The following is a 191,722-nucleotide window of genomic DNA, read 5'->3' on the forward strand; positions in this document are numbered from 1 at the left end:
CTCGGCGAGCGCCGGCGAGATCGATTGCCATTCCCCTACCGGGGCCTGGTTAAGTCCCATCAGCTCCGAGTCCTCGCGCCAGGTGGACATCGACGCGCCCACCGCCTCGAGCTCGGCCAGGACGCCTTCCTCCAGGGCCTCGGCCTCACCTTGGGTGACCGGGCCAGCCAGCGTCACCTGGTAGAAAGTACCGAACACCTCGCCCTCCAGGGTCACCGGAGGCGTCAGCGAACGCTCGGACTCGGAGCAACCCGACACCAGTAGAACCAGCAGGGTTAGCCAGGGCAGGAGACGGGTCACAGGCATCACGGGCACTCCCGGTCGTGTCGTGGAGGGGGACAGGCTAGCCGAACAGCCAGAGCAAGGCGATCCCGAGGAGCAGTCGATAGATCACGAAGGGCTGCATGCCGATCCGCTTGATGAACACCAGGAAGAAGTGGATGCACAGATAGGCGCTGATCCCGGAGAGCAGCGTCCCCGCTACCAGGGCCGTCCAGTCCACAGGGGTCGACGCCTCGATCAGGCCCAGGGTCTCCAGGCCCCCGGCCAGTACGATCACCGGGATCGACAGCAGGAAGGAGAAGCGTGCCGAGGCTTCACGGTTGAGCCCCAGCAGCAGGGCTGCGGTCATGGTGATGCCGGAACGCGAGGTGCCTGGAATCAGGGCCAGGGCCTGGGCCAGGCCGATCCACAAGGCATCCTGCCAGCTCAGGTGATACTCGTTGCGCGACCCACGATGTCGCCAGTCGGCATAACCCAGCAGCAGCCCGAAGCCGATCAGCCCGCCGGCCAGCACCAGCGGCGAGCGCATGGCGACCTCGATGGTGTCCTTGAAGGCGAGCCCCGCCAGTCCTACCGGTAGGGTCGCCAGGATCACCCACCAGGCCAGCCGGGCCTCGTCATCGGTACCGCGCCCCGCCACGCTGCGACACCAACTGGTGATCATGCCGGACAGCTCATGGCGGAAGTAGAGCACCACCGCCGCCAGGCTGCCCAGGTGCAGAGCCACGTCGAAGGCCAGTCCCTGGTCGGGCCAGTCGGTAAACACCGGCACCAGGATCAGGTGGGCGGAGCTGGAGATGGGCAGGAACTCGGTCAGCCCCTGGATGACGGCAAGCAGGACGATCTGTAACCAATCCATGGTGGCCCCTGTTGGGAGGACGATCAGCGAGGGGTCGCGACGACCCAGCGCAGAGGATACACAGCCGATGCCCGGCTGTCCGCGGTTTCAGCAGCCGGCAAGCAGCGCCGTGGCGAAGCCAAGGTCGATCAGCCCCCGGAGGGGGCGATCAGGGGAGTGTCGACACGACGACGCCCCCCGAAGCGACTCCGGGGGGCGTCGAGGCAGACAAGCGAAGGGTCAGCTTCGGCCGGCCTTGCGACGCAGCTGATGGATGGTGCGCAGCTGGGCCATGGCTTCGGCCAGCTCGGCCGCCGCACGGCTGTAGTCCAACTCCGCGGACTTATCGCTCATGGCCCTGAGGGCCTGCTGACGGGCCTCCTCGGCGGCAGCCTCGTCGAGGTCGTCGGCCCGCACGGCGGTATCCGCCAGCACGGTGACCACATCGGGCTGCACCTCGAGAAAGCCGCCCGAGACATAGAAGTGATCCTCTTCCCCCTTGCCACGGACGATCCGTACCGGCCCCGGCGACAGCTCGGTGAGCAGCGGCGTGTGACCGGCCAGGATCCCGAGATCCCCCATGCGCCCGGCCGCCACGACCTGCTCGGCATCGCCGGAGTAGATCGACGCCTCGGCGCTGACGATCTCGCATTTGAAGCTTTTCGTCATGATGACGTCTCCCAGGTGGAGGGATTACTTCATCTGGTTGGCTTTCTCGACGGCTTCGTCGATGGTGCCGACCATGTAGAAGGCCTGCTCCGGCAGCTCGTCGTACTCGCCGTCGAGGATGCCCTGGAAACCGCGGATGGTCTCCTTCAGCGACACGTACTTGCCGGGCGAGCCGGTGAACACCTCGGCGACGAAGAACGGCTGCGACAGGAAGCGCTGGATCTTGCGCGCCCGGGCCACGGCCAGCTTGTCCTCGTCGGACAGCTCGTCCATGCCCAGGATGGCGATGATGTCCTTGAGCTCCTTGTAGCGCTGCAGCACGCCCTGCACACCGCGGGCGGTGGTGTAGTGCTCATCGCCGACCACCAGCGGGTCGAGCTGGCGCGAGGTGGAGTCCAGCGGATCGATGGCCGGGTAGATACCCAACTCGGCGATGGAGCGCGCCAGGACCACGGTGGCATCCAGGTGGGCGAAGGTGGTCGCCGGAGACGGGTCGGTCAGGTCATCCGCGGGCACGTACACCGCCTGCACCGAGGTGATCGAGCCGGTCTTGGTAGAGGTGATGCGCTCCTGCAGGACCCCCATCTCCTCGGCCAGGGTCGGCTGGTAGCCCACCGCGGAGGGCATGCGCCCGAGCAGGGCGGACACTTCGGTACCGGCCAGGGTGTAGCGGTAGATGTTATCGACGAACAGCAGCACGTCGCGGCCTTCATCGCGGAACTTCTCGGCGATGGTCAGGCCGGTCAGGGCCACGCGCAGGCGGTTGCCGGGCGGCTCGTTCATCTGGCCATAGACCAGCGAGACCTTGTCGAGGACGTTGGACTCCTCCATCTCGTAGTAGAAGTCGTTGCCCTCGCGAGTCCGCTCGCCGACCCCGGCGAACACGGAGTAACCGCTGTGCTCGGTGGCGATGTTGCGGATCAGCTCCATCATGTTGACGGTCTTGCCCACGCCGGCGCCGCCGAACAGGCCGACCTTGCCGCCCTTGGCGAAAGGGCACACCAGGTCGATGACCTTGATGCCGGTCTCGAGCAGCTCCTCGGATGCCGCCTGGTCGGCATAGCCCGGGGCCTTGCGGTGGATCGGCATGCGCTCTTCCTCACCGATCTCGCCTGCCTCGTCGATGGGCTCGCCCAGCACGTTCATGATTCGGCCCAGGGTCGCCTTGCCGACCGGCACGGAAATGGCGTCGCCGGTGTTGGTGACGTCCATGCCGCGCTTGAGGCCCTCGGTGGAGCCCATGGCGATGGCACGCACCACGCCGTCGCCCAGCTGCTGCTGGACCTCGAGAACGGTCTCTTTCTCGGAGACCTTCAGCGCGTCGTAGACCTTGGGCACATCGTCCCGCGGAAACTCTACGTCAATCACCGCGCCGATGATTTGTACGATACGTCCGCTCATCTTGGTTCCTCTCAAATACCTGCAAATGAAACCTGCTTGCCGGGAGGGGGCCGCCCCCTCCCCGGGCTATACGGCGGCGGCGCCACCGACGATCTCGGAGATTTCCTGGGTGATGGCCGCCTGACGGGCCTTGTTGTACACCATCTCCAGGTCGTCGATCAGATTGCCGGCATTGTCGGTGGCATTCTTCATGGCGATCATGCGGGCGGCCTGCTCGCAGGCCACGTTCTCGACCACCGCCTGATAGACCTGCGCCTCGACGAAACGCACGAGCAGGCTATCCAATAGCTCCTTGGCTTCCGGCTCATACAGGTAGTCCCAGCTACCGGGACGCTTGTGTTCTTCGTTCTGCGCCTCATCCGCGCCCATCTCGGCGGACAGGGGCAGCAGCTGACGGACCACCGGCTTCTGGGTCATGGTGTTGACGAACTCGTTGAACACCACGTAGAGGCGGTCCAGCTGGCCCTCGTCGTACGCATCCAGCATCACCTTCACGCTGCCGATCAGGTCGTCCTGTGACGGGGCCTCACCCAGGCCGCTCTTGGCCGCGACCAGGCTGCCGCCGTACTTACGGAAGAAGGTCGTGGCCTTGCTGCCCAGGGCGCAGAAATCGAGTTCCGCGCCGCTGTCGCGCCAGGCCTTGGCCTCGTTGACGACGGCCTTGAACAGATTGACGTTCAGGCCACCACACAGGCCGCGGTCACTGGACACCACAATGTAGCCGACCCGCTTGACCTCGCGCTCTTCCATCCACGGATGCTTGTATTCCGGGTTGGCCTCGGCGATGTGGCCCACGACGTTGCGGATCTGCTTGGCGTAGGGCTGGCTGGCCTTCATCCGGTCCTGCGCCTTGCGCATCTTCGACGCAGCGACCATCTCCATGGCACTGGTGATCTTCTGCGTGTTCTTGATGCTCCCGATCTGGGTGCGTATCTCTTTTGCAGCTGCCATAGCGATCTACCTTTGTTCGTGGCCCTCAGAAAGCTCCAGGGCCCGCCTCCGGGGAGGCGGGCCGGCGGGGTTACCAGCTCTGAGTGGCCTTGAACTTGTCGAGACCCTGCTTCAAGCCATCCTTGATCTCGTCGCTGTAGTCGCCGGTCTGGTTGATCTGGTCGAGCAGCTCGGCGTACTCGGACTTCATGAAGTCCTGCAGGGCACGCTCGAAGTCCAGCACCTTCTTGACGTCGACGTCCTCGAGGTAGCCCTCGTTGGCGGCGAACAGCGAGATCGCCATCTCGGCCACGGACATGGGGGCGTACTGGTGCTGCTTCATCAGCTCGGTGACACGCTGACCATGCTCCAGCTGCTTGCGGGTGGCCTCGTCCAGGTCGGAGGCGAACTGGGCGAAAGCTGCCAGCTCACGGTACTGGGCCAGGGCCAGACGCACGGTGCCGCCGAGCTTCTTGATGACCTTAGTCTGGGCCGAGCCGCCGACACGGGATACCGAGAGGCCGGCGTTGATGGCCGGACGGATGCCCGAGTTGAACAGGTCGGTCTCGAGGAAGATCTGACCGTCGGTGATGGAGATCACGTTGGTCGGCACGAAGGCGGAGACGTCACCGCCTTGGGTCTCGATGATCGGCAGGGCGGTCAGCGAGCCGGTCTTGCCCTTCACCTCGCCATCGGTGAACTTCTCGACGTAGTCGGCGTTCACCCGCGCGGCACGCTCGAGCAGGCGCGAGTGGAGGTAGAAGACGTCGCCCGGGAAGGCCTCGCGGCCCGGCGGACGACGCAGCAGCAGGGAGACCTGACGATAGGCCACGGCCTGTTTGGACAGGTCGTCGTAGACGATCAGGGCGTCTTCGCCGCGGTCGCGGAAGTACTCGCCCATGGTGCAGCCGGAGTAGGCGGCAAGGAACTGCATCGGGGCCGGGTCGGCGGCACCGGCGGCGACCACGATGGTATGCTCCATGGCGCCATGCTCTTCGAGCTTGCGTACCACGTTGGCAATGGTCGACTGCTTCTGGCCGATGGCCACGTAGACGCAGGTGACGTCCTTGCCCTTCTGGTTGATGATCGCATCGATGGCAATGGCGGACTTACCGATCTGGCGGTCGCCGATGATCAGCTCACGCTGGCCGCGGCCGATCGGCACCATGGCGTCGATGGACTTGAAGCCGGTCTGGATCGGCTGATCCACCGACTTACGGGTGATGACGCCGGGGGCGACCTTTTCCACCGCATCGGTCATCTTGGCATTGATGTCACCCTTGCCATCGATGGGGTTGCCCAGGGCGTCGACCACGCGGCCGCGAAGCTCGGGGCCCACCGGCACCTCGAGGATACGGCCGGTACACTGGGCGGTCATGCCCTCTTCGAGCTGCAGGTAATCGCCCAGCACCACGGCACCGACGTTGTCGCGCTCGAGGTTGAGCGTCATGCCGAAGATGCCGCCGGGGAATTCGATCATCTCGCCGAACATCGCATCGGCGAGACCATGGATCTGCACGATACCGTCAGACACGCTGACGATGGTGCCCTGGTTGCGGGCTTCGGATGCGACATCCAGCTTCTCGATACGCTGCTTGATGATGTCGCTGATCTCGGAAGGATTCAGTTGCTGCATGCCATGTCCCTCAGGCTCAGGCGGAAAGGGCCTCGTGGAGGCGGTTCAGTCGACCACGTACCGAACCGTCGATGACGGTGTCGCCGGCACGCAGGATGACGCCCCCCAGGAGGGTGGAGTCCACCTGAGTGGTAATGGAGATTTCGCGGTTCAGACGCTTGGCCAGTGCCCGCGCGAGCTTGTCCTGCTGCGTGTCGTCCAGCGGAAAGGCGGAGACGATGTCGACGTCCAGGCGCCTCTCCTGCTGGGCCTTGAGCAGCTCGAACTGCTCGGCGATGGCCGGCAGGGCCGTCAGGCGACCCTTCTGGCCGACGAGCCGCAGGAAGTTACCGACATCTTCGCTCACGGCGTCGCCACAGACATCGACGACCACCTCGGCCTTCTCGATGCTGGACAGGCGCGGGTTGCCCAGCACCCGACGGCGCATGTCGTCGTCTTCGACGACACGCGCCACAGTCCCCAGCATCACGGACCAGTCATCCAGCGCCTTGTGCTCGACGGCGTACTCGAAGGCCGCCTTGGCATAGGGTCGCGCGACGGTAGACGTTTCCGCCATGGGTCACCTCCTCAAAGCTCTTTGGCGAGTTTGTCGACAAGCTTGCCGTGCCGTTTCTCGTCGATGGAGGCTTCCAGGATCCGCTCCGCACCCACGATGGCGAGTCGCGAAACCTGCGCACGCAGCTCTTCCTTCGCGCGGTTCACTTCCTGCTCAATCTCGGACTTGGCCTGGGTGATCATGCGCTCGCCTTCCTGGCGAGCCTGCTCACGGGCCTCGTCGATCATCTGGTTGGACCGCTTATGGGCCTGCTCCAGGATTTCGGCCGACTGCTCCTTGCTCTCGCGCAGCATCTCGTTGGCCTGTTCTTCGGCCAGTTCGAGGTCGCGTGCAGCACGGCTGGCCGTGTCCAGGCCATCGGCGATCTTCTTCTGACGTTCCTGCAGGGCCTGCATGACCGGTGGCCATACAAACCTCATGCAGAACCAGACGAAGAACGCAAAGGCGATAGCCTGGCCGATCAGGGTTAGGTTCAGGTTCACGCCAGCACCTCTCGCGTCACAGGTTTGGGGTCAGGGCACGACGGGTCTTGCGACCGTCGCGAATTAACCGACAAACGGGTTGGCGAAGGTGAAGAACAGTGCGATACCCACACCGATCATGGTCACAGCGTCGAGCAGACCGGCGACGATGAACATCTTGACCTGCAGCATCGGGATCATTTCCGGCTGACGCGCGGCGCCTTCCAGGAACTTGCCGCCCAGGATACCGAAGCCGATGGCGGTGCCCAGGGCACCCAGGCCGATCAGCAGGGACACGGCAATCGCGGTCAGACCCAGAACTTGTGCTTCCATGGTGATTTCTCCAGTTTCAGTCGAGTGGTTTAGTGGTTAGTGGATGGGGTCTAGCGGGTTAAGGGTGATCAGTGTTTCTCCACCGCCATCGCAAGATAGACGATGGTCAGCATCATGAAGATAAATGCCTGCAGGGTGATGACCAGGAGGTGGAACGTCGCCCAGGCGAAGTGTAGCGGCAGCTGGAGCAGGCCGATCATGGCGATCAGGATGAAGATCAGCTCGCCGGCGTAGAGGTTGCCGAACAGACGCAGGGCGAGCGAGATCGGCTTGGCCAGCAGGGTCACGGTTTCCAGCACGAAGTTGATCGGCACGAACAGCGCCTGCACCAGCTTGTTCGGGGAGTTGAACGGGTGCAGGGTCAGCTCGCCGATGAAGCCCGAGAAGCCCTTGGCACGGATGGTATAGAAGATGATCAGGGCAAAGACCGACAGTGACATGCCCAGGGTGGCATTGACGTCGGTGGTGGGGACCACCTTGAAGTACACATGCGCCGGGTCGGCCCCGAACATGGCCCCGATCTTCTGGGCCAGCATGGGCAGGAAGTCCACCGGCACCAGGTCCATGAGGTTCAGCAGGAAGACCCAGCAAAAAATGGTCAGCGACAGCGGGGCGATCAGCTTGCTCTTGCCGTGGAAGGTCTCCTTCACGGAGTTATCGACGAACTCGACCATCAGCTCGACGAAGTTCTGCAGGCCGCCCGGAATCCCGGTGGTGGCGGCCTTGCCGACCTTTCGAAACAGCCACAGGAAGAGGATGCCCAGACCGATCGACCACCCCAGGGTATCGACGTGGATGGCCCAGAAGCCCATCTCGGAGGCTTCCTGAGCGGAATGGGCCATCGACCAACCGTGTTCTGGGTGGTACCCAAAGGTCATGTTCTGCAGGTGGTGCTGGATATACTCCGTGGGAGTCGGGTTGTTGCCTGCCATGAGCTGCCTCGATTTCAGGTGTGCGACGGTTGCCGTATCAGCCAGGGCCCCAGCCAATGGGCGAACAACGTCACCACGTATGCGCCAAAGAAGAAAGCGGGGTTGGAAGGGGGCACTGTGATGAAGACCAGTGCGAACAATGCCACCGTCAAACCGAACTTTCCGGCCTCTGCCTTGTAGAAACCATTGACGATCTGCTTCGTGTGCCGGGCACCCTGATACCGGAACATGCGCCAGGCGAAATAGGCATTGGGAAGGAAGGCTACCGCCCCGCCCAGCAATGCCGACATGGCCACCGGCCCACCACCGCGCCATGCCCCGAGGCTCGTCAACAGACTTACCGTGACCAGTTGGGCCAACAGCAGGCGTTGGAAGCGTGGACGCTTGATACTGGCCGCCATCGGTTCTCCCTCGAATAATTGCCGTGTCGATGCGCCCCGCTTGCCCCGTGACCATCGCGGTCGCGCCAGCGATAGTCCGGCGCGATTATAGGGAAGCCCCACCCAAGCTTCAACCGAGATGGCCCCCATAAGGCCCGATAACGCCCTAGCCTACGACTAAAAGTCGAGGACCTCGCCCAGGTCGCTTGAGCGGCGAATGCCGATGACCACGATGGGGATTCCCAGTCGCCCACCATCAGCGGATATGCTCGAGGATGCCATCGAGCTCGTCGAGGCTGGCATAGCGGATCGTCACGCGACCCTTGCCGCCACGCCCGTGCTGGATCTTGACTGGAGCACCCAGCAGTTCAGCCAGGCGGCTCTCCAGGCGGGCCACATCGGGGCTGGGACTGGCCTTCTCGGTCTTTTTCGTCTCGCCCTTCGCCAACTGCTTCACCCGCGCCTCGGTGGCCCGCACGGTCAGGTCCTGGTTGACCACCTCGTGGGCCACCTGACGCTGCTTGGCGGCCGGCAGGGCCAGCAGGGCCCGGGCATGCCCCATGTCCAGGTCGCCTCGCTCGAGCAGAGTCTGGACCTCGGAGTCCAGGGCCAGCAGGCGCAGCAGGTTGGCTACCTGGGCGCGGGAGCGTCCCACAGCATCCGCGACCTGCTGCTGGGTCAGCGCAAACTCGTCGAGCAGCCGCTTGAGGGCCATGGCTTCCTCGATCGGGTTGAGATCCTCGCGCTGGATGTTCTCGATCAGGGCGAGCGCCAGCGCCACCTCGTCGCTGACCTCGCGCACCACGGCGGGAATGGTGTCCAGCTCGGCCAGCTGGGCGGCGCGCCAGCGCCGCTCGCCGGCGATGATTTCATAGCGTGTCTCGCCGACCGGGCGCACCACGATGGGCTGCATCACCCCTTGGGCGCGGATGGAATCGGCCAACTCCTCCAGGGCCTCGGGCTGGATATCACGACGGGGCTGGAAGCGGCCGCGGCTGAGCTGTCCCAAAGGCAGGCGTTCGAGACGCTCCACCGGCGTCGGGGGAGCGATGGCCGGGGGAGGCGTATCCGCCTCGCCGAGATCGGCATCGACCTCGGGCAGGTCCAGGCTTTCGCGACGGCGAGCCCCCGCCCCGATCAGGGCATCCAGGCCGCGTCCCAAGGCGCGTTTACGCGTCATCGACGTTCCCTCATCACTACGAGCCTCATCAATACGGGCCCTCATCACAACGAGCGGGGCCATCGCCTCGGGTCTACAGCGACAGCCGCCGGATCAGTTCCTTGGCCAGTACCCGGTGGGCCTGGCTGCCCCGCGAGAAGCGCGCATACTTGGTCACAGGCAGGCCATGACTCGGTGCTTCGGCGACCCGCACGTTGCGCGGAATGGTGGTCTTGAGCAGGGCATCGCCGAAGTAGTCACGCAGCTGCTTGCTGACGTCCCGGGTCAGGCTGTTGCGGGCATCGAACATGGTGCGCAGGATACCGAACATCTCGAGCTGAGGATTCACGCTATCCTTGATCTGCTCCACGGTGTCGAGCAGCGCCGAGAGCCCCTCCAAGGCGTAGAACTCGCACTGCAGCGGGATCAGCACGCCATCCGCGGCGGTCAGGGCGTTGACGGTCAACATGTTCAGCGACGGCGGGCAGTCGATCATCACCACGTCGTACTCGTCGACGATATCGTCCAGTGCCCGGGCCAGGCTGCGCTCGCGGTCATCGCCTCGATCGAGCAGTTCCACCTCGGCGGCGGTCAGGTCACCATTGCCGGGCAGTAGGGCATAGCCGGCCGCGGGACAGTCGAGGATCACCGCGGTGGGGGGCTTCTCACCCAGCACCACGTCGAGCACGCTGCCGTCCAGCGCATGCTTGTCGACGCCGCTGCCCATGGTGGCATGTCCTTGGGGATCCAGGTCGACCAGCAGCACACGGCGGTCCAGGGCCGCCAGACTGGCGGCCAGATTGACGGCGGTGGTGGTCTTGCCCACGCCGCCTTTCTGGTTGGTCAAGGCAATGATCTGGGACACGGACGACATCCTTGCGAGTAGCGGGCGCCTCAGGAGCGACCCTGGGTGGATCCGGTGTGCGCGAGGATCACCAGCTCGCGGTGGCCCGGCTCGAAGGGCACCGCCAGGTGATGACGCTCGACCGGCGTGATCCCCTCGGGCAACCCGACCAGTTCCTCCGCCACGGCCGGTCCCTTCATGGCCAGCCACTGGCCTCCGGGCGCCACCAGCGCCTCGGTTAGGCTGACGAAATCGCCCAGGCTGGCAAAGGCTCGGGAAATGACCTGATCGAACCCGCCCTGGGGCCCGGGAAAGGCCTCTACCCGGGCCTGTACCGGCGTGACGTTGTCGAGCTCGAGTTCCATCACGGCCTGGCGCTGGAAGCGGACCTTCTTGCCATTGCTGTCGAGCAGGCTCACTCGCAGGGCAGGCGCGAGGATCGCCAGGACCAAGCCGGGCAGGCCGGGGCCGGCCCCCACGTCCAGCAGCGTCGATCCCTTCACGTAGGGCAGCACCGAGGCGCTGTCGAGCAGGTGGCGGGAGACCATTGCCTCCGGGGCACGCACCGCGGTGAGGTTATAGGCACGGTTCCACTTGTGCAACAGGCCCACCAAGGCCACCAAACGGTCACGCTGGCGATGATCCACCGTCAGGCCAAGCTCGGCGAGGCCATGATCGAGGCGTGTGGCGATCGGGTCGAGAGGACTTTCGCTCATCCACTGGCCACTTTGCTGTCGTCGAGGAGACGGCGCTTCTTGAGGTGAATTAACAGGATCGACACGGCCGCCGGCGTGACGCCAGGAATCCTCGATGCCTGAGCGAGGGTCTCGGGCCGTGCCTCGGTGAGCTTCTGGCGAATCTCGTGGGACAGCCCCTCGACCCGCGTATAGTCGATCTCTTCGGGCAGCCGGGTGGCCTCGTGGCGCTTGAGCCGATCGATCTCGTCTTGCTGGCGATCGATGTAGCCTTGGTACTTGGCCTGGATCTGCACCTGCTCGGCCACTGCCGGGTCGCTGACCGGGTCACCGACCAGATCGGCTATGTCGGTATAGCCGAGCTCGGGACGCTTGAGCAGGTCCATCAGGCTGTATTCTCGAGCCAGCGGCTTGCCGGTCTTCTCGGCGACGCGTTCGGCGGCGGCACTGTCGGGCTGTACCCAACTCACGGCGAGGCGGGCGCTCTCGGCTTCGATGGCCTCACGTTTGGCGCTGAATGCCGCCCAGCGGCGGTCGTCGACCAAGCCGAGCTCGCGGCCGGTCTCGGTGAGGCGCAGGTCGGCGTTGTCCTCGCGCAGCAGCAGGCGATATTCCGCCCGGGAGGTGAACATCCGGTAGGGCTCCCGGGTGCCCAGAGTGATCAAGTCATCGACCAGCACGCCGAGATAAGCTTCGTCACGGCGCGGCCACCAGGCCTCCAGGCCGCGGGCCCGTCGCGCGGCATTGAGGCCGGCCAGCAGCCCCTGGGCACCGGCCTCCTCGTAGCCGGTGGTGCCGTTGATCTGCCCGGCGAAATACAGGTTGTGGATGAATTTCGTCTCCAGCGAGTGCTTGAGGTCGCGCGGATCGAAGAAATCGTACTCGATGGCGTAGCCCGGGCGTGTGATATGGGCGTTCTCGAGGCCCTCGATCGAGCGCACCACCTGCAGCTGGACGTCGAAAGGCAGCGAGGTGGAGATGCCGTTGGGATAGAGCTCGTGGGTGTCCAGGCCTTCGGGCTCGATGAAGATCTGGTGACTCGCTTTATCCGCGAAGCGGTGCACCTTGTCCTCGATGGACGGGCAATAGCGCGGTCCCACGCCCTCGATCACCCCGGAGAACATCGGCGAGCGATCCAGGTTGGCGTGGATGATCTCGTGAGTCCGCTCGTTGGTGTGAGCGATGTGACAACTCACCTGGCGGGGATGCATCTCCCGGTCGCCGAGATAGGACATCACCGGGGTTGGAACATCACCGGGCTGCTCCTCGAGCCTCGCGAAGTCAATGTTCTTGGCATCGAGGCGCGGCGGGGTACCAGTCTTCAGGCGATCGACCCGGAACGGCAGGGCCCGCAGGCGTTGGGCCAAGGCGTTGGAGGGTGGATCCCCGGCACGTCCGCCGTGACTGTTGTCCAGGCCGATGTGGATAACCCCGCCAAGGAAGGTGCCTGTGCACAACACTACCGTCTCGCCGAGGAAGCGCACGCCGGTCTCGGTGACCACGCCCCGCACGCTATCCCCTTCGACGATCAGGTCGCCGGCGGCCTGTTGGAAGAGCGTCAGGTTGGGCTGGCTCTCTAGCATGCCGCGGATCGCGGCCTTGTAGCGGACGCGATCGGCCTGGGCCCGAGTCGCTCGGACGGCAGGGCCCTTGCGGGCGTTGAGCACCCGGAACTGGATGCCGCCCCGGTCGGTGGCCAGGCCCATGGCCCCGCCGAGCGCATCGATTTCTTTGACCAGATGGCTCTTGCCGATCCCGCCGATGGCGGGATTGCACGACATCTGGCCCAGGGTCTCGATGTTGTGGGTCAGTAGCAGGGTCCGGCAGCCCATGCGGGCCGAGGCCAGGGCGGCTTCGGTGCCGGCATGGCCGCCGCCGATGACGATGACGTCAAAGCGGTCGGGATACTCCAAGGTTCACCTCGTTCGGCGTCGCCGCGCCGATGTTGCGGTCGGGGATGGAATCGGGCGCCAGTATAAACCTCCTGTGGGTAATCGTCAGGGTTTTCCACACCCGATTCCTACCTGCTACGACAGCTTCTTGCTTCGTATAATCAATAATAAAGAATATAAAGAGAAGTTCTGTTGTGGTTGTAACTACTGGTGTGGACACTTTCTGTGGATAAACATGGCTAATGGCCTGACAGCAGGCAGTTGTATTGTTGATTAGCGTGGGGACAAACAGCGGATGATCGGCGGACACCGTGTCCATGAGCTGTGGATAGAATGGCACCCTGTCCACAGCCGTCCGAGCTCACCGGTTGTCCACCGCTCAATACCTCACTTGTTACCGCGGCTGTGAACAACCATCATGATGCATTCTGCGTCCCGCCCTCATGGGCCCTGACGCTGGATCGGTGCGACTCGTCGGACAATCTTGTCCACAAGCTAAAAAAAAGCCCTGTCGAGATCGACAGGGCTTTTTCAAGGGCGCTAAGCGGGGCCTCAGTGCTGCAACACCCGGGCCAGGAAGTTTCGGGTGGGGGCTTCCTTAGGGGAATCGAAGATCGTCTCGGGGGGCCCCTCCTCGGCGATTTCCCCCTTGTGGATATAGATGACCCGATCGGCCACTTCCCGGGCGAAGCCCATCTCGTGAGTCACGATCATCATCGTCATGCCTTCCTTCGCGAGTTCCCGCATGGCATCCAAGACTTCACCGATCATCTCCGGGTCCAATGCCGAGGTCGGCTCGTCGAAGAGCATCAGTCGAGGCTCCATGGCCAGCGCCCGGGCCAGGGCCACCCGTTGCTGCTGGCCGCCGGAGAGTTGGGTCGGGTACTTGGCCGCTTGATCGCTGATGCCCACGCGCTCGAGCAGCCGCTCGGCGATCTCGGTGGCATCGCTGCGACTCCAACCACGCACCTTCATCGGCGCCAGGGTCACGTTGTCCAGCACGCTAAGATGGGGGAAGAGGTTGAACTGTTGGAAGACCATGCCCACCTCGGTGCGAATGCGTTGCAGCGCCTTGGTCGCCTTGCCGTAGGGCAGCAAGGGGCTGCCATCGACCTCGAGATGGCCCTGCTGGAACTCCTCGAGGCCGTTGATGCAACGGATCAGGGTCGACTTGCCCGAGCCACTGGCCCCGATGATCACGACCACCTCGCCGGGGGTCACCTCGAGGTCGATGTCCTTCAGGACATGCAGGCTGCCAAAGTGCTTGTTGACCTTCTCCAAGCGCACGATGGGGTGGGCGCCGGAGGGAGACGTATCTGGGTTCATGTCGCGCTTTCCTTATTGTCCGGCCAGGCCCTTGCGTTCGATGATGCGCAGCACCAACGACAGGGAGAGCGTGATCGCCAGGTAGAGCATAGCGACCATCAGGTAGACCTCCAGGGCGGTGAAGGTGGTGGCGATGTAGACTTGACCCTGACGGACCAGCTCGCCGACCCCGATCACCGAGAACAGCGAAGTGTCCTTGATACTGATGATCCCCTGGTTGCCGAGTGGAGGGATCATGCGCCGGAAGGCCTGGGGCCAGATGATGTAGCGGAAGGTCTGGCGGCGTGATAGCCCCAGCGAGAGACCGGCCTCCTTCTGGCCGCGGTCGATGGACTGGACGCCGCCGCGGACGATCTCGGAAATGTAGGCGCCCGAGTTGACGGCGATGGCGGCGATGCCGGCGACCAGGGCGTTGATGGGGCCGCCGAGTAGCTGGGGCAGGCCGTAGAAGATGAACAGGACCTGCACGAGAACCGGGGTACCGCGGAAGACCTCGATGTAGGCGATCGCGGGGACCCGCAGCCAGGCGATGGGGCTGATGCGCAGCAGGCCGAAGATGATACCGATGATGAAACCGATGGCCAGCCCCACGAAGGAGATCAGCAGGGTATAGGGAATCCCCGGCAGCAGGTGAGGAATCGAGGCGAAGGCCGCTTGCCAGTCGAATTGGAAGGTGACGTCCACAAGACTTCTCCCGTCAAGCTGCGCCGAGAAACGCAGCGGTGTCGAACACCGGATTCGCAACGCAACGGGGCCGGGCCCGCCGACCCGACCCCGTCATCAGGAGGGCGCAGGTTACTCGCCGCTGGCGCTACCGAACCACTTGGCGTGGATCTCGTCGTAAGTGCCGTCCTCCTTCATGGCGGCCAGGGCCTCGTTGACGGGCTCGACCCAGTCGCTGCCCTCGGCGAAGGCGATGCCGTACTGTTGCCCCTCGTAGAGGGGGCCCACGACCTTCACGCGGCCCTGGCCCTTGGTCTGGGAGAAGTAGCCAACGTTGGGCGCGTCATAGAAGGCGGCATCGACGCTGCCGCCGAGCAGGGCCATGTACATGTCGCTGGTCCCGGGATAGGGCGTGATGTCGGCGGACTCCAGGTTCTTCTGGAGGAAGTCATAGCTGGTGGAGCCGATCTTGGTGGCGACCTTCTTGCCTTCCAGATCGTCGAGTTCCTGGATATCGTCCTCATTGGCAGTGACCAGCAGGCGCAGGCCGCTGTCGTAGTAGGGATCGGAAAAGTCGACGATCTTCTCGCGTTCCTCGGTGATGGTGATGCCCGCGATGGCGACGTCGACATTGCCGGTCTGCACGGCAGGAATGATGCCGTTGAAATCCATGGTGCGCAGGTTGTACTCGAAGCCGGCGCGCTGGGCCACCTCCTCGAGGATGTCCATGTCGAACCCGACCATCTCGCCGGTCTCGGTATCCATCATCTCGAAGGGCACGAAGCTCGGGTCGGTGACCACTTCGAGCACGTGGTTGTCGGCGAGGGCCAAGCCAGCGCCCCCCATGCCGAGGGCGAGGCAAGAGACCAGAGAGGCCTGTTTCAGTTGACGTTTCATAGGATTCCCCGTGCAAGAAGTTCTTGTTGCATACGCCATCAACATGGCGAGTCCACGGGGAAGCGTCAAGTGAGGGGAATCACGCCCAGCTTGCGCTGGACCCACGCGCTGTGCTCACACCATGAAGGAGGACCCACAGCCACAGGTGGTGGTGGCATTGGGGTTGTGGACCAGGAAGCGGGCGCCGGCCAGGCCTTCCTCGAAGTCCACGGTGGAGCCGACCAGGTACTGGTAGGAGAGTGGATCGACCACCAGCGCCACCTCGCCAAACTCGATCAGGGTATCGTCGTCGGCGACCTCGTCGGCGAAGTCGAAACCGTACTGGAAGCCCGAGCACCCGCCGCCGGTCACATAGACCCGCAGCATGAGCCCACGGTTGCCCTCCTCCTCGAGCAGCGCTGTCAGGCGCGCACGGGCGCTGTCGGAGAGCAGCAAGGGGGTGGGGATGAAGGATTCGGCACCACTCATGGGTGACCTCCCCTGATTCGGTGAATGTCGAATAGGGGATGATTATCCACAATCCCCAGCAAAAGGGTCAACTTTTCCCGGAACTCCTCGTGAGATGGGGGCTAGGGCATCAGCGCCGGTGCCTCCAGCCCGGCATTCTCGTCGAGGCCGAACATCAGGTTGAGGTTGTGGATGGCCTGGCCGGAGGCGCCCTTAACCAGGTTGTCGATGACCGACAGTACCACCACGGTATCGCCGTCGCCCGGGCGGTGCACCGCCAGTCGGCAGATGTTGGCGCCCTTGACGCTGCGGGTCTCGGGATGGCTGCCGGCGGGCATGACATCGACGAAGGGCTCGTCGCGGAAACGCTGCTCGAAGCGGGCCTGGAGATCCCCCGGCTCGCCGGTCAGGCGTCCGTAGAGGGTGGCATGGATGCCGCGGATCATCGGCGTGAGGTGAGGCACGAAGGTCAGGCCCACCGGGCGGCCGGCGGCATCGCCCAGGCCCTGGCGGATCTCCGGCAGGTGGCGGTGACCCGAGGCCCCGTAGGCCTTCATGGATTCGCTGGCCTCGGCCAACAGCGACGGTACCTTGGCGCCGCGGCCGGCCCCGGTGACCCCAGACTTGCAGTCGGCGATCACGTGATCGGGGTCGATTAACCCGGCCTCCAGCAGCGGCAGCAGGCCGAGCTGCACGGCGGTGGGATAGCAGCCGGGTACGGCGATCAGCCGCGCCTCGCGGATACGCGAGCGGTTGACCTCGGGCAGCCCATAGACGGCCTCCTCGAGGAGCTCCGGGGCGCCATGGGGCTGCCCGTACCAGCTCGCCCACTCCTGTGCATCGCGCAGGCGGAAGTCGGCCGAGAGATCGATGACCCGGGTGCCGCGACCCAGCAGCTCACCGGCCAGGCCGTGGGCCACTCCATGCGGCGTGGCGAAGAACACGGCATCGCAGGCGGCCAGGCGTTCAGGGTCGGGGTCGCTGAAGGCCAGGTCGTCATAGTGGCCGCGCAGGTTGGGATAGAGCTCGCTGACGGGCAGGTCGGCCTCGGAGCGCGAGGTAATCGCCTCGATGCGCACCTCCGGATGCCGCGCCAGCAGTCTGAGCAGTTCGACGCCGGTGTATCCGGTGCCGCCGACGATTCCGACCTTGATCACGATGGACTCCTCATGGTGAACGCTGGGACCTCTGATGGGGGATATGATACACAAGAGGAAGGGCTCCCACCCAGGGTCGGGGAGGAGCCGGATCGAACAGGAAGCTTGCCTTGCCGCGTTTCTCGTTGCCCCGTTTCAGCCTCGAGCGTTTTCGCCGCCAGTTGGCCAGCGTGGATGCCCTGCCTCAGCTCTGCGTGCTGGGCCTGGTATCGGGATTGATCACCGGTGGCCTGATGGTGCTGTTTCGCCTGCTGCTGGCCCTGGGCGCGCTGGCCTTCCTCCCGGAGGGGAACCCCGAGGCCTTCGAGGGGCTCCCTCCAGCGGCCCGCGCCCTGTTGCCGCTGCTGGCGGTGGCCTTGATCGGTGGCTGGTTGTGGCACTTGCCCCCGGCGGGTCGCCAGATCGGCGTGGCGCATGTGCTTGAGCGGCTGACCTATCACCAGGGGCGGTTTCCGTTGCGCAACTGGGTGACTCAGTGGTGGGTGGGGCTGATCTCGGTGCTGGGTGGCCTCTCCGCCGGTCGCGAGGGCCCGGCGATCCACTTGGGCGCGGCGGCCTGCAGTGGCCTCGGCCAGCGCCTGCGTCTCCCCCACAACAGCCTGAGGGTGCTGGTGGCGTGCGGGACTGCCGCCGGCATCTCGGCCTCCTTCAATACCCCCATCGCCGGAGTGATCTTCGCCATGGAGGTGGTGATGATGGAGTATACCATCACCGGCTTCATGCCGGTGATCCTGGCCTCCACCATGGGGGCGGTGGTGGCCCAGGCGGTGTTTGGCTTCGAGCAGCCCTTCCAGGAAAGCGGCGTCATGCTGGGCTCGCTGTTCAACTTGCCATGGATCGTAGTCAGTGCCCTGGGGATCGGCCTGCTGGCCGGGGGCTTCGTCAGGGTCGCCCGGGCCGGCGATCGCCTCCGTCGCCTGCCCTTCGCGGCCCGCTTCGCGCTGGCCGGCGCCGTGGTGGGCGCCCTGGCCTGGTGGTACCCGCAGATCCAGGGCATGGGTTACGATACCTTGGGGTTGACCATCGCCGGTGAGCTGAGCCTGGACGTGCTGCTCGCCGTGGCCCTCGGCAAGCTGCTGGTCACCGCCTTCGCCGTGGCCTGCGGCATTCCTGTGAGCATCATCGGGCCGGTGCTGGTGGCCGGTGGTGCCGCCGGGGCGTTGTGCGGCCTGCTCGGTGCCCAGCTGATGCCCGAGCTTGCCGCCGGTCCCGCCGTCTATGCCATGCTGGGCATGGCCGCCATGATGGGGGCAGTCCTCCAAGCTCCGCTGGCGGCCCTGATGGCGTTGCTGGAGCTGACCCACAACCCTAATATCTTGCTGCCCGGCATGCTGGCGGTAGTGACCTCCTGCCTGACGGCGCGTCAGGTCTGTCGTTGCGATGGTTTCTTCATCAGCGTCACGCGCCACGGGCTGCATCCACTCCAGCAGCCACTCATGCAGGCGCTGTCTCGCGTCTCGGTGCCGGCCGTGATGGAGCGAAGCCTGGTGCGGACCTCGCGAATGGTGACCCGGGAGCAGGCCAGTGCCCTGCTTGAGGCCAAACCCGTGTGGGTGGTCATCCAGCGCGCCACCGACGATCAGCCGACGCTGGCGCTGAAGGCCGCCGACCTGGCGCGTTGGATGCTGGAACATGAGGAGGATGACGAAAAGACCGAGCCGTTGGACCTGCTGGAGATTCCCGGGCAGCGCCTGGACATGGCACCGATCCACCTGCAGGCCACGCTCTCAGAGGCGTTCGCCCGGCTCAATGACAAGGCCGTGGATGCGCTCTACGTGGAGCATGGCTACCGGCCGAAGCAGAAGCGGATTTCCGGTATCATCACGCGCGACGCCATCGAGCGGTACTACCGCTATACCGATACCCCTCCGGCTTAGGAGTCGACATGTACCTCTGGATCAAGGCCTTGCATTTGGTGGCCGTGGTGACCTGGTTCGCGGCCCTCTTCTACCTGCCGCGACTCTATGTCTATCACGCCATGGCCCGGGACCGAGGGGAGCAGCAGGCGATCGACTATTTCACTGTCATGGAACGCAAGCTGTATCGTGGCATCATGACTCCCTCGATGATCGCCGTGCTGCTGCTGGGCGGTGCCCTGCTGGTCCTCAATCCCGGCTGGCTCACCCAGGGGTGGATCCATGCCAAGCTGCTGCTGGTGCTGCTATTGGTGGGCTACCACCACCTTTGCCTGCGTTACTTGAAGCAGCTTGCCGCCGGCGGTTGCACGCGTAGCCACCGCTTCTTTCGGGTGTTCAACGAACTGCCGGTGCTTGCGCTGCTGGCGATTGTGCTCCTCGCCACGTTGAAGCCTTTCTGATGGGAGAGCGCGTCGAGATGAATCCCCACTTGCCCGTGGTGCTGGTACTGGCCGGCCATGATCCCACCGGCGGTGCCGGCCTGGTGGCCGATGCCGAGGCGGTGGCCGCCTGTGGCGGCTGGGCACTGACGCTCCCCACGGCGCTGACGGTGCAGGACTGTCGCGATGTGCACGCGGTCCAGCCGGTGGCGGCCACGATGCTTAGTGACATGGCTGCCGCGCTGGAGACGTTCGAGATCGCCGCCATCAAGGTCGGCCTGATCCCCGATCACGAGGTCCTGGAGGCCGTGGTGGCTATCATCCGTCGCCGACCCGGGGTGCCGGTGGTGGCCGATCCCGTGCTGCAGGCCGGCGGCGGCACCGAGTTGTCCACCTCGGACCTGGTCACGGCGTATCGGGCGCACTTGCTTCCTCTTGTGGATATCCTGACGCCCAACCGCCGCGAGCTGGCCCGCCTCGCCGATGGCCAGCACAGCGATGACACCCAGCGCGCGGTCAGCCTGATGCGCCTGGGCTGCCAGTCGCTGCTGGTCACCAGTACGGACGACCCCGAGGTGCCGGTGCCCGGCGACACGGTGCGCCATACCTTGCATGCTCCGCACGGCGATCGGCAATGGTCCTGGCCGCGTCTCGAGGGCCATTACCACGGTTCGGGATGCACCCTGGCCGCGGCGCTAGCCGCCCGGCTGGCGCGTGGCGAGTCGCTGGTAAGCGCCTGCCAGCAGGCCCAGGCCTTCACCTGGCAGGCCCTGGCCCATGGCTGGCAGCCCGGTCATGATCAGTGTCTGCCGCGCCGACTCTGGCAGTTGCCCACCCTTCCCCCGGGTGAGGGAGAAGACTGATTCGTTGGTGCGACGGCTGGTCAACCCGGCCGCCAGGACCGAGAATAGGATCAGGACGGCTGGCCGGTTCCTGGCGGGAGGAACGGCGGAGATCACCGCAACATCACCGCTCATGCCAAGGTTATCCAGAGAACTATCCACAGGTCGAGCGGCGTGGGCCGACACTTCCAGCCGCAGTACGCTGTTTTTGCCCACAGGACACTTTTTTCGGGACTATTTTGTACACAGGACAAGAGGTGGACATGACCACATCCGCACAGCTCTTCGAACGGGCCTGCCGCCATATCCCTGGTGGAGTCAATTCCCCGGTACGTGCCTTCAAGGGCATGGACCGTCCCCCCGTGTTCATGGAGCGTGCCCAGGGTGCCTATCTGTATGACGTGGAAGGCAAGCGCTATGTGGATTACGTGGGATCCTGGGGCCCCATGATCACCGGTCATGCCGATCCCGAGGTGCTGGAGGCGGTGCGCGAACGTCTGGATAACGGCCTGTCCTTCGGGACCCCCACGGCCATCGAGACCACCATGGCCGATCTGATCTGCGAGATGATTCCCAGCATTGAACTGGTGCGGATGGTCAATTCGGGCACCGAGGCGACCATGTCGGCGATTCGCCTGGCACGTGGCTTTACGGGACGCGACAAGATCGTCAAGTTCGAGGGCAACTATCACGGCCACTCCGACTCCCTGCTGGTCAAGGCGGGCTCCGGGGCGCTGACCCACGGCGAACCCAGCTCGCCGGGTGTGCCGGCATCGCTCGCCGAACATACCGTGACCCTCTCCTACAATGATTCCGAGGCGGTCGAGCAGTGCTTCGAGGAGATCGGCAGCGAGGTGGCCGGCATCATCGTCGAGCCGGTGGCTGGCAACATGAACTGCATTCCGCCGCAGCCCGGCTTCCTAGAGACCTTGCGCCGGGTCTGCGATCAGCATGGCAGCGTGCTGATCTTCGACGAGGTGATGACCGGCTTCCGGGTCGCCTTGGGGGGCGCCCAGGCCCATTACGGTGTCACGCCCGACCTGACCTGCCTGGGCAAGATCGTCGGGGGCGGCATGCCGGTGGGGGCCTTCGGCGGCCGCCGGGAGATCATGCAAGTGATCTCACCGCTGGGGCCGGTCTATCAGGCGGGTACCCTGTCGGGCAATCCGTTGGCCATGGCGGCGGGGGTCGCCCTGCTCGAGAAGCTGCGTGAGCCGGGGTTCCACGATGCCCTGACCCAGCGCGTCGAGACCCTGTGCCATGGGCTACAGTCGCGTGCCGATGCCGCCGGCATCGACCTGATCACTCAGCAGGCCGGCGGCATGTTCGGTCTCTTTTTCACCGGCCAGAGCCGGGTGGACAACTTCGCTCAGGCCACCGCCTGCGATGCCGATGCCTTCCGGCGCTTCTTTGCGCTGATGCTCGATCATGGGGTCTACCTGGCCCCCTCCGCCTACGAGGCGGGGTTCATGTCCAGCGCTCACGCGCCCGAGGATATCCAGCTGACCCTCGATGCCGCCGAGGCGGCCTTTGCATCGATGGGCGCGGCCTGACCACGGCCGATGAGGAGACCGGCGATGACCCAGCGAGACACTGCCCAGCCCCCCCACGACATCGAGTCCTTCCACCTGGAGACCTTGATAGAGAAGCTGGTGGCCTACCATCGGATGGAGAAGACTGAGCGAGAGGGGGAGGCCTCGGCCGAGGCGCCGCTGCGTCGGCGCATCACGGCCGAGCTCGAGGCTCTGGATGAGCTGACGGCGGGTGACGAGGATCGTGAGCGACTGGTCGCGCTCGGCGGGTGGCTGGAAGAGACCCTCCAGCGCCTGGCGCCGGTCCTGGCAGAACGGGGCAGCGCTCTGCTGACGCGCAGCTGGGCACTGGATCATCCTTACAGTCGCCTCTGCGATGACGGGCGCGTGGTGATCGTCAACGCAATCGACCGCGATCTCCAGGGGCCCGGAGCCGAGCTTCCTCTCGATCCGGGGGCTGATCTCGCCTCGCTGCTGGTGGGGCTCGAGGTCCGTGACGAGACACCTCTGGCGCGTCAGGCACTGGACCGTTACCTGCGTCTGTCCGGCGACTACGAGATGGCTCGTCTTCTAGCGATGTTTCGCGTGATCGAGGCCCTGGCCGGTGCCCGCCGGGCCCTTCAGCGTCGCGCCGCGGTCGATGAGGGCGATGCCGAGCAGCCGGCACTGCTGGCCGAGACCATGGCTGCCTGCCGCCGTTACCTGACACTTGCCGAGGCCCATGCCGAGTTCCGTTTTCCTCCGCTGGTAATCGGGGTCGGCGTGGCGGGCAGCGGCAAGAGCCGTTTCACTCGCACCCTGGTGGGGCGACTCGGTGCCGTGCGGCTTTGTTCCGGCGTGGAACGCCGGCGCCTGCATGGCCGCGATCCACAGGCGGTGGCGTCCTTGTCGGCTGTGGATATCTTTGCGTCCGAGGCCACGGAGCGAACCTACCAGCATCTCGCCCGCTGTACCGGCCTGCTACTGGAGGCCGGTCTGCCGGTCTGCGTGGACGGCACCTTCCTCAGGCGGGAGCAGCGTGACCTGCTGCGCCACCAGGCCGAGGCCAGGGGCCTGCCCGTGCTGCTGGTCAGCTTCGAAGCGGACGAGGACACCCTGCACCGGCGTATCGTCAAGCGTGCCGGCCGGCAGGGCGTGGCGGTCGAAGACAGCCTGGCGGTGCTGGCACATCAGCAGGCGGCCCTGGAACCCTTCGGGGACGAGGAGCGCCTCCATCTGCTTCATCTGGATACCACTGCCGAGAATGCCGCCGAGATGCTGGCGGGATTGATCCAGGAGCATGTCCGGTTGACCTAGGGAGAACCGGATGGCGGGTCGCAGGCAGGCCTCCCGGGCGGCATCGGGAGGTGGCCCTCGCGCTGATGGTTACGGGATCACCTGCTCTTACGAACCGGCTGTGTCGTCCGGCTGCTCTTCAGAGGATAGAGGGGCGGTGGCGCGCCCAGATTTTCGCGGGCCCAGTTGGACGCCTGCAGCCTGTTGTGCACGTTGATCTTCTTGAAGATGTTATAGATATGCGACTTCACGGTATGTTCGCTGACGAACAGTCGATCGGCGATCTCCAGGTTGGAGGCGCCGGAGCCGAGTAGCCCCATGATCTCGAGCTCGCGCTGTGTCAGGCCACAGGCAGGCCGATAGGTGTTGGCCTGCTGACGACGGAAGAACTCGATCAGGCGCTTCATCAGAGTGCGGGACATCCACATGTCGCCCTCGAAGAGCCGATTGATTCCCTTGCAGATCATCGCCAAGGAGTCCTGCCGATAGAAGACCCCCCTGAGATGCATGAAGGTCAGCAGTTCCGCCGCATGTTCTTCATTGCGAAGGTTAAAGGCCGTTAGGTGGACATCATGATGCTGCACGGTCTGCCCCTGCCAGTGCTGCATGGCGCTCTCGTCAGCATGGTCTGTGTCCATCAGGATGATGACCGTGCCATCCCCTTCCTTGCGGTGGCGCTCCTCCAACTGGTACTCGTCATCGGGTGCGGCGGTGAATACGGGGCAGTCGAATTGCTCCCTGAGATGGTCGGTAAAGAGTTGTGACTGAGGATTTTGCTCAGTCACAAGGATGATGGCTCCCTTTCCCTGGTACATAGTGTTCTCCTCCTCCTGTCGTCGGCACGGCAGTCATGTCCCCGATGCGTTCAAGCTACGAACCCAGAATCAGCCTTGACCACTTTGAGCTAATTGTAAAGAACTGTTACCTATTGAGTTTCCCCTATAGCTAGAACTAATTTTCTAGTACTTTATCTTTATGCATAAAAATCATTCAGTTGCTATAACATACGCCATGCTTGGCGAAGCGTATTCAGCTTCATGATTTATAGAAAATATAAATAAATATACGATTCTTATCAATTTTCCATGAAAATGCCAGGCTGTATCGATGTCAACAGTTTGCTTCGCGTCGAGCAGAGGATGAGAGGCCAAGCCACCCTCTCGGGTCGGATCCATGCCGGCCTCAGGCCCAGCAGGAGTATTTCTGGTAGAACTTATTTTATTAGCTTAAACGGATTTAGTGGCTTGTGCCGGTAGCGGGCCTTCGTGAGGGCGCTGTGGCCGCGTTCTTGGGCCTACCTTCGCCTTCCGTGGCGTATGACCCTCACGATGGCCCTTCTCCGCGGCGCCCATTGCGCGGGGGAACAGAGCTCTTCGATGCCGGAAGGGGCACTTGGGGAGTTTCGGCCTGGCCGGGGAGCGACGAGGACCTTACTGCTCCTTGTTGATATCCTGATCGGCAGTCGAGCCCGCCAAGGGAGGGGGAGGCACAAGGTTCTGTCGTGCCCAGTTGACGGCCTGCAGACGGTTGTGGACCTTGATCTTGCGGAAGATGTTGTATAGGTGAGACTTGACCGTATGTTCGCTGACGGACAGACGAGCGGCAATCTCGCTGTTGGATATGCCGGTGCTGAGCATGGCAATGATCTCCATCTCACGGGGAGTGAGACCGCAGATCGGACGGTAGGAGTGCAGCTGTTGACGGCGAAACAGCCGGAGCATCCTTGCCATCAGGGGACGTGACATCCAGAGCTGTCCCTGCATCAGGGTTTTCAATCCCTTGCACAACAGCTCCAGTGACTCACTGCGATAGAAGATGCCTTGGATATTCATGGCGGCCAGTATCTCGACGGCGCGATCCTCGTCGGCTAGGTTGAACACCGCAATACAGGTGTTCTCATCGTCATGGCCATGCTCCTGCCAGGCTTGCAGGGTGCTGTCATCGAGATGGTCGGCATCCAGGAGGATCACCACGGGCGACTCGTTCGCGCCTGTCCACTCGCCTTCTGGGGCTATGCTCTGCACGCTGCAACCCAACTTTTGACGCAGATAGTCGGCGAAGAGCTGCGACTGGGCGTTGAGCTCGGTGACCAACAGAATCAGCCCTTGCGGATGCTTCATTCTCCCGCCTCCATGGTCTCGGCATGAGGTCTTTTTCCCCGCACTCTCTGGCGAGGATCAAAATTGTCTCTCATGGTAGTTGGACGATGGTGTAAGTTCACGTAACAAAAGTTTTCATCCAATATTCTATGTATTTTATGGGGTAAGTGATGGATTTTAGTGTGTGATTTAAATCAAAAAAATCAATAGCTTGTATTTTTTTGCTTTGCGAAGTGTTTCTTTTCTGCTTTTGAAGCCTTACTTAAAATCAGGGAGAGGGCGTATTAGCTGCTACCGTGTTAAAGGGCCTTACCTGATGACCTTTTTGACCTCTTTTGTATGTTTTATTTCCTGAAAAATATTTCCTTGCTCTCCGCCTCGACCGTAGAATGTCGTAAGGTCCATCTAGCAACAGGCAGGCAACATGAAGAACCCGACCGGTTTGGTCCTCGCTAGCGGTAACCTCGGTAAGCTGCGTGAGTTCCATCAACTACTGGGACCTCTGGGCATCGAGGTGAGTCCCCAGGATGCGTTTGGCGTGGGTGATGTGGCAGAGACCGGCCTGACCTTCGTCGAGAATGCGCTGCTCAAGGCGCGAGCGGCGAGCCTCGCCAGTGGGCTGCCGGCGCTGGCCGATGATTCCGGCCTCGAAGTGGATGCCCTCGACGGGTGTCCCGGCATCCATTCTGCCCGCTTTGCCGGTGAACCGAAGAGTGATGCTCGCAACAATGCCAAGCTGCTGGAGGCGCTGTCGTCAGTCCCGCCGGGACGACGCGCCGCCCGCTACTGGTGTGTGCTGGTCCTCCTCCGCCATGCTCGGGATCCCGTGCCCTGGATCGTGCAGGCCAGCTGGGAGGGGGAAATCCTCACCGCCCCTAGAGGCGATGGGGGGTTCGGCTATGATCCGCTGTTCTGGATACCGGAGCGGAACCTGAGTGCCGCGGAGCTGTCTGCGGACGACAAGAACCGGTTGAGCCATCGTGGCCGCGCCCTTCGCGCACTGGTCGATGCCATGCGTCAATCCACCGAGTACGGATGATCCCCTCTCCCATGTCTCAGGCTATTGCGCCTCACTCGCCTCCTCTGTCGCTCTATGTGCATGTGCCATGGTGTGTCCGCAAGTGTCCCTACTGTGACTTCAACTCGCACGGGGTCGGGCGCGGCGCCGAACTGCCCGAGGACGCCTACCTGGCGGCGCTGGTCGCTGACCTGGAGCAGGACCTGACGCTGGCCGACGGGCGTGAGCTGGTCAGCATCTTCGTGGGCGGTGGCACCCCGAGCCTGATGTCGCCTCGCTTCTACGAGCACCTGCTGGATGTCGTAACCCGGCGTCTGCCCCTGGCCCGGGAGGTCGAGATCACCCTCGAGGCCAATCCGGGGACCCTGGAGCGAGGCCGCTTCGCAGGCTATCGGGCGGTCGGCATCAACCGTCTCTCCCTCGGTGTGCAGAGCTTCCACGAGGACCAGCTCCGGGCCCTGGGCCGCATTCACACCGGCGAGGATGCCAGAATCGCGGTCGAGGAGGCGCGACGCGCGGGGTTCGACAACCTTAATCTCGACCTGATGCATGGCCTGCCCGGCCAGTCGCCAGCACTCGCCCTGGACGACCTGGACCAGGCCCTGTCGCTGGCCCCGGAGCACCTCTCCTGGTATCAGTTGACGCTCGAACCCAATACCGAGTTCCATGCCTTCCCGCCCTCCCTGCCGGAGGAAGATGCCCTCTGGGATATCCAGGACCTGGGGCATGAGCGCCTGGAGCGTGCAGGATGGTCACGCTACGAGATCTCCGCCTATGCCAGACCGGGGCAACAGTCGCGTCACAACCTGAACTACTGGCGCTTCGGCGACTACCTGGGCATCGGGGCTGGAGCTCACGGCAAGGTGAGTGCCCCGGGCCAGGACGGAATGCGGATCGAGCGGCGCTGGAAATCTCGTCAGCCGGATGCCTACCTGCGGCGTGCCCGGGATCCGCGGGGCTTCGTCTCGGGACGGCTCGAGATCGAGGACGCGGAGCTGCCGCTGGAGTTCGCCATGAATGCCCTGCGCCTGGTCGAGGGAGTCGATCTGGCGACCTGGATGGCGCATACGGGGCGCCCGCCGGGCGCCCTGCTGTCCCGGTTGGCGTCGGCCCGGAAAAAAGGCCTCCTGGTGGACGATGTCGCCAGGGTTCAGGCATCGCCACAAGGACTACTATTCTTGAATGAATTGCTGGCCCTGGTTGATGATGACCAGGCAAGCAAGGACTGATACCCGTCAACCCCAGGAAGTGAAGACACCATGAGTAGACCATATCGCCTGATCGCCCCGCTGGCCGCCGCCGTCCTGCTGGTCGGCTGCACGACCACCGATCCCTATACCGGGCAGACACAGCGCAGCCAGACCGGTACCGGAGCGGCGATCGGCGCCGCCGTGGGGGCCGCCGCCGGTGCGCTCAGTGGGGATGGCAGTACTAGCCGTCGTGACCGTGCCCTGATCGGTGCTGCCGTGGGCGCCGCCGCCGGGGGCGGCATCGGCGCCTACATGGACCGGCAGGAAGAGCAGCTGCGCCAGAGTACTCAGGGCACCGGCATCGGAGTCGATCGTCGCGGCGACGACATCGTCCTCAACATGCCAAGCGAGGTGACCTTCGGTTTCGACTCCAGTGAGCTGACGACGAGTGCGCGCAGCGCCCTCAACGACGTGTCCGCGGTGCTCCAGCAGTATCCCGATACCCGGGTCAATATCGCCGGCCATACCGACAGCACCGGCGACGCCGCCTACAACCAGCGGCTGTCCGAGCAACGTGCTCAGTCGGTCGGCAACTACCTTGCCCAGTCCGGCGTGTCAGGTGGCCGTCTCAACATGACCGGCTACGGCGAGAACCAGCCGGTGGCCAGCAACGCCACCGAGCAGGGCCGTGCGCAGAACCGTCGAGTGGAGGTCACCCTCACCCCCATCGAGTCGCGTTTCCAGCAGTAGTAAGACGGCTTCCGCGCCGTTAACCTGGGCCCGCCACTTCCCGTGGCGGGCCCAGGCCCTTTTCTTGCCGATCCGCAGAACCTCTTCCATGCTTTCCTATCAGCACGCCTACCATGCCGGCAATTTCGCCGACGTTCACAAGCATCTGACACTCTTTGCCGTCATCGATTACTTGTTACGTAAAGATTCACCTATTACGTACATGGATACCCATGCCGGCAGGGGGCTCTATCCACTGGCGGCCGTGGAGACCGCAAGACTTGGGGAATACCGTGAGGGCATTGCCCGGCTATGGCAGGTGAGGGCACGTCTGCGTGACGATCCACTGCTCGGCGACTGGCTCGCCGCCGTCGGACGGGTCCAAGCTCGAGACGGCAGGCTCGACCATTACCCGGGCTCGCCGTGGTGGCTTTCGCAGCGGCTGCGGACGCAGGACCGAGTGATGCTCTTCGAGCTGCATCCCGGCGAGCACAGCCACCTGGCCGAGCAGGCACTGCCGGGACGGGTCGAGCGGGTGCATGGCGATGGCCTGACGGGCCTGGTCAAGCGACTGCCGGTGCCCACGCCGCGCCTCTGCGTGCTGCTTGACCCCAGCTACGAGCGCAAGGCCGAGTACGGCGAGGTGGTCGAGACGCTGCTGGCGGCCATGCACAAGGCGCGACACGCGGTGATGCTGGTGTGGTACCCGCTGCTGCCTGCCGGGCATCACCGGACGCTGCTGGAGGGCCTGCGAGACGGTGGCTTGCGCAAGATCTGGCGCAGCGAGCTGACCCGCCATGCGCCAGGCACGCGCGGCATGCACGGCAGCGGTATGCTGGTGGTCAATCCCCCCTGGGGGCTCGACGCGCGGCTGGCCACGGCCATGGCGCGTCTTACGCCACTGCTCGGTGACGCCTGCCGCTATCACAGTGACTGGTGGGTGGGAGAATAAGAGCTTATTTCCCGATACAGAAGCTGCCGAAGATCTCCCCCAGCAGGTCATCGGCACTGAACTCGCCGGTGATCTCGCCGAGCGCCTGCTGGGCATCGCGCAGATCCTCGGCAAGCAACTCCCCTGCCCCGAAGCCCGCCAGTTGTGCCTCGCCGTTATCGAGAGCCCGCTTGGCACGGTCCAGGGCGTCCAGGTGACGCCGCCGGGCCGAGAAGCGCCCCTCGGTGGTGGTAGCGAAGCCCATCACCGACTTGAGGTGCTCCTTCAGATTATCCACACCCTCTCCGGTCTTTGCCGAGAGGCGCAGGATCGGCGTGGCTGTGGATAACTCGATCCCGGGGGGCTCGTGGCTGGTGTCGACCTTGTTGCGCACCAGCGTCAGTCGGGACGGATCCGGCAGGCGGGCCACGAATTCGGGCCAGATGGCCATGGAGTCGGTGGCCCCGGTGGTTGTGGCATCCACCATCAGCAGCACCCGGTCGGCCGTCTCGATCTCCGCCCAGGCCCGGGCCACCCCGATCTTCTCCACCGCATCCGGTGTATCGCGCAGGCCAGCCGTGTCGATGACGTGCAGCGGCATGCCGTCGAGATGAATATGTTCGCGCAGCACATCCCGGGTGGTGCCCTCGATGTCGGTGACGATGGCGGTTTCCTGCTCGGTCAGGGCATTAAGCAGGCTCGACTTGCCGGCGTTGGGGCGCCCGGCGATGACCACGTTCATGCCCTCGCGCATCAGGGCCCCCTGGCCCGCAGCGGCTCGTACCTCGGCGAGTTCCGACTGGACCACCGCGAGCCTGCTGGCGACATGCCCGTCGGCGAGGAAGTCGATCTCCTCCTCGGGAAAGTCGATGGCCGCCTCGACGTACATGCGCAGCTCGATCAGGCGCTGCACCAGGGCCTCGACGCGCCGTGAGAACTCGCCCTGCAGGGAACGCAGGGCGTTCTCCGCCGCCCCCCGGGAGCTCGCCTCGATCAGGTCGGCGATCGCCTCGGCCTGGGCCAAGTCAAGCTTGTCGTTGAGGAAGGCCCGCTCGGAGAACTCACCGGGACGGGCCAGCCGGGCCCCCAACTGCACACAGCGCTCCAGCAGCAGGTCCATGATCACCGGACCGCCGTGACCCTGCAGTTCCAGGACATCCTCGCCGGTGAAGGAGTGGGGGCCGGCGAAGAACAGCGCGATCCCCTCGTCGATCACCGCCCGTTCGCCCCGGAAGGGGCCGTAGAGCGCCTGGCGGGGCGCGGGACAGTGGTCGAGCATCGCGCCCGCGATGTCACGGCAGGCCGGCCCGGAGACACGGATGATGCCCACCCCCCCCTGCCCCGGTGGGGTGGCCAGGGCGGCGATGGTGTCCTGGGGATAGAGGCTCTCGGCCATCTGGGGCTCCTCGATTGACAGGGGAATATTGTCCGGGGCCGGGACCCTAAACGCCAGACCCCCGCCGGGGCGGGGGTCTGGGCCGGGCATCATGACCGACTTACTTGGTCTTCATGCCCTTGCCGACGCTGGGGTCGGCCTCGATCTTGCGGGTGATCATGTACTGCTGGGCGATGGAGGTGATGTTGTTCACCACCCAGTAGATCACCAGGCCGGCCGGGAACCACAGGAAGAAGAAGGTGAAGACGATGGGCAGCATCTTCATGATCTTCGCCTGGGTGGGGTCCGGGGGGGTCGGGTTGAGCAATTGCTGCACGAACATCGAGGCGCCCATCAGGATCGGCAGGATGAAGTAGGGGTCCTTCACCGACAGGTCCTGGATCCAGAATATGAAGGGGGCATGGCGCAGTTCGACGGATTCCAGCAGCATCCAGTACAAGGCGATGAACACCGGCATCTGCACCAGGATCGGCAGGCAGCCGCCCAGGGGATTGATCTTCTCCTTCTGGTAGAACTTCATCATCTCCTGGGACATCTTCTGGCGGTCGTCGCCGTACTGTTCCTTGAGCCGCTGCATCTCCGGACCCAGCTTGCGCATGCGGGCCATGGACTTGTAGGCCTTGGCGGAGAGCGGCCACAGGGCGGCCTTGACCAGCAGCGTCAACAGGACGATGGACCAGCCCCAGTTGCCGATCAGGTCGTGGATATGATCCAGCAGCCAGAACAGGGGGTTGGCAATGAACCACAGCCAGCCGAAGTCGACGGTCAACTCTAGATGAGGAGCGATCGCTTCCAGCCGATCCTGCACCTTCGGGCCCATGTAGAGCGTCGCTCCGAGGATCAAATCCTCACCGGGCGAGAGCGTGTGGGTCGGGCCGGCGAAGGCGGCCACGTTGCGCCCCTGGGTGTCGGTGGTGGCGTAGTAAAGGTTCTGCTGGTTCTGGGGCGGCGCCCAGGCCGAGGTGAAGTAGTGCTGGATGATGGCGACCCAGCCGCCTTCGACATCGCGGTTTTCGAAATTCCCTTCCTGGATGTCCTCGAAGTCGATCTTCAGGTAGCGATCCTCCGGCGTGGAGTAGGCGGCGCCGAGGTAGGAGCGCATGCCCAGGGCCGGCCCGCTGGAGGGGTCCGGGCTATCGTCGCGCGCCAACTGGCCGATGAAGCGGGCGGTGACCGGTTCCTCGGCATCACTGGCAAGGAAGTACTCGACCGCGACCGCATAGCTGTCGCGCTCGAAAGTGAAGCGCTTGACGATATCGACCCCGTTCACCGTGGCGGAGAGATCGACCTGCAGACGCGCGTCACCTTCGGCGAGCCGATACTGGGTCTTCTCGGGCTGGAAGGTGATGCGCCCCTGGGCGCCCTCCAGTTGGAGCCCGGAACGGGCCACATAGCTGCGGGCCGGGTTGTTGGAGAGCAGCACGTAGGGGCGATCGGAGTCCAGGGTCAGCTTGTGCTGCGGCAGGGCGGCATAGACAACGTCGCCGCCCTGCGGATCGATGCGCACGTCCAGGACATCGGTGATCACGGCCACCAAGTCGCGACTGGCCGCGGTCGGTGCCGTCTCGCCCGGCATGCCGCTGGCCATGTCCTCCGCGGCGCTCGGGGCCGCCGGTACCGTCAAGTCGTTGTCGCCGGGTGCCGCTGCATCGTCCCGAGCGGCATCACCGGTGATGCCGGGGGCCTGCGGTGCCGTGGTCACCTGACCGTAGTCCTGATTCCACTGCACCACGATCAAGTAGGCGAGAATCGCCAGGGGAATCAGAAGGATGAGTCGTTTTACGTCCATGAAGGGTCTGCCCGATGGGTGGTGAACATTCCGATGGCACAGGCGGGATAAGAAGCGCGGGTCCGACATACACGAAAGCCTGCCGGCGGCAGGCTAAATGGCGTCGTTGGCGTAACGGCGTTCGGCATGACAGCATCCAGGGAGCTAGTAGCGAATGTCGTGATCATGCCCTTCCGGTCTCCGCTATCCGCCGACAGTCGGGAATGCCGATCATCGCTGTCCCGATGAGGCTTGCGCCGGAGGATCGACCACGTCGGATCGACCGGCCGGCTGCCTGTGTGCTTCGCGATCCAGGCGGCGCCACATGCCATGCAACTGGCGATGCACGGCCTCGTTGTCCAGTTCATGAAGGCCACGTCTGGCCAGCACCACGATGTCCACGGATGGGAGCCGATGCTGCTGCAGCCGTACCGATTCACGCACGAGGCGCTTGAGACGATTGCGGTCGACCGCCCGGCGAACGTTCTTCTTGCTGAAGATCAGGCCAAGGCGGGGGTGTCCCAGTGAATTGGGGGTGGCCAGGGCCATCAGCCGCTTGCCATGCACCTTGTAGACCGCCGTATCGAAGACGTGCCGATAGTCCCCGGCCGTCAGCAGTCGCAGAGACCGGGGGTAGCCGTGACTGGACACGCGCGGAACGCGCTCAAGCGCTCAGGCGCTTGCGGCCCTTGGCACGACGGCGTGCCAGCACGGCACGACCGTTCTTGGTGGCCATGCGGGCGCGAAAGCCGTGGACACGCTTGCGTTTCAGAACGCTAGGTTGAAATGTACGCTTCATAACTCGTTATTCCCACGTGGTTTTTGGAACAGTTGGATAATCTCAGAGGCGCCCTGGCCGCGACAGGAGGCCAGGCTGGAGTCGGCTCAAGACCCGAAATTGTAGTGATTTCGGGGCCTCGGCGCAATTTTTCTTGTGCATCGTCCGTTGCGCCGGGCAGCCATCGTGTTTCCCGGGACGCTGTCTTCATCATAACCAACGGTTTTTCTGTGACAGGGTGTTATTAATCATGGGGATAATGGCTGTTGATAAGTGAGCTATCTTCTTTTTCTCCAATGAGTTGTCTTCGCGAAAAGGTTGTGCATAAACAGGGGGCCCCGACCGGCTTCCTGTCAGTGATCGGTGAATAGCGGGCCTTTTTATCCGGTTCTTCCCGATTATCCCCAAGTTTCCGTACGGGTTTGTCAGGTTGTCCACAGAAAGCCAGCCATCATGCCAGGTGTGGATAACCTGCTGGTGGGGCGATACAATGCTCGGCCGTTCTTCAGCCGATTGGTGAGGTCGCGTGTCGCTTGCTCTCTGGCAACAGTGTCTGGATACCCTGCAGGATGAACTGAGCTCTCAGCAGTTCAATACCTGGATCCGCCCCTTGCAGGCGGAGGAAGGGGAGTCCAACCAGCTGCGCCTGCTGGCGCCCAACCGGTTCGTGAGAGACTGGGTCAGCGACAAGTACGCCAAGCGCATCGGTGAGCTGCTGCGCGAACTGGCGCCGGCAAAGCCGCCCAAGGTCGTGCTGACGGTGGGAAGCCGCCGGGCAGCGCCCAACCCCCAGCCGCGTGAGCTCGGTCATCCGGTATCAGCCACTCCGCGCCGGCCGGTCACACCCGCCGTCCAGACGCCGCCGCGTGGTGACCTGGCCGACGAGCGGGAGGTCGACCGCCTCCGTGAGGAGGGCACGACGAGTGCCCGTAGCGGCGAGCGACAGGTCCAGGTGGAAGGCAGCCTTAAGCACAGCAGCGGGCTCAACCCCAACTTCACCTTCGAAACCTTCGTCGAAGGCAAGTCAAACCAGCTGGCCCGTGCCGCTTCCCGCCAGGTCTCCGAGAACCCTGGTGGCGCCTACAATCCCCTATTCCTGTATGGCGGGGTCGGTTTGGGCAAGACCCACCTGATGCATGCCGTCGGCAATGCGCTGGCGACCCGTCGCGAAAATGCTCGGGTGGTCTACCTGCACTCCGAACGCTTCGTGGCCGACATGGTCAAGGCGCTGCAGCTCAACGCCATCAATGACTTCAAGCGCTTCTATCGCAGCGTCGATGCCCTGCTGATCGACGACATTCAGTTCTTCGCGGGCAAGGAGCGCTCCCAGGAAGAGTTTTTCCATACCTTCAATGCCCTGCTCGAGGGCGGCCAGCAGATGATCCTGACCTCGGACCGCTATCCCAAGGAGATCAGCGGCGTGGAGGAGCGCCTGAAGTCGCGCTTCGGCTGGGGGCTTACCGTGGCGATCGAGCCACCCGAGCTCGAGACCCGGGTGGCGATCCTGATGAAGAAGGCCGACCAGGCCAAGGTGGACCTGCCGCATGATGCCGCCTTCTTCATTGCCCAGAAGATCCGCTCCAACGTGCGTGAGCTGGAGGGCGCCCTGAAGAAGGTGATCGCCGACTCTCATTTCATGGGCAAGCCGATCACCCAGGATTTCATCCGCGAGTCCCTCAAGGATCTGCTAGCGCTGCAGGACAAGCAGGTGGGGATCGATAACATCCAGCGCACTGTTGCCGAATATTACAAGATCAAGCTCGCGGACCTGCTGTCCAAGCGGCGTTCCCGCTCCGTAGCGCGGCCTCGCCAGGTGGCCATGGCGCTGGCCAAGGAGCTTACCAACCACAGCCTGCCGGAGATCGGCGATGCCTTCGGGGGCCGCGATCACACCACGGTCCTGCATGCCTGTCGCAAGGTGAAGGCCCTTCAGGAGGAGAATGCCGATATCCGTGAGGACTACAAAAACCTGCTGCGGCTGCTGACTAGTTGAAGGGCCCGCACCCCGTGATCGACCGGTCGGGTCACCGGCCTCAATCTCTCCAGGACACGAAGTGGAGCCGACATGAAATTTTCCATCTCCCGAGAAGCGCTGCTGCGCCCGCTGACGCTGGTCGCCGGTGTCGTGGAGCGTCGCCAGACCCTGCCGGTGCTGTCCAATGTGCTGATCCAGGTCGAGCAGGACCAGGTCGCGCTGACCGGTACCGACCTCGAGGTCGAGCTGATCGGGCGGACCGTGGCCAGTCAGGTGGCTGAACCGGGGGCGGCCACGGTGCCGGCCCGCAAACTGATGGACATCTGCAAGTCCCTGCCCGATCAGGCCGAGATCAACCTCTCGCTGGAGGAGGGGCGAGCCGTGCTGCGTAGCGGGCGTTCCCGCTTCACGCTCTCCACGCTGCCGGTGGCCGAGTTTCCGAATATCGAGGACAGTCAGGGTAGCACCGAACTGAGCCTGCCGCGCGGCACCCTCAAGCACCTGATCGAGGCGACCTCCTTCGCCATGGCCCAGCAGGATGTCCGCTACTATCTCAACGGCATGCTACTGGAGTTCACCACCAACCTAGTGAGGGCCGTGGCCACCGACGGCCACCGGTTGGCGGTCTGCGCGCGTCCCGTGGGCATCCACCTCGACGGCTCCCAGAAGCTGATCGTGCCACGTAAGGGTGTGCTCGAACTGGTGAGGCTGCTGGACGACGGTGAGGAGCCCGTTAGCCTGACCCTCGGTGCGACCCACCTGCGTGCGCATACCGGAGACTTTACCTTCACCTCCAAGTTGGTGGACGGCAAGTTTCCGGACTATGAGCGCGTGGTGCCGCGGGGCGGTGACAAGGTATTCATCGCCGAGCGCGCCGAACTGCGTCAGGTGCTGTCGCGCACGGCGATCCTCTCCAACGAGAAGTACCGGGGGGTGCGTCTGAATCTCGAGGAAGGCAACTTGCGGGTCATGGCCAACAACCCCGAGCAGGAGGAGGCCGAGGAGAACGTGGCCATCGAGTACAGCGGTCCGGCGATGGAGATCGGCTTCAATGTCGGCTACCTGGTCGATGTGCTGAGCGTGCTCGACGAGGATCGCGTGCAGATGACGCTGGCCGACCCCAACAGCAGTGCACTGATGGAAGAACCCGGCGGAGGCGATGCGCTCTACGTCGTCATGCCGATGCGCCTGTAGTCGGCTTTCTGGCGGCACCGGCATGCCGGTGCCGCTGTCTCCCGCCTCACGACTCCCCTCATGCCACTCGATCGTCTCGCCTTTCAGGGGTTGCGCAACCTGCAGCCCATCGATTTCACTCCTGCCGCCAGGATCAACCTGCTGGTGGGCGCCAACGGCAGCGGCAAGACCAGTCTTCTCGAGGGCATCCATGTGCTCGGCATGGGACGCTCCTTTCGCACCCGACAGCTCCATCACGCCATCGCCCATGATGACGACACCTTGACCCTGCATGGTCGCCTGGCCGGCGACCCACCGATTCCCATCGGGGTCCGGCGCCGCCGGGCATCGGCGGAGCCGGAACTGAAGGTCGCGGGGGAACGGCTCGAGCGGCTCTCTCGCCTGGTGAGTATCTTGCCGCTTCAGCTGATCAACCCGGATGCCTTCCGGTTGCTGGAGGGGCCGCCGGCAGGGCGACGCGAGTTCATGGACTGGGGAGTGTTTCACGTGAAACACGCGTTTTTGGATGCCTGGCGACGCTTCCGACGCGCGTTGAAACATCGGAATGCCCTGATCAGGCATGGTAGAATGAATGATGCGACCTTGGGCGCCTGGGAGCATGAGCTGGTGCACTGGGGAGAGCAGCTGGACGGTTTGCGCCGGGCCTGGCTCGAGGCCTTCTTGCCGCTCTTCGAGGAGACACTGACGGGACTGATTACGCTGCCGGAACTGCGGCTGCGCTATTCCCGCGGCTGGGATAGAAAACGCGCCCTGGCGGAGGTCCTGCACCAAGGGCGGGTGACGGACCGGCAGATGGGCTTTACCCAGCAGGGCCCTCAGCGCGCCGAGCTGGGGATTCGCCTGGGCAAACGGCCGGCGGTGGAAGTGCTGTCGCGTGGCCAGCAGAAGCTGGTCGTGAGTGCGCTGAAGCTCGCTCAGGGCCGCCTGCTCGAGCAGGCGACGGGCCGCGCCTGCATCTACCTGATCGATGACCTTCCTGCAGAACTCGATCGCGACCATCGCCGCGTCTTCTGCGAGTGGCTCGAGCGAATGGCATGTCAGGTCTTCATCACCAGCGTCGACCACGAGGCCCTGGCTGGCCTCTGGCAATCCCACACGCCTGTGGCGATGTTCCACGTGAAACAATCGGCATCGGGACACGGACAGTTGCTGCCACTGGACAGATAGACTTCATGACGGAGTAGTCAATGAGCGAACAGGCTTACGACTCATCGAGTATCAAGGTCCTAAAAGGCCTGGATGCGGTACGCAAGCGGCCCGGAATGTACATCGGTGACACCGATGACGGGACGGGCCTGCATCATATGGTGTTCGAGCTGGTGGACAACTCCATCGATGAAGCCCTGGCCGGCCATTGCAGCGAGATTCGGGTGATCATCCATCCGGACGAATCGATCACCGTCAGCGATAACGGCCGCGGGATCCCCACCGAACTCCATGAGGAAGAGGGCGTGTCGGCGGCGGAAGTGATCATGACGATCCTGCATGCCGGCGGCAAGTTCGATGACAACTCCTACAAGGTCTCCGGTGGCCTCCATGGCGTGGGGGTCTCGGTGGTCAATGCGCTCTCGGAGGAACTCAAGCTCACCATCTGGCGGGCCGGTGAGGTGTATGAACAGCTCTATCATCACGGTGTGCCCGAGGCGCCCCTGTCAGTGGTCGGCCGGACCGAGAAGAGCGGCACGCGGGTCCATTTCCGGCCCTCGACCGAGACCTTTCACAACATCGAGTTTCACTACGACATCCTGGCCAAGCGTCTAAGGGAACTCTCTTTCCTCAATTCCGGTGTGGCGATTCGCTTGACCGACGAGCGCTCAGGCAAGGAGGAGCTGTTCCACTATGACGGCGGGCTGCAGGCCTTCGTGGACTACCTGAACACCAACAAGACGGTGCTCAACCCGGTCTTCCATTTCAATGCCGAGCGTGAGGATGGGGTCGCCGTGGAGGTGGCCATGCAGTGGAACGACACCTTCGCCGAGAATATCTTCTGCTACACGAACAACATCCCACAGCGGGATGGGGGGGCCCACCTGGCGGGGTTCCGGGCGGCCCTGACGCGGACCCTGAACCATTACATCGAGGCCGAGGGGCTGCTCAAGAAGACCAAGGTCAACACCTCGGGCGACGATGCCCGAGAAGGATTGACCGCGATCATCTCGGTCAAGGTGCCGGATCCCAAGTTCTCCTCCCAGACCAAGGACAAACTGGTCTCCTCCGAGGTCAAGACCGCGGTGGAGCAGGAGATGGGCCGGCTGTTCTCGGAGTACCTGATCGAGAAGCCCAACGAGGCCAAGGCCATCGTTAACAAGATGCTGGATGCGGCCCGGGCCCGCGAGGCAGCGCGCAAGGCACGCGACATGACCCGCCGCAAGGGCGCGCTGGATATCGCCGGCCTGCCCGGTAAGCTGGCCGACTGCCAGGAGAAGGACCCTAGCCTCTCTGAGCTCTACCTGGTGGAGGGCGATTCGGCCGGCGGTAGCGCCAAGCAGGGCCGCGACCGCCGCACTCAGGCGATTTTGCCGCTCAAGGGCAAGATCCTCAACGTGGAGAAGGCCCGCTTCGACAAGATGCTCTCCTCCGCCGAGGTGGGTACCCTGATCACGGCCCTGGGCTGCGGCATCGGTCGCGAGGAGTTCGATCCCGACAAGCTGCGCTACCATTCCATCATCATCATGACCGATGCGGATGTGGACGGATCACACATCCGCACGCTGCTGTTGACCTTCTTCTTCCGTCAAATGTCGCAGCTGATCGAACGGGGCCATGTCTATATCGCCCAGCCGCCCCTCTACAAGATCAAGCGCGGCAAGCAGGAGCTCTACCTCAAGGATGAGCAGGCGATGATCGACTACCTGACCACCACGGCGATGGATGGGGCCCGGCTCTATGTCAATGCGGACGCACCGGGGATCGGTGGGGCACAGCTCGAGTCCCTCGTCGCCCAGTACCGTGATGTCATGAAGCGTATCGATCGCCTTTCCCGAGTCTATCCCAACGAGGTGCTGAGAAAGATCGTCCATGCGGCGCGTCTCGACGGAGAAGCAAGCCTGCGGGATCGCGTGACCATGCAGAACTGGATCGAACAGCTGCAGGGCGAGATGGACGCCCTGGTGGCCTACGAGGGGGGACCGCGCTACACCTTCCGTCTCGAGGAGGACGCCGAGCGTGGCGTCGTCCTGCCGGCGGTCACCCTGGCCGCCCATGGCGTGACCACCGACTATGTGTGGGGCATCGACTTCTTCACCAGTGCCGACTATCGCGCCATGGCCGGGCTCGGCGAGACGCTGGATGGCCTGCTGGAGGAGGGAGCCTACGTGGCACGTGGTGAGCGCCATAAACCGGTCGCGTCCTTCTATGATGCCCTCGAGTGGCTGATGAAGGAGGCCCAGCGAGGACTCTCGATTCAGCGCTACAAGGGACTAGGAGAGATGAACCCCGATCAACTCTGGGAAACCACCATGGATCCCGAGACGCGCCGTATGCTGCGGGTCTCCATCGAGGATGCGGTGGCCGCCGACATGATGTTCAACACCCTGATGGGGGATGAGGTCGAGCCGCGTCGCGACTTCATCGAGCGCAACGCCCTGGTCGCCAACCTGGACGTGTGATGCCTTTCCCGGGGAGTTTCACGTGAAACACTGTTGAAAGCGCCCAGCGCCCAGCGCCCAGCGCCCAGCGCCAAGGGCCAAAGGCCAAAGGCCAAAGGCCAAAGGCCAAAGGCCAAAGGCCAAAGGCCAAAGAAAAGCCCCACCATCGAGAGATGGTGGGGCTTTTCTATTATGCTGCAGGCTAGCCTTCCTTGCACCTTGCACCTTGCACCTTGCACCTTGCACCTTGCACCTTGCACCTTGCACCTTGCACCTTGCACCTTGTGGCTATGGCCTCAATAGCCAGTCGACGAAGGCCACCAGGTCGTCGAAGATGTACGTGGCGGACGCATCGGCGGCCAACTCTGGATGCTTCGTCAGGGTGCGCGTGCCCTTGCCGGTGCGGACCAGCACGTTGTGGCAGCCCATGGCCGCGCCGGCCTCGAGGTCGCGCAGGCTGTCGCCGACCATCCAGCTTCCCGCCAGCTCCTCCAGGCCGAGTGCGTCGCGAATCTCCTCCAGAAGGCCGGGAAGCGGTTTCCGGCAAGCACACCGATCGTCAGGCCCATGGGGACAGACGGCGATATGAGCGATCTCGCCGCCAGCGTTGCGCACGAGGCGCGCCAGCTCGTCATGCATCTCGGCCAGGGTGGCCTTGTCATAGTAGTCGCGGGCGATACCCGACTGATTGGTGGCGATGGTTACCGTCCAGCCGGCTTTCGTCAGGCGGACTATGGCGTCGATGGCCTGAGGATAGGGCAGAAATTCGTCGAGGGACTTTACGTAGCTGTCGGAGTCCTGATTGATCACCCCGTCACGGTCAAGGATCACGAGCCTGTCAGCGGATGGCATGATGGTGTTCTCCGGATAGCAGTGGCCGAGTGTTTCACGTGGAACATCGGCTGCCAAGGGCCAAGCAGCCAAGAAAAGCGTGGAAAAGAATCATTTTTCGCCATCATCCCGCTAGGCGCTAGGCGCTAGGCGCTAGGCGCTAGAGGGTGTTTCACGTGAAACAACATGACATGAAAAAGGCCGGCGATGGCTCGCCGGCCTCGATCACTTGTGGATGCGGTGCTTGCTACTGCTGGAGCAGTGCGATGTCGGCCACTTCGAGGAACAGCGCCTGGAGGCTGGCCAATAGCGCCAGACGATTGCGACGCACCGCCGGGTCGTCGGCCATGACCATGACATCATCGAAGAAGGTGTCGACCGGCTGGCGCAGGTGGGCCAGCACGTCGAGGGCCGGGCTGTAGCGAGCCGCCGCGAACAGCGGTGCCACTTCCTGGCGACACCGCTCGAGGGCGTCGAACAGGGCCTTCTCCGCATCGGCCTGGAAGAGGGCGGGCGTCACGGCGGTGGCACCGTCATGCGCCTGCTTGGCCAGGATGTTCGAGACCCGCTTGTTGGCGGCGGCCAATGCCGCGGCTTCCTCGTGACGGGCGAAGCCCTGCACGGCCCGCATCCGGCGGGCAAAGTCCAGCGGCTCGGTGACGGGGCGGGCGCGCACGGCCAGGTAAACTTCGGTATCGATGCCCTCGTCGCGTGCCCAGGCGCGGAAGCGGTCGAGCATGTAGGTGAGCACCTCGTCGACCAGGCCCTCGGCATAGGGCAGCTCCTGATGCTGGGCGGTGGCCAACTCGAGCAGCTCGCGCAGGTCGAGGGATAGCTCGCCCTTGACCAGGATGTTGAGCACCCCGATGGCGGCACGACGCAGGGCGAAGGGGTCCTTGGTGCCGCTGGGACGCTGGCCGATGCCGAAGATGCCGGTCAGGGTGTCGAGCCGGTCGGCCAGGGCCACGGCCAGGCCGGTGCGGCTTTGGGGGATGGCGTCGGTGGCGAAGCGCGGCAGGTACTGCTCCTCGAGGGCCGTGGCCACCTCCGCTGGCTCGCCGTCGTGGGCGGCATAGTAGCGGCCCATGATGCCCTGGAGCTCGGGAAACTCCAGCACCATCTCGGTGACCAGGTCGCACTTGGCCAGTTCCGCGGCACGGCGGGCGTGGGCCACGTTGCCGTCGATACGGCCGGCGATAAAGGCCGCCACGGCCGCACTGCGATGCGCCTTGTCGGCCAGGGTGCCGAGGGTCTTCTGGAAGACCACGCTGGCCAGTGCCGGGGCCCGGTCGGCCAGGGGGCGCTTGCGGTCGGTGTCGTAGAAGAAGGCGGCATCGGCCAGGCGTGGGCGGATGACTTTCTCGTTGCCGCGGATCACCTGCTCCGGTTCCTGGCTGTCGATGTTCGCGACGGTGATGAACAGTGGCTTAAGGCGCCCCTGCGCATCGAGCAGGTGGAAGTATTTCTGGTTGGCCTTCATCGAGGAGATCAAACACTCCGCCGGGACTTCCAGGAAGCGTTCGTCGAAGCTGCCGGTCAGGGCCACCGGCCACTCCACCAGGCCGCTGACCTCGACGAGCAGCGTCTCGTCGATCACTGCGGTGGCCTCCTGAACCTCTGCCTCGGCCAGCACCTGCTCGCGGATCCGCTCACGGCGCTGGTCGCGGTCGGCCAGCACCCAGGCGCCCTCCAGGGCCACCAGGTAGTCGTCGGCGTGGGCCAGCTCGATGGGCTCGGGGGCATGGAAGCGATGGCCGCGGGTGGTGCGCCCGGCCGTCAGCCCCAGGGCCGAGGCCGGGACGACCTCGTGGCCGTAGAGCATGACCAGCCAGTGGGCGGGACGCGAGAACTCGATCCGCGAAGCGCCCCAACGCATGTTCTTGGGCACCGGCAGGGTGCCGATCGCCGCCTCGACGATGGCCGGTAGCCGGGCGCTGGTGGCCTCACCTGGCTGCTGTTCGCGGTAGCCCAGCCAGGTGCCCTTGTCGGTTTCCAGGTGGATCAGCTCCTCGACCGCGACCCCGCAGGAGCGGGCGAAGCCCTCGGCGGCCTTGGTCGGCTGCCCCTCCTTGAAGGCCGCCGCCAGGGCCGGGCCACGCCGTTCCACCTCACGGTCGGGCTGCTTGTCGGCCAGTTCGAGGACCTGGACCGCCAGGCGCCGCGGCGTGGCATAGGCGACGACCTCGCCACAGTCGATATCGGCCTCGGCAAGGCCCCGGCGGATGCCCTCGGCGAAGGCGTCGGAGAGGTCGTCGATGGCGCCTGGTGGCAGCTCCTCGACACCGAGTTCGACCAGAAGGGTGTTAGCAGCCATCAAGCGTCTCCCTGTTCGGCAAGCAATTCGCGGCGCAGGGACTCGGGGGCCAGCGGGAAGCCGGCAGCCTTGCGCGATTCGAAATAGGCGTGGGCCACGTCACGGGCCATGGTGCGCACCCGCAGGATGTAGCGCTGGCGCTCGGTGACCGAGATGGCATGGCGGGCATCCAGCAGGTTGAAGGTGTGCGAGGCCTTGAGCACCTGCTCGTAGGCGGGCAGCGGCAGGCTGGCCTCGAGCAGCTTGGTGCACTCGCGCTCCTGGTGGTCGAAGGCGCGGAACAGGAAGTCGATGTCGGCATGTTCGAAGTTGTAGGCCGACTGCTCCTGCTCGTTCTGCAGGTAGACGTCGCCGTAGGTGACCTTGGTGCCGTCCGGTGCCACGGTCCATACCAGGTCGTAGACGCTGTCGACGTCCTGGAGGTACATGGCGATGCGTTCCAGGCCATAGGTGAGCTCGCCGGTGACCGGGTAGCACTCCAGGCCGCCGGCCTGCTGGAAGTAGGTGAACTGGGTCACCTCCATGCCGTTGAGCCAGATCTCCCAGCCCAGGCCCCAGGCGCCCAGGGTGGGTGATTCCCAGTTGTCTTCGACGAAGCGGATGTCATGGACCAGCGGATCGAGTCCCAGACGCTTGAGCGACCCCAGGTAGAGCTCCTGCAGCGCGGCGGGGGAGGGCTTCATCACCACCTGGAACTGGTAGTAGTGCTGCAGGCGGTTGGGGTTCTCGCCGTAGCGGCCATCGGTGGGACGGCGGGACGGCTGCACATAGGCCGCATTCCAGGTCTCGGGGCCGATGGAGCGCAGGAAGGTCGCGGTATGGAAAGTGCCGGCCCCTACCTCCATGTCCAGGGGCTGGAGGATCACGCACCCCTGCTCGGCCCAGTACTGCTGCAGGGCGAGGATCAGGCCCTGGAAGGTTGCCACGTCTGGCGTCGACTGTGTCATTGGAAGCACCGTTGGCCATGAATTTACGAGCCGTCAAGTATACAATCAGGGGCAGATCGGTTATAGGCGCAGGCCCTGAATACATAGGGCCTGCGCCGTTGAGTGGATGCTCGGGGCTGATCCGTCGACAGGTCTTCGAGGGGGCGCTGCGAACCCTTCCCTGGGCGCTACCGACGCCATCCATGGCGTAGGACCCCCTCTTCGACCCGTCCCCGACGCCCCTCGCCATGCTCAATCGCGATGACCCTGCTCGGCATATAGAGGAATCTCCATGATCGTAGTGACAGGCGGGGCCGGCTTCATCGGCTCGAATCTGGTCAAGGCACTCAATGCCCGCGGCCACGACGACGTGCTGGTGGTCGACGACCTCAGCGACGGCACCAAGTTCGTCAACCTCGCCGACTGTACCCTCGGTGACTACCTGGACAAGGATGACTTCCTGGCCCGGGTCAAGGCGGCCTTGAACGGGGAGCCGTCCCACCTGCCGCCCATCGAGGCGATCTTCCACGAGGGGGCCTGCTCGGACACCACCGAGTGGGACGGTCGCTTCATGCTCGACAACAACTTCGAGTACTCGAAGGTGCTGCTGCACTTCTGCCAGCGTGAGCGGATCCCCTTCCTCTATGCCTCCTCGGCGGCCACCTATGGCGGCAGCGAGGTGTTCGTCGAGGCGCCGGAGCACGAGAAGCCGCTCAACGTCTACGGCTACTCCAAGCTGCTCTTCGACCAGTATGTACGGGCCCGTCATGACACCTTCGGCAGCCAGGTGGTGGGCTTTCGTTACTTCAATGTCTATGGGCCCCGCGAGCAGCACAAGGGCAAGATGGCCAGCGTGGCCTACCACCACCACACTCAGGTCCGTGACGGCGGCAATCTGCGGCTGTTCGGCGCCTGGGATGGTTATGACGCCGGCATGCAGAGCCGCGACTTCATCTACGTGGGCGACGTGGTGGACGTCAACCTGTGGTTCCTCGACCATCCCGAGGCCTCAGGGATCTTCAACTTGGGCACCGGGCGGGCCGAGCCCTTCAAGGCCATCGGCGAGGCGGTGATCGATTATTACGGGCGTGGCGAGATCGAGTACATCGAGTTCCCCGAGGAGCTCAAGGGGCGTTACCAGAGCTATACCCGCGCCGACATCACCCGACTGCGTGAGGCGGGCTATGATCGCGCGTTTCGCACCGTGGCTCAGGGAGTGCGCGCCTATCTGGAGTGGCTGAATGGCTGAGGCACCACAGCGGCGGGAGGAGGGAGGCGAGCGTATCCTGGTCGTCGGGCCTTCCTGGGTGGGCGACATGGTCATGGCCCAGAGCCTGTTCAAGACCCTCAAGGCCCGCCACCCGCGCGGCCGGATCGGCGTGGTGGCGCCCGGCTGGTCGCGTCCCATCCTCGAGCGCATGGCCGAGGTCGACGAGGTAGCCGAACTGGCAGTGGGCCACGGTGAGTTCGGTTGGTCGGCACGGCGTCGCCTGGCCGCCTCGCTCAGGGGGCGGTTCGACCGGGCCATCGTGTTGCCGCGTTCCTGGAAGTCGGCGCTGGTGCCCTTCCTGGCGCGCATTCCCCGGCGCAGCGGCTTCACCGGGGAACAGCGCTATGGGCTGCTCAACGACCGCCGCCGCCTCGACAAGGCGGTGCTGGACCAGACCGTGAAGCGCTTCGTGGCTCTGGGGCTGTCGGCCGAGGAGGCCGCGCGGGGGGATTTCGCCATTCCTCGACCCGCCCTGCGGATCGACCCGAAGAACCTGGCCGCCCTGCAGCAGCGCCATGGACTGGCGGCCCGGCCAGCCATCGGCATGATGCCGGGGGCCGAGTACGGGCCCGCCAAGCAGTGGCCGCTGGCCTATTTTCACAAGCTGGCCGCACGGCTGATCGAGCAGGGCTTCGAGATCCGCGTGCTGGGCGGGCCCAAGGACCATGCCGCGGGCGAGGCGATCGTGAGCGGACTGACACACGCCCACAACCTGTGTGGCGAGACGCGCCTGGAAGACGCCGTGGACCTGCTCGGGGACTGTGAGCAGGTGGTGACCAACGACTCGGGACTGATGCATGTGGCGGCGGCGGTGGGCTCCCGCGTGCAGGCCCTCTACGGCTCCTCCTCACCGGCCTATACGCCGCCGCTGACCGACAATGCCGAGATTCACTACCTGGCGCTGTCGTGCTCGCCCTGCTTCCAGCGCACCTGCCCGCTGGGTCACCACAATTGCCTGAACCATCTGTTGCCCGCACGGGTGCTGGCGGCGATGGATGGTTAGGGAATCGGCGGTGACTCGCCCCCCTTGGCCGACGCCTCGCCGGGGGAGGCCGATGAGGGCGCCTGAGGGGCCAGTCCCTCCCAGAGACGTTGCTGCAGGGCGGTTTCCTCCTTCAACCGGGCATTGAGCGTCTCGAGGCCATACTCCTCGGCAAGCGTCGGCTCTTCCGAGAGCAGCGAGACGCCGAGCCCCGCGCGGTGCCAGTCGATGGTGAAGCCCATGGCCTCGAGCACCGTGGGCAGAATATCCATGGTCGTGGCTTGCACCCGGGTCCGCCGGGGCGCCAGGTCCTCGCCGATCAGCATGAAGGTGTTGTCCCGCTGGCCTGCCGTCAGCTGCTCCCAGGCCGAGACTCGCATGGTCAGGTGGTCGCTGGCGATCACCACCAGGGTGTTCTCCAAAAGCCCCTTGGCCTCGAGCCGCTCGACCAGGCGGCGAGTCAGCCATGCCGAGCACTCCACCGCGTAGAGGATGTCGACACCGTCGTACTCGCCCTGCCGCTCCCGGCAGGCGCGAGCCGGGTAGCCGTTGGGTGCATGGCCGGAGATGCTGAGGTTGACCAGCCCCCAGGGGCGTCCCTGGGCCTCCAGGCGACGGATTTCCGCGACGGTCAGGTCATAGAGGCTGTCGTCGTAGAGCCCCCAGCTGTTGAGGTAATCCGGGTCCTCGAGACGCGGCGAGAGCTCCTCGCGACCCAATACTCGGGAGAAGCCGTGATCGCGATAGAAGTCGCCCTTGCCGGCGAAGCGGGTGCTGGCGCCGCCCATGTAGGTCAACGCGTAGCCGTGCCCTGCCAGCAGGTCGCCCAGGCAGTCCACCCCCGGCACGACCTGGCCCAACGGCTCGAACTGGGTATCGTGGAGCAGGCCGGCGGGCATCAGCGGCGTGCCGCACTGGCTGGCGATCATGCCGGCCATGGTCCAGCCGGTGTTGTCCATCTGGCGCACCCCCTCGAAGACCACGGCACGCTCCCCCAGGGTCGTCAGGGGCGCGTAGGCGTCGCCAAAGCGATCACGGTCGGCATAGGTCCGCTCGAGGCTTTCCAGATAGAGCAGCAGCAGGTTGGGGGGAGACGACGGCGCTTCGAGCAGCACCGGCGGCACGTACTGGCGATCGAGCCAGGCACCTTCCTCGATGATGATGGCTGCCCCCCGCTGGCCGATGCCGTAGAGCATGGGATTGCTCGCCAGTAGCACCAGGGCCGCGATCCGCTCCCCCCGGCGCCAGCGGTGATCGACCCGGACCAGCCAGGTGACGGCGGCCAGCAGCAACAGCATGCCCAGGGTGTAGAGCACGGCGGCCACGATGCGCCCGCCGCCGCCGTGTCCGCTCATGCCGGCCTGGAGATGGAAGAAGACCGCTCCGAGGTCGACCTCGCCGAAGCTGTCGGCCAGATAGACATAGACGCCCCACAGGGCGATGGGCAGCAGCGACCAGGGCCAGACGCGTACCGGCTCGCTGGCCGCCAAGGGAGCGCCCCAGCGAAGCCGATACGCCAGCAGCAGCCAGGCGCCGGCCACCGGCACCAGACTCCAGGTCGGCAGCCGGGTCAGGGTGGTCAGCCCGAACCCTAGGCACAGGCCGATCATCAGCAGGGCCCACCAGCGGGGAGGGAGGAGAGGCGTAGCGGTTCTAGCCATGGTCGGAGGCATCGCGAGCCCGCTCGTTCTCGTGCAACTCGTTGAGCTTGGCATACTTCATGTAGGCATGAAACGCCGTGGTCATGGCCACGGTCATGCCATCCTGCCCCTGAAGCAGGCCCCCCTTGAAGACCAGCTTGCGGAGCATGGCGCTGGCGGCGTGCAGGGTCGGTCGCCAGGCCGAAGGACCCTTGCCACCCTCCTTCATGGCCCAGGCATCGCGGCTCGAGAGCGCATCGATGCGCTGGATCCAGTGGGACAGGTCGCGATAGGTGAAGTGGCGAATATGCGCACCGGTATCGACCACCGCGGGGGCGGCGACCGAGGAGTGCGCCTTCTTCGGCAGGTAGCCCGAGGTGGTGCGGTTGTAGAGCCGGGTGACCGGATCCGGGTAGAAGCCGGCGGCCTTGATCCAATGGTGGCCGGCGAAGTTGCGGCGGTTGAAGCGATAGGCCTGGCGCGCATCGTCGAGGGCCAGGCCGCGGATGGCCGCGACGGCATCATCCTCGAGGCGCTCGTCGGCGTCCAGTGCCAGGATCCAGTCATGTTTGGCCTGAGGGACGGCGAAGGCCTTCTGCGGTCCGTCGCCGAGATAGGGCTGATGGAGGACGCTGGCGCCTTCACGCTGGGCGATCGCCACGGTGTCGTCCTGGCTGCCGGAGTCCACGACCAGGATCTCGTCACAGACCGACTGCAGCGAGGCGATGCAGGCGGCGATGTTGTCCGCCTCGTTGAGCGTGATGATGATTCCGGTGATCGGCGTCATGGGGTCGTCTCGCGGGTCGTGAGGGGCGTCAGGCGTGCGGCGATCTGGCCGGCCGCGGCCTCGAGGTCGATGCTCGTCATGTCCCGCTCGCCGGCGCCGGCCGGCGGGCAGAAGGCTAGGCGGCGTTCCTCAGCATTGCAGGTCTGCCAGCGTAGCGGGGTCGCCGAGCGTCGAGCCGGGTAGAAGCCGGCGGTGACCACGTTCAGGCAGCCGGCGATATGCAGCGGGCCGGTGGAGCCGGCGATAAACAGATCCGCCGCCGAAAGGCTCATGGCGAAGGCATCGAGCCCCGGGCTGGGGGGCGGGCGATGGGCCTCCAGGCCGGCCTCGACGAGGCGGGCGTGCAGGGCATCGGCGGCGCTCTCCTCGCCGGGGCCGGCGGTGAGCAGCCAGGCCGGGCGTGCCTTGCCCGCCCCTCCCAGTCGCGCGTCGATACGACGCGCCAGAGTAGCATACTGGTCGGTCGAGAGATTGACCGCCGAGCCGCCGCTGCCGGCATGCAGAAAGACCCAGGGGCAAGCGCCCTCCAGTGCCAGCGCTTCGCCGAGTCGCTGGCGCTCTCTCTCGCGCGTAACCGCCGGCAGCGGCCAGTAGGGGGGCACCGGGCGTGGCGGCAGGGTGATGTCCAGCGCGTTCAGCAGGGCCTCGGCCAGCTCGAGGTTGTAGCGGTACTCGGGCTTCTCGGATCGGGACCGGCGCTGGGTGACGCGACGGTTATAGAATACCTGCGCCCACTTGGTGGCCGGGGCCAGGCGCAGGGGGATCCCGGCGCGCCAGCAAAGCCAGCCGATGCGGGGTGTGGAGAACAGGGTCAGCAGGGCATCGAAGCGACCCACCTTTAAGCGAGCCAGCAGGTCGCGCTGGGCGTCGCGTCCGGCGCCGTCGCCCGGGTCGAGGACGACCTCGTCGATCCAGGGGCAAAGGCGTGCCATGGGCGCCGTGTAGGCGGGCACCAGCACGCTGACGTGGGGGGCAGGGCGGGCTGCCTTGAGGCATGCCAGCGCCGGCCAGGCCAGCATGAAATCGCCGAGCTTGTCGTTGCGTACCACCAGGATCCTGGGGGCTGACGATGGGGCGGCGGAGGTTAACGTCATCTGGGCTCCAAAGCCCCGATACCGCAATGGAGAGACCCCGTGTCGCACGCATGCAGGTCGCACAGGGTGATGCATCTCTGCCTCTCAGACGGCTGGGGCGGACTGGAAATGTATCCTGCCCGGATTATACCCGAGCTGGCCCGTCAGGGGTGGCAGGCCCATGGCCTGGCGTTGGAGGGCTCTTGGGTGGCCGAGAGCTTCGTCGAGGCGGGCATCACCCCCTTGACCGTGCCCTCCCGGGGCAGGGCGCTATGGCGGGTCGGACGGATCCTCGCCTACCTGAAGGTCCACGAGATTCGGGTGCTGCACTGCCACAAGTCCAGCGACTTGCGCCTGGGCGCGCTGCTGGCGACGCTCCGGCCCGAACTCAGGCTGTTCTTCACCGACCACATGGGCGTGACCCGGCCCAAAAAGGATCCCTACCACCGCTGGGCCTATGGACGGCTGACCCGGCTGTTCTCGATCAGCGAGACCACGCGGGCCCGCAACCTGCGGGCCTTCCCGCTCCGCCCCGAGCGCATCCGCCGGCTCTATCTCGGTATCGACCCCTCGCCCTATGTCGCCGGCCTTGCCGCGGATGAGCGTCGGGCGCTGCGCGCCGAGCTGGGCGTGCCGGAGGGCGCGGTCGCCATCGGCCTGCCGGGGCGGATCACCCCGGGCAAGGGTCAGGCGGTCTGGGTCGAGGCGCTGGCCCGGCTGGTCGAGGCGCGGCCCACGCTGGCCTGGCACGGCGTGCTGATCGGCGGGCTCGGCGCCGGCGAGGGCAGTAACGAGGTCTTCGTCGCGAAGCTGCGTGAGCGGGTGGCGGCCCTGGGGCTCACCGAGCGGGTCAGCTTCGCCGGTTTTCGAGGCGACCTGCCGCGCTGCCTCGCGGCCCTGGATATCGTCTGCGTGCCGTCGCGCAACGAGGCCTTCGGCCTCACCGTGATCGAGGCCATGGCCGCCGCCAGGCCGGTGGTGGGGGCCGACAGCGGGGCGATTCCCGAACTGCTCGACGCCACGGCCGGACGCCTGGTCGCCCCCGAGGATCCCGAGGCCTGGGCCGAGGCCCTGGGCGAGCTTGCCGCCGATACTGCAATGCAGCATCGGCTGGGCCAGGCCGGCCGGGCGAGGGTGCTCGCGGCCTTCACCCTCGAGACCCATATCCGTGCGCTGGTGGGGGAATACGCCGGCGAGCCTGCCGCCTAGCCTCCCCCGTGGCGGCTCAGGCGGGCGCCGTGTAGCCCTGGCGAATGTCGGCCATGGCCGGTTCGGCCTCGAACTTGGCCAGCGAACGGGCCAGCCGGTCGAGGTTGGCCTGTCGCCAGGGGCCGGGGCGACGCCGCCGGCAGCGGTCCAGGTCAATCAGCCAGACTCGGTCCTCGTGGTCGATGAGCAGGTTGCGGGCGTTGAGGTCCACATGGTCGAGGCCGGCATCGTGGAACCGGCGCACCGTGCGGCCCACCTCTCGCAGCAGGCCCGCATCGGCCTCGCCGCTCGCCAGCCGCTCGGCCAGGGCCCGGGCGCCGAGGATGCGCGCGGTGATCAGCGCAGCCTGATAGGTGAGGCCATGGCGGGTCACGCCGGCGGCCACCGGCCGGGGCACGGGCAGGTCGAGGGTGAAGAGCTCGGCGGTCAGGCGAAGTTCACGAAAGGCCCGTGTGCGCTCGACCCCTGTCCACAGGTAACGGGACTCGCTGAGGCGGGCGACAAGGCCGCCACGCCGGTAGGGGCGCAACACCCACTCGGTATTCGCTACGGGCGGGCCGGGAGCGAGGAACAGGCTGGCCCCGCGACCCGGGGCCTCGCCGATGACCCGCCCTGCCCGACGCCAGTGGTCGGGGTCGAAGGTCGACGGGCCGATTTGTGGCGCCCCGCTGGCGTCACATAAACTGTCCGCATCATATAGAATGAAAACCTTTCCCGTTCGATACGTTGCCAACCGCATGAAGCATCCTCTGCCCGCCCGACCAGTGCATATCGGCGTGCTGCGACTCTCCGCCCTGGGCGATGTCTGCAACCTGGTACCGACGGTGCGTGCCCTGCAGCGCCAGTGGCCCGAGGCACGGATCACCTGGATCATCGGCAAGGGCGAGCACAGTCTACTGGCCGGCCTTTCCGGGGTCGAGTTCGTGGTCTACGACAAGACCACCGGGCTTGCCGGCATGCGCGCGCTGTGGCGGCGTCTCGCGGATACCCGCTTCGATGTGCTGCTGCACATGCAGCAGGCGCTGCGGGCCAGCGTGCTCTCGCTGGGGCTCAAGGCGGACGTGCGGGTCGGCTACGACAAGGCTCGGGCCAAGGACGCCCAGCACTGGTTCACCCATCGCCAGCTCGCGCCGCATCCCCGGGCCCATGTCCTGGAGTCCTTTCTCGACTTCGCCCGGCTGCTGGGCGTCGAGGATCTCTCCCTGGCCTGGGACCTGCCGATCCCCGACGCCGCCCGTGAGGAGGCCGCGGCGCTGACCGGCGAGGCGCCCTACCTGCTGATGAGCCCCTGCGCCAATCCCCGGCTGCGCAACTATCGCAACTGGTCCGCCGAGGGCTATGCGGCGGTGATCGAGCATGCCTGGGTGCAGCACGGCCTGACGACGGTGCTCACCGGCGGCGGCAGCACCCAGGAGCGCGAGATGGGAAGCCGCATCCAGGCGCTTGGTCAGCCCGGTGCGGTGATCGACGCCATCGGCAACACCTCACTGAAGGGTCTGCTGGCGCTGATTGCCCGGGCCCGGGCCGTGGTCGCCCCGGATTCGGGGCCGGTGCATATGGCCAATGCGCTGGCCACGCCGGTGGTCGGCCTCTACGCCACGACCAACCTGGACCGGGCCGGCCCCTACTGCTGGCGAGACTACGTGGTGAATCGCTATCCCGACGCGGTGCGCGAGTTCCTCCACGAGGATCCGGCGACCATCGCCTGGGGGCAGCGGGTACGCCATCCCGATGCCATGTCGCTGATTCGCGCCGATGATGTGATCGCATGCCTCGAGGCGGTGCTCGCCGCCTCCCCGACCCGCAAGGAAACGGAGTCTCCCGATGAAGCTTGATCTGACCGCGCTCGAACGCTCCCGCGTGCTGGTGGTGGGCGACGTCATGCTCGATCGCTATTGGCATGGCGGCACCTTCCGGATCTCGCCCGAGGCACCGGTGCCGGTAGTGCGGGTCGAAGAGGCCGAGGACCGCCCCGGCGGGGCAGCCAACGTGGCGCTCAACATCGCCTCGCTGGGGGGGCACGCGGCGCTGGCCGGTCTGGTCGGCGACGATGACAACGCCGATCGCCTCACGGCGCGCCTGGAAGAGGTGGGCGTGAGCACGCACTTCCACCGCACGCCCGGCATGCCGACCATCACCAAGCTCAGGGTGATGAGCCGCAACCAGCAGCTGATTCGCCTCGACTTCGAAGAAGGGCTGGACCGGATCGACACCAGCGCGCTGGCGCCGCGGCTGATCGAGGCCACCGACAACTTCGATCTGATCATTCTCTCGGACTACGGCAAGGGGACCCTGACCAACGTCGAGACGGTGATTCCGGAGATGCGCCGTACCGGCAAGCGCGTGCTGGTGGATCCCAAGGGCAGTGACTTCCGCCGCTACCGGGGGGCCAGCGTGATCACCCCCAACCTGGCCGAGCTCGAGGCGGTCGTGGGCCCCTGCCCGAACGACGAGATCCTCGCCGCCAAGGGCGAGGCGCTGCGCGCCGAGCTGGAGCTCGAGGCGCTGCTGATCACCCGCAGCGAGAAGGGCATGACCCTGATCCGCGAGGGCCACGAACCGCTGCACCTGCCGACTCGGGCCCGAGAGGTGTATGACGTCACCGGCGCCGGCGACACCGTGATCGGCGTGCTGGGCTTGGCGCTCGCCGCCGGCCACGGCTTCCCCGAGGCGATGACCCTCGCCAACCTGGCCGCCGGCCTGGTGGTGGCGAAGCCGGGCACCGCGACCCTGTCCATCGCCGAGCTCTATACCGCCCTGCACGGCGACAAACTGGCCGAGTTCGGCGTCATCGAGGCGGCGCCGCTGGTGCAGGCGGTACGCGCCGCCCAGGCCCGCGGTGAACGGGTGGTGATGACCAACGGCTGCTTCGACATCCTGCATGCCGGCCACGTGGCCTACCTGGAGCATGCCCGCCAACTCGGCGATCGCCTCATCGTGGCGGTCAACGACGATGCCTCCATCGCCCGGCTCAAGGGGCCCAAGCGGCCCATCAACCCGCTGCACCGGCGCATGCAGGTGCTGGCCGGTCTCGGGGCCGTGGACTGGGTGGTGGCCTTCGCCGAGGACACACCCCAGCGGCTGATCGAGGCGGTGCTGCCCGACGTGCTGGTCAAGGGGGGTGACTACCGGCCCGAGCAGATCGCCGGTGGTGAGGCCGTGCGCGCCGCCGGCGGCGAGGTGAAGGTGCTCGGCTTCGAGGACGGGGTCTCCACCACGGCGATGATCGCCACCATCCTCGATCGCGAGACGTGATGACCCCTGCTCGCCCCTGGGCCCGCTGGCTTTACTCATCCGTGCTCTGGCTGCTCTCGCCGCTGATCTGGCGCCGGGTCTGGCGGGAGCAGCGGCCCGGCTGCTCACGGCGGGAGCGCCTGGGCTTGATCCCCGCCTCCCCCGATGGCGAGCGCGTGATCTGGCTGCACTGCGCCTCGGTGGGCGAGGTCCAGGCCGCCCGCCCGCTGATCCGCGCCCTGCGGGAACGCCATCCCGACCACCGTCTGGTGATCACCACCATGACCGCCACCGGGGCCGAGCGGGTACTGGCACTGGCTGAAAACGCCCGGGTATCGGGCGCTGAATGCGCGGTGCGTCATCACTTCGTGCCGCTGGACTTGTCCGGCGCCGCCCGCCGTTTCGTCACCCGTCTGCGGCCCGCCCTGGCGATCTTCTTCGAGACCGAGCTGTGGCCCAATCTACTGGCGGCCTGTGAGCGTGCCGGTGTGCCGGTGGCGGTGGTCAATGGCCGCCTCTCACCCCGCGCCTACCGGGGCTATCGCCGCCTGCGGCCACTAATGGCCGAGGCGCTCGGCCATGTCGACTGGCTGGCCGCCAAGTCGGTGGCCGACGCCGAGCGCTTCCAGGCGCTGGGTATGCAAGCATCGCGCAGCGAGGTGGTGGGATCGCTGAAGTTCGATATCGCCGAGGATGAGGAGGCCCGCACGGTGAGTGAGCGCTTGCGTCGGGTGCTCGGCGACCGGGCCATCTGGGTGGCCGGCTCGACCCATCCCGGCGAGGACGAGGCGGTACTGGCGGCCCAGGCGCGACTCCGCGAGACGCTGCCCGAGGTCCTGCTGATCCTGGTACCGCGTCACCCCCAGCGCTTCGAGGCCGTGGCGGGGTTGTGCCAGGCAGCGGGACTCGCGGTGGTGCGTCGTTCCCGGGGAGAACGGCCGGATGCAGACACGGCCGTCTATCTGGGCGATACCATGGGTGAGCTGCCCGTGCTCTACGGGGCGGCGGACCTGGCCTTTGTCGGCGGCAGCCTGGTGCCGATTGGCGGCCACAACCTGCTCGAGCCCGCGGCCCTGGGGGTGCCGGTGCTCACCGGACCCGAACTCGCCAACTTTATCGATGTCGCCGAGGTCCTGCGCGAGGCCGAGGCCCTGGTGGAGGTGGCCGATGCTCAGGCCCTGGCCGCCGAACTGGGCCGGCTGTTCGGCGATGCGGGGGAGCGCCACCGCCTGGCCGAGGCCGGACGCCGGGTGGTGGCCGCCAATCGAGGGGCGCTGGCCCGAACTCTGGAAGGCCTGGAGCGCCTTCTACCGGCGAAGTAAGCGCTTACTGCGGCGTCAGGCGCTGTACGCCCTGGTCGGTACCCAGCAGCAGCACGTCGGCGCCGCGGGCGGCGAACAGGCCGTTGGTCACCACCCCGACGATGGCATTGATACTGGCCTCCATGGCCACCGGGTCGTCGATCATGAACTCGTAGCAGTCGAGTATCGGGTTGCCGTTGTCGGTGACCACGCCCTGGCGGTAGACCGGGTCGGCACCCAGCTTGACCAGCTCCCGGGCGACGTAGGAGCGCGCCATGGGGATCACCTCCACCGGCAGCGGGAAATCGCCCAGCCGCTCGACGAACTTGGAGGCATCGGCGATGCACACGAAGCGCTCGGCGCAGGCGGCGACGATCTTCTCTCGGGTGAGGGCCGCGCCGCCGCCCTTGATCATCTGCAGGTGAGCGTTCACTTCGTCGGCGCCGTCGACATAGACGGGGAGGGTGCCGGTTTCGTTGAGCTCGAAGACGTCGATGCCATGGTCACGCAGGCGCTTGGCGCTGGCCTCGGAGCTGGCCACGGCGCCGCGGAAGTCGCCGCGCAGGGCGGCTAGCCGGTCGATGAAGCGGTTGGCGGTGGAGCCGGTGCCGACGCCGATGACGATGTCGCGCCCGAGGAGGGGGCGGATCTCGTCGATGGCGGCGGCCGCCACGGCATCCTTGAGTTCGTCCTGGGTCATGTCCTGCTCGCTTGGTGGAGGATGGCGAATGCCGCGCCATTATAGGCCATGGCAGGGGCTCGTGCTGGACGCCGTGGCGCGGGGGATGCTACCAATAGGGGTTCCCCGCGTCGCCGATCGTGGCGACTCTCGCCGTGTTACCCCATGGAAAACAGGATGCTAGAAGCCACCGTCAAGAAGATTCTCCAGGCCCGGGTCTACGAGGCCGCCCGGGAAACGCCGATCTCCTCGGCCCCCTTCCTTTCCCGTCGCTTCAATAACCAGATCCTGATCAAGCGCGAAGACCTGCAGCCGGTTTTCTCCTTCAAGATCCGCGGGGCCTACAACAAGATGGCCCAGCTCAGCGACGAGCAGAAGGCCAAGGGCGTGATCGCCGCCTCGGCCGGCAACCATGCGCAGGGGCTGGCCATGGCAGCCAGGCTGATGGGGGTCAAGGCGGTGATCGTGATGCCGCGCATCACCCCGGAGATCAAGGTGGCCGCGGTGCGGGCACGGGGCGCGAAGGTGGTGCTCAAGGGGGATGCCTTCGCCGAGGCCGCCGCCCACGCCCAGGAACTGATCAAAGAGCACGGCTACACCTATATCCCGCCGTTCGATGACATCGACGTCATCGCGGGGCAAGGCACCATCGCCGTGGAGATCCTGCGCCAGCATGCCGGCCCCATCGACGCCATCTTCGTGCCGGTGGGCGGCGGGGGCCTGATCGCCGGCATGGCGGCCTACGTCAAGTACCTGCGTCCGGAGATCAAGGTGATCGGCGTGGAATCGGAAGACAGCGCCTGCCTCAAGGCGGCGCTGGACGCCGGTGAGCGGGTGGTGCTCGACCAGGTCGGGGTCTTCGCCGAGGGGGTGGCCGTAGCCCAGATCGGCGACATGCCCTTCTCGATCCTGCGCGGCCTGGTCGACGACGTCATCACCGTGACCACCGACGAGATGTGTGCCGCGGTCAAGGACATCTTCGAGGACACCCGGGCGGTTTCCGAGACCTCCGGGGCCCTGTCGCTCGCCGGCCTCAAGAAGTACATCCAGCAGACGGGCGTCCGGGGCGAGACCCTGGTGTGCATCAACTCCGGGGCCAACACCAACTTCGACCGCCTGCAGCACATCGCCGAGCGCACGGAACTCGGTGAGCAGCGCGAGGCCATCCTGGCGGTGACCATCCCCGAGAAGCCGGGCAGCTTCAAGAAGTTCTGCCGGACCATCGGCAAGCGCATGGTCACCGAGTTCAACTACCGCTATGCGGATCCCGACCATGCCCATATCTTCGTCGGCGTGCAGGTCAAGCCCGGTGGCGATGACCGCCAGGCGGTCATCGACAAGCTGCGCGGTGCCGGCTATCCGGTGGAAGACCTGACCGACAACGAGTTGGCCAAGCTGCATATCCGCCACCTCGGCGGCGGCCGGCCCAAGGAACACTTCGACGAAGAGGTCTATCGCTTCGAGTTCCCCGAGCGCCCCGGGGCGCTGATGAACTTCCTCACCCACCTGCCTCATGACTGGAACATCTCGCTGTTCCACTACCGCAACCATGGGGCCGCCTATGGCCGGGTGCTGGTCGGGATGCAGGTCCCCAACGGCGACCGGACCCATGTCGAGGAATACTTCGATGCCATCGGTTATCGCTACTGGAAGGAGTCCGATAACCCGGCCTATCGCCTGTTCATGGCGTGACCCTGGCAATAGCCTGATCCGTGCCCGAGGCCTGACTAGTCTAGTGCTCGATCTTGCCGGTTTCAGGTCGAGGACATGACGGTTGTCATACCCCGGGTCATCCGCTAGTCTCATGTCGTCGAGCGCCGACAGGGGAGTCGCGGCCCGACGACATCAACCCGGTGATGACCGAAGGAAGCACGAGATGAAACGCAAGCCCGATCTGGTCCTGGTCCTGGTCCTGCTGTTCGCTATCGGGGTCGTGGCGACCGGCTATGCCCAGGCGCTGTCGGGCAGCTAAGCTTTCGCCGAGCCCCCGGCTCCGGGATGACAAGAGGCGGCCGATGCCACGCATCGGCCGCCTCGTGCGTGTTGGCAACGCGTCATGGGGATCAGGGTCGGACCACCCGAATGTCGCTGACGATGGCATCCAGCGGCACGTCCCAGGGCGCGGCAGGCAGGCGTTCGACACGCTGGCAGTCATGGGCCAGGCCGATCAGCCGGGGACGCGGGCCACCTTCCCGGGTGAAGGCCAGGGTCCGGTCGTAGAAGCCTCCGCCCATGCCCATGCGCTGACCCGTCTCGTCGAAGCCCACCAGCGGCAGCAGGATCACGTCCAGTGCCCAGGCCGGCAAGCGGCGGGCACGATGGGCGCCATGCTGGGTGCAGGGCTCGGGGATGCCGAAGCGGTTGCTCACCATGGGGGTGCCGGCATGGTAATGGACGAACCACAAGGCGTTATGGGTGAGCGGCTTGAGGACCGGCAGGTAGACCTTGGTACGGCGGCGCGTCAACAGCCAGGGGATCAACGGCCTGGGATCGATCTCGCTGTCGTTGGGCAGGTAGAGGGCGACCCGGTGTGCCCGACGAACCTCGGGAAGCTGGCGCAGGCGATGGCAGAGCCGCATGGCGGCATCGCGCTGCTGCCGGCGAGTCAGGTGTTGGCGGCGGCGCCGCAGCTCTCGCCGCAAGGCGCGTCGGGCGGCGTCACGGGAGGCGTGGGCGGCGGTATCCTGCATGTGGGTCATGTCGGATGAGGTTCCCCAGAGTGCCGCTGTCGTTCTGGCCCTTGAACCCATTGGTTCAAGGTGGGTGGCCGCAGCCGAACCGTCAGGCTTTCCGTCGCACGGACATGCACACGGGTCCGGCTAGCATGTGGCCCCCTGGGTATTGCGCATAGGCTCGAGGGACGATAACGACTGGCAAACACCCCAGGGAACTTCTTCATCCTACCAGAGGCAGCGGGACAGGCCAAAGGGCTGATCAGTTTGCGCATCTAGCGCTTCGGCTCATCGGCTAGAACCTGGTCGAGGCGCTCGCTGAGCACACTCAGGCTGCGCTCCCCGTCGCGCTGCGTGTCGAGGGTCTCGAGCAACTCGTGGGTGATGTTCAAGGCGGCCATGATCGCGATCTTCTCCCGGTCGATCACCTTGCCCTGGGCATGAATGCCCGCCATGGCCCGGTCCAGATAGCGGGCGGCCCGCTCGAGCTTGTCCTGCTGGTCGGGCGGACAGGCGATCGTGTAGTGGCGCTCGAGCAGGGTGATCTCGGTGGTCGGCCGCGTGGGCTCGGTCATGGCAGGCTCCGGCGAGAACCAGTGGAGGCAGGCACCGAGGTGCGCGCCGAGGGGGCGCGATGCGGTACCATCGGCCCGGTGAATGCCAGCCACTATAAGAGAGCCGTTTGCGGACGGTCAACGCGCGAGACGCGCACCTTCCCGGCGGCCCATCACGGATATCTCCATGTCACTGATCAACGAACGCCAGGACTTCGCCACCATCGCCGACACCTTTCTGCTGCATGGCAGCATGCAGTCACCGGCCTTCCTCGACGGTCGCCTGTGTGCCGCCCTCGCCCTGCACGACCTCTCCGCCGAGGCCTGGCTCGAGGAGGTCTGCCTGAGCCTCGGGGTCGAGCAGCCCCGTGATGCACTCAGTGCCGAGCGCCTGCTGGGTTGGCGCCGCCAGACCCTGGAGGCGCTCTCCGGCAGCGAGCTCAACTTCGAGCCGCTGCTGCCCGATGAGCTCTTCTCGCTGGCTGAGCGAGCCCAGGGACTCAAGGAGTGGACCCTGGGCTTTCTCGAGGTGGTGCAGGATGCCGGTGATGCACCTCGGCGTGACTGGTCGGCCGCGCTGCGCGAGGCCCTCGAGGATCTCGAGGGCCTCGCCGTCATCGACACCGATATCGACGACAGCGCCGAGAACGAGAATGATCTCTTCGCCCTGACCGAGCACGCGCGGATGGCGGCCATGCTGCTCTACACCGAGCAGCATCCCGGCCAGCCCCAGGTGGAGCAGGTCGATACGCCGCCGACGCACCACTGAGCCGAGCCGTTCTCGCCTCACCCCCTGCCGACAAGGAGCCCCGATGCTGCCTGACACTCTCCCCCGTCCTGCCCCGATCACCAACGACGAGTACCATGCCCGTCGCCAGGCGCTGATGTCGCGGCTACCCGCCGACAGCGCGGTGCTGCTGCCCGGCGCGTCTCTGGTCACCCGTTCCCGGGACAGCGAGTATCCCTTCCGCCAGAACAGTGACTTCCACTACCTGACCGGCTTCCCCGAGCCCGAGGCCCTGCTGGTGCTGCTGCCCGGCCGCGAGGCCGGCGAGTGCGTGCTGTTCTGCCTGGATCGCGATCCGGCCTTAGAGGCCTGGACCGGTATCCGCCAGGGTGCCGAGGGCGCCGTACGCGAGCATGGCGTCGACCAGGCGTACGAGAATGCCGAGCGCGACGAGCGCCTCGTCGCGCTGCTCGATGGCCGCCATACCCTCTACCTGCCGCTGGACGATGGCGAGGCCCTGGCCCTGGCCGAGTCGCTGCGCGGCGAGCTGGCCCGGCGGGCACGTCGCGGCGCCGTGGCCCCCTCGGCCCTGGCCGACGTGAGCGCTCACCTCCATGAGCAGCGTCTGGTCAAGAGTGCGGCGGAGCTGGCGCTGCTGCGCCACGCCGGTGAGATCTCCGCCCGGGCCCACCGGCGGGCCATGCGCACGGCGCGCCCCGGGCTCACCGAGTATCAGTTGCAGGCGGAACTCGAGCACGAGTTCCACTGGCAGGGCAGCAGTGCCCCGGCCTACGCCAGCATCGTCGGTGGCGGCGCCAATGCCTGTGTGCTGCACTATGTTGAGAACCGCGCCCCGCTGCGCGAGGGGGAGCTGGTGCTGATCGACGCCGGGGCCGAGTTCGACCTCTATGCCGGCGACATCACGCGGACCTTCCCGGTCGATGGGCGCTTCGATGAGGCCCAGCGCGCGCTCTACGAGGTGGTGCTGGCGGCGCAGGAGCGAGCCATCGAGGCCGTCCGTCCCGGCGCGACCCTGGCCGAGGTGCATGACGGCGTGGTGCATGACCTGACGGCCGGGCTGATCCGCCTGGGCCTGCTCGAGGGGGAAGTCCAGGCCCGCATCGATGACGGCAGCTACAAGCGCTTCTACCTGCACTCTACCTCTCACTGGCTGGGCCTCGACGTCCATGACGTCGGCGGCTACCGCCGCCAGGGCGAGCCGCGCTCCCTCGTCCCGGGCATGGTGCTCACCGTGGAGCCGGGCCTCTACCTGCCGGATGACCCTGACATTCCCGAGGCCTTCCGGGGCATCGGCATCCGCATCGAGGACGATGTGGCGGTGACCGCCGAGGGGCATGAGGTGTTTACCGCCACGGTGCCCAAACGAGTGGCCGATATCGAGGCCCTGATGATCAAGAAATGAGCGATCCGAAATCCATGCGACAGGTCATTATGTAATGTACGTTACGAATGAAATGGAGCCCGAGTGTGGCGACGCGGCGGTCCGGCGGGTGGATATCGCGATCATCGGTGGCGGCCTGGTCGGGGCCAGCCTGGGTTGTGCCCTGGCCCCCCTGATCCGCCGCTCGGGGCTCTCGGTGGCGGTGATCGAGGCCGCCCCGCTGCGTGAGCGACTCGAGGTCCCCTGGCAGCCCAGCTTCGATGTCCGGGCCAGCGCCATCGCCGAAGGCTCCGCACGGCACTTCGCCGAGATGGGGGTGTGGCCGGCCCTGCGCGAGCAGGCCGGGACGATCCGCTGCATCCACGTCAGCGAGCAGCGTCGCCTGGGCGTGACGCGGTTGCGGGCCGAGGAACTGGGCGTGGACGCCCTGGGGCACGTGATCCCCAATGCCTGGATGGGGCGCGTGCTGCATCGCCGCCTGGCCGAACTGCCCCTCGCCTGGCACTGCCCGGCCCGGGTCGAGGCGATCCTGCCGCAGGCGGACGGCCACCGCCTGGCGCTCTCGGATGACAGCTTGCTCGAGGCCGGGTTGACGGTGCTCGCCGACGGCGGACGCTCGGGGCTCAAGGAGCGACTGGGCATCGAAAGCCACGAGCGGCCCTATGCACAGATGGCGCTGGTCGCCACGCTGGCACTCGGCCGCCCCCACAACGGGGTCGCCTACGAGCGGTTTACCACGGCGGGCCCCATCGCCCTGCTGCCCCTGAAAGGGCAGGCCATGGAGCTGGTCTGGACTCACCAGGCCGGCGAGGAGCGCCGCCGCCTGGCCCTGAGTGACGGCGCCTTCCTCGCCGAACTGCAGGCGGCCTTCGGTGATCGGGCCGGTCACTTCCGGCGGGTCGGGACGCGGCATGCCTACCCGCTGTCACTGGTCACGGCCCGGGAGCGGGTGCGCCCGGGCCTGGCGGTGCTGGGCAATGCGGCCCATTCACTGCACCCGGTCGCCGGCCAGGGGTTCAACCTGGCGCTGCGCGGGGTGATGGATCTGGTGGCCGCCATCGAGGCGGGCAGCGATCGGCGAGACGCGCCGGGCAGCACGGCGACGCTGCATGACTTCGAGCGACGTCGTGAGGCGGATCGGCACAATGTCACCCGCTTCAGCGACGGCCTGGTGCGCCTGTTCGGCATCGACCATCCGCTGCTCTCCCATGCCCGGGCCGCGGGGCTGGTCGGCCTCAACCTGGTCGGGCCGCTGCGACGCAGCCTGGCGAGACGGGCCATGGGACTGGAGCGATAAGTGCTGAAGCGCCGCGAGACGAGAACAGGGACGACTGGGAAACTGAAGAGGCGAGAGCGACATGGCAGCAGGGCAGGAGCGGCCGGCGAGCCGCTATGAGGTGATTATCGTGGGGGGCGGCATGGTGGGTGCTGTGCTGGCCTGCCTGCTGGGCCGGGAAGGGCTGGAGGTGGCCCTGGTGGATGCCCGCGAGACGCCGCTTTCGGCCGACGCCGTGGGGCGGGGCCGACCCGCGAGGCGGGTCAGTGCCCTGACGCCGGTCTCGCAGCGGCTGCTCGAGGGGCTCGGTGCCTGGGAGTGGATGCAGGCTCGCCGGGTCACCCCCTACCGCTTCATGCGGGTCTGGGATGGCGAGGGCACCGGCGAGGTGGGCTTCTCCGCCGACCAGGCCGGGCTGCCGGTGCTGGGCCATATCGTCGAGAACGACGTCGTCCTGGCGGCCCTCGAAAGGCGGCTGGCCGGGCTGCCGGCCGTGACGCCGTGGCTCGGTGCGCGCGTCGAGGGTCTCGAGACGCTAGCCGGGGGGCATGAGGTGGCGCTGGCCGATGGCCGCCGCTTGGTTGCGCCGCTGGTGGTGGCCGCGGACGGGGCCCGCTCGGCCCTGCGGCAGCTGGCCGGCATCGAGGTCGCCGCCCGGGATACCGGCCAGGTGGCCGTGGTCACCACGGTGCGCACGGAGCATCGCCACGGCGGCGTGGCGCGTCAGGTCTTCCTGCCCACCGGGCCCCTGGCCTTCCTGCCGCTGACCGTGGACGGCGAGGACCGCTACTGCTCCATCGTCTGGTCCACCTCGCCCGAGGAGGCCGAGCGGCTGACGGCCGCGAGTGCCGAGGCGCTGGGGGAGGCGCTGGCGACGGCCGTCGGGCAGCGGCTCGGCGAGGTCGAGGTGATCGACACGGCCCTGGCCGTGCCGCTTGTCCAGCGCCATGCCCGCCACTATGTGCAGTCCGGCCTGGCCCTGGTGGGGGACGCCGCCCACAGCATCCACCCGCTGGCGGGACAGGGCGTCAACCTGGGGCTGATGGACGCGGCCGTGCTGGCCGAGGAGCTGGTTGCGGCCCGGCGGCGCGGGGTGCCGCTGGGGGAGCTGCGGCTGCTGTCGCGCTACGCACGCCGGCGGCGCGGCGACAACGCCGCCATGCTGGCGCTGATGGACGCCTTCCGGCTGCTGTTCGGCGCCTCGCACCCCGCCCTGACCCTGGCCCGCAACCTGGGGCTCTCTGGGGTCGACCGGTTGACACCGCTCAAGCGACTGCTGATGCAGCAGGCGACCGGCCACCGCGGTACGCTGCCGATGGCCTGTCGTTGAGACAGGCCGCCGCGACGGCTCAGCCGTCGCGGCGGGCCTCGAGCACGTTCAGTGCCTTGAGCAGATTGAGCGCTTCGCCGAGCTGATAGTCCTCCCGTAGTCGCTCGCTCATCTCGCCGCGCCGGCGGCGATCTTCTCCGGCATCCAGGTGGCCTTCCAGATCGGCCTCCCGGACCTGCAGGCCATTGCCCTCGGCTACCTCCAGCCGCCCCCGGACCACCTCCACGTCGGGGGCGATGCCTTGGGCCTGGATCGAGCGGCCGCCGGGCGTGAAGTAGAGCGCGGTGGTCAGCTTGAGGCCCTCGTCGTTGCCTAGCGGCATGATCTGCTGTACCGACCCCTTGCCGAAGCTCTCGGTGCCCATCACCACGCCGCGGCGCTGATCCTGCAGGGCGCCGGCGACGATCTCGGCGGCCGAGGCGCTGCCGCCATTGATCAGCACCACCAGGGGCACGTCCGGGGCGGTGGTCTCTGAACTGGCCGAGAAGCTCATCTGCGTGTCCGGGAGCCGACCTTCGGTGTACACGATCAGGCCGCTGTCGAGGAAGGCATCGGCGACGTCGACCGCGGCCTGCAGCACGCCGCCGGGGTTGTTGCGCAGGTCCAGCACCAGCCCCTCGAGGGGGCCGTCCCGGGTCAGGGCCGCGAGGGCATCGACCACCTGCTCGCCGGTGCGGGCCTGGAACTGGCTGATGCGCAGGTAGCCATAGCCGGGCTCGAGCAGTTCCTGCTTCACGCTCTCGGTGCGGATGATCTTGCGGGTCAGCTCGAGGGTGCGCGGGGCCTCCTCGCCCTGACGCAGGATGGTCAGGCGGATCGCCGTGCCGGGCGCGCCACGCATCAGGTCCACGGCCTCCTGCAGCGAGAGGCCCTCGGTCGGGGTATCGTCGATGCGCAGGATCACGTCCTGGGCCTGCAGGCCGGCCCGCGAGGCAGGGGTATCGTCGATGGGGGTGATCACGGTGAGCTGGCCGTCGCGCTTGCCCACCTCGATGCCCACGCCGCCGAACTCGCCCTGGGTGGATTCCTGCAGGCTCTGGTAGGCCGCCTGGTCCAGGTAGGTGGAGTGCGGGTCCAGCTCGCTGAGCATGCCGCGCATGGCATTACGCAGCAGGGTGGCGTCGTCGATCTCCTCCACATAGGCCCGCTTGATACGCTCGAACACCTCGGCGAAGGCCTGGATCTCGGCCACCGGCAGTGGCTCGTCACCCGGGGGGGCGGCGAGGGCCGGCAGGGGCAGCGTCAACAGGGTAGCGGGCAACAGCACCGACAGCAGATGGCGCAACGCGCGGGGATGACCGGCGGGGCGTAAGGGCATGCAGACTCTCGCAATTCCGGTGATGACGGCCCAGCATAGCCCGGTCCCGGCCGGTGAGGGAATAGCGGGGACGGCTAGCGGCGGGCGATCCAGCCGCCGGGGTCGATGGGTTCGCCATCCCGGCGCACTTCGAAGTAGAGTCCCGGCGAGGCCTGACCGCCGGTGGTGCCGACCGCGCCCAGCACCTCGCCCCGGGAGACGGCCTGGCCCAGCGTGGCGGTGAAGTGCTGCAGGTGGGCGTGCAGGGTCATCACCCGGTCGCCATGGTCGATGATCAGCAGGTTGCCGAAACCACGCATCCAGTCGGCGAAGACCACCCGGCCGGCATGCACGGCCTTGACCGGGGTGCCCTCGTGGGCGCGGATCAGCAGGCCGTTGAGGTGCACGCCCGCGCCCTGCCCGAAGCGTGACGTCACCGACCCCTGCACCGGCCAGGGCAGATCGCCCCGCGTGCCGGCGATCGCCGTCGAGGGCGGGGGACGCTGCAGGCGAGCCAGGCGCTCCTGGACCTGACGCAGCACCCGCTCGGCGTGGGCCCGGTCCTGGGCCAGCGCCGTCAGGCGGGACTGTTCGCTGACAAAGCGCTCATCGAGCCTGGCGAGCAGGGCCTCGCGCGCGTCCTGCTGGGCCGCCAGCTCGCCGCTACGCCGCTCGAGCTCCACCGCCAGCGCCGTCAGGCGGTCGCGGCGGGTGCTCAGGGTACGGCGGTTGTCGGCCAGGGCCGCCTCGAGTCGGGCGAGGTCATCGAGTCGGGCATGGCGTGCCCGGGCCAGGCGATTGAGATAGGTCTGCAGGCGGTCCAGGCGGGCCGGGTCATCCTGGTTGAGCAGCAGCTTGAGCTGAGGGGTGAGGCCGAGGCGGTAGAGGGCGTCGAGCTGACGACCCAGGGCGTCGCGCTGCTCGGCGCGCTCGGCCTCCAGGGTGTCGCGCTGCGTCTCGAGCCGGGCGACCTCCGTGTCCAGGGTGCGGCGTTCGGCCTGCAGGGCATCCAGGCGCCGGTGGGTTTCGGCCAGGGCCGTCTCGATCTTGCGCAGGGCCTCGCCGGCCTCATCGCGGGCATCGCGGGTAGCAGAGAGCTCCCGCGTGGCGGCCTGGATCTGTTCGCCGATCGCGTCGAGCCGCGCCCGGGCGGCTTGCTCGTCGGGCTGGGCGGCGAGCGGCGACGCCAGGCACAGCGCCATCAGCAGCACGCTAAGCCTCGCGATACCTTGTGCTGCCATGCCCTGGCCTCCTTGCCGCTCGGCGTCAGTCGAAGTCGATCAGCACCTTGCCGGTCATCTCTCCGGGAATCTCCTGGCCCATCAGCGTCAGCAGGGTCGGGGCGATGTCGCACAGGCTGCCATCATCGACCAGCCGCGCCGGGGGCTGCCCCACATAGATCAGCGGCACCTCGAAGGTGGTGTGGGCGGTCTGGGGGTTGCCGGTCTCGGGGTGCACCATCTGCTCGGCGTTGCCGTGGTCGGCGGTGACCAGGCAGGCGCCCCCAGCCCGCTCGATGGCCTCCACCACGCGGCCCACGCAGGTATCCACCGCCTCGATGGCCTTGACAGCGGCAGCGAAGTCGCCGGTGTGGCCCACCATGTCGCCGTTGGCGTAGTTGCAGACGATCAGGTCGAAGCTGCCGCCGTCGATCGCCTCCACCAGGCGGTCGGTGACCTCGACGGCACTCATCTCGGGCTTCTCGTCGTAGGTCCTGACGTCCTGGGGGGAGGGCACCAGCACGCGGGTCTCGCCCCGGTACTCGGTCTCGCGGCCGCCGGAGAAGAAGAAGGTGACGTGGGCGTACTTCTCGGTCTCGGCGATGCGCAGCTGGGTCAGGCCACGCTTCTCCATCACCTCGCCGAGGGTATTGGTGAGCGTCGCCGGCGGGAAGGCCGCCGGGGCGGGAATGTCGGCGGCGTACTGGGTCAGGGTCACCAGGCTTCCCCCCGCCAACCGGGGACGAGCCCGGCGCTCGAAGCCGGCGAAGTCATCCTCGACGAAGGCGCGGGTCAGCTCCCGGGCGCGGTCGGCGCGGAAGTTCATGAAGATCGCCGCGTCGCCGTCCTCGAGGGCGACCGGGGCCTGGCCGATCTGGATGGCCGTGGCGGCGACGAACTCGTCGGTTTCGCCCCGGTCATAGGCCGCCTCCAGGCCCGCCTCGGCGCTCTGGGCGCTGTGCTCGGCTGCTCCCTCGGTAATCAGCCGGTAGGCCTGCTCGACGCGTTCCCAGCGGTTGTCTCGGTCCATGGCATAGTAACGGCCGATGAGCGAAGCCACGTAGCCGTTCTCGGCGCCCACCAGATCGGCCAGGCGGGCGTTGGTGCGCTCGATGGAGGCCATGGCGCTCTTGGGCGCGGTGTCGCGGCCGTCGAGGAAGGCGTGGACGTAGAGGCGCTTGGCGCCGCGGCGGGCGGCCAGCTCGGCCATGGCGAGGAGGTGATCCTCGTGGCTGTGCACGCCACCCGGGGACAGCAGACCCAGCAGGTGCACCGCCTTCCCGTCGGCAACGGCCGCGTCGATGGGGTCGGTGAGCACCGCATTGGTATCCAGGTCGCCGTCGTTGACCGCCTTGGTGATGCGGGTGAAGTCCTGGTAGACGATGCGTCCGGCGCCGAGGTTCATGTGACCGACCTCGGAGTTCCCCATCTGGCCGTCCGGCAGGCCCACGTAGCGGCCGTCGGTGTGGATCAGGGTATGCGGCCGTTCCTGCCAGAGCCGATCCATCACCGGGGTGCGGGCGGCGAGCACGGCATTGTCGGCGGTATCGGGATTATGGCCGTAGCCGTCGAGAATGATCAGGGCCACCGGACGAGGAACAGGGGACGGGGTGTCGGTCATGGAGAAGCCTCTTGTGGGGTGTCGTTACAGGGGGGCGCCCCTGGGGTCGCGACTTGTCTCTGCTTGCGGCATCATATCGCACGGTGGCGCCGAACGTCATTTGGCCGGCCCGGCGCGGCGAGGCTTCATGTATACTGGGCGCCGTCTCGATAGCCGGCCCGTTCACCGCGCTTAGCCACCCGTGCATCCGAAAAAAAGAGTTATCCGACCCCATGATCGATCAGCTGTTCGAATTCGTTCAGAATCACCCGCTGCTGGTGGCGGCCTTCCTGCTGGTACTGGCCGCCTGGATCGCCTACGAGGTACGGGCCAGCAGCGCCAGCGGCGTGAGCCCCAGCGAGGCTACCCGACTGATCAATCGCGAGGATGCCGTGGTGGTCGACCTCCGCGAGGCGGGTGACTTTAAGGCGGGGCATATCGCCGGCGCGCGCAACCTTCCCCAGAGTCGCCTCGACGAGCGCCTGACGGAGCTCAACAAGTTCAAGGACAAGCCGGTGATCGTGGTCTGCAAGCACGGTCAAAGCTCCGGGGCGGCCCAGGCAAAGCTGACCAAGGCCGGCTTCGAGCGGGCCCTCAAGCTCAAGGGCGGCATGACCCAGTGGCAGGCCGACGGACTGCCGGTGGTCAGGAAGTGATCTGTCGTCGCCTTCACGCACCCATTGATTGAAAGGACCTTTCCCATGGCGGAAGACAACACCCCGAGCGCCGGCACCAACGGTCAGGCGGCCGGTCAGCAGGACAAGCCGCAGGTGCAGTTCGCGCTGCAACGGATCTATGTCAAGGATATCTCCTTCGAGGCGCCGAACTCGCCCACGGTGTTCCAGCAGCCGTTCAAGCCCAAGGTCGGCCTGGACCTCAACACCACCCATCGGAAGGTCGATGACGGCCTCTTCGAGGTGGTGGTCAAGGTGACGGCCCAGGTGACCCACAGCGAGGAAGGCACCACCTCCTTCCTGGCCGAGGTCGAGCAAGCCGGCCTGTTTCGCATCGGCGGCATCGAAGGGGCACAACTCGACCACACCCTGGGTGCCTTCTGCCCCAACGTGCTGTTCCCTTATGCCCGCGAGTGCATCGACAACCTGGTCAACCGGGGCGGCTTCCCGCCATTGATGCTGGCGCCGGTGAACTTCGAGGCGATCTACGCCCAGAAGAAGCAGCGCGAGGCCAATCAGCAGCAAGGCGAGCAGGCGACTCAGTAACGCCATGTCCACCACGCCGCGTATCCATGTCGCCGCCGTGCTCACCGCCGGCGGCGATGTCGTCCTGCCGGAGGGCGCTGCCCGCCATGTGGCGCGGGTGCTGCGTCTGGGCGAGGGTGCGCCGCTCACCCTGTTCGATGGCGCAGGCCTCGAGGCCTGCGCCGTGCTGGTGGAGGCCGGCCGCAAGCGCGTGGTGGCGCGGGTTGAATCGGTCACGGCCGGTGGCGGCGAGTCGCCGCTGGCGGTGCACCTGGGCCAGGCGATCGCCAAGGGGGATCGCATGGACTACGCCATCCAGAAGGCGGTCGAGCTCGGCGTGGCGGCGATCACCCCGCTCTACACCGAGCATGGCGACGTGCGTCTCAAGGGCGAGCGCGAAGCCAAGAAGCATGCCCACTGGAAGGCGGTCGTGGCCAGCGCCTGCGAGCAGTGCGGCCGGGCGACCCTGCCGCCGGTGCATGCCCCGATGCGGCTGGCCGACTGGCTGGCAATGCGCCGCGAGACCCTGCGCCTGGTGCTGCACCCCGGCGCCTCGGGCGCGCTCACGCAGGCCGGCTCACCCGCCAGCGCGGCGCTGCTGATCGGCCCGGAGGGCGGGCTCGCCGAGGCCGAGGTCGAGTCCGCCACGGCCGCCGGCTTCGCGCCGCTCGCGCTGGGCCCGCGCATCCTGCGTACCGAGACGGCGCCCGTGGTGGCGCTGACGTTGCTGCAGCATCGCTTCGGCGACCTGTGACCCCGGCTTTTCCTGTCGCCGGGACACGCCCATAATGGCCCGACATCTCCCCCGGAAGCCGCCCATGCCTGATTCCCGCGACCGCCGTTCCGTACCCCCCGGTACATCCCGTCGCGAGCCCCTGCGCCGCGCCCGCGAACCCCGGGCGAACGTCGGCGAGGTGGCCTACCTGCCGGTGGTGACGGTCAATGATACCGGCGCCTTTCTCGACTGGGGCCATGAGCGTGACCTGCTGCTGCCCTACGGCGAGCAGCGCTTCCGGCCCAGTGTGGGTAAGCGGGTACTGGTGAAGATCTACGCGGACCAGCAGGGACGGCCGGTGGCCTCCCAGCGACTCGAGCGCTTCATTGCCGAGACGGACAAGGGACGCGCCGCCGGCGAGGCGGTGAACCTGATCATCGCCGAGCCGACCGACCTCGGGGTCAAGGCGGTGGTCGACCATCGCGTCTGGGGACTCGTGTACCGTGACGACGTGTCCCGGCCGCTGCGCCGCGGCCAGCGGCTCACCGGCTACGTGAAGCGTGTGCGCGACGACGGGCGCCTGGACCTCTCGCTGCTGCCTCCGGGCCCGGCGCGCCTCGACGTGGTCGGCGAAGCGGTGCTCAAGGCGCTGCGCGAGAGCGGCGGCTACCTGCCGCTGGGGGACAAGTCGTCGGCGGCCGAGATCAAGGCGCGCCTGGGGGTGAGCAAGAGCGCCTTCAAGCAGGCCATCGGCCGGCTCTATCGACAGCAGCGAATCACCCTGGAAGCGACCGGCATCCGGTTGGTGCCGGGCGGTCACTGAGCAGGGCTATTGCAATTAGGTGTCGCCGCCGGGGCTGATCCGTCGACAGGCCTGCGAGGAGGCGCTGTAAACCCTTCCCTGGGAGCTACTTTTGCCATCCATGGCAAAAGACCTCTTCTTCGGCCTGTCCCCGGCGCCCCGCGTCATGTCCAACGGCGATTGCCCTGGGTCACTGAGCGAGGCGCTTGGGGGTTGTCCTGCCCCTGCGGCATACTGAGGGGCTCCAACCCTGCTTTCGTGGATGTCCCTTTCGATGAGTGAACGCGCCCTGCGGGTCGGGGTGGTGATGGACCCCATCGCCGACCTGACCTACAAGAAGGATACCAGCCTGGCGATGCTGTGGGCCGCCCAGGACCGCGGCTGGTCGCTGTCCTACATGGAGCAGGAGGACCTCTTCCTGCGCGACGGCCGCGCCCATGCGCGACTGCGCACCCTCGAGGTCTTCCGCAACCCGGTCGACTGGTTCGCCCTGGGCGAGACCCGGGTCGCGCCGCTGGCCGAGTTGGACGTCATCCTGATGCGCAAGGACCCCCCGGTGGACGGTCACTTCCTCAATGCCGTGCACCTGCTGGGCTTCGCCGAGCGCGAGGGCGTGCTGTTGGTCAATCCCACCCGGGCGCTGCTCGAGTGTAACGAGAAGCTCTTCGCCCAGCAGTTCCCCCAGTGCTGCACCCCCACCCTGGTCTCCTGTCGGGAGGCGGAACTGCGCGCCTTCCATGCCGAGCATGGCGACGTCATCCTTAAGCCGCTGGATGGCATGGGCGGCAGTGGTGTCTTCCATGTGCTGCCCGACGGGCGCAACCTGGGGGCGATCATCGAGGTGCTGACCGAGCACGGCACCCGACAGATCATGGCCCAGCGCTATCTGCCCGAGATCAAGGACGGCGATACCCGCATCCTGCTGGTGGAGGGCGAGCCGATGCCCTTCGGCCTGGCCCGGACGCCCATGGCCGGCGAGACCCGCGGCAACCTGGCCGCCGGCGGCACCGGCGTCAGCCGTGAGCTTACCGACCGCGACCACTGGCTGATCGAGCAGGTGCAGCCGATGATCCGCGACAAGGGCCTGATGTTCGTTGGCCTCGACGTGATCGGCGATTACATCACCGAGATCAACGTGACCAGTCCCACCTGCGTGCGCGAGATCGACGATCAGCGCGGCACCGACATCGCCGGCCTGCTGATGGACGCCATCGCCCGCCGTCTTGCCGGGCGGCAGATTGGCTGAGCGGAACGCCGCCATGGCCGCGCTCATCACCGATCCGATCCGCTATGCGCCGGTCAGCCGCGCCTACCGCCATTGGCTGGCCGGGACACTGGCGGTGCTGTTGCACCTGGCGGTGATCGGCGGGGTGGCCAGCCGCCCCTTCGCGCTGCCGCCCGCCGAGCGTACCAGCCTGGACGTGGTGCTGGTGACCCACGCGAGCCGCACAGCCGTCACGGCCGAGGCCATCGCCGAGGCCGACCAGCAGGCGGCCGGCGAGGGTCAAAAGGCCAAGGAGGAGCAGCTAGCCCCCGCAGACGCGCCGGCCCCGACACCGGCGGCAGAAGCGCCTGCGGCGCCGGCCGTGTCGGAGGCACTGCCGAAGGAGGTCGCGGACGAGTCGACCGAGCCTGCCGCCGAGACGCCACAGGCAGCCAAGGCGCCCCCCGAGCCTCGGGAGAGTGCCCCCCCGTCGCCGGCGGAGCCTGCCGCCTCAGCCCCTGCCGCCTCGGGCCGTGATCTGCTCGCCCAGGCGACCCGCAACATCCGCGAACAGGGCTTTTCGCCCGGCCAGGCCGGTGAGGCCTCGGAGGCCCCCCGCTCGGCGGCTCAGCAGGCGGCCGAGGCCCGCTACATCGATGACTGGACCCGTCGGGTCGAGGACTACGGCAACCGGGTGCATCCCGCGCCGCCGCAGCTGGAGGGGCAGCTGCGCATTCGCGTGGTGATCGGCCGCAACGGTCAGGTTCGCCAGGCAGAGGTGGTACAATCCTCGGGACATGCCGAACTCGACCAGGCGGCCCTGGACACCGTACATGGCGCCGCGCCCTATCGCCCCTTCGACCGGGGCATGGGCCATCTGGACAGCCTGTCCATCACCCGTGTCTGGCGATTCGGCGAAGGCAATCACTACGGCGTGCGATAGTCCGCCGGGGAGTCCCATGCAACCCGTGCAACATTTCGGCTTGAAAAACCACTTCCTGATGGCGATGCCGCACCTGGAAGATCCCAATTTCGCCGGCAGTCTCAGCTACCTGTGCGATCACGACGAGAACGGCACCATGGGGGTGATCGTCAATCACCCACTGGAGCTGACCCTCGAGGCGCTGTTCGAGCAGCTGGAGCTGGATGCCGGCGACAGCCCGCACCACAGCGCCCCGGTCTACTTCGGCGGGCCGACCCACAAGGATCGCGGCTTCATCCTCCACAGCGGCAGCAGCGAGGACTGGGATTCCAGTATCCAGGTCGCCGAGGACATCGCCCTGACCACCTCCATGGACATCCTCCAGGCGTTGGCCGCCGGTCGCGGTCCCGAGCGCTTCCTGGTCTGCCTGGGCTGTGCCGGCTGGGAGTCCGGCCAGCTCGAGGCCGAGCTCAAGGACAATGCCTGGCTCACCGTAGAGGGCCGTGCCGACATCCTCTTCGAGGTGCCACCGGAGCAGCGCCTGGGGGCGGCGGCCGGGCTGCTCGGCGTGGACCTCAACCTGATGACCCGAGAAGCCGGGCACAGCTGATGGCCGAGGTTGGTCAGCGCCTGATCCTGGGCTTTGACTTCGGCACCCGGCGCATCGGGGTGGCGGTGGGTAATGAGCTGCTGGGCGGCGCCCGGGAGCTAGCGCCTCTGCCGGCGCGGGACGGCATCCCCGACTGGACGCAGGTCGCCCGGCTGGTGGACGAGTGGCGCCCGGACCTGTTTGTGGTGGGGCTGCCGCTTAACATGGACGGCAGCGAGTCGGTGATGAGCACCCGGGCGCGTAAGTTCGGCAAGCGTCTCTACGGCCGCTTCGGCACGCCGTGCGAGATGGTCGACGAGCGCGGCTCGACCCGCGAGGCCAAGGCCATCGCCCGCGACGCCGGGCATGGCGGCAACTATCGTCAGGAGAGCATCGACGGCATCGCGGCGGTGCTGATCCTCGAGGGCTGGATGGCCAGGCAAGAGGGCCTGCCGCCACGCTGACGCCGGCCGCGACCCCGCCGGGCGATCAGGCCGCGCTGGCCCGTTTGCCGGCGTACTTGTCGGCGAAGTCGCGCACCGAGATGCAGGTGAACGTCTCGATGAAGCTCGCCAGGGTCGCCGGGCAGCGGAAGCGCTCCTCGAAGCGCTCCTCTTTCTCTTCTTCTTCCTGCTGGCGCACGACACTGGCGCAGTACGCGTCGCCGGCCTTGCGTATCCTGACGCTCGCCCGGCGATCCTCCATCTGTTTCTCCACCGTCAGCTCGGGCTGCGTTTCGAGCAGTTCTCCCAGTACCTCGCCCCCTTCGAGTGCCGCCGGCGAGGCCCAGAGCGCCTGGTCACGGTTGCCGTAACGGTAAAGCAAGAGTGTTGGCAGCACCGAAAAGATGCCCGCGGTGAGGGTCCAGGTCAGGGCCGCGCCGGAGAGGGGCACCGTGAATACGGCGATGAGCTGCACGACGATCCCGATGGCCAGCAGCCCTGCCAGGAAGCGCCACATGCGCGGGTTCATGAAGCCTTTTCCCAGGAAATAGCCCCATAGCCCGATCACCGCCACGGCCCCCACGCCCAACTGCAGGAGGGCGATCAGCGACCCCCCACCCACCAGCAGGGCGATGAGGCCGATCAGGATCAGCAGGCTATAGAAGCCACACAGGGAAAGGTACGCACGATGCAGGTTCATGGGGGGGATGCCTCCGGGCCTGGTCGCCATGATCGCCGACGGGGGTTGGGGTTTCCCTCAGCATAGGCGATCGGTTGCGACCTGCAGACCGCTCACAAGACGGCGTCGTCAACGCCCACCCGTGTCGGCACGAACCAGCGTACCGGGCGCAGGTCCTTCTCGATCAGCTCGTCTACCTTAAGCAGCGTCGCGAAGATCGCCATGCGCACCGGAATCCCATTGTCGGTCTGGCGGAAGATCGCCAGGCGCGGATCGCCGTTGAGGTCCACGTCCAGGTCGTTGGCCTCGGGACGGCTGTCACGAGGTAGCGGATGCATGACGAGGGTGTCGCGCCCGCAGCGGCGGTCCAGGAAGGCACGGTCCACGGTGAAGTCCCGTGACAGGCTGAAGCCCTCGCTCATCTCGGCGGTGAAGCGCTCCTTCTGGATCCGCGTGGTATAGACCACGTCGACGTCCGCGTAGTCGCTGGCCAGGCTGTCGCGCTGCTCCACCCGATGGCCGCGGGAGGCCACCAGCTCGATCAGGTGATCCGGCATCGCGAGCCCCGGCGGGGCGACCAGGGTGATGCGCATCGGGGCGTAGAGCGACAGCAGCTTGATCAGCGAATGCACGGTGCGCCCGTACTTCAGATCGCCGGTCATGAGGACATGGGCGCCGGCCAGGGGCTTGCCCAGCCGGGTGAACTCCTTGTCGATGGTGTAAAGATCGAGCAGCGCCTGGCTGGGGTGCTCGCCGGGGCCGTCGCCGCCGTTGATCACCGGCACGTTGGTGGCCGCGGCGAACTCCGCCACCGAGCCCTGCTCGGGGTGGCGCATCACGATGGCGTCGCAGTAGCCCGCCATCACCCGGCTGGTATCGTAGAGCGACTCGCCCTTGGCCATCGACGAGAAGGTGAAGCCGGTGGTGTCGCAGACGCTGCCGCCCAGCCGACAGAAGGCCGCGTTGAAGCTCACCCGGGTACGGGTACTGGCCTCGAAGAAGAGGTTGCCGAGCACCGCCCCCTCCAGCACCCGCGTCACCTGGCGGCGTTGGGCGATCGGCTCCATGCGCGCCGCCACGCGCAGCAGATGATCGATCTGGTCTCGGGACAGGGAATCGACGGAGAGTAGGTGGGGACTCATCGAGGGCCTCGCTGGCAGGGAATGGCGGAGTGGGCGCTAGTGTAACCCGGCTGGGTAGGGGGTAACGTCTCCCGATCATGGTTGCAGTTGAAACTATTTTGATCTCGGTCAAGGCAGCCCCTACTCCCTTAGGTCGATACTGATACTGACATCAAGATCACCCGACGGGAGATTCACCATGGCCACTGCACAGATCACTCGCACCGCCTCCTGGTGGGAACGCCTGACCGAACGCTGCTATGCCACTTCCACTCCTCAGCTGGTGCGTGACGTCCAGCATGAAGCAGGCTCTACCTATCATGCACTGCTCCATGACCTGGAGAGCCCCCTCGAGTCTGGCTTCGAGCGCGAGATGGCGCGACAGCTGGCGGCGGGTCAGCCGACCGACTTCGTACCGGCTGGGACCCTGATGCCGGTCATGATGCAGCGCTTCGGCCTGCAGGATGCAGAGGTGGCTGCGGATCCGGGATACAACGCGATGCGTAAGACCTGCAATGCCTGTCCGGTGGTTGGGCAATGCTGGAAGGCCATGCGCGCCGGTGCCGACGTCGAGGAATGTCGCGGCTTCTGCCCCAACGCCAAGGCGTTCGACAGCCTCGCCGCAGGGTGAGGTCATCCGGGGGAAGGCGTCATCGGGCCCTGGCCATGTGCCGGGGCTTTTCCTTTCCGAGGCTATCCCTTCCGACACAGCGCCACCAGCCGTGCCTTGGAGCGAACGCCGAGCTTGGCGTAGGCGCGCTTGCGATAGGTCTCGGCGGTGGAGAGAGCGATATCGAGCTCGGCGGCGGCGGTCTTGAGGGTGTGGCCACGCAGCAGGGAGAGGCAGAGCTGGCGTTCCCGCGCGGAGAGCGGCGCCAGCACCTCGGCCTCTTCGTGGCTGGCGGGCAGGGCGGCCGGACGGGCTTGGCGATAATGGCGCCGTATCAGGCTGGCCAGGAGCGGCATCAGGGCCTCCAGCCGCGCCAGGTCCAGGGGCCTGAAAGGGCCGCGCCCGAGGTCACGGTAGAGGTTCAGGTAGTAGACGGTTGCGCCGGCGGGGATCACCACCGAGACCTTGTCGGCTAGGTCGGGGAAGGCGAAAAGGTTGCTGCGGTAGGCCGGTGACATGTCCTCGGTCGGCATGGGCATCAGTTCGGCGCTTGCCTGCTCTGTGCTTGCCTCGAGCAGCTGGCGCAGCCGGGGATAGTTGGGGTCCTGGCGGAACAGCCCGCCGGCGTAGAGGCCGGCAAGACGCCCGGCCACCTTGGGGTAGCGCGGGTTGTCCACCAGCAGGGACTCCATGGTGTCGCGTCCCGAGTAGGCGAAGAGAATGCACTGCTCGATGCCCACGCCCTGACGCAGCAGCGCGATCAGAGGGTCGTCGAAACGTTGCGTGCCCAGGTGCGTCACGCACTCGGCCAGGGTGGCCAGCAGCCCCGGCCAGTCCGGGGGAGCCTTCCGCGGGAAACCTGTCGCCATCCGGGTTGCTACCATCGTCGTAGGGAGTGTGCCATCTGTCCCGGCTTTCATGGGACAGGGTGCGGCTCGATACAGGGATAACCTGCTCGCACGTCAGACCACAACCCTGAATTCCTGGCAGGAGGTGCCCATGCGACCCGCCGGACGCGCCGAGACCGATTCGCTCTACTTCGATTATCCGCATTTTCCCTTCGTTCGTCCTCCCGAGCTGGAGGGCCAGGCGGTTCGCCACCGGGTGGCCATCGTGGGTGCCGGGCCGGTGGGCGTGACCGCCGCCCTGGAGCTGGCCCGCCATGGCATCGTCTCGGTGGTGCTGGACGACAAGGCCACCGTCAACGATGGCTCACGGGCGATCTGCATCTCACGCCACAGCCTGGAGATCCTCCAGCAGCTCGGCGTCGATGCGCCCTTCGAGGAGAAGGGGCTGGGCTGGACCCAGGGCCGCACCTACTTCCGCGACCGCGAGATCTACCGCTTCCAGATGCCGCACTCCGACCAGGAGCGCTTCTACCCGATGTATAACCTGCAGCAGCAGTACATCGAGCAGTTCCTGATCGACCAGGCCACCGAGAGCGCGCTTGTCGAGATGCGCTGGCAGAGTGCCGTGACCGGGGTGAGTCAGGATGATGGCGGTGTCACCCTGGAAGTGAGCACCCCCGAAGGCGACTATCGGCTCGAGGCCGATTACCTGCTAGCCGCCGATGGTGCGCGCAGCGTGGTGCGCAAGGCCTTCGACCTCTCGCTGCATGGGGAGGCCTATGAAGGCCGCTATGTGATCGCCGATGTGCGCCTCAGGTCCGACTTTCCCACCGAGCGCCGCGCCTTCTTTCATTCCCATGCGCTGCCCGATACCACCATCCTGGTCCACAAGCAGCCCGATGATATCTGGCGCATCGACTACCAGCTCGGCCCCGGTGAGGACCCCGAGCAGGCGGTCGAGGAGGCCACTATCCGTGAACGGGTCGAGCTGATCGTGCGCGAGGTGATGCAGGAGAGCGGCGACTGGGAGCTGGAGTGGTGGAGCCTCTACAAGGCCCACACCCTGGCGCTGGATGACTATCGGCATGGCCGCGTGCTGTTCATCGGCGACAGCGCCCACCTGGTGCCGATCTTCGGCGTGCGGGGCCTCAACAACGGCCTGGCGGATGCCGCCAATGCCGGCTGGAAGCTGGCCTGCGTGCTCAACGGCCAGGCCCCGGACGCGCTGCTCGACAGCTATAGCCCCGAGCGCCGTGGCGCGACCCTGGACGTGTTCGCCAATGCCGGCAAGAGTACGCGCTTCATGACCCCGCCGACCCGAGGCTATGCGCTGATGCGCGACGCGGCCCTGGCGCTGGCCTTTCACAACGACTACGCCAGTGGCTTCGCCAACCCGCGACAGGTCACCCCCTACACCTATGCCGACAGCCCGCTGACCCTGGCCGACGATGCCGCCTTCGAGGCCGGGCCGATTCCCGGCGCGCCCTTGATCAATCGCCGCCTGGGCGATAACGATTTCCTGCTCGACCACCTGGGCACCGGCTTCAACCTGCTGCACTTCAGCGAGAAAGGCGAGGTCGAACCGGCGCTGCAACAACGCATCGCGGCGCTTCAGGCACAAGGCAACGACCTCACCCTGCTGCGCGTGACCTGTGCGCCGGGCGCCGAGGGCGCGCTGGTCGACCCCGATGGCCGCCTGTTCGCCGGCTATGGCGCCGAACCCGGCACGGCCTACCTGGCGCGCCCCGATCGCCACGTGGCCGCCCGTTGGAAGACGCTCGAGTCCGCCGCCCTCGACCATGCCCTGACAATCGCCCTGGGAGGAGAATGATCATGACCGCACCGACACTGCCCTTTGCCGACTTGGAGCGGGTCTACGAGCGCCTGGCCGAGACCCTCGACACCCTGCCCGAGGCGCAGGAGAGTCACTTCCTCGCCCAGCTGGCCCTGGCCCTGGCCCACCGCGTGCCCGACGCCGATCGGGTGATGGCCGCCATCGAGGAGGCTCGGGAAGGTGCCAGCATCGGTTCATGAGAGTGGCTCCCGACGCGATCGCAATCGTCATGATGCGTGAGATGCCGTCGTGGAATTGGCCGACCAAAGCACCCCCCAGGGCGGCGATGGTCATCTGCAGGAAGCCGAACAGCGACGAGGCCGAACCGACGCACTGGGGGTTCGGCCCTGCAGCCTTCTCCCTTAGTCGAACTGGTCCCAGTAGGGGGGATCGCCGAAATAGCCATCCAGGAAGTCGACAAAACAGCGCACCTTGCTCGCCAGCAGCTGACGGTGGGCGTACACCGCATAGAGGGACATCGGCTCGGGCTCGTGCTCCGGCAGGATGACCCGCAGTTTTCCCGCCTTGATCGCGGCGCTCGAAATGAAGGTGGGCTGCAGGGCGATGCCGGCACCGGCGATGGCGGCTTCGATCAGCACATCGCCGTTGTTGCTGACCATCTCACCGCTTTGGTGCTGGCCACGGCCTGGCAACCATCGCAATACCGACTCGCCGGCCTCTTGTTCCATGTAGCTGTAGCGCAGGTAGCGATGCGCCTTGAGGTCTTCCGGATGCCGGGGCGTACCGTGCTGCTTTAGGTACGCGGGCGAGGCGCACATCACCAGGCGTACCGGCGCGATCCGCTTGGCGATCAACGAGGAGCTCTTCAGATGGCCGATGCGTAGCGCGATATCGAAGCCCTCTTCGACGATGTCAACCTTGCGGTCGTTCAGCTGCAGGTCGATGCCGACGGCGGGGTGGGCGCGCTGAAACTCACTCAGCAGCGGGGCCAGGTGGCGGATGGCGAAGGACACCGGCGCACTGATCCGCAGCCGGCCCCGGGCCTGGGTCTGCAGGTCGCCGAGCTGGTGTTCCATATCCTCGATATCGTGGAGTACCTCTTGGGCGCGCTGCTGATAGTAGGTGCCCGCTTCGGTCAGGTGTAGCGTGCGGGTGGTGCGGTTGAGCAGTCGCACCCCCAGGTGCTGCTCGAGCTGGGCAACGTATTTGCTGGCCAGCTGGGGGGAGAGCTCCAGCCGCTCGGCGGCACGGGTAAAGCTGCCTTCGCTCACGACCGTGACGAAGGCGCGCATGGCATCGAGTCGGTCCATCGGGCACTCCAGGGGGTATGGTTACCCATACTATCAACGATTAGTTGTTAATAAGCCAATGATTGCCACCTTAGTCTCTTTGTTTGGTGATAGTAGAGTGGCGTCATCACCCGGGGGAGGGCCCTCGGGACACCACCCTAGAGAAAGCATCGAGGTAACGATCATGAATACCCAATTTGTACAGACCCTGTTTCGTTCTAGCGGCGGCTATGCCGCCCTGGTCCTGCGGGTGCCGGTGGGGCTGATCCTGGCCGCCCACGGCGCACAGAAGCTGTTTGGCTGGTTCGGTGGCTATGGCTTAGAAGGCACCGCGCAGTGGCTGGCAAGCATCGGCCTTGCGCCGGGCACCCTGATGGCGCTGCTGGCCGGTGGCGCCGAGTTCTTTGGCGGGCTGGCGCTGGTGCTGGGCCTGCTGACCCGTCCGGCGGCGCTGGTGTCGGCCGTTACTATGCTGGTGGCGATCTTCGCGGTGCATATCGGCAACGGCCTGTTCATGGCCAACAACGGTTACGAGTACGCCTTGACCCTGTTTGTCGCCGCGGCGGCCCTGGCGATTCAGGGCGGTGGGCGCTTCGCGCTGGATAACCTGCTGCTCGAGCGTTTAGGGAATGCCGGGTACGGCCAGAGCGCGGTCGCAGGCAAGTAAGCGGGCGCATCAAGCCGCCGAAAGTGACTGACAGGCACGCCCCCTCCTTGGGGGCGCGCCCCTACAACACGAGGAGTGGATCATGCTGGTAAACGGTGTCTGGCAGGAGAACTGGCAGCCGGTGCAGGCGCAGGATGAGCAGGGGCGGTTTATTCGCCAGACCTCGTCGTTTCGGAACTGGATCACGCCGGACGGTGCCCCGGGCCCCACCGGTGAGGGGGGCTTCAAGGCAGAAGCCGAGCGCTACCATCTCTACGTCGCCTACATCTGCCCCTGGGCCTCGCGAACGCTGATGGTTCGCGCGCTGAAAGGCTTGCAGGACGTGATCGACGTCACGGTCGTCAATCCCCGGCTGACCGACCAGGGCTGGCAGTTCGGCGGCTACCCGGGCGCCGACGAGGACACGCTGAACGGCGCGCGCTACCTGCATGAGTTGTACACGCGTGCCGATCCGCAGATCTCCGGTCGCGCCACGGTGCCGGTGCTCTGGGACACGCAGACCGGGACCATCGTCAACAACGAGTCCGCGGATATCGTGCGGATGCTGAACGGCGCCTTCGCCGGCATCGTGGACCAGGGGCCGGACCTCTATCCACAAGACCTCGCCGGCGAGATCGAGGCCCTGAACGCCTATCTCTACACCGACCTGAACAACGGGGTGTACCAGGCCGGCTTCGCCTCCAGCCAGCAGGCCTATGAGGAGGCGTACGGCAAGGTGTTTGCGGCGCTGGATGAGCTGGAATCCCGGCTGGCCGATGGGCGAGCCTATCTGTTCGGCGAGCGCCTGACGGAAACCGATCTGCGCCTGTTCGTGACCTTGGTGCGCTTCGATGTCGCCTACCACGGGCTATTCAAGTGCAACCGCAACACGCTGCGCGCCATGCCGGGCCTGCATGCCTATCTGCACAGGATACTGGCGCTCGAGGGTATCGCCGAGACCGTGCGCCTCGACCATATCAAGGCAGGGTATTATTCCATCAAGGCCCTGAACCCCAGTGGCATCGTGCCGGCCGGGCCCGGCGAGATCTGAGGTGAACCAAGGAGCGAGCGCCATGACCACCACGACCGATGTGCTCTTCATCTCCCATGGCGGCGGCCCGATGCCGCTGCTGGGGGACCCGGACCACCGCGAAATGGTAAAGCGGCTCACCGAGATCGCCAGCCAGCTGCGCAAGCCCTCCGCCATCCTGGTCATCAGCGCCCACTGGGAGGAAGCGGTACCGACGATCACCTCGGGCGCCAACCCGCCGCTGATCTACGATTACTCTGGCTTTCCGCCCGAGTCCTACGACATCGAGTATCCCTGCCCGGGTGAGCCGGCGCTGGCGCGGCAGATCCATCAGGCGCTGGAGCAGGCCGGTATCTCGGCGCGACTCGATGATCGGCGGGGCTTCGATCACGGTACCTTCGTGCCGCTCAAGCTGATGTACCCGAAGGCGGATATTCCGTGCGTGCAACTGTCACTGGTCAACAGCCTGGATGCGGCGACGCACCTGGCGATGGGCCGGGCGTTGCAGGTCTTGGACGTCGATGACCTGCTGGTGATCGGGTCCGGCTTCTCCTTCCATAACATGCAGGCGTTCTTTGCCCCCAATACCCCGGACATTCAGGCTCGCAACCAGATCTTCGAGGCTTGGCTCGAGGAGACCTGTTGCGACGTGACGATCGAGGAGGCGGAGCGAGCCGAACGGTTGCGGCACTGGGAGCGCGCGCCCCATGCCCGTTTCTGCCATCCCCGGGAGGAGCATCTGCTGCCGCTGCATGTGTGCTATGGACTGGCGGAAAGGCCCAGCGAGACACACATTTCCGCCACGATCCTCGGGAAACAATCGGGGATGTTCTACTGGCGCATTGGCGGGTAATCCCGTGAGCGGCCTCACCCCTGGCGATAGTCGGCCGGGGTGCCCTTCACGGGTGCAGAGGAACGCACCAGTCCGATGAACGCCAGCAGCGACAGCACGCCGGCCAGCCCGATGGCGATGGCCATGGTGCGCGAGGTGCCGTCGTGGAACTGGCCGACCAAAGCACCGCCTAAGGCGGCGATAGTCATCTGCAGGAAGCCGAACAGCGACGAGGCCGAACCGGCGCACTGGGGATTCGGCGCGAGTGCACCGGCCATGCTCTGCGGCATCACGATCCCGAAGCCGACCAGGAACAGGATGTGGGGGCCGATCACCGCCCAAGGCGCATGAACGCCGGCGATCGCCAGTCCCGCCATGATGGTGCCGGCCAGGGCGCACATCAGGGTGGCCAGCAGCAGCAGGCGGTCGCGCCCCAGCCGGTGGCTGTAGCGGCCGCTGAACAGGGTGCCCGAGAAGAAGCCCGCCACGATCAGCGTAAAGCCGATGCCGTACTGGAACGGCGACAGGCCCATGTACTCGATCAGCACGAAGGACGAGCCCGAGAGGAAGGCGAATAACCCGGCGAAGCCGCTGGCGTTGATCAGGGTATAGCCGATGAAGCTTCGCTGGGTCAGCAGCATGCGATAGTTGGCAAGGATCACCGGGGGGGCCACCGACTGCCGGTGCTCGGGGGGCAGGGGCTCAGGCATCAACAGGACAAGAATCAGCAGCATGATCGCCGCATAGAGGGATAGCAGCAGGAACACCGACGCCCAGCCGAAGAACAGCAGTAGCCCGGCGCCCACCACCGGCGCGAGTGCCGGGGCCATGGCCATGGTGCTGGCCATGTAGGAGAGCACCCGGGCGGCTTCGACGGGGCCGTGGATGTCGCGGACTGCGGCCCGACCCAGGACCGGACCGGCCGCCCCGCCCAGGGCCTGCAGGAAGCGACCGGCCAGCAACCATTCGACGCTGGGGGCGAAGGCACACAGCAGGCTGGCCAGCAGGAACAGGCCAAAGCCGACGATCATCACCGGCTTGCGACCGAAACGGTCGGAGACGGGGCCGACGAAGAGCTGGGCTAACGCAAACCCGGCCATATAGAGGCTCAGCGTCAGCTGGACCTGGTCGGGGCCGGTATTCAGCGCCTCGGCCATCGCCGGCATGGCCGGCAGGTACATGTCGGTAGCCAGCGGGCCCAGCGCGGTCAGGGCCGCCAGCACGCCAACCATGGCAGGGGAGGTCAATCTCAGCACCGGGGTCTCCTTGACGGTGTCGGGGGCAGACACAAGACGGGCGCGGCCTTGCCGCGCCCGTCTCTCAGCCAGCCGGGGGCTCAGGGGGCATCCGGCTGCGCCTCCGGGGCCGCCTGCTGGAAGGCAGGCAGCGCCCGGCAGTTGGCGGTAATCCGCTGAATCCGCGGGTAGGCCGAGAGGTCGCACTCGAAACGCTCGGCGTTGTAGACCTGGGGCACCAGGCAGAGATCGGCCAGGGTCGGGGCGTCACCATGACAGAACTCGCCACTCCCGGCCTCGAGCGTCAGCATGGCCTCCAGGGCGTCGAAGCCCTCGGTGATCCAGTGCCGGTACCAGGCGGTCTTGGCCTCGTCACCGACCTTCAGCTCGTGAACCAGGTACTTGAGCACCTTGAGGTTGTTGAGCGGATGGATTTCGCTGGCTACCAGCTGGGCCAGGGCACGGACCCGGGCGCGCTCCTCCGGCGTATGGGGTAGCAGGGCGGGCGTGGGATAACGCTCCTCCAGGTACTCGCAGATCGCCAGAGACTGGGTCAGCCGTATGCCGTCGTCGGTTTCCAACAGCGGCACCAGCCCTTGGGGGTTGCGGGCGCGATAGTCGTCGCTGCGCTGCTCACCCTTGACCAGGTTGATCAGGGCCGGCTCATAAGCCAGGCCCTTGAGGTTCAGCGCGATGCGCACCCGGTAGGCGGCGGACGAGCGAAAATAGCCATAGAGTGTCGTCATGGGCCTGCCTCCTCGCGTTTCACTTAGGCTGGTACTTTACCACCTGCTGGTCGATGGCACCGAAGATGCTCTGGCCCTTCCGGTCGAACATCTCGATGCGTACCCGGTCACCGAAGCGCATGAACGGGGTCTTGCTGTCACCATGCAGGATCTTTTCCACCATGCGCACCTCGGCCAGGCAGCTGTAGCCCACGCCGCCTTCGGCGATCGGCTTGCCGGGGCCACCGTCGGCGTCCGGATTGGAAACGGTGCCCGAGCCGACCACGGCACCGGCGCCCAGGTAGCGGGTGCGGGCGGCGTGGGCCACCAGCTCGGGGAAGCCGAAGATCATGTCCGGGCCGGATTCCGGCTCACCGAACTTCTCGCCATTCAGGTGGACGGTCAGCGGCAGGTGCACCTTGCCGTCCTGCCAGGCGTCGCCCAGCTCGTCCGGGGTCACGGCGATCGGCGAAAAGCTGGAGGCCGGCTTGGCCTGGAAGAAGCCGAAGCCCTTGGCCAGCTCGCCGGGGATCAGGCCACGCAGGCTGACGTCGTTGACCAGCATCACCAGCTTGATGTGTTGGGCCGCCTGCTCCGGGCTCACCGCCATGGGCACGTCATCGGTAATCACGGCGATCTCGCCCTCGAAGTCGATGCCGTGCTCCTCGCTGATCGCCTCGATGTCATCGGTGGGGGCGATGAAGCGATCGCCACCGCCCTGGTACATCAGCGGGTCGGTCCAGAAGGTCTCGGGCATCTCGGCATTGCGCGCCTGACGCACCAGCTTGACGTGGTTGAGGTAGGCGGAGCCGTCGGCCCAGTTATAGGTGCGCGGCAGCGGCGAATGCAGGGCCGCCTGGTCGAGGTCGAAGGCGCCCTCGGCCTGGCCGGCATTGAGGGCCGCATAGCGCTCCTCGAGTTTGGGACTCAGGGTGTCCCAGGCCTCGATGGCCTGCTGCAGGGTGGCGGCGATATCGGTGGCACGCACGGCGCGGGTCAGGTCGCGGGAGACGATGATCAGTTCGCCGTCGCGGCCGTTCTTGAGCGTGGCAAGCTTCATGGGTTTGGTCCTTGTCGTCAGGGGCGGGGCCTTTAGCGCCCCGCGCATTATCGATGAGGTCGAGATCAGGCCTGGTTCGGGTCGAAGTGCGAGCGCAGGGTCGACCAGACATCCACATAGTCGCGCTGGCGGAATTCCGTGGCCAGTGCGGCCTCGGTGGGATGGTAGACGTAGCGGCTCTCGAACATGAAGGCCAGGGTATCGCCCAGGTACTGCGGCTCGAGATTGGCGTTGGAGGCCTTCTCGAAGGTCTCGGCATCCGGCCCGTGGGGCGACATGCAGTTGTGAAGGCTCGCGCCGCCCGGCAGGAAGCCTTCGGCCTTGGCGTCATACTCGCCGTGGATTAGGCCCATGAACTCGCTCATCAGGTTGCGATGGAACCAGGGCGGACGGAAGGTGTTCTCGGCCACCATCCAGCGCGGCGGGAAGATGACGAAGTCCAGATTGGCCATCCCCGGGGTATCGGAGGCCGAGGTCAGCACGGTGAAGATCGATGGGTCGGGGTGATCGAAGCTCACCGTGTTGATGGTGTTGAAGCGGGCGAGGTCGTACTTGTAGGGTGCGTAGTTGCCGTGCCAGGCCACCACGTCGAGCGGCGAGTGGTCGAGCCGGGTAGTCCAGAAGCGGCCGGAGAACTTGGCCACCAGCGAGAACTCTCCCTCGAGGTCCTCATAGGCGGCGACGGGGCTCTGGAAATCCCGCGGGTTGGCCAGGCCGTTGGCGCCGATGGGGCCCAGGCCGGGCAGCTCCAGGGGCTGGCCGTAGTTCTCGCAGATATAGCCGCGAGCGGCATCGACGCCTGACGCCCGGCGTACCTGGAACTTGACGCCGCGGGGGATCACCGCGATCTCGCCGCCCGCGACATCGAGCTCGCCGAATTCGGTACGCAGCAGCAGCGTGCCGAGCTGCGGCACGATCAACAGCTCGCCGTCGGCGTCGTAGAAGAAGCGCTCGGTCATGTCCTGGTTGAAGGTGTAGACATGCACACCGACCCCGCTCTGGGCGCCGGCATCCCCGTTGACGGCAATAGTCAGCAGGCCGTCGATGAAGTCGGTGGGCGCGTCGGGCAGCGGCGCCGGGTCCCAGCGCATCTGGTTGGGATCGGCGGCGGGCTTGTCCAGCGGTGAAGTGTGAACCTGGCGGTTTTCCAGAGGCTGATAGGCGCTCTGCACCACGGACGGGCGGATACGATAGAGCCAGCTTCTCAGGTTCTGGTGGCGTGGCGCCGTGAAGGCGGAGCCGGTCAGCTGTTCGGCATAGAGCCCGTAGGCACACTTCTGAGGGGAGTTCTGACCCTCGGGAAGAGCGCCGGGTAGGGCTTCGGTGGCGAAGTGGTTGCGGAAACCGCTCTGGTACTCAAGCGTCTCGATGGTCATGGGCATCTCCTCGTTCAGCACTGTTCTTGTTGGGCTGGCTGGTCGTGAGCCGTTGCCGGTTCAGTGGCCTGGCCGGCAATGGCCAGGGCTTCCTCGAGCACCTGCTGGTCGCCGATATGGTTGGCCAGCAGCAGGATGAGGCGGGCGTTGATGCGTTCGCTCTCGGTCTCGCCGCGCTCGCGATGGATATCGGTCAGCGCCGCGTAGAAGGCGTCCGGGTCGGTGAAGTTCGGATTTAGTTCAAGCCGTGGCATGACGTGACTCCTTGGTCGCAAGGTGCTTGCCCAGGGCGTGATCGATGGCCTGGTTGACCGCGTCTCGACGGCAGTCGGTCCAGCGGGCCGTGACATGCTGGTCGGGTCGGATCAGGTAGCAGGCACCGGATGCCAAGCCGTAGCGCTCATCGACCAGGCCCTCGGCATCCTCGATCAAGGCGGTGCGTGGCAGCCGGGTCAGGGCCTGGGAGGCGGGACCAAGGACGAGCAGATCCAGGTCCGGCTGCTGCTCCAGCAGTGTTGCCAGTTCCGGTACCAGGGCTTCGGCGTCACTGGTCCGGACCCGGCCGTCCAGCAGCAGCACGAAGCGGTCGCCGAGTTGATTGAGCAGCCAGGCGCTCTGGCCGCCCAGGCGCACCGGGGCATCCTTGGCCGGACTGCCGGGACGCAACGCCGCCGGGAAGGTCGTGTCGTCCGGGCCGTTGAGCGGCGAGGCATCATAGCGGCAGGGCATCGACAGCCGGCCGCTGTTGACCAGGCTGCGAGCGAACGAATAGTGCTCGGCCAGTTCCAGCACGCTGTCGCGGAAGAGGCGACTCACGCGGCTCTTGGGCGTAATGAAGTCGGTGGCGCGGGTCGAGTTGAGGATGTTCTCGTCGGCACCGTGCTGGCGCTCGGTGTCGTAGGTCTCGAGCAGGGCCTCAGGGGCCTGCCCCTTGAGCACCCGGGCCAGCTTCCAGGCCAGGTTGTCGATGCCCTGGGCGCCGCCGTTGGCGCCACGGGCGCCGAAAGGCGAGACCTGGTGGGCGGCATCGCCCATGAAGAACACCCGGTCATGGATGAAGCGGTCCATCTTGCGGCAGCGGAAGGTGTAGACGCTGGCCCACTCGAGCTCGAATTCCACGTCCTCGCCGAGCATGGCCTGGACCCGCGGGCGGATGTTCGCTTCCTTCTTCTCCTCCTCGGGGTCGGCGTCCCAGCCCAACTGGAAGTCGATGCGCCAGACGTTATCCGGCTGCTTGTGCAGCAGCACCGACTGGCCCGGGTGGAAGGGCGGGTCGAACCAGAACCAGCGCTCGGTAGGGAAGTCGGCCTTCATGATCACGTCGGCGATCAAGAAGCGGTCCTGGAAGATCTGGCCCTTGCACTCCAGGCCCAGCATGTCGCGGATACCGCTGTTGGCGCCGTCGGCCACCAACAGGTAGTCGCAACTGAGTTGGTAGTCGCCGTCCTGGGTGGCGATCGTCACCACGCTATGGTCGGGTTGACTATCCACCGCGGTGACCTTGTGGAGCCAGCGCAGATCGATATGTTCCTCCAGTGCCTGAGCACGATCGACCAGGTATTCCTCCAGGTAGTACTGCTGCAGGTTGATGAAGGCCGGCATGCGATGACCTTCCTCGGGCAGCAGATCGAAGTCATAGACCTCGCGGTCTTGGAAGAACACGCGCCCATGCTGCCAGGTGACTCCCTTGTCGAGCATCGGCTGGGCCGCTCCCAGACGATCCATGATCTCGAGGGTGCGTTTGGCGAAACAGATGGCCCGCGAGCCGACACTGACGGTGTTGTTATCGTCCAGCAGCACGCTGTCGATACCCTGCTGCGCCAGGTCGATGGCGGCGGTCAGGCCCGAGGGGCCGGCGCCGACGATCACCACCGGGCAGTGACGCACATCGTCACGGTCGAGCTCGGGGGGGCGTCGATAGGGGTAGACGGGATTCTGGTAGGTGGTTGGCATGGCTCCTCCGACCGCGGTGGTTCCGAGGGCAGGCCTGCGTGGACCTGCCCCGGCGCCGCTTGCCAGGCATGGGTTGAAAACAGGGCGTTATTGGTTCTCGACGACGTCCTGCAGGGAGTGCCACATCTGGGTGTCACGCTCGGCGGTCCAGATGCGCGGGTCGGGATACTCGCCGCCGGCCTCGTCATAGCAGCGGGTGATATCGAAGGGCAGACAGTGGTCGAAGATCACCCAGTGGCCGTACTTGGGCTTGAGCCGGGCGTAGGTCTCGGCGTAGCACTCGGAGAGTGACTTGCCGGCGGCCTTGCCGGCCTTGACGCTCTCGTACATGTCGGCGAGGAAGTCGCGGGTGCCCTGGATCGCTTCCTGGCACTGTTCGGGGGTTTGCAGCGCCTCGCCGCGGCCCGGCACCAGCTTCTGCGGGGCCATGGCCTGGAGGCGATCGAGGGTGGCGGGCCAGTGCTCATGGTAGGCGTCGCCGGTATAGGGGGTAGCGCCGAACTCCACCAGGTCGCCGGAGAACATCACCTGCTCCTCGGGCAGCCAGACGATGGTGTCGCCCTTGGTGTGGCCACGACCCAGGTGGATGATGCGCACCTCGCGACTGCCCATGAACACCGTCAGTTGCTCCTGGAAGACGATGTTGGGCCAGGTCAGGCCGGGCACGGAGTCGACGCCCTGGAACAGGCGCGGGAAGCGGCCGACCTCGGACTCATAGTCCTGCTGGCCGCGCTCCTTGATCAGATCATAGGTGTGCTGGCTGGCATAGAGGTTCTCGGCCTCGTAGGCCGAAGCCCCCAGCACGCGCACGGCGTGGTAGTGGGTCAGGACCACGTGCTTGATCGGCAGGTCGGTCACCTCGCGGATCCGGCGGATCACGTCCTGGGCCATGATCGGGGTGGCCTGGGTGTCGATGACCATCACGCTGTCGTCGCCGATGACGATGCCGGTGTTGGGGTCGCCCTCGGCGGTATAGGCGTAGAGGCCGTCGGCCAGCTTGTCGAAGCTGATCTGCTTCTCTTCGGTATCGGCGTGGGATGCGAACTTCTTGCTCATGGTTCCTCCGGTGTCGTCACGGTCTGGCGACGCGCTGTCGCGTGTGGGATAGGATCATAGTTTCTATTGAAACTATATGTCCAGCATGTCGAAGCCTGCTACGGTTAAACTTACCCTTTCCGAGGACGAAAAACTGCCTCAGATCAAAGGTCTTAAGGTAATATAGTACTTAAGTCTAGTGATGTGAAGCGGCAAATTAGTTGCACAAGAGACTGTCTGGCGGCAAGGTGGCGGCCATAACAATCACCCGTGACGACCCAGGAGTACAGAAATGAACAAATCCGCTCGTCTGATCATGGGAGCCATGTCCGTAGCAGGCATGGCTTTCAGCCTTCCCACCCTGGCCCAGACCACCATCAACGTCAGCAGCTGGGGTGGTCCCAATCACGGCATCAACACCATCGTCTGGCCGACCTGGAAGGCCTGGATCGAGGAGGCCACCGAGGGACGCGTGACCCTGCAGGTCACCGAGGACCTGGGGCCGCCCGATGCTCAGATGGCCCTGGTCGCCGATGGCGTGGCCGACGCCAGCTGGATCTTCCATGGCCACATGCCGGGCCGTTTCGAGCTGACCAAGCTGCCGGAATTCCCCACCTTCGAGGAGTTCTCCTCCGAGGCGGCGTCCGCCGCCTACTGGCGTACCCATCAGGAATACCTAGCCCAGGCCAATGAGCACCGCGGGCTGGAGGTAATGGCGGTGGGCGTGCACGGCCCTGGCCAGATCTTTACCGGCGAGAAGGTCGAGACATTCGATCAGCTGGCCGGCAAGCGGATGCGCGTCGGCGGTGGCGTCATGACCGACCTGGCCGAACACCTGGAGCTCACCGGGGTGGCGCTGCCGCCGACCGGTGTCTACGAGGCGGCCTCCCAGGGCGTCATCGACGGCGCCATGCTGACCCTTGAGGGGCTGCGCAGCTTCCGCGTCGCCGAGGTGCTGCCCTATACCCTCACCGTGGACGGCGGTTTCTATCGTGGCAGCTTCGCGATCATCATGAATCCCATGGTCTGGGATCGCGTCTCCGCCGAGGACCGCGAGGCCATCGAAGGCATCTCGGGTGAGTCCTTGTCGCGACTGTTCGGCTACATGATGGACGTGGCGGATCAGCGCGGCGTCGAGTTCGCCAAGGAACTGGGCAATACCTTCACCCAGGCCTCCGAGGAGGACATCGCCATGCTCAAGGAGATCAGCGCGGAGCTGGTCGAGCAGTGGGCCGACAAGGTGGGCCGTGGCGACCTGGAAGCCCGGGAGGCACTGGAGTTCTTTCGCAGTGAGCTGGCCGTGGCGGCCGAGGCGGAGAGCATCGAACCGCGTGTGGTCCAGCAATAAGTCCCAGGAGAGTTTTTCATGATTCGCATACCAACAGGCGGGTCGCGCCTCGGCCGGGTCATGCAGATGGTGCTGGAGGGGGTGGCAGGGGCCACCCTCTTCGGCATGATGCTGCTGACCACGGCGGACGTGACCGGCCGTTTCTTCTTCAATTCCCCGATTCTGGGTGCCGTGGAGCTGACCCAGCTGATGCTGGCCGCGGTGATCTTCCTGTCGCTGCCGGTGGTGTGCTGGCGTGAGGAACATGTCAGCGTCGACCTGCTCGATGCGGTCTTTCCAGCGCGCTGGATCTGGTTGCGCCAGGTGATCGTCAACCTGGTGGTGACTGCCGCCCTGTGGGTGATGGCCGGACGGGTCTGGGCGCTGGGAGCCAGGGCGTTCAGCTGGGGCGATGTCACCGAATTCCTGCGCATCCCCATCGGCTACCTGATCTACCTGATGGCGATCATGCTGGCCGTCTCGGCGCTGCTCACCCTGCTGCGTGCCATCTGTTACCTGCTCGAGGGTGTCGGGGTCCTCGAGCGCGGCGGGCCGTTGAGTCCGGGAGGTCATCCATGATCGAGTCGCTTTATGGATTCGCTGCGCTGCTGATCCTGGCCTTCCTGCGGGTGCCGCTGGCTTTCGCCATGGGCATCGTGGGTTTCGTGGGCTTCTACTACCTGACCGGCAACTGGACGGCGGCCGAGGCCATGGCCGCCCGCCGCGTGGTGGATACCGGCATGGATTACGGTTTGTCGGTGATCCCGCTGTTCATCCTGATGGGCAACCTCGTCTCCCATGCCGGACTCTCGGATGCCCTGTTCCGCGCTTCCAACGGGTTTCTCGGTCACCGCAAGGGCGGTCAGGCCATGGCGACCATCGTCGCCTGCGGCGGCTTCAGTGCCATCTGCGGCTCGAGCCTGGCCACCTGTGCCACCATGGGGCGGGTGGCCATGCCGCAGATGCGCAAGTACGGCTACAAGGACTCGCTGGCCTCGGCGTCGATCGCCGCCGGCGGCACCCTGGGCATCCTGATTCCGCCCAGCGTGATGCTGGTGATCTATGGCATCCTCACCGAGACCAGCATCCGCGAGCTGTTTGCCGCGGGCTTCATTCCCGGCATGATCGGCATCCTGTTCTACCTGTTCGCGGTGAAGTGGGTGCTGTGGCGCGACCCGGACGCCGGCCCGGCTGGCGAGACGGTGCCCTGGCGTGAGCGCTTTGCCGCCCTCAAGGATGTCGGCAGCACCCTGGCGCTGTTCGTGCTGGTGATCGGTGGCATCTACCTGGGCGTGTTCACGCCCACCGAGGCGGCGGGGATCGGCGCCATGGGGGCCTTTTTGATCGCGCTGACCAAGCGGGCATTGACGCCCAGGGTGCTGATGAACGTGCTGATGGACACCGTGCGCACCACGGCCATGCTGTTCGCGGTGGTGCTCACCGCGCTGATCTTTGCCAACTTCATCAACCGCGCGGGGTTGCCCAATGACCTGCTGGCGCTGGTCAACGGCCTGGATGTGACGCCCTTCGTGGTGATCCTGGTGATCATCGCCATCTATGTGGTGCTGGGCTGCGTGTTCGAGAGCATGTCGATGCTGCTGCTGACGGTGCCGGTGTTCTTCCCGGTGGTGGCGGGGCTGGGCTACGACCTGGTGTGGTTCGGCATCCTGGTGGTGATCGTGATCGAGATCAGCCTGATCACCCCACCGGTGGGGATGAACGTCTTCGTGCTGCGGGCGGTGCTGCCGGACGTGTCCACGGGGACGATCTTCCGCGGGGTGACGCCGTTCTGGGTCGCCGGGACGGCGCGTGCGCTACTGGTACTGGTCTTCCCGGGGGTCGCGCTGTTCCTGCCGCAACTGCTTTACTAGGAGAAATATGGAGATGGAAGGGCGACCGAAGATGCCACAAGAGCCTGCGGGGGCTGCGGAGGCGGGCCTTCCTCCCAAGCCGGAAATGGACCTCAACCAGTTCCTGCCCTATCGACTCAACCGGCTGGCCGACCGCATCAGCGACGAGCTGGCGCGCATGTACGCCGAGCGCTACGACCTCAACGTGGCCCAGTGGCGTGTGCTGGCCTGGCTCAGCCACTGCGATGACCTGACCGCCAAGAAGGTCTGCGCCTACACCAACATGGACAAGGCACGGGTCTCCCGAGCAGTGCAGGCGCTGGTCGATCGTGGTCTGGTGACTCGGATGCCCTCCGCCCGGGACCAGCGGGTCCATGACCTGCACCTGACCGAGGCGGGGGCACGGCTGCTCTCGCGCCTGATCCCGGAGGCTCAGGACTGGGAGGCGGAGCTCGTGGCGACCCTGAGTGCGGGCGAGTACCGCGACCTGCTCAATGCCATGGGCAAGCTCGAGCGGCAGCTGGAGCGGATCGGCTGATCACCCGTCGTGATGTTGTGCCCGACGAGGTTTCTCTCCGTGACCGGCAGCGATATGTTGCCGGTTTTTTGTTTGCAAGCTACTTGATGTAACAGGATCTAGTCACAATGTGGAGGCATGCATTATATATTTCTCTTTTAATATCTTCTTATGTACTATTATAATTTCATGTTTTTAAAGGATTTATTTTTTATACGACTTAAGTTTTATTAACCATTGGTCGGGAATACGTTGCGTGTGGGTGATGACCGAAGGCATTGTATGCTCGAACGTGTTCCTTGAATGGACGGGAAAAAGGATTTTAGTGTATCGTTTTTGGTACTCGAAAGCCGCTTCCCGGCGAGCACGCCCGCTGCCTGTGATGATGGAGGAATTGAACAATGTACAAGACAACAGGCCTGATGGTCGGCACCCTGACTGCCGCCCTCATGAGCACATCCGCCCTGGCCCAGACGACTATCACGGTGAGCACTTGGGCGGGTCCCAACCACGGCATCAACACCATGGTCTGGCCGACCTGGAAGGCCTGGATCGAAGAGGCCACCGAGGGGCGGGTCACCGTCGATGTGGTTCACGACATGGGGCCGCCCGACTCGCAGATGGCCATGGTGGCCGACGGTATCGCCGATGCCACTTGGGTGTTTCACGGTTACAATGCCGGCCGGTTCGAGCTGACCAAGCTGCCCGAATTTCCGACCTTCGAGGAGTTCTCCTCCGAGTCGGCCTCCGCCGCCTACTGGCGTACCCACCAGGAGTACCTGGCCGAGGCCGGTGAGCATCGCGGTGTCGATGTGGTAGCGGCCGGCGTGCATGGCCCAGGCTGGATCTTCACCAGCGAGAAGGTCGAGACTCTCGATGAGCTTGAGGGCCAGCGCATCCGTGTCGGCGGCGGCGTGATGGGCGATCTCTCCAACGCCCTCGATCTGACCGGCGTGGCGCTACCGCCCACCAGTGTCTACGAGGCCGGTTCTCAGGGGGTCATCGACGGTGCCATGCTGGTGCCGGAAGGCCTGCGCAGCTTCCGGGTGGCCGAGATCTTCCCCTATACCCTGAGGGTCGATGGGGGCTTCTACCGCGGCAGCTTCACCATCGTGGTCAACCCGATGATCTGGGACCGGATCTCGGCCGAGGACCGCGAGGCCATCGAGAGCGTGTCGGGCGAGTCGCTGTCGCGCCTGTTCGGCTACATGATGGATGTCTCCGATGAGCGTGGCGTCGAGTTTGCCAAGGAACTGGGTCACACCTTCACCTCCCTGGGTGACGAGGATCTCGAGACCCTGCGCCAGGTCAGCGAGGAGATGGTGGCCGACTGGGTGGAGTCTGTCAGCGATCGTGGTGTGGATGCCGAGGCTGCCCTGGCTTACTTCCACGAACAGCTGGCCGTTGCCGCCGAGGAAGATAGCGTCGCCGATCTGGTGCCCGAGTCTTGATTCCTTTCATCGAGTAGAGGGCGACCATGCCGACTCCAACGACCCGTGTGTCGCTGTTCGGCCGAGTCATGCAGATGGTGCTGGAGGGGGTGGCAGGGGCCACCCTCTTCGGCATGATGCTGCTGACCACGGCGGACGTGACCGGCCGTTTCTTCTTCAATTCCCCGATTCTGGGTGCCGTGGAGCTGACCCAGCTGATGCTGGCCGCGGTGATCTTCCTGTCGCTGCCGGTGGTGTGCTGGCGTGAGGAACATGTCAGCGTCGACCTGCTCGATGCGGTCTTTCCAGCGCGCTGGATCTGGTTGCGCCAGGTGATCGTCAACCTGGTGGTGACTGCCGCCCTGTGGGTGATGGCCGGACGGGTCTGGGCGCTGGGAGCCAGGGCGTTCAGCTGGGGCGATGTCACCGAATTCCTGCGCATCCCCATCGGCTACCTGATCTACCTGATGGCGATCATGCTGGCCGTCTCGGCGCTGCTCACCCTGCTGCGTGCCATCTGTTACCTGCTCGAGGGTGTCGGGGTCCTCGAGCGCGGCGGGCCGTTGAGTCCGGGAGGTCATCCATGATCGAGTCGCTTTATGTATTCGCTGCGCTGCTGATCCTGGCCTTCCTGCGGGTGCCGCTGGCTTTCGCCATGGGCATCGTGGGTTTCGTGGGCTTCTACTACCTGACCGGCAACTGGACGGCGGCCGAGGCCATGGCCGCCCGCCGCGTGGTGGATACCGGCATGGATTACGGTTTGTCGGTGATCCCGCTGTTCATCCTGATGGGCAACCTCGTCTCCCATGCCGGACTCTCGGATGCCCTGTTCCGCGCTTCCAACGGGTTTCTCGGTCACCGCAAGGGCGGTCAGGCCATGGCGACCATCGTCGCCTGCGGCGGCTTCAGTGCCATCTGCGGCTCGAGCCTGGCCACCTGTGCCACCATGGGGCGGGTGGCCATGCCGCAGATGCGCAAGTACGGCTACAAGGACTCGCTGGCCTCGGCGTCGATCGCCGCCGGCGGCACCCTGGGCATCCTGATTCCGCCCAGCGTGATGCTGGTGATCTATGGCATCCTCACCGAGACCAGCATCCGCGAGCTGTTTGCCGCGGGCTTCATTCCCGGCATGATCGGCATCCTGTTCTACCTGTTCGCGGTGAAGTGGGTGCTGTGGCGCGACCCGGACGCCGGCCCGGCTGGCGAGACGGTGCCCTGGCGTGAGCGCTTTGCCGCCCTCAAGGATGTCGGCAGCACCCTGGCGCTGTTCGTGCTGGTGATCGGTGGCATCTACCTGGGCGTGTTCACGCCCACCGAGGCGGCGGGGATCGGCGCCATGGGGGCCTTTTTGATCGCGCTGACCAAGCGGGCATTGACGCCCAGGGTGCTGATGAACGTGCTGATGGACACCGTGCGCACCACGGCCATGCTGTTCGCGGTGGTGCTCACCGCGCTGATCTTTGCCAACTTCATCAACCGCGCGGGGTTGCCCAATGACCTGCTGGCGCTGGTCAACGGCCTGGATGTGACGCCCTTCGTGGTGATCCTGGTGATCATCGCCATCTATGTGGTGCTGGGCTGCGTGTTCGAGAGCATGTCGATGCTGCTGCTGACGGTGCCGGTGTTCTTCCCGGTGGTGGCGGGGCTGGGCTACGACCTGGTGTGGTTCGGCATCCTGGTGGTGATCGTGATCGAGATCAGCCTGATCACCCCACCGGTGGGGATGAACGTCTTCGTGCTGCGGGCGGTGCTGCCGGACGTGTCCACGGGGACGATCTTCCGCGGGGTGACGCCGTTCTGGGTCGCCGGGACGGCGCGTGCGCTACTGGTACTGGTCTTCCCGGGGGTCGCGCTGTTCCTGCCGCAACTGCTTTACTGAGGTGAGTTTGAGGCGCCGAATAAATGTGACACGAGATATTTGAGTAAAATAATTTTTGTGTGTCTATATTCGCCCTGATTTGACTCCTGTCAAATCAGGGCGTTTTCCGTTGCGCTACTCTGAAGGTGAGCAGTAGGTGATACCAGATGAGGAGAGTGAAAATGGAAAGATTGTCTGATTACATTCAGGGGGAGCGCGTGGTCCGCGAGCTTCGCCGCCATGCTCCGGAGGCCCTGGAAGAGCTGGCCCGCGATCTGGAGCAGCCGCTGAACCAGTCGCTGGAGCGGGCAATGGCGCGGACCCTCGACGACCGTCGGGTGCCCGACTTCCAGGCCGCCGAGGTGTTGATGCCGGCGATGATGAAGACCTTCAAGGTGAGCCCGGTTGCCATGGCGGAGGAGGAGCTGGCGGTACTGGAATCCGCCTGTAACCGCTGTGCGGTGGTCGGTCACTGCTGGGGGGCGATGCGTGACGGTGTCGATGCCGAGGCGTGTCGCGGCTTCTGCCCCAACGCCGAGGCCTTCATGGGCCATGGCGTCAAAGGGTGACAAGGAGGAGGGGGCGGAATGAGCCCCCTCAACCCCCAGAGCCCAAGGCTTACTGTCGTTTCGCTACCAATGTCAGAATGTCATAGCTGGCCACCAGCTCGTCATCTTGGTTGGTCACTTCCACGTCCCACATCACGACGCCCTGGGGATGTCCCTCCGGTGAGGTTCGGCCCTGGTCGATCTTGCGCTTGCACGTCAGGCGGGCGCGGATGGTATCGCCCGGGGCCACTGGGGTGATGAAGCGCAGGGTGTCCAAGCCGTAGTTGGCCAGGACGGGGCCCTCACCCGGGTAGACGAACAGACCGGCAGCAGCGGACAGCACGAAGTAGCCGTGGGCGATGCGTTGACCGAACTGAGTCTTGCGGGCGGCGATGTCATCGAAGTGCATGTAGAAGTGGTCGCCGGAAAGGCAGCCGAAGTTGACAATATCCGCCTCGGTGACGGTGCGGCGGTGGGTCAGCAGGGACTCGCCGATCTGCAGATCGTCGAAATGGCGACGGAACGGATGGACGTCGTTTTCGATCACCTTGGCGCCACGAACGTATTCGCGGGTAACCGCGGCGACCATGGTCGGTGAGCCCTGGATGGCGGTGCGCTGCAGGTAGTGGTGGACGGCACGGATGCCGCCGAGTTCTTCGCCGCCACCGGCGCGTCCTGGGCCGCCGTGCTTGAGCATGGGGAGTGGCGAGCCGTGGCCGGTGGATTCCTTGGCGGCTTCCGCATCTAGGATCTGCAGGCGGCCGTGCTGGGCTGCCAGTACCGGGATCATTTGTGCGGCGATGGCGGGGTCCCGGGTGGTGAGGGTGGTCACCAGGCTGCCCTTGCCCTTGGCGGCCAGGGTCAGCGCCTCTTCAATCCCGTTGTAGGGCATCAGGGTAGCCACCGGGCCGAAGGCTTCGAGGTCGTGGGCGCCGCCGTCCTTGAGCGGGTGGTGGTTGATCAACAAATGCGGGGCGATGAAGGCGCCGTTTTCGACGCCCTGGCCCACGGGCTTGAAGCTGCCATGCTTGCCGAAGACGCATTCGCTGGTTTCCAGCAGTCGGTCGATGGCCTCGTTAACGTCCCGAAGCTGATCGCTGGATGAGAGGGCGCCCATGCGCACGCCTTCCTCTTTCGGGTCACCCGCAACGATGTTGGACAGCCGTCCCTTGATGGTCTCCGCCAGTGCGTTCAGATGTTCGGCCGGCACCAGGACCCGGCGGATCGCAGTACATTTCTGGCCTGCCTTGGCGGTCATTTCCTTGACCACTTCCTTGGCGAAGATCCCGAATTCCTCGTCTTCAGGGTTTACATCCGGGGCCAGGATGGCACTGTTGAGGGAATCCGCTTCGGCGTTGAAGGGAATGCTGCGGGCCATGATGTTGGGATGACTTTTCAGCTTCCGGGCGGTGTCGGCGGAACCGGTGAAGGTGACAAAATCCTGTTCTTCCAGGCGGTCCAGCAGGTCACCGGTACCACCGATGATCAGCTGCAGGGCACCCTCGGGCAGCAGGCCGGAGTCGTTGATGACGCGAACCGCGGCTTCTGTCACGTAGCTGGTGGCAGTGGCCGGCTTCACGATGCAGGGCATGCCGGCCAGGAAGGCGGGAGCGAATTTCTCCAACATGCCCCAGATGGGAAAGTTGAAGGCATTGATGTGAACGCACACGCCACGGCGAGGCACCAGAATGTGAGTGCCGTTGAAGTGGTTGTTCTTGCCCAGTTGGGCCACCGGACCTTCATGGGCCACGTTGCCGGAGGGCAGTTCCTTGCGGCCGGTGGAGGCGTAGGTGAACAGGGTGCCGAAGCCGCCATCGATGTCGATCCCGGAATCCGCCCGAGTGCAGCCGGTATGATGGGAAATGGCGTACAGCTCTTCCTTGCGCTCCTGAATGTAAATAGCCAGCTCTTTGAGGATGGCCGCGCGCTGCTGGAAATCCAGCGCCAGGAGGCTCTTCACACCGGTGTTGCGGCCGTATTCGACGGCTTGCGCAAAGTCGATGGTTTCCTCGTGAGTATGGGCAATGGTGTCGCCATTGATGGCGCTTGGCAGGGCCTTGGCTGGGGTTTCACCCAACCACTGGCCGGCAATGTAACTCTGAAGGACTGACATTAAGCGTTCTCCCAGTGAAAAACTTGACCTGATTACGCATAGTGATCAGCCACCATCCCGTCAGCCTGGTCTATGCTGATGTTGTAGCCAGTAGATGAGGTGGCGTCATGGCACGTAGTGGGCCGATAGTAGGCCGAGTTCGAGTACCGCTTCAATCGGCACTATGATCTCAAGGCTCTGACCCCACGCTTTCTGACGGTGGCGGCCAGAACATCGCCGATGCCTAACCGACTGCTGATGCTGGCCGAGCCATGAGCATAATAAGGTCACCCAAAACAGCACTCATTTTTTGTGTGGCTGATGGATTATGAGGATTTTATATGTGACCCTCACGGATTCGGCTGATCATCAGCGCTGATCGAAATCGAGAGTTACTTCATCGGAAAGGGGGTGAGCCTGGCAGCTGAGCACATAGCCCGCGTCGATTTCGTGTTTCTCGAGTCCATGGGTCACGTCCATATCCACTTCACCCACGACCAGCTTGCACTTGCAGGTGGAGCAAACGCCGGCCTTGCAGGAGTAGGGAAGGTCCATCCCGTTGGCGATTCCCGCGTCGAGGATGTTCTCGCCGACCGTCGCCAGATCGAACATCACCGAACGGCCATCCGCGACCACGGTAACCTTGCTGCTCTTCTCCTCGCCGTACTCTTCAATACGCTGCTGCGCCTTCGCAAGCATCTTTTCGGAATCTGCCGCGGAGTTTGCGAAAAGTTCGTAATGAATCTGGTCGTTGCTCAGGCCTTCGAGACGGAAGCCATGAGAGACCTCGGCCATCATGGCCTCGGGACCGCAGATAAAGGCCTCGTCGGTATTCCTGATGTCGATCAGGCCGCTTTTTTGCAGCGCATAGCCTTTCTTGTTATCTATTATGCCGTTAAGAAGATCTGCTCCTTGATCTTCGTAGTTCATGATGTTAATCCACTGGAAGCGATCCATGTAACGGTTCTTGACGAAACTCAGCTCATCCTTGAACATCATGGAATGAGTGCGGCGATTGCCGTAAATCAGCGTCACCTTGCTCTTGGGCTCGACAGCGAGTACCGACTTGATGATCGATAATGTCGGCGTGATACCCGAGCCCGCCGCAATACACATATAGCGTTTGGCATTATCCGGGTCGAGCTTGGTATAGAAACTCCCTTGTGGCGGCATGACGTCGATCTCCATGCCTCGCTTGAAGTGATCATTGGCGTAGTTGGAAAACTGTCCATTCTTGACGCGCTTGATACCAACGCGCATGTGACCGTCATTGATGCCGGAACAGATAGAGTAGGAGCGGCGTACTTCCTCGCCGTCGATCCGGGTACGCAGTGTCAGGAACTGACCCTGTATGAAGTCGAAGGTTTCCTTCAGCTCTTCTGGGACATCAAAGGTCACGCGGATGGCAGTCTCTGTCTCCGGCTGGACGTCGGCGATTCTCAACGTATAGAAGTTCGTGTCAGACATCACGTAGCCTATATTGTCTTGAAGTAATCGAAGGTCTCCTTGCATGCTTGACACTGGAACAGTGCCTTGCAGGCGGTGGAGCCGAATTCGCTGAGGAGTCGTGTATCACGCGATCCGCAGTGTGGGCAAAGCGCATGAGCGTCGGGTGTCAAGCCATCCTCGGTGGCATCGGCATCATCCGGCGGGGCGACACCGTAATTGCGTAATTTACGACGCCCCTCAGGCGACATCCATTCGGAGCTCCATGCCGGTGATAACTGCAATTTCACGTCAAGACTCTCATAGCCTCTGGCATTGAGGGTGGCCTTGATGTCTTCGGTAATGGTATTTATCGCCGGGCAGCCAGAATAGGTCGGCGTGATGGTGACAACAATATGTTCCCCCTGACGCTCGATGTCGCGCAAAATCCCCAGATCCCAGATGCTCAGCACCGGTATTTCAGGGTCCTTGACCTCATCGAGCAGGTCCCAGAGTTCCTTCACTTCGGAAGTGTCACGCTGTTGTAACCGGTGGTACTGCTCCTCCGGCATCAATGAGATTTCGCTCATAAACAATCACCCATTAGACTGGTTACCACTGGCAGCCAGGGTAGGAACGGTGAACAAATTGCATTTCTGTCAGCAGGTGACCCAGGTTCTCGGTGTGATAGCCGATGCGACCACCGCGTACCGCCCAGCCATCCTCGGGCACGCTCAGAGTCGCTTCTGTGAGAATCTCGCTGACTCGGCGATGCCACTCGTCACGCAGCCTGGTGGTATCGACGCCAATGCCATTGTCAACCACGAGTTGTTCGATATCGTCCATCTCGAACATTTCATGGGTATAACCCCACAGGCTGTCCACCGCACGTTGCGTGCGTCGATGACTCTCCTCGGTGCCATCGCCCAGACGCAGCACCCAGTCGCGACTACGGCGCAGATGGTAGCGGGTTTCCTTGATCGCCTTGGCGGCGATGGCCGCCAGGGTATCGTCCTTGGATTCAACGAGTTCCGGGAGCAACAAGCTGTAATAGATATCGATGAACAGCTGGCGAACCTGTGAGTAGGCGAAATCTTCCTTCGGCATCTCCATCAGTAGCAGGTTATGGTACTGACGGTCGTCGCGCATATAGGCGAAATCGTCCTCTGTACGCCCGTCATTCGCTATCTCTGCAGCGTAGCCATAGAACATACGGGCTCGCCCAATGTAGTCCAGCGCCACGTTGGCATAGGCGATATCTTCCTCCAGGAAAGGGCCACGACTCACCCATTCGGAGATTCGGTGACCCAGGACGTTGGCGTCATCACCCAAGCGAATCGCATACTCGAGGGTGGCATCCTTGATGGTGTCGCTCATTACGTAGTCTCCTGAGCAGCTACATGTTGTTGACGGCATCGGGAAGGTCGTAATACGTCGCGTGCCGATAAGGTTTGTCATCGTTGGGATCGAAGAAATCTTCCGCATCATCCTCCTGGGAGGCACAGATGTCGGCTGACTTGACCACCCAGATGCTCACGCCTTCGCTGCGGCGGGTATAGACATCTCGGGCATATTCCAGTGCCTGGGCATGGTCCTCGGAATGCAGGCTGCCGACATGCTTGTGATCGAGTCCCCGCTTGGAGCGGATAAAGACCTCAAAGAGTTCCAGGGCGTTGTCTTGCATGGCGATGCCTCCTTAGGCGGCTTCAGATTTATTAGCCTGCTTTTTGGCATTGTAGGCAGCCAGGGCTTCACGCACCCAGGCGCCTTCTTCATGGGCCTTGATGTGATGCTCCAGGCGCTGACGATTGCAGTGACCATTACCCGCAATCACATTATGGAACTCTTCCCAATCGATCTCGCCGCTATCGTAGTGCCCGCGCTCTTCGTTCCACTTGAGCTCCTTGTCGGGATGTTCGAGCCCCAGGAATTCGATCTGTGAAGCGGTCTGATCGATGAACTTCTGGCGCAGATCATCGTTAGTTTCGCGCTTGATTTTCCACTCCATGGATTTTGCGGAGTGTGCGGATTCGGTGTCGTGGGGACCGAACATCATCAGCGCTGGCCAGTAGAAGCGGTTCAGGGAGTCCTGAGCCATTGCTTTTTGCTCTGCACTACCGTTAACCAGTGTCAGCATGATGTCGTAGCCCTGACGCTGGTGGAAACTCTCTTCCTTGCAGATACGAATCATGCCGCGCGAGTAGGGACCATAGGAGGTACGCTGCAGGGATACCTGGTTGACGATTGCCGCACCATCGACCAGCCAGCCAATCGCCCCCATGTCGGCCCAGGTCAGGGCAGGATAATTGAAGATAGAAGCGTACTTCGCCTGGCCGCTCTGCAGCGCCTCGATCATCTCCTCACGGGTAATCCCCAGGGTTTCCGCGGCGCTGTAGAGATACAGTCCGTGGCCAGCCTCGTCCTGGATCTTCGATAACAGGATCGCCTTGCGGCGCAAGGAAGGCGCGCGAGTGAGGAAGTTGCCTTCCGGCTGCATGCCAATGACTTCCGAATGCGCATGCTGTGATATCTGACGAATCAGGTTCTTGCGATACTTCTCGGGCATCCAGTCCTTGGGCTCGATCTTCTCTTCGGCCTCGATCTTGTGCATGAACTGCTGTTCTTGACGGGAAATCTGTTGTTCAGAAGCCATCGTTATGCTCTCCAGTCATGGGTTGAGCCTGTACTGCTTGTGCTGTGTCTCTCAGCATAGCAGACTGATTCTAAAAGCGATACAAGAAAACGGCCTATATCCATTATTCTGTGTCGCCATTCGCAGCATTGAGGTAAGTCTCTGTTTAAAAAGGCCCTCATGCTGTACCGCGGTCGGTCAACGCAAGTCTTTCACCCGCTTGGCCTTGCCCACGGAGCGCATGACCTCCTCCACGCCACAGACTTCCACCTGGGTGCTGATGCCCACATAGGTCTTGATGGCATGCTGCAGCTCACGGCCCAGCTGCTCGCAGGCCACGGGGTCGCGGGCGACATCGTTGCTGCTCGCCTCGACGCGCACGAGCACCATGTCCATGTTGCCCTGTCGTGTCACTTCGATTTCGTAGTGGGGTGAGAGCTGCTCGATCTTGAGCAAGAGTTCCTCGATCTGCGTCGGGAAGACATTGACGCCACGAATGATCAGCATGTCGTCGCTGCGCCCGACGATCTTGTCGATACGACGCATGGGGCGCGCGGTGCCGGGCAGCAGGCGGGTGAGGTCGCGCGTTCGGTAGCGGATGACCGGCAGCGCTTCCTTGGTGAGGGTGGTGAACACCAGCTCGCCATACTCGCCATCCGGCAACACCTCGCCGCTGACCGGGTCGATGATCTCGGGATAGAAGTGGTCCTCCCAGATGGTCGGGCCATCCTTGGTCTCCAGGCACTCCATGCCCACGCCGGGGCCCATCACCTCCGAGAGGCCGTAGATGTCGAGGGCGTCGATGCCCAGGCGCTGCTCCAGGGCGAGACGCATATCGTTGGTCCAGGGCTCGGCGCCGAAGATACCGGTACGCAGCGGCAGCTCGCGCGGATCGATGCCCTGGCGCTCCATCTCATCGGCGATGTTGAGCATGTAGGAGGGGGTGACCATGATGATGTCCGGCTGGAAGTCGCGGATCAGCTGGACCTGCTTCTCGGTCTGGCCACCGGACATGGGGATGACGGCACAGCCCAGGCGCTCGGCACCGTAGTGGGCACCCAGGCCGCCGGTGAACAGGCCGTAGCCGTAGGCCACGTGTACCTTGTCGTTACGGCTACCGCCGGCGGCGCGGATGGAGCGGGCCACCACGTCGGCCCAGGTATCGATATCGTTCTGGGTATAGCCGACCACGGTGGGCTGGCCGGTGGTACCGCTGGAGGCGTGGATTCGCACGATCTCGCTCATCGGCGTGGCGAACATGCCGAAGGGGTAGTGGTCGCGCAGGTCGGCCTTGGTGGTAAAGGGCAGCTTGCCGAGGTCGTCGAGGCTCTTGATGTCCTCGGGGTGCACGCCGGCCTGATCGAAGGAGTTCCGGTAGTGGGGCACGTTGTCGTAGGCGTGCTTGAGGCTCCACTGCAGGCGCTTGAGCTGAGTGGCGCGCAGCTCGTCGAGGCTGGCGGTTTCCAGGTGGTCGAGGCTGGCGGTGTCGATAGGTTTTACGAGCTGGGTCATGGGGGTCTCCGGTCGCAGGGTTGTTGTAGTGCGCGCTATTAGAGGCGCTCGATGATCAGGGCGATCCCCTGACCCACGCCGATGCACATGGTGCACAGCGCGTAGCGTCCCTGCCGGCGTTCCAGTTCATGCAGGGCGGTGGTCACCAGGCGGGCGCCGCTCATGCCCAGCGGGTGGCCCAGGGCGATGGCGCCGCCGTTGGGGTTGACGTGCTCGGCGTCGTCGGGAAGGCCGAGATCGCGGGTCACCGCCAGCGCCTGGGCGGCGAAGGCCTCGTTGAGCTCGATCACATCCATCTGCTCGAGGGTCAGGCCGGTCTGGGCGAGCACCTTGCGGCTTGCCGGGGCCGGGCCGAAGCCCATGATACGAGGCTCCACTCCGGCGGTAGCCATGCCCACCACCCGGGCACGGGCCTTGAGGCCGAAGCGCTCGGCGTGCTCCGGCGAGGCCAGCAGCAGGGCACAGGCACCGTCGTTGACGCCCGAGGCGTTGCCGGCGGTCACGCTGCCGCCTTCGCGGAAGGGGGTGGGGAGCCCCGCCAGCTGCTCCAGGGTGGTGGAGGCGCGAGGATGCTCGTCGGTATCGACGATCAGCGGTGCCTGCTTGCGCCGTGGCACTTCGACAGGAACGATTTCCTCGGCCAGGCGGCCGGCTGCCATGGCCGCGGCAGTGCGCTGCTGGCTGCGCAGGGCGAAGGCGTCCTGGTCTTCGCGGGAGACTCCGAACTGTGCGGCGACATTCTCGGCGGTCTCCGGCATGGAGTCGATGCCGAACTGGGCCTTCATCTGGCGGTTGACGAAGCGCCAGCCGATGGTGGTGTCGTGGATCTGCGCGCTGCGCGAGAAGGCCTGCTCGGCCTTGCCCATCACGAAGGGGGCTCGGGACATGGACTCCACCCCGCCGGCGATCATCAGGCCCGCTTCGCCGGTCTTGAGGGTACGGGCGGCGTTACCGATAGCGTCCATGCCGGAGCCGCACAGGCGGTTGATGGTGGTGCCCGGCACCTCCACCGGCAGCCCGGCGAGCAGCGCCGACATGCGCGCGACGTTGCGGTTGTCCTCTCCGGCCTGATTGGCGCAGCCGTAGAAGAGGTCGTCGATCTGAGCCCAGTCCACAGAGGGATTGCGCTCCATCAGGGCGCGCATGGGAACGGCACCGAGATCGTCGGCACGCACGGGAGCGAGAGCGCCGCCGTAGCGGCCAACGGGGGTGCGGATGGCATCGATGATTAGGGCGTCTTTCATGCGTTCTCTCCGGCGTCTGTGTCTTCCAGGCGGCGTACGGTGCCGCGGACCTTGTAGGAACGGCCGCGAAACAGGGCGACCTCGTGACCGTGCTGGTTGCATACGGTGATGTCGTAGATGCCGGTGCGACCGCGCCGGCTGCGCTCCTCGGCGGTAGCGGTAAGCCTGTCGCCGAGCTGGCCTGGACCCAGGTAGTCGATGCTGCAGCCCGAGGCCACGGTGGCTTCGTCATAGGTGTTGCAGGCGAAGGCGAAGGCGGAGTCGGCCAGGGCGAAGATGAAGCCGCCGTGGCAGTTACCGTGCCCCTGCACCATGTCCTCGCGTACGGCCATGCTGAGCACGGCACGCCCCGGGGCCACGCTCTCGATGCGCATGCCCAGCCCCTGGCTGGCGCCATCGCGGGAGAACATGGCGTCGGCGCAGGCCTCGGCCAGCTGCTGGGGGCTCAGTTCACTGTTACTCATGGAACGTCTCCTCGGCCAGGGCCTTGCGGCGCAGCAGGAAGGAGGCGCGATAGCGCTCCTCGCCGTAGCTCCGCTGCAGGTGGGTTAGGGTGCGGTGAACGAAGTCGAGCCCCAGGCCGTCGGCCCAGGCCAGCGGCCCACGAGGGTAGTTGAGGCCGGCCTGCATGGCCCGGTCGCCGTCACCGGCGCTGCATACCCCCTGCAGCACGGCGTCGGCGGCCTCGTTGGCGAGCATGGCCACGCTGCGCAGCACCACGAGCCCGGGGGTGTCGGTCAGCCAGGCGACCGCCAGGCCCAGGCGCTGGAAGAGTGCCGTAGCCAGGTCACGACTCGCGTCGTCGGTGCCCGTGCTGGCGGTCAGGGCGATGGCGCTGGCCTCACCATAGTCGAGGCAGAGGTCGAACAGCACCAAGGCCTCGAGCCCCTCGTCCCGGGCGCGCTCGGTGGCGCAGCGACCGTCGCTCAGGGCCAGGATCAGGCCGCCCAGGCGCAGGCGCGCTTGGCCGGAGACGCTTTCGCGATACACGATCTCGAGGCCGGCCTGCTCGGCGCGGGCCACCAGTGGGGCGATGATCCCGAGCTGGCCCTCGGCGACCAGCGGCGGCAGCTCGGCTTCTACCGGTGGGGCGAGGTTGGCGGCGGCTGGCTGGGCCTGTTGGCGATAGTCATAGAAGCCCAGGCCGCTCTTGCGGCCCAGCCGGCCGGCCTCGACCAGCGCCTGCTGTACCAGCGAGGGCTCGAAGCGAGTATCGCCGTAGTAGGCATCGAACACCGAACGAGTCACGGCGTAGTTGACGTCGTGACCGATCAGGTCCATCAGCTCGAAGGGGCCCATGCGGAAGCCGCCAGCCTGGCGCAGCAGGGCATCCAGGGTGGCGGGATCAGCGGCGCCCTCCTGCAGCAGGCGCAACCCCTCGGCATAGAAGGGGCGTGCCACCCGGTTGACGATGAAGCCGGGGGTAGAGCTGGCGTGGACCGGCACCTTGCCCCAGGCGGCGGCGGTGGCGTAGAGGGTCTCCGCGGCCTCGGCGTCGGTGGCCAGCCCCGAGATGACCTCGACGAGCTTCATGACCGGGGCCGGGTTGAAGAAGTGCAACCCGGCGACCCGCTCGGGGCGCGCAAGGCCCGCGGCGATGGAGGTGATCGACAGCGAGGAGGTATTGCTGGTCAGCAGGGTGTCGGGGCCGCACAGGGCCTCGAGCTCGGCGAAGACCCCGCGCTTGACCTCGAGATTCTCGACGATGGCTTCCACTACCAGGCGGCTGTCGGCCAACTCGGCCAGGCTGGCGGCCGGGGTCATGCGCGCGACGATGGCCTCCACCTCATCCTGGGCCATCTTGCCCCGGGCCACGCGTTTCTCGAGCTGGTGGCGCACGCCGTCGATGCCGGCCTGGGCGGCGCCGTCGCGAGTGTCGTAGAGGCGTACCGGATGGCCGGCCTGGGCCGCCACCTGGGCGATGCCGGCGCCCATGGCGCCGGCGCCGATCACGGCGATGATGTCGCTGGGTGAGAGGGCGGGCATCTTACTCCCCCTTGAAGCTGGGCTGTCGCTTATCCATGAAGGCACTGACGCCTTCGCGGTAGTCGGCGGTGCGGCCGGCCAGGCGCTGCAGGTCACGCTCCAGATCGAGCTGGGCATCGAAGCTGTTGTCGGTGCTGGCATGCAGGGCACGCTTGATCAATGCCAGGCCACGGGTCGGCTGGCTGGCCAGATGGCGCGCCAGGTCGAGGGCCTCGTCCTGCAGGGCCTCGTCGTCTAGCACTTTCCAGATCAGGCCCCACCGCTCGGCCTGCTCGGCGCCGAGCTTGTCGCCCAGCATGGCCAGCCCCTTGGCGCGGGCCATGCCAACCAGGTGGGGGAGTGACCAGGTGCCGCCGGAGTCGGGAATCAGGCCGATCTTGCAGAAGGCTTGAATGAAGCTGGCCGAGCGGGCCGCCAGCACGATGTCGCAGGCTAGGGCGATGTTGGCCCCGGCGCCGGCAGCCACACCATTCACCGCGCAGACGGTGGGAATCGGCAGGTCTCTAATCGCGCGCAGCATGGGGTTATAGCGTTTCTCCAGTGACTCGCCCAGGTCCGGCGTCTCGGCGCCGGGGGCCACGTTGCGGTCGGAGAGGTCCTGGCCGGCGCAGAAGCCGCGGCCGTTGCCGGTCAACAGCAGGGCGCGCACGCTCTTGTCCTGACGCACGGCCTTGAGCGCCTGGCGCATCTCGGCGTGCAGCTCGGCGTTGAAGCTGTTGAGGCTGTCGGGCCGGTTCAGCGTGATGCGGGCGACGCCGTCTTCCACGGCGTAGAGCAGGGGCGCTTCACTCATGATCGATTTCCTGTGTCAGTGCCCGTTGAAGGTGGCGGGGCGTTTTTCCTGGAAGGCACGGATGCCCTCCTCGCGATCCTCGGTACCGGCCAGTAGCGTGAAGGCGTGGCGCTCGAAGCGCAGGCCAGTGGCCAAGTCGGTGTCCTGGGCCTTATGCAGGGCCTCACGGGCCAGCCGCACGGCCAGCGGTGCCTTGGCGGCGATGGACTCGGCCACCGCCGTGGCACGTTCGACGGTCAGCTCCGGCTGGGTGATCTCGCTGACCAGGCCGGCCTCCAGGGCTCGGCGGGCGGAGATCGGCTCGCCGGTCAGCACCATCTGGGTGGCGAGTGCCTTGCCCACGGCGCGCACCAGGCGCTGGGTGCCACCGGCGCCGGGCATGATGCCGAGGTTGATCTCGGGCTGACCGAACTTGGCATTCTCGCCGGCGATCAAGATGTCGGCGTGCATGGCCAGCTCGCAGCCGCCGCCCAGGCAGAAGCCGTTGACGGCCGCGATGAGCGGCTTGCCGAAACGCGCAATGCTGGCCCAGTGGCGCTGGCGGGGGTCTTCCAGCATGCCCACCAGGTCACGCTCGGCCATCTCCTTGATATCGGCGCCGGCGGCGAAGGCGCGTTGGCTACCGGTGATCACCACGGCGCGCACCTCAGCGTCATCCTCGGCGGCGGCCAGGGTCTCGGCCAGCTCGCCCAGCAGGGCGGTATTGAGGGCGTTCAGTACCTCGGGGCGATGCAGGGTGAGGCGTAGCACTCCCTGTTGCGGTCCCTCGACGATCAGCTGATTCGGCATGATGTCCTCGTCTTTGGCACGGCATGGGCGTGGCAGTGAACCGCGGCCTGCCACGGGCGATATGAGGCCGAGTATAGATTTTTTTTGATACGTATCAACTCGAGTATTTTTTATTTGTTGTATCGTATTTCTTCGAAATATCTCTGTTTTTACTTTTCTATCAGTAGGTTACATTTGCAAGTTGCCCCTCTCGGTGGGCCGATTAGACCATGGTCGAAGCTTGGGCGACTTCTCCGGCGCGAGACATGCAACATATTGATAATTAATTTATTTTTCCTTTCTTTTTGGCGGCATGACGGGAATGGCTGCGGGCGAGCGGTTTGATGTTTCGTTACGCTATGGATAGTCTCTAGTGTTATTCCGTATCAAATAAAGCCGCTCATTGCAGGAGCCACGCATGTCTCAGCAAGCCCAGCAGATGCTTGATCGTCATCGCGAGACCCTCGACCAGGCCGTCGAGGCCATCACGACCCGCGGTTTCTGGAGCCCCTACCCGGAAAACATCAAGAAGTATCCGGAAGAAAGCGTGAAAGGCGCTCCACAGCGCTTCGAAGCGCTGCTCAAGCAGCCCTTTTCGTTGGTCAAGGCACCGGCGGTGGCCGGCCAGGTCGGCGCCGAGGTTTCCCCCTATGGTTTCGAGCTGGGCGTGACCTACGACCAGCCTGAGCAGGCTGCCCTGATCGGGGCGATGCAGGCCGCGATGCCGGCCTGGCGCGATGCCGGCGCCGAGGCGCGGGTCGGGGTCTGCCTGGAGATCCTGGCGCGGCTCAACACCATGAGCCCGGACATCGCCCAGGCGGTGATGCATACCAGCGGCCAGGCGCCGATGATGGCCTTCCAGGCCGGCGGCCCCCATGCCCAGGATCGCGGCCTCGAGGCCGTCGCCTATGCCTGGCAGGCGATGTCGCAGGTGCCGGCGACGGCCAAGTGGGTCAAGCCCCAGGGCAAACATGATCCGCTGGTGCTCGACAAGCGCTACCATATCGTGCCACGCGGCATCTCCCTGGTGGTGTCCTGCTCCACTTTCCCCACCTGGAACGCCTACCCGGGTCTGTTCGCCAGCCTGGCCACCGGCAATCCGGTAATTCTCAAGCCACACCCGGGGGCCATCCTGCCGGTGGCCATGACGGTTCGCGTCGCCCAGGAGGTGCTCGAGGAGGCCGGCTTCGACCCCTGCCTGGTGAGCCTGGTACCGGACAGCGCCGACGCCCCGGTGACCAAGGAGCTGGCCCTGGACCCGGCCGTCAAGCTCATCGACTTCACCGGCTCCAATGCCTTCGGTGAGTGGCTGGAGCGCAACGCCACCCAGGCTCGGGTGTTCACCGAGAAGGCGGGCATCAACAGCGTGATCATCGACAGCGTCGACAACCTCAAGGCGGTGGCCCAGAACCTGGCCTTCACCCTGAGTCTCTTCTCCGGCCAGATGTGTACCACCACCCAGGCCATCTATGTGCCGAAAGGGGGCATCGAGACCGCCGAGGGCCACCTGGACTTCGACGAGGTGGCCGGGGCCCTGGCCAAGGCCGTCGAGAAGTTCCTCTCCGACAACGACCGCGCCTGTGCCGTGCTGGGGGCCATCCAGTCGCCGGCCACCGCGGCACGCATCGAGGAGTGCCGTGGCCTCGGAGAGGTCCTGCTGGACAGCGAACCCCGCGAGCATGCGCAGTTCCCCAAGGCGCGCGTTCATACCCCGCTGCTGCTCAAGGTCGACGCTAGCCAGCGCGATGCCTACAGCAAGGAGCGCTTCGGCCCGATCAGCTTCGTGATCGCCACCGACAGCACCGATCACAGTCTCCAACTGGCCCGGGAGGTGATCGGCGAGAAGGGCGCCATCACCCTGGGGGCCTATACCACCGACGAGGCCGTGGCCGAGCGGTTCGAGCGGCTTGCCATGGAGGTCGCCACGCCGTTGTCGCTCAACCTGGACGGCGGTGTCTTCGTTAACCAGTCCGCCGCCTTTAGCGATTTCCATGCGACCGGCGGCAACCCGGCGGCCACTGCCTCGCTGAGCGATCAGGCCTTCGTGACACCCCGCTTCGTGGTGGTGCAGAGCCGCCGTCACGGCCAACCGGAATAAGGAGGCGAACCATGCCCTGCTATCGACTCGAGGGGGTGACGCCGGTGGTGCATCCCACCGCCTATGTGCACCCTACCGCGGTGCTAATCGGCGATGTCATCGTTGGCCCTGGCTGCTACGTGGGGCCTGGGGCGGTGATGCGCGGCGACTTCGGCCAGCTGGTGCTGGAGGAGGGCGCCAATCTTCAGGACACCTGCGTGATGCACGGCTTCCCTGGCTTCGTCACCCGGGTGGAGAAGAATGGCCATATCGGCCACGGTGCCGTGCTGCACGGCTGCGTGGTGGGCCAGGATGCCATGGTGGGCATGAACGCCGTGGTGATGGACGGCGCCGTGATCGCCGCCCGCTCCATCGTCGCCGCGGCGGCCTTCGTCAAGACCGGCTTCGAGTGCCCGCCCCAGTCGCTGGTGATGGGGGCGCCGGCCAAGGTCAAGCGTGAGCTGAGCGACCAGGAGGTGGCCTGGAAGCAGCAGGGCACACGTGAGTACCAGCGCCTGACCGAGCGTTGCCGGGACAGCCTGGAACCCTGCGAGCCGCTGGCCGAGCTGGACGCCGACCGTCCCCGGTTGAAGGCCGGCGATACCCGGCCCAAACAGCAGACCCTGGACCAGCAGAGCCGGTCATGAGTCATGAGATGATGTGATAGGGCGTTGCCGGTGTGACGCAAGCCCCCCCTGCCCTGGCAGGGGGGGCTTGCGTGGATGGTTGCCGAGGAGGTAGTCCAGGGGACTCAATCCAGCCCGCCGAAGCGCTGGTAGAAGCTGGGGCCGGGCGCCGGCAGCGGGCCCTCGGCGGTTTCCAGGTGGCGGTCGAGCCAGCGTTCGGCGCGCTGGTAGATGGTGCGATAGATGTTGCGGCACAGCTGATGGGCGTTACGTCCCTCCCAGGCGGTGGGCAGTAGCTCGTCGGGCAGTTGGGGGTCGCGTAGCTGCACGCGGCGATATTCTTGGATCAACAGGGTGCGGGCGATGAAGCATTCCTCTTCGCCGAGATGGTTCTCCTCGTTGAGCGCTCGCCACAGCGGTCGAAACAGGGTCAGGAAGCGTTGGTAGTGTTCGCCCAACTCGTCGAGGTTCCAGCTGTCGCGGACCTGGAGGCGCAGCGGCTTGCTGGCCAGCGGCTCCATGGTCTCGGTCTGCAGCACGATGGCCTCGTCGGCGGCGCCCAGTTCCTTCAGAGCGGCGATGGCCTCGGTGCGGTTGAGCGTCGGGTGGGCGAAGAGCCCGGGCGCGAACTGGCCGAAGCTCAGCCAGTCGAGCTCGTCACGCACCTTCTGGCGATGTGGGGTCTCCATCTGGGTGAGCAGCACCAGGGTCCACTGGCCCGACCAGGGAGCTTGGACGCCGTGGTAGACGCGCTTGAAGGCCTGCTCGAAGCGACGGCGTCCCGGACCGCTCAGGCTGTAGTAGCTGCGCCGGCCGACCTTCTCGCCCTGCAGCCAGGTCTCCCGGGTGAGGCGATAGACCGAGGTGCGGACGAGCCGCTCGTTGATGCCGACCGGCTCCAGCAGCTTCGATAGGCTGCCCAGCCAGACGGTGCCACCTCGGGGCACGATAGTATCACCGTAGACGGTGATGATCAGCGAGCCGGTGCGGATCGGGCGCCTTCGCTGGAACTCTTCGATAAGCGTCGTGACGCATTCGCTGGCGGAGGGCATGAGGGAGACCTGCGGATTGGCTGATGGACGTTCTGGGGCAGGACGACGTGGTGCCTGGTCCCGGTCAATAGGCATCCATATATGATACAGCGTGAAGCGCCTGAGGCGAACGCTATGTATCGGCAATTGACTCAGGTCTCCGGTATCCTGCCGCCCAGCCGGGCGGTGATCTCGGCGGCGGTATCGCGCACCAGCGCGCCCAGTTCCGGTAGGCGAACTTCGGGGATCCTGGCCACCGGGCCGGAGACCGAGATGGCGGCCAACGGGATGCCGTGCTCGTCGTGCAGGCAGGCGGCCACGCAGTTCAAGCCGATGGCGTGCTCCTCACGGTCGCACGCATAGCCCTGGCGGCGGATCTCGGCCAGGCTTTCGCGCAGTGCCTCGGGGGTATGCAGGGTGTTGGCGGTGACCCGCGCCAGGCCGCGCTCGGCCAGTACCCGTGCGAACTCGTCGTCCGGCAGCCAGGCCATCAGCGCCTTGCCCACGCCGGAGGCGTGCAGCGGCGCCCGGGAGCCGAGCCGGGTGATCATGCGCATCATCTGTGGCGACTCACTCTGGGCCAGGAACACCGCGGTGGCGCCGTCGCGGATGCCGAGGTTGGCGGTCTCGCCGGTCTGGGCGGTCAGGCGGCGCAGGAAGGGACGGCTGGTGGCCACGAAGTCGCGGGCCTCGAGGAAGCTGTTGCCGATGCGGAAGGTCTTGACATCGATCTTCCAGACCCCGAGTTCGGCATCTTGGGTGACGAACCCCTGGCTCTGCAGGGCCTGCAGCAGCCGATGGGTGGTGGAAGGGGCGAGGTCCGCCTGTTCGGCGACCTCGGAGAGGGCCAGGCCGCCGGGACTGGCCGCCAGCCGCTCGAGCAGGTTGAGACCGCGGACCAGCGACTGGCTGTGGCCGCTGGTGCCCTTGCCCGATCCGGCGGGACGCCCCGCTGTCCTGCGCTTGCCTTCGCTCACCTGAATGCTCCTCGTGCCACGTGTTGCTCGCTGCTCGGAGACTCAGGATACCCGCTCATCGCCCGGCTGTCGCGACGACGGAAATGCCTTCCATATACATACCTGTCGTCGGCCAGGACGGGCGAGGGGGCAGGACTGGTGGGCCTGGCCTGGCGTTCGTTACGCTATGATGGAAGAGCCGGTCCTGCCGAGACCCGGCCTTCAAGAGCGTACCGCCAGGAGGTCGCCATGTTCGATGCCAGCTCCCACCCGCTGGAGGGGGCCGCCCTGCACAAGGGGCTGCCCGAAACCGGCAACGACCTGCTGGCCGAGGTCAGCCTGCCCGCGGCGGTGATCCACGAGGCGTTTCTGGCCCATAACCTGGCCTGGATGCAGCGTTTCGCCAACGAACATGGCGCGCGTCTGGCGCCTCACGGCAAGACCACCATGGCCCCGGCGCTCTTTCATCGCCAGCTGGCGGCCGGTGCCTGGGGCATCACCCTGGCCACCGCCCCGCAATGCCGGGCGGCCTTCGCTCACGGGGTCAAGCGCCTGTTGATGGCCAACCAGCTGGTCGGCGAGGCCAACATGGCCATCGTCGCACGACTGATCGACGAGGGGGCCGATTTCTATTGCGTGGTGGACAGTGCCGCCAATGTACGCCAGTTGGCGCGTTACTTCGGCGCCCGCGAGCAGCGCCTGCAGGTACTGGTCGAACTGGGTGTCGACGGTGGGCGCTGCGGCTGCCGGGACCAGGACGAAGTGCTGGCCCTGGGCGAGCTGGTCGATAGCGAGCCGGCGCTGGTCCTGGCCGGATTGGAGGGCTACGAGGGGGTGGTCTACGGCGAGGATCCCGTACGGGCGGTGCGCGATTACGCCTGGCACTTGGTGGAGGCGGCCCAGGCGCTGGATCACGACGGCCTGATCGAGGCCAGGGCGCCGCTGATCACCGCCTCCGGCTCGGCCTGGTATGACCTGGTGGCCGAGGTGTTCCGCGAGGCGCGTCTGGCCGGGCACTTCGTGCCGGTGCTGCGTCCCGGCTGCTATGTGGTCCACGACCACGGTATCTACCGGGCGGCCCAGCGCGATGTGATGGGGCGGCGTCCGGAGCTCGATCGTGGCCTGCATCCGGCGCTGGAGGTCTTCGCCCAGGTGCTCTCGCTGCCCGAGCCGGGGCTGGCGGTGGTGGGGCTCGGCAAGCGCGATATCGGTCATGACCAGTTGCCCCTGCTGCTTCGCCGCTACCGCGAAGGCGGGATGGCGAACCGGACCCTGCCGGTCGAGGGCTGGCGGGTCGAGAAGCTGATGGACCAGCACGCCTTCGTGCATGTGCCCGATGACGACTTCCCCGAGACGCGCAACGGCGAGGTCCGTATCGGTGACATCATCGCCTTCGGCATCTCCCATCCCTGCCTGACCTTCGACAAGTGGCGGCGCCTGTGCCGGGTCAATGAGCGCCTCGAGGTCCTCGAGGTCCTCGAGACCTGCTTCTGACATTCAGGCCACGCAAAACCGCCTCCTCGTTGAGGTGACGGTTCGCCGGGTGGGCAGACGACCTCAGACGTCGTCGCGGAAGGGCCGATCCTGCTTGGGTAGCACCAGGTTGAGGAGGATGGCGCACAGCGCCCCGGGGATCAGGCCGGACTCGATGATCGCCTGGACATTCTCGGCGAGCCCGGCGTAGAGGCCTTCCTGGGCCGGCAAGCCGATGGCCGCGGACAGCGAGACGCCGATGATCACCATGTTGCGCTTGTTGAAGTCGATATGGGACAGCATCTTGATGCCGGCGCTGGCGATCATGCCGAACATGATCAGCACCGCCCCGCCCAGCACCGCGTTGGGGATGCTCGAGATCAGCGCGCCGAGCTTGGGCAGCAGGCCGGCTAGCAGCAGGAAGACGCCGCCGATGGCCACCACGAAGCGGCTGACCACGCCGGTCAGGGCCACCATGCCGACGTTCTGGCTGAAGCTGATCTGCGGGAAGGCGTTGAAGATGGCGGCGAAGACGCTGGCCAGGCCATCGGCCATCACCCCGCCGGAGAGCTCCTTGTGGGTCGGCTCGCGGTCCAGGCCGCCGGCCGTGGTGCCGACGATGTCGCCGATGGATTCCGCGCAGGTCACCACCGCCAGCAGCACCACCGGCAGGATCGCGGCCAGGTGGAACTCCAGGCCGATGGTCAGCGGCATCGGCAGCGAGACCCAGTCGGCGGCGGCGATCTCACCGAAGCTCACCAGCCCGAAGGCCACGGCGCTGCCATAGCCCACGATGAGGCCGACCAGCGGGGCGGTCTCCGACCAGATGCCGCGGCCATACTGGTGCAGGCCCAGGGTGACCAGCAGCACCAGGCCGGCCAGCACCAGGTTGTGGGTGGCCCCGAAGTCCTCGGCGCCGAAGCCGCCGCCGGCATAGGCGAAGCCCACCGGCATCAGCAGGGTGCCGAGCATGATCACGAAGGTGCCGGTAACCACCGGCGGGAACAGGAAGCGGAACCAGGGCAGGAAGAGGCCCACCAGCGCCATGGCGATGCCGCCGCACAAGGCCGCCCCCAGCGCCGCCGGTAGGCCCATGCCCACGGCGATGGGGATCAGCACCGGCACGAAGCCGAAGCTGGTGCCCATGACGATGGGCAGGCGCGCCCCGATCGGCCCCAAGCCGAGCGATTGCACCAGGGTGGCGACCCCGGCCACGAACATGGCGGCTTGGATCATGAAGGCCGTCTGGTCCGCCGGCAGGTCGGCGGCCCCGGCGATGATGATGGGCACGGTGACGTTGCCTACGAACATCGCCAGGACGTGCTGCAGCCCTAGCGGGATGGCCCGGCCGAGCGGCGGCATGGCATTGACGTCGTGGGTAGAGCGCACCTTCGGCGAGGTGGGCTCAGTGGCGGTGTCGGTCGTCGACATGGGGGGTTTCTCCTGTTGTCGTTGTTGAAACCTTGGGGGTGTTCCGCCGCCCTAGCGGGCGCGCCTCAGCGCCCGGGCGGCCTGGTCATGGCGGGCCAGCAGGGCGTCGAGGTCGACCCCCACCGGCTGGCCCTCGGTCACCCGCCACTGCCCGGCGACCATGACCCGGTCGGCGCGGTGGGCGCCACACAGCAGCAGGGCGGCGATGGGATTCTCGGCGCCGGAGAAGCGCGGCTCGTCGAGCCGGAACAGGGCCAGGTCGGCCTGCTGGCCGGGGACCAGGCCGCCGATGTCGTCGCGGCCGAGGCAGGCCGCGGAGCCCTGGGTCGCCCAGCGGATCACATCAAGGTGGGTCACTCGGCTCGGCGCGTAGCGCAGCCGGCCGAGCAGCAGCGCCTGGCGCATCTCCTCGGCGAGGTTGGAGTGATCGTTGGAGGCGGAACCGTCCACGGCGAGGCCCACCGGGCAGCCGGCGGCCTCCAGCTCCAGGGTGCGGCATAGCCCCGAGCCCAGCACCATGTTCGACGAGGGGCAGTGGGCGATGCCGGTGCCGGCGGCGCCGAGCCGGGCGATTTCCTTCTCGTCGAAGTGGATGCCGTGGGCCAGCCAGGTGCGCGCCGAGAGCCAGCCCACGGCCTCCAGGTAGTCCAGCGGGCGCATGCCGAACAGCCGTTGGCAATAGGCCGTCTCGTCCTCGGTCTCAGCCAGGTGGGTGTGCAGGCGCACGTCCCGGGTCTCGGCCAGGCGGGCGCTGTCCTGCATCAGCTCACGGCTCACCGAGAACGGTGAGCACGGCGCCAGGGCGATGGTGATCATGGCGCCGTCGCCGCGCTGGTGATAGGCGTGGATCAGCCGTGCGCTCTCGTCGAGGATGATGGCCTCGTCCTGCACCACCGACTGCGGCGGCAGGCCGCCGTCGTCGCGGCCCACGCTCATCGAGCCGCGGGTCAGGGCGGCGCGCACACCGAGGCGGCTAGCGGTTTCCACCTGGACGTCGATGGCCTGCGCGAGCGCTCCGGAGAACACGTAGTGGTGGTCGGCCACGGTGGTGCAGCCCGACATCAGCAGCTCGACCATGGCCAGCTCGCTGGCCACCGCCAGCTGGTCTTCGGTGAGGTTCGCCCAGACCTCGTAGAGCGTCGTCAGCCAGGGGAAGAGCGCCTTGTTCAAGGCCGGCGAATAGGCCCGGGTCAGGGTCTGGTAGAAATGGTGGTGAGTGTTCACCAACCCCGGAAGCAGCACGTGAGCCGAGGCATCGAAGGTGGCGTCGATGGGCGTGGTCGGCGTGCCGCCCTCCGGCACCGCCTCGACGAGACGCGAGCCGCGGACCACCACGCCGCCGGCGGCGCGGGCATCGCTGCAGGCTAGGGGGTGTCGAATCCACAGGGTCTTGGGGGTCGGGGTCATGCTGGTCCTCCCGGGGCTCCGCTCGCGGAGGTCTCTGCCGTGGCCCAAGGGTTACCCAAGCCTCGCGATAAATCAGAGCCTTGGTTCAGATGCCTTCGACCAAATGTGTACGTTGGTAATGGTAAATGATGAACAAAGACTGTATACAAAATGGGCAGCTCTTGAGGGACTGTCAAGTGCCTCGATGGGGACTTTGTGCCGGACAAACGAAAACCGCCGCGTCCGGGGACGCGGCGGTTTTCGAAGCGCAAGGGTGAGGGATCAACCTTCGAAGCTGGTCTCGGAGTAGAGCACCCGGACACGCTTGGTGTGGGCCACCTGGCTCAGGGCCTCGAGGGCCTGGGTGCCATAGTCCTTGTCGACATCGATGACCACGTAGCCGATGCGCTCGTTGGTCTGCAGGTACTGACCGAGGATGTTGATGCCGTTCTCGGAGAGTACACGGTTGATCTCCGACAGCACTCCCGGGACATTGTCGTGGATGTGCAGCAGGCGGTGCTTGCCCGGGTGCGCCGGCAGGGCGACTTCGGGGAAGTTGACCGAGCTGACCGTGGTGCCGTTGTCGGAGTAGGTGATCAGCTTCTCGGAGACCTCGATGCCGATATTCTCCTGGGCCTCCAGGGTCGAGCCACCGATGTGCGGAGTGAGGATGACGTTGGGCAGGCCGCGCAGCGGGCTTTCGAACTCCTCCTTGTTGCCCTTGGGCTCCACCGGGAAGACGTCCACCGCGGCGCCATTGAGGCGCCGTTCCTGAAGCGCCGTGGCCAGGGCCTCGATGACCACCACGCTACCGCGGGACGCGTTGATCAGGATGCCGCCCGGTTTCATCAGGGCGATCTGTTCCTCACCGATCATCCAGCGGGTGGAAGGCAGGTCCGGCACGTGCAGGCTGACCACGTCGGCACGGGCCAGCAGTTCCTCGAGGCTCGCCACCTGGCGGGCATTGCCCATGCCCAGCTTGGTGACCACGTCGTAGTAGATGACGTCGAAACCGAGCGCCTCGGCCAGCACCGAGAGCTGGGCGCCGATGCTGCCGTAGCCGATGATGCCCAGGGTCTTGCCGCGCGCCTCGTGGGCGTTCTTGGCCGACTTCAGCCAGCCGCCCTCGTGGGCGCGGGCGCTCTTCTCGGGGATGCCGCGCAGCAGCATGATGGATTCGGCAAGCACCAGCTCGGCCACCGAGCGGGTATTGGAATAGGGGGCGTTGAAGACCGGGATGCCCCGGACCAGGGCCGCGTCCAGGTCCACCTGGTTGGTGCCGATGCAGAAGCAGCCCACGGCCACCAGCTTCTCGGCGGCGTCGAAGACGCGCTCGTTGAGCTGGGTGCGGGAGCGGATGCCGATGAAGTGGACGTCGTGGATCTTCTCGATCAGCGTCTCCTCGTCCAGCGAGGTCGGCAGGTGCTCGATGTTGGTGTACCCGGCATTGAGGAAATTGTCCACCGCGCTCTGGTGGACGCCCTCGAGCAGCAGGATCTTGATCTTGCTCTTGTCCAGGGACGTTTTGGCCATGGTCGAATCAACCCCTTCTTCGGTGCGCGCCGCTTGCGTTTCAGGTGGATGAGCCTGGAGCCCGCCAGGTGTCGGTGACTGGGCCGGTGTCGGCTCGAAAACGAGGCCACATAGATTATCACAGCCGCCCTTGACCAGCGTGAAAATGCTGCGCTGGGAAGATGAGCGGGCTGCATACAGCGGGCCCATGCCGCCCTCGCCCGGGGCAGACGACCCGGGGGGGAGAGCGTGTATACTGTCGCCTTCGTGGTGGGAGCGACCGACGAGGAAAGCCATGGCGGAACAGGACACACAGCCCCGGGGCGAGACGGCACCAGCCGATTTCGCCGCCACCATCGAGCGGCTGGAGGCGTTGGTGGAGCGACTCGAGTCCGGCGAACTGTCGCTCGAAGGGTCGCTGTCGGCTTTCGAACAGGGGGTGCGGCTGACGCGGGAGGCGCAGCGGCGCCTGGACGAGGCGGAGCTGCGGGTACGCAGCCTTACCGAGGGCAATGAAGGGAGCGGCGACCTGCAGGCCTTCGCCCCGCCGACGGAGCATGATGGTGAAGGCTGATCTCCTGGCGGCCGGTCTGGCCGCCGACCGTACCCGGGTAGATACCCGCCTGGCGGCCCTGTTCGAGGGGCGCTCGCCCTGTGCCCCGCGCCTCGAGGCGGCCATGCGCCACGGGGCGCTGGTGGGCGGCAAGCGTCTGCGGCCGGTGCTGGTCTACGCGGCGGGCCGCAGCTTGGGGGCCCCGGACGCGGCTCTGGACGCCCCGGCGATGGCCATCGAGCTGATCCACGCTTATTCGCTGGTCCACGATGACCTGCCGGCCATGGACGACGATGATTTGCGCCGCGGCCAGCCTACGGTGCACCGGGCCTTCGACGAGGCCACCGCGATCCTGGCCGGCGATGCCCTCCAGGCACTGGCCTTCGAGGTGCTGGCCGGTGCCGGACACCCCCGGATGGCGGCACAGATTCGCACCCTGGCCGCGGCCGCCGGTCGTGATGGCATGGTCGCGGGTCAGGCACTGGACCTGGCCGCCGTGGGCGGTCACCCTGACCTGGCGGCCCTGGCGACCATGCATGGCCACAAGACCGGCGCCCTGATCCGGGCGGCTGTGCGACTGGGTGGCCTGGTCGCGGTGGACGAGCGAGATCCCCGGCTGTGGGCCCTGGAGGCCTATGCCGGCGCCATCGGCCTGGCTTTCCAGGTCCACGATGACGTCCTCGATGTGACCGGCGACACGGTGACCCTGGGCAAGGCCTCCGGGGCCGATGCCGCCCGCGACAAGCCCACCTATCCGGCCCTGCTGGGACTGGAGGGGGCCCGGGCCAAGGCCCGGGAGCTGGTCGAGGAGAGTGTGGCGGCCCTGACGCCGCTCGGGGACGCCGCCGCTCCGCTGGCCGAGCTGGCCCGATACATGATCGAGCGTGACCACTGATGCGCTGCCCCGACACACAGGGACCCCATGAAGCTGTTCGATGACATTCCCGTCGAGCGTCCGGCGACGCCCTTGCTCGACACCCTGGAGACGCCGGCCCCGCTGCGCGCCATGACTGCCACCCAGCTGGCTCAGGTGGCCGACGAACTGCGCGCCTACCTGCTCTACAGCGTGGGCGTGTCCGGTGGCCACTTCGGCGCGGGGCTCGGCGTGGTGGAACTGACCGTGGCTCTGCACCACGCCCTGGAGACGCCCTACGACCGGCTGGTCTGGGACGTCGGCCACCAGGCCTACCCCCACAAGATACTCACCGGCCGCCGCGAGGCGATGACCCGTATCCGTCAGCATGGCGGCCTGGCGGCCTTCCCGCGCCGCAGCGAGTCGGAGTACGACACCTTCGGCGTGGGCCATTCCAGCACCTCGCTCTCGGCGGCCCTGGGCATGGCCCTGGCCGCCCGCACCCGTGGCGAGAAGCGCCGCGTCTGCGCGGTGATCGGTGACGGTGCGCTGACCGCTGGCATGGCCTTCGAGGCCCTGGCCCATGCCGGCCACGTCGATGCCAACCTGCTGGTAGTGCTCAATGACAACGAGATGTCGATCTCGGAGAACGTCGGCGGCATCGCCAGCTATCTGGCGCGGATCCTCGCCAGCAAGCCTTATACCACCATGCGCGAGGGCGGCAAGCGGGTGCTCTCGCACCTGCCCGGCGCCTTGGAGCTGGCGCGGCGCACCGAGGAACACATGAAGGGCATGGTCAGCCCGGCCACGCTCTTCGAGGAGATGGGCTTCAACTACATCGGCCCCATCGACGGCCATGACCTGCCGGCCCTGGTGCAGACCCTGCACAACATGCGCGATCTGGAAGGCCCTCAGTTCCTGCACGTCACGACCTGCAAGGGGCGTGGCTTTTTGCCGGCCGAGGTCGACCCCATCGGCTACCACGCCATCACGAAGTTGGAAAAGAGCGAGCCGGAGAAGCACGGCGACACCCCGCCGCCGCTCAAGCCGGCCAACCTCGCGCCTGCGCCCAAGAAAAAGAAGTACTGCAACGTCTTCGGCGACTGGCTGTGCGACATGGCGGCGGCAGACGCGCGGCTGGTGGGCATCACCCCGGCGATGCGCGAGGGCTCCGACTTGATCCGCTTCTCGCGGGAATACCCGGAGCGCTACTTTGATGTGGCCATCGCCGAGCAGCATGCGGTGACCCTGGCCGCTGGCCTGGCCTGCGAGGCCATGAAGCCGGTGGTGGCGATCTACTCGACCTTCCTGCAGCGCGGCTACGATCAGCTGATTCACGACGTGGCGGTGCAGGGCCTCGACGTAACCTTCGCCATCGACCGCGCCGGCCTGGTGGGCGAGGATGGCCCCACTCACCATGGCGCCCTGGACCTCTCCTACCTGCGCTGCGTGCCAGGGCTCGTGGTGCTGGCGCCGGCCGACGAGGCCGAGTGCTACGCCATGCTCAGTGCCGCCTATCACCATCCCGGCCCCGCCGCGGTACGCTATCCCCGCGGCACCGGCCCGGGCGTGGCGATTCCCGACCACCTCGAGCCCCTCGAGATCGGCCGGGCCGAGTGGCGCCGCCAGGGGCGCGGTGTGGCCTTGCTGGCCTTCGGCAGCCTGAACGGCCCGGCGGCGGAGGTGGCCGAGCGCCTCGACGCCAGCCATCTCAACATGCGCTCGATCAAGCCCCTCGACCGCGAGGCCGTGCTGGCCGCGGCCCGCGACCACGAGCTGCTGGTGACCCTGGAGGAGAACGTGGTGGCCGGCGGCGCCGGCAGCGCGGTCAACGAGCTGCTGATGGCCGAGGGGCGGCAGGTGGGCGTGCTCAATCTCGGCTTGCCCGATGCCTTCGTCGAGCACGGCAAGCCGGCGGAGCTGCTGGCCGAGTGCGGTCTCGATGTTGACGGCCTCGAGGCCGCCATCCGAGCCCGTCTGGCGGACGCCTGAGCGGACACCTACTACGGAGACACGCCATGTTGGTGGCTATTCTGATCGGTGCGGTACTCGGTTTCCTGATCGGCGGCCCCTTGGGGCTGCTGATCGGTGGTGGTCTCGGTTACTGGCTCGTCCGGGGCCTGCGCAAGAGCCTGCTGGGGCGACTGGCCGGGGCCCAGGCGCAGTTCCTCGAATCGACCTTCGCGGTCATGGGCTGCATGTGCAAGGCCGATGGCCAGGTCACCGAGGCCGAGCTGGCGGCCTCCCGACGGCTGTGGGACCGCCTGCGGCTGGGCGAGGCCCAGCGTGCCCAGGCCCGGGCCGCCTTCACCCGCGGCAAGGAGGCGGACTTCGATCTGGAGGCGGAGCTGGCCAAGGTGCGCCAGGTGGTGGGCGGCCAGCGTGCCCTTCTGCAGGTCTTCCTGCAGGTCCAGCTCGCGGCGATCGCCGCCGACGGCCAGTTGCATCCCGCGGAGCATGACATGCTACTGCGCGTGGCCCGGGGGCTGGGCTGCTCCGAGGCCGAGATCGCCCAGATCGAGGCCATGCTGCGTGCAGGCCCCGACGCGGCGGGCGAGCAGGGGCCCTCCCTCGAGGATGCCTACCAGGTGCTGGGGGTCACGGCCGAGGCCAGTGATGCCGAGGTCAAGAAGGCCTATCGCCGCCTGATGAGCGAGAACCATCCCGACAAGCTGGCCGGCAAGGGGTTGCCCGAGAGCATGCGCGAGATGGCCAAGGAGCGCACCAGCGAGATCGGCAGTGCCTACGCGCGCATCCGCAAGGCCCGAGCCGCCGCCTGAGCCGTTGTCGGGTTGCCGGTCAGGCAGATGCCTCCGAGCCGATAAGCCTCCGGATGCCGGGGGCTTTCGCATCTTTGAAACCTCAGGGCGCGAAGGGCAGCACGTCGGTGACGACGGCGAAGTAGTGGCAGGTGCTACCCGCCATGACGAAGAGATGCCAGATGGCGTGGTTGAAGGGGATGGCCCGGACTGCGAAGAACACGATGCCCAGCGAATAGGACGCGCCACCGGCGAGAAGCAGACCGAGCCCGGTGGCGGACAGGGCATCCCCGAGGTCGTCGGCGACGACCAGGATCAGCCAGCCCATCAGCAGATAGATGGCCATGTGCAGACGGCTCAGCGCCCAGGGGCGCCACAGCTTGAGGGCGACGCCGGCGACGGCCAGGGTCCAGATCACCGCCAGTAGGGGCTCGCCCAGGGAGGCCTTCAGGTTGACCATCAGGAAGGGCGTGTAGGTGCCGGCGATCAGGGTGTAGATGGCGCAGTGATCCAGCACCTGGAAGGCCCGCTTGAGGCGCGGGTGCCGCGTGCCGTGGTAGAGGGTCGAGGCGGTATAGAGCAGCACCAGGGTGGTGCCATAAAGCGAGACGGCGGCGATCTTGTAGGGGCTGGTGCCCATGCCGCGGCTACTGAGGGCGATCAGCGCCACCATCCCAGCGACGCTCAGCAGGGCCCCCACGCCATGGCTGGCGCTGTGCAGCAGCTCCTCGAGGAGCGAATAGCCAGGGGATGGGGGTGACCGGCGCATAACGGATCCTCCCTTTAACCTTCGACGCAGCGATCGAAGCGGAGGTTCCCGTCAGCTGGGTCACGGCTTGCGTTCGATGTCCACGTCGTCGGCCTGGGTGAAGTCGCCCAGCGCCATCATATGGCCCAGCTTGCCGGCCTTGGTGGAGAGATACTGTTCGTTATGAGGGTTGAGCCCGGTGGTCAACGCCACGCGCTCAGTCACCTCGACGCCGGCATTGACCAGCGCATCGACCTTGCGCGGATTGTTGGTCATCAGGCGCAGCGAGGCGATGCCCAGGTGGCCCAGCATCGGCACACAGAGGTCATAGCGGCGCAGGTCCGCGGCGAAGCCGAGCTGTTCGTTGGCCTCCACGGTGTCGGCGCCCTGGTCCTGCAGGTGATAGGCGCGGATCTTGTTGAGCAGGCCGATGCCCCGGCCCTCCTGGCGTAGGTAGAACAGCACACCGCGGCCCTCCTCGGCGACGCGCTTCAGGGCCTCCTGCAGCTGATAGCCGCAGTCGCAGCGCATCGAGAACAGTGCGTCGCCGGTCAGGCACTCGGAGTGGACGCGGCCCAGCACCGGCTGGCCATCGGCGACCTCGCCCAGGGTCAGGGCGATATGGTCCTTGCCGGTGGCCTCGTCCTCGAAGCCGTGCATGGTGAAGGTGGCCCAGGGAGTGGGCAGCCGGGAGGCGGCGATGAAGCGAATCGTCACGATGTACCTCGGTGAAAGACCACGGCAATGCCGACGGATGGAGTCCCATTCTATCAGGAAGGCGAGGCCGGCTCACGGGCACAGCCCGCGGTGCCATGATGGGGTACAATGACGCCCACATTTTCCGTGGATGAGCGCCTCGACATGGACCTCAAGAACGATCGCCTCCTGCGCGCCCTGGCGCGCCAGCCCGTGGACCGCACGCCGGTGTGGATGATGCGCCAGGCCGGCCGCTACCTGCCGGAATACCGCGAGGTGCGCGGCCAGGCCGGCAGCTTCATGGACCTCTGCCGCAACCGTGACCTGGCCTGCGAGGTCACCCTGCAGCCGCTGGAGCGCTATCCGCTGGATGCCGCCATCCTGTTCTCGGACATCCTGACCATCCCCGATGCCATGGGCCTGGGGCTGTACTTCGAGACCGGTGAGGGGCCCAAGTTCCGCAAGCCGGTGCGTACCCCGGAGGCGGTCGCGACGCTGGCCGTGCCCGATGCCGAGCGCGATCTCGACTACGTGATGAACGCCGTCTCGACCATCCGCGGCGAGCTGGCCGGCCGGGTGCCGCTGATCGGCTTCTCCGGCAGCCCCTGGACGCTGGCCACCTACATGGTCGAAGGTGCCTCGAGCAAGGACTTCCGCCATGTGAAGGCCATGCTCTATGACACGCCGGACACCATGCACCGGCTGCTCGACACCCTGGCCCACGCGGTAACCGATTATCTCAACGCCCAGATCCGTGCCGGCGCCCAGGCGGTGCAGATCTTCGATACCTGGGGCGGCGCGCTCTCCACGCCGGCCTACCTGGAGTTTTCGCTGCGCTACATGGAGCAGATCGTCGCCGGACTGATCCGCGAGCATGAGGGCCGGCGCGTGCCGGTGATCCTGTTCACCAAGAACGGCGGCCAGTGGCTCGAGGACATTGCCGCCGCCGGCCCCGATGCCGTGGGGCTGGACTGGTCCACCGAGCTCTCCACTGCCCGGGAACGGATCGGCCATCGGGTCGCCCTGCAGGGCAACCTGGACCCCAATGTGCTGTTCGCCCGTCCGTCGGCGATCCGCGCCGAGGTGGCGCGCATCCTCGACAGCTACGGCTCGGGGCCGGGGCATGTCTTCAACCTCGGCCACGGCATCAGCCAATTCACCGACCCGGGTCGCGTCACGGCCTTCATGGACGCCTTGCACGAGCTGAGTCCGGCCTATCACCGCCGCATCGTCCATGGCTGAGGGGCTGCGGCGGCTAGTCTCGGGGGAGGAGCGACGCTGGCGCCGCCTCTGGGCGGGACTGGCGGTGTTGGCCGTGCTGGTCGTCGTTTGGGGTAGCCTCACGCCCGCCAGCGGGCTGCCCGAGTCGCTGCCTTGGGACAAGGCCAGCCACTTCCTCGGCTATGCCGGGGTCGCCGGCCTGATGGGACTCGCCGGGGTGCGATTGCCGCTGGCCTGCGGTGGCACCTTCCTGCTCGGGGTGGGGGTCGAGCTGGCCCAGATCCCGGTACCGGGGCGCCTTGGCGGCGATGTCGCCGATATCCTGGCCAATGGTCTGGGGGCGGTAGCGGCGGCCCTGGCGCTGCAGGGCCTGCGCCTGGGCCTGCAGCGGCCTTCGGGAACCAAGCGGCATGGTGGGACCGGTTGACCTGTGCCATGCCGCTTGCCAATGTTGAATCAGGCAGGTGATTTCTCCGGCCTTGCCATTCACCAGCATCGAGGAGCGGCTATGACAACTTACATCGTGGTGGCTGATGCAGCTCGGGCGCGCCTGTTCACGCGCGATGGCCTCAAGGTCAACGAGCGGGAGAGCCTCGTCCACGCCGAGGGGCGCATGCACGAGGGGGATCTGGTCACCGACCGGGGCGGTGATATCCACGAGTCGACCGCGACCACGGCGCGCAGCGCCGGGGGGGAGAACGTCGCGACGCAGCACCACGAGGAAATCTTCGCTCGGGAAGTGGCCGAGCGCCTCTACCGGGCACGGGTCGGCAATACCATGGAGAAGCTGATTTTGGTGGCCCCGCCGCGCTTCCTCGGCCAGCTGCGAGACAAGCTCGATGGTCCCACCGGCAAGCTGGTCATCCATACCCTGGCCAAGGACCTTACCAAGGCCTCGTTGGACGACATTCGCGAGGCGGTCAGCGATATGCGCTAGACGTGGCACCTGCCAGTGACATGCCACGGCCCGGCAGGCGCAGCCTGCCGGGCCGTGGTGGTATCGGGCGGTATCTCAGGTCACCGGTGGCAGGTCGATCTGGTCACTGCGGCGGATTCCCTCGGTCATCTGCCGGCATAGCCGCAGGAACTCGCGCATGCCGGTGGCCAGGTACTTGTGGCGATGCCAGATAAAGGTGAACTGGCGACTCAGGTCGAGCTCCGGCGTGGGCAGCGGGACCAGGCTGCCGCGCCGGAAGGCGTCGCGCAGGGCCAGCTTCGATACGCAGCCGATCCCCAGCCCTGACTCCACGGCCCGCTTGATGCCCTCGGTATGCTCGAGCTCCAGCAGGATGTTGAAACGCCCGCGACGGTGCCGGGCCGCCTGCTCGAGGGTCAGGCGGGTGCCGGAGCCCTGCTCGCGCATGATCCAGTCCTCCCGCAGCAGGCGATCCAGTTCCACAGAGCCCTGGCCGGCCAGCGGATGGCGAGGCGCACAGAACACCACTAGCTCGTCCTCCACCCAGGGTTGGGTGATTACGTCCTCTTCCTCGCACTGCCCCTCGATCAGCCCCAGGTCGAGCTCATGCTGGCGGACATTGTCGATGATGGTGCGGGTATTGCGCACCGAGAGCCGCACTCGGCTGCCGGGGTGGCGCTGCATAAAGTCGCAGATCAGCAGGGTCGCCAGGTAATTACCGATGGTCAGGGTGGCGCCCACGTCCAGCGTGCCGATGCCCTGCTGGCCGCGCAGCAGTTCCTCGACCTCTTCGGCCCGGTCGAGCAGGGCCACCGCCTTGGGCAGCAGCTGGAAGCCCAGGGCATTGAGCTTGAGCCGCTTGCCGATGCGGTCCAGCAATCGGCAGTCGAACTGGCGCTCCAGCTCGGCCAGGGCCGTGCTGGTCGCCGACTGCGAGAGCGCCAAGGCACGTGCCGCCCGCGACACGCTCTCATGCTGGGCCACGGCCACGAAGACCTCGAGCTGGCGAAGGGTATAGCGCATGGTCGTATCTCGCCCGATGACTTATATCAATAGTATAGATATGTGTTATCCACACAATCCATTTAACAGATAACACACCGGCTCTTAGAATTGCACTCAAAGATTGATGGCCTGGTCTATTCGTTTCTGGAATATAAAGGAGTCGGTATGAGCAAGTTTGCGCTTGAAGACGTTCTCAGCGTGCATCACTGGAACGACACCCTGTTCAGTTTTCGTACCACCCGGGAGCGCAGCCTGCGCTTCAAGAACGGCCAGTTCGTGATGATCGGCCTCGAGGTGAACGGTAAACCACTGATGCGCGCCTACTCCATCGCCAGCCCGAACTATGAGGATCACCTGGAGTTCTTCAGTATCAAGGTCCCCGACGGCCCGCTGACCTCGCGTCTGCAGCACCTCAAGGTCGGTGACCAGATCATGGTCAGCCGCAAGCCCACCGGCACCCTGGTCTGCGACGACCTGCTGCCGGGCCGCAACCTCTACCTGCTCTCCACCGGCACGGGGTTGGCGCCCTTCATGAGCCTGATCCAGGATCCCGAGGCCTACGAGCGCTTCGAGAAGATCGTGCTGGTGCACGGTGTGCGCAATGTCAGTGAACTGGCCTATACCGACTTCATTCAGAAGGACCTGCCGGCCCATGAGTATCTGGGCGAGGAGATCAGCGAGAAACTGGTCTACTACCCCACCGTGACCCGGGAAGAGTTCCACACCATGGGACGGCTGACCGACCACATCCGCAGCGGCAAGCTGGCCGAGGACACCGGCCTGCCGGCGATCGACCCCAAGCAGGACCGCGCCATGATCTGCGGCAGCCCGGCGATGCTCGACGACACCAGCGACCTGCTCGACGAGCTTGGCTTCAATATCTCGCCGCGAATGGGCGAGCCTGGCGACTACGTCATCGAGCGCGCCTTCGTCGAGAAATAAGCAGCGCCCAGCCACCAAGCTGTCCGGTGACGGACGGTAGGTAGCGAGGCAGAAACGCGAAACCCCACCGGGCTAACCTCTGGTGGGGTTTTTGCGTTGACATCGGAAATGGCGATAACAGCATCCTGCGGCGCTCGGCGCTCGGCGCTCGGCGCTCGGCGCTCGGCGCTCGGCGCTCGGCGCTTACACCGCGTCCTTGTCGATCTCGCCGGTGCGGATGCGAATGACCTGCTCCAGCGCCGTGACGAAGATCTTGCCGTCACCGATCTTGCCGGTGTTGGCGACCTGGGTGATGGCCTCGATCACCTGTTCGGCCATGGCATCGTCCACGGCGATCTCCAGCTTGACCTTGGGCAGGAAGTCGACCACGTACTCGGCGCCGCGGTAGAGCTCGGTATGGCCTTTCTGTCGGCCGAAGCCCTTGACCTCGGTGACGGTGATGCCCTGGACGCCGATCTCGGAGAGCGATTCGCGTACGTCGTCGAGCTTGAACGGCTTGATGATGGCGGTCACCAGTTTCATGGTCGTGTCCTCGTCCTGTCCGGTTAGGGAGGCGTCGGGGCGTCTCCTGAGCCGACGCGCCGCTGCGTCGGTGCCGTGATGGCATTGTGCCAGAGCATACACCGGCTGGGGGCGGAATAAAAAATGGCCCCGCGAGGGGCCATTCTGATGCAAGGCGATATCGGTTACTCGGTGCGGGGGCTCATCTGCGCCTGGCTAAGGCCTTCGGCCCGGCTGCGGCCGGAACCGCCGCCGTGAACCTTGGAGACGGTGAACTCAGGATAGGCCTCGAGTCCGCACTCGGCCAGGTCGACGCCCTCGTATTCCTCCTCCTCGCTAACCCGGACGCCCATCACGGCCTTGATGATCAGCCACACGATCAGGCTGGCGCCGAAGACCCAGACGAAGATACCGAGGATGCCGATGAGCTGGGCGCCGAAGGAGGCGCCGTCGTTGGAGAGCGGCACCGCGAGCACGCCCCAGATGCCGGCCACGCCGTGGGCGGAGATGGCACCCACCGGATCATCGAGCTTGAGCTTGTCCAGGGTGACGATCGAGATCACCACCAGCAGGCCACCGACGGCCCCGATCAGGGTGGCGCCCAGGGCGCTGGGCGACAGCGGGTCAGCGGTAATGGACACCAGGCCGGCGATGGCGCCGTTGAGGGCCATGGTCAGGTCGGCCTTGCGGAACCAGGACTTGGCCAGGATCAGTGCGGCGATCACCCCGCCGGCCGCGGCGGCGTTGGTGTTGACCAGCACCTGGGCCATGTTGTTGGCCGAACTGACGTCGGAGACCTTCAGCTCGGAGCCACCATTGAAGCCGAACCAGCCCATCCACAGGATGAAGGTGCCGAGAGTCGCCAGCGGCAGGTTGGCGCCGGGGATGGCGAAGATGCTGCCGTCCTTGCCGTACTTGCCCTTGCGCGGCCCCAGCACTAGCACGCCGGCGAGCGCCGCGGCCGCCCCGGCCAGGTGCACGATGCCGGAACCGGCATAGTCGGAGAAGCCGAGCTCGGCCAGCCAGCCTCCGCCCCAGGTCCAGTAGCCGGAGACCGGGTAGATGACGCCGGTCATCACTACGGCGAAGGCGAGAAACGCCCACAGTTTCATGCGTTCGGCCACGGACCCGGAGACGATGGACATGGCGGTAGCCACGAACACCACCTGAAAGAAGAAGTCCGCGCGCATGGCGTAGTAGGGGGCATCGTCGCCGCCGGCGGTCACCGCGGCCACGGTATTCTCGCTGCCCAGCAGGAAGCCCAGGTTGGGCAGGAAGCCGCCCGCGCCGCTGGAGTACATCAGGTAATAGCCCACCAACAGGTACATGGTGCAGGCGACGGCGAACAGCGCGATGTTCTTGGTCAGGATCTCGGCGGTATTCTTGGAACGGACCAGGCCGGCCTCGAGCATCGAGAAACCGGCGGCCATCCACATCACCAAGACGCCGCAGATCAGGAAGTAGAAGGTGTCGAGCGCGTAGCTCAGTTCCGATAGCTCGGTCATGGGAGTCTCTCCGTGTCGGTGATAAGGAGTGTCCGGTCGCCTCAGACGGCGTCGGCGCCACGCTCGCCGGTGCGGATGCGGATGACGTCCTCCAGCGGGGTTACGAAGACCTTGCCGTCGCCGATCTTGCCGCTGTTGGCGGCGTTGCAGATGGCCTCGAGGACGGTATCCAGGCGCGAGTCGTCCACGGCCACCTCGATCTTGACCTTGGGCAGGAAGTCGACGACGTATTCGGCCCCGCGATAGAGCTCGGTATGCCCCTTCTGACGACCGAAGCCCTTGACCTCGGTGACGGTGATGCCCTGGACGCCGTTGTCGGCCAGCGCCTCGCGAACATCGTCGAGCTTGAACGGCTTGATGACGGCGGTGATCAGCTTCATTTCGGATCTCCCCTGCGGTATGTGATGGTGGTGGCCGATCGGTGCATGAATGCTTCTGCGCTGCGTGATGCGTGCCACTTTTCTGTTTGTTTCAAGATATTCAGTCGGTTGTGGGCATTCTTGGGCGCTTGGGGCGAGGCTGGTGCCGCCCGCTTGGCCGATGGTGCACCCTTGTGGTGCCACCGTTTCACGCAGATGCCTCAAGACGGTGCGATAACAGGGCATGCGTACGCCCGACGCCTTGCGTATCCTTGTCGGTAGCCACTCACGTCACAATCCAGGAGAGACAGCATGGTGAGTCATGACCGCATCAGCCGACTGGCCCAGCAGATCGGCGAGCGGCTCCAGGGGGCCTCCCAGGCGCCCGAGGAGGTGCAGAAGGGGATCCAGCAGGTGGTGCGCGGGGCCTTCGACCGGCTCGAGCTGGTCTCGCGGGAGGACTTCGACATCCTGATGGATGTGCTGCAGCGCACCCGGGCTCGGGTCGAGGCGCTCGAGCAGCAGGTTGCCGCCCTGGAGGCCACCCTGGAGGCCCAGGCCACCCCGTCCCCCCATGCCACCGATCCGACCGCTGAGCCGGCGACCGGTCCGAAGGGCGATGATGCCGCCCCCGAGGAGGACGCTGGCGGGGGCGAGCCCGGCCGCTGAGCCTTCGGGCGCGCCTCGCGACCCTGGGCTAGCCTGAAGTTGAACCCGTCTGCGAGGGATCGCCGATGACGCTGGCCATCATCCATACCCGGGCTGCCCTTGGCCTCGAGGCGCCCGAGGTACTGGTGGAAGTGCACCTGTCCAATGGCCTGCCCGGCATGACGCTGGTCGGGCTTCCCGAGGCCGCCGTTAAGGAGAGTCGCGAGCGGGTGCGCAGCGCCCTGGTCAATGCCGGCTTCGACTTTCCCCTGCGTCGCATCACCCTCAATCTGGCCCCCGCCGACCTGCCCAAGGAGGGCGGTCGCTTCGACCTGCCCATCGCCCTGGGCCTGCTGGTGGCCTCGGGCCAGTTACCGCCGGAGGCGCTGGCCGGGACCGAGTGCGTCGGCGAGCTGGCCCTAGACGGTGCCCTGCGCCCGGTGTCCGGCGTGCTGCCCCTGGCCATGGCCACGCGGCGGGCCGGACGACGCCTGATCGTGCCTCGAGCCAACGCCGAGGAGGCGGCGCTGGCCGGCGAGCTGGTGGTGCTGCCCGCCGACCACCTGCTGGAGGTGGTGGCCCACCTGCTGGGCCGGACGCCGATCACGTCGTACCGTCTCGAACGGTCGGCTAGGACGCGGGTCGCGGGTCCCGACCTGTCGGAGGTGCGTGGTCAGCACCAGGCACGCCGCGCCCTGGAAGTGGCGGCTGCCGGGGGCCACAACCTGCTGTTCGCCGGCCCGCCGGGGACCGGCAAGACCATGCTGGCCAGCCGCCTGCCGGGGATCCTGCCGCCGCTCTCCGAAGACGAAGCCCTGGAGGTGGCGGCGGTCCGCTCGGTCAGCGGCCTGCCCCTGCGTGACCACTGGGGCCGGCGGCCCTTCCGGGCCCCGCACCATACCGCCAGCGCCGTGGCCCTGGTGGGCGGGGGCTCTCGACCGCGGCCCGGCGAGATCTCGCTGGCCCACCATGGGGTGCTGTTCCTGGACGAGTTGCCCGAATTTCCCCGCCAGGTGCTGGAGGTGATGCGCGAGCCCATGGAGTCGGGGCGGATCCATATCGCCCGGGCCCGCCACGAGCGTCGCTTTCCGGCCCGCTTCCAGCTGGTGGCCGCCATGAACCCCTGTCCCTGCGGCCATCTGGGCGACCCGCGTCAGGCTTGCCGCTGCACCGCCGCCCAGATCCAGCGCTACCAGGCGCGCCTCTCCGGCCCGCTGCTCGATCGCATCGACCTGCAGGTAGAAGTGCCGGCCCTGCCACCGGAACAGCTGACGGCGAGTGACCAGGGAGAACCCTCTGCCCGCGTTCTCGAGCGGGTGCTGGCGGCACGGGTCCGCCAGCAGGCGCGCGGCACCCTCAACACTCTGCTGGCCGGCCGGGCGCTGGACGAGGCCTGTGCCCTGCACGCGGCGGACCGGGCCTGGCTGGCCGGGGTACTGGAGCGCCTGAAGCTCTCTGCGCGGGCCTACCACCGGGTGCTGCGAGTGGCCCTGACCCTCGCCGACCTGGCCGGCGAGACGCATCCCGGGCGGGACCAGCTGATGGAGGCCATCGGCTATCGTCAGCTCGATCGCCTGCTGCGGGCCTAGAGGGCGCTGGCGTCGAGTGCCCCGGCCAGCTCCGTCGACCATAGGGGCCGGTCGCCGCCGGGACGGCGCAGGCTGAGCTGGAGCCGATAAGGCAGCAGGGTACGGTCGGAGAGGGTCAGCCGGGGCCCATCGGCCACCAGGCGGCTGTCCAGGCGCCACTGATTCTCGCCGCCGCCCTGCGCCAGCGAGGGGCCCCAATCGAGCACCTGGGGGCCCGGCTCCAGTCCCAGCAGCGCACGGGTCAGGCTCTCCAGCAGTCTTTCGGGCGCCAGCGAAAAGGTAGTGTCGACCTCCGGCATGGCCAGCAGCAGGACCTGATCGATGGGCGGCTGCGGCAGGGGCGGCGCCTCGGCCACTCGTTCGGCGGCCCGTTCTCCCAGGCCGAACAGGGCCTGGCGTACCGTGATCGGTCCCGCGTCCTGAAGTTCGGCACAGCCGGCCAGCAGCAGGACCGCGGCGAGCAACGAGCGCAGGCGTCGGCTCATGGCGATGGCCGGCCGTGTGGGGCGGTCACGATCTCGTCATGGGCCGGCTCTAGGTCGGCGACGAAACGGTCGAGGACCTGGAAGAGGGCGCGGCGGATCGGCTCCGCCTCGTTGACCAGGTGGTGGCGCGCCTCCGGGTGCCGATGCACCTCGGCGTTGGGAAACTTGCCGGCCAGTACCTCGAGGTTCCACTCCCAGTCCACGGTCAGGTCCTGTTCGCCCTGCAGGATCAGGGTCGGTACCCGGCAAGGGGGCAGCGCCAGCAGCCGGGGAATCCAGCGTCGCATGGCGGTGACCCAGTCCATGGCCAGGCGGTCGGCCTGCAGGGGATCGTGATCGCGTAGGAAGGTGGCGAATTCGCTGTCGGTGGAGTTGGCGCGGAACTTGCGCGGGATCGACTCCACGAACGGCCCTACCAGGCGATGCAGCCAGCTCGACTGGGACCAGCCGAAGGGGCGTACCAGCGGCGCCAGCAGGGCAAGACCCGCCCAGTGCTCGGCGTCGCCGCGCGCCAGGGCGTCGGTGGCCAGGATCGCCGCCCCGGTGCTCTGGCCGACCCCCAGCCAGGGGCGGGGCGCGAGGCCCTCCAGCGTCAGATGTTGCTGCAGACCATGCAGGCAGCTGCCATAGTCATCGAAGTCCTCGATGGTGGCGCGAGGGCCACTGGAGAGCCCGTGCCCGGGCAGATCCCAGAGCACGACCCGCCAGCCACGAAGCAGCAGGCACTCGAGCAGGTGGCGGTAGAGCCCTAGGTGGTCGAAGTAGCCATGCACCACGAAGGCCGTGCCGATGGGCGACGGCGGACTCCAGACCTGGGTCCAGAGGCGAAAGCCGCTGGCATTCACATAGCCGACGTAGAGGCCCACTTCGTCGACCAGCAGGGGCGCCAGGCCATAGTGGCCCAGGTAGCGCCCCAAGGAGACGCCATCGGTGGCCACGTCGATAGGGCTCACGGGCCCCAAGGCCCGAAGATGGCTGAAGTCGGTCATCGAATCCTCCGCAATGCCCGCTCATGCTAGCCTCATGCCCGGCTCCGGGCCACCGGTGATGGTCGCGCAGGAGGCTTCGGGCCTCATTATTTGGTCTAGGCCCGGCATCTGGTGCGAGGCGTCGGGTTTACATGTGGAATTATTTTCCACAAAATTGGACGGTGCAGTCACCATTCCCTGTCCGGCCGGTCGGTGCCAGGGGGCGCCGAGCAGCCATGCCTGAGGAGAACGACCCATGACCCAACGCATCACCCGCCACCGTCTTCAGGTGGCCGCCGAGTTAGACCGTTTCATCAACGAGCAGGCCCTGCCGGGCACAGGAGTCGACCCGGATGCCTTCTGGGCCGGCGTCGATGCCCTCTTCCATGATCTGACCCCGCAGAACCGCGAACTGCTGGCCGAGCGCGAGCGCCTTCAGGAGAAGCTCGACATCTGGCACCGTGATCATCCGGGCCCGGTGCGGGACATGGCGGCCTACCGTCTCTTCTTGCAAGAGATCGGCTACCTGGTCGCGTCACCGGCCGAGGTCAAGGTGACTACTGCCAACGTCGACCGCGAGATCGCCGTCCAGGCCGGTCCTCAGCTGGTGGTGCCGGTCAACAACGCCCGCTACGCCCTGAATGCGGCCAACGCCCGCTGGGGCAGCCTCTACGATGCTCTCTACGGCACCGATGCCATCTCCGAGGCGGACGGCGCCGAAAAGGGAGAGAGCTTCAACCCGAAGCGTGGCGAGAAGGTCATCGCCTATGCCCGTGGCGTGCTCGATCGGGCCGCGCCCCTGGCCACCGGCTCTCATCGGGATGCCGTCGGCTACGCCCTGCGTGATGGCCACCTGGTGGTGACCCTGGAGGGTGGTCGCGAGACCGGCCTCAAGGATTCGGGTAAGCTGGTGGGCTTCACCGGGGAGGACAAACGCCCCGAGTCGTTGTTGCTGGCCAACCACGGTCTGCACGTGGAGATCCAGATCGACCCGAGTCACCCCATCGGTAAGACCGACCCCGCCGGTGTCAAGGACGTGGTGGTCGAGGCCGCCCTGACCACCATCATGGACTGCGAGGACTCCGTGGCCGCGGTGGACGCCGAGGACAAGGTGGGCGTCTATGCCAGCTGGCTGGGCTTGATGAAGGGTGACCTCGAGGAGCCGGTCGAGAAGGGCGGCAAGACCATCACCCGTCGCCTCAACGCCGACCGTACCTGGACCAACACCGATGGCGGGACCGTCACTCTGCCGGGACGCTCGTTGATGTTCGTGCGTAACGTGGGCCACCTGATGACCACCCCGGCGGTCCTCGATGCCGACGGCAATGAGCTGCCCGAAGGCATCCTCGACGGCATCGTGACCAGTCTGATCGCCCTGCATGACCTGCAGAAGGGCGAGGGTGAGGCGCGCAACTCCCGCCAGGGCTCGGTCTATATCGTCAAGCCGAAGATGCATGGCCCCAGGGAGGTCGCTTTCGCCAACGCACTGTTCGGCCGGATCGAGGATATCCTCGGCCTGGACCACGACACCCTCAAGATGGGCATCATGGACGAGGAGCGCCGCACGTCGGTGAACCTCAAGGCCTGCATCAATGAGGCGCCCTCGCGGGTGGTGTTCATCAACACCGGCTTCCTCGACCGCACCGGCGACGAGATGCACACCGCCATGGAAGCCGGTCCGATGATCCGCAAGGGGGACATGAAGCATAGTGCCTGGATCAGTGCCTACGAGCGCAGCAATGTCCAGGTCGGTCTGGCCTGTGGCCTGCGCGGCCACGCTCAAATCGGCAAGGGCATGTGGGCCATGCCGGATCTGATGGCGGCCATGCTGGAGCAGAAGATCGGCCATCCCAAGGCCGGCGCCAATACCGCCTGGGTGCCGTCGCCCACCGCCGCCACCCTGCATGCCCTGCACTATCATCAGGTGGATGTCACCGAGGTGCAGCGCGAGCTGGAGGCTCAGGGCGAGCCGGACCTTCTGGATGACCTGCTCAGCGTGCCGGTGGCCGAGCGTGCCGACTGGTCCGACGAGGAGATCCAGCAGGAGCTGGATAACAACTGTCAGGGCATTCTCGGCTATGTGGTGCGCTGGGTCGAGCACGGCGTGGGCTGTTCCAAGGTGCCGGACATCCACGACGTGGGCCTGATGGAGGATCGCGCGACCCTGCGGATCTCCAGCCAGCATATCGCCAACTGGCTGCACCATGGCGTGGTGGACGCCGACCGGGTCCAGAAGACCCTGGAGCGCATGGCCAAGGTAGTCGACGAACAGAATGCCGGCGACCCGACCTATACGCCGATGAGCGCCGACTACGCCGCCTCCAGCGCCTTCCAGGCTGCCAGCGACCTGATCTTCAAGGGGCGCGTGCAACCCGCCGGCTATACTGAGCCGTTGCTGCACCACTGGCGGGCCGTACACAAGGCGAAATAATCGCCTGCGGGCTGCGGGCTGCGGGCTGCGGGCTGCGGGCTGCGGGCTGCGGGCTAACCTGATACTCGTGGCTCGTGGCTCGTGGCTCGTGGCTCGTGGCTCGTGGCTCGTGGCTCGTGGCTCGTGGCTCGTGGCTCGTGGCTCGTGGCTCGTGGCTCGTGGTGACTGTGCGCGTCGGACGCCATGCGCTATGGTGGTGCGCAATGCCCATCGTTCGCCTGCACAGGGAGCCGCCCATGACCGTGATGACCGCCGCCGCGATCGAGGACTTTCTCGACGAGGTCTTTCCCCAGCGCACGGGCACCATCGAGGGCGTCGGCGCGATGCGCGCCACCATGAGCCTGGCCATCGAGGACGAGCACCTGCGCCCTGGCGACAGCGTCTCCGGCCCCACCCTGATGGGGCTGGCCGATGTCTGCCTCTACGTGGCGATCCTGGCCCAGGTCGGCCCCGAGCCCATGGCCGTGACCAGCGACCTGCACTGCCGCTTCCTGCGCCGTCCGCGGGGCGATCGCGACGTCATCGCCAATGCCCGGATCCTCAAGCTGGGTCGCCGCCTGGCGGTGGGCGAGGTGCAGCTCTTCTCGGCCGGCGACGAGGAGCCGGTGGCGCTGGTGACGGCGACCTATGTCCTGCCGGATCGCGACTGAGCCGGTGCCCGGCGTGTTGCCGAATCAAGGCGGGTGCTCGTCGCGCGCGCGCAACACGCTAGCGCCGAGCACCAGCCAGCCGGCGATCAGCAGCAGCCCGCCGACCGGGGTGACCAGGACCAGGCCGCGCAGGCCGGTAAGCGCCAAGGCATACAGCGAGCCCGAAAAGAGCCCGATCCCGGCCAGCCACAGTCCCAGGGCCAGCCGCTGGCCGGCCAGGGGCATCGTGGCCCGCCAGGCCAGCACGGCGAGCAGCGCCAGGGTGTGCCAGGCCTGGTAGCGTACCCCGGTCTCGAAGGCGGCCAGCAGCCGCGGCGTCAGCCGGTCGGTCAGGGCATGCGCGCCGAAAGCACCGGCCAACACCATCAGGGCGCCGGAGAGGGCCGCCGCCAGCCACCAAGGTCTGTCCCGCATCCTGTCATTGCCTCTCGGATCGATGTCGCGGATACCGTACCCGGCAGGGCCGCGAGACGCTACAATATGGCCCCGTGAAACGCAGCCCACGATGCAGGGAGAATGCCATGCAGATCCAGCTCAATGGCGAGGCCCGTACCCTGGAGGCCGAGGCCTCCGTGGCCCAACTGGTCGAGTCCCTGGGGCTCACCGGCCGGCGTATCGCCGTGGAGGTCAATGAGGAGATCGTCCCCAGGAGCGTTCATGGAGAGACGCGCCTGACCGATGGCGACCGGGTGGAGATCGTCCACGCCATCGGCGGGGGCTGAGCCATCCCCCCGCCCGCGAACCCGTTTGTACAGGAGCATGACACCCATGACCGACTTCTTCCAGGACGCCCCGTTGCGCATCGCCGGGCGTGAGTTCGCCTCCCGCCTGCTGGTGGGCACCGGCAAGTATCGCGATCTCGACGAGACCTCTGATGCCATCGTCGCCAGCGGCGCCGAGGTGGTGACCTTCGCCGTGCGGCGCACCAATATTGGCCAGGAGACTGGCGCCCCGAACCTGCTCGACGTGGTGCCGCCGGACCGCTACACCCTGCTGCCCAACACCGCCGGTTGCTACACGGCTCAGGACGCGGTGCGCACCTGTCGGCTGGCCCGGGAGCTGCTCGACGGCCACCATCTGGTCAAGCTCGAGGTGCTGGGGGATGACACCACCCTCTACCCCAACGTGGTGGAGACATTGGCCGCGGCCGAGACGCTGGTCAACGACGGCTTCGACGTCATGGTCTACACCAGCGACGATCCCATCGTCGCCCGAGAGCTGGAGCGGATCGGCTGCTGTGCGGTGATGCCGCTGGGCTCGCTGATCGGCTCGGGCCACGGCCTTCAGAACCCCTACAACCTGCGTCTGATCATCGAGCAGGCCGGCGTGCCGGTGCTGGTGGATGCCGGCATCGGTACCGCCTCGGAGGCGGCCCTGGCCATGGAGCTGGGCTGCGACGGGGTGCTGATGAACTCCGCCATCGCCCATGCCCGCCAGCCGGTGCTGATGGCCAGCGCCATGCGCAAGGCGGTGGAGGCCGGCCGCGAGGCCTGCCTGGCCGGGCGTATGCCGCGCCGTCAGAGCGCCGCCCCGTCCTCGCCCTTCGCCGGCCGTATCAACGCCTGACGCCACCACTCTCCTACCTCCGCCACGAGACCCGATCCTGCGCATGAACGACCCGTACCACGACGAGACTCCCTCGACCACCGGTCCCGAGCATCCCGACGCCCCGCTGCACCGCCGCGGCATCAAGAGCTATGTGCTGCGGGCCGGGCGAATGACGGCGGCCCAGACCCGCGGCCTGGAGGAGGTCTGGCCACGCCTGGGCCTGACGCTCGCCGATGGCCGCCAGGATCTCGATAGCCTATTCGGCCGCCAGGCGCCCCGGGTGGTGGAAGTCGGCTTCGGCATGGGGGCCTCGTTGATCGAGCAGGCCGAGACCCATCCCGACACCGACTTCATCGGCATCGAGGTGCATGCCCCCGGGGTCGGCAAGCTGCTCGACGAGGCCGACAAGCGGGGCCTGACCAACCTGCGGGTCTATCGCGAGGATGCCCTGGCGGTGCTTGAGCGCTGCCTGCCCGAGGCCAGCCTCGACACCCTGCAATTGTTCTTCCCCGATCCCTGGCCGAAGAAGAAGCACCACAAGCGACGTATCGTCCAGCCGGCTTTCGTTGCGCTGGTGCGCACCCGGCTCAAGCTCGGCGGTACCCTGCACATGGCCACCGACTGGAAAGCCTATGCCGAGTGGATGGCCGAGGTGATGGAAGCCGCCCCGGGCTTCGTCAACACTGCCACGCCCGACACGGCGCCCTATGTGCCGCGTCCCGCCTTCCGTCCGTTGACCAAGTTCGAGGCTCGTGGCGAGAAGCTTGGTCACGGCGTCTGGGACTTGATCTACCGCCGCGTCGACTGATCACGGCTCGCCGCACCGTTGCCGCCCTCTGTGACCGGCTCACCGGGGGCGGCATGCATGCGTTCAGGGGTGAGACAAAAAAAGAGCGCCGCCCGGATGGGGCGGCGCAAGGACCGTGACTAGCAATGAGAGGAGAAACCCGACAGGCACTGGCAGGCAACCTGTCCGGCATGGCGCCTCATCAACGCCATGTACGCAGCGTAAATCATTCTCATTAATGGCGTCAACGCAAACGAGAAACTTTTTTGTTCATCAGCCGGCTAGCCGTAGCCAGAGCGGCAGGGTGGCCATGGCGAGCAAGGTCTGGCCGGTGATCAGAGCGGCCATGAGCTCGGCATCGCCGCCCAGCTGGCGGGCCAAGATATAGGCCGAGGTGGCGGTGGGCAGGGCAGCGAACAGCAGCGCTACGTCGCGGCTCACGGGATCAAGGCCGGCCATCTGGGCCAGGGTCAGCACCACCACGGGCATCAGCGCCAGCTTGACCAGGTTGGCGACCCAGATGCCCCGGTCGCGGCGCAGCAAGGCATGGGGACGCAGGGCGACGCCCACCGCGACCAAGCCTAGAGGCAGCGCCGCGCGACCGAGCAGGGCCACCGTGTCCTGGCTCCAGCCAGGCAGGCCGATGCCGGAGAGGTTCAGGCCGATGCCGGCCAGGCAGGCCAGAATCAGCGGGTTGCGCGCCAGGGCGGCGAGGCTGGCACTCAGGCTGGCCTGGCCCAGGGTGCCGGCGGCGATGAAGGTCGACACGCACAGCACGTTGATCACCGGCACCATCAACGCCACGGCCACCGCGGCCACCGTAGCCCCGGTGCTGCCGTGGAGGGCCGCGGCCCCGGCCACGCCCACGTAGGTGTTGAAGCGCAGCCCGCCCTGGAACACCGAGGTGAAGGCCGGTGCGGCGAGTCCCAGGTGCCGACGCAGGCTCCAGAGCAGCAGGCCGAGCACGCCGATGGCACCGAGCAGGACCAGAGCCAGTCGGCCCACCGGGACCTGGTGGATATCGGCCTCGGCCAGGGTAGCCACCAGCATGGCGGGAAACAGCAGGAAGTAGATCAGCCGCTCCATGCGCGGCCAGAAATCGCCGCCGGGCTGCCGCAGGCGGGCCAGTACCGCCCCCAGCAGGATCAGCAGGAACAGCGGGCCCAGGCCCTGTGCCACGTCGTCCATGACGCCTCCGCGCGACTCGAGCCTGCGACATCCGTGCACACGGCGCCCCGGGCAAATACTGATAAGATGATGCCTATTCTGCCACCGATGGAGGCGCTGCTGCACCGTCATGTCCCCTTCCCGCCACTCCGAGGGCGCCGGCTCGCGGCCGCCATTGCTGCGCCTGCTGATCGTCACGACCCTGCTGACCCTGAGCGTGGCACTGTGGTACTTGGTGCGTCAGTCGCTGGACGGTGACGACGTCCAGTGGACGCCGCCGTCGACGCCCTGCGACCTGCAGGCCGGGCCCTGCCGCACCGCGCTGGGGGACGGCCGCACGCTCACTCTGGACCTCGCCGGCGAAGGGCCCATCCAGGCCCTGACGGTGCTGCCCCTGGAGGTGCGCGTGACGGGGGTGCCGGCCGAGGCCGCGGTGGTGACCTTCGTCGGCCACGACATGGACATGGGGCTCTACCGCTTTCCTCTCGAGGCGGCCGGTGACGGCGTCTTCCACGGCGAGGGCCAGGTCGCGCTGTGCACCGAGGCGGTCATGCCCTGGCGAGCGAAGGTCGCGGTAGACACGCCCCGGGGGCACCTGGGAAGCTGGTTCGACTTCGAGGTAACGAGGAGCACACCATGACGCGGCGATGGCGAATCGGGATGGGGCTCGGAGCCGCCCTGTTGGCGGTGGCCGGCCTATGGGCCTATCAGCAACAGGCGGGCCACGACGGGGGCCTGCCTGCTGGCGGGCCTATCGAGCTGCCCTCGACCCAGGGCGATTTCTCCCTCGCCCAGCTGGACGACGACCAGCTGGCGGTGGTCGTCTTCGGCTACACCTGGTGTCCGGACGTCTGCCCCATGAGCCTGGCCGTGGTGCGTCAGGTGCGCCAGGGGATGCCGCCCGAGTGGCGCGACCGGGTCGTGCCGCTGATGATCTCCCTGGATCCCGAGCGTGACACCCTGGCCCGACTGGAAGAGTACCTGGCCTTCTTCGGCGAGGACTTCATCGGCGCCACCGGCAGTCAGGAGCGGCTCGAGGAGATCGCCGAACGCTACGGTGTGGTATGGCGCAAGGTCGAGACGCCGGAGTCGGCCATGGACTACACCATCGACCACAGCGCCTCGCTGTATTTGGTGGACCGCGACGGCGTGATCCACCGTCGGGTGCTGCATTCCCCGACCCCGGGACCGCTCGAGGCGGCCCTCGACGCGGAGCTCGGCGAGGGCTGATCGGCCCCGGTGTCAATCGACGTCGGGCGCGGCCTGCAGCCGATCGATCATGCCCATCAGCGCCGCGACCTGGCTGCCCCGGCGGGAGTCGTGCAGGGGGTCGAGCTGCCAGGTGCTCTCGCCATAGCCCCACCAGTCCCAGCAGGCCTTGGGATTGGCGAGGCTCGTCTCCACTTGGGGGTAGAGCACCACGCGCCGGTCGGCGGCGGCCCAGTCGTTCAGGCCGCTGTAGCGCACGAAGGTCGTGTCGCCCTCCGCGGCGCTCATCTGGCAGCCGTGCAGGGCCACGGTCAGCTTGCAGCCGCCGGTCTCGCAGCCGGCGGGAATGAACAGATAGCCGGCATCGGCGAGCCCCCGGGCATCGAAGTCCGATTGGTCGAAGCGCACCAGCCGGCCACCTGCGGCATCCCGGTCATCGGATGACGGCGCACCATGCAGCCAGGTCAGCGCCTCGGCGGCGATAGCCGGGGCGCACGCCAGCAGGTGGCTACCGCCGCCTTCGCCACAACTCGCCAGGGCGTTCGCCGGGATGTCGCTCTCGGCGCCGACCGGCCAGCCATGGGCCGCACCCTCGCCCTTCTGGTAGCGCAGCTGCGTCTGTGGGTCGGCCAGCCAGCCCGCGAACTGGTCGACCAGGGCGTCGCCCAAGGAGGGCGCCACGGTCTGGTCGGCCTCACCGTGCCAGACGAAGACACGCAATCCGGCCAGGTCCTCGGGGGCGCCGACCAGATTGCGCGACAGGTAGTCCCGGTAACGGACCTGTATGGCCTCGAGGTCGGGAGGACCGAGGCGGGTGAACATGCACTGGCCTAGGGCTCGGCCGAGTTCGCCCCGGGCACAGGCCCAGGGCCCGGCTGCCACCACGCCGAGGCCGGCGAAGCGGGCCGGCCAGGCCACGGCGAGCTGGGTCGCCATGTAACCCCCCGAGGAGACTCCGATCACGCTGGCCTGCGTGCCTTGCAGGCCGAGCCGTGGCAAATCGGGCGGTGGCGTTTCGGCCGCCAACGACGAGGCGGCCAGCCCCAGGAGCAGGCTGGCCGCCAGGCAAAGTGTCATGGCCTTCATCGATGGGGGATCACTGGGTCTCGACGTCAAGCAGCTCGACCTTGAAGATCAGCGTCTCATGGGGGCCGATCGGTCCCTGGCCCTGAGCCCCATAGGCCAGATCGGCAGGAATCACTACCTCCCAGGTGTCGCCGACGCTCATCAACTGCAGAGCTTCCTGCCAGCCCTCGATGACCTGATCCACCTGGAAGCTCACCGGCTCACCCCGCTCGTAGGAACTATCGAAGACGCTGCCATCGATCAGCCGGCCCTCATAGTGCACCTGGACGGTATCGTCGGCACTGGGGGTGGCCCCATCGCCGGATGCCAGCTCCCGATACTGCAGCCCGGAATCGGTGACGGTCACCCCCTCCTGCTCGGCGTTCTCGGCCAGGTAGGCCTCGCCCTCGGCCCGATTGGCCTCGGCCTGCTGCTTGGCCTCTTCGGCACGGGCGGCCATGGCCTCCTGCTGGAAAGCGGTCAGGGTATTGGCCATCTCCTCGTCGCTCATGGCGAGCTCATCGCCCGCGAAGACATCACGGATGGCCTGGGTGAAAGCATCGATGTCCAGGTTCTCGACATCCTGCTGGATGCTCTGTCCCAGGGTCACACCGAGGCTATAGCCGAGACGCTCCTCGTCGGTTTCCGGGGCGGCCAGTACGAGGGGGGCGGCCGTCATCAGGGCCACCAGCGAGGCGGAAGTCAGCAGTCGCTTCATGAAAAGACCTTGTGTCATGGCGTCTTGGCGCCATCGGATGAATGGAGTTCCTGTGACTCTAACAGGGCCGGGCCGGTTCCGCACCCGCATGGCGGAGACGGCACCGGCCCGGTATCGAGGGGCCTGGACGTGGCCGGTGAAGGGCGGGGCTCAGACCACCAGGGTCGGACAGTGGGCGGAGCCGGACACCCGCTGAGCCACGCTGCCGAGCAGCAGGCCCGGTTCGCCGCTGGTGCCCTGGGCGCCGATCACGATCAGGTCGCACTCGCGCTTGCGGGCGAAGCGCACTATGGTGCGTGACGGCCGTCCCCCCTTGACGAAGGCGCGTACCTTCTCGGCAGGCACGCCGCGCTCCACCGCCTGGGACTTGGCATGCACGGCGATCTCGGTGGCGTATTCCTTGAGAGCGTCGTCGGGCAGCTCCAGCTTCTCGGGCCGCACCATGGAGAGCGAGGCCTCGAGCAGGCTGTGATGCTTGAACACACAGAGGATGTAGAGCTCGGCCCCGGTGAGCAGCTGCAGGCCCACCGCCTTGTCCAGCGCCTTCAGTGCACCCTTGGAGCCGTCCACCGGAACCAGTATGCGATTGAACATCGTACTCGTACTCCTTTCGCCGGGGCGCGACACTTACCGGAAGGCCAGGTCACGCAGGAACAGGGCGATCTGCGGAAACATGATCAACAGCGCCGCCGCCAGGATCAGGATGAACACGAAGGGCGGCGTGCCCTTGATCACGTCCCAGTAGGGGCGCTTGAAGATGGCGATGGCGGTGAAGATGTCACAACCGAAGGGCGGCGTCGCCGAGCCGATGGCCACCTGCAGGGTGATCAGGATGCCCACCAGCACCGGGTCCAGGCCGGTGGCCTCGATGGCCGGGGTGAAGATCGGCGTCAGCACCAAGATCACCACGATGGGGTCGACGAACATGCAGGCCACGAAGAAGGCGATGCAGATGGCGATCAGCACGCCGGTAGGCCCGGCCTCGTTGATGCCCGCCGCCGCCAGCAGCTCCTGGGGGATCTGGGCGAAGGAAATGATCCAGGAGAAGCCGTTGCCCACGCCCACCAGGATGAACACCACGGCGGTGATCAGGCCCGTGGACTTGGCGATGGCATAGATGTGGTGCAGCTTGAGCGAGCGGAAGACCACGAACTCGAGAAAGACCGCATAGAGCACACAGGCCGCCGCCGCCTCGGTGGGGCTGAAGATCCCGCCGTAGATGCCGCCGACGATGATCACCGGGAAACCCAGCGGCCACAGCGCCTGGCGCACCGCGACCGCCCTGTCCCGCCAGGTGGACTTCGGCTCGGTCGGCACGTTCTTGATCACCGCATAGAGGATACAGTAGGTGGAAAACATCAGCAGGATCAGCAAGCCCGGCCCGATGCCGGCGATGAACAGCTCGGCGATCGAGGTGCCGGAGATGACCCCGTAGATGATCATGCCGATGCTCGGCGGAATCAAAAAGGCGATGTCGCTGGCGTTGATGATCAGCGCCAGCGTGAAGGAGTCCGAGTAGCCGGCCTTGAGCAGCTTGGGACGCAGCGGCGAGCCCACGGCGACCACCGTGGCCTGGGTCGAACCGGAGACGGCGCCGAACAGGGTACAGGAAGCCGCGGTGCTCACCGCCAGGCCGCCCTTCACATGGCCGATGAAGGACATCACCATATTGATCAGCCGTTCGGCTGATTGTCCCCGCGTCATGATGTCGGCGGCGAGAATAAACATGGGCACCGCGATCAGCGAAGCGGGCCGGATGCCGGCCACAATCTGCTGAAACAGGGTGTCCATCTGCCCCATGCCATTGAACATCATGTAAAAACCGATGACCGCCGCGGTGATGAGCGGAACCATCATGGGAAAGCCCAGCAGCAGCAGGCCGATCATGGTGACTACCATTATTGTCGTCATCGTGCGTTCCCCCGGGCAGGTTGCCCTGCGTCAGACTTCCGTTTCCGTATCCTTGTAGCCGTCGATCACCGCCGTCGACAGCCAGACGTCACGAGACGTTATGTTCTTGATGGCCGTCAGCAGGTACTGGATGCCGGTGATCAAAAAACCCAGCGGGGCCCAGACATAGATCACCCAGATCGGGAACCCCAGGGCGGGCAGGATCCTGCCGCGGTCATAGAGGTCGATGATGTAGACGATCGAGTAGTAGAGCAGGAAGAACATCACCAGCGAGGTAAACAGCGAGATGATGATCATCAGCACCTTGCGCCCGCCCACCGGCAAGGCATCATAGATGGCCGACATGCGGATATGGCGGCCGTGGCGTGCCGCATAGCCGATGCCAGCGAAGGTGATCATGATGATCAGGATGCGGTTGATCTCGCCACTGAAGAAGATGCTCTCCCCCAGCACGAAGCGCCCGATGACGTTGGCGATGGTGTTGACCGCCATCAGTAGCACGCCCATGGCCAGGATCACCGCCTCGAGCTTGCTGATAAAGGTGTCGATCACCCCCAGGAATCCCGGCAGGCCGGATCGGTAGTCCTTTTCGGCTTCTTCGTCGTCGGTCATGGCCGTACTCCTTTCGCATGCAGGGCGGGAAGATGCTCCCTCAGTGAGCAGGGTAACGGCAAAGCCTCTCTTGCCGTGCTGCCTGCCTCAACGTTGGGTGGACGCAGTGTCAGGGGCCGGAAACACCGGAGGGGCAGCCATGGCTGCCCCTCCCCGGGTTAGGATTGTCGGCGCGATCAGCCTTCCTGCTGTTCTTGCTGGCCTTCCTCACCCTGCTGTACCGCCTCCATGTCGGCCTTGAACTGTTCGAGCAGCTCGGCGCCGGTCTCACCGGTCATCTCGAGGTAGGCCTCCTCGACCTGGGGCGCCCTCTCCTTGAAGGCGGCGATTTGCTCTTCGTTCAAGCGAGTGACCGTACACTCGTCGCAGGCTTCCTTGATCTTGGCCAGTGACTCGTCGGCCAGGCCTTTGATGTGCTCGATGGTGTGGTCATAGGCCGCGTCGGTGGCATCCTGCACCAGCGTCTGGTCCTCCTCGGAGAGCCCTTCGTAGAAGTCCAGGTTGGCCATCATGGCGGTGGTGAACCAGCCATGCGAGGTGAAGGTCAGGTGCGGGGAAACCTCGTAGAGCTTGCCGGACTCGATCCAGAAGATCGGGTTCTCCTGACCGTCGAGGATGCCGGTCTGCAGGCCGCCGTAGACCTCGCCCCAAGGTAGCGGGGTCGGGGTGGCGCCGAAGGCGTTGTAGGTCTCGGAGAGCAGCGGATTGGTCATCACGCGGATCTTCTTGTTGTCGAAGTCCGCCGGCGAGGTGATCGGCTCGTCGGCGGTGACCACCATCTCGCCTTCCGGGTACATCTGCAGCAGTTTCAGCCCGTGCTCGGCGTAGATCTCCGGGAACATCTCGTTGATGGCCTTGCTCTCGTCGAAGAACTCGAGCACGTCCTCCATGTCGGTGGGCATCAGGTAGGGGATGAAGAAGATCTGCGCCGAGGGGATCAGCGAGCCGGTGAAGCCGGGCGACTGATTGACGAACTGCAGGATGCCGCTCAGGGTCTGCTCCATGATGTCGTCGGACTCGCCCAGTTCACCGAAACGATAGACCTGGACACTATGGTCGGAATTCTCCTCGACGTAGCGCTTGAACTCCTGGGCGAAGACGTCCTGAACGTCGCCTTCATATTCCTCGTGAGCATAGCGCCAGTTGTCGGAAAGGGCCGCGGAGGACATGCCCAGCATCAGAGCGCCGATACCGGCGGTGGTCAGCAGCTTAGGTGACGTCATTCTTGTGATTCCTCTGCAGGTTAGGCGTCGGTCATGGGCACTGCCCTCACCGGACGGCCGATGAACATCAACGTTTCATGATTAACTTCAGGCTAGCGTGGGCCCCATGGGGGGTCAAGCTGGCGTTTCAGTGCTTGCAGGGCGATAACGTGCGAATTTTTCTTCATTTGCAGCCGCGAGACGAGATGGTTTTCCAGACCGGGAGGCGGGTCCGGCAGTCGGGTCAGGGAGGTCGAGGCGAGGCTCAGGGCCTCCAGGCGTGATAGGGCCTCACGCTCGGCGAGCAGTTCCACTTGCTGGAGTTGACAGCGCAGTTCGGCAACCGGTTCACTCTGCCGGGCCTGAGGCTTGAGGTGGCGACGCAGCTCGCGCAGCGGGACGGTGACGCTGGCCTGCCAGTGGCGTACCTCGCCGGGGTCTATTGCCACGTCCAGGCCGTGACGATAGAGCCAGCAGCGCCACAGCAATTCGCAGACATCCACGCCGGCCTGGTCCTGAAGCGTCAGGCACGCGGTTTCGACGCCTTCCCGGCCGTAGAAGGCCAGCGCGAAGTCCCACAGTGGCTCGGCCGCGAGACGGGCCCGCAGAGGGCAGGGCACTTCGGTAGAATCGTCACTCATGTTCCGGCTGTCTCCCGTCGAGGCGGCAGCCTCACGCACTGCCGAGTGGAGCCAGCATGATCGCACTGCGCCAAGTTTCCCTGCAACGCGGCACCCAAGCCCTGTTCGAGGGTGCCGATCTGACCCTACATGCCGGCCACAAGGCGGGCATCGTCGGTCCCAATGGGGCCGGCAAGTCGAGCCTGTTCGGCCTGCTGCTGGGCGAGTTCGCTCCCGACCGTGGCGAACTGGAGATAAGCGGTGGCCAGCGCATCGCCCACATGGCCCAGGAGGTGGCCGCGCTGGACCGCTCGATCCTCGACTATGTGCTCGACGGCGACCGCGAGCTGCGTGCCACCGAGGCGGCCCTGGCCGCGGCTCGGGCACGGGACGAGGCGCACCGGGAGGCGGAGTTGCATGGCGCCATCGAGGCGCTGGACGGCTACAGCGCACCGGCCCGGGCGGCGCAGTTGCTGGTGGGGCTGGGATTCGAGCAGGCCGATCTCGAGCGGCCGCTGTCGGCCTTCTCGGGGGGCTGGCGCATGCGGGTCAACCTGGCCCGCACGCTGTTTATGCCCTCGGATGTGCTGCTGCTGGACGAGCCGACCAACCACCTCGACCTGGATGCCTTGCTGTGGCTGGAGCAGTGGCTGACCCGTTACCCGGGGACTTTGCTGTTGATCTCCCACGACCGGGATTTCCTCGATGCGGTCTGCGACCATATCGTGCACTTCGACTGCCGCGATCTGGTGCTCTATCGCGGCAACTACTCCACCTTCGAACGCACCCGGGCCGAGAAGCTGGCCCTGCAGCAGGCCGAGGCCGCCAAGCAGCAGGCCCGCAAGGCGGAGATCGAGCGCTTCGTGGCCCGTTTCCGGGCCAAGGCCACCAAGGCGCGGGCGGCCCAGAGCCGGCTGAAGATGCTCGAGCGGATGGGTGACATCGCCGTGGCCCATGCCGACTCGCCGTTTCATTTCAGCATCCCCGCCGCCGACAAGACCTCCCATCCGCTGCTGGTCCTCGACGAGGCGCGGCTTGGTTACCGCGACGCGGCCGGCCACGAGACGGTCCAGCTCGATGACGTCAGGCTGGCCCTCCAGCCGGGGCAGCGCATCGGCCTGCTCGGCCCCAACGGGGCGGGCAAGTCGACCCTGATCAAGTCGCTGACCGGTGAGCTGCCGCTGTTGGCCGGCCGACGGGTGCCCGGTGAGCACCTGGCCATCGGCTACTTCGCTCAGCACCAGCTCGAGGGCCTGGACCTCTCGGCCACCCCCTTCATGCATGTGCAGCGGCTCTCGCCCACCGCCGCGGATTTGACCATCCGCAGCTTCCTGGGCGGCTTCGGCTTCCAGGGCGACGATGCCTTCGCCGACGTGGGCCGCTTCTCCGGCGGTGAGAAGGCGCGTCTGGCATTGGCGCTGGTCGCCTGGCGCCAGCCCAATTTGCTGCTGCTGGACGAGCCGACCAACCACCTGGATCTGGAGATGCGCGAGGCGCTGACCGAGGCGCTGGCTGGCTTCGAAGGCACGGTGATCGTGGTCTCCCACGATCGTCACCTGCTGCGGGCCACGGTGGACGAGTTCTGGCGGGTGGCCGACCACCGCGTCACGCCCTTCGACGGCGACCTAGAGGATTATCGCGCCTGGCTGAAGACACGCCTCGAGGGAGAGCGCCGTGAGGCTCGGGCCGACAAGGCCGAGCGCCAGGCGGAGAGCATCGCCCCGAAGGGGGATCGCAAGGCGGCCCGGCGCGCGGCGGCGGAACGGCGCGAGCAGCTGCGTCCGCTGAAGCAGCAGCGAGATCGCGCCGAGCGGGCCATGGAGAAGGTGCAGGCCGAGCTCGGCGTCGTGGAAGATGCGCTGGCCGATGCCGCGCTCTATACCGACGCGAATCGCAAGGACGAGCTCACCGAGCAGCTGGCCCGCCAGGGCGAGCTCAAGTCGCGGCTGGAGGACTTGGAACAGGCCTGGCTGGAAGCCGAGGAAGCCCTGGAAAGCGCCGAGCGCCAAGCTTAAAGCACCCAGCCGCTCCGTGACGGGCGGTCGGTTCCGATTAATCTTGCCGCCACTTGCTCGACATCGCCGACGCTGAGGGCATCATCCTGGGGCGCTGGGCGCTGGGCGCTGGGCGCTGGGCGCTGGGCGCTGGGCGCTGGGCGCTGGGCGCTGGGCGCTGGGCGCTGGGCGCTGGGCGCTTTCAGCTTTCCAGCAGAAAGGTCACCGGCCCGTCGTTGACCAGTGACACCTGCATGTTGGCGGCGAACTCTCCGCTCGCTACCCGGGGCCAGGCTGCCCGGGCCCGGTCGAGCAGGTAGTGGAAGAGGCGCTCCCCCGCCTCGGGTGGGGCGGCGCAGGAGAAGCTCGGGCGCAGTCCCTTGCGGGTGTCGGCGGCCAGGGTGAACTGCGAGACCAGCAGCAGGCCGCCGTCGACCTGCTGCAGGTTCCGGTTCATTTTTCCCTGGTCGTCGCCGAATACTCGGTAGTGCAGCAGCTTGTGCAGCAGCTTGTCGGCCGCCGCCTCGTCATCGCCCTGCTCCACGCCGACCAGGGCCAGCAGGCCCCGGTCGATGGCGCCCACCTCACGACCCTCCACCTCTACGCTGGCATGGTTCACGCGCTGGATCAGGGCCTTCATCGGCTATTTCCTCCTACTCTCTTGGGGGCGTCAAGGCTAGCATGGCGGCGCCTTACCGACCCAGCAGGGCCTCCCGGAAGCCTTCTCCGAGCGGGGCCTCCCCCAGCCAGATGCCGAACAGGGCGTTGGCCAGCGCGAGGTTGTTCCCTTCGAAGAGTGTCTCGCCGTTCAGCGACAGGACCAGGCGCTCGCCGGTCCAGCCCAGCACATAGCGGTCCCCCGGCCCGACGTCCTGGTAGGCCCGGTTAAAGGCGGTCAGCGCCGGCAGCAGGCGACGGAAGGTCGCGTCATCGAGCTGGTCGCGCAGGGTGTCGCGGGTTATCTCGGCGAAGTCCCCTGCCTCGATGGCATGGAAGTATTCGAGCGCGAGCCGGCGCGGCACGTCGGCCTGCGGCGCCGGCCGGGGGAAGCCTTCGGCCTGGTAGTAGGCACCGGCGTAGGCATCCCAGAGCAGGTAGCGGAATAGGCCATGGCCGATCAGCCGGTACGTTTGGCCATGGGCCTCCAGGCGCGTGTCGAAGCTTACTCCCTTCACTTCCACGCTGGCCAAGGCGCCTGCCGGGGGGATGGCCAGAAGGAGCATGGCCAGCAAGGGGGCGAAGGCGTTACGAGCTGCTATCACGGGAACCTCCTCATCACGGATACGGCTCCCGTACTGACAGTCTTATTTTGTAAAGGTTCTGTATAAAAATCTACCAGGCCCGGCAGAGCATGATGTCGCAGTGAGGCTCGGCAAGCAGACGGCTGGTGATCTGGCTGTGGTGCCCCAACTGGCCGCGGCTGCCCAGCGCCAGCAGATCGGGTGGCTGACGGCGCAGGTGGCTCAGCAGCACCTCCAGTGGCTCGCCCTGTTCCAGGACCAGCTCCAGCTCCGGCACCTGATCGAGCTCGCCCATCAGCTGCTCGGTCTCGCGGTCGAGTTGGGTGCGTAGCCGGGCGACCTCGCGGTCGCGCCAGCGGATGTAGTCGCTGTCGGACCCCAGCTCCCGTTCGCCGGGGATGTCCCAGGCGTGCAGCAGGGTCAGGCGTCCCTCGGGGAAGCGCTTCAGGGTCTCGCGCAGGGTATGGCGGGAGGTCAGCGAGAAGTCCACGGGCACCAGAATCTCCTCCCATTCCCGGCTGGCGGGCTGGCTGACCGAGAGTACCGGACAGGGGGCGCTGCGCAGCACCCGGGCCAGGGTCGTACCGCTGACCAGGTCCGGCTGGCCACGCTTGCGATGGGCACCGAGCACGATCATGTCGGCCTCGCGCTCGTGGGCTTCGCGGATGATCTCGGCATAGGGGGCGCCCGTCACCGTCTGGATCAGGCTGGCGGGCTCCGGCAGGGCGTAGTCCTCCCGCAGGTCGGCCAGGGTGGCGCCGATGTCCGCGACCACGGCCTCCTCCAGGTCGTGCAGCACCCGCCGGGGCAGGTAGGGGTCGAGCACATGGATCACATCGAGGCGGGCGCCGGAGTCCACGGCCAGGCGGATGGCCCGGGCAAAGGCCGCGCGATTCTCGGCGGAGAGGTCACAGGCGAACAGCAGGGTCCGGGTCATGGCACATCCCTCGTCAGGCCAAGGGTGGGACTCTCAGGATGGGTGGGGCTAGCGAACCCTGCAAGCGACGGCGGCTACCACCAGGCGTGAAAGTGGTGGACCGGTCCCTGGCCCTGTCCCACATCGAGCCGGTAGCTCTGGGCCAGTGCCTGCTCCAGCCAGGCCTTGGCCCGGGCGACGGCGTCGGGCAGGTCATCGCCCCGGGCCAGTCGGGCGGTGATGGCCGAGGAAAGGGAACAGCCCGTGCCGTGCAGGTTGCGGGTGGCTACCCGCCGACCCTCGAGCCAGTGATGCCCGGCGGCATCGATCAGCAGGTCGGGGCAGCTTTCGCCGTGCAGGTGGCCGCCCTTGAGCAGCACGGCCCCCGCCCCCAGCTGCATGAGGGCCGGAGCCATGGCCGCCATCGCGTCGCGTCGGGTCGGCGTGGTGCTTCCCAGCAGCACGGCCGCCTCCGGGAGGTTGGGGGTGATCAGGTCGGCCAGCGGTACCAGGACCTCGCGCACGGCGGCGATGCCGGCGGTATCGACCAGGATGTCACCGCTCTTGGCGACCATCACGGGGTCCAGCACGATCCAGCGGGGCCGCTGCCGGCTCAGGGCCTCGCGCACCACCTCGGCCACCTCGCGGCTGGCGACCATGCCGATCTTCACCGCATCGATGGCGATATCATCGAGCAGCGTGTCGAGCTGGGCGGCGATGAAGTCGGCCGGCACCGGATGAACCCCGGTGACGCCACGGGTATTCTGGGCAGTCAGGGCGGTGATGACGCTGGTGGCGTAGGTCCCTAGCGCCGAGAGGGCCTTGAGGTCGGCCTGGATACCGGCCCCGCCCCCCGGGTCGGAGCCGGCGATGGTGAGGGTATTGGGAATGGCATGGGGAGGTGACATGGGCAGCCTGTCCTGTGACCGTCAAACGGCCCACAGCATACTGCAGGTGGCCGGGTGTCCTCCATGCTGAGCCTGTTTGTGGTGGCGCTGGCCAGTGCCACCCTGCTGCCCGGCGGCTCCGAGGTCTGGCTGGCCCGACAGTGGTGTCTGGAGGCGTCGTGGCTGGCGTTGTGGGCCGTGGCCACCGCCGGCAACAGCCTGGGCAGCCTGATTAACGTGGCCCTGGGCCGCTATGCGCGCCACTTCCAGGGACGGCCCTGGTTTCCCGTCACTCCCGCCGGGCTGGCCCGGGGCGAGCGCTGGTACCGCCGCTTCGGCGAATGGAGCCTGCTGCTGGCCTGGGCGCCGGTGATCGGTGACCCGCTCACCGTGCTGGCCGGTATCTTCCGCCTGTCCTGGTGGCGAGCCGCGGCGCTGATCGTCGCCGCCAAGGGCGGCCGCTATGCCCTGGTGCTGCTCCTCGCCGAGGCCTGGCTGGCCCCGCTGTGCTGACCCCCGTTGGTGACCGAATCTCGGAAAAATGCCGATCATCTTCTAGGCTTGTCGATACGGAGCGGCCCGTCCGGTGGGTCGCGACGATGAGGGATCGAGGCCGGTAGCGACCCGCCCGGCCAGGGAGACGCGCGTCGAGAGGCCATTCATGGAGCACGACACCACTGCACTGGTTGCCGAGCACTGGGCGACGGGATTCTTCATCCTGGCTGTGGTCACCCTGTGTGCCGTGATGATCGGTCTCTCCATCCTGCTCGGCGGGCGCAGCCGGGGGCGTAGCAAGTCCCTACCCTTCGAGTCCGGCGTGATCGGCGCCGGCAGCGCTCGTCAGCGCTTTTCCGTCAAGTTCTATCTGGTTGCGATGCTGTTCGTGATCTTCGATCTCGAGGCCGTGTTCCTGTTCGCCTGGGCGGTGGCGGTCCGCGAGGCGGGTTGGGCGGGCCTGGCCGGTGCGGCGGTGTTCATCGTCATCCTGCTGGCCGGGCTGGTCTACGACAGCCGCGTCGGTGCCCTCGACTGGGCGCCCGGGCGCAGGACGCGTGACGAGCAAGGCTGATGCCGCGCCAGCGGCGGCTCCGCCCGGGCAGCCGTCACGTCACCATCTGCCGAATGTCGTTGGAGCTGGAGGAGTTGCATGCCCTATACCTTGACGCGTGCCGAAGACAGTGTGACAGCACAGACCCGCTACCCGCTCGGTGAGTCCCGTCGGGTCGAGGACGACCCGATGAAGCAGCAGGTCCATCGCAGCGTATTCACCGGCAAGCTGGAGGAGGTGCTCCATTCGGCCGTCAACTGGGGACGCAAGAACTCCCTGTGGCCCTACAACTTCGGCCTGTCATGCTGCTACGTGGAGATGACCACCGCCTTCACTTCGCCGCACGACATTGCCCGCTTCGGCGCCGAGGTGATCCGCGCCTCCCCGCGCCAGGCCGACTTCATGGTCATCGCCGGCACCTGCTTCATCAAGATGGCGCCGGTGATCCAGCAACTCTACGACCAGATGCTCGAGCCCAAGTGGGTGATCTCGATGGGCTCCTGCGCCAATTCCGGCGGCATGTACGACATCTACTCGGTGGTCCAGGGCGTCGACAAGTTCCTGCCGGTCGACGTCTATGTACCGGGCTGCCCGCCGCGTCCGGAAGCCTTCCTGCAGGGGTTGCAACTGTTGCAGGACGCGATCCAGGAAGAGCGACGTCCGCTGTCGTGGGTGGTCGGCGACCAGGGCGTGTACCGTGCCGAGATGCCGTCGCAACGCCAGATGCATCGCGACCGGCGCATCCAGGCCACCGAATTGCGCACCCCCGACAGCCTCTGAGATCGCGATCGTTGCCCTTTCTGCCGCAGGAGCCTGCCGACGCCCATGAGCGCTGATACCCTGACCACCGAGCCTGCTGCCACGGGAGCCGCCGACGATCCGGTCGTCGTCGCGCTCAGGCAGCGCTTCGGTGATCACGCCCTTCTCGTGCAGCCGACCCTGACCGGGATGCCGGTGCTGTGGGTCGCCCGCGAGTCCTTCGGCGACATGCTGCGCTTCCTGCGCGACATGCCCGAGCCGTTCGAGATGCTCTATGACCTCTCGGCGACCGACGAGCGGCTGCGTGCCCATCGCCACGGCCTGCCAGAGGCCGACTTCACGGTCTTCTACCACCTGTTGTCGGTCTCGCGGAATCGCGACGTGATGCTCAAGGTGGCCCTGCGCGAGGACGATCTGGCGCTACCGTCCGTGGTCTCGCTCTATCCCTGTGCCAATTGGTACGAGCGTGAGGCATGGGACATGTTCGGCATCGACTTCGTCGGGCATCCGCACCTCACGCGGATCCTCATGCCCCCGACCTGGCAGGGACATCCGCTTCGCAAGGACCACGGTGCCCGGGCCACCGAGTTCGATCCCTACACCCTGACCGTGGCGGGCCAGGAGGTCGAGCAGCGGGCACTGCAGTTCAAGCCCGAGGAATGGGGCATGCAGCGCGAGCGCGAGGGCACCGAGTTCATGTTCCTCAACCTCGGCCCCAACCACCCCTCGGCGCACGGCGCCTTTCGTATCGTGCTGCAGCTCGATGGCGAGGAGATCGTCGACTGCGTGCCAGACATCGGCTATCACCATCGCGGCGCCGAGAAGATGGGGGAGCGCCAATCCTGGCACAGCTACATCCCCTACACCGACCGGGTCGACTACACCGGCGGGGTGATGAACAACTTTCCCTACATCCTGGCGGTGGAGAAGCTGGCCGGCATCGAGGTGACCGAGCGCGCCAAGGTCATCCGCGTGATGCTGGCCGAGATGTTCCGTATCTCGAGCCACCTGCTGTTCCTGGGCACCTATCTTCAGGACCTGGGGGCGATGACGCCGGTGTTCTTCACCTTCACCGACCGCCAGAAGGCCTATGAAGTGATCGAGGCGATCACCGGCTTTCGCATGCATCCGGCCTGGTATCGCATCGGCGGCACGGCAATGGATCTGCCGAAGGGCTGGGAGAAAGTGGCCCAGGGCTTTCTCGACTGGATGCCCAGGCGCCTTCGGGAGTACGAGCGAACGATGATGGACAACGCCATCGTCCGCGAGCGTACCCGGCATGTCGCCGCGTTTACCACCCGTGACGCCCTCACCTGGGGGGTCACCGGGCCCAACCTGCGTGCTACCGGCTGCAACTTCGACCTGCGCAAGCAGCGCCCCTACGGCGGCTACGAGCAGTTCGACTTCGAGGTGCCGTTGGGCCGCCACGGCGATGCCTTCGACCGCGGTCAGGTGCGCATCGAGGAGATGCGCCAGAGCCTGCGCATCATCCAGCAGTGCGTCGACCACATGCCGGCCGGCGACTACAAGGCCGACCACCCCCTGACCACGCCGCCGCCGCGGGAGCGCATGCTTGAGCACATCGAGACGCTGATCACCCATTTCCTGCAGGTGTCGTGGGGCCCGGTGCTCGAGCCGGGCGAGGCGCTGTCGATGGTCGAGGCGACCAAGGGCATCAACAGCTACTACCTCACCAGCGACGGCAATACCATGAGCTACCGCACCCGTATCCGCACGCCGAGCTTCCCGCACCTGCAGCAGATCCCGGCGCTGATGCGCGGCGGCTTCGTGCCCGACCTGATCGCCCACCTGGGGAGCATCGATTTCGTGATGGCTGACGTGGACCGCTGACCAATGAACGAGACCGCACGACGGATCGCCAGTGACGCTGACGGCTTCGTCCTCGAGGCCGAGGATCGCCGGGCTATGGCGCACGAGCGCGATCACTACGAGCAGCCCCAGGCGGCCTGCATCGAGGCGCTCAAGATCGTTCAGCGCCGTCATGGCTGGGTGCCTGACGCGGCGATCCCGGCGATCGCCGAGGTGCTGGGCGTCGGTCCCGCCGACGTCGAGGGCGTGGCGACCTTCTACAGCCTGATCTTCCGCCAGCCGGTGGGCCGGCATGTGATCCTGGTCTGCGACAGCAGCTCGTGCTTCCTCAACGATTACGAGGCGCTGCGCGACGCCCTGTCGGCGTGGCTCGGCATCGGCTACGGCCAGACCACCGCGGACGGGCGCTTCACGCTGCTGCCGGTGTGCTGCCTGGGGGCCTGCGACCGCGGCCCGGCGCTGATGATCGACGATCACACCTACGGCCCCGTCGCCCCGGATGACGTGGCCGAGCTGCTGGAGGGCTATGCATGAGCGTGAGTCGCTACCACTGCCAGCTGCGCCAGGGCGCCGCCGAGCGCCGCGCCGAGACCCACCCGCTGACTTGGCGGCTGCGCGAGGACGGCGCCGTGCTGGGGCTCGACGAGTATGTCGAGAAGGATGGCTACGCGGCGGTGCGCGAGGTACTCACTCATCAGTCGCCCGACGACGTGGTGGCGACCATGAAGGAGGCCAACGTGCGCGGACGTGGGGGGGCCGGCTTCTCGGCGGGCATGAAGTGGAGCCTGACCATGAAGGGGCCGGGCATTCCCCGCGGCTACCTGGTGTGCAACGCCGACGAGATGGAACCTGGAACCTTCAAGGACCGCCTGCTGCTCGAACAGCAGCCGCACCTGCTGATCGAGGGCATGATCCTCGGGGCCTACGCCAACCATTCGTACTATGGCTACATCTTCCTGCGCGGCGAGTATGTCGAGGCGGCGCGCGCCATCACCCGGGCGCTCGAGGAGGCCCGCGAGGCCGGCTGGCTGGGCCATGACATCGCCGGCAGCGGCTTCGACTTCGACATCGCCCTGCATACCGGCGCCGGACGCTACATCTGCGGTGAGGAAACCGCACTGATCAACTCGCTGGAGGGCCAGCGCGCCAACCCCCGGGCCAAGCCGCCGTTTCCCGGCCAGTCCGGGGCCTGGGGCAAGCCCACCGTGGTCAACAACGTCGAGACGCTATGCAACGCGCCGTCGGTGATGCGTCACGGGGCCAAGTGGTACCAGGCGCTTTCTGGGGAGCTGAGCGACGATGGCGGTACCAAGCTCTATGGCATCTCCGGCAAGGTCGAGCGGCCCGGCCTGTGGGAGCTGCCGATCGGCATCCCGGGGCGCGAGTTGCTCGAGCGGGCCGGCGGCCTGCGCGATGGCCGCGCGCTCAAGACCTGGTTGCCCGGGGGCGGCAGTACCGGCTTTCTGTTGCCGGAGCATCTCGACAAGCCCCTGGACTTCGACACCATCGGCGAGTTGGGCAGCCGGCTGGGCACCGGGCTGTTGACGGTGGTCAACGAGGACCAGAGTGTGCTCGCCCTGGTGCGCAATCTCGAGCAGTTCTTCGCCCGCGAATCCTGCGGCTGGTGCACGCCGTGTCGCGATGGCCTGCCGTGGGTGGTCAAGCTGCTCCAGGCCCTCGAACGCGGCGAGGGCCGGCGCGGGGACCTCGAGATGCTCGACAAGCTCGCCGATGACCTGGGGCCGGGCAAGACCTTCTGTGCCCACGCGCCCGGGGCGGCGATGCCCTTGGCGTCGGCACTCCGGTACTTTCGCGACGAGTTCGAACGCGGTGTGGCGCCTCCTGCGCGCGCCGCCCAGGCCGACCCGATGCCGGTGGGCGGGGCCTGAGGCGAGTCATTCACCAGCACCTGAGGTAAGGGCATGGCGACGATTCACGTGGACGGGCAGCGCTATGACGTGGACGGGGCGGACAACCTGCTGGACGCCTGCCTGTCGCTGGGCCTCGATGTGCCCTACTTCTGCTGGCATCCGGCGCTGGGCAGTGTCGGGGCCTGCCGGCAATGCGCGGTCAAGCAGTACCAGGACGAGGACGACACGCGCGGCGCCTTGGTGATGGCGTGCATGACCCCGGCGGCCGATGGCACCCGGATCTCGATCGACGACGATGAGGCACGCGAATTTCGTGCCAGCGTCATCGAATGGCTGATGATCAATCATCCCCACGACTGCCCGGTGTGCGAGGAGGGCGGGCACTGCCACCTGCAGGACATGACGGTGATGACCGGCCATGACCGGCGGCGCTATCGCTTTCGCAAGCGCACCCACCGCAACCAGGACCTGGGGCCGTTTATCGCCCACGAGATGAACCGCTGCATCACCTGCTATCGCTGCGTGCGCTTCTATCGCGACTACGCCGGTGGCGAGGATCTCGGCGCCTTCGGCGCCAACGACAATATCTATTTCGGCCGCCATCGGGAAGGCGTGCTGGAAAGCCCCTTCGCCGGCAACCTCACCGAGGTCTGCCCCACCGGCGTGTTCACCGATCAGACCCACTCCGCGCGCTACACCCGCAAGTGGGACCTGCAGTTCGCGCCGAGCCTCTGCCACCAGTGCGCGGTGGGCTGCAACATCAGCCCCGGGGAACGCTACGGCGAACTCCGGCGCATCGAGAATCGCTACCACGGTGAGGTCAACCGCTTCTTCCTCTGCGATCGCGGCCGGTTCGGCTATGGCTATGTCAATCGCGACGACCGCCCGCGCCGGCCCGAATGGCGCAGCGACCGCGATGACGCCTGCGTGACCCTCGAGGTCGATGCCGCCCTGGATCGCGGGGCCGACCGGCTGCGCAGTGCCCGGCGGGTGATCGGCATCGGCTCGCCCCGCGCCAGCCTGGAAAGCAACCACCAACTGCGCGCGCTGGTCGGCAACGACGCCTTCTCCACCGGCATCGCCGCCGCCGAACAGCGCTGCCTGGCCGTGATGCAGGCCCTCAACCATGGCTGCGGGCTGCCCACGCCGACGCCGCGCGAGGTCGAGCGACACGACGCCGTGTTCATCCTCGGCGAGGACCTGATCGCAAGCGCCGCGCGGATCGGCCTGGCGGTGCGCCAGGCCGCCCAGGCACGGCGCGAGACGCTGGCCGCCGAGCGCGACATCCCCTACTGGAACGATGCCGCGGTGCGCACCCTGGGGCAGGACCGCTATCACCCGGTGTTCATCGCCTATCCGACCGCCACCGACCTGGACGATGTGACCGCGGCGCGCTTCGCCCTGGCCCCGGACGACATCGCCCGGCTGGGGTTCGCGGTGGCCCACGAGATCGACGATAACGCCCCGGCCGTCGCGGGGCTCGAGCCGGCCATGGGCGAGGCGGCCCGCGACATCGCCGCGCGGCTGCTGGCCGCCGAGCGCCCCCTGGTGATCAGCGGCGGTTCACTGGGCTCGGAGGCGATCCTCGAGGCCGCCGGCAACGTGGCCCGGGCCATGGCGCGCCGCGCCCGCCGGGGAGGGCTTTTGCTGGTACGTCGCGAGGCCAACAGCACCGGTCTTGCGATGCTGGGCGGCGAGCCACTGGAGTGGGCGCTCGACGAACTCGCCAGCCGGCGGGCCGATGCCGTGGTGATCCTCGAGAACGACCTCTTTCAACGCCTGCCGGCGGCGCGCATCGAGGCCGCGCTCGACGCCGCCGAGACCGTGGTGGTGCTCGACCACCAGCGCACCGCCACCTGGGAGCGGGCCCATCTCGGCCTGCCGGCGGCCAGCTTCGCCGAGGCCGACGGTACCCTGGTCAGCCTCGAGGGGCGTGCCCAGCGCTTCTTCCAGGTCTTCGATCCCGCCTACCACCGTCCCGAGACACGCATCCGCGAGAGCTGGCGCTGGCTGCATGCGTTGCGCGCCGACCTCCTGCGCCACGAGGTGGCCGACATCGCGCTCGACGCCGTGACCCGCGACTGTGCCCGTGCCTGTCCCGCGCTCGGTGCCATCGTCGATGCCGCCCCGGGCGCCGACTATCGGGTGCACGGCCTCAAGCTGGCCCGCGAGCCGCACCGCTACAGCGGGCGGACCGCGATGCGCGCCCATCTCGATGTCAGCGAGCCGCGTGTCCCCCAGGACCCGGATTCGCCGTTCACCTTCTCGATGGAGGGCTATAACGGCTTCGACCGTCCCCGCGAGGAGGTGGCCTTCGCCTGGGCGCCGGGCTGGAACTCGCCACAGGCCTGGAACAAGTTCACCGACGAGGTCGGGGGTCACCTGCGCGCCGGTGACCCCGGCGTGCGTCTGCTGGCGCCGCGCCCAGGCGCTTATGCCTATGCGACATCGATTCCCGAGGGCTTTCGCGGGCGCGAGGACGAGTGGCAGGTCATGATGCTGCCGCGGCTGTTCGGCGGCGACGAGACCTCGTCGCGGGCCGCGCCGATTCTCGCCCGGGCGACGCCGGCCACTCTCGTGCTCGCCACCGGTGATGCCACGCGCCTGGGCGTGAGCGACGGTGACCGGCTGGTGCTTGCCAGCCACACCGGCTCGCTCACCCTGCCGGTGCGTCGGGAGGCGACCCTGCCCCTTGGGGTGGTCGGCGTGCCGGCCGGCCTCGCGCCGGCCCCGGTAGCCGGGGAGTGGGCACGCCTGGCGGCGGCCCGCACCGAGGGGCCCGGTGAGGAGGGACGACCATGAACTGGCTGTCCGAGCCACTCCTCGCCAGCCTGGTCGCCATGCTGCAGGCGGTGGTGATCCTGCTGGGGGTGGTGCTGCTGGGGGCGGTGCTGACGGTGGTCGAGCGCCGCCTGCTGGGGCTCTGGCAGGATCGCTACGGGCCCAACCGGGTGGGGCCGTTCGGCTCGCTGCAGCTGGTGGCCGACATGATCAAGATCTTCTTCAAGGAGGACTGGATCCCGCCGTTCGCCGACCGACCGCTGTTCGTGCTGGCGCCGGCGATCGCCATGGCCTCGCTGCTGCTGTCGTTCATGATCATTCCCATCACGCCGGGTTGGGGGGTGGCCGATCTGCATATCGGCCTGCTGTTCTTCCTCGCCATGGCCGGCATCAACGTCTATGCGGTGCTGTTCGGCGGCTGGTCGAGCGGCAACAAGTATGCCCTGCTCGGTGCCATGCGCGCCTCGGCGCAGACGCTCTCCTACGAGGTGTTCATCGGGCTGTCGCTGATGGGCGTGGTGGCGATGGCAGGCACCTTCAATATGCGCGAGATCGTCAACGCCCAGGAGGGCCTGTGGTACGTGGTGCCGCAGTTCTTCGGCTTCGCCACCTTCCTGATCGCCGGCATCGCGGTGACCCACCGCCATCCCTTCGACCAGCCCGAGGCCGAGCAGGAACTGGCCGACGGCTACCACATCGAGTACTCGAGCATGAAGTTTGGCATGTTCTTCATCGGCGAGTACGTGGGCATGGTGCTGATCTCGGCATTGATCGTCACGTTATTCTTCGGCGGCTGGCACGGCCCCTGGCTGCCGCCGATCGTCTGGTTCGCGCTCAAGACGGGCGCCTTCCTGGTGCTGTTCGTGCTGCTGCGCGCCTCGCTGCCCAGGCCGCGCTATGACCGGGTGATGAGCTTCGGCTGGATGTTCTGTCTGCCGCTGACGCTGATCAATCTGCTGGTGACCGGGGCGGTGATCCTGCTCGCCGATCCCCTGTGACCCAAGTCGCTATGAATGAGGAGCGATCGTGATGCTGATGAAGGTGATCGAAGGCACCGTTTCCCAGTTGCGCACGCTCGGCATGATCTTCATGCACAGCTTTCGCAAGCGGGAGACGCTCAGCTATCCCGAGGAACCGGTCCCGCTGCCGCCCCGCTACCGCGGGCGCATCGTGCTGACCCGTGACCCCGACGGGGAGGAGCGTTGTGTGGCCTGCAACCTCTGTGCGGTGGCCTGCCCGGTGGCCTGCATCTCGCTGCAGAAGGGAGAGCGCGAGGACGGCCGCTGGTACCCGGAGTTCTTTCGCATCAACTTCTCGCGTTGCATCTACTGCGGGATGTGCGAGGAGGCCTGCCCGACCTCGGCGATCCAGCTCACCCCCGACTTCGAGATGAGCGAGTACCGGCGCCAGGAGCTGGTCTACGAGAAGGACGACCTGTTGATCAGCGGGCCGGGCAAGGATCACGACTACCACTTCTACAAGGTGGCGGGGCTGGCGATCGCCGGCAAGGACAAGGGTCAGGCGCAGGACGAGGCCGAGCCGATCGACGTCAAGACCCTGCTGCCCTGAGACGCACGAAGGAAATGCCATGGAAATCGCCTTTTATCTGAGTGGACTGGTCGCGGTGCTGGCTACCCTGGGGGTGATCACCAACCCCAACCCGGTGCATGCGCTGCTCTACCTGATCGTCTCGCTAATCAGTGTGGCGCTGGTGTTCTTTGCATTGGGCGCGCCCTTTGCCGGGGCGCTCGAGGTGATCGTCTACGCCGGGGCGATCATGGTGCTGTTCGTGTTCGTGGTGATGATGCTCAACCTCGGCCGGGAGGGCGTCGCCCAGGAGCGCCTCTGGCTGCGGCCACGGGTCTGGCTGGGGCCGGCGGTGCTGTCCGCGGTGCTGCTGGTGACCCTGATCGCGACGCTGTGGAGCGGCGATAACGGGCGGATGATCGCTGGCGAGACGCTGACCGCCAAGGCCGTGGGCACGCTTCTGTTCGGTCCCTGGCTGCTGGTCGTCGAACTCGCCGCCATGCTGCTGCTGGCCGCCTTGGTGACCGCCTCGCATGTCGGGCGCCTGCCGGGGCCGGCCACGCCTTCAGGCAGTCGCGATACCGAGACCCGGAAGGAGATCTCATGAGCGGCATTCCCATGGAGCATGGCCTGGTGCTGGCCGCCATCCTGTTCGTCCTGGGCGTCGCCGGGCTGATCTGTCGGCGTAACCTGGTGTTCGTGCTGATGAGCCTGGAGATCATGCTCAATGCCGCGGCGCTGGCGTTCATCGTCGCCGGCACCGCCTGGGGGCAGGCCGAGGGGCAGGCGATGTTCCTGCTGGTGATCACCCTGGCGGCGGCCGAGGCCAGTATCGCCCTGGCGCTGTTGATCCAGCTCCATCATCGCTTCAAGACGCTGGACGTGGACGCGACCAGTCGCATGCACGGATGAGGAGCCGCCGATGTCGTTATTGCCACTGACCTTCCTGCTCCCGCTTGCCGGCACCCTGATCCTCGCGCTGTCGCGGGGACGGCTCGACGCGCGGGCCAGCGCAGTGGTCGGCGTGACCAGCGTGGGGCTTTCGGCGCTGGTCGCGGCCTGGGTCGGCTGGCGCTTCCTGGCCGGGGGCGGGCAGAGCGTCGGCATCACGCTATGGACCTGGGTGGCGGTCGGCGACTTCCGGCCCACCATCGGCCTGCGCCTGGACGGCCTGTCGCTGACCATGACCGGTGTCATCACCGGCGTGGGGTTTTTGATCCACCTGTTCGCCGCCTGGTACCTGCAAGGCGAGGCCGGGGTGAGACGCTTCTATGCCTACATGAACCTGTTCGTGGCCAGCATGCTGCTGCTGGTGCTCGGCGACAACCTGCTGTTGCTCTACCTGGGCTGGGAGGGCGTGGGGCTGTGCAGTTACCTGCTGATCGGCTACTACTACTGGACCGCGGCCAACGGTTGGGCGGCCTTCAAGGCGTTCATCGTCACCCGCCTGGGTGATGTCTTCCTGGCGATCGGGCTGTTTTGGCTGTTTCGCGAGCTGGGCACGCTGGATATCGGCGAGCTGCTGGCCCGCGCGCCCGAGGTCTGGCAGGAAGGCGGCTGGCAGCCCCGGCTGGCGGCGCTGCTGATCCTCGGCGGCGCGCTGGGCAAGTCCGCCCAGCTGCCGCTGCACACCTGGCTGGCCGATGCCATGGCCGGCCCCACGCCGGTCTCGGCGCTGATCCATGCGGCGACCATGGTCACCGCCGGGGTCTATTTGATCGCCCGCTTGCACGGCATCTTCGAACTGGCGCCGGCGGTGCTCACCCTGGTCGGATTGATCGGCGCATTGACGCTGCTCATGGCCAGTTTCGCCGCGCTCGCCCAGACCGACATCAAGCGAGTCTTGGCCTACTCGACCATGAGCCAGATCGGCTACATGTTTCTGGCGCTGGGGGTCGGCGCCTATGAGGCGGCGATCTTCCACCTGATGACCCACGCCTTCTTCAAGGCGCTGCTGTTCCTCTCCGCCGGGGCGGTGATCGTCAGCTGCCATCACGAGCAGGACATGCGACGGCTCGGCGGCCTATGGCGAAGGCTACCCCTGGCTTACCTGGGTTTCATCGTCGGTGGCGCGGCCCTGGCGGCGCTACCGCTGATCACCGCCGGCTTCTACAGCAAGGACGAGATCCTCTGGGAGGCGCTGGCCGCCGGCCACGGTGGCCTGATGCTGGCCGGCCTGGTCGGCGCCTTCCTGACCTCCCTGTATACCCTGCGGCTGATCATCGGCACCTTCCATGGCGAGCCACAAAGCGACCATGCGCGCGATGCCACGCCGGGGCGTGGCCTGGCCCACGGGCTGCCGCTGGTCGTGCTGGCGGTGCTGTCGACCTTCCTCGGCGCCTGGATTCATCCGCCGCTCGCGGGCGTGCTGCCGGCACCCGCGGAAGGTGATGAAACCTGGCATCTGATCCTGGAAATCATCGCCGCCGGCGTGGCGATCCTGGGACTCCTGATCGGGGCCTGGCTATTCCTCGCCCGCCAGCACTGGCTGGCCGAGCGGGTCGCCGGTGGCTGGGGCGCGCGCCTGTGGTGGTTGTGGAATCGGGCCTGGGGCTTCGATATCGCCTACGACCGGCTGTTCGTGCGGCCCTATCGCGGCCTGGTCCGGGGGCTGCGCAGCGACCTCCTCGACCGGCTGCTGTTGCTGGCGGGCTGGCTGTCGTGGGCCTTGCACCGGGGCCTGAGCGGCACCCAGACCGGCAAGCTGCGGCTCTATGCTGGCACCATGGTGGCCGGCGTGGCGCTGGTGCTGATGGTGCTGGTGCTGAGGGGCGGATGACGATGAAGCCGCCGCCCCCCGCCGACGGGCCAGCGGCGCCGATCTTTCAACGACAGGGAAGGCATCGCCTATGACGCTGTTCTGGCTGATCCTGATCCCCTTCATCGGGGGCTTGCTGTGCTGGCAGGCAGACCGCTTCGGTGATCTGCCGCCGCGCTGGATCGCGCTGGCGACGATGCTGATCGAACTCGCGATCACGCTGGGGCTGTGGTTCCATGGGGACTATCACCTGGGCAATGTCGGCATGGCCGGCGAGGCGCTGCGCTGGTCGATGGAGTGGCGCGTGGCCTGGATCCCGCGTTTCGGCATCGAGGTGCACCTGGCGCTCGATGGCCTGTCCCTGGTGCTGATCGCGCTGACCGGCTTTCTGGGCGTGCTGGCGGTGCTCTGCTCGTGGCACGAGATCGTGCGCCGCGTCGGCTTCTTCCATCTCAACCTGCTGTGGATCCTCGGCGGGGTGGTCGGGGTGTTCCTGGCCATCGACCTCTTCCTGTTCTTCTTCTTCTGGGAAATGATGCTCGTGCCGATGTACTTCCTGATCGCGCTTTGGGGGCACAGCGGCTCGGAAGGACGCACCCGCATCCGGGCGGCGACCAAGTTCTTCATCTACACCCAGGCCAGCGGGCTGTTGATGCTGGTGTCGATCCTCGGCCTGGTGTTCGTCCATCACGCCCATACCGGCGAGTACACCTTCGCCTACGCCACGCTGATGCAGACGCCGCTCTCCGAGTCCACGGCAATGTGGCTGATGCTGGGCTTCTTCGTCGCCTTTGCCGTCAAGCTGCCGGTGGTGCCGGTGCATGGCTGGTTGCCCGATGCCCACGCCCAGGCCCCCACCGCGGGCAGCGTCGACCTGGCGGGCATCCTGCTCAAGACTGCGGCCTATGGCATGCTGCGCTTCGCCCTGCCCTTGTTTCCCGAGGCCTCTCAGGCCTTCGCGCCGGTGGCCATGACCCTGGGCTTGATCGGCATCTTCTATGGCGCGTTGCTGGCCTGCGGCCAGCAGGACATCAAGCGACTGATCGCCTATACCAGCATCGCCCACATGGGATTCGTGCTGATCGGCATCTACGCCGGTACCCAGCTGGCCCTGCAGGGGGTGGTGCTGATGATGGTGGCTCACGCCTTCTCGGCGGCGGGGCTGTTCATTCTCAGCGGACAGCTCTACGAGCGTCTGCACACCCGTGACATGCGCGAGATGGGAGGCCTCTGGGGACGCCTGGGCAGCCTGCCGGGCTTCTCGCTGTGTTTCGTTGCCGCCTCGCTGGGCATGCCGGGAACCGCCAACTTCCTGGGCGAGTTCCTGATCCTGTTCGGCAGCTTCCCGGTGGCTCCCTGGGTGGTGGTGATCGCCAGCGTCGGCCTGGTGCTGGCGGCGATCTATTCCCTGCTGCTGATGCAGCGGGTGTACTTCGGCCCGCCGCAGGGGGAGGGAATCTTCGCCGACCTCGACCAGCGCGAGTACGTGATGCTGCTGGCGCTGCTGGGGCTGGTGCTGCTGTTCGGGCTCTATCCTCAGCCCCTGCTGGATACCACCGGGGCGGCCATGGGCGAGGTGCAGCGCCTGTTCGGTGCCGTTTCACAGTCGACCATTCTGCCGATGGGGATTCCATGACGCTGACCGCGACGCACCTGCTGGCCCTGTCACCGCCGATCCTGGTCTGCACCACGGCCATCCTGGTGATGCTGGCGATCGCCTGGCGACGCCACCACACCGGCATCGCCATCGTCACCGTGGTGGGCCTCAACCTGGCCCTGCTGTCGCTGATCGGCGTGGGGCGCATGGCGCCGCTGGCGGCACCGATGCTGGCGATCGACGGCCTGGCGATCTTCGCCGCGGTGCTGATCCTGGTCGCGGCGCTGGCCTGCGCGACCCTGGCGCATGCCTACCTGGTGCACCACACCGGCCCCCGCGAGGAGTTCTACCTGCTGCTGCTGTGTGCCACGGCCGGCGGCATGGTGCTGTCGGCCAGTACGCACCTGGCGACGCTGTTTTTTGGCCTGGAGCTGTTGTCGATACCGCTCTACGGCATGCTGGCCTATGTCTATGGCGAGCGCCGCTCCCTCGAGGCGGGTGTGAAGTATCTGGTGCTGTCGGCCGCGGCGACCACCTTCCTGCTGTTCGGCATGGCACTGTTGTATGCCGAGACCGGCCACCTGGACTTCGCCGGGCTGGCCGCGCGTCTCGGCGGCGACATCGGCGCCTGGGGGCTGGCCGGGGCGGCCCTGATGCTGATGGGGCTGGGCTTCAAGCTCTCGGTGGTGCCGTTTCACATGTGGACGCCGGACGTCTACGAGGGGGGGCCGGGGCCGGCGGCCACCTTCCTGGCCTCGGCCAGCAAGGTGGCCGTCTTCGTCGTGCTGTTGCGTCTGGTGGTGGCGGCCCCGGCCTTCGAGGATGGCTGGCTGCACAACGTGCTGGCGGTGCTGGCGATTCTCACCATGCTGGTCGGCAATCTGCTGGCCCTGACTCAGTCGAACCTCAAGCGTCTGCTGGGCTATTCGTCGATCGCCCACTTCGGCTATCTGCTCACCGCGTTGGTGATCGGCGACGGCCTGTCGATCGAGGCCTCCGGTGTCTACCTGGTGACCTACCTGCTCACCACCCTGGGCGCCTTCGGGGTGGTCACGCTGATCTCCAGTCCCCATGTTGCCGGCTCGGGCGGCACGGATGCGGCGGGCCTGCACCATTATCGCGGGCTGTTCTGGCGGCGTCCCTACCTGACCGCGGTACTGACGATCACCCTGCTGTCGATGGCGGGGATCCCCTTCACCGCCGGCTTTATCGGCAAGTTCTACATCATCGCCCTGGGCGTCGAGGCTGAACGCTGGTGGCTGGTCGGCGCGGTGATCGTGGGCAGTGCCATCGGGCTCTTCTACTATCTGCGGGTGATGGTCACGCTGTTTCTCGCCGAGGCCGGCATGCAGCGGCGTGACGCGCCCGAGAACTGGGCGGTCCAGGCCGGTGGCGTGGTGGTGCTGGGGGCGGCCGCGCTGGTGATCGTGCTGGGAATCTATCCGGCCCCGATGATCGCGTGGGTGCGGAGTATCGGGGTGCTGGCCGGCGGCTGAGGGCACCGCCGAGACGCAGCAGGGGAAACGCCACCGGGCAACCGGCCCGGTGGCGGTCAGGCGATCACTCGGCGGTGGTAGGGCCGCCCTCGGGGTTGCGGGCGTTGTAGTAGGCCTGCTCGGAGATGGCGTGGTAGTTCACGACCTTGTCCTGGAAGGCACGATAGGACTCGTGGATCTTGCCGGCCATGTCACTGGACTCGGCGAGTTCCGTGACCACCGCCTCCGAATGCTCCTTGGCCTGGGTCAGGACATCGTCCGGCAGGCGGCGCAGTTCCACGTCATGCTCCTCGAGCAGGGTCTGCAGGGCGTCGTTGTTGCGGGCGGTGTACTCATCGAGCACGTCGGCATTCACGTCACGCACCGCGGTTCGCAGGATCGCCTGCAGATCATCGGGCAGCGAGGTCCAGGCCTCCTGGTTGATGAGCGCCTCGAACATCACCGTCGGTTCGTGCCAGCCTGGATAGTAGTAGTAGTCGGCCGCCTGATGCAGGCCGAAGGCCAGGTCGTTGTAGGGACCGATCCACTCGGTGGCGTCGATGGCACCGGACTGCAGGGAGGTGAAGATCTCGCCGCCCGGCATGGTGACGATGGCCACGCCCATACGACTCATGACCTCGCCGCCGAGCCCCGGCATGCGCATCTTGAGCCCATCGAGGTCGTCGACGGAATTGATCTCCTTGTTGAACCAGCCGCCCATCTGCACGCCGGAGGCACCGGCGGCCATGACGTTCACGCCGAAGGGCTCATAGAGCTCGTTCCACAGCTCCAGGCCACCGCCGTAGTGCAGCCAGGCGTTCATCTCCTGGGCGTTCATGCCGAAGGGCACGGCGGCGAAGAACTGGGCGGCCGGGGCCTTGCCCTTCCAGTAGTAGGAGGCGGAGTGCCCCATCTCGGCGGTGCCTTCGGCGACGGCATCGAAGACCTCGAAGCCCGGTACCAGCTGGCCGGCCCCGAACACCTCGATGGTCAGGCGCCCGTCGGACATCTCCTCGACCAGCGTGGAGAGGCGCTCAGGCCCCTGGCCGACGCCGGGGAAGTTCTTCGGCCAGGAGGTTACCAGCTTCCATTCGAAGGTTTCCTGGGCCTGGACGGTCCCCGCGGCCAGCATCAGGCCGGCGGCGGCACCGCTGACGGCCATGGCGAGTGCTTTCGGTTGCATACGATTCCCTCTCGTTGTGTGCCTTGTGGGAAGTGGCCCGCGGTGGGGCCGGTCGGCAGGGGAGGGCCATGTGCCCTCCCGTCAAGTTCCCTGTGGAGTCACTATAGACGGCCGATGCCAGTGAGCCGGCAGTCGGGATTCCACGCTGTGCTCAGAACTGGTCCGGTAGCCAGGTGGCGAGCCCGGGGAACCAGGCGAGTGCCAGCAGCATGCCGAGCTGTAGCACGATGAAGGGGATCACCCCCCGGTAGATGGACGAGGTGGGCACCGAGTCGGGCGCCACCCCGCGCAGGTAGAAGAGGGCGAAACCGAAGGGAGGCGTGAGGAAGGAGGTCTGCAGGTTGATGGCGATCATGATGCCCAGCCAGATGGGGTCCAGCCCCATGGCGAGCAGGATCGGCCCGACGATCGGCACCACCACGAAGGTGATCTCGATGAAGTCGAGGATGAAGCCGAGCAAAAAGATCACCAGCATCACCACCAGCGTCGCCCCGATCACGCCGCCCGGCATGTTCTCGAAGACCTCGGTGACCAGTTCCTCGCCGCCGTAGGCCCGGAACACCAGTGAGAACAGCGCGGCACCGATCAGGATCAAGAACACCATGGTGGTGACATGGACCGTGGAGCGCAGCACGTCCTTGAGGGTGGACAGGTCCAACTGGCGATAGGCCAGGGCCAGCATCAGGGCGCCGAAGGCCCCCACCGCCGCGGCCTCGGTGGGCGTGGCGAAGCCGCCCAGGATCGAGCCCAGTACGACGATGATCAGCACGATCGGCGGCACCAGGCCCTTGAGCAGCAAAAGGCCCAGGCCTCCCTCGTGGCCGAGCTCGGCCATCAGGTCCTGACGGTCGATGGCCGGGGCGGCGCTGGGCTTGAGCCAGGCGATGAGCGTGACATAGGCGATGTAGAACACCACCAGCAGCAGGCCGGGCACCAGGGCGCCCATGAACAGATCGCCCACGGAGACCGTCTTGGGGCTGAAGATGCCCATGGCCAGCTGGGCTTGCTGGTAGGCCGAGGAGAGCACGTCACCCAGCAGCACCAGGGCGATGGACGGCGGGATGATCTGGCCCAGGGTGCCGGTGGCACAGATGGTGCCGGTGGCGAGCGGCATGCTGTAGCCGCGCTTGAGCATGGTCGGCAGCGACATCAGGCCCATGGTCACCACGGTGGCGCCGACGATGCCGGTGGAGGCCGCCAGCAGCATGCCGACCAGGGTCACCGAGATGCCCAGGCCCCCACGCAGCGAGCCGAACAGCAGGGACATGGCCTCGAGCAGGGTCTCGGCGACCTTCGACTTCTCCAGCAGCACCCCCATCAGCACGAATAGCGGCACGGCGAGCAGCGTCTGGTTGGTCATGATGCCGTAGAGGCGGTTGGGGAAGGCCGACAGGAAGCCGCTATCGAAGTGGGCGTCGATGCCCATGGCTTCCAGGCCCAGCCCGAGGCCGGAGAAGAGCAGGGCGGTACCGGCCAACGACAGGGCGACGGGATAGCCGGCCATCAGCACCAGGCAGATGACGGCAAACAGCACCAGCGGCATGAACTCCAGCATCACAGGCGCTCCTCGTGGGGTTCGTCCTCATGGGGGGCCGTGGTGAGTCGTCCGGTCAGCACCATGATGTTCTTCGCCACCTCGACCAGCGCCTGCAAGAGCATCAGGCCGGCGAACAGAGGGATCAGGGTCTTGAGCAGGAAGACGCCGGGGATGCCGCCGGACTCTGGCGAGCCCTCGAAGATGCGCCAGGACTTGCCCACGTATCCGAGGCTCGACAGGATCACGAAGACCATCACCGGCAGCAGCAGGAAGAGGGTACCGCAAAGGTCGACCAGCGCCTTGCGCTTCGCGCGCATGGCCCGGTAGAAGATGTCCACCCGAACATGGCCGTCGTGCTTGAGGGTATAGCCTGCCGCCAGCATGAAGACCATGGCATGCATGTACATCACCGATTCCTGCATGGGGATGCTGCTGACGTTGAAGGCGTAGCGCATCACCACGATCAGGAACTGGATCAGCATCATCACCAGGACCAGCCAGGAGAGGCTGCGGCCGAGCCACTCCGAGAAACCGTCGAGCCTGGCCAAAAGCCCAGGGAGCTCATGTGAAGGGGACATGGGAGCCTCGCTGTGGGTCGGGGCGAATCGAGGTCGGCCATGGTCGCACGGCATCACGCCGCGGGACGCTGGCCGGGTCAACGCTACCTATACGGTAGTCGCCTTCGACCGTTGATGGCGAGTATTGGGGGTATCAGCGGGGAGCCAGGGTGGCGCGACACGCCTCGGGCAGGTGGATGTCGACGGCGATCGGCAAGTGGTCGGAGAAGAGGTGATCGAGCACCTTGACCTCATCGGCCTGAAGTGAGTTCGACAGCAGGATGTGGTCCAGCGCGCGGCGGGGCTGCCAGGAAGGGTAGCTGAGCGGTGGGCGCACCGGATGCAGCGACAGGGCATCGCGAAAGCGCGAGTGGGCATGCAACTGCTCGGGCGTGCAGTTGAGGTCGCCCATCACCACCACATGGTGCAGCGGGGTGATGAGCTCGCTGAGGTAGTTCAGCTGGCGTACCCGGCCGCGATGGCTCAGGGCCAAGTGGGCGACGAACACATGCAGGGCATCCGGTCCCTCGCCGAAGCGCGCATGAATGGCGCCGCGTCCCGGCAGGGTGCCGGGCAGGCGATGTTCCTCGATGCGTGCCGGACGCAGTCGCGACAGCAGGCCATTGCTGTGCTGGGCCATCTGGCCCAGGTTACGGTTGAGCTGCTGGTAATGGTGGGGAAAGCCGGCGTGGCTGGCGAGGTACTCCACCTGATTGACCCGGCCGGAGCGGAAGCTGCCACCGTCGACCTCCTGGAGGCCGACGATGTCGAACCGTCCCATCACCTCGCTCATCATCTCGAGGCGCTTGAGCCGTCCGCGGTGCGGCAGCAGGTGCTGCCAGCTGCGCGTCAGGTAATGATGGTAGGCCGAAGTCTGGATCCCCACCTGCAGGTTGAAAGTCAGCAGGCGCAGGTGGTCGGTCGGGTGCTTCGGCCACCTGGCCTCGGCCAGCGACGACGTCATCTCAGTCTGCGCGCTCCTCACGCACCTTCTCCACCAGGGCACCGGCGATCTGCGGCATGTTGGCCAGGCTGCCGGCGCTGCTCGGGGTGACCACATAATGGCCGTCGACGATCAGGGCGGGGACGCCCATCAGCTGCATGTCGCGCATCCGGGCATGGGCCTGGTTGACCTTCGCCTTGACGCCGAAGGAGGACAGCGCCTCGCGGGCCTCCTCCTCGCTGACGCCGTAGTCGCTGAAGAAGGCGGCGATCTCGTCGATCTCGGTCAGCGAACGGTTCTCCTCATGGATGGCATGGAAGAAGTCGTCGTGGACCGCGTCGAGGATGCCCAGTTCCTGGGCCGCGTAGAAGGCCAGGGCATGCTGGTTCCAAGCCCCGCCCATGGTCGCCGGCATGCGCTGGAAGGCGACGTCCTCGGGCTGGTCGGCGACCCAGGCATTGAGCGGGTCTTCCAGGTTGTAGCAGTGGGGGCAGCCGTACCAGAAGGCTTCGGTGACCTCGATCTGGCCGGCGTCGACCTGGGTCTCCACCGGCGCGTCGAGCACCGTATAGTGCTGGCCTTCCACCACCGGGTCGGCAAAGGCGAGGGTGGACAGACCGAGGCCGGCCACGGCCGCCATCAGGGACTTGAACATGGAAGAAACGCTCCTTGAATCAGCCTTGAAGAAAACAGGATACCGGCGGGGCAGGTCCCGCGCCGCTGGCTTGGAGTCCGTAGGCCGGCGGGGGTTCCCCGCTGGCAGACGACGAGGGCGGCCCCGGTCCGCCCTCGCCTGATGCTCCCGCCCGATCGTGGCGACCCTGGCGATTAGTGCAGGCCCAGCACGTAGTTGGCCACAGCTTCCATGTCGCGGTCGCTCATCTTGGAAGCGATGTCACGCATGATCGCGGCAGGGTCATTGGCGCGCTCGCCAGCGGCGAAGGCCTGCAGCGTGCTGACGGTGTACTCGGGATGCTGGCCCGAGAGTGCCGGATAGACCGCGGTGCCGATCCCCTGGCCGGTCGGGGTGTGGCAGGCGGCACAGGCCGGGATACCCTTGGCCATGTCACCGGCCCGGTAGAGCTCGCGGCCATGCTCGACCAGCGCCTCGTCGGGATCGGCCTGGCCCAGGGCCGGTTCCTGCTCGGCGAAGTACTTGGCCACGTCCCAGGCGTCCTGGTCGGAGAAGTCGTCCACCTGGCCGGCCATCTGCGGCACCATGCGGTTGCCGTCCCGGATGTCCATGATCTGCTTGGCCAGGTAGGAGGCCTGCTGGCCAGCCAGGTTGGGGAAGGCGCCGGAGGGGCTGATACCTTCCTGGCCGTGACAGGCGGCGCAGGCCTGCGCCTTCTCGCGCCCCGCCGCCGCGTCGGCTTCCGACTGCAGGTCGGCGTGGGCGGCGCCCACGGCGCCCATGGTGATTGCCAGGCTTGCCAGTAGCTTTCTCATCGCTATTCCACTATGCCGTTACATGGTTACCGGTACGTACCCCGGGTGACGCCCGGGACTGGCCGGGCCTCCCTGCGGCGGGACGTCATCGCCGCGGCAGGGTCGGTCGCTGCCGGCGGAAGCTCGGTGATATACTTGCGCGCCCCGGGTCGCAGACAAAAGACACTGCATTATAACCAAACACCCGTGCCGCGGGAATGCAAGCCGGGGCGCCACCGATCATTGCCAGGACCTCCCGCCATGTCGCGACTCAGCGCTTCGCCCAGCACGCGTCTCAATTACCCGACCGCCCGCTTCCTCACCAGTGCCCCGACTCTGGCCGGCTGTCCCGCGGACGCCGGCGCCGAGGTGGCCTTCGCCGGGCGCTCCAACGCCGGCAAGTCCAGTGCCATCAATGCCCTGACCCGCCAGAAGGCGCTGGCTCGCACCTCCAAGACCCCCGGCCGCACCCAGCTGATCAACTTCTTTGCCCTGGGTGAGGATACCCAGCACCGGCTGGTCGACCTGCCCGGCTACGGCTATGCCAAGGTGCCCGAGCAGGTAAAGCTGGAATGGCAGCGACACCTGGCCGACTACCTGCGGCGGCGGGCGTCGCTGCGCGGCCTGGTGCTGGTGATGGACGTACGCCATCCGCTCACCGAGTTCGACCAGACCCTACTGGGCTGGGCCGACGACCAGGACATGCCGGTGCATGTCCTGCTGACCAAGGCCGACAAGCTGAAGTCGGGGGCGGCGAAGGCGGCCCTTCAGCAGGTCCGCGCGCGGCTGCGTGAGTGGGAGGACCTAGTGACGATCCAGCTGTTCTCCGCCCTCAAGAAGCAGGGCATCGAGGAGGTGCATCGGCGTCTCGACGACTGGCTGTTGGCGGAGATCCCCGCCGACTAGGGGTGTCAGGTGCGCTGACGCAACCACGACCTAGGGGATTGGCACCGGACCCTCGCGGATGCCGCCGTAGGGTAGATAAGCGCCAGCGCATCTACCAGGGTCGGCGCCGGGCTGGGAGCGATGTCAGGTGCGCTGTCGCTTACCTGACCTACCGGACTCGAAGGCTAGTCCCGTTCCAGCCGCTTGAGCAGGCCGGGCAGCTCACGGACATGGCGCAGACGATGGGCGCCCTCGGGCAGCGGCGCGCCATGCGGCGTGTCCGGGGCGATCCAGGCGGCCTGCATCCCCAGGCGCAGGGCCGGCATCACGTCCTCCTTCCAAGAATCGCCGACATGCAGCGCCCGTGTGGGGGAGGTGCCCAGGCGGGACAAGGCCGCCAGGAAGGGCCGTGCATCCGGCTTGGGGGCGTGCATCTCGCCGGCGGCGATGGTCACCGCGAAGTGCCGGCTCAGTGCCAGGCGGTGGAAGGCCAGGTTGCCGTTGGTGATGGAGCCGAGTCGGTAGTGCCGCCCCAGTTCGGTGAGCATTGGCTCCACTTCCGGGTGCGGTGTGACCTCCAGACGCAGAGCATGGAAGCGCGCCATGGCATTCGCCGCCCACAGGCGGGCCGCGCTTCTCGGCAGCCCAAACGCCTCCAGCAGTTCCGTCAGGGCGCGCTCACGCAGCCAGCTGAAGTCGCCGCGGCGCAGCGGGTGGCACTCGGCGAGCTCGCGACGCCGATGTTGGTAGGTCGTCAGCGGCATGCGCTCGGCGAAGCGCCCCAGGTGTTGCTCGCCGCGTTCGGCCAGCCAGGTGCCCAAGGCCGCATCGAGCCAGCCGTAGTGACCTTCCTCGGTACGCGCCATCACCCCGCCGTTGTCCCACAGGGTGTCGTCCAGGTCGAAGGTGATCGCCTCGAGCTTCATGGCGGCGCCTCGTCATCGTCGCGGCGCCGCCGGGCCCGCGGGTGGGCGGCGTCGTAGCTCGCCGCCAGGTGCTGCCAGTCGAGGTGAGTATAGACCTGGGTCGTGGCCAGGTCGGCATGCCCCAGCAGCTCCTGGACGGCGCGCAGGTCCTGGCTCGATTCCAGCAGGTGGCTGGCGAAGGAGTGACGCAGCCGGTGCGGGTGCAGGTGCTCGTCGAGCCCCCGTCGCCTGGCCAGTTCGGCAAGCCGTTTCTGGATGGCGCGATGGCCCAGACGGTGGCCGCGGTTGCCGACGAACAGTGCCGCTTCGCCTTGGCCGGCCAGGGTGCCGTGCACGGCGAGCCAGGCGTCCAGGGCCGACCGGGCGCGGCGTCCTACCGGCACCTGGCGGGGCTTGCCGCCCTTGCCCAGCACCCGGACGCGATGGCTCTGCAGGTCGCTGAGGTCCAGGGCCGCCAGTTCGGCCAGGCGCAGGCCGCTGGAGTAGAAGAGCTCCAACATGGCCTGGTCGCGCCGGGCCAGGGGGGAGCCGTCGTGGGGGATATCGAGGAAGCGGACCAGGCGGTCCACGTCCAGCGGCTTGGGCAGGTGACGGGGCAGACGCGGCGAGCGGGTCAGGCTCACCGGGTTGTGGGCCAGGGTGCCGGCCTCGACCAGCCGGCCGATGAACCGCGACAGTGCCGCCCGCCGCCGGGCCAGGCTGCGGGGCGCCAGCCCCCGGACACGCTCGCTGCCCAGGAAGCGGCGCAGCAGTCCGACGTCCAGACCCGACCAGGTCGTAAGGCCCTGGCGGTCGAGGAAGGCGACCAGGGCCGCGAGGTCCCGGCGATAGGCTGCCACCGTGGCCGGACGGGCGGTGCGCGCCAGCTCGGCCAGGAAGGTCTCGACCTCGGCGCTCAGCGGTGAGTCAAGGCAGGGCGTCTTACTCATCAGGACGTCTTACTCATGGGGCGCCAGGCGGACCAGCAGCCGGGTCACCACGTCACCCAGGTACTCGGTGAACAGGGTATCCAGGCTGGCGCGGAAGTGGTCCGGGTCGTGGCTGGCCAGCACCAGGTAGCCCAGCGGTTCGCCCAGGGTCAGCCGCGCCAGGGCACAGGAGCCGGCTTGGTCGGGGGCCGGCGCATGAGGCAGCAGTCGCTTCCAGTCGGTGGGCGTGAGCCGGGTACAGCGGCTGGCGCGACCATCGAGCAGGGCGGCCAGGCGTCGCGCGGCGTGGTCGTCGAGGACCTGACGGGGGGGCTGGGGCGGGTGCGGTTCCGGGTCGCTGAGGCGCGCCGGGCACCACAGCGCCACCGCGGGGGTGTGGAAGCGTTCGCTCATCTGGGTGGCCAGCGCCTGGCCCAGGGCATCGTTGTCCTCGGCCTCGAGCAGCGCCAGTACCAGTTCCCGGGTGCGGCGATACTGGGCCTCGTTATGGCGGGCCGACTCCAGCAGCTGCTCGAGGCGCCACTCGGCCTGCTCGGCACGGTGGCGCAGGTCGCGGACCAGGCGCTCCAGCAGCGAGGTGGTGCCCTGGGTGTCGGGATGCGGCAGCTTGAGCTGCTGAAGCAGGCCCTCGCGACCGACGAAGAAGTCCGGGTGACGGGCCAGCCACTGGGCCACGACATCCGGGTCCAGGGTCTTGCGTGGCTCGGGGGCGGCTCGGTTCATGCGCTGTTCTCCTTGGGTCTGGCCTCAGGCACGCGCGGATGGGGGAACGTTCAGTTCAGGGCAACCCGGCCATCGAAGACCCGCTCGGCGGGACCGGTCATGGTCAGCGGGGTCTCGCCGCCGGCCCACTCGATGGTCAGGTCGCCGCCGGGCAGGTGGACGGTGACCGGGCTCTCCAGCAGCCCCTGGCGGATGCCGGAGGCCACGGCCGCGCAGGCCCCGGTACCACAGGCTAGGGTCTCCCCGGTGCCACGTTCATAGACTCTCAAGCGTATCTCATGGCGAGAAACGACCTGCATAAAGCCGACATTGACGCGCCTGGGAAAGCGCGGATGCCCCTCGATGGCCGGCCCGAGGATCGCCACCGGCGTACTGTCTACGTTATCGACCCGCAGCACGGCATGGGGGTTGCCCATCGACACCACGCCGACCTCGAGGGGTTGACCGTCCACCGTCAGGGGGTGAAGGACGCGGTCCTCCTCGGCCTCGAAGGGCACCTCGGCCGGGGCGAAGCGAGGCCGGCCCATGTCCACCGTGACCTGGCCGTCGGACCCGACGGCCAGGGTCAGCGGGACGCCGGCGGTCTCGACATGGATCTCGCGCTTGTGGGTCAGGCGCTGGTCGCGCACGAAGCGGGCGAAGCAGCGTGCCCCGTTGCCGCAGTTCTCCACCTCGCTGCCGTCGGCATTGAAGATCCGGTAGCGGAAGTCCATGTCCGGGTCTCGCGGTGGTTCGACCACCAGCAGCTGGTCGAAGCCGATGCCGAAGCGCCGGTCGGCCAAGGCGCGTATTCGGGGGGCGTCCAGCCGGGCCCGCTGGGTGATCAGGTCGACGACCATGAAGTCGTTACCGAGCCCATGCATCTTGGTGAAGTGCAGCAGCATCAGGATGTCTCTCCGGGCGCCGCCGCGTCGGGCGCCGTCGCCTCGTCATCCGGGAGCAGCGCCTCGCCGGCCCACAGCGCTTCGAGGGGCTCGCGGCGTCGCACCAGATGGACCCGTTCGCCGTCGACCATCACCTCGGGCGGGCGTGGTCGGCTGTTGTAGTTCGAGGCCATCACGAAGCCGTAGGCGCCGGCGGAGCGTACCGCCAGCAGGTCGCCGGCGGCGATGGCCAACTCACGGTCCTTGCCCAGGAAATCACCGGTCTCGCAGACCGGGCCGACCACGTCGAAGGTACCGGTCTCCCGGGGGCGGCGGGTATCCACCGGCAGGATCGCCTGCCAGGCCTGATAGAGCGCGGGCCGGATCAGGTCGTTCATGGCCGCGTCGACGATGGCGAAGTTCTTGGTCTCGCCGGGCTTGAGGAACTCGACCCGGGTCAGCAGCACCCCGGCGTTGGCGGCGATGGAACGACCCGGCTCGAACAGCAGGGTCAGCCGCTCGCTGCCCGGCCACTGGGCCAGTCGTTCCAGCAGGGCGGTGGCGTAGTCGAAGGGGGCTGGCGGATGCTCGTCGTGATAGGGCACTCCGAGGCCCCCCCCGAGGTCCAGGTGCTCGACCTCGATGCCCTGCTCGCGCAGGCGCTCGAGCAGCATCAGCAGGCGGTCCAGGGCATCCAGGAAAGGGGCAAGCTCGGTGAGCTGCGAGCCGATATGGCAGTCCAGGCCGACGATGCGCACGTGATCCAGTCCGGCGGCGTGGGTGTAGACCGCCAGCGCCTCGTCCACCGGGATGCCGAACTTGTTGTCCTTGAGGCCGGTGGAGATGTAGGGGTGGGTGCCGGCGTCGACGTCCGGGTTGACCCGCAGCGACACCGGCGCCACCGTGCCGAGGCGTCCGGCCACGGCATTCAGGCGCTCAAGCTCAGGGCGCGACTCCACGTTGAAGCACTTGATGCCGACTTCCAGGGCGCGGGCCATCTCGCCTGCCTGCTTGGCGACCCCGGAGAACACCACCTTCGCCGGGTCGCCGCCGGCGGCCAGCACCCGCTCGAGTTCGCCCACGGAGACGATGTCGAAGCCGGCCCCCAGGCGCGCCAGCAGGCCCAGCACCGCCAGGTTGGAGTTGGCCTTCACTGCGTAGCAGATCAGGTGCGGATGGCCGCCCAGCGCCTCGGTATAGGCGCGGAAGTGCCGGGCCAGGGTCGCCTTGGAATAGACGTAGCAAGGGGTGCCGAACTCGTCGGCTACCCGGGTCAGGGGAATGTCCTCGCCGTAGAGTACCCCGTCGCGGTAGTTGAAATGATCCATGCCTAGTTCTCGTCCTCGGTGGTCTCCGGGGCGCCGTAGCGGTCGGCCGCCGCCTCGTCGTCGGGCAGATAGAGCGGGCCCTTCTGGCCGCAGCCGGCCAGCGCCAGGGCCAGCGCCAGGGCCGCCAGGAGGCGTCGGCGCATCAGCCCTGGCCCTCACGGGAAGACAGGGCCGCCAGGGCGTCACGGGCCCGCTGGGCGGCCGCCCGCACCTGATCGGGGGCGGTGCCGCCGATATGGTTGCGGGTGGCCACCGAGCCCTCCAGGGTCAGCACCGCGAAGACGTCCTCGTCGATGACGTCGGAGAACTGCCTGAGCTCGGCCAGGCTCATCTCGGAGAGGTCCTTGCTCTCTTTGATGCCGAAGGCCACCGACTGGCCGACGATCTCGTGGGCATCGCGGAAGGCCACGCCCTTGCGCACCAGGTAGTCGGCCAGGTCGGTGGCGGTGGAGAAGCCCTGGCGCGCCGCTTCCTGCATGTTGCCGGCCTTGGCCTCGATGGCCGGCACCATGTCGGCGAAGGCACGCAGGCAGCCCTTGACGGTATCCAGGGTGTCGAACAGCGGCTCCTTGTCCTCCTGGTTGTCCTTGTTGTAGGCCAGCGGCTGGGACTTCATGAGCGTCAGCAGGCCCATCAGGTGGCCATAGACCCGGCCGGTCTTGCCGCGTACCAGTTCCGGCACGTCGGGGTTCTTCTTCTGCGGCATGATCGAGGAGCCGGTACAGAAGCGGTCGGGCAGGTCGATAAAGGCGAACTGGGCGCTGGTCCACAGCACCAGCTCCTCGCTCATCCGTGACAGGTGCATCAGCAGCATGCTGGCGAAGGCGGTGAACTCGATGGCGAAGTCCCGGTCGCTGACCGCGTCGAGGCTGTTCTCGGCCGGGCGCTCGAAGCCCAGCAGCTCGGCGGTCACGTGGCGGTCGATGGGGTAGGTGGTGCCAGCGAGTGCCGCGGCGCCCAGCGGCAGCACATTGACGCGCTTGCGGCAGTCGAGCAGCCGCTCGTGGTCACGGGCCAGCATCTCCTGCCAGGCCAGCAGGTGGTGGCCGAAGGTCACCGGCTGGGCGGTCTGCAGGTGGGTGAAGCCGGGCATGATGGTGTCGGCCTCGCGGTCGGCCAGCATGATCAGCCCCTCGCGCAGCCGCGCCAGCTCGGCGCCGACCACGTCAATCTCGTCACGCAGGTAGAGGCGGATGTCGGTGGCCACCTGATCGTTGCGCGAGCGACCGGTGTGCAATTTCTTGCCGGTGATGCCGATCTTGTCGGTGAGCCGTGCCTCGATGTTCATGTGCACGTCCTCGAGCCGCACGGACCACGCGAACTCGCCGCGCTCGATCTCGCCGCGGATCTCACCGAGCCCCTCGATGATGGCGTCGCGCTCCTCGTCGGTCAGCACGCCGACTCGGGCCAACATGGTGGCATGGGCCACGGAACCCTGGAGGTCGTGCAGGGCGAGGCGCCGGTCGAAGTCGACCGAGGCGGTGAAGCGTTCGACGAAGGCATCGGTGGGCTCGCTGAAGCGGCCCCCCCAGGACTGGTTGGTACTGGTATTCGTCGGACCTGTACTCGTCGGACGTGAGCTCATCGGGCGGGATATCCTGCATGACGGTAGGGTAAGTGACAGCCGGCGGGGCCGGCATGCTGCACGGGACATGGCGGAAAGTGTACCAGAGTCCCGTTGGCTGGCGAGGGGCGACCCCTGCACCTGGCGGCCGGGCGCGGCGATTTTTCCTGATCTGCGAGGTGCTTTATGATGAGGATCATCCATGTCTTCACCAGGCGCCGGCGTGACGGGCGTCATGTGCAAGCGAACCGGTACCGGGAGAACCTCGTGCAACCCATTCATACGCTGCGTATCGCCACGCGCAAGAGTCAACTGGCCATGTGGCAGGCCGAACACGTCCGTGACCGCCTGATGACGATCCACCCCAGCTTGAAGGTGGAGCTGGTGGCCATGGCCACCCGCGGCGACAAGATTCTCGATACGCCGCTGGCCAAGGTCGGCGGCAAGGGGCTGTTCGTCAAGGAGCTCGAGGAGGCGATGCTCGACGGGCGGGCCGACATCGCCGTGCACTCCATGAAGGATGTGCCGATGCACTTTCCGGAGAGCCTGGGGCTGTCGGTGATCCTCGAGGGGGCCGAGCCCACCGACGCCTTCATCTCCCACCACTACGCCAGCCCGGACGAACTACCCGAGGGGGCCCGCATCGGCACCTCGAGCCTGCGCCGTGGCCTGCAGATGCGCGAGGCGCGTCCCGACCTCGAGGTCCTGACCCTGCGCGGCAATGTCCAGACCCGCCTGGGCAAGCTCGACGACGGCGAGTTCGATGCCATCCTGCTGGCCACCTCCGGCCTCCGACGGCTGGGGCTCGATGACCGCATCACCATGGAGCTGCCGCCCGAGATTTGCCTGCCGGCCTGCGGTCAGGGGGCGCTAGGGATCGAGTGTCGCATGCACGATGCCGACCTGATCGCCCTGCTGGCGCCGCTGGATGACGAGATCACCGCCACCCGGGTGCGCGCCGAGCGCGCCATGAACACCCGCCTCGAGGGGGGCTGCCAGGTACCCATCGCCGGCCATGCGATCTACGAGGATGACGGCCAGACTCTGTGGCTGCGCGCCCTGGTCGGCAACCCCGACGGGACCGAGGTGCTGCGGGCCGAGGGGCGCGGCTCGATTTACGAGCCCGAGGCGCTGGGTATCCGGGTGGCCGAGGAACTGCTCGACCAAGGCGCCGGGGACATCCTCGCCGAGGTCTACGGCGCCGATTGATGAGCGAGGAGCTACCGGTACTGATCACGCGCCCGGGCAAGCGCGCGAGGGCCCTGGCTGCGGCCATCGAGGCGCACGGCTTTCGCGTCGTGCGCCTCGAGCCGCTGGAGCTGGTGCCCCTGCCGGAGACGCCGGCGATGCGCATGGCCTGGCTGGATCTCGACCAGTTCCGGCGGGTGGTGGTGGTCAGCCCCTTCGCCGCCGAGTGTCTCGCCGACGCGTTGGACCGCTACTGGCCGCAGCTGCCGGTGGGGGTCGACTACTATGCGGTAGGGGCCGCCACGGCGGCGACCCTGCATCACCACCTGGGCGTCCGGGTGCACGTGCCGCCGGCGGACGGCGAGGACACCAGCGAGGCCCTGCTCGCGCTGCCTTCCCTGAAGGCCCCGGCGGGCGAGCGGGTGCTGCTGGTGGCCGGCGAGGGCGGACGTTCCCTGCTGGCGGATACCCTGGCCGCCCGGGGCGCCCGACTGACCCGCCTGGCGGTCTACCGCCGGGTGACAAGGCCGCCTTCGCCGGCCGACCGCCAACGGCTCGAGGCGGGGGCGTACCGGGCCCTCGTGGTGAGTAGCGGAGAAATCCTCGAACATCTGGCAAGATGGTGTACAGAGGCCGCCTTGAACCAACCGCTAATCGTCTCGAGCCGGCGGTTGGCTACACTGGCCGGCCAACAGGGATTTCGTTTCCCCGTCGTGGCGTCGGGGGCCACACCCGTCGCCCTGGCGGCTGCGGTGGCCAGGGCCGGCGACCCGGAGGAGGCCGATGTCGATCATGACGATCTCGAAAAGGGCTAGCGACAGATGAGCAATCAATCAAACGATCAGGACGAACAGCAGACGCCTTCCGGCAAGGCCCAGGGCGGCGCTGATGCGGAGGGCGCCGGCGGTCAGTCGAAGGCGGATGCCGGACGCTCGTCCGGTGGCGCCTCACGGCGCTCGCGCCGACGGGACAAGGGACGTGCGGCCTCCTCTGGCGAGCGTCCGTCAAGCACGTCTGCCATCGCTGATTCCCAGGCCTCCGAAGCGGCCAGCGGCAAGGTCGCCGGTGGCCAGCAGACGCCAGGCAAGCCGGCCGCGGGTGGCCGCGAGGCGGGCGACGACAAGGCGTCCCCGGGCGCTGCCGACAAGTCGTCCGGCACCGCGTCATCTTCCTCCGGCGACAGCAAGCCCTCGTCAACGGGCGGTACCGGGGGCCGGGGGGGCTCCACCTCCGGCCAAGGGGGGCGCGGTGGCAGAGGCGGCAAGGCCGGTGTCGTGGCGCTGGTGCTGGTGATCCTGCTGGCCCTCGGCGTCGCCCTGTTCGGCTGGCAGGCCTGGCAGCGGTTGCAGGCCCAGCAGCAGCGGCTCGCCGCCCTGCCCGACCAGGTGGTCGATCAGTCGGCCCTCGGCGATCTGCGCCAGCAGCTGTCGAGCGCCGAGAGCGAGCGCCGGGCGGCGATCGATGAGGCCATCTCCTCGGTGCGTGATGACTTCACCGACTATCGCGAGAGCGTGAACCAGACCCTCGATAAGGTGCTCGACGAGCTCTCCCGCCAGCAGCAGACCGATGAGCGTGAGTGGCTGCATGCCGAGGCCGCCTACCTGCTGCGTCTGGCCAATCAACGCCTGCGGCTCGAGCGTGATGTTCAAGGCGCCGCCGCTTTGCTGCGCACCGCCGATGAGCGCCTGCGCGAGGCCGACAACCCCGCCTTGATGCCGGTGCGCCGCGAGATCGCGTCCGAGCTGGCGGCGCTGGAAGCGGTGCCGAACGTCGACCGCACCGGCGTTTACCTCGCCCTCAATGCCCAGCAGGAACAGCTGGCCGGTCTGCCGCTGGCCCAGGACATCGAGGAGATGACCGCCGAGGAAGCCGCCCTCGAGGAGGCGCCCTCCGGGGGCTGGCAACAGCAGCTGGCGCGTTTCGGCGAGGAGCTCAAGGAACTGGTCACCGTGCGCCAGCACGACCAGGCCCTTGAGGCACTGATCTCGCCGGAGCAGGAATCCTACCTGCGTCAGAGCGTGCGCCTGGTCCTCGAGCAGGCCCAGCTGGCGCTGCTGAAGGAGGAGACCGAGCTGTACCAGGCCAGCCTCGACAAGGCGCTGACCCTGATCCGGGGCTACTACGATACTTCCAGCGAGGGGGTGCAGTCGGTGATCGCGCGTCTCGAGGAGCTCAAGCAGAAGCGCATCCGCCCCGAACTGCCCGACATCAGCGGCTCCCAGCAGGCGCTGGCGTCCTTCATCGAGCGTCGCTTCGAGAGCCGGGGTGACGGCCAAGGCAATGGTGGCCAGGGAGACGACGCATGAGAAAGCTGATCCTGATCGTGGTCGTGGGGCTCGCGCTTGGCGCCCTGCTCGGCCAGCTGATGATGTCGGTGCCCGGCTACTGGCTGGTGCGCGTGGGCGATACCTCCTTCCAGACGTCCTTCTGGTTCGGCCTGGTCCTGCTGTTGGCCGTCTTCGTGGTGGTCCATTTCGTGCTGCGGCTGTTGATGCGCCTGACGCGACCGGTCTCGCGCTTCAAGGTATGGAACAGCCGGGCCCGCAACCGTACCGCCATGAAGCGCACCGTGCGTGGGCTGGTGGCGCTGGCCGAAGGGCGCTGGAAGCGCGCCGAGAAGTCACTGGTCAAGGCCGCCGACGACTCCAGTACGCCGCTGGTCAACTACCTCTCTGCGGCCCTGGCGGCCCACTACCAGGGTCGCTACGAGCAGGCCGACAACCTGCTCAAGCGGGCTCACCTGAGCACGGAGGGGGCCGACACGGCCGTGGGCATGGTGCAGGCTCAGCTGATGCTGGACCGCCAGCAGTACGAGGAGGCGCTGGCGATCCTCACGCGCCTCGACCGTCATCTGCCCAATCACCCGCAGGTGCTCAAGCAACTCAAGCAGGCCTACCTGAGCGTCAGCGATTGGGAGGGCCTGCGTCGCCTGATGCCGCGCCTGGGCGCCCAGCAGCTGATCTCCCCGGAAGAGCGTGAACAGCTGGAGCTGCGCGCCTACCGGGAGCTGATCGGCCAGGAGGCGCGTCAGCCCGGCGACATCGAGCGCGTCCGCAACCTCTGGGCGGACATGCCCGAGCACCTGCGCACCAATACCGATCTGATCGTGCTGTATGCCGAGGCGCTGGTGCGGGGCCACGAGGAGGGCGTCGCCGAGCGGCTGCTGCGTCACTCCCTCAAGGAGCATTGGGATAGCCGGCTGGTCCTGCGCTATGGCCTGCTCGACGTGGATGCCGCCCGTCAGCTGGTCACCGCCGAGAAGTGGCTGCAGGAGCGACCCAACGACCCCGACCTGTTGCTCACCTTGGGGCGCCTCTCGCTGCGCAACGCCTACTGGGGCAAGGCCCAGGAGTACTTCGAGGCGAGCCAGCGCCAGCGTCCCAGCGGGGTGGTCTGTGCCGAGTTGGCCCGCCTCTATGCCAACCTGGGCGAGCACCAGAAGAGCCAGCTCTACTATCGTCAGAGTGTGGAGCTGCTTGACAAGTCGCTGCCGGCCCTGCCGCAGCCTGCCGAGGAGGAAAAGGCCCAGCCGGCGGCCACGCCGAAGACGGCCTGAGTCGGTTCCTTCTCCGCCGCCGACCAAGGGGGCGCCATCCGGCGCCCCCTTTGCTCGTCATGGGGTGCAGGGTGTGGCGATCACGTCACCTCGTCGACGTCGTCACTGTCCGGCTTGTGATGCGAGGCGTCCGCGATGTGCTCGATATCCGCGTGGCGATCGTCCGCCATGACTGCACTGGCACGCTGCGGTCGCCTCGCCGGCTCCAGCACCCGGACGTTGGCCGCCGGCGCCCGGCCGGCCTTGTCCTCGCCGAAGTAGAGCGTGGTGTGGGGGAAGGGAATCTCGATGCCGGCGTCATCGAAGCGCAGCTTGACCAGGCGGTTGTAGGCGCGGCCCACGGCCCACTGGTCGCCGGGCGTGGTCTTGATGACCACCCGAATATTTACCGAGCTGTCGGCCAGGGCGGTGACACCCGCGACGGTGAGGGGTTCGAGCAGCTTGTGGCCATGCTCCTCGCTGGCCTTGAGGTCCTCGAAGGCCAGCTTGAGCTGCTCGATGGCCTCGTCGATGCTCTCGCGGTAGGCGATGCCGTACTCGCCGACATGGTTGCCGAATTCGCGCATGTAGTTGGACACGGTGTCCACGCTGGAGAAGGGCACGATGTGGTAGGTGCCGGACAGGTCGCGGATGCCTACCGAACGGATGCTGAGGCGTTCGGCGGTGCCGGTGATGCCGCCTACCGTGACCACATCGCCGGTGTTCATGGCATTCTCCACCTGGATGAAGATGCCGGTGATGATGTCCTGCACCAGCTTCTGGGCGCCGAAGCCGATGGCCAGGCCGAGCACCCCGGCACCGGCGATCAGCGGGCCGATGTTGATGCCGATCTCGGCCAGCACGATCATCGCCGTCATGGTGATCAGGGCGATGGCCAGGGCATTACGGAACAGCGCCAGCAGGGTCTGGGCCCGGGCCGAGGGCACGCCGCCACCGGTCTCCGGGTTGAGCTTGTGTTCGATCAGGCTGGCCAGGCCCAGCCAGAGCGCCGCGGCCATCACCAGGATCACGGCCACGCTGATGGTCTTGCCGATCAGGCCGCGGCCTGCCTCGGAGGCGTACCAGGCGGCCAGGTCGAAGGCGCCCCAGGCGCTCAGCACGATCATCACCACCGCGATCAGGATCAGGGCGCGGATCACGCGCAGGGCATTGGGCACGTAGCTGTTCAGGCGTGGCTCGAGCAGCGGCAGCTTGCGACGCAGGTCGTCGGAGAGCCGGATGCGCCGGCCGATAGTCTGGGTCAGCAGGCGGGAAAGCAGCATGCCGACGATCACCGCGGCCAGGGTCTGGAGGGTGGCGACGAGCACGAAGGGCAGGGCGTCTGCCGGCCGGGTCAGGGTGAGCACCAGCACCACCACGAAGTAGGCCAGGGCGAACAGGTGCCAGGTGCGCGCGAACAGCTGCAGCGAGACCCGGCTGGCGGCCATGGTGGTCTGCGCGGCCTTGTGGTTGAGGCCATCGCGGATGCGGGTACGGTTCCTGAGGATGACCGCCACCGCGTAGATGAAGGCGGCAATCATGATCAGGGTGCCGACGCTCTGGCCCAAGGTCGGCGTCAGGTAGGCGTTGATCAGCGGCACCACCACCATCAGGCCATAGCCCACCAGGCCGATCAGCCGGGCGATCCAGCGGTTCCAGTAGGAGGCATCCGCGGCGCCGATAGGCAGCAGGCGTAGCCCCTCGTAGCGGGATGAGAACAGCATGCGCACCCCCGCCTTGAGCAGCTCGATCACCAAAAAGGCGTTGAGAAACAGCGAGGCCCGGGTCGACAGCGCGCCGGTTTCGCCGATGGCGAAGGTGGCGATCAGGTTGCCGCCCACGTAGGCCAGGGCGACCACCAGCACGTCGATCAGCGCGGCCAGGGCCACGCAGAGCACCAGTCGTAGCACCGGGGTGAGGCCCTTGCCGGTCAGCGACCACTGGCTGATGCGGGTGAACAGGGGCTTGGCCAGGCGGCGCACGATGGTGAACAGCACGAAGGTGGCCAGGATCACCAGGCCCAGGTTGATGGCGGCCTCGAGGAAGGCGGCCATGTCGAAGCCGTCCTCGCCGAGCCCGCCGCTGAACAGCGAGCCGATCACCCCGAGGAGGTTCTCGAACTGGGTCCCGATGTCGCCGACGATGCGGCTGGTCAGCTCGGCCAGCTGTCGCGGCAGCGATGGCTCGGCAGCGGTTTCCTCGGCCGTCTGCGCGGCCTCGGCACCGGACGCCTCGGCCAGGCCGCGCAACTGGTCGATCAGCTGCTGGCGCGTCTCGGGGTTCTCGAGCAGGTCGGCCAGGGTGGCGTAGGCCGGCGGGTCGCCGCCGGTATCGGCCTGCTGGCCCATGGCCGGGGGGGCGATCGCCGTCAGGGCAAGGATCAGCCACCCGATGACCAGGGAAAGGATTCGCGGTGAGTTCACGCGGTGACCTCCGTCTCTTGGCGTGGATGCGAGGGGTGAGGGGCATCGGCCGGGATCATCATACGGCCCCCGGCAGACTAGCACGAGTCAGGCCATGCGCCGGTGCCCATGGCCAAAAAGTGTACACGAGCTATACAGTGATGTCCGATTGTGTCATGTTGAGGGTGACATGCCCAAGCGGAGTGCGAGGGCGCTCCCGGCAGGCAAGCCTGTACCCCCTTGCGCCATCCAACTGGATGGCGTTTTTTTGTGGTGCGCCAGGCATGGCGCGCAGCGCCTGACTGGCGCTGTTCCCGAGGGTGGTGCCTCGGGATGACTTGGGGGTGAAAGTTCCCTGCACGCCC

Annotated in this window: 188 protein-coding genes, 1 other RNA gene and 1 pseudogene (1 of these 190 only partly in view); 87 read left to right on the forward strand and 103 right to left on the reverse strand. The window is 66.5% G+C overall.

What is annotated here, in order from left to right:
* The 20 genes from FHR94_RS06390 to argC form a co-directional block, all read right to left on the reverse strand.
* Nucleotides 1–306: the 5' portion of an FAD:protein FMN transferase gene (locus FHR94_RS06390; protein ID WP_183324797.1), read on the reverse strand. It extends 804 nt beyond the left edge of the window; only the first 306 of its 1,110 coding nucleotides appear in the window; it begins with the start codon at nt 304–306; its stop codon lies off the left edge, out of view.
* A gap of 37 nt (nt 307–343) precedes the next feature.
* Nucleotides 344–1,141 carry an undecaprenyl-diphosphate phosphatase gene (locus FHR94_RS06395; protein WP_183324798.1) on the reverse strand — a complete coding sequence of 266 codons (798 nt, stop codon included), beginning with the start codon at nt 1,139–1,141 and terminating at the stop codon, nt 344–346.
* Between the two features lie 219 nt (nt 1,142–1,360).
* Nucleotides 1,361–1,789: a F0F1 ATP synthase subunit epsilon gene (locus FHR94_RS06400; protein ID WP_183324799.1), complete on the reverse strand. Its 429-nt coding sequence runs from the start codon at nt 1,787–1,789 to the stop codon at nt 1,361–1,363.
* A gap of 24 nt (nt 1,790–1,813) precedes the next feature.
* A complete protein-coding gene (gene atpD / locus FHR94_RS06405; RefSeq protein WP_183324800.1) occupies nt 1,814–3,190 on the reverse strand; it encodes a F0F1 ATP synthase subunit beta in 1,377 nt (458 codons plus the stop codon).
* 66 nt (nt 3,191–3,256) lie between these two features.
* A complete protein-coding gene (gene atpG, locus FHR94_RS06410; protein ID WP_183324801.1) occupies nt 3,257–4,141 on the reverse strand; it encodes a F0F1 ATP synthase subunit gamma in 885 nt (294 codons plus the stop codon).
* Nucleotides 4,142–4,211: 70 nt separating this feature from the next.
* Nucleotides 4,212–5,756, reverse strand: a complete 1,545-nt coding sequence (gene atpA, locus FHR94_RS06415; RefSeq protein WP_183324802.1) for a F0F1 ATP synthase subunit alpha — start codon at nt 5,754–5,756, stop codon at nt 4,212–4,214.
* Between the two features lie 16 nt (nt 5,757–5,772).
* Nucleotides 5,773–6,312 carry a F0F1 ATP synthase subunit delta gene (locus FHR94_RS06420; RefSeq protein ID WP_183324803.1) on the reverse strand — a complete coding sequence of 180 codons (540 nt, stop codon included), beginning with the start codon at nt 6,310–6,312 and terminating at the stop codon, nt 5,773–5,775.
* A gap of 11 nt (nt 6,313–6,323) precedes the next feature.
* Nucleotides 6,324–6,794 carry a F0F1 ATP synthase subunit B gene (locus FHR94_RS06425; RefSeq protein WP_183324804.1) on the reverse strand — a complete coding sequence of 157 codons (471 nt, stop codon included), beginning with the start codon at nt 6,792–6,794 and terminating at the stop codon, nt 6,324–6,326.
* Between the two features lie 63 nt (nt 6,795–6,857).
* Nucleotides 6,858–7,106, reverse strand: a complete 249-nt coding sequence (atpE, locus tag FHR94_RS06430; protein ID WP_071943354.1) for a F0F1 ATP synthase subunit C — start codon at nt 7,104–7,106, stop codon at nt 6,858–6,860.
* A gap of 68 nt (nt 7,107–7,174) precedes the next feature.
* The gene (atpB, locus tag FHR94_RS06435) at nt 7,175–8,038 is read right to left on the reverse strand and encodes a F0F1 ATP synthase subunit A (protein ID WP_183324805.1); all 864 of its coding nucleotides are present in this window, start codon (nt 8,036–8,038) and stop codon (nt 7,175–7,177) included.
* A 14-nt stretch (nt 8,039–8,052) separates the two neighbouring features.
* Nucleotides 8,053–8,439, reverse strand: a complete 387-nt coding sequence (locus FHR94_RS06440) for a F0F1 ATP synthase subunit I (protein WP_183324806.1) — start codon at nt 8,437–8,439, stop codon at nt 8,053–8,055.
* A gap of 235 nt (nt 8,440–8,674) precedes the next feature.
* Nucleotides 8,675–9,598: a ParB/RepB/Spo0J family partition protein gene (locus tag FHR94_RS06445; protein WP_183324807.1), complete on the reverse strand. Its 924-nt coding sequence runs from the start codon at nt 9,596–9,598 to the stop codon at nt 8,675–8,677.
* Between the two features lie 73 nt (nt 9,599–9,671).
* Nucleotides 9,672–10,442, reverse strand: coding sequence for an AAA family ATPase (locus FHR94_RS06450; RefSeq protein ID WP_183324808.1), 771 nt, complete (start codon nt 10,440–10,442; stop codon nt 9,672–9,674).
* Between the two features lie 29 nt (nt 10,443–10,471).
* On the reverse strand, nt 10,472–11,137 hold the full coding sequence (gene rsmG / locus FHR94_RS06455) for a 16S rRNA (guanine(527)-N(7))-methyltransferase RsmG (RefSeq protein ID WP_183324809.1): 666 nt from the start codon (nt 11,135–11,137) through the stop codon (nt 10,472–10,474).
* Nucleotides 11,134–13,029: a tRNA uridine-5-carboxymethylaminomethyl(34) synthesis enzyme MnmG gene (gene mnmG, locus FHR94_RS06460; protein WP_183324810.1), complete on the reverse strand. Its 1,896-nt coding sequence runs from the start codon at nt 13,027–13,029 to the stop codon at nt 11,134–11,136. Before mnmG ends, rsmG begins: the two co-directional genes overlap by 4 nt.
* Nucleotides 13,030–13,560: 531 nt before the next feature.
* A complete protein-coding gene (locus tag FHR94_RS06465) occupies nt 13,561–14,334 on the reverse strand; it encodes an amino acid ABC transporter ATP-binding protein (protein WP_221188391.1) in 774 nt (257 codons plus the stop codon).
* 12 nt (nt 14,335–14,346) lie between these two features.
* A complete protein-coding gene (locus tag FHR94_RS06470) occupies nt 14,347–15,018 on the reverse strand; it encodes an ABC transporter permease subunit (protein WP_183324811.1) in 672 nt (223 codons plus the stop codon).
* A gap of 111 nt (nt 15,019–15,129) precedes the next feature.
* Entirely contained in the window at nt 15,130–15,894 is a 765-nt protein-coding gene (locus tag FHR94_RS06475) for a transporter substrate-binding domain-containing protein (RefSeq protein WP_183324812.1), read from the reverse strand.
* 114 nt (nt 15,895–16,008) lie between these two features.
* Entirely contained in the window at nt 16,009–16,362 is a 354-nt protein-coding gene (gene erpA, locus FHR94_RS06480; protein WP_183324813.1) for an iron-sulfur cluster insertion protein ErpA, read from the reverse strand.
* A 101-nt stretch (nt 16,363–16,463) separates the two neighbouring features.
* Nucleotides 16,464–17,498, reverse strand: coding sequence for an N-acetyl-gamma-glutamyl-phosphate reductase (argC, locus tag FHR94_RS06485; RefSeq protein ID WP_183324814.1), 1,035 nt, complete (start codon nt 17,496–17,498; stop codon nt 16,464–16,466).
* A 110-nt stretch (nt 17,499–17,608) separates the two neighbouring features.
* On the opposite strand from argC, the gene FHR94_RS06490 reads away from it, so the two are divergent.
* The 5 genes from FHR94_RS06490 (at nt 17,609) to FHR94_RS06510 (ending at nt 23,464) form a co-directional block, all read left to right on the forward strand.
* Nucleotides 17,609–19,375 (forward strand): chloride channel protein, encoded by a 1,767-nt coding sequence (locus tag FHR94_RS06490; RefSeq protein WP_183324815.1) that lies wholly within the window; start codon nt 17,609–17,611, stop codon nt 19,373–19,375.
* A gap of 8 nt (nt 19,376–19,383) precedes the next feature.
* Nucleotides 19,384–19,815: a protoporphyrinogen oxidase HemJ gene (gene hemJ / locus FHR94_RS06495; RefSeq protein WP_183324816.1), complete on the forward strand. Its 432-nt coding sequence runs from the start codon at nt 19,384–19,386 to the stop codon at nt 19,813–19,815.
* Between the two features lie 17 nt (nt 19,816–19,832).
* Entirely contained in the window at nt 19,833–20,657 is an 825-nt protein-coding gene (gene thiD, locus FHR94_RS06500) for a bifunctional hydroxymethylpyrimidine kinase/phosphomethylpyrimidine kinase (RefSeq protein ID WP_183324817.1), read from the forward strand.
* Nucleotides 20,658–20,899: 242 nt separating this feature from the next.
* Nucleotides 20,900–22,189, forward strand: coding sequence for a glutamate-1-semialdehyde 2,1-aminomutase (gene hemL, locus FHR94_RS06505; protein ID WP_183324818.1), 1,290 nt, complete (start codon nt 20,900–20,902; stop codon nt 22,187–22,189).
* Between the two features lie 24 nt (nt 22,190–22,213).
* Complete coding sequence (locus tag FHR94_RS06510) at nt 22,214–23,464, forward strand: P-loop nucleotide/nucleoside kinase family protein (RefSeq protein ID WP_183324819.1); 1,251 nt, start codon at nt 22,214–22,216, stop codon at nt 23,462–23,464.
* 77 nt (nt 23,465–23,541) lie between these two features.
* On the opposite strand, the gene FHR94_RS06515 is transcribed toward FHR94_RS06510, so the two are convergent.
* Together FHR94_RS06515 and FHR94_RS06520 are read right to left on the reverse strand one after the other, a co-directional pair.
* Nucleotides 23,542–24,228 carry a LuxR C-terminal-related transcriptional regulator gene (locus FHR94_RS06515; protein ID WP_343064639.1) on the reverse strand — a complete coding sequence of 229 codons (687 nt, stop codon included), beginning with the start codon at nt 24,226–24,228 and terminating at the stop codon, nt 23,542–23,544.
* 645 nt (nt 24,229–24,873) lie between these two features.
* On the reverse strand, nt 24,874–25,563 hold the full coding sequence (locus FHR94_RS06520; RefSeq protein ID WP_183324821.1) for a response regulator transcription factor: 690 nt from the start codon (nt 25,561–25,563) through the stop codon (nt 24,874–24,876).
* 403 nt (nt 25,564–25,966) lie between these two features.
* Between FHR94_RS06520 and rdgB the strand changes: the two genes are divergently transcribed.
* The 4 genes from rdgB (at nt 25,967) to FHR94_RS06540 (ending at nt 29,431) form a co-directional block, all read left to right on the forward strand.
* Nucleotides 25,967–26,581, forward strand: a complete 615-nt coding sequence (rdgB, locus tag FHR94_RS06525) for an RdgB/HAM1 family non-canonical purine NTP pyrophosphatase (protein ID WP_183324822.1) — start codon at nt 25,967–25,969, stop codon at nt 26,579–26,581.
* A gap of 11 nt (nt 26,582–26,592) precedes the next feature.
* Complete coding sequence (hemW, locus tag FHR94_RS06530; protein WP_221188393.1) at nt 26,593–27,789, forward strand: radical SAM family heme chaperone HemW; 1,197 nt, start codon at nt 26,593–26,595, stop codon at nt 27,787–27,789.
* Between the two features lie 30 nt (nt 27,790–27,819).
* Nucleotides 27,820–28,500: a YiaD family glycine zipper/OmpA-like lipoprotein gene (locus FHR94_RS06535; RefSeq protein ID WP_183324823.1), complete on the forward strand. Its 681-nt coding sequence runs from the start codon at nt 27,820–27,822 to the stop codon at nt 28,498–28,500.
* Between the two features lie 88 nt (nt 28,501–28,588).
* A complete protein-coding gene (locus FHR94_RS06540) occupies nt 28,589–29,431 on the forward strand; it encodes a 23S rRNA (adenine(2030)-N(6))-methyltransferase RlmJ (protein WP_183324824.1) in 843 nt (280 codons plus the stop codon).
* 4 nt (nt 29,432–29,435) lie between these two features.
* On the opposite strand, the gene mnmE is transcribed toward FHR94_RS06540, so the two are convergent.
* The 4 genes from mnmE to rpmH form a co-directional block, all read right to left on the reverse strand.
* On the reverse strand, nt 29,436–30,806 hold the full coding sequence (gene mnmE, locus FHR94_RS06545; RefSeq protein WP_183324825.1) for a tRNA uridine-5-carboxymethylaminomethyl(34) synthesis GTPase MnmE: 1,371 nt from the start codon (nt 30,804–30,806) through the stop codon (nt 29,436–29,438).
* Nucleotides 30,807–30,906: 100 nt separating this feature from the next.
* Nucleotides 30,907–32,595, reverse strand: a complete 1,689-nt coding sequence (gene yidC / locus FHR94_RS06550) for a membrane protein insertase YidC (protein WP_183324826.1) — start codon at nt 32,593–32,595, stop codon at nt 30,907–30,909.
* 210 nt (nt 32,596–32,805) lie between these two features.
* Nucleotides 32,806–33,225, reverse strand: a complete 420-nt coding sequence (gene rnpA, locus FHR94_RS06555; protein WP_183324827.1) for a ribonuclease P protein component — start codon at nt 33,223–33,225, stop codon at nt 32,806–32,808.
* Between the two features lie 13 nt (nt 33,226–33,238).
* Nucleotides 33,239–33,373, reverse strand: a complete 135-nt coding sequence (rpmH, locus tag FHR94_RS06560; RefSeq protein WP_010626003.1) for a 50S ribosomal protein L34 — start codon at nt 33,371–33,373, stop codon at nt 33,239–33,241.
* 505 nt (nt 33,374–33,878) lie between these two features.
* Between rpmH and dnaA the strand changes: the two genes are divergently transcribed.
* From dnaA to gyrB, 4 genes are all read left to right on the forward strand, one after another.
* A complete protein-coding gene (dnaA, locus tag FHR94_RS06565) occupies nt 33,879–35,345 on the forward strand; it encodes a chromosomal replication initiator protein DnaA (protein WP_183324828.1) in 1,467 nt (488 codons plus the stop codon).
* Between the two features lie 72 nt (nt 35,346–35,417).
* The gene (dnaN, locus tag FHR94_RS06570) at nt 35,418–36,521 is read left to right on the forward strand and encodes a DNA polymerase III subunit beta (protein ID WP_183324829.1); all 1,104 of its coding nucleotides are present in this window, start codon (nt 35,418–35,420) and stop codon (nt 36,519–36,521) included.
* 60 nt (nt 36,522–36,581) lie between these two features.
* Nucleotides 36,582–37,688 carry a DNA replication/repair protein RecF gene (recF, locus tag FHR94_RS06575; RefSeq protein WP_183324830.1) on the forward strand — a complete coding sequence of 369 codons (1,107 nt, stop codon included), beginning with the start codon at nt 36,582–36,584 and terminating at the stop codon, nt 37,686–37,688.
* 20 nt (nt 37,689–37,708) lie between these two features.
* Nucleotides 37,709–40,129 carry a DNA topoisomerase (ATP-hydrolyzing) subunit B gene (gene gyrB / locus FHR94_RS06580; protein WP_183324831.1) on the forward strand — a complete coding sequence of 807 codons (2,421 nt, stop codon included), beginning with the start codon at nt 37,709–37,711 and terminating at the stop codon, nt 40,127–40,129.
* 267 nt (nt 40,130–40,396) lie between these two features.
* Here the strand turns inward: gyrB and gmhB are convergent, their stop codons facing one another.
* The 3 genes from gmhB to glyQ form a co-directional block, all read right to left on the reverse strand.
* On the reverse strand, nt 40,397–40,960 hold the full coding sequence (gmhB, locus tag FHR94_RS06585; protein WP_183324832.1) for a D-glycero-beta-D-manno-heptose 1,7-bisphosphate 7-phosphatase: 564 nt from the start codon (nt 40,958–40,960) through the stop codon (nt 40,397–40,399).
* A gap of 226 nt (nt 40,961–41,186) precedes the next feature.
* The gene (gene glyS / locus FHR94_RS06590; RefSeq protein ID WP_183324833.1) at nt 41,187–43,253 is read right to left on the reverse strand and encodes a glycine--tRNA ligase subunit beta; all 2,067 of its coding nucleotides are present in this window, start codon (nt 43,251–43,253) and stop codon (nt 41,187–41,189) included.
* Nucleotides 43,253–44,200 carry a glycine--tRNA ligase subunit alpha gene (glyQ, locus tag FHR94_RS06595; RefSeq protein ID WP_183324834.1) on the reverse strand — a complete coding sequence of 316 codons (948 nt, stop codon included), beginning with the start codon at nt 44,198–44,200 and terminating at the stop codon, nt 43,253–43,255. Before glyQ ends, glyS begins: the two co-directional genes overlap by 1 nt.
* Before the next feature lie 271 nt (nt 44,201–44,471).
* Here glyQ and rfaD point away from each other — a divergent pair, with 271 nt between their 5' ends.
* On the forward strand, nt 44,472–45,428 hold the full coding sequence (rfaD, locus tag FHR94_RS06600; protein WP_183324835.1) for an ADP-glyceromanno-heptose 6-epimerase: 957 nt from the start codon (nt 44,472–44,474) through the stop codon (nt 45,426–45,428).
* Nucleotides 45,421–46,452: a lipopolysaccharide heptosyltransferase II gene (waaF, locus tag FHR94_RS06605; RefSeq protein ID WP_183324836.1), complete on the forward strand. Its 1,032-nt coding sequence runs from the start codon at nt 45,421–45,423 to the stop codon at nt 46,450–46,452. The genes rfaD and waaF overlap by 8 nt, the downstream gene beginning before the upstream one ends.
* Here waaF and FHR94_RS06610 read toward each other — a convergent pair.
* The 3 genes from FHR94_RS06610 to FHR94_RS06620 are packed head-to-tail and all read right to left on the reverse strand — an operon-like array spanning nt 46,449 to nt 49,952.
* Complete coding sequence (locus FHR94_RS06610) at nt 46,449–48,092, reverse strand: sulfatase-like hydrolase/transferase (RefSeq protein ID WP_183324837.1); 1,644 nt, start codon at nt 48,090–48,092, stop codon at nt 46,449–46,451. The two genes, waaF and FHR94_RS06610, sit on opposite strands and share 4 nt — an antisense overlap.
* Entirely contained in the window at nt 48,085–48,858 is a 774-nt protein-coding gene (locus FHR94_RS06615) for a glycosyltransferase family 2 protein (protein WP_183324838.1), read from the reverse strand. The genes FHR94_RS06610 and FHR94_RS06615 overlap by 8 nt, the downstream gene beginning before the upstream one ends.
* Nucleotides 48,855–49,952 (reverse strand): glycosyltransferase family 9 protein, encoded by a 1,098-nt coding sequence (locus FHR94_RS06620; protein ID WP_183324839.1) that lies wholly within the window; start codon nt 49,950–49,952, stop codon nt 48,855–48,857. Before FHR94_RS06620 ends, FHR94_RS06615 begins: the two co-directional genes overlap by 4 nt.
* Nucleotides 49,953–50,021: 69 nt before the next feature.
* Here FHR94_RS06620 and FHR94_RS06625 point away from each other — a divergent pair, with 69 nt between their 5' ends.
* Nucleotides 50,022–51,140: a glycosyltransferase family 4 protein gene (locus FHR94_RS06625; protein ID WP_183324981.1), complete on the forward strand. Its 1,119-nt coding sequence runs from the start codon at nt 50,022–50,024 to the stop codon at nt 51,138–51,140.
* A gap of 16 nt (nt 51,141–51,156) precedes the next feature.
* Here the strand turns inward: FHR94_RS06625 and FHR94_RS06630 are convergent, their stop codons facing one another.
* Complete coding sequence (locus tag FHR94_RS06630) at nt 51,157–51,879, reverse strand: 3-deoxy-D-manno-octulosonic acid kinase (RefSeq protein WP_183324840.1); 723 nt, start codon at nt 51,877–51,879, stop codon at nt 51,157–51,159.
* Between FHR94_RS06630 and FHR94_RS06635 the strand changes: the two genes are divergently transcribed.
* Genes FHR94_RS06635 through waaA form a run of 3 tightly spaced genes read left to right on the forward strand, consistent with a single transcriptional unit; the run spans nt 51,878 to nt 55,696 of the window.
* The gene (locus FHR94_RS06635; RefSeq protein WP_183324841.1) at nt 51,878–52,975 is read left to right on the forward strand and encodes a glycosyltransferase family 9 protein; all 1,098 of its coding nucleotides are present in this window, start codon (nt 51,878–51,880) and stop codon (nt 52,973–52,975) included. The genes FHR94_RS06630 and FHR94_RS06635 overlap by 2 nt on opposite strands.
* Entirely contained in the window at nt 52,965–54,395 is a 1,431-nt protein-coding gene (hldE, locus tag FHR94_RS06640) for a bifunctional D-glycero-beta-D-manno-heptose-7-phosphate kinase/D-glycero-beta-D-manno-heptose 1-phosphate adenylyltransferase HldE (RefSeq protein ID WP_183324842.1), read from the forward strand. The genes FHR94_RS06635 and hldE overlap by 11 nt, the downstream gene beginning before the upstream one ends.
* On the forward strand, nt 54,395–55,696 hold the full coding sequence (gene waaA, locus FHR94_RS06645) for a lipid IV(A) 3-deoxy-D-manno-octulosonic acid transferase (protein ID WP_183324843.1): 1,302 nt from the start codon (nt 54,395–54,397) through the stop codon (nt 55,694–55,696). The genes hldE and waaA overlap by 1 nt, the downstream gene beginning before the upstream one ends.
* 4 nt (nt 55,697–55,700) lie before the next feature.
* Here the strand turns inward: waaA and rpiA are convergent, their stop codons facing one another.
* Nucleotides 55,701–56,375 carry a ribose-5-phosphate isomerase RpiA gene (gene rpiA, locus FHR94_RS06650; RefSeq protein WP_183324844.1) on the reverse strand — a complete coding sequence of 225 codons (675 nt, stop codon included), beginning with the start codon at nt 56,373–56,375 and terminating at the stop codon, nt 55,701–55,703.
* Between the two features lie 156 nt (nt 56,376–56,531).
* Here rpiA and ilvA point away from each other — a divergent pair, with 156 nt between their 5' ends.
* A complete protein-coding gene (ilvA, locus tag FHR94_RS06655) occupies nt 56,532–58,046 on the forward strand; it encodes a threonine ammonia-lyase, biosynthetic (RefSeq protein WP_183324845.1) in 1,515 nt (504 codons plus the stop codon).
* Nucleotides 58,047–58,417: 371 nt separating this feature from the next.
* On the opposite strand, the gene FHR94_RS06660 is transcribed toward ilvA, so the two are convergent.
* From FHR94_RS06660 to FHR94_RS06670, 3 genes are all read right to left on the reverse strand, one after another.
* Nucleotides 58,418–59,053 (reverse strand): 5-formyltetrahydrofolate cyclo-ligase, encoded by a 636-nt coding sequence (locus FHR94_RS06660; protein ID WP_183324846.1) that lies wholly within the window; start codon nt 59,051–59,053, stop codon nt 58,418–58,420.
* 8 nt (nt 59,054–59,061) lie between these two features.
* A non-coding RNA gene (gene ssrS / locus FHR94_RS06665) (6S RNA) lies at nt 59,062–59,246 on the reverse strand.
* 55 nt (nt 59,247–59,301) lie between these two features.
* Entirely contained in the window at nt 59,302–59,601 is a 300-nt protein-coding gene (locus tag FHR94_RS06670) for a cell division protein ZapA (protein ID WP_183324847.1), read from the reverse strand.
* Nucleotides 59,602–59,767: 166 nt separating this feature from the next.
* Between FHR94_RS06670 and FHR94_RS06675 the strand changes: the two genes are divergently transcribed.
* From FHR94_RS06675 to FHR94_RS06690, 4 genes are all read left to right on the forward strand, one after another.
* On the forward strand, nt 59,768–60,349 hold the full coding sequence (locus tag FHR94_RS06675; RefSeq protein WP_183324848.1) for a UPF0149 family protein: 582 nt from the start codon (nt 59,768–59,770) through the stop codon (nt 60,347–60,349).
* Nucleotides 60,350–60,392: 43 nt separating this feature from the next.
* Nucleotides 60,393–61,730 (forward strand): Xaa-Pro aminopeptidase, encoded by a 1,338-nt coding sequence (pepP, locus tag FHR94_RS06680; protein ID WP_183324849.1) that lies wholly within the window; start codon nt 60,393–60,395, stop codon nt 61,728–61,730.
* Nucleotides 61,731–61,764: 34 nt separating this feature from the next.
* On the forward strand, nt 61,765–63,006 hold the full coding sequence (gene ubiH, locus FHR94_RS06685; RefSeq protein WP_183324850.1) for a 2-octaprenyl-6-methoxyphenyl hydroxylase: 1,242 nt from the start codon (nt 61,765–61,767) through the stop codon (nt 63,004–63,006).
* Nucleotides 63,007–63,067: 61 nt separating this feature from the next.
* The gene (locus FHR94_RS06690; protein WP_183324851.1) at nt 63,068–64,315 is read left to right on the forward strand and encodes a UbiH/UbiF/VisC/COQ6 family ubiquinone biosynthesis hydroxylase; all 1,248 of its coding nucleotides are present in this window, start codon (nt 63,068–63,070) and stop codon (nt 64,313–64,315) included.
* A 19-nt stretch (nt 64,316–64,334) separates the two neighbouring features.
* Here FHR94_RS06690 and FHR94_RS06695 read toward each other — a convergent pair whose 3' ends face one another.
* The 3 genes from FHR94_RS06695 to gpmI all read right to left on the reverse strand — a co-directional run bounded on the left by FHR94_RS06695 (nt 64,335) and on the right by gpmI (nt 68,453).
* Nucleotides 64,335–65,633 (reverse strand): S41 family peptidase, encoded by a 1,299-nt coding sequence (locus tag FHR94_RS06695; RefSeq protein WP_183324852.1) that lies wholly within the window; start codon nt 65,631–65,633, stop codon nt 64,335–64,337.
* Between the two features lie 74 nt (nt 65,634–65,707).
* Nucleotides 65,708–66,853 (reverse strand): murein hydrolase activator EnvC family protein, encoded by a 1,146-nt coding sequence (locus FHR94_RS06700; RefSeq protein WP_246389852.1) that lies wholly within the window; start codon nt 66,851–66,853, stop codon nt 65,708–65,710.
* A 25-nt stretch (nt 66,854–66,878) separates the two neighbouring features.
* Nucleotides 66,879–68,453 carry a 2,3-bisphosphoglycerate-independent phosphoglycerate mutase gene (gene gpmI / locus FHR94_RS06705; RefSeq protein ID WP_183324853.1) on the reverse strand — a complete coding sequence of 525 codons (1,575 nt, stop codon included), beginning with the start codon at nt 68,451–68,453 and terminating at the stop codon, nt 66,879–66,881.
* Nucleotides 68,454–68,665: 212 nt separating this feature from the next.
* Between gpmI and FHR94_RS06710 the strand changes: the two genes are divergently transcribed.
* The 8 genes from FHR94_RS06710 (at nt 68,666) to ruvX (ending at nt 74,327) form a co-directional block, all read left to right on the forward strand.
* Entirely contained in the window at nt 68,666–69,088 is a 423-nt protein-coding gene (locus tag FHR94_RS06710; protein WP_183324854.1) for a rhodanese-like domain-containing protein, read from the forward strand.
* Between the two features lie 45 nt (nt 69,089–69,133).
* Nucleotides 69,134–69,652 (forward strand): protein-export chaperone SecB, encoded by a 519-nt coding sequence (gene secB, locus FHR94_RS06715; RefSeq protein ID WP_183324855.1) that lies wholly within the window; start codon nt 69,134–69,136, stop codon nt 69,650–69,652.
* A 4-nt stretch (nt 69,653–69,656) separates the two neighbouring features.
* Nucleotides 69,657–70,385, forward strand: a complete 729-nt coding sequence (locus FHR94_RS06720) for a 16S rRNA (uracil(1498)-N(3))-methyltransferase (RefSeq protein WP_183324856.1) — start codon at nt 69,657–69,659, stop codon at nt 70,383–70,385.
* A gap of 64 nt (nt 70,386–70,449) precedes the next feature.
* Entirely contained in the window at nt 70,450–71,169 is a 720-nt protein-coding gene (locus tag FHR94_RS06725) for a CvfB family protein (RefSeq protein ID WP_183324857.1), read from the forward strand.
* 253 nt (nt 71,170–71,422) lie between these two features.
* Entirely contained in the window at nt 71,423–72,394 is a 972-nt protein-coding gene (gene gshB / locus FHR94_RS06730; protein ID WP_183324858.1) for a glutathione synthase, read from the forward strand.
* Between the two features lie 13 nt (nt 72,395–72,407).
* Nucleotides 72,408–73,295: an energy transducer TonB gene (locus FHR94_RS06735; RefSeq protein WP_183324859.1), complete on the forward strand. Its 888-nt coding sequence runs from the start codon at nt 72,408–72,410 to the stop codon at nt 73,293–73,295.
* A gap of 16 nt (nt 73,296–73,311) precedes the next feature.
* On the forward strand, nt 73,312–73,884 hold the full coding sequence (locus FHR94_RS06740; RefSeq protein WP_183324860.1) for a YqgE/AlgH family protein: 573 nt from the start codon (nt 73,312–73,314) through the stop codon (nt 73,882–73,884).
* Nucleotides 73,884–74,327, forward strand: a complete 444-nt coding sequence (ruvX, locus tag FHR94_RS06745; RefSeq protein ID WP_183324861.1) for a Holliday junction resolvase RuvX — start codon at nt 73,884–73,886, stop codon at nt 74,325–74,327. The genes FHR94_RS06740 and ruvX overlap by 1 nt, the downstream gene beginning before the upstream one ends.
* 25 nt (nt 74,328–74,352) lie before the next feature.
* Here the strand turns inward: ruvX and FHR94_RS06750 are convergent, their stop codons facing one another.
* A complete protein-coding gene (locus FHR94_RS06750; RefSeq protein ID WP_183324862.1) occupies nt 74,353–75,006 on the reverse strand; it encodes a hypothetical protein in 654 nt (217 codons plus the stop codon).
* Nucleotides 75,007–75,098: 92 nt separating this feature from the next.
* The gene (locus FHR94_RS06755; RefSeq protein ID WP_183324863.1) at nt 75,099–76,127 is read right to left on the reverse strand and encodes an aspartate carbamoyltransferase; all 1,029 of its coding nucleotides are present in this window, start codon (nt 76,125–76,127) and stop codon (nt 75,099–75,101) included.
* Nucleotides 76,128–76,305: 178 nt separating this feature from the next.
* Here FHR94_RS06755 and FHR94_RS06760 point away from each other — a divergent pair, with 178 nt between their 5' ends.
* Complete coding sequence (locus FHR94_RS06760; RefSeq protein WP_183324864.1) at nt 76,306–76,737, forward strand: hypothetical protein; 432 nt, start codon at nt 76,306–76,308, stop codon at nt 76,735–76,737.
* A gap of 62 nt (nt 76,738–76,799) precedes the next feature.
* Here the strand turns inward: FHR94_RS06760 and FHR94_RS06765 are convergent, their stop codons facing one another.
* Nucleotides 76,800–77,585 (reverse strand): helix-turn-helix transcriptional regulator, encoded by a 786-nt coding sequence (locus FHR94_RS06765; RefSeq protein WP_183324865.1) that lies wholly within the window; start codon nt 77,583–77,585, stop codon nt 76,800–76,802.
* A 130-nt stretch (nt 77,586–77,715) separates the two neighbouring features.
* Between FHR94_RS06765 and FHR94_RS06770 the strand changes: the two genes are divergently transcribed.
* Nucleotides 77,716–79,395: an FAD-dependent monooxygenase gene (locus tag FHR94_RS06770; RefSeq protein WP_183324866.1), complete on the forward strand. Its 1,680-nt coding sequence runs from the start codon at nt 77,716–77,718 to the stop codon at nt 79,393–79,395.
* Nucleotides 79,396–79,397: 2 nt separating this feature from the next.
* Nucleotides 79,398–79,598, forward strand: a complete 201-nt coding sequence (locus tag FHR94_RS06775) for a DUF2783 domain-containing protein (protein ID WP_183324867.1) — start codon at nt 79,398–79,400, stop codon at nt 79,596–79,598.
* 162 nt (nt 79,599–79,760) lie between these two features.
* On the opposite strand, the gene FHR94_RS06780 is transcribed toward FHR94_RS06775, so the two are convergent.
* Complete coding sequence (locus FHR94_RS06780; RefSeq protein WP_183324868.1) at nt 79,761–80,669, reverse strand: LysR family transcriptional regulator; 909 nt, start codon at nt 80,667–80,669, stop codon at nt 79,761–79,763.
* Between the two features lie 163 nt (nt 80,670–80,832).
* Between FHR94_RS06780 and FHR94_RS06785 the strand changes: the two genes are divergently transcribed.
* From FHR94_RS06785 to FHR94_RS06795, 3 genes are all read left to right on the forward strand, one after another.
* A complete protein-coding gene (locus FHR94_RS06785; RefSeq protein WP_183324869.1) occupies nt 80,833–81,315 on the forward strand; it encodes a DoxX family protein in 483 nt (160 codons plus the stop codon).
* Nucleotides 81,316–81,397: 82 nt separating this feature from the next.
* The gene (locus FHR94_RS06790) at nt 81,398–82,345 is read left to right on the forward strand and encodes a glutathione S-transferase family protein (protein ID WP_183324870.1); all 948 of its coding nucleotides are present in this window, start codon (nt 81,398–81,400) and stop codon (nt 82,343–82,345) included.
* Between the two features lie 22 nt (nt 82,346–82,367).
* A complete protein-coding gene (locus FHR94_RS06795; RefSeq protein ID WP_183324871.1) occupies nt 82,368–83,177 on the forward strand; it encodes a DODA-type extradiol aromatic ring-opening family dioxygenase in 810 nt (269 codons plus the stop codon).
* Nucleotides 83,178–83,191: 14 nt separating this feature from the next.
* Here FHR94_RS06795 and FHR94_RS06800 read toward each other — a convergent pair whose 3' ends face one another.
* The 7 genes from FHR94_RS06800 to FHR94_RS06830 all read right to left on the reverse strand — a co-directional run bounded on the left by FHR94_RS06800 (nt 83,192) and on the right by FHR94_RS06830 (nt 90,561).
* A complete protein-coding gene (locus tag FHR94_RS06800) occupies nt 83,192–84,598 on the reverse strand; it encodes a multidrug effflux MFS transporter (protein WP_343064640.1) in 1,407 nt (468 codons plus the stop codon).
* A complete protein-coding gene (maiA, locus tag FHR94_RS06805) occupies nt 84,493–85,137 on the reverse strand; it encodes a maleylacetoacetate isomerase (protein WP_183324873.1) in 645 nt (214 codons plus the stop codon). Before maiA ends, FHR94_RS06800 begins: the two co-directional genes overlap by 106 nt.
* Before the next feature lie 19 nt (nt 85,138–85,156).
* Complete coding sequence (locus tag FHR94_RS06810) at nt 85,157–86,176, reverse strand: fumarylacetoacetate hydrolase family protein (protein ID WP_183324874.1); 1,020 nt, start codon at nt 86,174–86,176, stop codon at nt 85,157–85,159.
* Nucleotides 86,177–86,241: 65 nt separating this feature from the next.
* A complete protein-coding gene (hmgA, locus tag FHR94_RS06815) occupies nt 86,242–87,552 on the reverse strand; it encodes a homogentisate 1,2-dioxygenase (RefSeq protein ID WP_183324875.1) in 1,311 nt (436 codons plus the stop codon).
* Between the two features lie 14 nt (nt 87,553–87,566).
* Entirely contained in the window at nt 87,567–87,806 is a 240-nt protein-coding gene (locus tag FHR94_RS06820) for a DUF2783 domain-containing protein (RefSeq protein WP_183324876.1), read from the reverse strand.
* The gene (locus tag FHR94_RS06825) at nt 87,793–89,505 is read right to left on the reverse strand and encodes an FAD-dependent oxidoreductase (protein ID WP_183324877.1); all 1,713 of its coding nucleotides are present in this window, start codon (nt 89,503–89,505) and stop codon (nt 87,793–87,795) included. The genes FHR94_RS06820 and FHR94_RS06825 overlap by 14 nt, the downstream gene beginning before the upstream one ends.
* 87 nt (nt 89,506–89,592) lie before the next feature.
* Nucleotides 89,593–90,561: an MBL fold metallo-hydrolase gene (locus FHR94_RS06830; RefSeq protein WP_183324878.1), complete on the reverse strand. Its 969-nt coding sequence runs from the start codon at nt 90,559–90,561 to the stop codon at nt 89,593–89,595.
* Between the two features lie 271 nt (nt 90,562–90,832).
* Between FHR94_RS06830 and FHR94_RS06835 the strand changes: the two genes are divergently transcribed.
* The 8 genes from FHR94_RS06835 to FHR94_RS06870 all read left to right on the forward strand — a co-directional run bounded on the left by FHR94_RS06835 (nt 90,833) and on the right by FHR94_RS06870 (nt 98,091).
* On the forward strand, nt 90,833–91,888 hold the full coding sequence (locus FHR94_RS06835) for a TRAP transporter substrate-binding protein (RefSeq protein WP_183324879.1): 1,056 nt from the start codon (nt 90,833–90,835) through the stop codon (nt 91,886–91,888).
* An 18-nt stretch (nt 91,889–91,906) separates the two neighbouring features.
* Nucleotides 91,907–92,446, forward strand: a complete 540-nt coding sequence (locus FHR94_RS06840; protein ID WP_183324880.1) for a TRAP transporter small permease — start codon at nt 91,907–91,909, stop codon at nt 92,444–92,446.
* Nucleotides 92,443–93,738, forward strand: coding sequence for a TRAP transporter large permease (locus FHR94_RS06845; RefSeq protein WP_183324881.1), 1,296 nt, complete (start codon nt 92,443–92,445; stop codon nt 93,736–93,738). Before FHR94_RS06840 ends, FHR94_RS06845 begins: the two co-directional genes overlap by 4 nt.
* Nucleotides 93,739–93,769: 31 nt before the next feature.
* A complete protein-coding gene (locus FHR94_RS06850) occupies nt 93,770–94,255 on the forward strand; it encodes a MarR family winged helix-turn-helix transcriptional regulator (RefSeq protein WP_183324882.1) in 486 nt (161 codons plus the stop codon).
* A gap of 380 nt (nt 94,256–94,635) precedes the next feature.
* The gene (locus FHR94_RS06855; RefSeq protein WP_183324883.1) at nt 94,636–95,685 is read left to right on the forward strand and encodes a TRAP transporter substrate-binding protein; all 1,050 of its coding nucleotides are present in this window, start codon (nt 94,636–94,638) and stop codon (nt 95,683–95,685) included.
* 26 nt (nt 95,686–95,711) lie between these two features.
* The gene (locus FHR94_RS06860; RefSeq protein ID WP_183324884.1) at nt 95,712–96,251 is read left to right on the forward strand and encodes a TRAP transporter small permease; all 540 of its coding nucleotides are present in this window, start codon (nt 95,712–95,714) and stop codon (nt 96,249–96,251) included.
* A complete protein-coding gene (locus tag FHR94_RS06865; RefSeq protein WP_183324885.1) occupies nt 96,248–97,543 on the forward strand; it encodes a TRAP transporter large permease in 1,296 nt (431 codons plus the stop codon). Before FHR94_RS06860 ends, FHR94_RS06865 begins: the two co-directional genes overlap by 4 nt.
* 161 nt (nt 97,544–97,704) lie before the next feature.
* Nucleotides 97,705–98,091 (forward strand): hypothetical protein, encoded by a 387-nt coding sequence (locus tag FHR94_RS06870; RefSeq protein WP_183324886.1) that lies wholly within the window; start codon nt 97,705–97,707, stop codon nt 98,089–98,091.
* A 49-nt stretch (nt 98,092–98,140) separates the two neighbouring features.
* On the opposite strand, the gene paaZ is transcribed toward FHR94_RS06870, so the two are convergent.
* The gene (paaZ, locus tag FHR94_RS06875) at nt 98,141–100,183 is read right to left on the reverse strand and encodes a phenylacetic acid degradation bifunctional protein PaaZ (RefSeq protein WP_183324887.1); all 2,043 of its coding nucleotides are present in this window, start codon (nt 100,181–100,183) and stop codon (nt 98,141–98,143) included.
* A 132-nt stretch (nt 100,184–100,315) separates the two neighbouring features.
* Here paaZ and FHR94_RS06880 point away from each other — a divergent pair.
* Nucleotides 100,316–100,438 (forward strand): annotated as a pseudogene (locus FHR94_RS06880) (IS1595 family transposase); the annotation flags it as partial.
* A 93-nt stretch (nt 100,439–100,531) separates the two neighbouring features.
* Here the strand turns inward: FHR94_RS06880 and paaE are convergent.
* The 11 genes from paaE to paaF form a co-directional block, all read right to left on the reverse strand.
* The gene (gene paaE / locus FHR94_RS06885) at nt 100,532–101,629 is read right to left on the reverse strand and encodes a 1,2-phenylacetyl-CoA epoxidase subunit PaaE (protein ID WP_183324888.1); all 1,098 of its coding nucleotides are present in this window, start codon (nt 101,627–101,629) and stop codon (nt 100,532–100,534) included.
* Between the two features lie 8 nt (nt 101,630–101,637).
* A complete protein-coding gene (gene paaD, locus FHR94_RS06890; protein ID WP_183324889.1) occupies nt 101,638–102,177 on the reverse strand; it encodes a 1,2-phenylacetyl-CoA epoxidase subunit PaaD in 540 nt (179 codons plus the stop codon).
* A 22-nt stretch (nt 102,178–102,199) separates the two neighbouring features.
* Nucleotides 102,200–102,964: a 1,2-phenylacetyl-CoA epoxidase subunit PaaC gene (gene paaC, locus FHR94_RS06895; protein ID WP_183324890.1), complete on the reverse strand. Its 765-nt coding sequence runs from the start codon at nt 102,962–102,964 to the stop codon at nt 102,200–102,202.
* Between the two features lie 19 nt (nt 102,965–102,983).
* The gene (gene paaB, locus FHR94_RS06900) at nt 102,984–103,271 is read right to left on the reverse strand and encodes a 1,2-phenylacetyl-CoA epoxidase subunit PaaB (RefSeq protein ID WP_183324891.1); all 288 of its coding nucleotides are present in this window, start codon (nt 103,269–103,271) and stop codon (nt 102,984–102,986) included.
* 12 nt (nt 103,272–103,283) lie between these two features.
* Nucleotides 103,284–104,240: a 1,2-phenylacetyl-CoA epoxidase subunit PaaA gene (gene paaA, locus FHR94_RS06905; RefSeq protein ID WP_183324892.1), complete on the reverse strand. Its 957-nt coding sequence runs from the start codon at nt 104,238–104,240 to the stop codon at nt 103,284–103,286.
* A 177-nt stretch (nt 104,241–104,417) separates the two neighbouring features.
* On the reverse strand, nt 104,418–105,731 hold the full coding sequence (gene paaK / locus FHR94_RS06910) for a phenylacetate--CoA ligase PaaK (RefSeq protein ID WP_183324893.1): 1,314 nt from the start codon (nt 105,729–105,731) through the stop codon (nt 104,418–104,420).
* Nucleotides 105,732–105,769: 38 nt separating this feature from the next.
* Entirely contained in the window at nt 105,770–106,975 is a 1,206-nt protein-coding gene (pcaF, locus tag FHR94_RS06915; protein WP_183324894.1) for a 3-oxoadipyl-CoA thiolase, read from the reverse strand.
* A complete protein-coding gene (gene paaI / locus FHR94_RS06920; RefSeq protein WP_183324895.1) occupies nt 106,972–107,439 on the reverse strand; it encodes a hydroxyphenylacetyl-CoA thioesterase PaaI in 468 nt (155 codons plus the stop codon). The genes pcaF and paaI overlap by 4 nt, the downstream gene beginning before the upstream one ends.
* Nucleotides 107,432–108,961: a 3-hydroxyacyl-CoA dehydrogenase PaaH gene (gene paaH / locus FHR94_RS06925; protein WP_183324896.1), complete on the reverse strand. Its 1,530-nt coding sequence runs from the start codon at nt 108,959–108,961 to the stop codon at nt 107,432–107,434. Before paaH ends, paaI begins: the two co-directional genes overlap by 8 nt.
* A gap of 1 nt (nt 108,962) precedes the next feature.
* On the reverse strand, nt 108,963–109,754 hold the full coding sequence (gene paaG / locus FHR94_RS06930; RefSeq protein WP_183324897.1) for a 2-(1,2-epoxy-1,2-dihydrophenyl)acetyl-CoA isomerase PaaG: 792 nt from the start codon (nt 109,752–109,754) through the stop codon (nt 108,963–108,965).
* Nucleotides 109,755–109,769: 15 nt separating this feature from the next.
* Nucleotides 109,770–110,543: a 2,3-dehydroadipyl-CoA hydratase PaaF gene (gene paaF, locus FHR94_RS06935; RefSeq protein WP_183324898.1), complete on the reverse strand. Its 774-nt coding sequence runs from the start codon at nt 110,541–110,543 to the stop codon at nt 109,770–109,772.
* A gap of 397 nt (nt 110,544–110,940) precedes the next feature.
* Between paaF and paaN the strand changes: the two genes are divergently transcribed.
* Both paaN and paaY read left to right on the forward strand, forming a co-directional pair.
* Nucleotides 110,941–112,620 carry a phenylacetic acid degradation protein PaaN gene (gene paaN / locus FHR94_RS06940; protein ID WP_183324899.1) on the forward strand — a complete coding sequence of 560 codons (1,680 nt, stop codon included), beginning with the start codon at nt 110,941–110,943 and terminating at the stop codon, nt 112,618–112,620.
* An 11-nt stretch (nt 112,621–112,631) separates the two neighbouring features.
* Nucleotides 112,632–113,246 carry a phenylacetic acid degradation protein PaaY gene (paaY, locus tag FHR94_RS06945; RefSeq protein WP_183324900.1) on the forward strand — a complete coding sequence of 205 codons (615 nt, stop codon included), beginning with the start codon at nt 112,632–112,634 and terminating at the stop codon, nt 113,244–113,246.
* Between the two features lie 104 nt (nt 113,247–113,350).
* Here the strand turns inward: paaY and paaX are convergent, their stop codons facing one another.
* Together paaX and FHR94_RS06955 are read right to left on the reverse strand one after the other, a co-directional pair.
* Nucleotides 113,351–114,277, reverse strand: coding sequence for a phenylacetic acid degradation operon negative regulatory protein PaaX (paaX, locus tag FHR94_RS06950; protein ID WP_183324901.1), 927 nt, complete (start codon nt 114,275–114,277; stop codon nt 113,351–113,353).
* A 131-nt stretch (nt 114,278–114,408) separates the two neighbouring features.
* A complete protein-coding gene (locus FHR94_RS06955) occupies nt 114,409–115,233 on the reverse strand; it encodes an IclR family transcriptional regulator domain-containing protein (protein WP_183324902.1) in 825 nt (274 codons plus the stop codon).
* Between the two features lie 228 nt (nt 115,234–115,461).
* Here FHR94_RS06955 and FHR94_RS06960 point away from each other — a divergent pair, with 228 nt between their 5' ends.
* Nucleotides 115,462–116,706 carry an amino acid deaminase gene (locus FHR94_RS06960; RefSeq protein ID WP_183324903.1) on the forward strand — a complete coding sequence of 415 codons (1,245 nt, stop codon included), beginning with the start codon at nt 115,462–115,464 and terminating at the stop codon, nt 116,704–116,706.
* Nucleotides 116,707–116,769: 63 nt separating this feature from the next.
* On the opposite strand, the gene FHR94_RS06965 is transcribed toward FHR94_RS06960, so the two are convergent.
* The 3 genes from FHR94_RS06965 to serA form a co-directional block, all read right to left on the reverse strand.
* On the reverse strand, nt 116,770–118,116 hold the full coding sequence (locus FHR94_RS06965; protein ID WP_183324904.1) for a uracil-xanthine permease family protein: 1,347 nt from the start codon (nt 118,114–118,116) through the stop codon (nt 116,770–116,772).
* A 51-nt stretch (nt 118,117–118,167) separates the two neighbouring features.
* Nucleotides 118,168–119,523: an 8-oxoguanine deaminase gene (locus FHR94_RS06970; RefSeq protein WP_183324905.1), complete on the reverse strand. Its 1,356-nt coding sequence runs from the start codon at nt 119,521–119,523 to the stop codon at nt 118,168–118,170.
* Between the two features lie 261 nt (nt 119,524–119,784).
* A complete protein-coding gene (gene serA / locus FHR94_RS06975; RefSeq protein WP_183324906.1) occupies nt 119,785–121,035 on the reverse strand; it encodes a phosphoglycerate dehydrogenase in 1,251 nt (416 codons plus the stop codon).
* 274 nt (nt 121,036–121,309) lie between these two features.
* Here serA and FHR94_RS06980 point away from each other — a divergent pair, with 274 nt between their 5' ends.
* From FHR94_RS06980 to djlA, 4 genes are read left to right on the forward strand one after another with little or no spacing between them, the layout of a single operon-like run.
* Entirely contained in the window at nt 121,310–121,588 is a 279-nt protein-coding gene (locus FHR94_RS06980; RefSeq protein WP_183324907.1) for an exodeoxyribonuclease VII small subunit, read from the forward strand.
* Nucleotides 121,575–122,462 (forward strand): (2E,6E)-farnesyl diphosphate synthase, encoded by an 888-nt coding sequence (gene ispA / locus FHR94_RS06985; RefSeq protein WP_183324983.1) that lies wholly within the window; start codon nt 121,575–121,577, stop codon nt 122,460–122,462. Before FHR94_RS06980 ends, ispA begins: the two co-directional genes overlap by 14 nt.
* Before the next feature lie 27 nt (nt 122,463–122,489).
* Complete coding sequence (gene dxs, locus FHR94_RS06990; RefSeq protein ID WP_183324908.1) at nt 122,490–124,412, forward strand: 1-deoxy-D-xylulose-5-phosphate synthase; 1,923 nt, start codon at nt 122,490–122,492, stop codon at nt 124,410–124,412.
* A 26-nt stretch (nt 124,413–124,438) separates the two neighbouring features.
* A complete protein-coding gene (gene djlA / locus FHR94_RS06995) occupies nt 124,439–125,200 on the forward strand; it encodes a co-chaperone DjlA (RefSeq protein WP_183324909.1) in 762 nt (253 codons plus the stop codon).
* Between the two features lie 82 nt (nt 125,201–125,282).
* Here djlA and trhA read toward each other — a convergent pair whose 3' ends face one another.
* Together trhA and ribA are read right to left on the reverse strand one after the other, a co-directional pair.
* The gene (gene trhA / locus FHR94_RS07000; RefSeq protein WP_183324910.1) at nt 125,283–125,948 is read right to left on the reverse strand and encodes a PAQR family membrane homeostasis protein TrhA; all 666 of its coding nucleotides are present in this window, start codon (nt 125,946–125,948) and stop codon (nt 125,283–125,285) included.
* Nucleotides 125,949–126,008: 60 nt separating this feature from the next.
* On the reverse strand, nt 126,009–126,644 hold the full coding sequence (gene ribA / locus FHR94_RS07005; RefSeq protein ID WP_183324911.1) for a GTP cyclohydrolase II: 636 nt from the start codon (nt 126,642–126,644) through the stop codon (nt 126,009–126,011).
* 144 nt (nt 126,645–126,788) lie between these two features.
* Here ribA and hemE point away from each other — a divergent pair, with 144 nt between their 5' ends.
* The 3 genes from hemE to FHR94_RS07020 all read left to right on the forward strand — a co-directional run bounded on the left by hemE (nt 126,789) and on the right by FHR94_RS07020 (nt 128,781).
* Nucleotides 126,789–127,865 carry a uroporphyrinogen decarboxylase gene (hemE, locus tag FHR94_RS07010; protein WP_183324984.1) on the forward strand — a complete coding sequence of 359 codons (1,077 nt, stop codon included), beginning with the start codon at nt 126,789–126,791 and terminating at the stop codon, nt 127,863–127,865.
* On the forward strand, nt 127,858–128,271 hold the full coding sequence (locus tag FHR94_RS07015; protein ID WP_183324912.1) for a VanZ family protein: 414 nt from the start codon (nt 127,858–127,860) through the stop codon (nt 128,269–128,271). The genes hemE and FHR94_RS07015 overlap by 8 nt, the downstream gene beginning before the upstream one ends.
* Nucleotides 128,272–128,352: 81 nt before the next feature.
* A complete protein-coding gene (locus FHR94_RS07020) occupies nt 128,353–128,781 on the forward strand; it encodes a host attachment protein (RefSeq protein ID WP_183324913.1) in 429 nt (142 codons plus the stop codon).
* A gap of 75 nt (nt 128,782–128,856) precedes the next feature.
* On the opposite strand, the gene FHR94_RS07025 is transcribed toward FHR94_RS07020, so the two are convergent.
* The gene (locus tag FHR94_RS07025; RefSeq protein ID WP_183324914.1) at nt 128,857–129,783 is read right to left on the reverse strand and encodes a LysR family transcriptional regulator; all 927 of its coding nucleotides are present in this window, start codon (nt 129,781–129,783) and stop codon (nt 128,857–128,859) included.
* 147 nt (nt 129,784–129,930) lie between these two features.
* On the opposite strand from FHR94_RS07025, the gene FHR94_RS07030 reads away from it, so the two are divergent.
* Nucleotides 129,931–130,707, forward strand: coding sequence for a ferredoxin--NADP reductase (locus tag FHR94_RS07030; protein WP_183324915.1), 777 nt, complete (start codon nt 129,931–129,933; stop codon nt 130,705–130,707).
* Nucleotides 130,708–130,890: 183 nt separating this feature from the next.
* Here FHR94_RS07030 and glnK read toward each other — a convergent pair whose 3' ends face one another.
* The 3 genes from glnK to FHR94_RS07045 form a co-directional block, all read right to left on the reverse strand.
* On the reverse strand, nt 130,891–131,229 hold the full coding sequence (glnK, locus tag FHR94_RS07035) for a P-II family nitrogen regulator (RefSeq protein WP_183324916.1): 339 nt from the start codon (nt 131,227–131,229) through the stop codon (nt 130,891–130,893).
* Nucleotides 131,230–131,393: 164 nt separating this feature from the next.
* On the reverse strand, nt 131,394–132,713 hold the full coding sequence (locus FHR94_RS07040; protein WP_183324917.1) for an ammonium transporter: 1,320 nt from the start codon (nt 132,711–132,713) through the stop codon (nt 131,394–131,396).
* A gap of 41 nt (nt 132,714–132,754) precedes the next feature.
* The gene (locus tag FHR94_RS07045; protein WP_183324918.1) at nt 132,755–133,093 is read right to left on the reverse strand and encodes a P-II family nitrogen regulator; all 339 of its coding nucleotides are present in this window, start codon (nt 133,091–133,093) and stop codon (nt 132,755–132,757) included.
* Nucleotides 133,094–133,384: 291 nt separating this feature from the next.
* On the opposite strand from FHR94_RS07045, the gene FHR94_RS07050 reads away from it, so the two are divergent.
* Together FHR94_RS07050 and FHR94_RS07055 are read left to right on the forward strand one after the other, a co-directional pair.
* Nucleotides 133,385–133,741, forward strand: a complete 357-nt coding sequence (locus FHR94_RS07050; RefSeq protein ID WP_183324919.1) for an accessory factor UbiK family protein — start codon at nt 133,385–133,387, stop codon at nt 133,739–133,741.
* 65 nt (nt 133,742–133,806) lie between these two features.
* The gene (locus FHR94_RS07055; protein WP_183324920.1) at nt 133,807–135,309 is read left to right on the forward strand and encodes a YifB family Mg chelatase-like AAA ATPase; all 1,503 of its coding nucleotides are present in this window, start codon (nt 133,807–133,809) and stop codon (nt 135,307–135,309) included.
* On the opposite strand, the gene FHR94_RS07060 is transcribed toward FHR94_RS07055, so the two are convergent.
* Both FHR94_RS07060 and FHR94_RS07065 read right to left on the reverse strand, forming a co-directional pair.
* Nucleotides 135,306–135,794, reverse strand: a complete 489-nt coding sequence (locus tag FHR94_RS07060; protein ID WP_183324921.1) for a hypothetical protein — start codon at nt 135,792–135,794, stop codon at nt 135,306–135,308. The two genes, FHR94_RS07055 and FHR94_RS07060, sit on opposite strands and share 4 nt — an antisense overlap.
* The gene (locus FHR94_RS07065; RefSeq protein ID WP_183324922.1) at nt 135,791–136,783 is read right to left on the reverse strand and encodes an alpha/beta hydrolase; all 993 of its coding nucleotides are present in this window, start codon (nt 136,781–136,783) and stop codon (nt 135,791–135,793) included. Before FHR94_RS07065 ends, FHR94_RS07060 begins: the two co-directional genes overlap by 4 nt.
* A 235-nt stretch (nt 136,784–137,018) precedes the next feature.
* On the opposite strand from FHR94_RS07065, the gene FHR94_RS07070 reads away from it, so the two are divergent.
* Together FHR94_RS07070 and FHR94_RS07075 are read left to right on the forward strand one after the other, a co-directional pair.
* The gene (locus tag FHR94_RS07070; protein ID WP_183324923.1) at nt 137,019–139,193 is read left to right on the forward strand and encodes a malate synthase G; all 2,175 of its coding nucleotides are present in this window, start codon (nt 137,019–137,021) and stop codon (nt 139,191–139,193) included.
* Between the two features lie 236 nt (nt 139,194–139,429).
* Nucleotides 139,430–139,843 (forward strand): PaaI family thioesterase, encoded by a 414-nt coding sequence (locus FHR94_RS07075; RefSeq protein ID WP_183324924.1) that lies wholly within the window; start codon nt 139,430–139,432, stop codon nt 139,841–139,843.
* Between the two features lie 24 nt (nt 139,844–139,867).
* On the opposite strand, the gene FHR94_RS07080 is transcribed toward FHR94_RS07075, so the two are convergent.
* Nucleotides 139,868–140,257: a DUF423 domain-containing protein gene (locus tag FHR94_RS07080; protein WP_183324925.1), complete on the reverse strand. Its 390-nt coding sequence runs from the start codon at nt 140,255–140,257 to the stop codon at nt 139,868–139,870.
* A 107-nt stretch (nt 140,258–140,364) separates the two neighbouring features.
* Here FHR94_RS07080 and thiS point away from each other — a divergent pair, with 107 nt between their 5' ends.
* Genes thiS through trmB form a run of 3 tightly spaced genes read left to right on the forward strand, consistent with a single transcriptional unit; the run spans nt 140,365 to nt 142,199 of the window.
* Nucleotides 140,365–140,565 (forward strand): sulfur carrier protein ThiS, encoded by a 201-nt coding sequence (gene thiS / locus FHR94_RS07085; RefSeq protein ID WP_183324926.1) that lies wholly within the window; start codon nt 140,365–140,367, stop codon nt 140,563–140,565.
* Between the two features lie 46 nt (nt 140,566–140,611).
* Nucleotides 140,612–141,409 (forward strand): thiazole synthase, encoded by a 798-nt coding sequence (locus tag FHR94_RS07090; RefSeq protein ID WP_183324927.1) that lies wholly within the window; start codon nt 140,612–140,614, stop codon nt 141,407–141,409.
* A gap of 43 nt (nt 141,410–141,452) precedes the next feature.
* The gene (gene trmB / locus FHR94_RS07095; RefSeq protein WP_183324928.1) at nt 141,453–142,199 is read left to right on the forward strand and encodes a tRNA (guanosine(46)-N7)-methyltransferase TrmB; all 747 of its coding nucleotides are present in this window, start codon (nt 141,453–141,455) and stop codon (nt 142,197–142,199) included.
* 252 nt (nt 142,200–142,451) lie between these two features.
* On the opposite strand, the gene FHR94_RS07100 is transcribed toward trmB, so the two are convergent.
* The gene (locus tag FHR94_RS07100; protein WP_183324929.1) at nt 142,452–143,366 is read right to left on the reverse strand and encodes an AEC family transporter; all 915 of its coding nucleotides are present in this window, start codon (nt 143,364–143,366) and stop codon (nt 142,452–142,454) included.
* Nucleotides 143,367–143,475: 109 nt separating this feature from the next.
* Here FHR94_RS07100 and FHR94_RS07105 point away from each other — a divergent pair, with 109 nt between their 5' ends.
* Together FHR94_RS07105 and FHR94_RS07110 are read left to right on the forward strand one after the other, a co-directional pair.
* Nucleotides 143,476–143,985, forward strand: a complete 510-nt coding sequence (locus FHR94_RS07105; RefSeq protein ID WP_183324930.1) for a hypothetical protein — start codon at nt 143,476–143,478, stop codon at nt 143,983–143,985.
* Nucleotides 143,982–144,575, forward strand: coding sequence for an SCO family protein (locus FHR94_RS07110; RefSeq protein WP_183324931.1), 594 nt, complete (start codon nt 143,982–143,984; stop codon nt 144,573–144,575). Before FHR94_RS07105 ends, FHR94_RS07110 begins: the two co-directional genes overlap by 4 nt.
* Nucleotides 144,576–144,587: 12 nt before the next feature.
* Here FHR94_RS07110 and FHR94_RS07115 read toward each other — a convergent pair whose 3' ends face one another.
* The 7 genes from FHR94_RS07115 to FHR94_RS07145 all read right to left on the reverse strand — a co-directional run bounded on the left by FHR94_RS07115 (nt 144,588) and on the right by FHR94_RS07145 (nt 150,703).
* Nucleotides 144,588–145,631, reverse strand: a complete 1,044-nt coding sequence (locus FHR94_RS07115) for an alpha/beta hydrolase family protein (RefSeq protein ID WP_246389853.1) — start codon at nt 145,629–145,631, stop codon at nt 144,588–144,590.
* 19 nt (nt 145,632–145,650) lie between these two features.
* Nucleotides 145,651–146,337 (reverse strand): BamJ family beta-barrel-assembly machinery protein, encoded by a 687-nt coding sequence (bamJ, locus tag FHR94_RS07120; RefSeq protein ID WP_183324933.1) that lies wholly within the window; start codon nt 146,335–146,337, stop codon nt 145,651–145,653.
* A gap of 150 nt (nt 146,338–146,487) precedes the next feature.
* Nucleotides 146,488–146,931, reverse strand: a complete 444-nt coding sequence (locus FHR94_RS07125; protein WP_183324934.1) for a universal stress protein — start codon at nt 146,929–146,931, stop codon at nt 146,488–146,490.
* Nucleotides 146,932–146,964: 33 nt separating this feature from the next.
* Nucleotides 146,965–148,248, reverse strand: coding sequence for a TRAP transporter large permease (locus FHR94_RS07130; protein ID WP_183324935.1), 1,284 nt, complete (start codon nt 148,246–148,248; stop codon nt 146,965–146,967).
* A 30-nt stretch (nt 148,249–148,278) separates the two neighbouring features.
* Nucleotides 148,279–148,860 carry a TRAP transporter small permease gene (locus FHR94_RS07135; protein ID WP_183324936.1) on the reverse strand — a complete coding sequence of 194 codons (582 nt, stop codon included), beginning with the start codon at nt 148,858–148,860 and terminating at the stop codon, nt 148,279–148,281.
* A 176-nt stretch (nt 148,861–149,036) separates the two neighbouring features.
* Nucleotides 149,037–150,083 carry a TRAP transporter substrate-binding protein gene (locus FHR94_RS07140; RefSeq protein WP_183324937.1) on the reverse strand — a complete coding sequence of 349 codons (1,047 nt, stop codon included), beginning with the start codon at nt 150,081–150,083 and terminating at the stop codon, nt 149,037–149,039.
* A 92-nt stretch (nt 150,084–150,175) separates the two neighbouring features.
* Nucleotides 150,176–150,703 (reverse strand): TIGR02444 family protein, encoded by a 528-nt coding sequence (locus FHR94_RS07145; RefSeq protein WP_183324938.1) that lies wholly within the window; start codon nt 150,701–150,703, stop codon nt 150,176–150,178.
* Nucleotides 150,704–150,759: 56 nt separating this feature from the next.
* Between FHR94_RS07145 and FHR94_RS07150 the strand changes: the two genes are divergently transcribed.
* The gene (locus FHR94_RS07150; RefSeq protein WP_183324939.1) at nt 150,760–152,697 is read left to right on the forward strand and encodes an ABC-F family ATP-binding cassette domain-containing protein; all 1,938 of its coding nucleotides are present in this window, start codon (nt 150,760–150,762) and stop codon (nt 152,695–152,697) included.
* A gap of 181 nt (nt 152,698–152,878) precedes the next feature.
* Here FHR94_RS07150 and dtd read toward each other — a convergent pair whose 3' ends face one another.
* The 4 genes from dtd to thiD (FHR94_RS07170) form a co-directional block, all read right to left on the reverse strand.
* Entirely contained in the window at nt 152,879–153,316 is a 438-nt protein-coding gene (dtd, locus tag FHR94_RS07155; RefSeq protein WP_183324940.1) for a D-aminoacyl-tRNA deacylase, read from the reverse strand.
* A 52-nt stretch (nt 153,317–153,368) separates the two neighbouring features.
* Nucleotides 153,369–153,938: a chalcone isomerase family protein gene (locus FHR94_RS07160; RefSeq protein WP_343064641.1), complete on the reverse strand. Its 570-nt coding sequence runs from the start codon at nt 153,936–153,938 to the stop codon at nt 153,369–153,371.
* A gap of 70 nt (nt 153,939–154,008) precedes the next feature.
* Nucleotides 154,009–154,854 carry a universal stress protein gene (locus FHR94_RS07165; RefSeq protein ID WP_183324941.1) on the reverse strand — a complete coding sequence of 282 codons (846 nt, stop codon included), beginning with the start codon at nt 154,852–154,854 and terminating at the stop codon, nt 154,009–154,011.
* Nucleotides 154,855–154,928: 74 nt separating this feature from the next.
* Nucleotides 154,929–155,741: a bifunctional hydroxymethylpyrimidine kinase/phosphomethylpyrimidine kinase gene (thiD, locus tag FHR94_RS07170; RefSeq protein WP_183324942.1), complete on the reverse strand. Its 813-nt coding sequence runs from the start codon at nt 155,739–155,741 to the stop codon at nt 154,929–154,931.
* Nucleotides 155,742–155,804: 63 nt separating this feature from the next.
* Between thiD (FHR94_RS07170) and FHR94_RS07175 the strand changes: the two genes are divergently transcribed.
* From FHR94_RS07175 to nuoN, 14 genes are all read left to right on the forward strand, one after another.
* Nucleotides 155,805–156,233 (forward strand): YqaA family protein, encoded by a 429-nt coding sequence (locus FHR94_RS07175; protein WP_183324943.1) that lies wholly within the window; start codon nt 155,805–155,807, stop codon nt 156,231–156,233.
* Nucleotides 156,234–156,381: 148 nt separating this feature from the next.
* A complete protein-coding gene (gene ndhC / locus FHR94_RS07180; protein ID WP_183324944.1) occupies nt 156,382–156,789 on the forward strand; it encodes an NADH-quinone oxidoreductase subunit A in 408 nt (135 codons plus the stop codon).
* Between the two features lie 78 nt (nt 156,790–156,867).
* Nucleotides 156,868–157,548 (forward strand): NADH-quinone oxidoreductase subunit B, encoded by a 681-nt coding sequence (locus FHR94_RS07185; protein WP_183324945.1) that lies wholly within the window; start codon nt 156,868–156,870, stop codon nt 157,546–157,548.
* 45 nt (nt 157,549–157,593) lie between these two features.
* Nucleotides 157,594–159,378 carry an NADH-quinone oxidoreductase subunit C/D gene (nuoC, locus tag FHR94_RS07190; protein WP_183324946.1) on the forward strand — a complete coding sequence of 595 codons (1,785 nt, stop codon included), beginning with the start codon at nt 157,594–157,596 and terminating at the stop codon, nt 159,376–159,378.
* 3 nt (nt 159,379–159,381) lie between these two features.
* A complete protein-coding gene (gene nuoE, locus FHR94_RS07195; RefSeq protein ID WP_183324947.1) occupies nt 159,382–159,891 on the forward strand; it encodes an NADH-quinone oxidoreductase subunit NuoE in 510 nt (169 codons plus the stop codon).
* A complete protein-coding gene (gene nuoF, locus FHR94_RS07200; protein ID WP_183324948.1) occupies nt 159,888–161,246 on the forward strand; it encodes an NADH-quinone oxidoreductase subunit NuoF in 1,359 nt (452 codons plus the stop codon). The genes nuoE and nuoF overlap by 4 nt, the downstream gene beginning before the upstream one ends.
* Nucleotides 161,247–161,279: 33 nt before the next feature.
* The gene (gene nuoG, locus FHR94_RS07205; protein WP_183324949.1) at nt 161,280–164,030 is read left to right on the forward strand and encodes an NADH-quinone oxidoreductase subunit NuoG; all 2,751 of its coding nucleotides are present in this window, start codon (nt 161,280–161,282) and stop codon (nt 164,028–164,030) included.
* On the forward strand, nt 164,027–165,007 hold the full coding sequence (nuoH, locus tag FHR94_RS07210) for an NADH-quinone oxidoreductase subunit NuoH (RefSeq protein WP_183324950.1): 981 nt from the start codon (nt 164,027–164,029) through the stop codon (nt 165,005–165,007). The genes nuoG and nuoH overlap by 4 nt, the downstream gene beginning before the upstream one ends.
* 31 nt (nt 165,008–165,038) lie before the next feature.
* Entirely contained in the window at nt 165,039–165,578 is a 540-nt protein-coding gene (nuoI, locus tag FHR94_RS07215; RefSeq protein WP_183324986.1) for an NADH-quinone oxidoreductase subunit NuoI, read from the forward strand.
* A 19-nt stretch (nt 165,579–165,597) separates the two neighbouring features.
* Nucleotides 165,598–166,143, forward strand: coding sequence for an NADH-quinone oxidoreductase subunit J (gene nuoJ, locus FHR94_RS07220; RefSeq protein WP_183324951.1), 546 nt, complete (start codon nt 165,598–165,600; stop codon nt 166,141–166,143).
* Nucleotides 166,140–166,448 carry an NADH-quinone oxidoreductase subunit NuoK gene (gene nuoK, locus FHR94_RS07225; RefSeq protein ID WP_183324952.1) on the forward strand — a complete coding sequence of 103 codons (309 nt, stop codon included), beginning with the start codon at nt 166,140–166,142 and terminating at the stop codon, nt 166,446–166,448. Before nuoJ ends, nuoK begins: the two co-directional genes overlap by 4 nt.
* A gap of 10 nt (nt 166,449–166,458) precedes the next feature.
* On the forward strand, nt 166,459–168,315 hold the full coding sequence (gene nuoL / locus FHR94_RS07230; RefSeq protein WP_183324953.1) for an NADH-quinone oxidoreductase subunit L: 1,857 nt from the start codon (nt 166,459–166,461) through the stop codon (nt 168,313–168,315).
* Nucleotides 168,316–168,385: 70 nt separating this feature from the next.
* Nucleotides 168,386–169,930, forward strand: a complete 1,545-nt coding sequence (gene nuoM, locus FHR94_RS07235) for an NADH-quinone oxidoreductase subunit M (RefSeq protein ID WP_183324954.1) — start codon at nt 168,386–168,388, stop codon at nt 169,928–169,930.
* Complete coding sequence (gene nuoN, locus FHR94_RS07240; RefSeq protein ID WP_183324955.1) at nt 169,927–171,387, forward strand: NADH-quinone oxidoreductase subunit NuoN; 1,461 nt, start codon at nt 169,927–169,929, stop codon at nt 171,385–171,387. The genes nuoM and nuoN overlap by 4 nt, the downstream gene beginning before the upstream one ends.
* Nucleotides 171,388–171,451: 64 nt before the next feature.
* On the opposite strand, the gene FHR94_RS07245 is transcribed toward nuoN, so the two are convergent.
* From FHR94_RS07245 to FHR94_RS07270, 6 genes are all read right to left on the reverse strand, one after another.
* On the reverse strand, nt 171,452–172,549 hold the full coding sequence (locus tag FHR94_RS07245) for a TRAP transporter substrate-binding protein (protein ID WP_183324956.1): 1,098 nt from the start codon (nt 172,547–172,549) through the stop codon (nt 171,452–171,454).
* Nucleotides 172,550–172,700: 151 nt separating this feature from the next.
* On the reverse strand, nt 172,701–174,104 hold the full coding sequence (locus FHR94_RS07250) for a TRAP transporter large permease (protein WP_183324957.1): 1,404 nt from the start codon (nt 174,102–174,104) through the stop codon (nt 172,701–172,703).
* Nucleotides 174,104–174,664 carry a TRAP transporter small permease subunit gene (locus FHR94_RS07255; protein ID WP_183324958.1) on the reverse strand — a complete coding sequence of 187 codons (561 nt, stop codon included), beginning with the start codon at nt 174,662–174,664 and terminating at the stop codon, nt 174,104–174,106. The genes FHR94_RS07250 and FHR94_RS07255 overlap by 1 nt, the downstream gene beginning before the upstream one ends.
* A gap of 133 nt (nt 174,665–174,797) precedes the next feature.
* Entirely contained in the window at nt 174,798–175,607 is an 810-nt protein-coding gene (locus tag FHR94_RS07260; RefSeq protein WP_183324959.1) for an endonuclease/exonuclease/phosphatase family protein, read from the reverse strand.
* A 1-nt stretch (nt 175,608) separates the two neighbouring features.
* Nucleotides 175,609–176,241 carry a thiol:disulfide interchange protein DsbA/DsbL gene (locus FHR94_RS07265; protein WP_183324960.1) on the reverse strand — a complete coding sequence of 211 codons (633 nt, stop codon included), beginning with the start codon at nt 176,239–176,241 and terminating at the stop codon, nt 175,609–175,611.
* Nucleotides 176,242–176,414: 173 nt separating this feature from the next.
* Nucleotides 176,415–177,035: a c-type cytochrome gene (locus FHR94_RS07270; protein ID WP_183324961.1), complete on the reverse strand. Its 621-nt coding sequence runs from the start codon at nt 177,033–177,035 to the stop codon at nt 176,415–176,417.
* A gap of 240 nt (nt 177,036–177,275) precedes the next feature.
* On the opposite strand from FHR94_RS07270, the gene yihA reads away from it, so the two are divergent.
* Complete coding sequence (gene yihA, locus FHR94_RS07275; RefSeq protein WP_183324962.1) at nt 177,276–177,920, forward strand: ribosome biogenesis GTP-binding protein YihA/YsxC; 645 nt, start codon at nt 177,276–177,278, stop codon at nt 177,918–177,920.
* A 164-nt stretch (nt 177,921–178,084) separates the two neighbouring features.
* On the opposite strand, the gene FHR94_RS07280 is transcribed toward yihA, so the two are convergent.
* The 7 genes from FHR94_RS07280 to argH are packed head-to-tail and all read right to left on the reverse strand — an operon-like array spanning nt 178,085 to nt 184,253.
* On the reverse strand, nt 178,085–178,825 hold the full coding sequence (locus tag FHR94_RS07280) for an HAD family hydrolase (protein WP_183324963.1): 741 nt from the start codon (nt 178,823–178,825) through the stop codon (nt 178,085–178,087).
* Nucleotides 178,822–179,754, reverse strand: coding sequence for a tyrosine recombinase XerC (locus FHR94_RS07285; RefSeq protein ID WP_183324964.1), 933 nt, complete (start codon nt 179,752–179,754; stop codon nt 178,822–178,824). The genes FHR94_RS07280 and FHR94_RS07285 overlap by 4 nt, the downstream gene beginning before the upstream one ends.
* Before the next feature lie 9 nt (nt 179,755–179,763).
* On the reverse strand, nt 179,764–180,477 hold the full coding sequence (locus FHR94_RS07290; RefSeq protein WP_183324965.1) for a DUF484 family protein: 714 nt from the start codon (nt 180,475–180,477) through the stop codon (nt 179,764–179,766).
* Between the two features lie 50 nt (nt 180,478–180,527).
* Complete coding sequence (gene dapF / locus FHR94_RS07295) at nt 180,528–181,361, reverse strand: diaminopimelate epimerase (RefSeq protein WP_183324966.1); 834 nt, start codon at nt 181,359–181,361, stop codon at nt 180,528–180,530.
* Complete coding sequence (gene lysA, locus FHR94_RS07300; RefSeq protein ID WP_183324967.1) at nt 181,361–182,668, reverse strand: diaminopimelate decarboxylase; 1,308 nt, start codon at nt 182,666–182,668, stop codon at nt 181,361–181,363. The genes dapF and lysA overlap by 1 nt, the downstream gene beginning before the upstream one ends.
* 2 nt (nt 182,669–182,670) lie before the next feature.
* A complete protein-coding gene (gene lptM / locus FHR94_RS07305) occupies nt 182,671–182,811 on the reverse strand; it encodes an LPS translocon maturation chaperone LptM (protein WP_183324968.1) in 141 nt (46 codons plus the stop codon).
* Entirely contained in the window at nt 182,811–184,253 is a 1,443-nt protein-coding gene (gene argH / locus FHR94_RS07310) for an argininosuccinate lyase (RefSeq protein ID WP_183324969.1), read from the reverse strand. Before argH ends, lptM begins: the two co-directional genes overlap by 1 nt.
* A gap of 246 nt (nt 184,254–184,499) precedes the next feature.
* Between argH and hemC the strand changes: the two genes are divergently transcribed.
* Genes hemC through FHR94_RS07330 form a run of 4 tightly spaced genes read left to right on the forward strand, consistent with a single transcriptional unit; the run spans nt 184,500 to nt 188,976 of the window.
* Nucleotides 184,500–185,441, forward strand: a complete 942-nt coding sequence (hemC, locus tag FHR94_RS07315) for a hydroxymethylbilane synthase (RefSeq protein ID WP_343064642.1) — start codon at nt 184,500–184,502, stop codon at nt 185,439–185,441.
* Entirely contained in the window at nt 185,441–186,235 is a 795-nt protein-coding gene (locus FHR94_RS07320) for a uroporphyrinogen-III synthase (protein WP_183324970.1), read from the forward strand. Before hemC ends, FHR94_RS07320 begins: the two co-directional genes overlap by 1 nt.
* A gap of 6 nt (nt 186,236–186,241) precedes the next feature.
* Nucleotides 186,242–187,726 carry a uroporphyrinogen-III C-methyltransferase gene (locus tag FHR94_RS07325; RefSeq protein ID WP_183324971.1) on the forward strand — a complete coding sequence of 495 codons (1,485 nt, stop codon included), beginning with the start codon at nt 186,242–186,244 and terminating at the stop codon, nt 187,724–187,726.
* The gene (locus tag FHR94_RS07330; protein WP_183324972.1) at nt 187,723–188,976 is read left to right on the forward strand and encodes a heme biosynthesis HemY N-terminal domain-containing protein; all 1,254 of its coding nucleotides are present in this window, start codon (nt 187,723–187,725) and stop codon (nt 188,974–188,976) included. The genes FHR94_RS07325 and FHR94_RS07330 overlap by 4 nt, the downstream gene beginning before the upstream one ends.
* Nucleotides 188,977–189,056: 80 nt before the next feature.
* Here the strand turns inward: FHR94_RS07330 and ybiO are convergent, their stop codons facing one another.
* Complete coding sequence (ybiO, locus tag FHR94_RS07335) at nt 189,057–191,378, reverse strand: mechanosensitive channel protein (protein ID WP_343064643.1); 2,322 nt, start codon at nt 191,376–191,378, stop codon at nt 189,057–189,059.
* Nucleotides 191,379–191,722 lie beyond the last annotated feature (344 nt).

Source organism: Halomonas cerina (genome assembly GCF_014192215.1).
Taxonomy (GTDB): Bacteria; Pseudomonadota; Gammaproteobacteria; order Pseudomonadales; family Halomonadaceae; genus Halomonas; species Halomonas cerina.

Coding starts and splice junctions, on each gene's coding strand:
- FHR94_RS06850 (WP_183324882.1), top strand. CDS start 93,770: ATGCCACAAGAGCCTGCGGGGGCTGCGGAGGCGGGCCTTCCTCCCAAG.
- FHR94_RS07325 (WP_183324971.1), top strand. CDS start 186,242: ATGAGCAATCAATCAAACGATCAGGACGAACAGCAGACGCCTTCCGGC.
- FHR94_RS06750 (WP_183324862.1), bottom strand. CDS start 75,006: ATGAACCTGCATCGTGCGTACCTTTCCCTGTGTGGCTTCTATAGCCTG.
- FHR94_RS06625 (WP_183324981.1), top strand. CDS start 50,022: ATGCATCTCTGCCTCTCAGACGGCTGGGGCGGACTGGAAATGTATCCT.
- atpG (WP_183324801.1), bottom strand. CDS start 4,141: ATGGCAGCTGCAAAAGAGATACGCACCCAGATCGGGAGCATCAAGAAC.
- maiA (WP_183324873.1), bottom strand. CDS start 85,137: ATGACGACACTCTATGGCTATTTTCGCTCGTCCGCCGCCTACCGGGTG.
- yihA (WP_183324962.1), top strand. CDS start 177,276: ATGTCGCGACTCAGCGCTTCGCCCAGCACGCGTCTCAATTACCCGACC.
- FHR94_RS06860 (WP_183324884.1), top strand. CDS start 95,712: ATGCCGACTCCAACGACCCGTGTGTCGCTGTTCGGCCGAGTCATGCAG.
- FHR94_RS06845 (WP_183324881.1), top strand. CDS start 92,443: ATGATCGAGTCGCTTTATGGATTCGCTGCGCTGCTGATCCTGGCCTTC.
- FHR94_RS06820 (WP_183324876.1), bottom strand. CDS start 87,806: ATGCCACGGCTTGAACTAAATCCGAACTTCACCGACCCGGACGCCTTC.
- FHR94_RS06635 (WP_183324841.1), top strand. CDS start 51,878: ATGAAGCATCCTCTGCCCGCCCGACCAGTGCATATCGGCGTGCTGCGA.
- FHR94_RS07280 (WP_183324963.1), bottom strand. CDS start 178,825: ATGAAGCTCGAGGCGATCACCTTCGACCTGGACGACACCCTGTGGGAC.
- FHR94_RS07045 (WP_183324918.1), bottom strand. CDS start 133,093: ATGAAGCTGATCACCGCCGTCATCAAGCCGTTCAAGCTCGACGATGTT.
- paaX (WP_183324901.1), bottom strand. CDS start 114,277: ATGCCCTCCGCCAGCGAATGCGTCACGACGCTTATCGAAGAGTTCCAG.
- FHR94_RS07290 (WP_183324965.1), bottom strand. CDS start 180,477: ATGAACCGAGCCGCCCCCGAGCCACGCAAGACCCTGGACCCGGATGTC.
- nuoE (WP_183324947.1), top strand. CDS start 159,382: ATGAACGAGACCGCACGACGGATCGCCAGTGACGCTGACGGCTTCGTC.
- FHR94_RS07040 (WP_183324917.1), bottom strand. CDS start 132,713: ATGACCGAGCTATCGGAACTGAGCTACGCGCTCGACACCTTCTACTTC.
- hmgA (WP_183324875.1), bottom strand. CDS start 87,552: ATGACCATCGAGACGCTTGAGTACCAGAGCGGTTTCCGCAACCACTTC.
- argH (WP_183324969.1), bottom strand. CDS start 184,253: ATGAGCTCACGTCCGACGAGTACAGGTCCGACGAATACCAGTACCAAC.
- FHR94_RS06725 (WP_183324857.1), top strand. CDS start 70,450: ATGCCTGATTCCCGCGACCGCCGTTCCGTACCCCCCGGTACATCCCGT.
- yidC (WP_183324826.1), bottom strand. CDS start 32,595: ATGGACGTAAAACGACTCATCCTTCTGATTCCCCTGGCGATTCTCGCC.
- FHR94_RS06400 (WP_183324799.1), bottom strand. CDS start 1,789: ATGACGAAAAGCTTCAAATGCGAGATCGTCAGCGCCGAGGCGTCGATC.
- pepP (WP_183324849.1), top strand. CDS start 60,393: ATGCTGCCTGACACTCTCCCCCGTCCTGCCCCGATCACCAACGACGAG.
- atpD (WP_183324800.1), bottom strand. CDS start 3,190: ATGAGCGGACGTATCGTACAAATCATCGGCGCGGTGATTGACGTAGAG.
- FHR94_RS06675 (WP_183324848.1), top strand. CDS start 59,768: ATGTCACTGATCAACGAACGCCAGGACTTCGCCACCATCGCCGACACC.
- FHR94_RS07165 (WP_183324941.1), bottom strand. CDS start 154,854: ATGACCCGGACCCTGCTGTTCGCCTGTGACCTCTCCGCCGAGAATCGC.
- FHR94_RS06980 (WP_183324907.1), top strand. CDS start 121,310: ATGGCGGAACAGGACACACAGCCCCGGGGCGAGACGGCACCAGCCGAT.
- FHR94_RS07250 (WP_183324957.1), bottom strand. CDS start 174,104: ATGCTGGAGTTCATGCCGCTGGTGCTGTTTGCCGTCATCTGCCTGGTG.
- FHR94_RS07245 (WP_183324956.1), bottom strand. CDS start 172,549: ATGCAACCGAAAGCACTCGCCATGGCCGTCAGCGGTGCCGCCGCCGGC.
- trhA (WP_183324910.1), bottom strand. CDS start 125,948: ATGCGCCGGTCACCCCCATCCCCTGGCTATTCGCTCCTCGAGGAGCTG.
- FHR94_RS06620 (WP_183324839.1), bottom strand. CDS start 49,952: ATGACGTTAACCTCCGCCGCCCCATCGTCAGCCCCCAGGATCCTGGTG.
- FHR94_RS06445 (WP_183324807.1), bottom strand. CDS start 9,598: ATGACGCGTAAACGCGCCTTGGGACGCGGCCTGGATGCCCTGATCGGG.
- bamJ (WP_183324933.1), bottom strand. CDS start 146,337: ATGAAGCGACTGCTGACTTCCGCCTCGCTGGTGGCCCTGATGACGGCC.
- nuoM (WP_183324954.1), top strand. CDS start 168,386: ATGACGCTGTTCTGGCTGATCCTGATCCCCTTCATCGGGGGCTTGCTG.
- FHR94_RS07110 (WP_183324931.1), top strand. CDS start 143,982: ATGACGCGGCGATGGCGAATCGGGATGGGGCTCGGAGCCGCCCTGTTG.
- paaI (WP_183324895.1), bottom strand. CDS start 107,439: ATGAGTAACAGTGAACTGAGCCCCCAGCAGCTGGCCGAGGCCTGCGCC.
- mnmE (WP_183324825.1), bottom strand. CDS start 30,806: ATGGCCGAGAGCCTCTATCCCCAGGACACCATCGCCGCCCTGGCCACC.
- FHR94_RS06775 (WP_183324867.1), top strand. CDS start 79,398: ATGACCGCACCGACACTGCCCTTTGCCGACTTGGAGCGGGTCTACGAG.
- FHR94_RS07075 (WP_183324924.1), top strand. CDS start 139,430: ATGACCGTGATGACCGCCGCCGCGATCGAGGACTTTCTCGACGAGGTC.
- ilvA (WP_183324845.1), top strand. CDS start 56,532: ATGCTAGAAGCCACCGTCAAGAAGATTCTCCAGGCCCGGGTCTACGAG.
- FHR94_RS07115 (WP_246389853.1), bottom strand. CDS start 145,631: ATGACACTTTGCCTGGCGGCCAGCCTGCTCCTGGGGCTGGCCGCCTCG.
- FHR94_RS06610 (WP_183324837.1), bottom strand. CDS start 48,092: ATGGCTAGAACCGCTACGCCTCTCCTCCCTCCCCGCTGGTGGGCCCTG.
- FHR94_RS06670 (WP_183324847.1), bottom strand. CDS start 59,601: ATGACCGAGCCCACGCGGCCGACCACCGAGATCACCCTGCTCGAGCGC.
- paaB (WP_183324891.1), bottom strand. CDS start 103,271: ATGCAAGACAACGCCCTGGAACTCTTTGAGGTCTTTATCCGCTCCAAG.
- waaA (WP_183324843.1), top strand. CDS start 54,395: ATGACCCCTGCTCGCCCCTGGGCCCGCTGGCTTTACTCATCCGTGCTC.
- paaZ (WP_183324887.1), bottom strand. CDS start 100,183: ATGTCAGTCCTTCAGAGTTACATTGCCGGCCAGTGGTTGGGTGAAACC.
- trmB (WP_183324928.1), top strand. CDS start 141,453: ATGAACGACCCGTACCACGACGAGACTCCCTCGACCACCGGTCCCGAG.
- FHR94_RS06755 (WP_183324863.1), bottom strand. CDS start 76,127: ATGAGTCCCCACCTACTCTCCGTCGATTCCCTGTCCCGAGACCAGATC.
- gmhB (WP_183324832.1), bottom strand. CDS start 40,960: ATGCCATCCGCTGACAGGCTCGTGATCCTTGACCGTGACGGGGTGATC.
- atpE (WP_071943354.1), bottom strand. CDS start 7,106: ATGGAAGCACAAGTTCTGGGTCTGACCGCGATTGCCGTGTCCCTGCTG.
- paaG (WP_183324897.1), bottom strand. CDS start 109,754: ATGAGTGAAGCGCCCCTGCTCTACGCCGTGGAAGACGGCGTCGCCCGC.
- rfaD (WP_183324835.1), top strand. CDS start 44,472: ATGATCGTAGTGACAGGCGGGGCCGGCTTCATCGGCTCGAATCTGGTC.
- FHR94_RS06420 (WP_183324803.1), bottom strand. CDS start 6,312: ATGGCGGAAACGTCTACCGTCGCGCGACCCTATGCCAAGGCGGCCTTC.
- gyrB (WP_183324831.1), top strand. CDS start 37,709: ATGAGCGAACAGGCTTACGACTCATCGAGTATCAAGGTCCTAAAAGGC.
- nuoL (WP_183324953.1), top strand. CDS start 166,459: ATGTCGTTATTGCCACTGACCTTCCTGCTCCCGCTTGCCGGCACCCTG.
- FHR94_RS07255 (WP_183324958.1), bottom strand. CDS start 174,664: ATGTCCCCTTCACATGAGCTCCCTGGGCTTTTGGCCAGGCTCGACGGT.
- rpmH (WP_010626003.1), bottom strand. CDS start 33,373: ATGAAGCGTACATTTCAACCTAGCGTTCTGAAACGCAAGCGTGTCCAC.
- FHR94_RS06540 (WP_183324824.1), top strand. CDS start 28,589: ATGCTTTCCTATCAGCACGCCTACCATGCCGGCAATTTCGCCGACGTT.
- ispA (WP_183324983.1), top strand. CDS start 121,575: ATGGTGAAGGCTGATCTCCTGGCGGCCGGTCTGGCCGCCGACCGTACC.
- FHR94_RS06735 (WP_183324859.1), top strand. CDS start 72,408: ATGGCCGCGCTCATCACCGATCCGATCCGCTATGCGCCGGTCAGCCGC.
- FHR94_RS07285 (WP_183324964.1), bottom strand. CDS start 179,754: ATGAGTAAGACGCCCTGCCTTGACTCACCGCTGAGCGCCGAGGTCGAG.
- secB (WP_183324855.1), top strand. CDS start 69,134: ATGGCGGAAGACAACACCCCGAGCGCCGGCACCAACGGTCAGGCGGCC.
- FHR94_RS07260 (WP_183324959.1), bottom strand. CDS start 175,607: ATGACGTCGTCGCTGGCCGAGGCCAGGTGGCCGAAGCACCCGACCGAC.
- FHR94_RS07100 (WP_183324929.1), bottom strand. CDS start 143,366: ATGGACGACGTGGCACAGGGCCTGGGCCCGCTGTTCCTGCTGATCCTG.
- FHR94_RS07150 (WP_183324939.1), top strand. CDS start 150,760: ATGATCGCACTGCGCCAAGTTTCCCTGCAACGCGGCACCCAAGCCCTG.
- nuoJ (WP_183324951.1), top strand. CDS start 165,598: ATGGAAATCGCCTTTTATCTGAGTGGACTGGTCGCGGTGCTGGCTACC.
- FHR94_RS06780 (WP_183324868.1), bottom strand. CDS start 80,669: ATGGACCGACTCGATGCCATGCGCGCCTTCGTCACGGTCGTGAGCGAA.
- FHR94_RS07125 (WP_183324934.1), bottom strand. CDS start 146,931: ATGTTCAATCGCATACTGGTTCCGGTGGACGGCTCCAAGGGTGCACTG.
- dnaN (WP_183324829.1), top strand. CDS start 35,418: ATGAAATTTTCCATCTCCCGAGAAGCGCTGCTGCGCCCGCTGACGCTG.
- atpA (WP_183324802.1), bottom strand. CDS start 5,756: ATGCAGCAACTGAATCCTTCCGAGATCAGCGACATCATCAAGCAGCGT.
- FHR94_RS06700 (WP_246389852.1), bottom strand. CDS start 66,853: ATGGCAGCACAAGGTATCGCGAGGCTTAGCGTGCTGCTGATGGCGCTG.
- FHR94_RS07330 (WP_183324972.1), top strand. CDS start 187,723: ATGAGAAAGCTGATCCTGATCGTGGTCGTGGGGCTCGCGCTTGGCGCC.
- hemE (WP_183324984.1), top strand. CDS start 126,789: ATGGACCTCAAGAACGATCGCCTCCTGCGCGCCCTGGCGCGCCAGCCC.
- FHR94_RS07065 (WP_183324922.1), bottom strand. CDS start 136,783: ATGACCGACTTCAGCCATCTTCGGGCCTTGGGGCCCGTGAGCCCTATC.
- dtd (WP_183324940.1), bottom strand. CDS start 153,316: ATGAAGGCCCTGATCCAGCGCGTGAACCATGCCAGCGTAGAGGTGGAG.
- FHR94_RS06855 (WP_183324883.1), top strand. CDS start 94,636: ATGTACAAGACAACAGGCCTGATGGTCGGCACCCTGACTGCCGCCCTC.
- recF (WP_183324830.1), top strand. CDS start 36,582: ATGCCACTCGATCGTCTCGCCTTTCAGGGGTTGCGCAACCTGCAGCCC.
- FHR94_RS06690 (WP_183324851.1), top strand. CDS start 63,068: ATGGCAGCAGGGCAGGAGCGGCCGGCGAGCCGCTATGAGGTGATTATC.
- gpmI (WP_183324853.1), bottom strand. CDS start 68,453: ATGACCGACACCCCGTCCCCTGTTCCTCGTCCGGTGGCCCTGATCATT.
- FHR94_RS06510 (WP_183324819.1), top strand. CDS start 22,214: ATGACCCAGCGAGACACTGCCCAGCCCCCCCACGACATCGAGTCCTTC.
- paaC (WP_183324890.1), bottom strand. CDS start 102,964: ATGAGCGACACCATCAAGGATGCCACCCTCGAGTATGCGATTCGCTTG.
- FHR94_RS06870 (WP_183324886.1), top strand. CDS start 97,705: ATGGAAAGATTGTCTGATTACATTCAGGGGGAGCGCGTGGTCCGCGAG.
- FHR94_RS06835 (WP_183324879.1), top strand. CDS start 90,833: ATGAACAAATCCGCTCGTCTGATCATGGGAGCCATGTCCGTAGCAGGC.
- FHR94_RS06785 (WP_183324869.1), top strand. CDS start 80,833: ATGAATACCCAATTTGTACAGACCCTGTTTCGTTCTAGCGGCGGCTAT.
- rpiA (WP_183324844.1), bottom strand. CDS start 56,375: ATGACCCAGGACGAACTCAAGGATGCCGTGGCGGCCGCCGCCATCGAC.
- FHR94_RS07105 (WP_183324930.1), top strand. CDS start 143,476: ATGTCCCCTTCCCGCCACTCCGAGGGCGCCGGCTCGCGGCCGCCATTG.
- FHR94_RS06765 (WP_183324865.1), bottom strand. CDS start 77,585: ATGGCGACAGGTTTCCCGCGGAAGGCTCCCCCGGACTGGCCGGGGCTG.
- lptM (WP_183324968.1), bottom strand. CDS start 182,811: ATGCGCCGACGCCTCCTGGCGGCCCTGGCGCTGGCCCTGGCGCTGGCC.
- paaF (WP_183324898.1), bottom strand. CDS start 110,543: ATGCCGAATCAGCTGATCGTCGAGGGACCGCAACAGGGAGTGCTACGC.
- paaE (WP_183324888.1), bottom strand. CDS start 101,629: ATGTCTGACACGAACTTCTATACGTTGAGAATCGCCGACGTCCAGCCG.
- FHR94_RS06520 (WP_183324821.1), bottom strand. CDS start 25,563: ATGAAGCATCCGCAAGGGCTGATTCTGTTGGTCACCGAGCTCAACGCC.
- hemW (WP_221188393.1), top strand. CDS start 26,593: ATGTCTCAGGCTATTGCGCCTCACTCGCCTCCTCTGTCGCTCTATGTG.
- dxs (WP_183324908.1), top strand. CDS start 122,490: ATGAAGCTGTTCGATGACATTCCCGTCGAGCGTCCGGCGACGCCCTTG.
- nuoF (WP_183324948.1), top strand. CDS start 159,888: ATGAGCGTGAGTCGCTACCACTGCCAGCTGCGCCAGGGCGCCGCCGAG.
- thiD (WP_183324942.1), bottom strand. CDS start 155,741: ATGTCACCTCCCCATGCCATTCCCAATACCCTCACCATCGCCGGCTCC.
- paaY (WP_183324900.1), top strand. CDS start 112,632: ATGCCCTGCTATCGACTCGAGGGGGTGACGCCGGTGGTGCATCCCACC.
- FHR94_RS06840 (WP_183324880.1), top strand. CDS start 91,907: ATGATTCGCATACCAACAGGCGGGTCGCGCCTCGGCCGGGTCATGCAG.
- FHR94_RS07175 (WP_183324943.1), top strand. CDS start 155,805: ATGCTGAGCCTGTTTGTGGTGGCGCTGGCCAGTGCCACCCTGCTGCCC.
- FHR94_RS06465 (WP_221188391.1), bottom strand. CDS start 14,334: ATGAACCCAGATACGTCTCCCTCCGGCGCCCACCCCATCGTGCGCTTG.
- lysA (WP_183324967.1), bottom strand. CDS start 182,668: ATGGATCATTTCAACTACCGCGACGGGGTACTCTACGGCGAGGACATT.
- ruvX (WP_183324861.1), top strand. CDS start 73,884: ATGGCCGAGGTTGGTCAGCGCCTGATCCTGGGCTTTGACTTCGGCACC.
- FHR94_RS07185 (WP_183324945.1), top strand. CDS start 156,868: ATGCCCTATACCTTGACGCGTGCCGAAGACAGTGTGACAGCACAGACC.
- paaD (WP_183324889.1), bottom strand. CDS start 102,177: ATGAGCGAAATCTCATTGATGCCGGAGGAGCAGTACCACCGGTTACAA.
- FHR94_RS06865 (WP_183324885.1), top strand. CDS start 96,248: ATGATCGAGTCGCTTTATGTATTCGCTGCGCTGCTGATCCTGGCCTTC.
- FHR94_RS06475 (WP_183324812.1), bottom strand. CDS start 15,894: ATGAAACGTCAACTGAAACAGGCCTCTCTGGTCTCTTGCCTCGCCCTC.
- FHR94_RS06695 (WP_183324852.1), bottom strand. CDS start 65,633: ATGCCCTTACGCCCCGCCGGTCATCCCCGCGCGTTGCGCCATCTGCTG.
- paaN (WP_183324899.1), top strand. CDS start 110,941: ATGTCTCAGCAAGCCCAGCAGATGCTTGATCGTCATCGCGAGACCCTC.
- hemJ (WP_183324816.1), top strand. CDS start 19,384: ATGTACCTCTGGATCAAGGCCTTGCATTTGGTGGCCGTGGTGACCTGG.
- FHR94_RS06830 (WP_183324878.1), bottom strand. CDS start 90,561: ATGAGCAAGAAGTTCGCATCCCACGCCGATACCGAAGAGAAGCAGATC.
- nuoI (WP_183324986.1), top strand. CDS start 165,039: ATGCTGATGAAGGTGATCGAAGGCACCGTTTCCCAGTTGCGCACGCTC.
- FHR94_RS06720 (WP_183324856.1), top strand. CDS start 69,657: ATGTCCACCACGCCGCGTATCCATGTCGCCGCCGTGCTCACCGCCGGC.
- FHR94_RS07025 (WP_183324914.1), bottom strand. CDS start 129,783: ATGCGCTATACCCTTCGCCAGCTCGAGGTCTTCGTGGCCGTGGCCCAG.
- atpB (WP_183324805.1), bottom strand. CDS start 8,038: ATGGCAGGCAACAACCCGACTCCCACGGAGTATATCCAGCACCACCTG.
- waaF (WP_183324836.1), top strand. CDS start 45,421: ATGGCTGAGGCACCACAGCGGCGGGAGGAGGGAGGCGAGCGTATCCTG.
- FHR94_RS06960 (WP_183324903.1), top strand. CDS start 115,462: ATGTTCGATGCCAGCTCCCACCCGCTGGAGGGGGCCGCCCTGCACAAG.
- dapF (WP_183324966.1), bottom strand. CDS start 181,361: ATGCTGCTGCACTTCACCAAGATGCATGGGCTCGGTAACGACTTCATG.
- rsmG (WP_183324809.1), bottom strand. CDS start 11,137: ATGAGCGAAAGTCCTCTCGACCCGATCGCCACACGCCTCGATCATGGC.
- FHR94_RS06740 (WP_183324860.1), top strand. CDS start 73,312: ATGCAACCCGTGCAACATTTCGGCTTGAAAAACCACTTCCTGATGGCG.
- glyS (WP_183324833.1), bottom strand. CDS start 43,253: ATGGCTGCTAACACCCTTCTGGTCGAACTCGGTGTCGAGGAGCTGCCA.
- FHR94_RS06965 (WP_183324904.1), bottom strand. CDS start 118,116: ATGTCGACGACCGACACCGCCACTGAGCCCACCTCGCCGAAGGTGCGC.
- djlA (WP_183324909.1), top strand. CDS start 124,439: ATGTTGGTGGCTATTCTGATCGGTGCGGTACTCGGTTTCCTGATCGGC.
- nuoN (WP_183324955.1), top strand. CDS start 169,927: ATGACGCTGACCGCGACGCACCTGCTGGCCCTGTCACCGCCGATCCTG.
- pcaF (WP_183324894.1), bottom strand. CDS start 106,975: ATGAAAGACGCCCTAATCATCGATGCCATCCGCACCCCCGTTGGCCGC.
- FHR94_RS07135 (WP_183324936.1), bottom strand. CDS start 148,860: ATGACCGACGACGAAGAAGCCGAAAAGGACTACCGATCCGGCCTGCCG.
- thiD (WP_183324817.1), top strand. CDS start 19,833: ATGAATCCCCACTTGCCCGTGGTGCTGGTACTGGCCGGCCATGATCCC.
- FHR94_RS06770 (WP_183324866.1), top strand. CDS start 77,716: ATGCGACCCGCCGGACGCGCCGAGACCGATTCGCTCTACTTCGATTAT.
- nuoG (WP_183324949.1), top strand. CDS start 161,280: ATGGCGACGATTCACGTGGACGGGCAGCGCTATGACGTGGACGGGGCG.
- FHR94_RS07145 (WP_183324938.1), bottom strand. CDS start 150,703: ATGAGTGACGATTCTACCGAAGTGCCCTGCCCTCTGCGGGCCCGTCTC.
- FHR94_RS07270 (WP_183324961.1), bottom strand. CDS start 177,035: ATGAGAAAGCTACTGGCAAGCCTGGCAATCACCATGGGCGCCGTGGGC.
- FHR94_RS07050 (WP_183324919.1), top strand. CDS start 133,385: ATGGTGAGTCATGACCGCATCAGCCGACTGGCCCAGCAGATCGGCGAG.
- FHR94_RS06630 (WP_183324840.1), bottom strand. CDS start 51,879: ATGCGGTTGGCAACGTATCGAACGGGAAAGGTTTTCATTCTATATGAT.
- ndhC (WP_183324944.1), top strand. CDS start 156,382: ATGGAGCACGACACCACTGCACTGGTTGCCGAGCACTGGGCGACGGGA.
- nuoH (WP_183324950.1), top strand. CDS start 164,027: ATGAACTGGCTGTCCGAGCCACTCCTCGCCAGCCTGGTCGCCATGCTG.
- paaK (WP_183324893.1), bottom strand. CDS start 105,731: ATGACCCAGCTCGTAAAACCTATCGACACCGCCAGCCTCGACCACCTG.
- glnK (WP_183324916.1), bottom strand. CDS start 131,229: ATGAAACTGGTGACCGCCATCATCAAGCCGTTCAAGCTCGACGACGTA.
- FHR94_RS06795 (WP_183324871.1), top strand. CDS start 82,368: ATGACCACCACGACCGATGTGCTCTTCATCTCCCATGGCGGCGGCCCG.
- FHR94_RS06440 (WP_183324806.1), bottom strand. CDS start 8,439: ATGGCGGCCAGTATCAAGCGTCCACGCTTCCAACGCCTGCTGTTGGCC.
- hldE (WP_183324842.1), top strand. CDS start 52,965: ATGAAGCTTGATCTGACCGCGCTCGAACGCTCCCGCGTGCTGGTGGTG.
- ubiH (WP_183324850.1), top strand. CDS start 61,765: ATGTACGTTACGAATGAAATGGAGCCCGAGTGTGGCGACGCGGCGGTC.
- FHR94_RS06760 (WP_183324864.1), top strand. CDS start 76,306: ATGGCCACTGCACAGATCACTCGCACCGCCTCCTGGTGGGAACGCCTG.
- FHR94_RS07090 (WP_183324927.1), top strand. CDS start 140,612: ATGACCGACTTCTTCCAGGACGCCCCGTTGCGCATCGCCGGGCGTGAG.
- thiS (WP_183324926.1), top strand. CDS start 140,365: ATGCAGATCCAGCTCAATGGCGAGGCCCGTACCCTGGAGGCCGAGGCC.
- FHR94_RS07030 (WP_183324915.1), top strand. CDS start 129,931: ATGAGCAAGTTTGCGCTTGAAGACGTTCTCAGCGTGCATCACTGGAAC.
- FHR94_RS06825 (WP_183324877.1), bottom strand. CDS start 89,505: ATGCCAACCACCTACCAGAATCCCGTCTACCCCTATCGACGCCCCCCC.
- FHR94_RS06615 (WP_183324838.1), bottom strand. CDS start 48,858: ATGACGCCGATCACCGGAATCATCATCACGCTCAACGAGGCGGACAAC.
- nuoK (WP_183324952.1), top strand. CDS start 166,140: ATGAGCGGCATTCCCATGGAGCATGGCCTGGTGCTGGCCGCCATCCTG.
- glyQ (WP_183324834.1), bottom strand. CDS start 44,200: ATGACACAGTCGACGCCAGACGTGGCAACCTTCCAGGGCCTGATCCTC.
- FHR94_RS06395 (WP_183324798.1), bottom strand. CDS start 1,141: ATGGATTGGTTACAGATCGTCCTGCTTGCCGTCATCCAGGGGCTGACC.
- FHR94_RS07055 (WP_183324920.1), top strand. CDS start 133,807: ATGACGCTGGCCATCATCCATACCCGGGCTGCCCTTGGCCTCGAGGCG.
- FHR94_RS06535 (WP_183324823.1), top strand. CDS start 27,820: ATGAGTAGACCATATCGCCTGATCGCCCCGCTGGCCGCCGCCGTCCTG.
- FHR94_RS06790 (WP_183324870.1), top strand. CDS start 81,398: ATGCTGGTAAACGGTGTCTGGCAGGAGAACTGGCAGCCGGTGCAGGCG.
- FHR94_RS06710 (WP_183324854.1), top strand. CDS start 68,666: ATGATCGATCAGCTGTTCGAATTCGTTCAGAATCACCCGCTGCTGGTG.
- hemL (WP_183324818.1), top strand. CDS start 20,900: ATGACCACATCCGCACAGCTCTTCGAACGGGCCTGCCGCCATATCCCT.
- FHR94_RS07130 (WP_183324935.1), bottom strand. CDS start 148,248: ATGACGACAATAATGGTAGTCACCATGATCGGCCTGCTGCTGCTGGGC.
- FHR94_RS07080 (WP_183324925.1), bottom strand. CDS start 140,257: ATGCGGGACAGACCTTGGTGGCTGGCGGCGGCCCTCTCCGGCGCCCTG.
- FHR94_RS07070 (WP_183324923.1), top strand. CDS start 137,019: ATGACCCAACGCATCACCCGCCACCGTCTTCAGGTGGCCGCCGAGTTA.
- gshB (WP_183324858.1), top strand. CDS start 71,423: ATGAGTGAACGCGCCCTGCGGGTCGGGGTGGTGATGGACCCCATCGCC.
- nuoC (WP_183324946.1), top strand. CDS start 157,594: ATGAGCGCTGATACCCTGACCACCGAGCCTGCTGCCACGGGAGCCGCC.
- FHR94_RS06970 (WP_183324905.1), bottom strand. CDS start 119,523: ATGACCCCGACCCCCAAGACCCTGTGGATTCGACACCCCCTAGCCTGC.
- FHR94_RS07320 (WP_183324970.1), top strand. CDS start 185,441: ATGAGCGAGGAGCTACCGGTACTGATCACGCGCCCGGGCAAGCGCGCG.
- FHR94_RS07015 (WP_183324912.1), top strand. CDS start 127,858: ATGGCTGAGGGGCTGCGGCGGCTAGTCTCGGGGGAGGAGCGACGCTGG.
- rdgB (WP_183324822.1), top strand. CDS start 25,967: ATGAAGAACCCGACCGGTTTGGTCCTCGCTAGCGGTAACCTCGGTAAG.
- erpA (WP_183324813.1), bottom strand. CDS start 16,362: ATGAGTGGTGCCGAATCCTTCATCCCCACCCCCTTGCTGCTCTCCGAC.
- paaH (WP_183324896.1), bottom strand. CDS start 108,961: ATGCCCGCCCTCTCACCCAGCGACATCATCGCCGTGATCGGCGCCGGC.
- serA (WP_183324906.1), bottom strand. CDS start 121,035: ATGGCCAAAACGTCCCTGGACAAGAGCAAGATCAAGATCCTGCTGCTC.
- FHR94_RS06660 (WP_183324846.1), bottom strand. CDS start 59,053: ATGACCCACATGCAGGATACCGCCGCCCACGCCTCCCGTGACGCCGCC.
- FHR94_RS07060 (WP_183324921.1), bottom strand. CDS start 135,794: ATGAGCCGACGCCTGCGCTCGTTGCTCGCCGCGGTCCTGCTGCTGGCC.
- FHR94_RS07020 (WP_183324913.1), top strand. CDS start 128,353: ATGACAACTTACATCGTGGTGGCTGATGCAGCTCGGGCGCGCCTGTTC.
- paaA (WP_183324892.1), bottom strand. CDS start 104,240: ATGGCTTCTGAACAACAGATTTCCCGTCAAGAACAGCAGTTCATGCAC.
- FHR94_RS07265 (WP_183324960.1), bottom strand. CDS start 176,241: ATGTTCAAGTCCCTGATGGCGGCCGTGGCCGGCCTCGGTCTGTCCACC.
- FHR94_RS06810 (WP_183324874.1), bottom strand. CDS start 86,176: ATGAAGCTTGCCACGCTCAAGAACGGCCGCGACGGCGAACTGATCATC.
- FHR94_RS07140 (WP_183324937.1), bottom strand. CDS start 150,083: ATGACGTCACCTAAGCTGCTGACCACCGCCGGTATCGGCGCTCTGATG.